Here is a 230,686-nt window from a genome sequence, read left to right on the forward strand (position 1 = left end):
CGTAGCGACTGGCCAGTTCGCGCACCGGCACGTCTTCGGCGTGCAGTTCGCCGTCACGGTACTGGAAGTGGTGCATGCGGTTCTCCTGTCATAAGCAGGGCTGGCAAAGCACGGCTGACGTGGGGCAGGTCAGCCGGGCGGGGCGCCAGGCGGGCATGCCGCAAGCCGCGTGCGGTTTCGGGCTCCGGATGCTACGGAACCACGATTTCGGTCTGCTGCTGGGGCCGGGTATCTTCCACCGGCAGTTCGAGGCCGGGGGCGTTGGGGTCTACCACCAGCGTCTGCACCTTGCCCAGGGCATGCGCGAAACGGGTCAGCACGTTTACGCCCACCATGCGCCAGCGATAGGCCGGGGCCTTGCGATCGGGGCACATGGTCACTTCCACGATGGCGGTACCCTGCGGGGTGATCTGTTTTTCTGGCCAGAATTCCTGACGTGCCGTGGCCTGGAAGGGGCACCCGGCGCAGCTGTCCGCGCTGCCGTCTATCGGCTGGATTTCGAGGATCACCGAGGCCATGTTGTCCACGTTGCCCTGGGCCTCGCCCCGTGCGGCGATGCAGCCGTTGGTCGTGGCCGTGGCCGTGACGCTGCGCCACGAGAACAGTTCGCGGTGGTCCTGGGGTACCGGCATGATCTTCTTGCCGCACGCGGCCCCAAGCGCCAGCACCGCGCACAGGGCAGCGACGGCGGCCACGCGGCGGGCACGGGGCGTGCGCCGTGCGGATGCGTCTGTCAGGACGGGGGCGTCTGTCAGGACGGATGCGTCTGTCAGGACGGGGGCGTCAGGCAGGGCGGAGGCGTCAGGCACGGTCGTCTCCCGGCGCTGCCGGGGGCTGGTCGGGAACGGTATCTTCGGCATGGGCTGGGCCTCCCCAGAGCAGTTTCCATTCGTTGAGCAGTTGCAGCGCCCCCATGGGCGTCAGGTGGTCGGTATCCAGGTCGCGCAGGGTGGTAAGCAGCGGATGGGCCACCGGTTCCGCCCGCGCGGCAAGCAGGGCGCGCGGTTTGGCGGCCTGTTTCGGTTCGGGCATGTCCAGCCCCGGCAACACGGCGCGCGCGGCGCGGGGGGCATCCCCCCTGCCGTCGCGGGTCTTTTCCAGTTCGTGCAGCAGTTCCCGTGCGCGCTGTACCACCGGCTGCGGCACCCCGGCAAGCCGGGCCACCTCGATGCCGTAGCTGCGGTCGGACGGGCCGGGCACCAGGCGGCGCAGGAACACGATTTCGCCGCCCCATTCGCGGATGGCGATGTTCATGTTGTGCACGCCGGGGATGCGCCCTTCCAGTGCCGTCAGCTCGTGGTAATGGGTGGCGAACAGGGTGCGGATGGTGCCGCCAGCGCGGCGGGCCAGTTCTTCCACCACGGCCCAGGCCAGGGCCAGGCCGTCGAAGGTGCTGGTGCCGCGCCCTATCTCGTCCAGGATGACCAGACTGCGCTTGCCCGCCTGACGCAGGATGCGCGCGGTTTCCATCATTTCCACCATGAAGGTGGACTGCCCCTGCGCCAGGTTGTCCGATGCCCCCACCCGCGAGAATACCCGGTCGGCGATGCCCAGGCGCGCCTCGCGCGCGGGCACGAACGAGCCCATCTGGGCCAGCAGGCAGATGATGGCCGTCTGGCGCAGCACGGTGGATTTGCCCGCCATGTTGGGGCCGGTGATCAGCAGCAGCCGCCGGGCCTCGTCCATGCGCAGGTCGTTGGGGATGAAGTTGGCGCTGCCCTGCATGGCCTCCACCACGGGGTGGCGGCCTTCGCGGATCAGGATGTCGGTATCCTGCGCCAGCACGGGGCGGGTCCAGTTCCAGCGGCGGGCCGTTTCCGCAAGGCTCTGCCAATAATCGAACCCTGCCAGCAGATCGGCCATGAACAGCACGCGGGGGCGCGCCTCGGACACGGTTTCGCGCAGCTTCTGGAACAATTTGTATTCCAGCGACTTGCGGCGGTCGCTGGCCGAAACCAGCTTTTCTTCCAGTTCTTTCAGGCGGGGGGTGGTGAAACGTTCCGCGTTGGCCAGGGTCTGGCGGCGCACGAAGTGCTCGGGCACGGCGTCGGACGCGGTGCGCGGCAGTTCGAAGTAGTAGCCGAACACCCGGTTGAAGCCCAGCTTGAGCCGGGGCAGCCCGCTGGAGGCCTGTTCCTCGGCCAGCAGTTGCTGCAGCATGTTCTCGCCGTGTTCGGTAAGGTCCAGCAGTTCGTCCAGTTCGGCGTGAAAGCCGGGCCGGAACAGCCCGCCTTCGGTGACCAGGTGGGGCGGGCTGTCCACCAGCGCGCGTTCCAGCAGGTCGAAATAGTCGGACAGGTCGTCCCAGCCCTTCAGCGCCGCGCGCAGGAAGGGCGGGCGGCCATCGCCGCGTGCCTCGCCGTCGGTGGGGTAGCTGCCGTGGGGCGTTTCCGGCCGTTCCAGCACGCCGCGCACCCTGGGCAGGGCGGCCAGGCTCTGGCGCAGGGCCACGTAATCCTTGGGGGCGGCGCGGTTCAGGAAGATGCGCGTGGTCAGCCGTTCAAGGTCGTACACCTCGTCCAGCCCGGCCCGCAGGTCGCGCCGGGTGTCGTCGCGTTCGAACAGCCAACTTACCGCCGCCTGGGTTTCCTCTATGGGCCCCATCTCGCGCCAGGGGTGGCGCAGGCGTTCTTCCAGCAGGCGGCCGCCCATGGGGGTCTGGGTGTGGTCCAACACGTGCCACAGCGTGCCCGGACCCTTGCGGCCATCCAGGCGGCGGAAGATTTCCAGGTTGCGCTCCGTCACTTCATCGACGAGGAGGTGGCGGCCCAGGTTCAGGGGGCGGAACGGGGCAAGGTGGATGATGTCCTGCTTCTGGGTCTGCACCACGTAGGCCAGCAGCGCCCCGCACGAGCGGACGAGTTCATCCTTTCCTTCAAGGCCCAGCGCGCCGGTGTCGCGCACGCCCTGGGCGTGCAGCAGCCGTTCCGTGGCGGCCTTGAGGTCGAAGGGCGCCCGGCCCGGCACCCGCACCACCTGGGTGGAGGTGAGCGACATGGACGAGGGCACCTGCGCGCTTTCGGTCACCAGCAGTTCGCGGGGCTGCATCTTGCGCACCCACTGCCACAGGTCGGCGGCCTTTTTCGCGTGCAGGCCAGACCATTCGCCGGTGGAAAAATCGAGCCAGGCAAAGCCGCCCGCCTCCTTGTCCTCGTCCCAGAACAGCGCGCCCAGGTAGTTGTGGCCCTTGGCGTCGAGGTTGGCGTCCTCCACCACCGTGCCGGGGGTCAGCACGCGGGTGACGGCGCGCTTGACCAGCCCCTTGGCCTCGCGCGGGTCTTCTATCTGGTCGCACAGGGCCACCTTGAAGCCCTTTTCCAGCAGTTGGGTGATGTACCCTTCCACAGAATGGTGGGGCACGCCGCACATGGGCACGCGCAGGTCGGCGTTGGGGTTGCGGCAGGTGAGGGCGATTTGCAGTTCGCGCGCCGCCGTTTCCGCATCGTCGAAGAACATTTCGTAGAAATCGCCCATGCGGTAGAGCAGCAGCGCATCCGGATAGTCGTCCTTGATGCGCAGGTACTGCTCGAACATGGGGGTGAGCTTCGACGGATTGGCACGGGCTGTGGCCGCCGTGGTGGCCCCGGCCAGGCGCGAGGCGTTGCGCGGCATGGCGGAAGTGGAGCCCGGAGTGGTGTCGGAGATGACGCCGGAAGTGGAGCCCATGCTGGCGGCATCGCCGGGCACGTCGCAATCGCAGGTGCCGTCGGCGGCAGTCGGCGCGAGTTCGGTGGCGTCAACAGATGCGACATCGGATGCGACATCGGATGCGGCTGGGGGCTGGGCGTGCGGGAAGCGGGAGGTGTCTGTCATGCCTCGTGTGTACACCGCGAAGGGGTGGGGATGGAAGTACCGGGCGCGGGGCCGGACGTGAATGCGGCGCTGGCCGCGCCAACCGCTGGTGTGCGGTGCGCGGCCAGCGAACGAAAGGACAAGTTGGAAACGGCCCCTAATCCTGCAAGGACAGCCTGAACGTGGCCGAATGCCAGCTGCGGCAGCGCGGGCACACGCTGAAGGTGTGCTCGCGGCGCAGGCCGCAGGACCCGCACACGAAACGCTTTACCTTGCGGGCGTGCTCGATGAAATATTCCAGCTGGCTGCGGAATACCGGCGACAGATGCTGCTGCTCCATGGACAGCGACAGCAGTTCCAGCCGGGCCGCCCAGAAATCGGGGCGCAGCACCATGGCCTTGGCCAGCCAGTTGCCTGCCTCTTCGCGGTTGCCGCAGCGCAGCAGGAACAGCGCCCCGTAGTATTGCAGCAGCAGGTCCGGCTCCTGCGCCTCTATGGCGGCAAGCACCGTGGCGCAACGCTTTTCCTCGAAGTCCGCGTTGCCCGCCCCGTTTGCACCGTTCGCACTCGCTCCGCCGGGTTTGGCGGCACCGTTGTCGTTGCGCAGGGCGGGGACTTCAAGTTCAAGCAATCCTTCAAGCAGCAGAAAGCGGATGGAGGCGGGCACCCGTTCCAGTCCTTCGCGCAGCAACTTGCCCGCACGCCGCCATTCGCCCGCGCGGGCCGCCATGACCAGCCGCGCCCGCCAGGCCTCCACCGCGCCGGGGTAGACCTTTACGGCCTTGGCCAGCAGCGTCCTGGCCTCGTCGGGCCGCCCGCAGCGGTCCAGGTCTTCGGCATGGCGGACCATGTAATGGGCCTGCGCCGGGCGGAAGCCCAGCCGCGCGTACTGCGCCGCCGCTTCCTGAAAGGCGCCGCTGTCCGCATGCAGCAGGGCAAGTTCATAGGTGATCTGCTCCGGATCGGCCCCGAGCGCCCGCGCCTCGTCAAAGGCGGCAAGGGCCCGGTCCATGACCCCGCCACGCCGGTAGTCGCGGCCCAGTTCGAACAGGGCGCGCGCCTTGAACTGCGGGTCCAGTCCGGACCGTACAATGAGGCTGCTGCGGATCTGTACGGCGCGTTCGATGTCGCCGCGCAGGCGGTACAGGTTGCCGAGGGCAAGGTAGATCTCCACCGCGTCCGGGTCGTTGCGCACCACCCGGCTCAGTTCCTGGATGGCCGACAGCGCATCGCGCGCGCCGGGAGATTCGGCATCCGGCCCCATGGGCGAAAGGATGTCGGCACGCCGGTGGCCCAGCAGGGTGCGCGCGCCCGCCTTCAGTCTGTCCAGCAGCGTCACGGAGTCTCCCGCCTAGCCGGCCTTGGCCGGGGTGGGTTCCGCAGCGGCAACGGGGGCCGGGGTAGTGGCCGTCACCGGTTCCGGAGTCTTGCGCGCGGTTTCCAGCGGCAGGTTGCGCAGCGAATTCAGTTCCTTTTCCAGCACGCGGATGCGCTTGTTGGCACGGCGCAGGGCGGCCCCGGCACGCAGGCGGCTGACCATGAGCAGCAGCATGGTACACAGCGCGCCCAGCAGAAAGGCACACAGGATCATGAAGTAGAACGGCAGTTCGATGGAACTCCACGCGGTGTCGAAGAACAGGTCGAGCTTCAGGGTGACGGCCTGCGACAGCACCGCGTTGTTCTGCACGAAGAACATCATGGAGATGAAGAACACCAGTACCAGAACGAGAACCTTGACGAAGCGCATGTCGGCCTCCTTACCGTCCCGCGCGGGGCAGGCGGTCGAACAGGGGTTTCAGGGCATGATACGTGGAATGCAGATGCTCGGGAATGACCCGTGTTTCGCTCATCACCGCCATGAACGACGAATCGCCGTTCCAGCGCGGCACAAGGTGGAAATGCAGATGTTCGCGGATGCCCGCCCCGGCGGCCTCGCCCAGGTTCAGCCCCACGTTGATGCCCTGCGGGTTGAAGCGCTGGCGCAGCATGGTGGTGCAGGTCTGGATAAGGTCCATCATTTCGTGGGCTTCGTCCGGTTCCAGCGCGGCAAGGTCCATGACGTGCCGGAACGGCGTGACCATGAGGTGGCCGTTGTTGTACGGGAACTTGTTCATGATCACGAAATTGTGCCGCCCCCGGTACAGGACCAGGCGTGCCTCGTCCTCGTCGGTGTGCTCGGGCAGGCAGAACACGCAGCTGTCGGGCTTGGGGCCCAGGATGTAGTCGAGGCGCCACGGCGCCCAGAGGGTTTCCATGATCCGTTCCGTCTCCTGAAGCACGGTGCGCCCCACTGTTTGTGTGCATGCGCAACGTGCCGTATTTCCGATTGAAATTCGACCGGTCAGATGTGCTTACACCCTAGGGCCTTGCGGGGCAAGGGGGGCGGGCCGCCGGAGCCGATGTTTGTGGCGCTGGCGGGCGCTGCATTGCCGCTCACGCCCGGTCTGGTGCCAACGGAGATCGGTTGGGACCGGTCGCGGTTTCCGGGCCGCCCCGTCCCAGCGACCGTCAGCCCTCCGGCGTTCCGGTGGCGCCGCCCGTTTCGCTGCCGGTTCCGGGCGTGTCCTGTCCAGCCTTTTCCGCCTGTCCGGACGTTCCTTCCTGCCTGCTCACTCCTTCCCGTTCGTCCTGTCCGTTCCGAAGTTCACGCCAGCCCGCAGGCCTGTGCCGCCTGGCGCCGGAGGTCATGTTCTGGCCCTGGGCCACGCAGGCGGCTTCGGCGTCCTGCCCGTCGCCAGCCTGTCCGTCATCAGCCATCGCCCCTCCAGCCGCTGCCGCGGTTTCATCTTCCCCGCCGGGTCCGGCATCCGCCGCAAGGGCCTCGCGCGCGGTTTCCTCGCGCAGCAGTTCGTGGGCCAGGTCCAGTTGCGCGGCGCGGGTGCGGGCCAGGCCGTCCAGCTTGGCCGCCAGCACCCGGCGCAGCACGCGACCGTAGGCGGGCCCCGCCGGAATGCCCATGGCCAGCAGGTCGTTGCCGGTGATGTCGGGCGTTTCGCCGCGCAGGCGAGTGAGATAGTACGAGATATGCTTGCGTGCGTCCTCGGACTTGGCGCGGGCCATCAGGTACAGGATGCCTTCCGGCGCGATGGGCGAAAGCAGGTTGTTCAGCCCGCTCATGGAGCCGTCGCGCTGCATCCACAGGTTGAGCAGGTTGTACACCTCGCGCACGTTCTCCCGCAGCGTCAGAAAGTCCTGCCGGACCTTGCGCGAGAAGGCCAGCCGGTCGGTGACGGCGGCCACGTCCAGGTACTTGCCGTTGCCGCACAGCCCCAGCAGATAGAGCATCCACGGTTCCGGCGCGGGCGAAAGGTACAGCAGCCGGTACCAGTGCAGCACCCGCTCAAGCTCGGTCAGCACGTCCATCTTGGCCGGATTCAGTTTCAGCAGCGGGTGGATCAGGCGCAGGATGTCGAAGTCCTCCATGCGGCGGATGCACGGCAGGGGGGCCTTTTCGTCGAAGATCAGCTTCAGTTCGTGGAACAGCCGCGCCCCGGACAGGCGATCCATCATGCCCAGTTGCAGGGCGTTCTTGATGAGCCGCTCGCACTGCGCCCCGATGCGGAAATCGTAGCGCTTCTCGAAGCGGATGGCGCGCAGGATGCGGGTGGGGTCTTCCACGAAGGACAGCGAGTGCAGCACGCGGATGACCTTGTCCTTCATGTCGCGCTGCGCGCCGAAGAAGTCCACCAGCCGCCCGAAGTGCGCGCCGTTCAACTGCACGGCCTGGGCGTTGATGGTGAAGTCGCGTCGGTACAGGTCCATCTTGATGGACGACAGCTCGACTGTGGGCAGTGCCGCTGGATATTCGTAGTATTCCAGGCGGGCCGTGGCCACGTCGATGCGCTGTTCCGGCCGTGCGGCGGCGCGGTGGGCCGCTTCCGCCGTGGCCTCGTCGGAGGCATTGCCCGCAACGGGGAGGGCGGGCGGGGTGATGGTGGCGCCGGAAATCTCCGTGGCGGGGAGGACGTTCAGGGTGACGTCCTGTGCGGCATCGGGCGCGGCGTCGGGACGACCGTTGCCGCCGCGCGTCTTTTCCGATTCCCATGCGGGAAAGATGACCACGGCGGTCTTGAACTTGTGGTGCGCGCGCATGCGCCCGCCCAGTTCATCGGCCAGGGCGCGGGCAAAGGCGATGCCGTCGCCTTCAACCACCACATCAAGGTCCAGGTTGGGCCGCCCCAGCAGAATGTCCCGCACGAAGCCGCCCACGGCGTACACCGGCACGTCCAGCCGGTCGCCCAGCCTGCCCGCCAGTTCCAGCAGGCGAAAGTGGGTGTCGGGCAGGCGTTCCTGCAGCAGGGAGCGGATGTTCTTTTCGCGCCGGGATTCGGGCAGCAGCGTTTCCGGAATGCGGGCGGGTTCTTCCACCAGGGTGTTGATGAGGTCGGTGCGGGTGATGACCCCCACCACGTCTCCCGCTTCCTCGTCGCTGTCGGCGGCGTGTGAGCCGGACGGGCCGGATGAGGGGGACGGGCCGGATGAGGGGGGCGGGGGCGTGCGGTCCACGCCGTAGCTGCCCGCCAGATGCGGCGCGGGTACCCTGTCTACCACGGGCACCAGGCGCTGGCGCTGGCCCACGATGATTTCCATGACCTTGTACAGGTCCTCGTTGGGGGTCACGGTCTGCACCCGGCGGTGCATGTATTCCGTCACGCCCATGTGCCCCAGCCCGTGCGCGATGGCCCGCGCGGCGGTCTGCTGTTCCAGATAACCCACGCACCGCCGGGTGCCCGTGGCGAACACGGGCACGGCCTTCAGGCCGTAGCGGGTCATGGTTTCCTCGGCATCGGCGATGGAGCGGTCGTCGTCCACGCCCACCACGGGCGAGGACATCAGGTCGCGCACCCGCATCTGCGGGTTGACGGCGGAAAAGAGCAGGGCGAACAGTTCGTCGCGCACCTGTTGCAGGGTCTTGTCCTTGACCGAGGCCGAGGCCGCGTACGGGTGCCCCCCGCCCCCGAGCGAGGTGCACACCTGGGCCACGTCCACTTCGGCCAGACGGCTTCGGGCCACCACCTGCACCCTGTCGCCCATGCGGCACAGGGCGAACAGCACCTTGATGTTCTCCATGTCCATCATCTTGTGCGCCAGCAGCGCAAAGTCGCCCATGTAGGTTTCCAGGGACGCCTCGGCGATGGTCACCAGGGTGCCGTTGATGTCGTGGGTGGTGGCCGATTCCAGCAGGGCGTTGAGGATGCCCACCTGCTCGCTGGTCAGGTCGCGGGCAATGAGCTCGGCGATGGCGTTCAGGTCCATGCCCTGGGTCTTCAGCCAGCCCGCGGCGGAAAAGTCGTGTTCGGTGGTGGAGGCAAAGGTGAACGAGCCGGTATCCTCGAAGATGCCGAGGCCGAGCATGGTGGCTTCATCGCCGGAAAGCGTCAGCCCCCGCTCGCGGATCTCGGCCACGATGATGGCCGTGGTGGAGCCCCACGGGAACACCCGGCTGAACGCGGCGGGAATGTCTTCGGGGGTATCCGGATGGTGGTCCCAGAGGTGCACGGTAACCCCGGCCCGGGCCAGCACATTGTGCACGTGGGGCACCCGCGAATGCTGGCGGGTATCCACGATGACCAGGGTCTGCACGCTTTCCGGATCGATGTCGCGCGCCTGCCGGAAGTTGAACATGTAGGTGGCGCTTTCGATGAAGAAATTGCGCAGGGTGCGTTCCTGGCTGCCGGGAAACACCAGCACCGCGCCGGGGTACAGCTTGCCCGCCGCCACCATGGCGGCCAGCGCGTCGAAGTCTGCGTTGGCATGGGCGGTGATCAGCACCGGCGCGGCGATTTTGGGGGGCTGCTGCATGCGTGGGTGTCCGTGGGGTGCGCCGGGTCAGGAGCGCGAGCGGGGGTGATGGGCGCGGTGCACCTGGCGCAGCCGGTCGGCCTGCACGTGGGTGTAGATTTCCGTGGCGGCGATGTCGGCGTGGCCCAGCAGCATCTGCACGGTGCGCAGGTCGGCACCTCCGTCCAGCAGGTGAGTGGCGAAGGAATGGCGAAAGGTGTGCGGCGAAATGTCCTTGCGGATGCCCGCCTCGGCCACGTGGCGCTTGACCATCTTCCACACCGCCTGGCGGGTCAGCCCTTTGCCGGAACGGTTCAGGAACAGGGCGTCCTCCACCGGGCGGAAGGCGGGTCGCCAGTCGCGGATGTAGGCCGCCAGCAGTTTGGCCGCCGTGTCGTGCACCGGCACGATGCGTTCCTTGGACCCCTTGCCGAATACCCGCACCAGGCCGGTCATGGGGTCGAAGTCCAGCGGGCGCAAGCCGCACAGTTCGGAGACGCGCAGGCCGGAGGCGTACAGCAGCTCCAGCATGGTGCGGTCGCGAAAGCCCAGCCGGTCGGAAAGGTCGGGCCGGGCCAGTACGGCGGACATTTCCTCGCGGGTCAGCACGTCGGGCAGGGTGCGCGGCAGCTTGGGGTTTTCCAGATAGCGCAGCGGGTCTGTCGCAAGCTGGCCCTCTGCCACGCCGTGGGCGAACAGTCCGCGCAGGGCGGACAGATGGCGGGACAGGGTGCGGCTGGTCAGGCTGCGTCGCCGCAAGTCTACAATATACAGGAACAGGGTCTGTTCCGTGGCGGCTTCAAGGTTGACGCCGCCCTGCGCGAGAAACCCGGCAAAGTCGGACAGGTCCGCCGCGTAGGCGGCCAGGGTGTTTTCCGCAAGGCCGCGCTCGATGAGCAGGTATTCCAGATACCCGTCGATGAGCGGGTGCGAGGCCTTGGGCGCGCCATCCTGCCCGGCGCGGGGTGCCGGAGTGCGCCGGGCGCGCGTGGCAGGCTCGGCGGGATGTGTCGTTTTGGTCGGTTTGCTGCCGCGACGGGCGGGCGCTGCCCTGGCGGATTCGCCGGGGGCGGTGGCGACTGAGGCAATGGGGGCGGACGTGCGGCGTGGGGGCATGGAGTTGGATGCGCGCTGCGCGGTCGTGCCCGGCCCCGGCCACCCGGAAGGGCGCGCGGGCAGGGCGGTATTCGAGTAGGCATGGTACACGGGCGTCCCGTATGCGGCAAGGGCATGCGGCAGGAGCGCGCAGCAAGGGGTCGGCAAGCGGCGAGTGCGGGCGGCGGGCGGAGACGACAGGTCACACATGCGGATTGGTTGCGGGCATGCCGGAGGGCTGGCCACGGTCTGGGCGCTGGCGCCGGGCGGCACGGCAGCCGGAAAAGCAGACGGGGCGCGCCGCGTGGCGCGCCCCGATCGGTTTGTAGCTCTATAGTATGATGGCTCGGGCTGCGTCGCCGCCCGACCACGCCCGCAGGCGTCAGGCCGACATCACGTCAGGCCGACATCACGTCAGGCCGACATCGCCTCAGGCCAGCTTCACGTCCGCCGCCAGCAGCGCAACGGGGTTGCCCGCCGTGTCCTCCATGGGCAGCGACACGGTGATGCATGGCGCGCCCGAGGCCTGCGAGACGTAACTTTCCGAGATGTACAGGTCGCCGATGCCCATGGCCCCGGTAAACCACGGGCGCGACGACCAGTCCTTGCCGCAGGCCTGCGCATCCGCCGGGGTGGCCAGCGCCGCCGGGGCGATGTTGGCGATGATCTGCCGTCCCTTGCCGTCGGTCATGTACAACAGTTCCAGGTACGGTGCGGCGGCAATGACCCGGCGCAGGTGCGCCTCTATGCGGTCGCGCTGCAGGGAGCGGATGTCCGGCGCATCGGCCAGCCCGCGCATGAGCGTCTGCACCGTGCCCTGCCCGATGACGTGGAACACCTGGTTCAGGGTGGCCAGCCGGGACATCTGGGCCGAAAGGGCGGTGATGTCGTTGTTGGCGCTGTGCATGCCGTCGGCGGTCTGGCGCGAGATGGCGTCCACCTGCGAGATGATGCGGTTGATTTCCTCGCAGGTGGCTGCCTGCTGCTCGGCGGCGGTGGCGATGGTGCGCACCCCGTCGGAGGTGCTTTCCACGATATCCACGATTTCTGCCAGGGCCTCGCCGGAATCCTGTGCCAGACGGGTGGCGTCGTCCACCACGCGGGCGGCCTCGTCCATGTCGGACAGGGTCTTGCGGGTGCCTGTCTGGATGGCCACGATGACCTCGCCCACCTCGCGGGTGGCCTGCATGGTCTTTTCCGCCAGCTTGCGCACCTCGTCGGCCACCACGGCAAAGCCGCGCCCTGCGTCCCCGGCGCGAGCCGCCTCGATGGCGGCGTTCAGCGCCAGCAGGTTGGTCTGGTCGGCGATGTCGGTGATGACGCCCATGACCTGGCCGATGGACTCGGCGCGGGCGCCAAGGTCGCCCATGACCTCGCGCAGGCCGGTGGTGTGTCCGTGCACCGCGGCGATGGAGGACACGGCCCGGTTCACCACGTCCCGCCCGGCCAGGGCCTTCTGGCGCGCGGTGTCTGCCTGGGCGGCGGCATCGCCCGCGTTGCGGGCCACGGCGTTGACCGTGGAGGTCATCTGTTCCATGGCCACCGCGGTGTCGCCCGCCAACCGCCGTTGGTTGTCGGCCCCGCTGGAAGCGCGGCCCGCCTCTGCGGCCAGGCGCGCCGTTGCCTCTTGCAGCGAGGTGACGGCGCGATCCAGGGTTTTTGCGGAATTGTGCATGGCCTGCCGGTTGGAGGCTTCCGCCCGCTCGCGGACAAGGCCGGCCCTGCGCCTGGCCGCCTCGGCGTCCTGGCTGCTGGTGTCGGCGCGGGCGGCTTCCGCCGCCATGCGTTGGCGTGCCCCGTCCAGCAGGGTCACCACGCGCGGCACGTGGCGGATCAGCAGGGGCAGCGGGTCGGCGGCTTCTCCGTCGGAACCGCTGGCAGTGGCTGTTGCCCCGGCCTTGCGGGCGCCAAGGGACAACCCGTTCCCCGTACCCCGTTCTGCCGTGCCGGAAGATTCGGCATCATCGCGCACTCCGGCGGCAAGCCGGGCGGCGGCGGCCAGCGCCCCGTGCACGCGCCATGCGTCGAACAGGCAGCCCAGCGCTACCAGCAGGCCCGCCGCCATCATGGCGTAAACGATCCAGCCCGCCGCGCCCAGCGCGACGGCCAGGGCCGTGCCGACGAAAAGCATCGCCAGCAGGCCCAATCCACCCAAAGCCCGTGTCGCCGATGTCATGCATTCCCCCACGTTGTCATGAAGTCGAGTGTCTTGCCCGTTGTGTCGTGTCGTCCGTTTTATCGTTTTCGTTATGCCGGATGACATTTTTGACAATAAAAAGTCATAAAGTAGGGCAGGGTAGGATGCCCCGACATATCCGTACCCGGCCCGTGCAGCCGCGCGGCATGGTGTGCCGCATATGCCCCGGCCACTTGCCGAAGCACGGTGGGCGGGCATTTTCGGGCGCGATGCGCGGCGCCTGCCCCCGTCCGTTGGCGTCCGTCATGCCCATAGCGCGGGCAAGGGCGGGCAGATGCGCCATGTTCACCTGCAGGATGCATACCCTCGGAAAGCGCAGGGCAAAGGCGGTGGACAAAAACGGCGGCGCAGGAAGAGACCGGAGGGGCACGCGGCATCCGCGTGATGGCGTCTGACACATGCCTCGGTTGGAGCCATCGGCAACCCTGCCCGGCCCGTCAGGAGCCATTATCATTTGACAGGCCGGGCAGGGGGCCTGTAGATTTCGCGCAACAGGACGAAACCGGGTACGCGGTTACCCGAACGGCATCGCAAGGAACGGGCTTCTGGCAGAGCCCTCTTTTTTTACCGGCGCACCGGCGTGCCCCGCCACAGGCGAAAGGGCGCGCCCAGGGGATCGAAACCCGCAAGGAGAAGATTCGGAATGGCTGATTTCAAACTCGCGGCCCGGCTGGCGACCCTGCCCCCGTACCTGTTCGCAGGCATCGACAAGGTCAAGGCCGAAGTGGCCGCCCGTGGCGTGGACATCATCAGCCTCGGCATCGGCGACCCCGACATGCCGACGCCCGGTTTCATCATCGAGGCCATGAAGCAGGCCGTGGAGCGTCCCGCCAACCATCAGTACCCCTCGTACGTGGGCATGCTGGAATTCCGGCAGGAAGTGGCCAACTGGTATGGCCGCCGCTTCGGCGTCAGCCTTGACCCCAAGACCGAGGTCATCGGCCTGATCGGCTCCAAGGAAGGCATCGCCCATTTTCCGCTGGCCTTCGTGAACCCCGGCGACCTGGTGCTGGTGTGCACGCCCAACTACCCGGTGTACCACATTGCCACCGGCTTCGTGGGCGGCGAGGTGCAGTTTATCCCCCTGGTGGAGGAAAACGACTACCTGCCCGACCTCGACGCCATTCCCGCCGCCACCTGGGACCGGGCGAAGATGATTTTCGTCAACTATCCCAACAACCCCACGGCGGCTACGGCCCCGCGCGCGTTCTACGAAAAGCTCATCGGCATCTGCAAGAAGCACAACGTGATCATCGCGCACGACACGGCCTACACCGAGGTCTACTACGACGAGAATGACAAGCCCATGAGCATTCTTGAAGTGGAAGGCGCGAAAGACGTGACCATCGAGTTCCACTCGCTGTCCAAGACCTACAACATGACCGGTTGGCGCATCGGCATGGCCGTGGGCAACGCTTCCCTGGTGGCGGGCCTTGGCAAGGTGAAGGAAAACGTGGACTCCGGCATCTTCCAGGCCGTGCAGGAAGCCTCCATCGTGGCCCTGCGCGACGGCGACGACTTCTGCCGCGAACTGCGCGCCATCTACCGCAAGCGCCGCGACGTGGTGGTGGCTGCCCTGCAGAAGGCGGGCATAGCCTGCCGCGTGCCCACCGCCGCGTTTTACATCTGGGCCAAGGTGCCCGCCGGGTACGGCTCGTCCGCCGAATTCGCCACCGCCGTGCTGGAAAAGACCGGCGTGGTGCTGACCCCCGGCAACGGCTTCGGCACGCCGGGCGAAGGCTACTTCCGCATTTCGCTCACCGTGGACACCGACCGCCTCGAGGAGGCCGTGTCACGCATCGCGAACCTGTAATCGCCTACGTCTGCCTGGGGTCCAACCTTCCTCCAGCCGATGTGCCGGGGGGCGACCCTGCCGACAATCTCGTCCGGGCTGTGGCGGCGCTTGCCGCCCTGCCCGGCGTTGTCGTTGGCGCGGTGTCGTCCGTGTACCGCACGGAACCGCAGGGCTACCGCGACCAGCCGTGGTTCGCCAACCAGGTGGCCCGGCTGGAATGCGTCCCGGACATGACGCCCGAAGGGCTGTTGGACAGCCTGCTGGAGGTGGAGCATGCGCTGGGCCGCACCCGGGCGTATGCCCTGGAAGGCGGGCTGGCGGGGACGGTACAGGATGATCGGGAGCAGGGGGGCGGCGCACCTTCACCAGACCCTGCAGCGCGCTTTGCCCCGCGCACCATCGACATCGACCTGCTGCTGTTCGGCAGCGCCGTGCGCGACACCCCGCGCCTGACGCTGCCGCACCCGCGCATGCGCGAACGGGCCTTTGTCCTGGTGCCGCTGCACGAAATCGCCCCCGAACTTGCTTTCCCCGACGGGCAAAGTCTGATACACGCCCTGAAATCGCTGACGTTCACCCTGCACGACGGGTGTATCGCCCAGTGAGCGGCCAAGCGGAGCGCACCCGCGCGCCCGGCCTTCATCAACGCCTCTATGACCCAAAGGGAGTCTGGCATGCTCAAGTGGCTCTTGCTGATCGCGGCAGGCTATTTTCTCTACCGCCTCGTGACCAACGAGGCGCGCAAGAAGAGCAAGGATGACAAGAAGCACAAGGAAGAGATGGTAGCCACCGGTGAAATGGTGCGTGACCCCATCTGCGGCGCGTACATCGACGCCAATGCAGGCGTCACCGTGCGCGACGGCGACCGGACCTATCGTTTTTGCAGCTATGAATGCCGCGACAACTTCCTGAAGCAGCTGGAAAACGGCGGCCGCGAAATTCCCGTGCACAAGGAAAAGGACGCCGAATAGGCGCAAAGCCCTGCCGGGGCTTGAAACATCCTCGCGCACGCGCCGACCGCCGGGCGTTGCCTAGCCAGGCGGCATGCTCTCCGTTACCGCAGCAGCTTGTTCTTTCGTGTTGCCGCCGTGTGCCGGGAACATATGTTCCGCTGGCGAACGGCGGCCCGACGCAGGAGGCACCGGTTCATGCAGTTCTTCCTGGATACGGCGAACCTTGCCGAGATGCGCGCCGCCAAGGCCTGGGGCCTGTTGGACGGCGTGACCACCAACCCCACGCTGATGGCCCGCGAAGGTGGCGACTGGCGTGTGGTGATGCAGGCCATCTGCCGCGAGGTTGAAGGCCCGGTGAGCCTGGAGGCCGTGGGCGACACCGCCGACGAACTCATCGCCATGGGGCTCGACCTTGTGCGCAACGGCCCCAACGTGGTGGTCAAGATTCCCATGACCCCCGAAGGCCTGAAGGCAGTGCGCGTGCTGAAGGCCAAGGGCGTGGACACCAACGTGACCCTGGTCTTTTCGCCCATGCAGGCGCTGCTGGCCGCCAAGGCCGGAGCCTCGTTCATCTCTCCCTTCGTGGGGCGGCTGGACGGGCTGTCGCAGGATGGGATGCAACTGGTGGCCGACATCATGACCATCCTGCGCAATTATTCCGGCATGGGGATGGACGCCCGGGTCATCGTGGCCAGCGTGCGCCATCCGCGCCATGTGGCCGAGGCGGCCCTGATGGGTGCTCATGTGGCCACGGTGCCGTTTGGGGTGTTGCGCCAGATGTTCGACCACCCGCTGACCTCGGCCGGGCTTGAGGCCTTCAACAAGGACTGGGCAGCATTGAACAGCTAGCGCCTTTCCGTGGGCCGACTGCCGGTTGCAGTCCCGCGCGGCAATTCTTTCTCGGAATACCCGAAAAACGGGCACCATCCCCAACGGATGGTGCCCGTTTTTGCGTCCAGAACGGGAAAACACGCGAAATGCCCGTTTGAGAGGCAAAAGCGTTTTGGATGGATATAAGTGTGGATTTTGAATTTTAAAGTCTGAAAAGAGGCAGGTGCAGAGGTGGAAATTTCCGGAAAACGGATGCGTGTGCGGTTGGGCATATATGTGGATGTGCAGATCGTCGTCAGGTGAAGGAGCAGGGGCGGCTCTGCATGGTCGGCACTGGATAGCGGAAGTCGTAGCTGAGGCTGTGTACGCACAGCGTCAACAAGATGGCGACGTGCAGGGCGACGTGCTTGGCGAGCGAATGGAACTGAGGTTTCAATCGCCAATTTCGATTGATGGTCAAGGTGGAGAATTTCGACACCGGTCACGGTGCGGTGTGCGCGTGTGTCTCGCGGGCATGGGGTGGCGTGAGTGGCTCGGCATGAGGCATCAAGCCAGAGCCAACTGAGCAGCCAAAGGGGATGCCCTTATGTCTTCACGTGCCCCGCTTGATGTCTCATAATGTAAATTATGTTAACTTTTAGATATGGAGAAGTCTTTCATTCCGCATTGATATGAATTTATGATTTTGTGTGAAACAACCGGTGACTTTCCGATGCTACCCCGCCGTAAACGCCTTTTGGGTACCGTTGAAGTTGTGCCCTGATCTTCGTCAGTGATGAAGGTTGCCCTGGATCGGCGACGTTTCGTGTCTTAGGCGCGGGATGTTGATGTGCGGTGCTATGCGGGATGTTATCGAGATGGATGATTGGTTCGCCAATCCTGCGAAAAACCCGACCAGAATGGGCTCTTACCCATTACTTCTCACTGTCGTCGGCGGAGCTGTGTAGGTCCAGGGCTGCAGGTATTGCCACTGTCTTGAGCAACAATGTCTATCGTTAATTCCGTTTATGGGCTGCGTGGAATGCAATCATCGATTTCGGCGGCCCAACAAAAAAACGCCGGTAAACGCTTTCACGTCACCGGCGGAGGCAGACTGATCGATTCCAATGGTTAATGAACCGAGACGACAGGCGAAGTCAGGCGTCCTGTCCGGGGCGGGTCTTCCAGCGTTTGTGCATCCAGAACCACTGTTCGGGGTGGGCGCGCACCGCCCTCTCCACGGCTTCGGTGTAGTACCGGGCCACTGCTTCGAGCTTTTCGGTGCGGTCTCCGTCAAGCGTCGCCGTATCCAGCGGTTCGTCGATGTACAGCCTGTAGCGGCGACCCTCGCGGATCATGAAGGCGGGCCACACTTCAGCCTCGGCGCGCACGGCCAGCAGGGCTGGCCCCATGTTCACGGCGGCTGTCTCGCCCAGGAATGGAAGGAAGATGGCCTCGCTGCGACGACAGTTGTGATCCACCAGAAATCCGGCGCACCCCCTGCGCTTCAGCCCCTTGAGTACGGTGAACACGGCGTTGCGGTGGTCCACCACCTGCAATCCGCGCGCGCCGCGCATGGCGAAGATGAAGTCGTTGAGGGTTCGGTTGCCGTTGCGCCGCACCACCACCATGCGCGGGCGGTCCGGCTGCCAGCGTCCCAGCAGCGAGCCCATGAACTCCCACGCTCCCAGATGGGCCGTGGCCGCCACCAACGGGCGTTGGCTTGCGGTGATCCTGCGCAGCCGGTCGGGATTGTCGATGATCAGGCGGTCGCCGATCAGTTCGAAGCCGAACTTGCCCACCAGCACCAATTCCAGGAACGACCGGGCATTGTGGGCAAAGCTGTCCCGCGCGATGCGTGTGGCTTCACGCTGCGACACGCCGAGATGATCGGCGATGGCGCGGACGGCCAGGCGTCTCCTGCCGGGCAGGCAATGCCACAGCAGCGCGCCCAGTGCGTTGCCGTACCGGGCTATGCCGTCAAACCCCCGTCTGGCCAGAGCGCGGGCCAGCATGTGCAGCAGGCGTGGCATGAGGCCTTTTGGGGCGGTGCCGGAATCCGGCCTGCCCTCTGCACCGGGGCCGGGGGAAATGTCCGTGCGGTCTGTGTGGGGGGTCATCGCAATCCTTCAAGCCGGGCTTCAAGTTCCGCACAGGCGGCGGTCAGGGCGGCATCGCTCCCCTGCCCGTTCTCCCCCCCTTTTGGCGGGTCCATCGTAGCGGCAAGATCCGGCAGCCGGTACGGCGCGCCGAACGCCACACGCACGCGGGAAAACGGCAGCGGCAGTTGGAACCGGTCCCAGGCGCGCTCGAACACCTTGGCGCGGCCCATGAAAATGCGTACCGGCACGATGGGCGCGCCCGCCCGCTGCGCCAGAAAGATGGCCCCCGGCTTGACCTTGTGACGCGGCCCCCGCGGACCGTCCACGGTCACGCAGCCGCACAATCCTTCCTTGCGCATCTGGCGTGCCGCGCCGATCAGCGCCTTGACCCCGCCACGAGAACTGGAACCCCGCGCGGTGCGCAGCCCCAGCCGTTGCAGCACCTGGGCCAGATACTCACCGTCGCGGCTCTGGCTGACCACGGTGACGATCTCCAGGTCGCCCCGCACGTGCATGAGCGGAAAGAGTTCGTCGTGCCACAGCGCAAAGACCATGGGAGTATGGGCATGCCACAGGTCGTCCACGGCATCGCGCCCGGCAATGTCGTAGCGTAGCGTGGCGCACCAGGCCTTGTACAGTGCGTACAGCGGCGGTGCGATGAGGGCGGGGGGCAGCTTCACGCGGTGGCTCCGGCAGGGGGCGTTGCCGCGCCCTGTTCCGCCCCGTCAGCAACGGCATCCGTGGCGAACTGCATGGCGTACAGCCGGGCGTACAGGGAGCACCGGCCCAGCAGTTCCTCGTGCCGCCCTGCGTCCACGATGCGTCCCTGCTCCATGACCAGGATACGGTCTGCGGAAAGAATGGTGGACAGCCGGTGGGCAATGACGATGCTGGTGCGGTTCTGCATCAGGTTGTCCAGGGCCTTCTGCACGATGCGCTCGGCCTCGGAGTCCAGTGCGCTGGTTGCCTCGTCCAGGATCAGCAGCGGCGCATCCTTCATGATGGCCCGCGCAATGGTCAGGCGCTGTTTCTGCCCGCCGGACAGCTTCACCCCGCGCTCGCCCAGCAGCGTGTCGTACCCTTCCGGCAGTTCGCGGATGAATTCGTCGGCGTAGGCGGATGTGGCGGCGGTGCGCACGGCCTCTTCGTCGATGGGGCCGGGAAGGCCATAGGTGATGTTGTCGCGCACCGGAAGGTTGAACAGGAAGGTGTCCTGCGACACCATGGACACGTTGCGGCGCAAGGTATCCAGTGTATAGTCCGCCACCGGGCGGCCATTGAGGACGATGGCGCCCTGCTGCGGCTCGTAGAACCGGGGAATGAGGTTGACGAAGGTGCTTTTGCCCGCGCCGCTGGGGCCCACGATGGCCACACGTTCGCCCGCGCGCACGGTAAGGCTGACGTTGTCCAGCGCGGGTACAGCCTTGCTGCCGTATGTGAAGGTAACGCCCTCGAAGCGCAGTTCGCGGAAAGGCTCGTCAAAGGGGGTATCGCCCCCCTGCTCCACCACCAGTTCGGGCGCGTCGAGGATCTCGAACACCCGCTCGGCGCCAGCCAGGGCACGCTGCACGTCCATGTTGTAGGAATTCAGCGACTTGACCGGGTCATACAGCATGGCCAGGGCAGCCACGAACGAGAAGAACGTGCCCGCCGTGGTTTCACCAGTAATAACCTCATGCCCGCCGAACCAGATCACCAGGCCGATACCCACGGCCCCGATCAGTTCCATGACCGGCGAGGACAGCTCGGACACGCTGGCCTGCTTCAGGTACAGCCGGGCCAGGCGCTCGTTTTCATCGTCGAAGCGGCGCGCCTCGTGCCGTTCCGTGGCGAACGCCTTGACCACCCGGATGCCGCTGAACACTTCCTGCAACACCACGGAAATGTCCGCCAGCTTGGACTGGTTGCGGCGGCCGTACTTGCGCAACTTGCGGCCGAACCAGACAAGGGGATACAGCGCCGCGGGCAGCACCAGCACCGCCCACACCGCCAGGCGCGGGTTCTGGTAGAACACCACGCCCACCAATCCCAGCATGGTCAGCAACTGCCGCACCATCATCACGATGGACGGCAGGCTGTTGCGGATCATGGTCACGTCGCTGATGATGCGCGACATGAGCATGCCCACCTGCGATTCCTCGTAGAATTGCAGCGGCAGGTAGATGATCTTGTCGTACAGCTCCGAGCGCAGCTTTTCCAGTACGCGCAGGCCGCTGTACTGCATGAAGTAGTTCTGCACATAGCGGCCCGCGCCCTTCACCAGCGTAAGCACGAAGAACAGCAGCGGCACGTACAGCAACGCCCGCTCGTCCTTGTTGATGAAGATCTCGTCCAGGGCGGGCTTGACCAGCCAGGCGGTCCCGGCGGTGCTCAGCGAGACCACGCCCATGGCCAGCATGGAAAGGAATATCTGGACCCGATAGGGGTGAAAATACTTCAAGCAACGCTTGAGCAAGTGAATGCTCTGGCCCTGGGTGGGCTGTTCGGTCTTGGAGGCATTGGCCATATGGTGCGTGGTCTTCTATTTGTTTTGTGGATGCATTGTGTGAAATGGTGCGACTGTTTTCAATTTGACCGGGCCGCTCCGTGTAGTGTTCCTTCGGAAAAGGAGGCTCACCATGCCAGAAATCGAACTGAACTGCCAGAATCTTCCCTGCCCCCAGCCCGTGCTGCGCTGCAAGCGTTGCCTGGACGAGCAATCGCCCGCCTCGTTGGTGGTGGTCGTTGATAACCAGGCCGCGCGCGAGAACGTGACGCGCTTTCTCTCCACCCAAGGGTATGCCGTACAGACAGAGGAAGAGGGCGACGGCCTGTGGCGGCTGCGCGGGGTGAAGGGCGATGCCCGGGGGGCCGGCCCCGATCCTGCGGACGATTGCGAGGTCTGCGAAGTGATGACCGAGGAGCAACTGCGCCGCATGGGCGAGAAGGTCGTGGTGTTGCTGACCTCGGATGTCATCGGTTCGGGTGACGACACGCTGGGCGCCAAGTTGATGCAGAACTTCCTGGCCACCCTGCCAGAACTGGGTGCCGAACTGTGGCGCGTGGTCATGCTGAACGGCGCGGTGCGCCTTTCCGCCGCGGACAGCCCGGCCCTGCCCCATCTGAAGCGGCTGGAAGCCGCCGGGGCCACCGTGCTGGTCTGCGGCACCTGCCTTGACCATTTCGGACTTCTGGAGCAAAAGGCCGTGGGCCAGACCACCAATATGCTCGACGTGGTCACCAGCCTGCAACTCGCCACCAAGATCATCCGGCCGTAATTGGCCGGGGCGCGCACCTGGCCCGGAGCACGGATGTGCCCGGCCAACGTAGCGCCGCCATGCAACATGCCCGGGATGCCGTCCGGCGCGCCGCTGAAAGGATGCGCCGGGCGGTTTTCTTTGCCGGGCGACCGGGATAGACTGTTTCGGTTCACTTGCGTACGGTGGCCGCGCATCCGCCCGAAGGGCCACCGGGCGTGCCGTCCGTGCGTGTTGCGGACGCCTTGTCCGAAGCTGCCGGGGACGCCCCGGGCAGATGTTCCGACCCTCTCGCTTAAAGCCGTACGACTGTTCCGTACCACTGGCAGCGTACGGGCCCTGCCGCCCCAAACTTCAGCCCGCCGGACCCGGTCCGGCCCGGAACCCCATGACCCAGCGCCGTCCGTCGTCTCCGCCCCGTCCCGCCAAGCCTTCGACCGGTCGTCCCAAGCGTCCCGCCGCAGGTTCTGCCCAAGCCGATGCTACGTCCGATGCCCGTAAGGGCACGCGCCCCGCTCGGTCGGGCGGTGGGCAGGACCGTCCGGAACGTCGCTCCGGTCAGGATCGTCGCTCCGGTCCGGGGCCGCGCGGCAAGGATGGTGCGGCGTACCCGCATGGGGACAAGGATGGTCGTCAGGGACGTCGTGCCGGGGCGGATCGGGATGGCCGCGAGGCAGATCCGGCGGCGCGTCAGTCTATGAATTCGATGGTGGATGGGCATGCCGCCCAATCCGCTCAATCCGTCCAATTGGTTCAGCCCGGTGAACCGCACATGCAGCCGGGCGAATCGGCCATGCAGCCCGGCGAAGTGCGCCTGAACAAGGCCATTGCCGGGGCGGGCGTGTGTTCGCGGCGTCAGGCGGACGACCTCATACAGCAGGGGGTGGTGCGGGTCAACGGCGAGGTGGTGGATACCCCCGGTGCACGGGTAGTGCCGGGGCGGGACCGCATCGAAGTGCGCGGGCAACTGCTGGAACTGGATGCCGCGCCCGCCGCGTTCACCTACGTGATGCTGCACAAGCCGGTGCAGGTCGTCTCCACCGTGCGCGACCCGCAGGGACGCCCCACGGTGCTGGGCATCCTGCCACCCGACCTGCGTGGTGGGCGTCTGTACCCCGTGGGCAGGCTGGACTATTTTTCCGAGGGGCTGTTGATCCTTACCGACGACGGCGATCTGACCAACCGGCTCACCCACCCCCGCTACCACCTGCCCAAGGTCTACATGGTCAAGGTGCGCGGCCACGTGACCGAACCCACCCTGGCACCCATGCGCCAGGGCATGACCCTGGCCGAGGGCGAACACCTCGCCCCGGTGGAGGTGCGTCTGTTGCAGTCGGACCGCCAGGCCAGCCTTTTCGAGATGACCCTGCATCAGGGGGTCAACCGCCAGATTCGCCGGATGTGCCGCGACCTGGGCCTGACGGTGCTGCTGCTGCGGCGCGTGCGACAGGGGCCGCTGGAACTGGGCGAACTGCCCAAGGGTGCGGCCCGCCGCCTGACTCCGAACGAGGTGGCAGCCCTGCGCCGTGCCGCTGGCCTTGAATCATAACGACGCAGTTTTTCTGAAAAAACAACGCCTCCTGCAGTGCTGCAGGAGGCGTTGTTGCATTTTTGCATTTCAAGCTGAACGTGAAGAGGTGGTGTTCCTTTTCTTTGAGGAGAAGATGCGCTTGACGCTGGCACTGCCAGATACAACCAGCTACCAGACGTATCGCGCCCCTAGTTGAACAACTGCTTTTCGGGCGAACCCTGCCTGGTCCGGTCTTCCACGTCCACCCCCTTGGGCGGTGCGAAGCGAAAGGCGCTGTCCGGCACCCCGGCGTCGGTACTCAGGCTGTTCAGCGTGATGTCGTTCTCGTTGCCGTAGAAGTCGATGATCTTGGCCCGGCGGATCAGGTTGGTGTCCGGATCCACCCACAGGAACGCCTCGGTCAGTTGCGGGGTGGGTTCCTTGGGGTACATGTGCAGGCGGGCCATGCCGTTGTCGTCGGCCTCTTCCGCCACGTCGAAGTCCTGCTCCAGCTTGGCCTGGCCGGTGATCACCTTGATGATGGACCGCGAGTCCTGCACCAGTTCCACCGGGTACTTGTAGGCCACTTCCTCGTCGGGCAGGTAGTTCCAGATTTCGTTGGCCGTCACCACCAGCAGTTCGGCATGCGGGGCCTTGGTTTCCCAACGCACCAGCAGCGGCTTGCGGAATTGCAGGGTGCCCTGCCGGGTCTCCTTGGCGCCGCTTTCACGGTGCAGCAGCACCTGGGTGAAGTCCGCCTTGAGGGTGTTGGTGGCGTCATAGCGCTGTTGCAGGCGGTTGGTCAGTTCGCCTGCCGCATGCGACGGCGTAGCGGACATACCCATGGCGGCACACAGGGCGGCAAGGCCCAGCAGGCAGGAGAAGGCACGAAGGGAAAGGGGACGAATCACGGGATGCTCCTGTGGAGGATTACTGGCGGGATGGGGAAGGCGTGTGCCCTGCGGCGTGCCGTGCAAGGCGGCAAGTGGCGGGCATTGCCCCGCAGACGCATGGCGCCACGGTGCACGATCCGGAAAGGTACAGCCGGATTCCGGCCATGCTGGGGCTGCGCTAGCAGGACTGGGGCACCGCGTCAACACGTGCGGCGGGCGCGGGGCGAAGGCGGAAAACCGCCCCACCCCGTGTGCCCTTGCCCGCGTGGTTATCTGATGACCATGCGCGGTTTGCTGCCGTCGGAGGGGCCGATGATGCCATCGTGCTCCATCTGCTCCACGTAGCGCGCCGCCCGGTTGAACCCGATGCGGAAACGCCGCTGGATCTGCGAGATGGAGGCCTTGCCCTGGCCGATGACGAATTCCACGGCCTCGGCGTACATGGGGTCGTCGGAAAGATCGCCCCCGCCGTTGCCATTGCCGCCGTCGCCCGTGCCGTCGTTGCCCCAGTCGGCGAAGTCCACGGTGTAGTTGGGGGCCTGCTGGTGCTTCCAGAATTCCACCACGGCAGCCACGTCATCGTCGCCCACGAAGGCGCCGTGCAGCCGCTGCAACTTGCCGCCGCTGGGCTTGAAGAGCATGTCGCCCTTGCCCAGCAGGTGCTCCGCGCCCACGGTGTCGAGAATGGTGCGCGAATCGTGCTTGGAGGTAACCTGGAACGAGATGCGGCACGGGAAGTTGGCCTTGATGAGGCCGGTGACCACGTCCACGCTGGGGCGCTGGGTGGCCAGGATCATGTGGATGCCCGCCGCGCGCGCCAGCTGGGCCAGCCGCACGATGCTGGTTTCCACTTCCTTGGCGGCGGTCAGCATGAGGTCGGCCAGTTCATCGATGACGATGACCAGGTACGGCATGCGTTCCAGGTCCGCCAGTTCCGGCGGCAGGTTTGCGCCAAGGTCGGCCAGCTTCTGGTTGTACCCGGCGATGTTGCGTACCGCCAGGCGCGCCATGGCCTGGTAGCGGCGGTCCATCTCCTGCACGGCCCAGTCCAGCGCGTTCTTGGCCAGGGCCATTTCCGTCACTACCGGGTGCACCAGGTGCGGCAGGTCGGCGTATACGGCAAGCTCGATGCGCTTGGGGTCCACCAGCAGCATCTGCACGTCTTCCGGGCGTGCCTTGTACAGGAAGCTGAGCAGGATGGAGTTCAGGCACACGCTCTTGCCCGCGCCTGTGGCACCCGCCACCAAAAGGTGGGGCATGCGGGCAAGATCCGCCACGGTGGCATTGCCCGCGATGTCCTTGCCGATGGCCATGGTGAGCATGGACGGGGCCGAGCGGAAGGTGTCCGAGCCCAGCAGTTCCTTGAAGCACACGTTTTCGCGCGCCTCGTTGGGAATCTCGATGCCCACGGTGTCCGTGCCGGGGATGGGGGCCTGGATGCGCACGGCGATGGCCTTCAGCGCCAGGGCCAGATCGTCGCTGAGGTTGGCGATGCGGCTCACCTTCACGCCGGGGGCCGGGCGCACCTCGAACATGGTGACCACCGGGCCGGGGGTGATGCGGGTCAGTTCGCCCTGCACGCCGAAGTCGGCCAGGCAGGTGATGACGCTCTGCCCCTTGGTCTCCAGTATCTGGCGGGCAGGCTTGGTGTCGCCGCCCGCCACGGAGTGCAGCAGGTCAAGGCCGGGCAGTTTGCTGCGGGCCTTGCGGGGGCGCGCGGTCTTGGCGGGCGCGGTCCCCTGCCCTTCGCGGGCCGGGTCGTCGCCAAAGGCGCCTTCCAGCCAGGTGGGGCCAGCCTCGCCGGCGGCGTAATCCACGAGGTCTTCGGCAAGACCGTCAGCCAGATTGTTGGGCAAACCGTTGGGCAGCCCGTCGACGCCGTCGCCCGTCAGATCGTCCTCAAGCCCCATGGCGCCGGGGCCGAATTCATTATCCGCAAAGGGATCGCCGACGCTGGCAGATGCACTCCTGCCCCCACGGGCAATGGCGCGGGCCGTAGCGCGGCCATCGGGCTGGGCGGCATCGTGCACGGCATGGGCGTACGCGTCGTCGTCTTCCGGATCCTGGGGCACGTAGGGTGCGTGCGGCGAGGCCCCCGGCCTGTCATCACCTGGGCGGTACGGGCGGGGGGTGCCCTGCACGCCGCGCCCGGCGGGCAGCGGCGCGGGGGTGACGTCGACCACCTGTCCCTGCCTGGCCCCGCGTTTGCGGTTCCACAGGAACTGGAACACGCCCATGCCCGGCAGCTTCAGCCAGCGGGAGGCGCGCGCGCTGGTGGTGGCGGTGCCTGCGGGATCGGGCAGGCGCTCCTCACCCCCCACGATGACCGGGCGGGCCGCGGCGGCTTCCACCGCGCTCCGCGGCGCGGAAATTTCCAGCTTTGCCGAGGGCTTTGCCTTGGGCGTCAACCCTTCACGCAGTCCTTCAAGAATGCGACGCCCCATGGCCGACCAGGACAGGGCCAGCACCAGCTGGGCCGAGATCAGGAACAGGAACAGCCATACCAGCGCCGAGCCGCGCGGGCTGAAATAGCGTGCCGCAAAATTGTGCAGGATGATGCCGAAGAAGCCGCCCCCGCCCACGTCGCCGATGGACAGGTTCCATCCCGCGCCCAGGGTGGCCACGCAGGCGCCCAGCAGGATGAGCCCCAGCCAGCGCCACCACGGCACGTCGAAGGGGATGACCACATAGCGCGCGCCAAGGCCCATGAACCCGAAAGGCCACAGGAAGGCGGAAAAGCCGAAGAGATCCACCAGGATGCCGCCGATGTACGAGCCGAACAGCCCCGCGCTGTTGCGCACCTGCGTGGCATTGCTGACCACGTGGTTCAGGCTGGGGTCGCGGGCGTCGAAAGTGGCGAGGCTGAGCAGCAGCAGCAGCCCCCAGAAGATGAGGAAGAGCCCGAAAAGTTCGCGGGCCAGTTTGTTGCCGTCCGTGGCGGCACCCTCCTGATGTCGCGGCCTGATTGTCGCGGAATGTGTATTGACGCGGGGCGGCCCGCAAGGAAAAGGGATATGACCGTATCGGCCATATCCCTTACCGTACTCAAGGGTTCCCGTCCACACGGCCCCGCGGCACCGGACTGGTGCCCCAGCCAATCGGGGGCGCATCCGGAGGATTGCGGAGTGAACTCCTGGCGGAACCGTGCGCGAAACCGGACTATTCGCGGCCCAGGTATTCGCGGGTGCGGGTGTCGACCTTCACGCGGTCGCCAAGGTTCACGAAGATCGGCACGCCGATGACGATGCCGGTTTCCAGCTTGGCGGGCTTGGTCACGTTGCTCACGGTGTCGCCCTTGGCGCCGGGTTCGGTCTCCACCACTTCCAGCACCAGGGACACGGGCAGGTCGATGTCCAGCGGCTTGCCGTTATACAGCAGCACGCGCACCTGCTGGGCTTCCTTCAGAAAGCCGGCCTTGCCGTCGGTGGTGTCTTCCGCGATGTGCAGCTGCTCGTAGGTGGTCAGGTCCATGAACACGAGGTCGTCGCCTTCACGGTACAGGTACTGCATTTCGCGGGTTTCCATGTCGGGGCGGCCCACCTTTTCGCCGGAGCGGAAGGTGTTGTCCACCACGCGGTCGTTCAGCAGGTTGCGCAGCTTGGTGCGCACCATGGCGCCGCCCTTGCCGGGCTTGAAATGCTGGAACTCGACGATTTCGAAGGGCGTGCCGTCGATTTCGATCTTGAGACCCTTCCTGAAATCGGTAGTCGAATACATGAAGCCTCCGGAGTGATGTTCGTAAGGATATGCGGCCCTACACCGGGGTCGCCGGGGGCGACTGCAGGGCATCCAGATGCAGCACCAGCGATTGCACGGCGAGTGCGTAGCTGGTGATGCCGAAGCCCGCCACCACGCCGATGACGTGGCGACCGATGTAGCTCTTCTGGCGCAGCGGTTCGGACCGCGCCAGCACGTTGCTGAGGTGCACCTCGACGCAGGGCAGGCCTATCCAGGCCAGGCAGTCGGCCAGGGCCAAGCTGGTGTGGGTGTACGCGCCCGCGTTCAGCACCACGCCGTCCACGCCGTCGCGCCGGGCCTGTTCCAGCCGGTCGATGAGCGTACCTTCTCCGTTGGACTGGAAGAACTCCAGTTCCACGTCGCCGGTTCTTGCGCCCAGCACCTGCCCGACCAGGCCGGGCACGGCATCCATGCCCACGCTGCCGTAAATGTCGGGCTGGCGCACGCCCAGCGCGCCAAGATTGGGGCCGTTCAGCACCAGTATGCGATAGCGGGCCATGCGGCGTCCTTTGTGCGGTTGGCGGCTCTGGGCCGGTTGCGGCGGAACGGGGATGGGCCGGACTGGACACCATGCGCCCGCATCGGGTAACAGGATATTTTTTCCCAACGGCGGCCTGTTGTCAACAATGAAGCCACGCCAGACCGTGCGTCATGCCAGACCATGCGTTACGGCGGCCATGCCTCATGCCGTCCCTCATGCCCTCATCGGGATTTACCCCCAGCCACACGGCGCCCGGCGCCACCGGATACGATCATGCAACCAGTGCTTGAACTTGAAGCCACCGTCTACACCCTGGAACAGATGCGCGCCTTCGATGCGCCGCAGGTAGCCCTTGCCGGGCGCTCCAACGTGGGCAAATCCTCGCTCGTCAACGCCCTGGCACGCCGCAAGGCGCTGGCCAAGATCAGCGCCACCCCGGGCAAGACGCGCTCCATCAACTATTACCGCGTGAAGCCCGACGGCTTCTACGTGGTGGACCTGCCCGGCTACGGCTATGCCAAATGCAGCAAGGAAGAACGCCAGAAGTGGGCCGAGCTCATCGAGCGCTACCTGAGCACCTGCCCCACGCTGAAGGCCCTGACCGTGCTGCTGGACAGCCGCCTGGACCCGCAGCAGTTGGACCTTGACCTGACCTCGTTCGCCCGCAAGAGCGGTATCACCCTGCTGCCGGTGCTGACCAAGGCCGACAAGTGTTCCCAGCGCGAACGCGCGGAGCGCCAGCGTCAGTGGCGCGACATTCTGGGGGGCATTGCCCCTCTGGTGGTGTCTGCCAAGACGGGCATGGGCGTGGACAACCTGTGGGCATCGCTGCGCAAGGTGGTCACCGTGGGCGAAGTGCGTGGCTCGGCCCTGCTGGACCCCTTTGGCAGTGCCAAGCGCGACGTGCCGCTGGCGGATGCCGCCACCCAGTCTGACACCGCCGTGGATGCTCCGGCCCCGCGCCCTGCTTCCGAACCCGACGCAACCGGGGAGTAAATCGTCCTCCCTCCCGTCTGCCCGATTCTGTTCAGCCCTGTCTGGCCTGTCAGGCCAGTTCCACCCAGTTCAGTTCTGTTCAGGCTGCGGTGGTCCTGATTCGCCCAGGCCTGCTCGCCCTTCCTCCGAACGGCACGGCGCCCCGTCATGTCATGCATGACGGGGCGCCGTTCATTGGTGCGGTTTCGTCCTGTTGCCGGATCACCCGGCCTTGAAGCGTGGTTTCAGTACCCACGCCAGCCGGATCAGGGCAATGCCCCCGATCAGCCCGTTGGCCCCCCAGGCCGCCAGCGGCGGCGTGACGATGCCCTTCTGCCCCAGGGTGCCGCCCACCGTGAACATGGTGTAGAACAGGAAGGTGATGACCAGGGCAAGGCCGATGCACAGGTAGATGTTGTCGCGCCAGGTGACCACGGCGGCGGCCACCACGGCCATGATCACCAGCGAGGTGGCGTAGGCCAGTTTCATGTGCCAGGCGGTGCGCACCCCTTCCACGTTGGAGCCGGATGCGGACAGCCGGTCGATGGCGTCGCCCAGTTGCCACAAGGGAAGTCGCGAGGGATCGGCGTGGCGCGCGGTGACCAGGAAGGCCTGCACGTCCTGCCGCAGATGCAGCGACAGGGCATCTTCATGGGAGCTGAGATAGCCCGTGGGGTCGAATATCGTCACATCGCGCAGTTCCCAGTCTTCATCACCGGCCGTGAACGATGCGGCGCGGATCACCCGGGCGATGGTCAGCCCGTCGGCGGACAATTCATAGGCGGCAAGGCCGGTTCCCGTTTCCTTGGCCGGTACCACTTCCGCCAGGTTGACCACGTAGGGGCCATCGGTGAACCACACGTTGCGCAGGGTGGCCGTGGCCTCGGTCTTGCCACGCACGTCCTCGCTCCAGATGCGCGCGGCTTCCACCTCGCCGGAAACGCCCAGCACCTGCGAGAAGCCAAGCTGCACCACGGCCCAGACCACGCCGCAGAAAACCAGGTTGCGGGCCACCCGCCCCATGGAGATGCCGCCGGCCTGCAGGGCGATGAGTTCGCGTCCGCGCGACATCAGGCACAGTTGGGCCAGGGTGGCCAGCAGGAACACGGCGGGCAGGATCTGCGAGATGATCAGCGGCGTCTTGGCCACGAAATACCAGGCGGCCACGCCGAAGCCCACCCCCGCTTCCAGAAAGTCGTCCAGCCGGTCGAACAGGTCAGACAGGATGTACAGCCCGGTGCCGATGGCCAGGGTGGGAAGGATCAGCGTCAGGTTGTTGCGGAACAGATAGCGCGAAAGCAGGCTCATGCGGACACCCTTTTACGCCGCAGGGCGAGCCGGCTGTGCGAGAACAGGCTGACCACGGCGGGCGTGCGCTCGTGCGCGGCCAGGCGCAGCCCCCACAGCCCGGTGGCCAGGAACAGGGCGTTGGGCATCCACAGGCCCACTTCCGGCGGGATGGTGCCCGCCTCGCCCGTGGTCAGGCCGAACGAGAGCAGGCTGTAGTAGACCAGGAACATCAGCAGGGCCAGCACCACGCCGAACTGGCGGTGCAGCCCTTCGAAGGCGCAGGCCAGCGGCATGGCGAACAACCCCAGCACCAGGCAGGCTGCCGGGAACACCCAGCGCTTGTGCAGTTCAACCGCCACCTTGCGCAGGTACTTGTCGCCCAGCGAGGCATTGGCCTCGTCCAGGGGCAGCGCCCGCAACTGCGACCAGGACAGCTCCTTGGGTTTGATCTCCCCAAGGTCCAGCCCCTTGAACATTTGCCCCAGGTCGATGCGCACCACGTACTCGCCAAAGCCCAGCACGGATACCTGCTGCCCTTCGGTCTTGTACAGGCGGCCGTTCTGCAGGCGGAACAGCAACTCACCGCGCGCCTCGTCCGTGGCGATGGCCCCCGTGGGGGCCAGGATAGTCAGGGTGGTGTTCTCGCGCGAGCGGTCTTCGACGATGACCTGCGACAGTCTGCTGTCGGCGGGGTCCACCTGGCGGGCAAACAGGGTAAGTCCGGGAATGTCCTTGTTGAACACGCCGGGCTGCACCACCACGCGGGCGCGACTGTTGGCGATTTCCATGACCGTGGCGCGGAAGTGCGACATGCCCCAGGCCAGCCCCTGCAACGAGATGCCCAGGGTCAGCAGGGTGCACAGCACGCAGAACAGCACCGGCGCGGCCAGCATCTGGTACAGGCTGACGCCGCCCGCCTTGAGGGCGATGAGCTCGCGGTCGGTGCTCATGCGCAGGAAGGTCAGGAACACGCTGAGCATGCATGCCACCGGCACCACCAGCAGCATGAAGAACGGGGTCAGGTAGACGAACAGCAGCACGGCGTCGGCCAGGCCGAGATCCAGCCCCAGAAAGAGTTCGCGCAATTGCAGACCCCGGCCGATGAGCACCAGGGTGAGCAGCGAGCCCAGGCAGAGCAGGAACAGGTGCAGCAGTTCGCCGAACAGCTGGCGCTGCAACAGGGTATTGAGACGGAGGGGCAGAGGGCTATTCCTGTGGTTGGCCGGTGTGGCAGTTGCGGAACAGGTCGAGCAGCATCTCGGTTTCCAGGGGGCCGAGATTGAATCGCGCGCCCGCCTCGTCCATGAGGTCGGTCAGGGGGCGGGCGGACTGTTCCGGCTCGGCACGGCGCTCCGCCACCCAGGTGGCGGCACGCTTCACCAGTTCGCTGTGCGGAATGACGGTGGTCATGGGGCCCCCCTGGCGGGTTTGCGAAGCGGCATGGTTGCGGGCGATGGCCCTGGCGACCGGTTGTCGGCCCGGAGGCCTGCGACCGTTCGCGCGGCGTGGAATCTACATCAACCACGGCGGGGTTGCAACTCGGCGGTCCATGCGGTATCCCCGCGCAATCCGGCGCATGGGCCCTGCGCGATCCTGCGTGTTTTGCGCTCAGGCCGCACCTTGCCGCGCCAGCCGCATTTTTCCGTGTTCTGGCCTGCCCCCTCACCCCCAGCCGCACGGCCACTCAAGGCCGAACACCATCCATATCCATGCACGACATCATTTCCGCCGTCCTGCTCGGCATCGTCGAAGGGCTGACAGAGTTCCTGCCGGTGTCCTCCACCGGGCACCTGATCATCGCGGGCGACCTGCTGGGGTTCACCGGGCCCAAGGCCTCCACCTTCGAGGTGGTCATCCAGCTTGGGGCCATCCTGGCCGTGGTGGTTCTGTACTGGGACCGCTTTTGGGGCCTGCTGCGGCCAAAGCCATACGTGCGCTTCGCCGGGGTGCGCGGCATCGTGCTGCTGGGCATCACTTCGTTGCCCGCCAGCCTGCTGGGGCTTGCGACGCATCATTACATCAAGGAAAACCTGTTCAGTCCGGCCACCGTGGCCCTTGCCCTTGGCGTGGGCGCCGTGGCCATGCTGCTGGTGGAGCGGCGCAAGCACCGCCCCGCATACATGGACCTGGACGACATGACCCCCGCACTGGCGCTGGGCATCGGGCTGTTCCAGTGTCTGGCCCTGTGGCCGGGGTTTTCGCGTTCCGCCGCCACCATCATGGGCGGCATGCTGCTGGGCGCGCGGCGCGGCCTTGCCGCCGAATATTCGTTCATCGCGGCGGTGCCCATCATGTTCGCCGCCACCGGCTATGATCTGTTGAAAAGCCACGCCCTGTTCACCATGGCCGACCTGCCCGTCTTCGCCACCGGATTCGTGGTGTCGTTTCTGGCAGCCTGGGTTGCCGTGAAGGTGTTCATCGGCCTCATGGGCCGGGTGACCCTGGTGCCCTTTGCCTGGTACCGGCTGGCCGTGGCCCCGCTGGTGTTCTGGTTCATGGTGAACTGACGCGCGAGGATGTGGGGGCAAAGCCGTGTCGGGCGCGGATTGCGCGGGCTTTTTCAAAAAGCCGCCAAAAAACGCTTGCCAAGGCACCCCGTGTCCGGTAGAGAAACCATCCGTCGCAACGGGAACGAGCCCCGAGCGGCATTGGACTTGGCAAGGTAGCTCAGTTGGTTAGAGCATGCGGTTCATACCCGCAGTGTCGGGGGTTCAAATCCCTCCCTTGCTACCAAGAACACGATAGGCCCTGTGAACACAGGGCCTTTTTCGTTTTCTCCTGCCCTGGGGGGCCCGCTTCGGTTCTGCGCCCCCCTCCCCCTGTCTGTCCGGCGCGACGCGTACGGGTTGCCTTGATGACGCGTTGCGCACGGCGTGCTAGTCTGCCCGCGTCGGTAACCACCCTTTCCATGCCAAGAGGCACCATGCAGACCGAGCCCATTTCCGCCGCGCGCAACGGCACGCCCAGACGCTTCATGGCGCGCCTGACGGACCGCATAAGGGACGTGCTGACCACGTCGGAATGTCGATCGTGCGCGTCCGCCCGTGAATTCTTGCGGTACGTGGGGCCGGGGCTGCTGGTCACCGTGGGGTTCATCGACCCCGGCAACTGGGCCTCCAACGTCAGCGCCGGGGCGCAATTCGGCTACTCGCTGCTATGGATGGTCACCCTGTCCACGGTCATGCTCATCCTGCTGCAGCACAACGCCGCGCATCTGGGGATAGCCACCGGGCTGTGCCTGTCGGAAGCGGCCACCACCCACCTGCCGCGTTCCGTTTCCGTGTTCGTGCTGGGGTCTGCCGTGGCGGCCTCCGTGGCCACGGCCCTTGCGGAGTTGCTGGGTGCGGCCATTGCCTTGCGCATGCTGTTCGGGTTGCCCCTCGGGGTGGGCACGGTGCTGACCATGGGGGTGGTCTGCGTGCTGCTGCTGACCAATTCCTACACCCGCATCGAACGCTGGATCGTGGGCTTCGTGTCGCTCATCGGCATTTCGTTTCTGTACGAGCTGACCCTGGTGCCTGTGGACTGGCACGCCGCAGCGCGCGGCTGGGTGACGCCCGCCATTCCGCCCGGCGCTCTGGTGGTGGTCATGAGCGTGCTGGGCGCCGTGGTCATGCCGCACAACCTGTTCCTGCATTCCGAGGTCATCCAGAGCCGCCAGTGGAACCTCGAGGACGCCGTGGTCATCAAGCGGCAGTTGCGGTACGAGTATCTGGATACGCTGTTTTCCATGCTGGTGGGGTTTGCCATCAACAGCGGCATGATCCTGCTGGCGGCGGCCGCGTTCTTCAGCCGTGGCCTTCAGGTGGATGAACTGGAACAGGCCTGCGCCCTGCTCTCGCCGCTGCTGGGCGGCGCGGCGTCCACGGTGTTCGCGCTGGCGCTGCTGTTCGCGGGGCTTTCGTCCAGCGTCACGGCGGGCATGGCCGGGGGCAGCATCTATGCCGGAATGTTCGGCGAACCCTATGCCATCAAGGACAAGCACACCCGGTGGGGCGTGGGCATTACCCTGGGGGCGGCGGCCCTGTGCATCACCGCCATCGACGACCCTTTGAAAGGGCTGGTGTATTCGCAGGTGGCCCTTTCCATGCAGCTTCCGTTTACGGTGCTGCTGCAACTGTACCTTACGTCCAGCCGCAAGGTGATGGGCCAGTACGCCAACCCGCCATCCACGCAGGCCATGCTGTGGTGCATCACGCTCATTGTAATCGCACTCAACGCCCTCTTGCTGCGGGAGCTGTTTTTCGGTTAGAGCTACGCGTCGTCACGGCGCGGTTGCCGACGGCGCCGTGGCGTTCCGTCCAGCGCAGGCGCGACCTTGCAGGCGCTGCTGCCTGTTCACTCCTGTCCAGTGCAGGTGTAACCGTGCCCCCGAAAACCTCCCCCACGGGTCTCACGGGCCCCACGGGCCGCATGACCGGCGGCCCCGCAGGCTCCGCCACCACCGAAGACCAGCTTCCCGGACACCCCATGCACAAGTGGATACGCCTTGCCTTCGAACTGCTGCCGTTGCAGGTCTTCGCCATCACCGTGCGGCTCGCGGGCGACGACCCAGAGCGGGCGCTGCTGCCTTACGGCCTTGGCGCGCTGTGTACCGCGTTGTGCATGGCCGTGCTGCTGTGGCGGCGCATACTGCTTGACCGGCTGCTGCTGGGGGTGAACATTTCCATCATGCTCGGCGGGCTTGGCCTGTACGCCCGCACGCCGGGCCTTGCGAACATGCTGGCCGACCTGCGCGCGGCGGGCGTGTTCGTGATCATTCTGCTCACGGCGGGGATCACCTATCTGGCCCGCCCCAGCGCCCTGCTGGACATGCCGCGCGGCAACGCGGAACCGTGGGACCGCTACATGCTGTACGCCATCTTTGCCGCCTTCGTGCTGGCCTTCATCACCCGCTCGCAGCCGCTGATTTCGGGCATGCTGCTGGCGGCGCTGTTCATCGTGCGCGGCAGTCTGCAACAGGCTGCCCACAACGCACGCCAGTAAGCGCCGCCTTCGCTCCGCCCTTTATGTCGCCACGTTACGGCCGTCTCCGATGGAGGCGGCCGTTTTCATGCCGGTCTGCCTCGCTGACCGGTCATATCTGCCTGCCCTTCCTGCGCCCGTTGCGCGTATCCGTCATGCCCGTCATGCCCGGCGTGCTCCTTCATTTCATTCGCGTCGATTTGAGCGGTACCGCAATCCGTTCCGCCAGCATTCTCCCTGACCTAGCCAGCACGGCGCACTGCGCATGCGGGCGTGGCGTCGCCTGACCGCAGGCATTTCTGGGGCGGCGGTCGACCGCCCTCTCCTTCATCCCAGCAATGAAAAGGGGGAGCACCCGAAGGCGCTCCCCCTGCACGGCAAGGTCGGCTGCGTGCCCTGCTACAGCAGGTACAGGTACGGAATGGCCACGTAGACCAGCGTGCCCAGCACCAGCACGTAGCCCACGCACACGGCCAGGGTGCGGTTCATGATGCGCCCTTCGTACCCGGTAAGGCCGGTGGCGGCAGTGGCCACGGCGATGGACTGGGGCGAGATCATCTTGCCCGCGGTGGCCCCGGCGGCGGATGCGGAAACGATCCACGCGCTGTCGATGCTGATGCGGTTGGCCACTTCCATCTGCAACTGCCCGAAGAGCACGTTGGACGAGGTGTCGCTGCCGGTGACGAAGGTGCCCAGCGCGCCGAGCAGCGGCGAGATGAACGGGAAGTAGCTGCTGGTGGAATCGGCCACGGCGATGGCGATGGTGTTGATCATGCCGCTGGTGGCCATGACCTTGGCCAGCGCCACGATGGAAACCACGGTGATGCCCGAGTACACCAGCTTTTTGGCGGTGCTGCCGAGCACGCCGGTGATTTCGCGCACCTTCACGCCCTGGATCATGCCGCCGATGTAGGTGGCGATGATGATCAGCGCGCCGGGGGTGGCGATCCACTTGAAGGTGAAGGGATTGTCGCCGTAGATGCGCACGGTGGTCTTCACGGAGCCCAGGGTGTCGCGGATGGCCGGGAACAGGTTGCTGCACAGGATGATGAAGGCGAACACCAGGATGTACGGCAGCCAGGCCTTCACCTTCTCGGCGGTGGGAATGGGGGCGACTGCGGCGGCGGTGTCGCGGTGGAACAGGCGTGCCCAGACGATGGTGGCGATCATGCTGCACACGCTGCCGATGAGGCACGGCAGTTCGGCGCCCATGTACTTGGCGGTGTACAGCTGCGGAAAGGCGAAGGCCAGGCCGGAGACCAGGGTGGCCCAGAACACGCCCTTGATGCCCTTGAACCCGGAGGTAAGAATGACCAGCAGGTAGGTGATCAGCACGATGAACACGAACAGCTGCAACGCGGTGTAGTAGCTGATGGTTTCCACCGGCAGGCCGGTGACGCCCGCCATGGTCACGATGGGAATGCCGATGGCGCCGAAGGCCGTGGGCACGGTGTTGGCCACCAGGCAGATCACCGCGGCGAACATGGGCTGAAAGCCCATGGCGGCAAGGATGCTGGCGGGAATGGCCACGGCGGTGCCGTACCCGGCCACTCCTTCGAGAAAGCCGCCGAAGCCCCAGGCCACGATGAGCACCAGCAGGCGCTTGTCGGTGGTGATGGACGAGAGCATGCGGGTGATCACGTCCATGCTGCCGGTGTGGCGGGCAAGGTTGTAGGTGAACACGGCGGCGATGATGACGATCATGATCGGCCACAGGGCCATGGCCGCCCCTTCGAGCGCGGCGGAAAGGGCCATGACGGCGGGCATCTTCCACCAGCCGAACACGGCAAGGGCCAGCGTGCAGACCAGCGTGAGCGCACAGGTGCGATAGGCAGGCAGCTTGAGCACGACGAGCGAGAAGATCAGCCAGACGATGGGGGCGAGCGCTGCCGCCAGTTGCAGATAATCCATGGACGCCATTGTGGGATGCACCTCCGAAGTGAGCGTTCACGACATTCGGCACGTCCTCACGCCACGCCGAATGTATTGGTTGATTAAGCAATGAGCGGGGTGGTAGCATTTCGACTTGGCAGCGTCAAGACTCGAGGCAGGTGTTTTCCATGAAGCTGCGGCGCATGCATGGTATGAAGTGGTACACTCTCCATGCGATGCGCTTACGCTACGGTGTATGATCCATGTAGTTCACAGCATACGCAAGATTTTCGTCAGAACATGAGCGACATGTTGCATGAAAACAGCCAGCAAATGGAAACGGCTTCGGATGTTGTACATCCAAAGCCGTTTCATTGTGTATGCTTCGTGTCGTATGGTATCTGCATGTCACGTATGTAACGTGATGCGTGAAAAAAGCATCATGCCTCGTCGTCGTCTTCGAAGTGGCTATGCTTGGCGTTGACGCCACGGACGGCAAAAAACACGCTCTCCCCGATGTTGGTGGAAAGGTCGCCGATGCGTTCCAGCCTGCGGCAGATGATCAGGAACGACAGCGCCGCTTCGATCTTTTCGGGGTTGGCCTTCATGTACTGCACGACCTTCAGGGTGAGTTGGCGCAACCCGCAATCCACGCCTTCGTCCAGTTCGGCCAGCCTGCGGCCCCGGTCCGCGTCCATGTCCACCACGCACTGCACCGCCTGGTGCACCATGTTGCGCACCAGCGGCACGTATTCCTTGAAGTCCCCGTCGAAGGGCAACGGCGGCAGGGCCACCAGGGGCATGGTGCGTTCGGCGATGTTGGCGGCCTCATCGGCCATGCGCTCGATGTCGTTGGCGATACGCATGGTGGCCAGCACCGTGCGCAGGTCTTGCGCCAGTGGCCCTTCGCGGGCCAGAAGGCGCATGCCCATCTCGTCGATGCAGGTTTCCATCTCGTTGATGGCATGATCGTGCGAGGCGACGGACCAGGCTCTGGCTTCGTCGCGCTGGCAGTAGGCTTCGATGCAGCTGTCGATGGCCTGCTCCACCGTGGCGAGCATGGCCAGCAGCTTGTGGCGCAGAGCGTCGAGACGGTCGGTGGTCAGGTTCCGGGCGGGGGCCATGGCGCACTCCTTCCGTTGGGGGCCGCATGCTGGATGCGTCCCGCATGTGCTTTCTTTCACGTGGATCATGCCATCTTTCAGGCCGGGGCGAAACCCCCTGAGCGTGGGGTTTTCCCGGTAACGCGGTGGGCGCTGTCGGCAACGGGCGGGAACCGTGCTTCGCGATAGACGTTCGCCATAACGAAAGCGCCCCGGCGGGTGGGCCGGGGCGCGCGGAATACGGCGTATGGCGGGCCCGGCGCTAGCGGCGCGCGCCCTCGAAGGCGATGGAAACGATCTCGTAGCTGATGCGGCCGCGCGGGGCGTCCACCACGATCTCGTCGCCTTCTTCCTTGCCCAGCAGCGCGCGCGCCACCGGCGAAAGGATGGAAATGCTGCCTTGGGAATAATCGGCCTCGTCCGGGCCGAGTAGCGTGTAGCGCTTGGATTCGCCGCTGTCGAGGTCCTCGATTTCCACGGTGGCGCCAAACATCACCTTGTCGCCGGACAGGCTGTCCAGATTGATGACGTTGAACTGGGCCATGCGCGATTCGATGTACGAGATGCGGGCTTCGAGCATGCCCTGCCGTTCGCGGGCGGCGTCGTAACCGGCGTTTTCTTTCAGATCGCCTTCTTCGCGGGCTTCCTTGATGGCCTGGATGATCGCCGGGCGTTCCGACTTCAGGCGTTCCAGTTCCTTCATCAGTCGATCGTAGCCTTCGGTGGAAATGGGGATGCTGCTCATGCTCGTTCCTTGAAATGTCTGGGCATGGTCTGTTGCCGGGCAAAAAGAAAGTGTCCCGCCGACGGGGCAAACCCCGCGCAGCGGCACAGTTCGGCACCGTCATCCGACGGCACGTTGCACAATATAGGGCAGCCGGGCGTGCCGGTCAAGATGCCGAGAGGCGGCAACCGGCTTGTCGTTCGCGAGGGGGCACGGGGCCCTGGTTGACCGTGCGCGAAACCTGCGGCATCGTCAGAATGGACATACCCCCCAAAACGCACGGCGCGTGCCTGCCCACGGCCGCGCCATACCCGGAGGCCGTCATGCCCGAATACACCGCCACCCTGCTCGTCCGCGGCGAAGTTTGCGACTACGATCCCGAGGAACACGTGGCCCGCATCCCCTGCGAGAACTGCGGGCACATCAACGAAGTGGAAGTATGGACGGACGATGCCGGGGCGGCGGACTTTTCGGGGTTTGCCTGCGAAAATTGCGGGCACTGGAATGGTCCCGGCTAGGCCGACCGGTTCGTGGGCATGGGGCGACAGCAGCGGGCGGGCCTGCCGCGCCTACACCGTCCCGCGTCGCAAGGCTGTTCAGGGCCGTTCCTTTCACCCATTCTTCGCGTTCGCCCTTCCCGTCCGCCCGCCTTTCCCGTCCGCCTTTCCCGTCCGCCTCATCAGGGCATGGTTACCTCGCGGTTGTACTCACGCACGGCCTTGTCGATCTTGCCCTGGATGTGCTCGATGTCCGCGCGGGCGCGGCGTACGTACGCGTCGACGCAGGCCCGGTAGGCGCCCATCTTCTGGCGGTACATATCCCATTCCCAGGCCTTGTCCCCCGCAAAGGGGCGCATGGGTGAGGTGCACTGCGCATCGGGGTATTCGCCCCCCGGCAGTTGCGTGGTTTCTGCCCGTGCCGATGCGGGCAGCGCGCCTGCAAGCACGGCGCACAGGGCCAGGCACGTCAGGGCAGCACGGGTTCGGACCAGGCATGTATGGGCCAGACACGTATGAGCCACCGCAACCCGGCGGCGCGCGGTGTTCCGGTCATGCCGGGCGGGCCTGGGGCGCTCCGTGTCATGAGCGCCGCAAGTGAGCCCGGCCAGACCGGCCGTCATGTCGCTTGTCATCAATTCGTCGTTTCTCATGGCCTTCTCCTGCCGTGCCCCGTGAATGTCGGGGGCCGGACTTTCCCGCAGATTCCGGCAAAAGACCTGCCTCTGTCAATGCGGCAGGGTCTCTGTCCTACCCCGCGGCGCCTGATGGGTCCCCCCTGTCTCATCCAGGTCATGAGCGCCGTTCCTCCTGCCTCTTTCCGCTGGCACCGATCTTGCTCATTCCAGCCCCAGACACGGGAAGGGAAATTTCTGCACGACGGAGGCGGGCGTGGCCATAGATGGCATTTTCAACAATCTCGGCAGCATGATGGTCGTCCACCGTTCCACGGGGCAGGGCGCCGATGCAGGACGCACCGCGTCCGGGTCCGAGCAGGCGCAGGCGGCGGACGGCAACCTTGCCCGTCTGACCGACAGTGCCAGCCTTTCCGCGCTGAATCCCAAGCTGCGCTCCACATTGGAAGATATTTCCGAGCGTGGCGGCAATGTGCTGGAAACGCTGGAGCAGAACGTCGCGGACCTGCAAGAGGGGTTTCTGGATACCCTTTCCGACCGGCTGGATGCCGCCGGGGTGACGCTGGACGAAAAGTTGACCCTGTCCCAGGATGATGACGGGGCGCTGTCCGTGCTGGGCGACCACCCGGACAAGGCGCGCATAGAGCAGGCCCTGACCGATGCGCCGGAGCTTTCCTCTGTCTTTGGCGAACTGGCCTCGCAGTCGGAACTGATCCGCGACATCCGCAGCCTGCGCCGGGTGGTTACCACGCGCGTGGGGGCTGCCGCCTACGATGCGGTGGACGCGGCCACGACCGATACGGCCGAGACGGCATCTTCCGCTTACCGGGTCAGCCTGAAGGGGGCCATGTCGCACTTCTACTTCGGCAGAAACACCTAGCCCCCCTGGCCTGCGGGCTGCCCGTAGATGCCGTGTCCGCTGGCCTGCGCCGGTTGCCGCCACGCATCCCTGTAATGATGGTACGGCGGGAATTCCACGGCGACTGACCACACACCGGCCCTGCCCCAGACTGGCGCCCGGACCAGCACCCATAGCAGCCCTGACCGCTTCACCCGCATTTCATTGCCGCTTCGCGATCATCTTTAAATCATGTCCGCCCGGCCCCGGCTTTCATGCCCGGCTCGGGCGTTATGCGTTGTGGCCAGCATGCCGCGTATCCCTTGCCACCGGGTGCAAAAGGCCGTATAGCCCCTGTTCCGGTCGGGTCCGGGCTGGTGTGCAACCGCCGCAAGCGTTTGCCCCCACCTTGCCTTTGCCGGAGACGGCATTATAGTATGTGAAGCGGGATGGTGGCCCGCATTGCATCTCGGCACGACACGCCGTTACGCCGGACACCGCCGTACATACGGGGGCGCCCTGGTTTCGACGGGGATGTAGAAGCCGGAACTGCAGGCCGAGGCGCCGCTGGCCTCGTAAAAAGCGGCACCAAAAGTAATTGCCAACAATTACGAATACGCACTGGCTGCCTAATTAGTGGCCACGCCAAACCGATCGACGCCTGATACGTCGGCGAGGTGTAACTTCATCAGGCTGGCATCCAAGGGCGCTTGCCGCTGCGGGTGTAAGAACTATAGGTGAGCTGGTCTAGGGCCGCCCGGTCGGGGGCCAAGCCCGTGACGACAATTGTTCCCGACATAAGCCTGTAGACGTTTCGCGTGGAATGTTCTCGGACGCGGGTTCGATTCCCGCCGCCTCCACCAATTTCAGGGCCGACCTGCCGCAAGGCGGGTCGGCCCGATCTTTTTTGGGTGGTGTCATAATTTATCTTTGGCTTGTGATCAGTTTAGCATTATTTCTTAAAAATACTTAGTCCGCTCTTGCCCATGGTGGAAGCTGCAAGAGAATTTTAGCATTCCCTAATTTAAAACGTATGTTAAATGATGATGTGGTCGCTGCAACGATGTTTACAGCAGCATGATACGCGCGGAAGCTTTCTTTTATCGTATATTTTTTTGCGCTAGAATATCGCGAGTTAATAATTTCTTTACAGTTTGGAAGTTTAGAGATTTCTGCCCGTGAAAAAGTAAGGTAAGGTGGAGGAATATTGTCAAAAAGGTAGAATAGATCATGTGTTTCTTTAAAGTTGTGGCCTCGCTGCAAGGACAGGCACTTAAGAGCTAATTCGCACGCCAGTTGCATAGGCCAAAATGCACACGCAATGCTTATATCATCAGCTTTTGCCAGCGATCTTGCCGCATCTTGAAGGCTTGGCAAGATGCGTTGACTCATTTCTGATATTTTTTCATTTGATTTGTCCATCCCCAAGACTGCAATGTTAATGCTGCGAAGATTGTTAGATATTTCTTTTGTTATGGAGCGGGCTTTTTTTATATCTTTTGCGGAAAGAAGTTTAAAGTTTGGACCCTGTTGAATCCAGCTCAATACATCTTCGCTGGACTGGACAGAGTCATGGAAACAAAGCCAAGCTGTTTCCCCAGGTTTTTCAATCTTGGATGTTGTGAGTGGTATTTTTGTTAAATATGGAGTTTCACGTATAAATGTCGCGCCTTCGCACGTGCGGGACTGTGACTGATTCATTTTGTCTTCGAAACGCGCAAAATACCAGCTATACACCATGCCATATATGCGCCTGAACCATATTTCATCCATATAGTCAGGGAATTTATTTGTCACTATGCTGGGATCATTTCTTTTAATACTGATAGCATCTAGTTCAATAAGTTCTATGGTTGCCAATAGTGGCCGAGTATAAAGCGGACAACATCTTTGGGCGAGCTTCATGTCAATGACATCAAGCCATTCGCCCAAGAGTTTTTCGAATGTAGTTGCAGGGTTCATTCAGAGGAGCATTAACTTAATGATTCCTTCAAGCACAAGTGGTTACAAGCTGATATGTTCTATTTTTAACACTTGCCCTCCCACCAGTTTCAGGGCCGACCTGCCGCAAGGCGGGGCGGCCCGATCTTTTTGGGTTACCCGCAACAGGCTACAATTGCCTACCGCTCAAAGCCCACACGTCCCTGCGCGAAAGCGCACCCGCCCCACCCCCACTGGCCTGTTGACGAAAATTCAGGATAGAATAGACACTCAACAAAACGACTTCGGGTACCCGCACCGATTCCCATATCCACATGGGGGCATCCCCCCATGTGGGCATCAGGTGCGGGGTGTGGGCGGCGCAATGCCGCACCGCGTTCCGCCATGTTCCCCAATGTTCCGCCACGTCCCGGAAGTCATACGCCCGACTGCACAGGCCACGGCTCCATGAGCGCGCGCTGACGATCAGGTCGAGGATTCAGGGTTTACAGAGGCGCCGGATGGCTTTTGCAAGAATGAAGAGATTGCGGGCGACATTGCGCGGCGTGGCGCTGGCCATGTTCCAGAACATGACCCGGAACATGGTCCGGAACATGTCACGGATGCTGTCGCCGTTGGTGCCATGCGCGCTTTTGCTGTGCGTTGCCGCATCGGGTGCCAGCGCCGGGCAGTCCACCCCGGTTGTTGCCCCACCGGCTTCCGCCCCGTCAGTTGGCACCTCGTCTGTTGGCGTCCCGTCCGGCCCTGCCCAGTCTGCTTCTGCGCCGTCCTCTCCCGCTCCGTCCGGTCCTGCCCTTACCCTGGCCACCACCATATCGCCGCCGCTCAGCGAGCCCGGCCAAAACGGCATGCTGGACCTGATCATCAAGGGGGCCTTCGCGCGTACCGGGGTGGGCGTCTCCCTGCAGCAGTTGCCCAGCGAGCGCGGGCTGGTCATGGCCGACGGCGGGCAGGTAGACGGTGACGGCAACCGCATCAGCGGGTTGCAGGCTGCCTACCCCAACCTGCTCCAGGTGCCCGAAAGCAACATGACCTACGAATTCACGGCCTTTGCCCTGCGACCGGACGTGCAGGTGCGCAACTGGGACGACCTGCGCCACTACACCGTCGCCTACATCATCGGCTGGAAGATCTACGACGAGAACGTGCACGCCGGCAGCACGGTAAAGGTCGCCACACCGGAAAACCTGTTCGCACTGCTGCGGGCCGGGCGCGTGGACGTGGTGCTCTACTACCGCCTGGGCGGTCTGTACTACGCCCGCAAGCTGGGCCTGACCAATCTGCGCGTGCTGGACCCGCCCCTGGCCCGGCGCGAAATGTACATGTATCTCAACAGCCGCCATGCCGACCTGGTCCCCCGCCTGGCGGATGCCCTGCGCGGCATGAAGAAGGACGGCAGCTACGAACGCATCGCGGCCCCGTTCCTGGGGCGGTAGCGCGCGGATCGCAACGCATGGCAGGCCGTCCCGACGGTCCCTCCCTGCCTCTTGCCGCTTTTTTCCTCTTCCACCTCCCGCCCTTGCCTGCCTGACGCGCGGATGCCTTGCCTCCCTCGCCGTGCAGCCCACGGACATCGCACCCCATTGAAACCATGACGCATCCGGCGTAACGCAGGGCTGAACAAAAGGCCGCCGCCGCCGGAATCGTTCCGTCGCCGTGCCTTTCCATGGACATGCCGAAGGTGACGCATGCGGATGCATCGTGTTTTCCCCGTGGCGGCTCTCGCCCTGCTGCTGGCGCTGTGCGCGGCCCTTCCCGCCCCTGCCCGCGCCGCCACCAGCTTTCTTGCGCGCGAGGGTGACGAGGTGCTGGCGGCAGAGGGCGATCTGGCCACCCGCCGCGCGCCCTGTTCCACCTTCAAGATCGCCATCAGCCTCATGGGCTATGACGCGGGCATCCTGACCGACGAGACGCACCCGGTGCGCCCCTATGACGAAAGCCTGAACGTGGCCTACGACATGTGGAAACAGCCGCACGACCCCGTCATGTGGATGCGCAACAGCTGTGTGTGGTATTCGCAGGCCACCACGCGTGAACTGGGCATGGAGCGCTTCAAGGCCTACGTGGACCGCTTCGGCTACGGCAACCGCGACGTCTCCGGGCGGCGCGGAACAGCGGGCACGGACGACGGCCTGACCCGCTCGTGGCTGTCCAGCAGCCTGGCCATCTCGCCCGAAGAAGAGGTGGACTTCCTCGGCAGGCTGGTGCGCTCCGAGTTGCCGGTGTCGGCGCATGCGCAGGAAATGACCCGGCGTATCCTGTTCGTGCAGGATTTGCAGGGCGGCTGGAAGCTGTACGGCAAGACCGGCAGCGGGGTGCGCCTGCTGCCCGACGGCTCTCGCGACGAAGACCGGCAGATCGGCTGGTTCGTGGGCTGGGCGCGGAATGCGGATGGCCGCACCGTGCTGTTCGCCCATCTGCTGGAGGACGAGGACGACAACCCAGCCCCGGCGGGGCGCAGGTCGCGTGATGCGGCCATCGTCAAGGTGCAACGGCTGCTGGGCGTTGCCCCCGGCGAGTGGTAGCGGCTGGTGAAGCACTGACGGGAACCGCGCCCGCAGGAATCAAAAGAAGCCGGGTGGCGTTGCGCAACGCCACCCGGCTTTCGATTGTTTTAGCAATGGGACGGGAACGGCGCAGGCACGGTGCGGGGGATGCCCCTTGCGTGTCGCGTCACCATCTCGTTCCGGGTCCGCCTGGCTATTCCGCAGGCTTCTTGCGCGCGCGGGGCTTTTTGGGCGCTGCGGCGGGCGGGGGATTCAGCAGGTCAAGCGACGTCGGCTGGGGGGCCGGTCGGGGCGCGGGCGTGCCGGAAGGTTCGTGCAGGCCCGGTTCGCCCGGTTCGCTTGGCTCGCCCGGTTCGCTTGGCTCGCCCGGTTCGCTTGGTTCGCCCGGTTCGTCATCAGACAGGCCGAGGGCCTCGTCATCGGGTACACTCGGGGTTTCGGGAACGGCCTTGCTGGCGGCGTCATGCACGTCCACCACGTAGGCCACGTAGGCCACCCGTACGTCATCGGCGGCGGCGACATCTGCCGCAGAAGCCACTGGTGACACGACTTCGGCATCGTGCGCCACGGTTGCCGTCGGTTCGGAATCTGCGGACTGCCCGGATGCTTCAGACTGCCCGGATGCTTCAGACTGGCCGGATGGCGAGGAAGAAGTGGCCAGACCAGCCGTATCAGCCAGACCAGCCGGATCAGCCAGACCAGCCGGATCAGTCGGACCCGTCGTATCAGTCGACGCTGGCGGCGCGGGCGGCAGTACCCTGGTGGCCTGCACCCCGCCGGAAGGCGAAACGTCGATGGCGCCTGGCAGGGCGCGGGGCATCATGGCATCACCCTGCCCCTGCCCCTGTCCGGGCAATTGGGCCAGCATGCTCCGCTGGTCCACGATGATCATGCCGGTGCGGTCCAGCACCTCGCGCCGGTAGGCGTATTCTTCCTGCATGCGGCGCACCTTGTAGGCGAACCACATCCGCCCCAGATAGCCCACGCACCACGCGGCCAGCACGCCGCCGCCCACCCACAGCACCAGGTGCTCGGTGGATTCGCCCAGCCGGATGACGAAGCCCAGCACCTTGTCGAAATAGTAGATGACCGTGGCCAGCAGGGTCACGCCCAGCAACAGCAGAAAGGTGGGCACGCCGTTCACGGCGGCCAGCATCTTTTGCAGCCACGGCGGCAACTGGCGCAACTGCGCCTCGGTCAGCACCGGGTCGCCCTTGATCAGGCGGGTGTAGCCCAGCGCGATGACCTGCAACACCAGCAGCACCACCACGGGTGCGGCAGCCACGGAAACCAGGTACCCGCCCCACGGAAAGCGGAAGCGCACCGTGCCGTCGGGCATGCTCTGCACGTTGGCCACGCCCTGCCAGATGGCCACGATGGCCACCAGAAACTCCACCAGCACGATGCCGATGACGATGTAGGCCAGAACGTACTTGCGCTCCTGGTCGCCCAACAGGTCGCCCAGGCCGCCAAATCCGCCCCGGCCGTGGGAGGGCGAGGGGGATTCCTGCGCGTTGCCGTCGAAACCGTTGGCGCTGCCGCCGTGGGCACTGCCCTTGTCGGCTGCCTGGCCGGACCCGGTATCGGAACGGGCATCGGAGCCGGAGCCGGGGGCAGCGCCGCCCGATGACGTGCCGCCGGACGCATCGGCAGTTGCGTTGCCAGGCGTGGAGCCTGACGGGCTGGCCGTCGGGCGGGCGTCATCCGGGTCGCGCTTCAAGCCGGAGAAGAATTTCGAGAAAAACATGCGGGAATATCCGTGCGACGGCGATGCCGTGTTGTCGTCGTGCGTGGGTGCCCAAGGAGACGGGAAAACGCCCCCGGCCTGCGCATGGCGCGTGCCGGGGGCGGCTTCCGCCGGTTGCGGCGCCGTCTGGCGGGCTCGGGGCGGCAGGAGCGCCTTTGCTCCGTTTGCCACCTTACGATGCGCGGCGGCTTTTCTCAAGGAGTTCGACGGCAGGAATACGCCGCGTGGCCTGCGGCGAGATGGCCCGAGACGCCAGCGGACGGACTGTTAGCGGGGCATGCCGTCAGGCGGATTGTCGGGCGGATTGCCAGGCGGCACGTGCCGTCAGTCTGATTGTTACGGGGTGCGCACCGTCAGGCGCATTCGCGCACCATGGGCTGGAAGGTCTTCGTGGCCGCGTCCCAGCCCAGCAGTTCGCCCTTTTCCAGGTCGAAGAACCAGCCGTGCAGCGAAAGTTCGCCCCGCTCCACCCGTTTGCACAACCACGGGAAGGTCATCAGGTTTTCCAGCGAAACCAGTATGGATTCCTGCTCGCAGGCGCGGTGCAGTTCCTGGTCCGAGCAGTGCGGGCAGGTTTGCTGCACCCGTTCCTGCGCGGGCGCGGCAATGCTGACCCAGCGCGACAGGAACTCCGTGTCGTCCCGGTCCCCTGCCGCGCCGGAAAGCAGCGCCTTGATGCCGCCGCAGCGGGCGTGGCCCAGAATGATGATGTCTTCCACCTTCAGGCTGCGCACGGCGAATTCCAGCGCGGCGCTGACCCCGTGCTGGGTGGTGGTGTGCGCCTCGTACGGGGGCACCAGATTGGCCACGTTGCGCACCACGAACAGGTCGCCGGGGTTGCAGTCCAGCAGCAGGGCCGGGTCCACGCGCGAATCGCTGCACGCGATGACCAGCGCCTTGGGTGCCTGCTCTTCGACCAGGTTTTCGAACAGGTTGTGGTCGCGGCAGAACCAGCTTTTCTGAAAACGCCGAAAACCGGCGATGAAGCGGCCAAGATCGGGTGCGGGCATGAAAGGCTCCGGAACTGCCGTGCGGGACGGGATGCGGTACAAAGGAGATGGCTGTTGCGGGATGCGAAAAGCGTACGGACCCGGCGCGCGGCGAACGCCGCTGACTGCGGGTAACTGGGGATTGTACGTCTTTTTTACCGCCGCGCAACCCCGATGCGAGTAACCGCTTGCGTTTTCACGCGCCGCGCTGCCCTTTGCGGGCATGCCACGTGCGGTGGGGCGGATCAGGTGGGCTTGCGCCGGGCCATGACACTGGCGATGGCGGCTGTGAGTTCGGTGACCATGACCGGCTTCGACACGTATCCGTCCATGCCTTCGGCCAGGAACTTTTCCCTGTCGCCCGCCATGGCGTAGGCGGTCATGGCGATGACCGGAATCCGCGCATCCAGCACCCCGGAAACGCCGCTCCGGATGTGGCGCGTGGCCTCCACGCCGTCCATCACGTCCATCTGCACGTCCATGAGCACACAGTCGAAACGCTTGGCGCGCAAGGCATCCAGCGCCTGCGCCCCGTTGGCGGTCGTCGTCACCTCGTGCCCCATCTGTTCCAGCAGCCGCCGGGCGCACAGGCGGCTCACCTCGTCGTCCTCGACAAGCAGGACGCACAACCCGTCGTGTCCGGCACACACGGGGGCGTCTTCCGGCGGCGCGCCACGCATTGTCCCGTCGGGCAGGTTGAAGGACAGGGTCATGCAGACACTGGTGCCCTGCCCCACCTCGCTGACGAATTGCAGTGTGCCACCCATGGCGATCACAAGGTTGCGCACGATGGCGAGGCCAAGTCCGGCCCCCTGGTGGGACCGGGTGTAGCTTTCCTCCACCTGCGCAAAGGGGTGGACGATATGGTCCAACTTGTCGTCCGGAATGCCGATGCCGGTATCGCTGACGATGAACAGCAGCAGCACTTCGTCGGTGGGCTTGGGGGGCAACGGAAAGACCTCAAGGCGGACCTCGCCCTTTTCGGTGAACTTCATGGCGTTGCCCACGAGGTTGAACAGTATCTGCCGCAGATGGACCTCATCCCCCACGAGCACCGGGGGGATTTCCGGAGCGCAATCGAGCACCAGGGGCACCCGTTTGCTCTGGTGCATGGGCGAAAACGTTTCCGCCAGGGCCGCGAAGGTGCTGGCCAGCGTAAAGGGCCTGCTCTGGGTGCGCATGCCCCCGGCCTCGATGCGCGACAGGTCCAGCAGGTCGCCCAGAAGATCCGTCAGGCGGCGGCCGGAGCGCTGCGCAAGGTCCAGATATGCGTCCCTTTCGTTGGCATTCTCGTTGCCCTTGATGAGTTGCAGCATGCCCAGCAGGCCATTGAGCGGGGTGCGCAGTTCATGGCTCATGTTCGCCAGGAACAGGCTTTTGGCATGGTTGGCGGCTTCTGCCTGGCTTCTGGCCTCGCGCAGTTCGGCTTCGGTACGGAGGCGCGCCCCCATGTCCCGCTCCAGCGCCAGGGCCATGTCGTTGAATGACCGCGCCAGGATGTCGATCTCGGTAACCCCCCGCTCCGGCTCGACGCGCGTGTTCAGGTCGCCTTCGCCGATGCGTGTCGCCGCAGCGGCAAGGTCTTCCAGCCTGCGCCCCATGTTGCGACCACCGAGAAACCAGCCGCTGGACAACGTAAGGACCACCATCAGCAGCAGGATGCCCAGGTCGCGCCACAGGATTTCCAGCGCCTGGGCATGAATTCTTGCCTTGGGAGTGCCCGCGAACAGGTACATGTAGGGCGGGGCTTCCGGGCCGGTGCGAATTTTCCGGAAGGCCACAAGGCGCAGTACCCCCTCGGACCCCATGTCTTCCACAAGGCCTTCCTCTCCGTCGGCCCTGGCGGCGGTGAATACGGGGCCGTGCACGGGCTGGCCGATAGGCAGGCCGTCGGTTGCGGGATAGCGGAACAGGCGCACGCCCTGATGGTCGCAGACGCCGAAAAAGGAGTCCGGCGGAAAGCGCATTTCGGCAAACAGGTCGCCATAGCTGCTCAGCAGGATGCTGGCCAGCAATACGGCACGGATATTCCCGTCCGGCCCGATCACCGGGCAACCGAAAGGCAACACGGGAACGCCCAGACTGACCCCGAGTTGATACTCGCCCACGACGAAGCCCCTGGTCGTCAGGGCGTCCTTGAAATGCTTCACGTTGGCGAAGTTGACGCCGGAAGATGCGCCGCCGGTGGCCAGGATGTTGCCATCCAGATCAACCAGATGCAGGGCGGAATAGCGTTGCTGATTGATCCGGAGCACGTTGACGAAGATGCGCGTGCAGGCCGCGATGTCGACGCGCTGCACGTCCGGGACGCGGGACAGGTTTTCCATGAGCAGCCGGGTTGCCGTGGTGGCCCGCACCTGGGCTTCGGCGGCAGTGCGGACAAATCCCTGCAGCCCTTGCGTGGCGTCTTCGATGGCCGTGTTTCTGGCCTGCAGCCCAAGGGCGACGGTAAGGACCAGCGTGGGCAGCGCGGACATGAGGATCAGCAGCGCAAGCCTCTTGCGAATGGACCCCTTGAGTGGATGAAACGGCATGGGCGCCTCGTGGGTACTGCCCGGCGGAAGGGGCAGGAATACCGCGAAGCTAGCGCGCCCCGACCATTTGATGAAGTATAACTTGGGGTTTCTTTGTCGGCTGAAATAGAGAGCGGGCGGGCGCACAGGGGCACGCAACGGCGCCATGGAAAACAGGGGCCGCGTTCACCCCTATTCTCCCACCGGTTCCATGTGCACCACCACCCGGTGCAACTCGGGCAGGCTGGCGCGCAGGCGCGCCTCCAGGGCGGCGGACACGCGGTGCGCTTCGGTGACGGGAGTTTCCGGGGCCATGCGGCAGTGGAAACTGAGCGATATGTCCTCGCCCTGCCTGCGGACGTGCATGTGGTGGCAGTCGCACACGCCGGGTTCCGCGTCGGCGGCGGCCTGCACGGCGGCCTGAACGCGCGGCGATTCCAGCAGGCGGGATGGCGTGGGGCTTGCCGCACCCGCTGCGCCTGCCGCGCCTGCCGCATCTGGCGCGGGTTCGATGTGCGTGGCAACGTGCAGCGGCCCCAACTCGGCGCGCAGGGCTTCTTCGAAGGCAGAGACCCGGGCATGCGCGTCGGCAAGCGTCATCCGGCCTTCAAGTTCTACATGAAGTTCCACCATCAGGTCGTGAGGGGCTGCGGCCTCTGGCTGCGCCTCGACGACTTCCACGGCGTGCACCGGCAGCGCGTGGGCGGCGGCCACGCAACGGATGCGGTCCAGAACGCCCCGCTCCCCGGCCTGCTGCGGCTCGAAATGGATGGTCACGTCCGCGCCGGGGGCCACCTCGCGCACGGCCGCTTCCGCCTGTTGGGTGATTTCGTGGGCCGCGTCCAGCGACAGTTCCGCTCCTACGATGATGGTCATGTCCACGAAGGCGTGCGGCCCGCTTTCACGCACCCGGGTGCGTTCCACCCGCACCACGCCGGGCTGAGCATTCACGGCAGTTTCGATGCGCCCGGCAAGGCCTGCGTCGCCGCCGTCCAGCAGGGCATCCACGGCGCGGCGACCAAGGCTCAGGCTGACGTGCACCACGATGGCGCACACCGCAAGGGCGGCCACGGCGTCGGCGCGTTCCAGCATGGGGCGCAGGGCCGAGCCTTGCGGCAGCAGGTCCGCCGCCAGCAGGGCCAGCAGGCCCACGATGACCACGGCGGATGACCAGATGTCGGTGGAAAAGTGCAGCGCGTCGGCCTCCAGGGCCTGGCTGTTGTACTTCCTGGCCACGCGGCGCAGCATGCGCGAACGCGAGATGTCCACCACGATGGACACGCCCATCACCCCAAGCCCCCAGGCCGACGGCACCACGACTTCCGGCTCCACGAACAGCCGGTGCATGGCCTCCCATACGATCCACCCGCAGGTGACCAGCAGCAGCAACGTTTCCACCAGGGCGGAAAGGTTCTCGATCTTGCCGTGGCCATAGGGATGGCGCGCGTCGGGCGGGCGCGAGGATATCCGCACCGCAAACCACGTGACGGCGGCGGCCACCAGGTCCAGCCCGCTGTGGGCCGCTTCCGACAGGATGCCCAGACTGTTGGTGGACAGGCCCACCCCCAGCTTGAGTGCGGTCAGCAGCACGGCGGCCAGCACCGAGGACAGCGCGGCGGCGTTCTTTTCGCGCAGGGCGGTTTCGTAATCGTGGGGTTGCATGGCGCCTCCGGGCTGGCCTGTCCTGTGCGCTGGGTGCGGATGTGTGGTCCCGCAGGACAGACATGCGGTGTGCGCGCCCGTCCTCCGTGCCGCCCTTACTGCTGCGACATGCGGGCCGTCATGGCAATGGGCTGGGGACAAGGCGCACGGCACCTTAGCACGCCCCTTTCGGCGTGACCAGCAAAGAGCGCATCCTGCCGTCATTGATGATGAACATCGACTTCAGACGGGATATTGCGAATGAAGGTGCACGCGCCGGAAAGCGCTGTCTATTCGGTCGGCAGGGGCAGTACGGCTACGACATGGGTGCGGGCGTCGGCAGGAAGATCGGCGTGGTGCACCGGCGTGAACCGGCGCACGCGCGATCCATCGGCGCTGTCCTTCCAGCCATGGAACTCGTCGTATGGGCGCGTGAACAGCCCATGGCCGGACGGGTACAGGGTACGGTACACCACCACCCTGCCCTCCGTGGCCGTGTCCAGCGCCTCACCCACCACCTGATAGTAGCGTCCCTTGAAATGGCGGTAGAAGGGGTGGCCAAACGCGGTTGCACTGGACAATGCGGAGTCAGGCCCGTCGGGCCTGTTGTCGGCTTGGCCGACCCCGGCGCGAGCTGTGATGGTGTCGTCTTGCGGCATGTTTCCCTCGTGGGTGCGGTTTTGCCGCACCATGCGCGACGCGCCGGAAAAAGGGAATCCCCCATTCCGGCGCGCGGTTGTCAGGCATTGTGCGAGGCGAATCACCTCGCGAATGCGGATTTTCGTTCGTTGGCAAGGAAAACAAGCCTGCCATACGGGAGTATGCGGCAGCCGTCATGCGAGTCTTCGAGCATTACGGATGGCGACCGCATCGCGCTCTTATCGTATTCGACCGAGCCTTAGCCGTTAGGCAAGCGCGTAGCGCGAGTCTTACAGACAAAGACAGCAAGGCAATGGCTGGCGCAGTTTGACCGCCCTGCGCTCGATGCCCGTAAGGCTCGCAAGCTCGCCTGACGGGCACGCTCCGCGCCCTTCGGGGCGGTCAGCCAACGAGCGAAAAGACCATTCGCGCCTATTCCAGCACCAGCACAATCAGTTCCTTGGGCCCATGCACCCCGAAGGCCAGGGTCATCTCGATGTCCGCCGTCTTGGACGGGCCGGAGATAAGCAGCGCGTTGGTGGGCATGCTCTCGGCCCAGCGCATCTCGCGCATGGCCTCGGCAAGGGTGCTGTAGATGGTGTCGGCCTTCAGCAGCGCCACGTGCACCGTGGGCACCAGCGAGAGCAGGCGCGGTTCCTGCGGGGTGGGCCAGACGATGAGCGTGCCGTTTTCGGCAATGCCGCCCAGGGTGGAGGTGATGCCCACGTCGATGCCGAACAGTTCGTCGCGGAAGGCCTCCACGTTTTCGCCGTAGGGCACCAGCTTGGGCAGTCCCTTGCCCTTGATCTTGGAACGCAGGGTTCCGCCAAACCACGCATCGTGGCCGTAGGTCAGGGTCTTGGCCTCGCGGGCCTTCAGCAGTTCCGCCAGCTTGGCGGGCCATTCCGCCTCGGGCAGCACGTGGACTTCCGAGCGTACGGTTTCCATGCGCTTTTTCAGCAGTTCGATGCGCTGGGCCTTGTCCAGCATGGGGGCCTGCCAGGTGCCGCCCTGCGGCACGTAGGGCGAAACAGTGGTGCGCGCCGCGTGCAGGCGCGCAAAGATGCGGTCGCGGGCGGTGCTACTCATGGCGGATCCCCTCTTCCTTGGCGAGTTGGTGCAGGCTCTTGGGCGCGAAGCGCGGCGCGGTGCGCACGCTGGTCCAGGCCTTCAGCGGGCCGACGTTGGGCAGTTTGTCGCCGAATTTGCCCAGCATGGACACCACGAACCTGTTCAGCGCCGGAATGCGGTAGGTCAGCTCCCAGCCCTTCCAGACCAGGGTTTCCAGCAGGTTCTTCTTGGCTCCGTGGCCCTTGACCACGCCGTCGCCCTTCTCGTCGTACGCTTCGGTGCGCATGCGCCGGATGATGCCCGGAATGGGGATGCGCACCGGGCATACCTCTTCGCAGGCGTTGCACAGGCTGGATGCGGTGGCCAGCACGCCCTTGTCGGCCAGCCCGTCGATCTGCGGGGTAAGTATCTTGCCGATGGGGCCGGGATACACCGAGCCGTAGGCGTGCCCGCCGATGCGGATGTACACCGGGCAGTGGTTCAGGCAGGTGCCGCAGCGGATGCACTGCAGGGTGCTGCGCAGTTGGGCGTCGGCCAGCATCTTCGAGCGGCCGTTGTCCAGGATGACCAGGTGGATTTCCTTGGGGCCGTCCTTCTCGCCGTCCTTGCGGGGGCTGGTGATGCAGTTGACGTAGGTGGTGACCAACTGGCCCGTGGCGGATGCCGTCAGCAGGCGCAGCAGAGGCGGCAGGTCGGCCAGCGATTCCACCACCTTTTCAAGACCCATGACGGCCACGTGCACCGGCGGCACCGTGGTGCACATGCGCCCGTTGCCCTCGTTTTCCACCAGCACCAGGGTGCCCGTTTCGGCCACGGCAAAGTTGACGCCGGAAAGGCCCACGTGCCCGGTGCGGAACTTTTCGCGCAGGGTCTTGCGGGCGATGGCGTTCAGCTCTTCCACCACGTCGGTGTAGGGAATGCCTTCCAGGTTGTCGGCAAAGATGCGCCCCACCTGCTGGCGGTTCTTGTGCACGGCGGGCACGATGATGTGCGAGGGCGGCTCGTGGTTCAGCTGGATGATGAACTCGCCAAGGTCCGTCTCCAGCGCCTCGATGCCGTGGGTTTCCAGAAAGTGGTTCAGGTGCATCTCTTCCGAGACCATGGACTTGCCCTTCACCAGCCTGGTGGCGTCGTGGCTGCGCATGATGCCCAGAATGATCTCGTTGGCCTCTGCGGTGGTTTCGGCCCAGTGCACGATGATGCCGTTTTCCGTACACTTGCGTTCCAGCCGTTCCAGCAGTTCCGGCAGCTTGGACAGTGCCTTGCGCTTGGCGGCTTCCGCGTCGTCACGCATGCGTTCGCGTTCTTCCGCGTCGGGCAGCACGGCCACGCGCTTTTTCATCAGACCGGTAAGGGCCGACTTGAAGTTGGCGCGCAACTGACGGTCGGCAAGGGCCTCGGTGACGTTGGCCGTGAAGTCGAGGTGCTGGCTACCCATTGATGCGCTCCCATATGAATTCGGCAAGATGTCGGGGCGCCACGGGCACGCCGGTGCGTTCCATGGCCCCGCCGATGTTCATCAGACAGCCGCAGTCGCCGGAAAGGATGGCGGATGCGCCGGTGGCCCGGATGTCCTCCACCTTGTCCGCCACCATGGCGGCGGAGATTTCCGGCTGCTTGATGGAAAAGGTGCCGCCGAAGCCGCAGCATTCGTATTCGCGCTCTATCTCCACCAGTTCCACGTTGGAAAGCTGGCCGATGAGCGCCTTGGCCGCGGCCGTGGCCCCCATTTCGCGCATGGCATGGCACGAGGAATGCCACGTGACCTTCACCGGCTTGCCCTTGTCTTCGTAGCGCACGTGCAGGGCGTTGTGCAGAAAGTCGCCCAGTTCGAAGACCCGTTCGGAAAACTTGCGCACGTCGAAATATTCCGGATCGTTGGCGAACATTTCCGGGTAATGGTGGCGCATCATGCCCGCGCACGAGCCGGAAGGCACCACGATGGGCCAGCCGGCCTTTGAGAACGCCTTTATCTGCGCCCTGGCCACGGCCCTGGCTTCTTCGAGAAAGCCGGAATTGTACGCGGGCTGGCCGCAGCACGACTGTTCCTGGGGAAAGACCACTTCCACCCCGGCGCGGCGCAGCAGGTGGATGCCCGCCATGCCCGCCTGCGGGAACGACATGTCCACGAGGCAGGTGCCGAAGTAGTAGACGGTTTTCACGTCGCGTGGATAAGTGAAGGTATGGGCCATGTGTGCCTTCCTGTGTTGCGGTTGGACATGCGCCACGCGCGGCGCGGGGTGGTCCGGTGCGGCAGGGAATGGTTTGGCTGGGTCGGGTGGCGACACGGCGAAAGCGAATCGACACCGGGGCCGCCGCACGGGAATGCGGCGGTGTTTGCAACAAGCCTAGCACGGGGCCGCATTCCATGTCGATACGCTGGAGCGGCAGAGGCAACATCCGTTTTGCGGCAGCCCGCTGAGTGACCGCCGCCGTTTGTGCACGCGAACGGCTTGCCTGCGGGGCGCGGCGGGGCTAGTATGCGCCTCCGTGCCGCCGCCCTGCCTTGCCGTGTGCCAGCGAGAGGCCAGGGCGGGCATGACCGCCCGGCGCCGGAACATCGGTGCCGCGGCCTTCACAGGAACTTTCAGCACAGGACGCCATCATGACCGCCACTGCCGCCACCACTTCCGCCCAATCCGCCTCCCGCGGGGGCATCGTCTGCATCACCGGGGCCACCGCCGGGTTCGGCGCGGCCACCGCCCGCCGCTTCGCCGCCGACGGCTGGCGCATCATCGCCACCGGACGCCGCCAGGACCGCCTGGACGCGCTGGCGGCGGAACTGGCGGAACTGACGGAACTGGGTGACGGCAACTGCCTGCCGCTGCGCTTTGACGTGCGCGACGGCGATGCGGTGCGGGCCGCGCTGGAGAGCCTGCCCGAAGCATGGCGCGCCGTGGACGTGCTGGTGAACAACGCGGGGCTGGCCCTGGGGCTGGAACCCGCCCACCGGTGCAGCCTGGACGACTGGACGACCATGGTGGACACCAACATCAAGGGCCTGCTGCACGTGACCCGCGCCTTGCTGCCCGGCATGGTGGAGCGTGGGCGCGGTCACGTGGTCAACCTGGGGTCCATCACCGGCACCTATGCCTACCCCGGGGCCAACGTGTACGGTGGCACCAAGGCCTTCGTCATGCAGTTTTCGCGCGGCCTGCGGGCCGACCTGCACGGCACCGGCGTGCGGGTGACCAACATCGAGCCGGGGCTTGCGGAAAGCGAATTTTCCGTGGTGCGCTTTGGCGGCGACGCCGACCGCGCCGCCAAACTGTATGAAGGCGCGTCCGCCCTGCGTCCGGAGGACATTGCGGCAACCATTGCCTGGGCGGTGTCCTGCCCGGCCCACGTCAACGTGAGCCGCATCGAGGTCATGCCCACCAGCCAGTCCTTCGGCGCGCTGCCCGTCCACCGCGCCTGACATCGTCCGCAACTCCGGGCGATCGCCCGGAGGGTACCCCTTCCCGGCGAACCACCCGGCGCTGTACAATCCGCCTGCCCTGCCCCGCCAGCACGATGCGGCGGGGCCACCGGGCATGCATACCCTGCCACCCCATCGGAGCGGCATCCATGAGCGCCATCGCCAACCTGTTCGTGACCACCTTCGTCAAGATGTTCTTTCTGCTGACGCCGTTCTTCGTGCTGACCATGTTCCTGACCATGACCCGGGACATGGCACCGCAGACACAGCGCAGGCTGGCCGTGCGCGTTGGCGTGGCCGTATACGCCGTGTGCATGTGCCTGTACTTTTTCGGTGAATACATCTTCGACCTGTTCGGCATCACCCTGGATGCGTTCCGCATCGGCTCCGGGTCGTTGCTGTTCCTTTCCGCCGTGGCCCTGGTGCGCGACCCCTCGCCCGCGCGCGTGCAGGAAGTGAACGGCGACATCAGCGTGGTGCCGCTGGCCATTCCCATCACCGTGGGGCCTGCCACCATCGGTGCACTGATGGTCATGGGCGCCACGGTGCGCGGCCCGCTGGAACGGGTCATGGCCAGCCTGGGCCTGCTGGCCGCCGTGGTGTGCGTGGGGGGGATCCTGTACATCGGCCCGGCCATCGAAAAGCTGCTGGGGCGCACGGGTATTTCCATCCTCAGCAAGATTACCGGGCTGATCCTGGCGGCGTTGTCCGCCCAGATCGTGTTCACCGGGGTGCGCGGGTTCCTGAACTGACAACGGGGCGGCGGCCCTCCCCAAAAAGCGCGTTCCCAACTCGCACCCCGCCCGCGCCTGTCCGCTCCTTCCGCAGGTCATCCTGTCTGTCTCTTTTCGTTGCCCGCATGCGCATGGCCGCCCGACACCTGTCGGGCGGCCATTTCGTTCGTCACGGAAGCCTTCCGACGTTCACCGATACTCGGCAGGCGCGATGCAGCTGACGAAAGGCACACATTCGCACGCCAGAGGCCCATCGGGTCGCTTGGGTTCGCACGGTTTCGCATTGTTCAGCAGTGTTCCGAACGGTTCCGGCATGACGCGGCGCAGCACGGAAGGCCCGGCGCGGTAGTGTCCAGAAGTTTGCGCACTTTCAGTAGCCGCCAGTTGCGCGCGGTTGCGTGCCGGTTGTCGCCGGACAAAACGAAAGGGCGGCTCCCTCGCGGGGGCCGCCCTTGTGTGTCATGTCGTGCCGGTGTCGATGCATCTACAGCCAGTTGAACCAGCGCTTCCACGAGCCTTCGCGCTGTTCCTGCACCTTCTGCGACTGCTGCTGGCGGTACTTGAGGTAGGCAACCTTGCTTTTTTCTTCGGCATGATCGCGCAGATCCTCGATTTCCGGGAAGTTTTCCACCACGTACACGTAGCGACGCCAAGCGGCGCCATAGCGTTCGGCACGCCAGAAGAAGTCGCCGATGTACAGCTCGCGCTCGGCAAGCAGACGGCGGCATTCGGCGATGTGCTGCTTGGCCTTTTCGGCATATTCGGTGCCGGGGTAGCTTTCGCGCAGGCGCTGGTAGTACTGGATGGCTTCCGTCAGGCCCGTGGTGGGCCGGTCGATGGACAGGAAGGCCTTCTGGCGCGACTGCCCCACCTGATACAGCACGTAGGGAATGGCCTCGTGCCGGGGGTGCAGGGTTTCGAATTCCTTGTAGGCTTCGCCCGCCAGCAGGTAGTCCTCGTCCAGGAAGTGGGCGTCGGCCAGCGAGAGTTCGGCCTCGATGGTGTACGGGCTGAACGGGAACTGTTCCTTCAGCTTGCTGAAGGATTCCGCCGCTTCGCCGTAGCGCTTTTCGCGCATGGAGTCGTTGCCGGCCTCAAAGAGCTCCTGCGCGGTTTCTTCCGGCGGGGGCAGGTAGAAGTAGTCGATGATGCCGCAGCCCGAAAGCAGCAGCACCAGCAGCACAGGGGGCAGAACGGCCAGGAGACGGGAAAGGGCGTTACGCATCGAGCTGTTCCAGGTAGGTGAAGGCTGCGGTTGCGGCAGTGGCCCCGTCACCGACGGCGGTGGTCACCTGGCGGCAGGCCTTCGACCGGATGTCCCCGGCGGCGAAGACACCCGGCAGGCTGGTGCGCATCTCGGTATCGGTGATGATGAAGCCCTGCGGGTCCTTGTCGATGCCGTCGGGCAGAAAGTCGCCCACGGGTTCGAAACCGATGAAGATGAACAGCCCGTCCAGCGGCAGGAAGCGTTCTTCGCCCGTCTTCACGTCGGCAAGGGTGACGCCGGTCAGGCCGGTGTCGCCGTGCAGCTTGCGGACGACGGAGGAAAACTCGATGTCGATGTTGGGCGCGGACTGCACCTTTTCCTGGTAGCACTTGCAACCGCGGAACTCGTCGCGGCGGTGGATCAGGTGCAGGTTGGCCACCAGCTTGGCGAGGTACAACGATTCCTCGAGGGCGGAGTTGCCGCCGCCCACCACGCCCACCTTCTGGCCGCGAAAGAAGTTGCCGTCGCACAGGGCGCAGTACGAAATGCCCTTTCCGATCAGGCGGTCTTCGTCCGGCAGCCCCAGCTTCTTGTAGCGGGCGCCGGAGCAGACCACCACGGTCTTGCCGACGATCCATTCGTCGCCCACGCGCACGCGGTTGGCGCCGGGGGCGGGTTCGAACGCGGTGACGGCGTCGTTGTACTTGTCGTGGGGGTAGCGTTCAAGGTGGGCGGCGAACAGATCCGCCAGTTCCCACCCCTGAATGCCCTTTGGAAAGCCGGGGTAGTTCTCTATCTCGGCGGTCATGAGCACCTGGCCGCCGGGAGACAGCTTTTCGACAAAGGCGACGCTCACGCCGGAACGTAAAAGATAGAGGGCGGCCGTCATGCCGGCCGGCCCTCCTCCAATGACGATGGCGTCGTAAGTCTTCATGTTAGCCAAGGGCCTTCTGCGCGATCATGTCCTTGATGCTGCTCTTGGACACGGCGCCGGTGATCTGCTCGACCACTTCGCCGCCCTTGAACAGGATCAGGGTGGGGATGGCGCGGATGCCGTACTTGGAGGGGGTGGCGGGGTTTTCGTCCACGTTCATCTTGGCGATGAGCACCTTGCCGTCGTATTCGGCGGACAGTTCGTCGATGACGGGGCCCATCGCGCGACACGGACCGCACCAGGGAGCCCAGAAGTCGATCAGCACGGGAAGGGAGGATTTGAGGACGTTGGCTTCGAAGTTGGCGTCGGTGATCTGAACGGCCATGGTGCACTCCTTTTGGTCGTATATGCGATGCGGCGACCGCACCCGGGACGGTCGATGCCCGGTTTCGTACGGACAGGACCCGGAAACGGCAAGGGCAGAAGCGTCGTGCGGGGGCTGCGCGGCGGACCGCGCATGGCGATGCCCCGGCAGGTGACCCGCCTCCTGCCAACCTATGAAGAAATAGTAGGGCGCTGCTGGCGTGTCAAGCACGACGGCGCGGTCAGCCCGCTTCTATACACTGCGGAACATGGTGAAATCATCGGGAATCGAGCGCCCGCGCGGGATGGCCTCCAGTGCAAGGCCGTGCCCCAGCCCAAGGGACGCCAGCCGCCAGCCCGCATGGGCCACCATGATGCCGTTGTCCGTGCACAGTGCGGGCGACGGCAACAGCAGTGGCAGGCCCGCCCTCCGGGCAAGATCGCCAAGCGCTTCACGGACATACGAGTTCGCGGCCACGCCGCCGGCAGCCACCAGCGCCCGTACGGGGGCGCGGCGAGGACCGGGGGCCGGACCGCCCTGCCCTGCACCTGCTGCACAGGCAGCCTGATCCGGCGATGCGGCCCGGCCCGACAGTGCGGCCCGGCCCGACAGTGCTGCCTGGTCCGACAATGCGGTCTGACCGGCATCCGTGGCAACCGCTGCACCCTTTTTCCGCTTCTTTCTGGCCGGTGCGGCGGGCGTGCCGGGCAGCGGACCGTTTTCGCGCACCAGGGCGCGCTCCAGCTTGATGCGCAGGGTGTCGGCTACGGCGTGGTTGAACGAGGCGCACATGTCGTACAGGGCTGCCATATCGGGCAATTCCGGCTGGACCAGATTAGACGTGCCGTTGACGGAACCCGCCGCACCTGCCGAACCATCCGCCACGGCGCGTGCGGCCTTTATCAGCGCGGGGTTGGCCTGCACCACCAGCCCGGCGGCGGTCTTCAGTCCGCTGAAGCTGAAATCGAGGTTGTCGTTGTCGACGTAGGGCCGGGGAAACATGGCGGGGGTCACCGTGCCCTTGCGGCCCAGTTCATCGATGGTGCGCCCGCCGGGATAGGCCAGGCCCAGTTGCTTGGCCACCTTGTCGAAGGCCTCGCCCGCAGCGTCGTCCAGGGTGCGCCCCAGCAGGGGCATGTGGCGCGGCGATTCCATGCGATAGATGTGGGTATGTCCGCCGGACACCAGCAGGCCCAGCGCGGGATACGGCATCTCTTCGGCAATGCCCGCCGCCAGCAGGTGGGCGTGCAGGTGGTTGACCCCCACCAGCCGCGCGCCGGTGGCCAGTGCCAACCCCTTGGCAAAGCCCATGCCCACCAGCAGGCTGCCCAGCAGGCCCGGCCCGCGCGCCACGGCCACCACGTCGATGTCGGCAGCGGTCACGCCTGCGCGGCGCAGCACCTCGTCGCACAGGGCGCCGATGAGCCGGTAGTGCTCGCGCGAGGCCAGTTCCGGCACCACCCCGCCGAACAGGGCGTGCACGTCGGCCTGCGAGGACATGACGTCGGCAATGACCACGCCGTCGCGTACGAGCGCCAGCGCGGTTTCATCGCACGAGGTTTCTATGCCGAGACAGAGCATTATGTACCGTCGCAGAGGCCGAATTGCCCAATTAAAAAGTTTTGAAGGATGGGGAGGGGTTCGGGGAGGGGAAGGAAACTTTTTCGCGTTGCGGTCGCCATCCGTAAGGTTTGCTTCGCTCACCTAACGGCTGCCGCAAAAGTTTCCTTCCCCTCCCCGATTATCGTCTTTTTCAGAACGCCGACCCGCCCTACCCTGCGCGACGGGTGTAGATGTCGGTCACGGCCTGCACGTCGCGGCGCGAGCCGATGAACAGGGGCACGCGTTCGTGCAGCACCTGGGGCGTGATGTCCAGGATGCGGCCCGTGCCGTCGGTGGCAAGGCCGCCTGCCTGCTCGGCCAGAAAGGCCAGGGGCGAGGCTTCGCACTGCAGACGCAGCTTGCCCTGCGGCTTTTGCGGGTCGCGCTGGTCCATGGGGTACATGAAGATGCCGCCGTACAGCAGGGTGCGGTGAAAATCCGCCACCAGCGAGCCCACGTAGCGCAGGGAATAGGGCTTGCCGCGTTCGTTGTCGGTGCCCTTGAAGTAGCCGACGGCCTCGCGGGTGGCGTCATCCCAGTAGTGCCAGTAGGATTCGTTGACGGAGTATATCTTGCCCCGCTCGGGGATGCGGATGTCGGGGTGCGAAAGCAGGAATTCGCCCACGGTGGGGTCCAGGGTGAAGCCATGCACGCCCTGGCCGGTGGAATACACCAGCATGGTGGAGGGGCCGTACAGGATGTAGCCCGCGGCCACCTGCTCGGCGCCTGCCTGCAGCACGTCTTCCATGGTGGCGTCGTCGCCCGAAGGCGACTTGCGGCGCAGGATGGAAAAGATGGTGCCGACGTTGATGTTCACGTCGATGTTGGACGAGCCGTCCAGCGGGTCGAAGATGAGGATGTAGTCGCCCCGGACGAGCTTTTCGGACACGCGGATGACGTCGGCGTTTTCTTCCGAGCCCATGGCGCACAGCGCGCCGGAGCGTTCCATGCGGTAGATGAGCACACGGTTGGCGAATTCGTCCAGCTTCTGCACGTTCTCGCCCTGCACGTTGACCTCGCCGGTGCCGCCCAGAACGTCCAGCAACCCCGCCTTGTTCACGCTGCGGGCGATGATCTTGGCGGACAGGATGAGGTCGTTCAACAGGGTGGTGAACTGGCCGGTGGCTGCGGGCGAACGCTTCTGGTGCAGCAGCAGATGCTCGGTAACGGTGACCTCTGGCATGGAGTGCTCCTGGCGGAACCGCGCCGGTGCGGCGCGGTGTGGAAGTACCGGGCACGGCCCGGCGGATGGGGGAAAGGCCAGAAACGGCGCGCGCCGGGGCGCACCGCCCGCCAGATGGCGGAAACGGGCACGCCCCGGCGCGACGCGAACCTTATCGGATGGCTTCTTCCTTGACCTTCTGATCGTCCGACGCCTGCGGCGCGGGCTTGGTCAGGATGCTGCCCTCGGATTCGTCAAGTTCGGGGTAGGCGGGCTGGATTTCCGTCACGGGCTCGTTGGGGTTGCTGGCCGAACCCAGCGCGGCGGCCTGCTTGAGGATACCGAGCTGTTCCGGCTTTTCGGGAAAGCTGCCAGCCTCGGGCACGGCAAACACCAGCGGCAGGTTGCCGAGGTAGCGCGACACCCAGTAGAACTCGCCGTTGGTGTTGGCAACGGTGCCGTAGACGTCCTTGGTGAGCACGGCGCCCCAGTCGGTGGAAGCGATGGGAGTGGCCTGCGCGTCGAAGCGGCCCGGCCACATGACCTGGCCGGGCGCGGCGATCATCAGGTCCGCCGGGCGCGACGAATACGGCAACAGCGCGCGGATGTCGAAATGGGCGATGACCAGCCCCCGGAAGTCGGTGCCGGAGTACACGGGCACGCCCACATACACTTCGGGCCCCATGGGGGTATCCTGCACGTAGCTGCGCAGGGCGCGCATGTTCTGCTTGGCGTCTTCCTTCAGCAACGGGGTGAAATCCAGCGGCTTCATGGACGCTTCGGGCTGCTGGGCCATGACGTTGCCATCGTGGTCCACGGCGGCCAGGCCGCTGATCCACGGAAAGCGCTGGAACATCTGCTTGGCCCACGCGGTGTCGGGCTTGCGGTCGCTGTTTTCCAAGGCGCGTTCAAGCGCGCGCAGTTGGATGTCGATTCCGGCAAAGCCTTCGGCCAGGCGGGCTTCGGCGGGCGCCACCTCGCCCTTGTCCTCAAGGTCGAGCTTGGCGGGGGTATTCAGATATTCGCGGTAGTACCGGCGGGTGTCCTTCCAGTACTCCTTGGCCTCGTGCTTGCACCCCGTCGCCAGCAGCACGCCCAGCGCGAGCAGCAGACAGGCGGCCTTGTTGACTCGCTGCACTCTCTTTCTCCTGAATGGATCGTTGCGATCTGCGGCAGGCCGACTGGCGCGGGGCTTTCCCCGTCCCCCTTCGTCACGAAGGACGCGCACGGCTGCCGCGCGGTATCCCCGCGCGTGGGTTCGATACGAATTTCGGGCCCGCTATCCCTGGGCGCGCGCCTCCAGGCGTTCGGCCAGCGATTCGAGCATGTGGATGAGCTTGTGCTTGCCCTGAAGGGGCTGCCCCTCGTCGGTCGCCTGCTGCCGCTGGCTTCCCTCCCCCGCGGACTTGAGGCGGTTGGTGAGTTCCTGGATCACGCTGGCGATGTCGGCGCGCTCTTCGTCGCTGCCCGAGGCGGCCATCAGTTCCTCGTAGATGTCAAGGGCGCCGCGCAGGTCGCCCTGCTCGGCAAGCACCTGCGCCATGGAGCGGGTGCGCAGCGAAAAATGTTCTTCTTCCTCGTCTTGGGCGTCCAGTGCATCGGAAGTGGTCGCGTCAACATCAGTTGGCGCAGATGGCGCGTCTGGTGCACCGGCTGCACGTTCTTCTTCATCGCCATCGGCGTGGGCAGCCGCACGCGAAAGCGGTGCGTGTCCGAGGGTTTCGTGCGGAACGGCGGTTGCGTCATGCATGCCAGGCATGCCGGATTCGACTATGGCGGAAGGCCCGACGGGGGTCGCCGCCGGATGCGTGGCGGGCGCGGGATCCGTGCCGTTGCCGCCCAGCATGGCGCGCAGCCCGTGCTCGATGACGGATGTCCACGAAAGAGCGCCCTGGGTGCCGGAACGGAACGAGGCCGCCAGAAAGGCCAGGGCCAGCGCGGTGTCGCGGCCCTTGTCCCCGGCGGCCAGGCAGGCGCTCCAGGCATCCCAGAAGCCGGGATACGCGCCCAGCAGGCGGGCCAGCTTGCCCACTTCGCCGTCGCGCAGGTCGTCCCTGTGACTGGAATGCAGGAGTTCTATGAGGAAAAGGCGGGCTTCGATGAATTCGGGATGGCGGTCAAGCCCCTGACGCAGGGTGGCTATGGCGTCATCGGGTTGGCCGTTTTCAGCCAGCAGGCGGGCGAGCGGAAAAAAGACCTTAGAACTCGGTTCGAGTTCAAGTACCTCTTGATACCACTCAATTTTTGCCTTCATCAGATCCGGCTCCCGGTGTGGCCGCTTCCGCCTGCGTCTCGGGGAAGATGTAGAGGATTTCGTTGTCCTTCACGAAGTTCAACCGCTTGCGGATCATCTTTTCGACATATTTTCCGTCCGCCTGCAAGAGCCGTATTTCGCGGCTGAGGGCCAGGTTGCGGGTGTCGAGATCCTTCAGCCGGGCCTCCATGGCGGTGCACTGCTGCTTCAGCATCTTGTACGCCACCATGCCCTGGTCGCTCCAGACAAGGCGATACAGCAGAACAACGTTGAGGGCCAGGGAAAGGCCGATGAGCAGGCGACGCCAGAACATCTCTGTCACTGCAACAGCCGACGCTGTTCGCCGCGACGGCGCATGGCGGAAACCGGCCCTTTCAGTTCTTCCAGAAAATTCGCGGTGGCTCGCTCTATGCGGCGCACATCGTCCTCGTCCAGCAGCACGGCGTCAAGCCGTTCCATGAACGACTTGAGCACGGTGAACTCCTGCATCAGTTCGCCCCCAAGCTCCAGCCGCTCCAGATCGGGCTCAAGCTCAAGGATGGTCTGCAGGCAGTTCTTCAACCTGCTGTGCAGTCCCTCGTGATCCTGCATGAATGCGTCTCCGGCCATGCGCCCCGCCTGTGCGGGCTAGGCCCGTCCGGCGCCATCCTTGAGCCAGTTTCCGTAAAATGTATACAGGTAGTTGAAGCCTGAAAATACCGTGAGAAACAACGCGATGTAAAGCATAAACTGCCCTGCCGGGTTGGGGTCCAGCCCGAACCACTGGTAGTGCAGCATCAGCGGCACCAGCGCCAACATCTGCATGACGGTCTTCATCTTGCCGAACTTGTCCGCTGCAATGACCAGCCCTTCATCGGCGGCCACGGCGCGCAGGCCGGTGACCATCAGTTCGCGCGCGATGATGACGATGGCGATCCACCCGGCAATCCAGCCCAGTTCCACCAACATGATCATCACCGAGCCGATGAGGATCTTGTCGGCCAGCGGGTCCAGGAACTTGCCGAAGCTGGTCACCATGTTCGAGCGCCGCGCGATGTGCCCGTCGATGACGTCGGTGGCCGAGGCCAGCGCGAACAGCACCACGGCTGCCAGGCAGGTGATGCGGCCCGGGAACATCAGCAGCGCGACGATGGCGGGCACGATGAAGATGCGCGCCAGCGTTATGCGGTTGGCAAGGTTGAACATCCGCTGAAAGGGGCTTGGTTGCTGCGTCATGTGGGTGTTCCTAGCACACTTCGTCGCGCTGGCAAAGGGAGGATGGCGACCCCGCCGCGAAAGGAGCCGCCCTGGTCATCCTGTTACGTCATGTCCCGCCGTGGACCGCCGTTGCCCGCCATGCCCTGGCAGACGCCCGGCTGGCGTGCGGGCTGTTCTTGCGGGGGCGGCATCGGGCCGGTACGCGCGACTTCGCACGCACCGACCCGGTCGCATATATCAGGCGGACGTCATGTCAGGCTGACGGCAGGCGGTCATGGGACGGGTATGGGACGGGTATGGGACGGGCATGGGGCAGCCATCAGGCGTGGGTGCTGGCCACGGCTTCCAGGCTGTTCTCGGACGCGGCCGCGATGTTGTCGGCCAGCTCCAGAAAGCCCTGCTTGGCGCGCGAATCCTCTTCCAGCATCACCACGGGCACGCCCCGGTCGGCAGCCACCACGGTGGCCGGATCCAGCGGTACGGCGCCAAGGAAAGGCAGGCCGCACTTTTCGGCCAGTTCGCGCCCCCCGCCCTTCTTGAACAGCGAAATTTCTCCGCCGCAATGCGGACAGTACAGGCCGCTCATGTTCTCGACCACACCCAGCACGTTGGCCTGGGCGTATTGCAGGAAGTTGATGGCCTTGCGCACGTCGGCCAGCGAGATTTCCTGCGGGGTGGTCACCACCACGCACAGGGCATCGGGGATGGTCTTCAGCACGGTCATGTGCTCGTCGCCGGTGCCGGGGGGGGAATCGATGAGCAGAAAGTCCAGGTCGCCCCAGTTCACGTCGGACACGAACTGACGGATGGCCGCCGTCTTCTTGGGGCCGCGCCACAGCACCGCCGTGTCGCGGTCCTTGAGCAGTGAATCCATGGAAATGACGAACAGGTTGTCGTTGTATTTCGCAGGGTTCAGCAGGCCGCCACGTTCGTCGGCCTCTATGCCCGCACGCAGGCCCAGCAGGTTGGGCACGCTGGGACCGTGGATGTCCACGTCCAGGATGCCCACCTTGTAGCCCCGCGCGGCCAGGGCCGCCGCCGTGTTCACGGTGACGGAGCTTTTGCCCACCCCGCCCTTGCCGCTCATGATGAAGAGCTTGTATCTGATCCGCCCCAGCGTGGAGGAGATGATCTCGTCCTGAATGGCCATGCCGGCGCTGGGCTTGCCCGTTTCGGCCTTGTTCCTGGCCGAGGGGCAGGTGCTGCACGAGGACATATGGATGCTCCTTGTCTGTGGCCGCCTGGCCGGTGGCGCGGCGGGCCATGAAATTGCGATGCGGCGGGGCTTGCCCGCCCCGGTAAGGTAATGAATCGCGCCGCCCCGTCAAGCAAAAGGACCAGCACGACAGCGCCGGGGCAGACGAACCCCGCACGGGATGCCGGTGCGGCGTCAGTTCAGGAACTTGATCGCCACGAAGCCCAGCACGCCGAGCACCAGCGTGCCCAGCAGCACGAGGTCGAACCGGCGTTCCAGAAAGTGGCGCACCCGTTCACCGAACAGATAGATGAGCCCGGCGATGACGAAAAAGCGCAGCCCCCTGCTGACCACCGAGGCCAGCAGGAAGGTGGGAAAATCTATGCGGAAGGCCCCGGCGGTGAGCGTGCACAGCTTGTACGGCACCGGGGTGAGCCCGGCCACGGCCACGGCCCAGGCGCTGTAGGTATCGTACCACGCCTTCACGGCGTGATACTGCTCCTGCAGGCCGTAAAAGCGCACGATGGGCATGCCGACCACGTCCATGAAGAACATGCCCACGAAATAGCCCACGATGCCGCCCGCCACGGAAGCCGCAAGGCAGATGGCGGCCAGGCGCAACGCGCGTTCACGCGCGGCCAGGGCCATGGGAATCAGCAGCAGATCCGGCGGCAGGGGAAAGAAGACCGATTCGGTGAACGAGACCAGCACCAGCATGCGCACGGCGCCGCGTGATGCGGCGGCGGCCCACAGCCGGTCGAGAAGGCGGGAGAAAAGGCGCATGGCGTCGGTTGTCCTCAAGGGTGTTGGAAACGGCGCGGGCCCGGACGCTGCACGGTCGGGTGGACGAGAATCAGGTTGCGCAGGGACGGAATGCTTCCTCCCCTGCCCCGCCTGCCCCGCCTGCCCCGCCCGGCACGCCCGGCACGACGGTCAGCCGCGCCAGCCGTGGGTGCCCACCAGGTCCACGAAGGCCACGCCGCCCTTGCTTTCGCGCACCACGCGGCCACCTTGCTTGCGCACCACCACCAGTTCCTGCATGCGCTTGCTGGACCCCACGGGAATGACCAGGATGCCCGGGTCGGCCAGCTGCTCGATGAGCGGCAGCGGCACTTCCGGCCCGCCCGCCGTGACCAGGATGCGGTCGTAGGGGGCGGCCTCGGGCCAGCCCAGAGTGCCGTCGTCCAGCTTCAGCCGCACCTTGCGGTACTTCAGCGTGCGCAACAGGTCGCGCGCGGCGGCGTGCAGTTCGCGGATGCGTTCCACCGTGTACACGTCCATGCCCATTTCCGCCAGCACGGCGGCCTGGTAGCCGGATCCGGTGCCGATTTCCAGCACCCGCAGGCCCGGTTGCGGCTCGATGATCTGTGACATGAGCGCCACGATGAACGGTTGCGAAATGGTCTGTCCGTGCCCGATGGGCAGGGGGTGGTCCTCGTAGGCCTGGGCGCGCAGGGCTTCCTGCACGAACAGATGGCGCGGCACGGAACGCATGGCCGCAAGGACGGCCGGGTCGGTGATGCCGCGCGTCTCGATCTGCTGTTTCACCATGCGCTCACGGTTGCGCTTCATGTCGAGCATGCGCGGTCCTCTCTGGAATGGGTGCCCCGCGAGGGGGGGGAGCGTCGCGTTGCCGTGGCAGGCCGCGCACGACTGCACACACCGCGTCAGGCCACGCACCCAAGGGGCTGGGGGGCGGCGTGCGGCAAGGGCCACCACGGGGAGGCCGATGTGCGGGCAAACTGCGGAACGGCATGCGAACGGGCAGAACCGGCAAAACCGGCAGAACCGGCGGGACAGGCAGGACGGGCGTTGCGAGTCGCCTCGTCCATACGGCCCCGGCATGGTTTGGAAAACAGATTTTGCCCCCGGCGTCAATCATGGGGGCCGCAACGCCGGGTTCACGAGCCTTCGCATAGCCCCTTCCGGCGCCCATTGCCCCGCCCGTTTCGCCAGCCCTGCGTAGCGCGGATACCGCCCGTGTCGCCCCGGCTTGCTTGACTTATGCGCGGAGTATGCGACACTTGCGGAAACGCGCTTGCGGGGGAAACCATGCTCTACGTCGGCGATCTCATGTCCACCGGGCTCTTCACCCTGAAGAAGACCGATTCGCTCCGGGCGGCCCGCTCGCTGATGCAGCTGGCCCGCATCCGGCACATTCCCATCGTGGATGCCAAGGGCGACTTTCAGGGGTTGCTGACCCACCGCGACATCCTGTCCGCCACCATCTCGCGCTTCGCCGGCGTGGACGAGGCGGTGCAGAACGAGATCGACGCAGGTATTCCCGTGGGCGAGATCATGCGTACCGACGTGGTGCGCGTGCACCCCGACACCCTGCTGCGCGATGCCGCCGAACTGCTGTTGCACCACAAGTACGGGTGCCTGCCCGTGACCGAGGGCGACAGGCTGGTGGGCATCGTGACCGAGGCGGACTTCCTGAAGCTGACCATCAGCCTGCTGGATGCCGTCGAACACCCCTAGGCAGGCCGCCCAAACGGTTTGGACACGAGCCGCCCGGCTTTCAGGGCGGCTTTTCACTTGAAAGGATCAGGAGACATGACTGCAGCAAAGAATCTTTCCATCGTGATCGTCTTCGCGGCCCTGCTGGGGCTGCTCGGCATCGGCGGCTTCATGCTCTTTCAGGACATGGAAGGGCCGGAAGTCATCCTTACCCCGGACACGGGGCGTGCCTCGCCGCATCAGGATCTGAACCTGATCCTGCGCGACAAGAAGTCGGGCATCCGGTCCGTCACCGTCACGGTGAAAAAGAATTCGCACTCGCTGGTCGTGCTGGACAGCGCCTTCACCGATGGCCGTCGCGAACAGCGCGTGGCCTTCAACCTGAAGGATGCAGGCCTGAAGGACGGCGCCTTCGACCTTGAAGTGCGCACGGCCGACACCTCGCTGGCCGGGTTCGGCAAGGGCAACACCACCACCAGGGTCTACCCCCTGCGTCTGGACACCCAGCCCCCGCGCGTTTCGGTAAAGAGCATGCCCCCCTACGTGCGGCGCGGCGGCACCGGTTCCATCCTCTATTCGGTCAACGAAGATGTGGAACGCACCGGCGTGAAGGTGGGCGACCTGTATTTTCCGGGGTTCAAGCAGCCAAGCGGCGACTACATCTGCTTCTTCGCCTTTCCGCACTTTCTCACCGTGGCCCAGTACGCCCCGGAAATCACCGCCGTGGACCTTTCCGGCAACGCCATGGCCAGCCGCCTGGTCATTCGCCCGCTGGACCGGGTGTTCCGGCATGACAACATCAACATTTCCGAAAGTTTCCTGGCCAGCAAGATGCCCGAATTCGAGCAGGACGTGCCCGGCGACCTGAGCCCGCTGGAACGTTTCCTGAAGGTGAACAACGATCTGCGCGCGTCCAACGAACAGAAGCTGCTGGAAATCGGCAAGGATACCGCGCCGGCCATGCTCTGGCACGGGGCGTTCCTGCAACTGCCCAATTCGGCCACCCGGGCCGGGTTTGCCGACAACCGCAGCTACCTGCACAACGGACAGAAGGTGGACAACCAGACCCACCTCGGCCTGGACTTCGCCTCGCTGGCCATGGCCGAGGTGCCCGCTTCCAACAGCGGGCGGGTGGTCTTTGCCGGGCATCTCGGCATTTACGGCAACCTCGTGGTCATCGACCACGGCCTTGGCCTGCAAACCCTGTACTCGCACCTCAGCGAGATTTCGGCCAACGTGGGCCAGCAGGTGAAAAAGGGCGACGTCATCGGCAAGACCGGCACCACCGGCATGGCGGGCGGCGACCACCTGCACTTCGGGGTGACCATCGGCGGGGTGCAGGTACAGCCGCTGGAATGGCTGGACCCGCACTGGATCGAAGACAACGTGACGGGACGTCTGAAGTAGCGCCTGCCCTGCCCGGCCACGAGGCCAGGCAGGAAGGGAATGCGAACGCCTTTTGAACAAAAAACGGGGAGCCCATGGGCTCCCCGTTTTTCTTTATCCTTCAGAGTGTTGCGGGAAGATTTCGAGAAAGATCGCTTCCGCGTCCCATGGCGGGAATCAGTATCCTTCACCTGTCACTTTAAGAACAAACCCGCACACGAACTGACCGCGGGCACCCTCATTCAGCCGCAGGGAAACAGCCCCGGGCAAGGGTCGGGGAAGTACCGGCATGCCCCCCGTCCTACGCGCCCCCCGGTTGCAACAGGAATGCCTTAAGGGCCACCGCGTTGTTGCGTGCCTCGTCCCGCGCCGCGTAGAGCAACGTGACGCGGCCCGGCCCCGCCGCCATGTCTCGCAGCAAAGCAAGCTCGGGATGGGCGGATGCGCGCAGTTCCGCATGGTAGCGGGTCAGGAATTCCCGCCATCGGCCGGGATCGTGCCCGAACCAGCGGCGCAGATCGTCGGACGGAGCCACGCCGCGCAGCCAGTGGTCGATGCGGGCCTTGTCGCGCGCAAGGCCGCGCGGCCACAGCCGGTCCACCAGCACGCGCACTCCGTCGTCAGTGGCATCAACCGACGGCGCCGTCTCGTACACGCGCCGCACGCGCAGTTCCGCCATGGTTGCCTCCTTGCCTGACGCTCCCTGAACACGCATTCACCCATCACATGCGACACGAGCCTGCCCGTGGCAAGTCCGGGCAGCGGCATGCGTCCGGAGCCCGGCGGATATTCCCAGACACTCCGCCTCTTCCCGCCCCTCCCCGTGCCATCTGTCCGCCGCGCAAACGGAAGACGGGCGGCCCGAAGACCGCCCGTCCGTACATTCTGCAACGTGAATCAGGCACGCGCGTGGCGCGTATACCGTCTACACTACCACTTCTTGGCGCGCTGGGCCTCCAGGGCCTTGGCCTGTTCCTCGAAGCTGGCGAACCCGGCCTGGTGCAGGGCGTCGGACACGGTGCCCGCCCAGTCCCAGGTGGCGTAGATGACCGGCTTGTGGAAGGTGGCCCGGAACTGTTCCAGCTCGGAGCGGTAGAACTTTTCCTTGGGGGTTTCCAGGCTTTCGCGCAGCAGTTCGTGCAGGCGGCGCAGCTCGCCTTCGTACCAGTCCATCAGGTCTTCGGCCTGGGTGTACTTCTTGAGGATGTGGCCGTAGCCCTTTTCCTCCAGCAGCGCGCGCAGGTTGGCCAGGTGCTGGTTGCGCAGCCAACTGCCCAGTTCCGAGGTGGGGATGTTTTCGGCCTCCACCTCGGCCATGTCCAGCTTGGTCTGGTAGTAGGTGTCGGGCACCACCGAGGCGGACACGATGCCCGCGATGGCCACCAGGCCGCGCAGGATCTTGCTGTTGGACACGCCCTGGCCGCAGAAGCCCACCTTGCGGGCGCACTTCTGGCCGGTGAAGATGGTCACCAGGATGGCCCAGACCACGGCGGGATCTTCCTCGTCGTAGATGTGGCCGAGGCGCGCGTTGTCGCGGTCGGTGGCCAGCACCATCTGGGTCATGTCGTTGGAGCCGATGGAGAACCCGTCGAACTCCTCGATGAACTGCTTGGCCAGCACGGCGTTGGACGGGATTTCCGACATCTGGATCATCTTCAGCCCGTCGACGCCGCTCTTCAGCTTGTGCACCTGTTCCAGATAGCGGCGCATGGAGCGCGCTTCTTCCAGGGTGCGCACGAAGGGCAGCATGAGCTGCAGGTTGCACCCGCCGTACACGCCGCGCGCCAGCTTGAAGGCCTCGATTTCCCAGTCGTGCAGGTTGCGCGACACCCCGCGGAAGCCCAGCATGGGGTTGTCTTCCATCTGCTCGAACAGGTTGCCGCCCAGCAGGTTGCGGTACTCGTTCGACTTGAAGTCGGTGGTGCGGTAGACGATGTCCTTGCCGTAGAAGGCCATGGCGAACAGGGCCAGGCCCTGCGACAGGGTCTGGACGTAGTGCTCCTTGCCGGTGCGGAAGCCGCGCGAACGGATCAGGGCGCGAATCTTGTCCGGCACGGCGCGCATGTCGTCCATTTCCTTCTGCAGGCCGCTGCGCAGCCCCACCTCGTGGCGCAGGCGGGCGATCTTGGCCAGCGCGTCCTGCACGGCGGGGATGTCCTCGACGCGTTCCACCTGGGCGCGCACGTTGGCTTCTATCTCGGCACGGCGCTTCACCGTGTCCGGGTCGATGCCGTTCAGCAGCGCCAGTTGGTCGTCGTAGCCCATGATCACGCGCACGTGGTCTTCAAGGTCGATGGACGTCTTCAGGATGTCGATGCGGCGGGTGGCCAGTTCCACATGCTCGTCCAACTTGTGGTCCAGTTCGCGCATCTTGCGGTGCATGACCAGCACCTGTTCGGTGCCGCGCAGGTTCTCGCGCGAGGCCAGGGCCTCGATTTCAGCCGACAGGCCGGTGATGTGGCCCACGTACTCGCGCAGCTTCATGTCGATGGCGATGAGCCCGGCGGACAGTTGCTCTCGCAGGATCTTGGACAGGCGGGAATCCAGTTCGCGCAGCTTGGCGTGCACGGCGTGGTCCAGTTCACCGCTGTCGAAGGCTTCCAGCGCCTGCGGATGCACGCCGATGTTGCCCAGCATGAATTCCGCGCGCAGCAGGCCCACCTCGAAGTCTTCCACCTCGCGCAGGCGCGAGAGGAACATGGCCTGGCCCACGTCGGCCAGGATCAGGCCTACCTTGGTCTTGGTGGGGGGGAGCTTCGACAGGTCCATCTCGCCGCCCACTTCGCGCAGGGGCAGCATGCCCCGGTACACCCGGCCCCGGGTGCCGTCCACGGTCACTTCCTGGCCGTCCAGGGCGCGCAGGATTTCCAGGCGCTGAATGCCGATGACGGCGGGGATGCCCAGTTCGCGCGAGGTGATGGCTGCGTGGCTGGTGTCGCCGCCCACGTCGGCAAGGATGGCGGCAGCCACGCGCATGCCGGGCACCATGTCGGGGTCGGTGCGGTCGGCGGCGAGGATGTCGCCCTTGTTGATCTTGTTCAGTTCCAGGGCGGACCGCAGGAACTTCACCCTGCCCTGCCCGGCCCCGCGCGACGCGCCGTTGCCTTCCAGCAGCACCTCGGCCTGGCTGGCCGCCTTCGGGTGCACCTCGCGGCGGCGCATGAAGATGGTGTGCGGGTGTTTTTCCAGCTCTTCGTTCCAGCGGGTTTCGGGGCGGGCCTGCACGAACCACAGCCTGTCGGCCGAGTCGATGCAGAATTCGGTGTCCATGATCATGTCGCCGTAGGCGCGGCTGATGGCGCGCACGCCCTTGGCCACCTGTTCGGCCTGGGCCAGCGAAAGCGACCAGCGATACGCCTCGATCTCGGGCACGGAAACCTTCTTGGTGCCGCCCTTCTCGTCGTAGACGATCTTCTTGTCCTTGCAGCCCATCTGGCGGATGACCACCTCGGGCCCGTCGTCACGCTGGAAGACGTAGAACTTGTCGGGGGTGACCATGCCGCCCACCACGGCCTCGCCCAGGCCGTAGCTGGCGTCCATGCCCACCAGGTCCTTGCGGGCGGTGCCACGGCAGCCGGTGGCGGTATCCGCGCTGAAGGCGGTGCCCGAAATGACCGGGTTGATCATGCGCATGATGCACACCGAGAGCGAGGTGTTCTCGATGGCCCATTCCTGCTTGGCCTTGATGGCGATGGATTCGTCGCCGGTGGCTTCGGCACGGGCCTGCGCGTCCAGGATCGCCTCGCGGCGGTAGGTCATGGAACGCAGGTTGTAGGCCGATGCGCAGTCCCAGTGGTAGGCGGCGGAGGCGCGGCTTTCGCCCACGATGTTCAGGTAGGTGTCCTGCAACCCGGCAAAGGCCTTCTTGCGCGAGTCTTCGCCGGCGGCGGAGGAACGCACGGCCACGGGCACGTCTTCGGCGCCCGCTTCCTTGCAGATGGAGCGATAGGCCTCGCGCACGCAGTCGTCCACGGCCTTGGGCAGCTCCACGCACAGGATGCCCGCCTGCACCAGCACCGAGCGCTTGCGCAACTGGTCGATGCCTTCCGGCGAGGTGGCGAAGCCTTCCACCACGTTGTTGACAAAGGTGCGCAGCTTGATCTGGGTTTCATCCGGCTTGGCGGAAGCCTGGGCGCGGATTTCCTTGGCCAGGTTACGGACGAACTTTTGCAGGAACTCCGAATCCTTGTTGATCTCCGGATCGTTCCAGTCGATGCGGTTGTATTCCTTGTCCACGGTGGCGCGGACGAGCGATGCGTTGACCCTGGTTTCGTCGAGCAGGATGTGGAACGCCTGCGACGATATGGCGCGGAACTCGGGTGCGCGGATTCCTTCCACCTGGCTGATGATGGCGGTGTTGTAGTTCTTGCCGCCGACCAGCAACTCGGCATCGTCGCCGATGCGCACGATGTCGGCGCCAGTCAGCACCAGCTTCTTGGTGAGTTCGGAAATCTCGGCGCCAGCCTTGGCGGCCTTGGCCGCAGGCTTTTCAACCGGAGTTTTGCCCATTCGTGAATCCTCCTGTGGGGGATAGAAACGCTTGCCTGAAGGTCCGATACCCGAAAACGACGGTCTTGTCCCACGCGCACGGGGCGTGGGGTGATCAACCGGTGGGTATCATGCAGGGGGCTGGCATGGGGTGCCGGTCTCCTTATGGGGGGTTCTCGCATCGTCGCCCGCGGCCCGTACAGGCCGGGCCGGGCGGTGCCTGGTACAGCCGAAGGATAGCCCGCGCGCGGCCCGGGGGTGCCGGGGCCGCGCGCGGAATGTCTGCTTATGGATTCAAGGCTTCGCCGCAGTAGGGGCAGAAGTCGATGCCTTCCATGGTGATGGGCCGCGAACACGCCACGTTGGGGCAGGTGCGCGGGATGGGCCCAAGCTCCACGATCAGTTCGCCTTCGCGGACGGGCATCATCTGCTTGCTTTCGCGGTAGTCGGCGGTCTTCAGCACGCGCTTGACCATGCCGGAAACCGGGGCCAGCACCGCCTTTTCCTGCTTCATGATGGAGATGTTGAACAGCTCCTCGCCCTGCTTCACCACGTCGCCGGGGTGCACGTACATCACCCACAGGTCGCCGTTGCTGGGCGCGGCCACGTGCAAGGGATTGGACGGATCGGCCTTTTCCGAGCCCTTGCCGTCGGCGATGGCAGCCTTGGCCACCTGCACCTCGCAGCTCATGAACTCGGAATCGAGCACGTAGCGCACCACGCTCATGCCCGCCTCGTTGGGGCGCGAGATGCTGAGCAACGAGAGATGGTGCGGCTTGCCGTTGGAATCGACGAAGTTCAGATCCTCGCCGGGGGCCACGCCCTCGAACCAGACGTCCAGCGGCAGGTTGTTGGGGTTGCCGAAGCGGGCCCGCAACTGGATGGTCTTGATGGCGTCGCCGGGGTGGTTCAAGTACAGGACGAACTCTTCTTCCGTGGGCTTGCGGCGCATGATCTCGATGTAGCCGCGTTCTTCCGCAGCCATGTCCACGTCGGTCAGCGAATCAAGGGGCGATGCCTCGGTGCGCGAGGCGATGGCCTTCTTCCATTCGTTGCCGAAGGCGCTTTCGTACACCCAGTCCGCCGGAAAGCCGAGGGGCAGCTTGCCGAAGCGGCCCAGCAGCAGGTTGCGGAAGGCGTCGTTGCAGTCCTGGTAGATGGACAGGCGCGCCTTGCGCATTTCCGCCGTCAGGTCTGCCTCGTTGTGCCGGGCCACGTGGTCCAGCACTTCCAGCAGGTAGCGCACTTCTTCTTCGCCGCCGCGCTTGTAGGCGTTGGTCACGGCAAGGAAGGCGGTGTTCCAGGTTACCTGCGAGCCGGGCGTCACGTCGTGGTAACGCACGATCTTGCGGGTGCCCGCCAGGTATTTGAGCATGTACGGCAAGAGGTGGATGTACCCCTGCTTCATGGCCCCTTCCTGCGACGACGAGGTGGCCCCGCCGGGCATGGCGTGCTCGACCACGTCGTGGTCGATGCCCTGGAAGTACGGCGCGCAGTAGCGGTCGTAGTACGGCATGATCTGCTTGAGCACGAAGTTGCAGTCGCGGATCATGTTCTTGTTCAGGTTGGTCTTCAGGCCCAGCTCGTCCTCGATGTAGGCGGCAGTGGCCAGCACGTCGCCCTGCCCGTACGAACGGACCGAAGCGCCCAGGGCAACGTCCACGATGTGCGTGCCGGCCTTGGCGGCGGCCCCCACGGAGGGCACGAACAGGCCGTCGGTGTAGTGGCGATGGTAGTGCAGCACCAGCGAGGGCCAGCGCTTGCGCAGGGCAGAGACCAGAGCGGTCATGAACCGGGGCGGGCACATGCCTGCCATGTCCTTGAGGCCCAGGATGATCATCTTCGCGGCCTGGTCGGGGCCGACACCGGCCACGCTGCCCACCATGCGCAGCACTTCCTCGGTAACGCCGAGGTAGTGATCCACGTCGAAGCCCTTGGCCCACGACAGCGACAGCGCGGGCTCGAAGACCACGTCGGTGCGGTTCAGAGCAACTTCGGCGAAGGGCCGCATGTTCTCGATGTGGTTCAGGAAGTCGAAGCAGCGGATGATGTGGTGGGTATCGCACACCATCTCGCCGGTCATGCGCATGAGGTTCTTGGGCTGCGGCTTGTACCCCAGCACGTTGGTGGAGCGGATGAGGATCTGCTTCAGCGTCTTGGGCGCAAAGCGGTTCCATTCCTTCGCTTCCGAGAAGGGGTAGGTCATGTTGGCCATGAGCGCCACGTGGAAGTGGGCGCCGCCGCCGTTCTCGATGGAGAAGAACCCGCAGTTGTCCAGATACGGTCCGATCAGCGCGTCTTCCGCCAGGCGGAAGCGGTTGCCGCTGTTCGACTGGGTCATGTCACGGGGGGTGGTGTCGGTGAAGTGCACGTGGCCCGCGTCGCGCAGGTAGTCCAGCAGCGCGGTGCGGTCGCCGGTGGGATACGGCGAGGCGGCGCGGCGCACGGCGCCGGGAATGTGCGGCAGCACCGGCTCGAAGCGGGGCATGCGCGGGGTTTCGCGGGTGCGGTATTCACCCAGCTGCACGTAGGGGTTGTAGCCCTTGGCCGAAACCTCGGCCACCAGCCGGGCAAGGCGCTCCGCCTCGGGGGCGAGGTCGGAGTAGCACATCAGTTCCGGCGTGTTGGCGATGAAGTTGGTGTCCAGGTCGCCAGCGCGGAACTTGGGGTGCTTCAGCACCTGCTTGTAGAACGGGATGGTGGTCTTGATGCCGCCGATGACGTACTCGCCAAGGCAGCGCTCCATGATGCCGAGCACCTTTTCCCAGCCCTGCCCGTAGGCGATGAGCAGGGAACCCGCCGAGTCGTAGTTGGACGGAAACTCGTAGCCCGCGCACATGTTCGAGTCCAGGCGCACGCCGGGGCCGCCGGGCGACACGTAGCGGCTGACCAGGCCCGAATTGGGGGCGAAATGGTTCTGCGGGTCTTCGCAGTTGATGCGCACCTGCATGGCCACGTGCTGCGGCGCGGTGTTCTCCTGGGTGAAGCGCAGCTTGGCGCCAAAGGCCACGGCGATCTGCTCTTCCACAAGGTCGATGCCGTAGCGGCATTCGGTGATGCCGTGCTCCACCTGAAGGCGGGTGTTCACCTCGATCAGGTACGGCGTGCCGTCGGCGGTAACCAGGAATTCCACGGTGCACAGCGAATGGTAGCCCACCTCGCGCACCAGCATGCGCGAGTATTCCTTCAGCCGTTCGCGCAGTTCGGGCGTGATGCCCGGCCACGGCGACGGCGTGATCTCGATGAGCTTCTGGTGGTTGCGCTGCACGGTACAGTCGCGTTCGTCAAAGGCGAACACGTTGCCGTACATGTCGGCGATGACCTGGATTTCGATGTGGCGCACCGCAGGAAGGTACTTTTCCACGTACAGGCGCGGATTGCCGAACGAGGCCTGCGCCATGGTGGACGCCTTCATGAAGGCGTCGGAAAGTTCTTCCGCGCGATGAATGGCAAAGATGCCCCGGCCGCCGCCCCCGCCTTCCGCCTTCAGCATGACAGGCAGGCCGATCTCGTCGATGATGGTGCGCGCGGTGGGAATGTCCACGGCCCCCTCGGAACCGGGAACAACGGGGATATCCAGCTTCTTCGCCAGCTTGCGAACCTGCACCTTGTTGCCGAGCAGGTTCATGGCCTCTGCGGTGGACCCGATGAAGGTCAGACCGGCGGCCTTGCATTTGGCGGGGAAGCGTTCGTCTTCGGAGGCGAAGCCCCATCCGGGATGGATGGCGACGATGCCGCGCTGTTTGGCCAGCGCGATGATGTGGTCGATGTCCAGATACGCTCTGGGGTCGGAACCCAGCAGCAGCAGTTCCTGCGCTGCGGAGGCGGCCGGAGAGGTCTTGTCGATGTCGGTGGCGGTCATGACGGCCACGGCATCGAAGCGTTCACGGATGGAACGGCAGATCCGGCGGGCCGGGATACCCCGGTTGGCCACCAGAATCGCCTTGCCCCTCACCTCTTCCAACACCTGCTCGAAGGTCTTGATGCCCATCTAATCCTCGGTATCCTGGCTGTCCGGCCCGCAACGGGCGACCGGAATTGACGTGCGCGCATGCGCGGGGCGCATGGAATACGGATCACGAAGGTATGGGCGTGATGCTGCCGGAGCGGAGTATGTGTTCCCTGCCCGAAATGACAATCCGCAGGCCCCCCTGCGGTTCGAGTCCAAGAATCCTGCCCGGACAGTCACCCACTTCGCCACCGTGAACCACAACCCCACGGCCTACCCAGGCAAGATGCTTTTCCGCGCACGATACGAAATCGGCCCCACCGGCGCGTAGAACTTGCGCTTCATAGCAGAAACGTGAATCTTCCACAAGATGGCGCCACAGCGTCAACGGCGTGGCGGAAATGCCACGGTCGGCAAGACTTGCGGCGGGCACTGCCCAGCCTTGCCTTAGCGCCTGGGGCGGCGGTGCCGACACCACGTTGATGCCGATGCCCGCCAGCACCACTCCGCGTTTCTCTTCTATCAGCATGCCGCCCACCTTGGCATCGCCCAGCAACAGGTCGTTGGGCCACTTGAGCTGCACGGGCACGCCCAATGCGTTGAAAGCTTCCGCGAACAGGCAGCCGAGGGCGATGGCCGCCGCATCGGTGCTGAACACACCGGCGGCAGGCAGCCGCAAGGCCGCGTAGATGTTGCCGGGCGGCGATTCCCACGGGCGGCGCAACTGCCCCCGCCCGGCCCGCTGCGAAACGGCCAGCACGGTCCCCCATTCCGGCAGGGCTCCGGCGGCGGCAAGGGCATGGGCCACGTCCAGGCTGGAGGTGCACGGCCCGCACACGATTACCGGCGGAGGGACTGTGCCGGTTATGTAAGACGCGCAAGGAGCGGAAGACGACGAGGCTGCGGATGATTCCGTTGCCGCAGACCCGCCGGGCCGCGCCGCCAGCATGGCCACACTGCCCACGGTTACGGGAGTAAATTCCGGAAGCGCGGTAAGATCATCGCCCCAGCCGGGCAGGCTGCGCAGCGCTTCGGGCGGCAGCGGGTCGGCCAGCCATCGGGGGGCATCGTTTGCAGGCTGGCCGGAATACGACTGACCAGATGCCGCGCCGGGCGAAGACCCGGCAGACGGCAGCGGCAATCCTTCGTGCAACAGATGCACAACAAGGGAGCCCTGCCCCGCCTGGCTGGCGGCAGGCGGCAAGGCGTCGTCGGTGCGGTCTGGCTGAAAGCTGTTGCGGGACATGGAACCTCTGGACATGAAATTTCGGGGCATGTGCAGGAATTTCCGTGGGGATGGGGCCTTGCGAACCCGGACGCATTTTCGTCCGGGCCGAAATCGGCTACGCTGCCCCACATGAAGACATACCTCGTGGGCGGAGCCGTACGCGACCTGCTGCTGGGCAGGCCGATACACGACCATGACGTGGCCTTTGAAGGCGACGCGGCGTGTTTTGTACGGCAGAACCCGGGTGCCCGCAAGGTTGGCCGCGACGTTGACGTGTACCTGCTGGACGGCGTGGAGCACATGCCCTTGCGCGGCACGCTGGATGAAGACCTGGCCGCCCGCGACTTCACCATCAACGCCCTGGCGCTGTCTGTCGCAGGGGTGGTGCATGCCCACCCGCAGGCGTTGCGCGACCTTGCGGACCGCGTGCTGCGCCCGGCATCGCCCACGGCGCTGGCCGACAGCCCGGTGCGGGCCTTCCGCGCCGCGCGCTTTGCCGCACAGTTTCCCGACTTTTCAGTACACCCGGAAACACTGGACCAGATGCGCACCACGGCCCGCAGCGGTGCGCTGGCCGGTCTGCCCGCCGAGCAGGTCTGCCGGGAAACCATGAAGGCCCTGGCCGCGCCCTGCCCCGGCCGCTACCTGAAGGTGCTGCATGCGGGCGGCTGCCTGCTGCCGTGGTTTGCCGAATTGTCGGAAGCTCATGCGGTGCCCGCCGGACCTGTGCGTTATCACTCCGGTTCGGTGCTGGACCACGTGGCGCGGGTCATGGATATGGCCGCCGTGCTGGCCGGGCGCGAGCAGGACAGCGCCAAGACTCCGGAACATGCGGACGTCCGCCCCCTGGCAACGCAACCGGAACTGGTGACCTGGATGGCCCTGTGCCACGACCTTGGCAAAGTGACCACTGCCGCGGACGTGCTGCCGCACCATTACGGCCACGAGGATCGCGGCGCACCGCTGGCGCGGGCACTGGGGTCCCGACTGGGCATGCCCACCCGATTCATCGAGGCAGGTGATGCGGCGGCCCGGCTGCACATGCGCCTGGCCCGGCATGCGGAACTGCGCCCCGGTACGCGGGTGGACCTGCTGCTGGCGCTGCATGTGCGCGGCCTGCTGCCCGCCATGCGCCTGCTGGTGCTGGCCGATGGCACCGGCAAGGGCGTGGGCACAGGTCCCGACTGCGCATTGCGACAGCCGGAGGGCGTCCCCCCTGACCCGGACAAGGGTGCTCCTGTCGTTGCCGGGGGCGAATCCACGGTCGCTTCCGTTCCCGATGATCCCCTGCCCCCATACGAGCCGCCCCACATTCCCAAGGCTTGCCTGGCCCGGCTGGAAGCGTTGCGCCAACGCACCGAAGCCGAACTTGCCGTGCTGCTGGCCGTGAAGCTGCCGCCAGACCTGCGCAACAAGGGGGCCGCTTCCGGCGCGCACCTGCGCGAACTGCGCAGCATGGCCCTGGCCCGGTTGGACGAACGTTACGGCGCCGTGACCGGTCGAGCAGGCTGATCTGGCTGATCTGGCTGGCCGGGCTGTCTGGACCAGCCGGGCCTGCTCGCCCGGCAGGCCCGTTGAGCGCATCGGGGCCGTTGGTGCCAACCGGACCCAACAGGTTGGCGCCCCGCCCTCCTCCATCCGCAAAACGCAAAAGGCCCGGCGACAAATGCCACCGGGCCCCGTATGCGTCAGTCTGCGTCGGCTGGATAACCGCTTCGACTAGCCCTTGAAGGCCTTTTCGAAGTTGGGCACCACCTGCTTCTTGCGGCTCATCACGCCGTCAAGCCACACCGACGTGCCTTCGGGCTTCACGCCAAAGGCCTTTTCGACCATGGAGGCGTCGTCCGAAACGATCAGCATTTCGGAACCTTCCTTCATGATGTCGGTCAGCAGCAGGAACACCGAGTGACGGCCTTCGCCCTTCACCTTGGTGATTTCTTCGTACAGGCCGGCCTTCACGGGCTCGAGGATGGACAGGTCCACCACTTCCAGCTGGCCGATGCCGACCTTCTTGCCGCCCATGTCGAAGTCCTTGTAGTCGCGGAAGACCAGGTCCTTCATGGACGCGCCTTCAACGGCGGACTTCACCTTGAACATTTCCATGCCCAGGGCCATCACGTCGGCCACGCCCGCGATCTTGGCAAGGGCTTCGACAGCCTTCTTGTCTTCGGGGGTGCAGGTGACGGACTTGAACATGACGGTGTCGGACAGGATGGCGCACAGCAGGCCGCCGGCGATGGCCTTGGGCACTTCGATGCCGTAGAAGTCGTACATCGCCTTGATGACGGTACAGGAGCAACCCACCGGCCACACCCACATTTCCAGCGGGTTGGGGGTGGTCACGTCGCCCAGCTTGTGGTGGTCGACCACGCCGAGCAGTTCGGCGTCGGACAGGTCGGCGGGCAGCTGCGCACGTTCGGTGGTGTCAACCAGGATGACCTTCTGGCCAGCCACGGAGGTCACCACTTCGGGGGCCTTCAGGCCGAACTTGCCGAGGACGAATTCGGTTTCGGGGGTGCACGCACCCTGCGCGACCGGCTTGGCTTCGATGCCGCGCTTGGTCATCAGGTCGGCAACGCCGATGGCGGCGATGATGGAGTCGGTATCGGGGTTCATGTGACCAAGGACAAGAGCTGCCATGTCGGTATTCCTCCGTTGCATGTGGCATTGGGGTTTGGTGCTGCGAGTAGCTCGCATGCTGCTGCGAAATTGTTTGTGCCAAATAGCACAAACATTCCCGGCTGCCAAGTACCCCCGGCCCTCGCACCGTCAATTTCCGGTGACGAATGTGAATCAGATGAACGAAGCCGCCGACGCGGCCAGCAAGGCCATGGCAAAGGCCACATAGGCCCGGCGCAGGCGCAGCGCCAGCATGCCGCCCATGGCGCCCACGAACCACACATGGCCCCAGGCAATGCCGGGAACGGACGGAAGGTGCCCGATATAGTTGGACATCAACTCGATAGTTCCCACAAGCACAAGCAGGCACACGCAAAACAGGCCCAGGTTCAACGCAAACAACTCGCCCAGCGAGCGCACCATGATGCGCCACAGGGGCGAATCGCCCTTGCCGGGGTGTTCCGCCACCCTGCCCCAGTGCAACAGGTCGGTGTACTGCTGGTTGCGCCAGCGGCGGTGCAGGTACTCGACATGCGCACCGGCAAGGGCGGCAGGCAGTGCGAGCAGCGCGGGAATGGCCAGTTGTCCGGCGGATTCCAGGCCGAAGTGCCCGGCCACGCTCAGGGTCAGCAGCAGGGAAATGATGGAATTGGGGGGTATGTAGGTACCGGCGGGGAACAGATCGAGCCAGAACAGCTCAAGAAAGATGGCGAGGTGCATGGAAAGCTCCCACTCGCCGGTCATGACGGCCCACAGAAAGCCGATGGCGAGGGGGCGTTCCAGAAAGCCCAGGTTCAGCGAAAAGCGCAGCAGCGAAAAAACGGCAAAAAAAAAGCGATGGGCAGCGCCAGGGTAAGTACAGGCAGAAAGTCCGTCATGACCACCCCTTTATCTGCACCGGTTCGTTGGGCACGCAGCGAAAGTCCAGGGACACGGAGTGGCGGTTGAAGAAGCGCAGGCAGGCTTCGTCATCGTCGGAAACGGAAACATGCGCGCACAGCTGTTTCTTGCCGGGGGGGTAGTGCAGGTTGCCGATGTTCAGGGTGCTCATGCCCACTCCCGCGTCGAAGGCGCGGCGGGCGTCGGCGCACGTGGCGAAGAGCACGAGCGTGTCGTGCCCGTCGTCCGCGCGCCCGGTACAGTACTGGGCCAGGGCGTCCACCCGCACGAAGTGCACTTCCACCCGGCCGGGAATGGCCAGCGAGACGATCTGCTGTTGCAGGTCGTCAGCCGCCAGGGCGTCGTTGGCCACCAGCAGGCGTCGTGCCCCGGTGTAGGGCAGCCACGCCTCGATGATCTGGCCGTGCACCAGGCGGTTGTCGATGCGGAACCAGAGCATGGCCCTACCCGTTCTTGACCCGGCTGCGCAGCAGTTCGCCAGCCGCCACGATACCCTTGGCGCCCGCGTCGCGCGCATCGCGCGAAAGGGCGGCCAGATCGCCGTCGCGCCCGCCAAACACCTTGAGCAGCATGGGCAGGTTGACGCCGGTCAGCACTTCCACGTTGCCCTTGCCCAGCAGGGCCAGACTGAGGTTGGTGGGGGTGCCGCCGAACATGTCGGTAAGAATCATCACCCCGCGCCCGGTATCCAGGCGTTTTACCGCCTCGTTCAGCCGCTTCACCGTCTCGTCCACTTCCAGAGAGACGTCCACGCTGATGGAGGCGCAGTCCTGCACCGGCCCGAGTATGAATTCCGCCGCGCGCAGCAGCGCCGCGCCGTAGTCGGCATGGGTCACCAGAATCACGCCGATGCGCGATTCCGCGGCGGCCTGGCCGTCTCCGGGGTTGCCGCTGTCACTGTGGCCCTTGCGGGGCTGCCCTGGGTGATGCTGTTCGGTGGTGGACATGCTGGTGCGTTCAGGCCGAGCCTGATGTGGTTGGGGCAAGGTGTGGACGGTATGCCGTCCGGTGAAATCCGGTCCGACGCGCCACGGCGTCAGGTTCGGGCAGGACACCGACGCAAGCCTCGCATCCTTTCGTTCAACCCAGCTCCATGTGGCGGTGCTCTATGGATACGGCATAATCAGATTTTTTCAAGGCGCGAAGCAGGGCCTCCGCCACCGAGACCGAACGGTGCCGCCCGCCGGTGCAGCCGATGGCAATGGTCAGGCGATAACGCCCTTCCGTCTCGTACTGGGGCAGCAGAAAATGCAGAAAGTCCAGCAGCTTCGCCAGAAAGGCATCGCCGTGCCCCGCTTCCAGCACGTACTTGGCCACCGGCTCGTCCAGCCCGGACAAGGGGCGTAGGTCGGGCACGAAATAGGGATTGGGCAGAAAGCGCAGGTCGAACACCAGGTCCGCGTCGGCAGGCACGCCGTACTTGAACCCGAAGGTGACGATGTTGATGCGCAGCGACCGGATGCGCCCCTGGATGGTGCTCCACTTCTTCTGGATGACCCGGCGCAGGTCGTGGATGGAATAGCTGGAGGTGTCCACCACGAGGTCGGCGGTTTCGCGCACCGGGGCAAGGCGCAGCCGCTCCTGCTCCAGGGCCTGCTCCAGCCCCATGCCTTCGCTTTCCAGCGGGTGCGGGCGGCGGGTGGTGGCGTAGCGCCGGTTGAGCACGGGGGCGTTGGCCTCTATGAACACCACCGCCGGGCGCACGCCCATGCCCTGCAACCGTTCCAGCGACTTTTCCAGGTTGCGCACGAAGTTGCTTTCGCGCAGGTCCATGCCCAGCACCAGCCCCTGATAGTGGGACAGCGCCTCGCGGTTCAGGATGGTGACCATCTGCGGGGCCAGCGTTGCAGGCAGGCCGTCCACCGTGAAATAGCGCAGGTCTTCCAGCACGTTGAGCACCGTGCTTTTGCCTGCGCCGGACAACCCGGTAACGATGATGACGGGAAAGTCGGCGGCGGCCACCAGACTGTCCGCATCCGCGCCCCTGTCGGTTGCCGCTTGTCCGGAGCTGCCCGGCGCGCCGGGCGAACTGGACGCCGGGGCGGAAGGTGCGGGTGATGACGAGGCCTTGGTGGACATGGCAGACTCCTCGGGCGGCCCTTGCCGGGTGCCGTTTCGGGGGGGCGCGATGGCTGCGCGCCGGCGACGGGTGAGGATGATGCGCGATACGGCCCTGTGGTGCGCGATGCCCGGCACGGGCCAGCCGCCCAGGCGTGCTCTGCGCGTCAGGTGGTCCGCATGAGGGCCTTGAAGGCCTCGCCGTCCGGCGCGTCGAGCATGGCGCGGCGGAACTGCGGATCCTTCAGCAGGCGGGAGATGTGGGCCAGAATGCGCAGGTGCATGCCCGCCACCTGCTCCGGGGCCAGCACCAGGAAAAAGAGGTGGCAGGGTTTCATGTCCAGCGCATCGAAGTCGATGCCCGGCACGCTGCGCCCCACGGCCACCACGATGTCGCTGATGTTGGCCAGCTTGCCGTGGGGAATGGCCACGCCGTCGCCTATGCCGGTGGTTCCCAGCGACTCGCGGTCGTGCAGCACGCCCAGCGCAACGGCGGCATCCACTTCGGGATGCCGCCGCACCACGGCCTGCACGAGTTCCGCCAGCACCTCTTTCTTGGTGCCGGCGGAGAGCTCGGGCAGGATCAGATCATCGTGAAGATACTCCGAAAGCCTCATGTATGGTGCCTAGACGACCGGATCGATAAGGCCGAAATCGCCGTTACGACGCCGGTAGATGATGTTGACGCGTTCCACCTCGGCGTTCAGGAACACCAGGAACTCGTTGTCGCTCTGGTCGAGCTGCATGGCCGCTTCATCCATGTGCATGGGCTTGGGGGCGAAATGGTCGGTACCGGTGATGGTCCGCTCGTCGCCTTGGCCCATGGTGCCGAAGGTGAACACGTCGATGCCCTTGCCCAGCTTGTCGGACTGCACGGAACGGCGACGGTCCTTCTGCTTTTCGACCTGCTTGCGCAGCTGCGATTCCAGCTTTTCCAGCACCAGGTCGATGGTGGCGTACATGTCTTCGGACTGTTCGACGGCGGAGAAGGTAAAGCCGTCGCCAGCCATCTGCACTTCCGCCTTGTGGCGGAACTTGTCGACGGAAAGGTTCACCTGCATTTCCAGGGCGGACTTGCCGACGAACCGGCCAAGCTTTTCAAGACGGCGGCGGGCGTACTTCTTCAGGTGGTCGGAGGGTTCGAAGTTCTTGAAGGTGAAGGCGATGTTCATACGCACCTCCTGCGGTGAGAGTGGGAATGCGGTGCGCGGCCTGCACTTGTGGTGCTGCTGCCGGATGCCCCGCTGGAGACGGATATCGCCCTGCGCCGGGTGCGGCGCGGGGGGCAGCCCGTCAGAACAGTTCCTTCCGCTTGGAAGAGGAGGGAATGTCCATGGCAGTACGATACTTCGCAACGGTCCTGCGGGCAATATTGACTTTGAGCTGATCCTTCAAAATTTCGCCGATGCGCTCGTCGCTCAGCGGTTCGCGCGGGTCTTCGTCGCCGATCAGCTTCTTGATCAGCGCCTTGACGCTCTCGGAACCCACCTGGCTGCCGTCGTCCAGTTCCAGCGCACTGTTGAAGAAGAACTTCAACTCCATGATGCCGTGCGGCGTGGCCACGTACTTGCCGGTGGTAATGCGGCTGACGGTGGATTCATGCATGCCGATGTCGTCGGCGATGTCCTTCAGGATGAGCGGCTTCAGGCGCGAAACCCCGTCCTCGAAAAAGCCGCGCTGGTACTTCACGATGGATTCCACCACCTTGTACAGTGTACGCTGGCGCTGGTACAGGCTCTTGATGAGCCACGAGGCGGAGCGCATCTTTTCCTGGAAATATTCGCGTTCGCCCGCCGAAGCGGCCGCTGCGGCGGAGCGCTCGTACATGGTGCTCAACTGCAGGTGCGGCAGGCCGTCCTCGTTGAGCATGATGATGAAATCGTCGTCGTACTTGTAGACGTACACGTCGGGGCTGACGAACTGGGGGTCGCCCCCGCCGTAACTGGCGCCAGGCATGGGGTCCAGGGTCTGGATGAGGTCCAGATACTCCTTCAGGTCCTCCATGGTCAGGCGGAACTTGCGCAACAACGGCTTGTAGCGGCGCTTCTCCAGGTCTTCCAGGTGGTCGCGCACCAGTTCCACCAGCACCCTGTCGCGCGTGTAGCCCAGCATTTCTATCTGGACCAGCAGGCATTCCTGCGCGGTGCGCGCGGCCACGCCCACGGGGTCGAAGCGCTGCACGGCGTGCAGTACGGGGTCCACCTCGCCGGGGGTGACCCCCGCCATTTCGGCGATATCGTCCACCGTGGCGTGCAAATAGCCGGACGAAGCGATGTTGCCGATGATCACCTCGCCGATGTCCTTCTGCCGCTCGGTCAGCGAGGACAGGCGCAACTGCCACATCAGGTGCCCTTCCAGCGAGGGCTTGGCGGCGTAGCGCGCCTCGAACGAGGTCATTTCCTCGGGCAGTTCCGATTCGCGCACCGTGGACTGGCGGCTGGTGCTGGCGAAGTCGCCAAGGTAGTCTTCCCAGTCGGCATCGCGGGCGATTTCACGGTCGTAGGCGACATCCGCGGCAGGTTCGGCGGCTTCGCGCTGGTCGGGGGCCTCCTGCTGCGGCCCGTCGTCCTGGGCTTCTTCCAGAAACGGGTTTTCCAGCATTTCCTGCTGCACCGTCTCGACAAGCTCCAGCCGCGAAAGCTGCAACAGCCGGATGGCCTGTTGCAGTTGCGGCGTCATCACCAATTGCTGGGTGAGCTTGAGCTGTTGCCTGAGTTCCAATGCCATGCGTGGGCAACCCCTATGGTCCTGCGCCGAGGCCTGACGGCCTTGCGCTATGACCCTGTAACCTTGCGTTGAGGCCGAACGAGATGGCGACGCGACACGAGGCGCGCCGACAAGCAAGAAACGGCCCACTGTAGAAATGTGTTCCCTTCCCCAAGAGGTTAGGCAAACCATGCCATAGAAGCAAGATGTATGCAACCGCTGTCGCCAACACGTCGCAATCCCTCATTGCCATCCTGAAATCGATCGGCGGCACCGTGCAGCGCCACCCTTTTTCACGCAAGAAAAGCCGCAAGAGCCCGCAACGGATACGGCGCCCCCCGCACTGCGGAAGGCGCCGTGAAATGAAGACCGTATCGCTGCCGTCCGGCAGCGCCGCCGTGCAGGCTACAGGCAGAACCCCTCGCCCAGGTACACGTCCCGCGCACGGGGGTTGTCCACGATGTCCGCGGGGGCGCCTTCCAGAATCACCTCGCCCTGATGCACCAGGTAGGCCCGGTCACAGATGTGCAGGGTTTCACGCACGTTGTGGTCGGAGATGAGCACGCCGATGCCCCGGTTGCGCAGGCCGGTGATGAGCTGCTGGATGTCGTCCACGGCCAGCGGGTCGATACCGGCAAAGGGTTCGTCCAGCAGGATGAACTTGGGTTCGCGGATCATGGACCGGGCAATTTCCAGTCGTCGCCGCTCACCGCCGGAAAGGTGCATGGCCACGGAGTTGGCCAGGTGGGTGATGCCGAAGTCCTCCAGCAGCATGTCGCCGCGCTCTTTCTGCTGCGCCTTGGAAAGGCCGGTGTGCTCAAGAATCATCTGAAGATTCTGGCGTACCGTAAGACGGCGGAAGATGGAACTTTCCTGCGGCAGATAGCTCAGCCCCACCCGTGCCCGTTCGTGCAGGGGCCAGTCGGCGATGTCGCGGCCATCCAGCTCGACCCGTCCCGATGTCGGCTTGATGATGCCGATGAGCATGTAGAACGTGGTGGTCTTGCCCGCGCCGTTGGGACCCAGCAGGCCCACGGTCTCGCCCTGGGTCACCGCCAGCGATACGCCGCGCACCACCTCGCGCTGGCCGAACTGCTTGTGCAGGTCTTCTCCGCGCAGCACCGAACTCACTGGGCAGCCCCCTTGGGGGCGGCAGCGCCCGCGGAGGCGTCCTGTGTGTCCTTGGTGCCCTTGGAATCGGGCGTGGCCTTGGAATCGGACTTGGCCTTGGAATCGCCAAGGGGGTTCACGTCGCCGGACGAAGTGAACACCGCCTGCACCCGCTTGGTGGAGGTGCCGCGCACCTCGCTGCGGTTCTCGCGGGTGTAGAAGGTGATGACGTCGCCCTTGATGCTGTTCTCGCCTTCGTGCAGCACGGGGTTGCCTTCCATGACCAGCACGGCGTTGTCCACGGTGTAGGTGGCCTTCTCGCATTCACCGGTGCGGTTCTCGCGCTTCATGCGCACGTTGCGCTCGGCCACCATGCGGTCGATCTCGCCCGCGTCCATGCCACCGGGCCCAGCAGAACCGGCCGAGCTGGACGAACTGGACGAGGCAGACGCATCCGCCCCCTGCCCCGCCCCGGCCTTGCCGGGCTTGGCCGCCTTCTTGCGCAGGTGCAGGGTAATCTTTTCGGCCCACATCTCGAAGTCGGGCCGCTGGACGTACACGTCGCCTTCGAAGATCACCACCTGGCCCTTGGCGTCGTACTGCATGCGGTCGGACTTGACGGCGGTGGGCACGTCCCGGCGCACCTCGGTGCCCGACTTGGCGTCCGCCGCCACGGCGGGAACGGAAAAGGTCAACAGCAGCGCCACGCACAGCGCGGAGCGGATGCCGGTATGTCTCATTGCCTGGTCTCCTGCTTGGTTGACTTGGAAGCGCCCGTGCCCTGTTGTGCGGCCTTGGCCGCAGGGGTCTTCTGGGCCGGTTTCTTGTTCTCCGGCGCCTTCTGAACGGCCTTCTTTTGCACGGCGGCCTTCTGGGAGGACTCTTTGTGGGACGCCTGAGGAGCGGTGGCCTTGCCCGACACGGGCTGATCGTTTTCGCCGCCAGTACGCGGGGCCAGCAACATGGACACACCGTCGCTGCCGCGCAGCACGTCGGCGGCCATGTCCCATTCCAGCCTGGTGGCGTTGCCCGAAAGGCTCTGCCCCTCTATGCGCGCCCCTTCCGGAAAATACATGGTCCGGCTGGTGCCGTTGTACACCATCAGATGGGCAAACAGTTCGTGGCGGTCGTGGGTGGCATGCACCTCGTCCCACATGCGCATCATCTGCGCCTGCTGCTGCACTTCGCCCTTTCTGGCCACGATGTGCAGCTGTTTGCCGCCGTCCATCTGGTAGACGATGTCGGGGCTGTCCACGTCGATGATGTTGTTGTTCTGGTGCAGTTGCGCCCAGGTGGCCTTCAGTCGCCACAGTTCGATGCCCTTTTCGCCCTGCACCAGTTCAATGCCCTTCATGGCCACGCCCACGGCCTCTTCCAGCGTGGCGGGGTCTGTGGCGGCCCCGGCCATGGCCGATTCCAGCGCCTTGCGCATTCCTGCCTGCCAGCGCCACACCGCGGCACCGCCGACAACCAGCGCCACCAGCAGCAGAATCAACAGCGTACGGCGTCTCATGCCTGCTCCGGCCAGCTTTCCAGCATGCGATCCAGCAGCCCCTGCTCGCTCAGCAGAAAACGGATTGCCTCGCGCACTGCGCCGTGCCCGCCGTTGGCGGTGGTTATGTAGCGCGCCAGGGCCTTGACCTCGGGCTGGGCATTGGCAACGGCCATGGGCAGACCCACCAGCTTCAGGGGGCCGAAGTCCACCCAGTCGTCGCCAAGGTAGGCCACCTGCGGCCATTCAAGATGGTACTTGCGGCGGATACCGTCGATGCACTCCGACTTGTCCAGAAAACCGGCATGGTAGTCCTTGATGCCCAGGCCGCGGATGCGCGCTTCCACCGCGCCGGAGGTCAGCCCGGTGATCACGGCCACGGTAATGCCCGCGGCCTGCGCCAGCTTGATGCCCAGGCCGTCCTGCACGTTGAACCGCTTGGTCACCCGGCCTTCATCGTCGTAGTACAGGCCGCCGTCGGTCATTACCCCGTCCACGTCCAGCACCAGCAGCGAGATGGATCGGGCCAAATCTTGGGCCAAATCTTGGGCCTGGTCTTGGTCCAGATCTTCAGATCGCATACGGCAGGCTCCAGAGGGCGGCAAAGTCACGCAGCAGCGGGGCCAGCTTGTCCAGCGGCCAGCTGTTGGGGCCGTCGCACAGGGCATGGTCGGGGTCGGGGTGGGTTTCCAGGAATACCCCGTCCACCCCGGCGGCCACGGCAGCGCGGGACAGCATGGGCACGAAGCGGCGGTCACCGCCGGACGAGGTTCCCTTGCCGCCGGGCAGTTGCACGGAGTGGGTGGCGTCGAACACCACCGGCACGCCGTAGCCCTGCATGATGGGCAGCGAGCGGAAATCCACGACCAGATTGTTGTAGCCGAAGCTGGCTCCGCGTTCCGTCAGAAGGATGCGCTGGTTGCCGGTGGAGCGCAGCTTGTCCAGCGCGGGCGCCATGTCCCACGGGGCCACGAACTGGCCCTTCTTGACGTTGACCACCCTGCCCGTCTGCGCGGCGGCCAGCAGCAGGCTGGTCTGGCGACACAAAAAGGCGGGAATCTGGAGCACGTCGGCCACTTCGGCCACGGGTTTCGCCTGTTCCGGCTCGTGGATGTCGGTGACGACAGGCAGGCCTGTTTCCTGCTTGATGCGGGCCAGCCATTCCATGCCGCGCACAAGGCCGGGGCCGCGAAAGCCATCCAGCGAGGTGCGGTTGGCCTTGTCCCACGAACTCTTGAACACGGCGAACAGCCCGGCTGCCTCTGCGGCCTCGCGCACGGCGTGGGCGGTGTCCAGGGCCAGTTCCAGACTTTCCAGGGCGCATGGCCCGGCGAATATGAACCGGCGCGCCCGCAGGCGCTCGTACAGGGCATCCGGCGTCATGCCGCCGGCAGAAGCCGGGGCGACCGGTGATGCAGGGGCCGGGATGGTGCTGGGTGATTCGGGATGCATGGTTCTCCGTGGCGGTAGGCACGCGGCCGCCAGGCCTTGGGCACGCTGGCTGGCGTGCACGGCTGGCGGCGCGTTCCGGAAAGATGCTGCGTCATGTCCAGAATGGGCGCGGGACGGAAACGGCGTGTCCCCCTGCCCCGCCGGACGCTTTTACCATCAGTCGGCACCTTTCGCCACATCGGGGTGAAGGCGGTCCGGCGATGGGCCGAGGTTTAAGAATGCGACGGAATCGCGGCGCGTCAAGGGGTAGGAAATTGAGCCCCGCACGGCGTCGGGCCAGCATGCGGCATGCCCGCTTCCGCCCATCCCTCACAGACGGCAACGCGCCTTCCGCCGGGGAAGGCGCGTTGCCTCATATCCGTAATGTGCGTGCCGGGGCGCGCTACTTGCCCTTCTTGCCGCCGCCCAGGGCTTCCTTCTTGGCCGCCTTGATGAATTCGCGGAACAAGGGGTGCGGGCGCATGGGGTTGGACTTGAACTCGGGGTGGAACTGGCAGCCCAGGAACCACGGATGGTCGGGCAGTTCCACGATTTCCACCAGTTCACCGTCGGGCGAAAGGCCGCTGAACACCAAGCCCTTTTCGGCCATGGCCTCGAAGTAGGCCTTGTTGAACTCGAAGCGGTGGCGGTGGCGTTCGTCCACGCGTTCGGCGCCGTAGGCGTCCCACGCCTTGGTGCCGGGCACCACCACGCAGGGGTACGCGCCAAGGCGCAGGGTGCCGCCCTTGTCGCTGGAGGCGTCGCGCCGTTCCACCGCGCCCTTGCGGAAGTCGTACCACTCGGTCATCAGGTAGATGACCTTGTTGTCGGTAAGCTCGTTGAATTCTTCAGAGTTGGCGTCTACAAGCCCCAGCACGTTGCGGGCGTATTCAATGACAGCGCACTGCATGCCAAGGCAGATGCCGAAGAAGGGAATCTTGTGTTCGCGCGCGTGGCGAATGGAGCGGATCTTGCCTTCCACGCCGCGATGCCCGAAGCCGCCCGGCACCAAGATGCCGTCGCACCCGGCCAGCTTTTCGGCCACGTTGGCCTCGGTGATCTCTTCCGAGTTCACGTAGCGCAGGTTCACCTTGACCTTGTTGGCCACGCCGCCGTGAATCAGCGCCTCGTGCAGGCTCTTGTACGCTTCCTTGAGGTCCACGTACTTGCCCACGATGCCGATGGTCACCTGCCCTTCGGGGTTGGAACAGGTATGGATCAGCGTCTCCCACGATTCCAGGTTGGCGTTCTTGGCGGGCAGGCGCAGCATGATGGCGATCTTCTGGTCGAAGCCTTCTTCGTAGAAGCGCAGCGGCACCTCGTAAATGTTGTCCACGTCCACGGACGAGAACACGGCGTCCTGATCCACGTCGCAGAACAGGGCGATCTTGCGCTTGAGGTCGACGCTGATGGCCTTTTCGCAACGGCACAGGATGATGTCGGGCTGGATGCCGATGGAGCGCAGTTCCTTGACGCTGTGCTGGGTGGGCTTGGTCTTGTGCTCGCCCGCGGCCTTCAGGTAGGGCACCAGCGTCAGGTGGACGTACAGGCAGTGGTCCTTGCCCAGGTCGCCGCGCAGCTGGCGGATGGCTTCCAGAAAGGGCAGGCCTTCGATGTCGCCCACGGTGCCGCCGATTTCGATCAGCGCCACGTCCGGCTCGTCCTCGGCCAGGCCAAGGATGGCGTTCTTGATCTCGTCGGTCACGTGCGGGATGACCTGCACGGTGCCGCCAAGATAGTCGCCCCGGCGTTCCTTGGTGATGACGCGGTTGTAGATGGACCCCGAGGTGTAGTTGTTCTTCTGCGACAGCGACTCGCCCAGGTACCGCTCGTAGTGACCGAGGTCGAGGTCGGTTTCCGCGCCGTCATCGGTGACGTACACTTCGCCGTGCTGGAACGGGTTCATCGTGCCGGGGTCGACGTTGATGTAGGGGTCGAGCTTCTGGATGGTTACCTTGAGCCCACGGGCCTTCAGCAGCGCTCCGATGGAGGCGGCGGCCAGCCCCTTGCCGAGCGAGGACAGCACGCCCCCGGTGATGAATATGAACTTGGTCTTCATGAAACTCCTGCCTGAGTGACTGGTTGCTCTCGCTCGCGGCGCGCAGACCTTGCCGCACGCCCGTTACAGCGCTCGCCCTTCGGTTGACGCGATACGCAAAAAAACGCCATCAGGACCTTATGCCACATTTTCGGCATGAAGGTCAGCCGTTGACGTAATGTACCACTGGAACGTAATATCGACGGTCCCGGCTATCCCCAGCGCACGGCAGCATTGCCGCAGCGCCTGAAACAGCGGGCGCAGGACAGCGGAAACGGTTCGGGCACGGCCCCCGTTTCCGCAGCGTCGTTCAGGCGTCCGAAAATTTTTCCGGCCACTTTCGCGGAAACGTCCTTGACGGGCAGGCCCCATCCGGGCATGCGTCCCCACAGGCATGCGGACATGCCCGATGGCATGTCCGGGATCAGCCGGACGGCGCAGCGCTGACGAGTAGCTAGTCGAGGCACATCCCCCTGTCAAGACAGTCAGGACAGACAAGAAACCCATCGAGGAGCAGCGCATGGCGCAGGTGAACACGCTGGTCATCACCGGCTACGGCACGAACTCGCACGAGGAATCCGCCCACGCGGCCCGCCTTGCCGGTGCCGACCGGGCGGATGTGGCGCATTTCGCCGACATCGTGGCCCGCAGGATCAAGATCGAGGACTACAATTTCATCGTCTTTCCCGGCGGCTTTCTGGACGGGGACGACCTTGGCGCGGCCCACGCCGCCGCGCAACGCTGGCTGCACCTTTCCGACGCCGACGGGCAGGCCCTGCTGGACCGCCTGAAGGAATTCGTGGCCCGCGGCGGCCTGGCCATCGGCATCTGCAACGGCTTTCAGCTGCTGGTGAAGCTGGGCCTTCTGCCCGCGCTGGACGGCAAGTACTTCGAGCGGCAGGTGTCGCTGGGCCATAACGATTCGGCCCGCTACGAAGACCGCTGGGTGACCCTGAAGGTGAACCCTGCCAGCCCCTGCGTGTTCACCAGGGGCATCGAAACCCTGTACGTGCCCGTGCGCCACGGCGAAGGCAAGCTGGTGCCGCTGGACGACGAGGTGATGGGCCGACTGGTGGCCGAAAACCTTATCACCCTGCAATACGCCCACCCGGAAACCGGCGCGGTGACCATGGAATACCCGTGGAACCCCAACGGTTCGCCGCTGGGCATTGCCGGGCTGACCGACCCGTCCGGGCGCATCCTGGGCCTGATGCCCCACCCCGAAGCCTTCAACCACCCCACCAACCATCCGGGCTGGACGCGGGGTGAGCCTGCGACCCTCGGCACTGTGCTGTTCGAAAACGCGGTACGCCACCTGCGCGGCCAATAATCCGAAAAAGTCGCGCGGGGAACCCGCCACCTTGGGCACCGTGCTGTTCGAAAACGCGGTACGCCACCTGCGCGGCCAATAGTCCGAGGCAATTCGGAACCCGCACAGGCACCGCCACATATCCGCACATGACGCGGGAAGGGAATGCACGCATCCCCTTCCCGCGTTTCGCGTTGTTGAGCCTGGCACCTTTTCAAGCGGGGGCCGGGACTGTATAGGCGAAAGGTGCGGTACGCGGGCGTGGTCGCGCAATCCCGTATCGCAATACCCTACCCGTCAAGCCCTTGGAGGAGCGCACGCCATGATTCACTGCCATGTCTGCGGCGTCGATGCCTCCACCGGCTGGGTGCTCGGCTTCGTGCCGTCGCCCGACAACCTGAAGATGGCCCTGTGCCGTGAACACGACACCCGGGACAACCGCAAGTTGGTCAAGACGGCATGGCGCGCCCTGATGGAGCGTGAAATACATGCCATGAACGAGCTTTCCGGCCACAAGGCGGGCGCGGTGCAGCGCTGGCGGCTGGACATCGCGTTCATCGACGGGGGTACGGTGACCCAGGACTGCCTGGAATGCATCGCCACCCCGCAGGCCACCCTGCAGGTACTGCTGCCGGACGGCACCCTGCGCTTCTACCCCCTGCCCCAGATCCGCCGCTACGACCTGCGCCCCGTGCCCGCCCCTGCTGCGGACAAGGCGTAGACTGCCACGCGCTAGCTGCCCGACTTGCCCGCCGAACCTGGCCAGGCCATCCGGGGAGTTTCGTTCCCGCGCCGTCTTACCCGGCTTCGTCCCCTTCCGGTTCATGCCCGAGTTGACAGGCACCGCCTGCGGATGCATATGCAAGCGCTTGCAGACGCCCGGCCCGAGTGGCCACCGCAACCGACAACCACGGAGACGCCCATGTACGCCGACGCCGCCACCGAAGCCGCCGTGAATGCCTTCATTGCCCAATGGACCGCCGGAGAAGACGGCGCGGGCGTGCTGCCCGTGTTCGTAGCCCTGTGCGGCCACCTGCATACCCATGACGGTGCCGTGGTGGAATTCGTCAGCCGCCCTGGCGTCAGTCATTCGCTGCGCGGCACCTTTCCCGGCTGGACCGCCCGTCCGCTGGCCGTGCTGGTGGACGTGATCGACGACGACCCCGCCGAACGCTGGCTGTCGGTGTGCTTTCACGATGATTCCCTGACCGACCCGGAAGAACGCGGCGACTGGATTCCCACCGGCCTTAACGGCAATGACGCCCGCTGCTTCAACCTGGAAGACGGCGATGAAGAGTTCATGCAGTACGTGAAGGATCGCATTTCCGAAGCCTTTGCCCACTGCCGCGCCAGCGCGTAACACCGCGCAGCACGCCCCTTTTCGCAAAAAGTACGTCCCCCGCTCGCAGCCGCGAACGGGGGACGTTTTCTTTCGTGCGTGTGTCCGCTTCACCATGCCGGAGCATGGCAAGGACCGTTAGGGGCTGTTTCTGAATCAGGATTTTCGTTCGTTGGCGAGGAAAACAAGCCTGCCATGAAGGAGTGCGGCAGCCGTTAGATGAGCGAAGCGAATCTTACGGATGGCGACCGCAGAGCGTATTCTTATCATAGTTGACTGAGCCTTAGCCGTAAGGCGAGCGCACGGCGCGAGTCTTACGGATAAGGACAGCAACGCAATGGCAGGTGACGTTTGACCGCGTTGCGCACGATGCCCGTAAGGCTCGCGCCGTGCGCTCGCCTTACGGGCACGCTTCGCGCCCTTCGGGTCGGAAGCCAAGGGGCGAAAGGACTATTCAGAAACAGTCCCTACGCGAAATCAGGGTCGATGGCCGCCCGCCCATTGTCCAGCATCACCTTCAGGAAGCGCACGGTGCGCTCGTCCACCGGCACGATGGGAAAGTGCTGCATGCACGAATCGCACTGGGCCATGGAGGGCTGGGTGGGGCTGATCAACGGCACCTGGCGGCGGCAGTGCGGGCAGGGGTAGAAGAAGATCACTTCCAGCCCGTCAGGGCGCACCGGGTTCAGGGGTTTGCGGCTCTTGCCGTCCTGCCCGTTGTTCCCGTTTCTGTTGTCACCGGCCATCTATGCCGCCTCCGTGTCGCCGTCGTTTGCAATCAGGGATGCGCCGGTCATCAGGTCCGGCGTGTCCACGCCCCACAGGCCAAGAATGGTGGGGGCGATGTCCCCCAGCCTGCCGTCATCGCGCAGGCGCAGCAGACGCATGCCATCGGGCCGCGAGGCATCGCGCTCTGCCACCACGCAGTGCACCCGGTTGGTGGTGTGCGCGGTCTGCGGGTTGCCCGTGGAATCCAGCAGTTCCTCGGCATTGCCGTGGTCGGCGGTGACGATAAGCCGCCCGCCCGCGCCCAGCACCGCTTCCGCGATGCGGCCCACGCAGGCATCCACCGTTTCCACGGCGGCAATGGCCGCAGGAATGATGCCGGTGTGCCCCACCATGTCGCAGTTGGCCAGGTTGCACACCACAAGGGAATAACCGCCCTGCCGCCATTCTTCCAGCAGCAGGTCGGTGACCTCCACCGCGCTCATGGCGGGCTTCTGGTCGTAGGTGGCCACGTCGCGCGGGGAGGCCACAAGGCGGCGTTCCTCGCCGGGAAAGGGCTCCTCGCGGCCACAGTTCAGGAAGTAGGTGACGTGGGCGTACTTTTCCGTCTCTGCGATGCGCAACTGGCGCAGCCCCATGGACGACACCACCTCGCCGATGGTCATGGCCAGGTTGTCCTTTCCGAAGGCCACGGGCACGCCGAAGCTGGCGTCGTAACCGGTCATGGTCACGAAGCCGGAAAGCGCAGGCCGCCTGCCTCCGTCCGCCTCGCGGTCAAAGCCGTCGAAGGCGGGGTCGATGAAGGCGCGGGTAAGCTGGCGGGCACGGTCCGCCCGGAAGTTGAAGAAGAACACTCCGTCGCCGTCGGCCACGTTGCCCACGGGCACGCCGCCTTCGGCCACCACGCGGGGGGTGACGAACTCGTCGGTCTCGCCCGCCGCATAGGCCGCGCGCACGGCGTCGGCCAGCGCGCCGCCCGGCAGAGAGCCAGCCTCCACCAGTGTGCCTTTGCCCCCGGTCATGCCGGTAAGGGCCGTCCAGGCCAGCGCGTTGCGCTCGTAGCGCTTGTCGCGGTCCATGGCGTAGTAGCGCCCGGTCAGGGTGGCGATGCGCCCCCAGCCCGCGTCACGCAGGATGGCTTCCAGATCGGTCACGTAGCCTGCGCCGCTGGTGGGCGAGGTGTCGCGCCCGTCCAGAAAGACATGCACCAGCACGGGTACCTTGCGGGCCTTGGCTGCTTCGATCATGGGGCGCAGATGGCGGATGTGGCTGTGCACCCCGCCGTCGGAAAGCAGGCCCATCAGGTGCAGCCGCCCGCCAGATGCAACAAGCGATTCCAGCAGGCCGCACAGGGCGGGGTTGCTGGCAAGTTCGCCGTTTTCCACGGCCATGTCGATGCGGGTCAGGTCCTGATAGACCACCCGGCCCGCGCCGATGTTCATGTGGCCCACTTCGGAGTTGCCCATGAACCCGGCGGGCAGGCCCACGTCACGGCCCGAACAGGCCAGCGTGGTGCGCGAGGGCAGCGCGGTGAGCCGGTCGAGGTTGGGGGTGCGCGCCAGCGACACCGCGTTGCCCGGCCCGGCGGGGGCAATGCCCCAGCCGTCCAGAATCAGCAGTACCGTTGGCGTCACTCCATGCCCCTGCCCCTGTGCCGGGCCGGGCGTGCTCACTGGTCGTCCCCTTCCGGGGCCTTGGGCGCGGCAGGCTTGCGGGTGCGCGCGCGGGGCTTGGGTTCCTCTGCATCTGCATCGGCGGACGAGGTTGCCGCGCGCTTGGCGGTGACGGCGGCGGCGCGTGCGCCAGCCACCTTGCCTGCCATGCGGCGCACGCCGCTGTGGGTGCCTGCCGAGGTGGTGGCGGCCTCCACCGGCGGGGCCAGTTCGCGCCCGTCATGCAGCACCGGAGCGTCGGACCACAGGCTTTCCAGGCGGAACATTTCACGCACCGGTGGCTGGAAGACGTTGATGATCACGTCGTTGCAGTCGAGCAGGATCCACTGCCCGGCCTGATAGCCTTCCATGCGCAAAAACTCGATCTTTTCGTCGTCGCACATGCCCAGCATGTGGTCGGCCAGGCCCTGCGCATGGCGCACGGAACCGGCAGTGACGATGATGATGGACTCGGCAAAGGCGTTCATGCCCGCAAGGTCCAGGGCCAGCACGTCGCGGCCCTTCTTTTCTTCCAGCCAGCTCACGAAGGTGGCAACCTTCTCGGCGGTGGGGATGTCCTTGAACTTCTTTTCGATGGGTTTCATGCGGTGTCCTGTGGTCCGGTCGGCGCGCGGCGCGGCCCGTGTGTTCATATGCATGCGGCAGAAGGTCCGCCGATGGCGTCATGGGAAAATGGAAGGCGATTGCCTGACAGTACGAAACGGGCGGAAACGCGACCGGAGTGCTATTCCTTGCCCTGTGCATCGCCGCCGTGACTCAGCAGCAGCACGGATTCCAATGCCCGTTTGGGCACGCGGTGGGTGCCGTCCGCGTCACGATGGTAGCGGATGTCGCCATCGTCACCCACGGTGTCCAGTACGCGGGTTTCGGCGGGTACGCCCAGCGCCAGCACCAGCACAAGGTCCAGTTCGGCAAAGGGTTCAACAGCCAGCCCAAGGGCCGCGCGCACGCCGTCGCGGTCGAACGCGCCGATCATGCAGCAGCCAAGACCCAGCGACTGCGCACCCAACTGGATGGTCTGGGCCGCAATGCCAAGGTCGATTTCCGGCGTGGGCGCGCCCCTCCTGTCGCACAACACGGCAATGTAGGCCGTGGGGCGCTCGCCGGGTACCGGCCCACCCCAGTCCTTGAGATAGGCAGCCCAGCGCAGGTGCGGGAACACCGCCCCATTGCGCGCAGCGTCGGCGCATACGGCGTAGCGCAACGGCTGGCGGTTGGCCCCGCTGGGGCACACCCGCGCCGTGTCCACCAGGGCATGCAGCGCGGACAGGGGCACGGCGGCATCCTCCCTGAAGCGGCGGCAGGTGCGCGCAACGCGCACGCACCGGGCAAAGGCCGCGAATTCGGGAGATTGCACGAAAGAATGCGGCACGGTCATGGTGCGAATTTCCTGCGGAATGGCGTGGCTGGCTGTGCAGCGTGAACGGGTCGGCATGCCGGACTGGCCGGGCGGGCCACCCGTTCACTGTCCAAACATTCCATATACCGTATTCCCAACCGCTCCGCAAATGTCTGCATGCTGGGCCCTTCGGCAAACCGGGACGGAAACCCGGGCGGTTGCAAGGACCGGGAAAAAGGCTCACCGGGCCGAAGTAAGCAGGTGGGCCTTGCGGTGGTGTGCGCTGTCCGTTGGTTGCCCCGCCCGTATCGTCATCTCCCCTTCCATCTTCCCACTTTCGCTCCCGGCCACGCTGGCCAATATCCCCGCACCTGCCCGGCATCCTTGACCGCATCCGGCAGTTGGGGCACAAGTTGGCCTTGCCCGACATGTGTCGCACGGGCCGCCCGCGCCAGCGCGCCGCGCGGCACCGCCTGCGGTGAACCCGAGAGGAGAGCCCATGATTTTCGACGTCGACCGCGAGACGCTCCCGCGCGAGGAGCTGGAAGCGCTGCAACTGCGCAGGTTGAAGAACCTCTGCGAGCGCGTCTACGCCAACGTGCCCCACTACCGCCGCCGGTTCGAAGAGGCGGGAGTGACCCCGGCGGACATCAAGCGGCTATCCGACGTCACCCTGCTGCCCTTCACCGAAAAGCAGGACCTGCGCAACAACTATCCCTTCGGGCTGTTCGCCGTGCCCAAGGACACCATCGTGCGGCTGCACGCCTCCAGCGGCACCACCGGCAAGGCCACCGTGGTGGGCTACACCAAGCGCGACCTGGACAACTGGGCCGAACTGATGGCCCGCAGCCTGGCTGCCGCAGGGGTGACCCGCCGCGACCTCATCCACAACGCCTACGGGTACGGCCTGTTCACCGGCGGCCTTGGCGCGCACTACGGCGCAGAGCGCCTGGGGGCCACGGTCATTCCCGTTTCCGGCGGGGCCACCAAGCGCCAGGTGCTGCTGCTGCGCGACTTTGGCGCCACGGCCATCTGCTGTACCCCTTCGTACAGCCTGTACCTGCACGAGGCGGCGGAAGAAGCAGGCATCGACCTGCGTGAACTGCCCCTGCGCATCGGCGTGTTCGGCGCGGAGCCGTGGACCGAGGAAATGCGCGCGGAAATCGAGACCAAGCTCGGCATCGACGCCCTGAACATCTACGGCCTGTCCGAAATCATGGGCCCCGGCGTCTCCATGGAATGCGTGGAAGCCAAGTGCGGCATGCACATCTACGAAGACCACTTCCTGCCGGAAATCATCGACCCGGTCAGCGGCGAAGCCCTGCCCCCCGGCGCAACGGGCGAACTGGTCATCACCACCCTGACCAAGGAAGGCATTCCGCTGGTGCGCTACCGCACCCGCGACATCACCTCGCTGGACTACACCCCCTGCGCCTGCGGCCGCACCCACGTGCGCATGCGCCGCGTGACGGGCCGCAGCGACGACATGCTGATCATCCGCGGGGTGAACGTGTTCCCCTCGCAGATCGAGTCCATCCTGATGGAAACCGAGGGGCTGGCCCCGCACTACCAGTTGCTGGTCACCCGCGAGGGCAACCTGGACAACATCGAGGTGCAGGTGGAAGTTTCCGAAGAATTCTTCTCGGACGAGATCAAGAACCTGCAACGCCGCGAAGCGCGGTTGCAGAAGACTATCAAGGAATTCCTGGGCGTCACCGCCAAGGTGCGCCTGGTAGAACCGCGCTCCATCCAGCGTTCCGAGGGCAAGGCCAAGCGCGTCATCGACATGCGCGAAAAGCCGTAGACGCGGCACGCAAGATTACGAATGCGAAAAGGGGGCTTCGGCCCCCTTCTTTTTTGCACGACAATTACTGCGCCCGGCAGGTGTACAGTTAGCGGATATGCGTCCCGCCGGTGTTCTTCCTGTTGCCCCCTGCGCTGCCCTGCCCACAGACGCCTGCCTGTCAGCGTGGCCGCGTGCTTTTCAGGTAGCGCCGGGTTTCCCAGAACATCCCCCCGACAACGCCAATCCCCATCACGGAGGCCAACACCTTCGCCGCAATGTCGTTGATTTGAAACATCAGAACGGCCAGACACACCAACGCGATCCCCGACAGCATGGTTGAGATGAAATACTGACGGCGCACTTCCAGGGGAATGTACAGATCGTAGGCAAAAGCAGCGACGTAGGCCTTCTGGTCCCTGCCTTCCCTGAAGTCCTGACGCAGGAAATCCTTAATCTTCAGTTCGGCGGTTCCATTCAGATACCCACCGACGAGGAAGCAGGGCAGCCCGACGCCCAGCGCCACCAGGGTCATCCACTTGAACAACATGTGCCAACCTCCACTTGCGTCCTGTCCCGTCGGTGCGTCGCGTGTAATCACCTGCGGGCTACGCCCAACGCTACTGTGTCCACCACAGCACCCATACGGCAAAAACTCATATTAACGCTCTGCTGGATATAGAAGAACAACGCAAGCAAAAGCGGCAACGGCGGGGAAACCTTGCTTCAAGGTAGCCCCGCCGTTGGATTTTAGCGTTTTTCCGTGCCTGCTACTTCTTGGGCCGGATGTGCGCAAGCACACGGTCGCGGGCCTCGCGCGAGGCTTCCGTTTCCAGCTCGTCCAGTTCATCACGGTCGGCAAAGCGAATGGCCCCGCAGGGGCACATTTCCGCGCAGGCGGGGCCAAGGCCCACGGCGCGCCGCCCCACGCACAGGTCGCACTTGCGCACGGCCACGCCCCGGTCAGTGGCAAAAAAAGCGGCATAGGGGCAGGCAATGACGCAATTGCGCGTCTCGCAGCCCCGGCAGAGCATGGGTTGCAGCACCACCGCCCCGTCACGGTCGCGCATCAGCGCGCCCCGGTTGCACACCTTCATGCAGTGGGCGTGTTCGCAGTGCTGACAGTAGATGGGAATCATCTGGCCGTCGCCGGTGCGGGCCATGGCGATGCGCGGCGTGTCGTACAGAAAGCCGCACACGGCCTCGCACGTTTCGCAGCCAATGCACTTGCTGTAATCGATATGCAGGGTCTTGCCCCTGCCCTGGCATTCCGACATGGCGCGCTACCTCTGCTCGCTGGGGGCGCCGGGGCGCGTTATGACGTCGGCGTCGTAATTATATTCGTTTTCGCGGTGCTGGGCCTTCAGGTCCAGCCAGTTGGTCAGCGAACGCGCGGCGCGCAGGCCGCTGTACACCGCCTTGCCGATCTTGCTGGGGCCTGTCAGCACGTCGCCCGCCACAAAGACGTTCTCTATGCTGGTCATGTGCAGCCAGCGCACCTCGCCCTTGCGCACGTTTTCCAGCCCCAGTTCCTTCTGGAACGGCGGGGTGGGGATTTCGCCGATGGAGGTCACGATGACGTCGGCGGGCAGCACTTCGGTCTCGCCGGTGTTGGCGTCGGCCATTTCCAGCGCCGCCACGTGCTGGCCGGTTTCATCCGCCACGATGCGCAGCGGGGTGCGCCGCTCCAGCCATTCGCAGCCCACGTCGATCAGCCGGTCCACCTCGTAGCTGCCCGCCGGGGCTTCCTTCTTGGTGCGCCGGTACACCATGACCACGCGCTTTGCCCCCAGGGCTTTCGCGCTGTGGGCCACGTCCATGGCCGAATGCCCGGCCCCGATGACCACCACGGTGCGCCCTTCCACCGGCGGCACGGAAACATTGCTGGTGGCGTACTTCACCGCGCGGATGGGGAACAGGAATTCCAGACCGGAATAGACGCCCTTCAGCTGTTCACCGGGTATGCCCAGCTTGCGCGATTTCCACGCGCCGCTGCAGATGATCACCGCGTCATGGTCTTCCACCAGTTCGCCAAGGCCCCGGATGTCGCACGAGAAATGGTCGCCCTCTTCTTCGTGCAGGGGGGCGCTGCAACATATCTTGGTCTTGTTGTGGAAGTTGACCCCGAACTTGCGCGACAGGGTGAACACCCCGCGCTGGATGCGGTCCGCCGGGATGCGGTGGCCCGGAATGCCGAACAGCATCAGGCCGCCGGGCTTGGGCAGCTTGTCGTAGACCTCTACCTGATAGCCCAGGCACCCCAGGTACCCGGCGGCGGCAAGGCCCGAAGGCCCGGCCCCGATGATGGCGACACGCCGCCCGTTGGGCGGTGCGGGTTCTTCCCGCATGAAGGCGAAATTCATGGCGTTGGACATCGATGCTCCACGGTGCTTGCCGTGCGCCGGGCCGCGAAGTGCGACACGCGCAGCGTGCGTGTTCAATATAGCCATGGGCCCTGCTTCCGCAAGCGCCGGATGGGCATGTGCATCAGGAAGGACGCATCTGGCCGGGCGTATCGGGGCGTCACATCCGCCTCCGGCCAGTCCGCTCCGGCTTGTCAACAGCCCGCCGGGGATGCTATCCACCTTCAATGACAGCAACGGCAGGGCGAACCGGCCTGCTTCACCCCGCAAAAGGATTGTCGCCATGAAAGTGGAACAGATTTCCGTATTTCTCGAGAACAAGGCCGGACGCCTGGCCGAGGTAACCCACACCCTGGCCGAGGCGGGCATCAACATCCGCGCCCTGTCGCTGGCCGACACCTCGGACTTCGGCATCCTGCGCCTGATCGTGCACGACCACGAAAAGGCCAAGGCCGCCCTGAAGGAAAAGGGCTTCACCGTGGGCCGTACTTCGGTGGTGGCCGTGGAAGTGCCCGACCATCCCGGCGGCCTCGACAGCATTCTGCAACTGCTGAGCACGCGCGGCGTCAACGTGGAATACATGTACGCCTTCGTGCAGCAGAACGGCGCCAACGCCGTGCTCATCTTCCGCTTCGACCGTACCGATCAGGCCATCGAAGTGCTGAACGAGGCGGGCATTCCCGTCATTCCCGGCGACAAGCTGTACAAGGACTAGGGACTGCCAGCAGCGTCCATTCCCTGACCGGATGGGGCCGGGTCCGGTTGCTGCCGGGTCCGGCCCTTTTTTCGTGGTTTTCTGGTGCTGCTCTGTAATGACACACCTCGCGCCGTCTTTCCGTGATCGAGGTCACGGAATACATGGTGGGGCGGTGTACGGTGGCTGTGCGGGGAGGGCGGAATACTCGTCACGCCCTGACCGCGCCCAGCCCGCTCCCTGACCGCCGCCTGACCGGGCCACGACCTGACCACAACCGGGCGGCGTTACGTCACATCATTCGCGGCCAGCCGCTGCCGTCGAGCACCCTGCCCTTTCGCCAACCCGCTCCCCACGGAGTTTCGCATGCAACGCCTTTCCGCCTGTTCCCTCGACTGTCACGGGGCCTGTTCGCTGGTGGTGCATCTGCCCGACGAAGAAATATCCCTGCACGACGACCCCGCCGGGGGTGTGCGCGTTTCCGGCAACCCGGACCACCCGTTCACGCGCGGGGTGGTCTGCGTCAAGGGGCGCGGGCTGGCCGCCCGCCGCCTGAGCCCCGACCGGATTACCACGCCGCTGGTGCGCGGCGCGGACGGCGCGCTGCACCCGGCCACCTGGGACGAGGCGCTGAGCCTGTGCGCTTCAAGGCTGGACGGGCTGCGCGATACGCCGGAATCCATCCTGCACCTGCGCGGCTTCGGCTATCGGGGGGCGCTGGCCGAAGCCAGCAACTATCTTTTCAACAGCCTGGGCGCGGCCAGCAAGCGCGGCTCGCTGTGCGACGGGGCTGGTGATGCAGCCTGCGAGGCCGACTTCGGCGCGCCGGACCACAACGACAGCGACGACCTGGCCAACGCCGCCGCCATCGTCAACTGGGGCAAGGATCTGGCCCGGTCCTCGCTGCATCTGGGACTGATGGTGCGCGACGCCCGCAAGCGAGGCGTGCCGGTGCTGACCATCTCTCCCGGCGGCGACGACAACGACGCCTTTACGGACGCGCGCATCCGCATCCGCCCCGGGAGTGACCGCTTTCTGGCCGCAGCGGCCATCCGTCGTCTGTTGACGGAAGACGCCGTGCCGCCGACCATCAGCGAGCGCACGCACGGCTTCGAGCAGTTCCGGGCTATGCTGCTGGCAATGAGCGAAGCGGACCTGTTGTCCGCCTGCGACGCCACCACCGAAGATCTGGATATCCTGTGCAAGTGGATGCGCGGTCAGACGGGCAATGGCGGCCCCACGGCCAGTCTGCTGGGCTGGGGGCTGCAACGCTACCTGCGCGGCGGCGAGAGCGTGCGGTTCATCAACGCGCTGGTCATGCTGTCCGGCAACATGGGCGTTTCCGGTGGGGGCGCGTACTACGGCATTTCATCCGGCCGCAGCCTGGACCTTTCGTGGGGCAAGAAAGCTGGCACGCCCGCCCGCACCTTCCTGCTCTCGCATCTGGCGCAGGAACTGGCGCAAGCCGACCCGCCGGTGCGCTTCCTGTGGGTGGACGCCTTCAATCCGGTGAACCAATCGCCCGACGCTCCGGCGCTGGCCCGTGCCGTGGAGTCCATCGACTTTACCGTGGTGGTGGAGGCCTTCCTGACCGACACCGCCCGCCGGGCCGACGTGGTGCTGCCCTGTGCGCTGGTGCTGGAGCGCGAGGAAATCTTCGGCTCTGCCTACCACAACTACATTGCCTATGCCGCCCCCGCCTGCCCCATGCCCGGCGAGGTGCGCCACGACTTCGACATCGCGCGCGGCGTGGCGGAGCGACTGGCGCGGCCCATTCCCTTCCCCGACCGGGAAGACGTGCTGCGGCAGGCCCTGCGTTCGCCCTACCTTGAAGTTTCACTTGAAGAGTTGAAGGCCACCGGCTGGACCAAGGCCAAACGTGCCCCGGTCGCGTGGGAAGGCCTGCGCTTCGCCCACCCCGACGGTCTGTACCACCTGCCCCAGGCCCTGCACATGGACGGCGCAGCCGTGACCACGGCGAATGGCGTTTCACAGGACGACTACCCCCTGCACCTGCTGACCCTGCTGGCCCCGGACCATCTCAACTCGCAGGTGGGCCTACCCGAACGCCAGCCCACCGATGATGCCGCCCCGCTCATCGTGCAGGTGGCGCCGGAATGCCCCGCCCTTGCCGCACTGGACCTGGACCGCCCCGTGTTCATCGCCTCGCCGCATGGCCGCATGCCCGTGCAGGTGCAAACCCTGCCCGGCCTCCACCCCCGCACCGTCGTCATGCCGCGTGGCGGCTGGCTGGCCCATGGCCGCTCGCCCAATGCCCTCATCGCACCGCTGGCCACCGACATGGGCGACGGCGCGGCGTATTATGAGCAGCGGGTGCGGCTGGAGAACTGAACGCTATGCCAAATGTCCTACCTAGCAGGCCATGGTGTCTGTTGCAATGCATGCACAACAACGGCATTAAATTGCCTGCTCCGATGGTGACATATGCCTATATTTAAACTTTAAGCATATAAAAGCGTTGTCATCCAACCGTACAGTGCAATTGATAACAGGGCTATCTTGCTATGAAAAAAGAAAATTTGGAATCCCTGGTTGACTCTCTATCGGATGATGGGTGTGGCTTTGGCGATCCTGAAGCCCGCCGCAATGCCGAACTGCGTCTTCAGATACTATTAGCGCGGCAGCAATCCAATATCGGAAAGAGGTTAAACCTTTTGACGCTCTTTCTGGTCGCGGTCGGCCTGCTCAACTGTGCAATATTTGCATTCCAGGTATGGGGACGTTGACAGGAGTCCTCCGATACCTAGCCGCAACGCCTTTTGGCAGTTTGAATAGGCTTCAAATAACGGCTTCCATCTTCTCTACTCCAACACCAATCGGCTTGCCACGGGCATGCGCCAGCCGGTGCCGAAGGCGCGGTCGGTCACCTTCAGTCCGGGTGCGGCCTGCCGCCGCTTGAATTCCGAAATGCGCACCAGCCGCAGCACGTTATCCACCACGGCGGGGTCGAAGCCTTCGGCCACCACGGCGTTGCGGTCCATGTGGTGCACCACGCTGCGCTCCAGAATGGCGTCCAGCACGTCGTACGGGGGCAGGCTGTCGGTATCCTTCTGGTCGGGCCGCAGTTCCGCCGAGGGGGCCTTGTCCAGGATGGCCGTGGGAATCAGGTCGTACCCGGCCTGGGCGTTGCGCCAGCGGCACACCCGGTACACCAGGGTCTTGGGCACGTCGGCGATGACCGCAAGGCCGCCCGCCATGTCGCCGTAGATGGTGCAGTAGCCCACGGCCAGCTCAGACTTGTTGCCGGTGGTCAGCAGCACCGCGCCCGACTTGTTGGACACGGCCATCAGCAGGTTGCCCCGGATGCGCGACTGGATGTTTTCTTCCGTCACGTTTCGCTCGGTGCGACCCAGCGCGCCGAACACCGGGGCCAGCGCCGCGTCGAAACCCTCCATCAGCGGGCCGATGGGCACCGTATGCACCGTGTCAGCAGGCAGGCCCAGATTGCGGGCCACGGCCAGCGCATCCGTCACGCTGCCTTCGCTGGAATGGGGCGAGGGCATCAGCAGCCCCCGCACGTTTTCCGGCCCCAGCGCCTCTGCCGCCACGGCGGCCACCAGCGCCGAATCCACCCCGCCGGAAAGGCCCAGCACCGCGCCGGTGAACCCGCACTTGCGGGCATAGTCGCGCGTGCCCATGACCAGCGCGTGCCACACCTGCGCCTCCGGCTCCGCCGGGTCCGGGCAGATGGCGCCCGTGCCCGCCGCAACGTCCACCAGCAGCGTGTCTTCCTCGAACGGACGGCCCCGCGCGATGAGGTGCCCCACCGCGTCAAAGGCCACGCTCTTGCCCGCGAACAGCAGATCGTCGTTGCCGCCCACCTGGTTGGCGTACAGCACCGGCACCCGGTAACGCGAGGCCACGCGCGACAGCATCCTCTCGCGCACCGCCTGCTTGCCCAGCGTGAACGGCGATGCCGAAAGATTGATGATGGCGTCCACCCCCGCCAGCCCAAGGTCCGCCACCGGGTCGGTCTCGTACTGGCGGTGTTCCTGCCAGAAGGTCTTGTCGTTCCAGATGTCCTCGCACACCGTGACGCCCAGCCGCCAGCCCGCCACCGTCACCGCGCCGCAGTTCACCCCCGGCTCGAAATACCGGCGCTCGTCGAACACGTCGTACGTGGGCAGCAGCACCTTGCGCGTGGCCACCGTCACCGTGCCCTCGTGCAGCAGCACCGCCGCGTTGTGCAGCCGGTTGCCCACCGGCGTGGGATTGGGCACCGGCGCGCCCACCAGCACCGGCGGCGCATCCTTCAGCCGCAGCGCCAGCGCCTCCAGCGCCTTGCGGCAGCCGGGCACGAAATCGCGCCGCAGCAGCAGATCGCGTGGCGGGTACCCGCAGATGGTCAGCTCCGGCGTGACGCACAGCCCCGCACCCCGCGCCGCCGCATCGCGGACCGCCGCCTCGATGCGCGCCGCATTGCCCGCCACGTCGCCCACCACCATGTTCAACTGCAACAACGCGATGTTCATTGATGTTCTCCGGAATGACAGAGGCTGGGATGGACCTCGGGGAGAGGGGAGAAAACTTCTGAAAAAGTTTTCTCCCCTCTCCCCGAACCCCTCTCCCCTCTTTCAAAACTTTTTCATTGGGCACTGACGTCGACTGCGCACTGCTGCATGGGAAAATGCCCAATCATTCTGGCCCCGAACACCCCATTAAAAAGTTTGGGGGGATGGGGGTACGGGGGAAGGAGACCCTTTTCAAAGGGTCCCTTCCCCCGATTATTCTTCAATCACCGTCTACAGCATGTCCAGCATGGAATACAGCGTGCCGGGCTGCTGCTGGGGCAGCCACTTGGCGGCGCGCAGTGCGCCTTGGGCGAAGTTTTCGCGCGAGTGTGCCTGGTGGGTGATTTCGATGCGTTCGCCGGGGCCCATGGCGTAGATGGTATGCACGCCCACCACGTCGCCGCCGCGAATGGTCTGGATGCCGATTTCGTCTTTGGGGCGCTCGCCGATGATGCCTTCGCGGTGGTAGTTGGCCACGTCCGGCAGATTCCAGCCGCGCGCCTCGGCAAGGCATTCGGCAAGGCGCAGGGCGGTGCCGCTGGGCGAATCCTTCTTGCGGTTGTGGTGCAGTTCCACCATTTCCAGGTCGTACTGTTCGCCCAGTTGCTGCACCAGTTGCGGCAGGATTTTCAGCAGCACGTTGACGCCAATGCTCATGTTGGGCGCCCAGAAGATGCGCGCGGTCTTGGCAAGTTCGGCCAGTTCCGCCTTCTGCTCGGCGGTAAGGCCCGTGGTGCCGATGACGTGCGACACGCCCGCCTTGGCGGCGGCGCGGGCATTGGCCAGGCTGGCCTCTGGCGAGGTGAAGTCCACCACCACGCCGCCGGGCGCCTGGGCAAACACCGCATCCGCGTCGCTGCCGGCGGGGCATTTCCACACGTCGAGCGAGGCCAGGCGTTCGGGACGTTCGACAACGGCGGCCAGCGTAAGGGCCGGGTCTTCCTGCGCCATGCGGCAGATGGTGGAACCCATGCGGCCACCCGCGCCCGTGACGATGATCGAAGTGCTCATGCTCGCTCCTTATGCGTTATGCGCGCGCCACCGAAACCGGATGCGGCCCGGCGTGCGCGGCGTCTGATCTGAAAAAGCAGGGATCACAGCAACGAATGCTGATCCTTCTTGCGGGGCAGATCCTGTTTGGTCGATGCGGCAGGGGCTTCGGGCTTGCCGGTTTCGCCCACGTCACCGGACACGTCGGATGAAACGTGAGCAGGCGGAGTTGCAGGCACTGCGGAGACTTCATCTTCATTGCCGGGCGTGCCGTCGCCCCCCGCAGGCTTCACATCCCCGCCCCTGCCTTCCAGCAGGTCCAGAAATTCCTGTTCCCGCAGTACCCGTATGCCGAGTTTCGTGGCCTTGTCGAGCTTGGAGCCGGGCTTGTCGCCCACCACCAGCAGGTCCAGCTTCTTGCTGACGCTGCCGAGGATGTGCGCTCCGGCGGCCACGGCACGACGTTCCGCATCCGAACGGGTGAGCGTGGTCAGCGAGCCGGTGAACAGCACGCCCAGCCCGGCCAGGGGGCCGCTGCCTCCACCCGGTGCGCCTGCCGCGTCCGCTTCCGGACGCACCGGCCACAGGCCCACGCCTCGCAGCCGTTCCAATAGGGCGCGGTTGCCCTCGTTGGCGAAAAAGGCACGGATGGAGGCGGCCACCTCCGGCCCGATGTCCGGCAGTTGTTGCAGCGTCTCGGCTTCCGCAGCCCCCAGCGCGTCGAGATCGGCAAAGTGGGCAGCTAGGGTGCGCGCGGTCTGTTCGCCCACGTGGCGGATGCCCAGCGCGCAGATGAGCCGATTCAGGGTGGCCCCGGTGCGTGCCGCGTCAAAGGCGGCGACGAAATTCTCCGCCAGTTTCGGCCCCATGCGTTCGAAGGCCAGCAGGGTCTGCTTGTCGAGCGCAAAGAGATCTGCCGGGCTGGCCACTTTGCCCCGGTCCACCAGCAGTTCCACCCACTTGCGGCCCACGCCCTGGATGTCCAGCCCGGCCTTTGACACGAAGTGAATGATGGACTGGCGCACCACGGCGGGGCAGCCCACGTTGACGCAGCGCCATGCGGCCTCGCCGGGTTCACGGCGCACCGGGGTATGGCAGACGGGGCAGGCGCGCGGAAATTCGAACTCCGGCAGGCCGTTCGCCGGGCGCTGGTCCACCAGCGGGCGCACCACCTCGGGAATCACGTCGCCCGCACGCTGCACCACCACCATGTCGCCCACGCGCAAATCCTTGGCGCGGATTTCGTCCTCGTTGTGCAGGGTGGCCCGCGACACGGTAACCCCGCCCACGGCCACCGGGGCAAGCTCCGCCACCGGAGTCAGCACCCCCGTGCGGCCCACCTGAATGGCGATGTGTTCCAGCCGGGTGGTTGCCTGGTGCGCCGGGAACTTCAGGGCGATGGCCCAGCGCGGGGCGCGGGCGGTATAGCCCAGCGCGGCCTGCGCGGCCAGATCGTCCAGCTTGGCCACCACCCCGTCGATGTCGAAGGGCAGTTCCGACCGGCGTCGACCCAGGTCTTCGTAATAGGCCATGACCTCCGCCGGGGTCTCGCAGCGCCGTGCACCGGGCGGCGTGCCAAAGCCGTACTCCGCCAGTGCGGCCATGACCTGCCCGTGGGTGGACCAGCGCGCCTCCGGCCCCTGCGCGGTTGGGGACGAACCGCTGGTCACTTCCACAGGCCAGAGCACCTGCCCCACCCCGTAGGCCAGAAAGCGCAACGGACGCCCCGCCGTGACCGAGGCATCCAGTTGGCGTACCGACCCGGCGGCGGCGTTGCGCGGGTTGGCGAACAGCTTTTCGCCCGCGCCGCGTCGGGCGGCGTTGAGGGCCTCGAAATCATGACGAGTCATGATCAACTCGCCTCGGACCTCAAGCCGCGTCGGGTGGGGGCCGTCACCAAGAAGCCGAGGTGGCAGATTGCGCACAGTGCTCACTGCCTCGGTGACCACCTCGCCAATTTCGCCATTGCCTCTGGTTAACGCGCTATCAAAAACACCATGTTCGTAAATGACTTCAATTGCCAAGCCATCCATCTTTGGATCGCACCAAAAAACTAGCGGCGCATTTGGCTCGGCCCGCACTAACCGTTTCACAAAGGCATCCCAGTCATCTGCAGAAAATACATTATCCAAACTATACATCGGCAAAGAGTGCGCCCGAGTCACGGTCTGCCCTGCTCGACCGTTAGCGCTGAGGGACACATTTACTCGCATGTCAACGTGGCCGGTAATATGCACACCCAAATTTGCCCCCACATTATGAGTGGGAGAGTCTGGAGTAAGCAGTTCTGGCCATTCCGCCTCGATGTCCTGCAATTCGCGGAACAGGGCGTCGTATTCGGCATCGGAAATTTCCGGAGTACCTTGTACGTAGTAAAGCTGGCTGTGGTAGTTCAGCAATTCGCGCAGGGCTTCCGCGCGGGCGGCAACATGAGAAGGTGCAGCGGGCGCTGCTTCGGGTGCCGTATTGGCGGGGGAAATTTCGTCGGAAATGCTCACAGCCTGGTCTCGTCGGTCCATTGGTGTTGCAGCCGGGCCACCTCGTCGCGCCATGCGGGGCCGAGGCGGCGGGTCATGTACTCGTGTTCGGCGCGGGCGGCGGCATCCATGAAGCCGTCCACCGAGCGCGCCGTGGTGTGGTAGCGGTGCCGGACAACAAGCTGATGGTCAACCACCACCGGCCAGCCCGCGCGGTGCGCCCGCAGTGACAGCCAGACATCCACCCCGTAGCCGCGCGGATTGTCGGCGCAGTCCGCGCCGCCCACCTCGCGGGCGCAATCAAGGTCTATCAGTGGGGCAATGCCGTCCACCAGCGCCACACGCCGGTACTGTAGGCGCGCATCACGCACCATCTGCGGGTGGTAGGGGTTGCGGTCCACCGCCGGGGCGTACACCCCCACCCTGCCCTCCTTTCCGGAAGGGCCGCCCTGCCCGCGCGCAGCCAGCGCCGCGCCCATGCGGGCCATGCGCAGGGCTGCGCGCGCTACCAGCGGCGGGCGCGTCTCGAAGGAAATGTCGTTGTTCAGAAACCACAGGTGCGTGCACCCCATGTCCCGCGCGGCGTCCAGGCAGTACGCCAGCGCACCGCCCCAGAACAGGTTGTCCGGCAGCCTGCGCCATGCGCCGATGGCCGGGCGCGGAGCCGCGTTGTCCAGCACCAGCACCCGCTCCGCCTGGTTCACGGGATCGGGGTCGGCCCGGCGCATGGTGTCTGCCAGATTGGCGGCCAATGCCGGGTCGCCGTAGTGCAGGATGACCGTGGCGATGACGGGGACAAAGACGGGTGCGGATGTGGGGGCACCCCCCGACGCCGCATCCGTGCCACTATCCGTGCCACAGTCCGGGCCGCGTTCCGGACCAACTCCATCCGTCACAGAATCTCCTGCAACTGCCGGAAGTTCTCCGGCCTGCCCACGGTAACCAGGGTGTCGCCGGGGTTCAGTTCGTAGGTCGATTCCGGGTTGAACAGCATGCGTCCGTCGGGCTTCTTCACCCCGATGACGATCAGGTTGAACCGCTGCCGGATGCCCGACGCCATCAGCGTCTTGCCCGACAGTTCAGAGGCGTCGCCCACGGTCAGCTCTTCCATCTGGATGTTCAGGTCGGTCTTGGAGTGGGCCAGCTCCATGAACGTGGTCACCGTGGGCCGCAAAATGGACTGGGCCATGCGCAGTCCGCCAAGGTGATGCGGCAGGAACACCCGGTCCGCGCCCGCCAGTTGCAACTTTCCGATGTGCGAGGCATCGCCCGCGCGGGCGATGATGGCCATGTCCGGGTTCAACTGGCGCGCACTGAGCACCACGTACACGTTGGCGGAATCCAGCGACAGCGCGGCGATAAGCGCCCGGGCGTGCCCGATGTTGCAGGCGTTCAGCACGTCGTCGCTGGTGGCGTCGCCCGCAAGGTGCACTATGCCGTCGTTTTCCAGCCGTTCCACGGCAACCGGGTCGTTTTCCACCACCACGATGGGCACGCCTTCCTGCATCAGTTCACGCGCCACCACAGAGCCGATGCGGCCATAGCCGCAAATGACGCAGTGGCCGCGCAGCGAGGATATGGTCTTCAGCACCCTGCGCCTCCCGAGCACTTTGTAAAGCTTGCCATCCACCAGCAGTTGCGAGAACGCGCCGAGGATGAAGGCGAAGTTGCCGACACCCGTCAGAATCAGCACCGTGGTCAGCACCCGGCCCGGTGGCGACAGGGGGTGCACCTCCTGAAAGCCCACCGTGGAAAGGGTGATGACCACCATGTAGAAGCTGTCCCACAGGGACCAGCCCTCGATGTGCGCATAGGCCCAGATTGCCGAGGCGAACACCAGCAGCATGGTGCACTGGCTGATGACCAGTGGCCCCCATGCGCCAAGACGGGTGCGCAGCCGATGGTACAGGGTGATCAGCGGGTGTTGCCGCATGCGCCGTTGTCCTGTGTGACCGTTGTGGCCCGGAATGAGCTGGACGTATGCACCATTGCGCACCCTCGCCCGCCGTGGGGCGTGCACCCCATCACCTGTGCCGACGCGCCGTGCCGCCGACGTCTTCGCCCGTATGCTAGCCGGCCCCCGTGGCCCCCAGCAGGTGTTCACGCAGCAGCCGGATGCGGTCGCGCAGTTCCGCCGCCCGCTCGAATTCCAGTTCCTTGGCGGCCTCGCGCATGTCGCGCTCAAGCTGCTGGATCTGCTTGGCCAGTTCGTGCGGGTCGCTGGACCAAGGCGCAAAGGTTTCCGCCGCCTGCGCCGCGCCCTTGCGCCCCTTGCCCTTGCGGCCCTTGGCTTCGGCGGCTTCGGCGTAGATGGCGTCGAACGGGGTTTCCACCGCCTTGCGGATGGTGGCGGGCACGATGTGGTGCGCCTCGTTGTAGCCGGTCTGCCGTTCGCGCCGCCGCGCCGTTTCGTCCATGGCGGCCTGCATGGAGCGGGTCACCACGTCCGCGTACATCAGCACCCGGCCTTCAGCGTTGCGCGCGGCGCGGCCAAAGGTCTGGATGAGCGAACCCGTGGAGCGCAGAAAGCCCTCCTTGTCCGCATCCAGTATGGATACCAGAGAAACCTCCGGAATATCAAGACCTTCACGCAGCAGGTTGATGCCCACCAGCACGTCGAATTCCTTGCGCCGCAACGCCTGGATGATGGCCATGCGCTCCATGGTGTCGATGTCGGAATGCAGGTAGCGGGCGGCCACGCCCATCTCGTTGAAGTATTCGGTCAGGTCTTCGGCCATGCGCTTGGTCAGGGTGGTCACCAGCACCCGCTCGTCGCGCGCGGCGCGCAGGCGGCATTCGCCCAAAAGATCATCGACTTGTCCCTTTGTCGGGCGCACTTCCGTGATGGGGTCCACAAGGCCGGTGGGCCGGATGATCTGCTCGGCCACGATGCCCTGCGAACGGTCCAGTTCCCACTTGCCCGGCGTGGCGGACACATAGATGGCCTGGTTCAGCCGGGCCAGGAATTCGTGAAATTCCAGCGGCCTGTTATCCAACGCAGAGGGCAGCCGGAACCCGTAATCGACAAGGGTGGACTTGCGCGACCGGTCGCCCTTGTACATGGCCCCCACCTGCGAAACCGTGATGTGCGATTCGTCCACGAACAGCAGGAAATCGTCGGGAAAGTAGTCCAGCAGGCACGAGGGCGGATCGCCCGCCTTGCGGCCATCCAGATGGCGCGAATAGTTTTCCACCCCGTTGCAGTAGCCCATCTCTTCCATCATCTCGAGGTCGAGCATGGTGCGCTGTTCCAGCCGCTGCGCTTCCACCAGCCGGTTGCCGCCCTTCAGTTCGCGCAGGCGTTCGCCCAGTTCGTCGCGGATGTCGGAAATGGCGCGCACCAGGTTGTCGCGGTCGGACACGTAGTGGCTGGCGGGGTAGATGACCGTCTTGCCCACGGATGCAAGCACCTGCCCAGTGAGCGGGTCGATCTCGTTGATGGCGTCGATGTCGTCGCCAAAAAATTCGATGCGCAGCGCCCGCTCGTGATGATAGGCGGGAATGATTTCCAGCACGTCGCCGCGCACCCGAAAGGTGCCGCGATGGAAGTCGTAGTCGTTGCGCTCGTACTGCACCTCCACCAGCCGGGTGATCAGCGCGTCCATGGAAAGCCGCTGCCCGGTCTCCACGGGGATGACCAGCTTGGCGTAGTATTCCGGCGAACCCAGGCCGTAAATGCACGACACCGAGGCCACGATGACCACGTCGCGCCGGGTGAGCAGCGCGTGGGTGGCCGCGTGGCGCAGCTTGTCGATGTTGTCGTTGATGGACGAATCCTTCTCTATGTAGGTGTCCGACGACGGCACGTAGGCTTCCGGCTGGTAGTAGTCGTAATAGCTGACGAAATATTCCACCGCGTTCTCCGGGAACAGCTGGCGGAATTCGTTATACAGCTGGGCGGCCAGGGTCTTGTTGGGGGCCAGCACCAGGGCGGGCCTGCCGCAGCGGGCAATGACCTGGGCCATGGTGAAGGTCTTGCCGGAACCGGTGACGCCCAGCAGCACCTGGTCGGTCACGCCCGCCTCGATGTTGGAGACGATCTGGCCAATGGCCTCGGGCTGGTCGCCGCGCGGTTCGTACTCGGTGCGCAGGATGAACGGGGATTGGGTCATATGTGTGTCCGTGGCCCGTTGCGGGCCCGTGATGTATGAAAAGAGTCTGGCGGGCTGGCGCCCCGGCCATGCTGTCACCAGACATGCAGTGATCGGCCATGCTGTCACCGCACATGCCGTCACCAGGCTCCCTGCCGCGCAACGGCGGCGGGGCCTTCAAACGGCGATGCACCCCGATGAACGCCCGCCGGAGGGGGAATGCAGGCGCGGTTCGGCCTGCCGCCCCCTTCCATCCGTCGGAAAGATGGTCTAGAAAAATCCGGAAGCGGCACGCCCCGTTGCCTGCACACGCAGGCGCATACCGATGGCCGCCACGCCAAACCCGACGAAGCACGCGCTTTCGGCTGCCCGGTTCACTACCCCGGCATGCCGGAACCACGCATGGAGCCCGCATGGAACTGACCGTCATTCCCGTGGAAGGCACGCCCCCGGTGGAGCGCATCCACGTCATATCCGTCACCATCCGCACCTTCAAGGGGCGGCGCAACGTTCAGGCCCATCTTTTCCGCCTGACCGGCGAAGCCGCAACCGCCGAGGCGCTGGCAAACCTGCGCGGCATGCCCGGACTTGTCGGCGGCCCGCTGGAGCCGGACGCTCCGGGCGCAGAAGACCTTACCGGCCCCGAAGCCGAAACCGACGCCCTGCGTACCGTGCTGGAAGCCTTTACCGAGTCGGAACGCGACGCGGTGGTGAACTACCTTTCGCAGCGCTACGCCGACCGGCTGACCTGCATCATCGCCTGTCCGCTGCAACTGCCGGTGCCGCGCGGGGTGGTGCCCTTCTCTACCCTGCCGGAAGGCAAGACCATGGGGATCATCCGCTTCGACGAGGTGCCCCGCTATCCGCTGCCCTTTGCAATTCGCGGTTTCTACGATCTGGCCCAGCACGAGCCGCTGGTGCACGAACAGGAATAACCCGCCGCGCCGCCGTGCGCCACCGGGCAGGGCAACTCCGGACCGGGTGACGCCGGACGTGACAACACCGGACAACAGGTAGTGTCTGGAACGGTGCACCTCCCGGTACGGAAACGTACGCGGTGCGCTGGCGGGCCGTCTGACCCACTCCACCCGTCGCCCGCTCCACCCATCGCCGACTACAGAGGCCTGAAACCGGCCGGGACACGCCAGTGCCTGGCCGGTCTTTGATCGGAACTGGCGTCCACTCCTGTCTGCTGCGCGCCCATCCACGGGGCGTCCGGCCCCGGCGTCAATGTCCGCACCGGCAACGCTGAAATATCCGGGCAGCGGGCCTCGCTGCCGTCGGCAAGGCGCAGCCCGCCGCGCACCCCGTCCGCCAGCCGGGCCAGAAATTCCGGGCGCGGCAGTTCGCGCGCGCCAAAGCGCACCATGTGCGGCGTGGTCTGCTGACAGTCGATGAGGGTGCAGCCCGCCTGGCTCAGCCATGACGCCAGCCAGGTGAAGGCCACCTTGGAGGCATCGGGCGTCAGGCGGAACATGGATTCGCCGTAGAACACCCCGCCCAGGGCCACGCCGTACAGCCCGCCCACCAGCCTGCCGTCCTGCCATGCCTCCGCCGAATGGGCGATGCCCAGACGATGCAGCGCCTCATAGGCGTTGATCATGGCGGGCACCAGCCATGTGCCGCGCTGCCCCTGCCGGGGCGTGCCCGCGCAGCGCCGGATGACCGGGGCAAAGGCCTTGTCGAAGGTAACCTCGAAGGTGTTCGAACGGATGCACCGCGCCAGACTGCGCGCCACGTGCAGTTCGTCCGGCAGCAGCGCACAACGCGGATCGGGCGACCACCACAGGATGGGCGTGCCCCGGTCGTACCAGGGATAGATGCCGCGCAGGTAGGCAGCCACCAGCCGGGCGGGCGAAAGATCGCCCCCCACGGCCAGCAGCCCCTCTGGCGGTGCGGCAGCCGGATCGGGGAAATCGGAACCATCCCCGGTCATCCGACCCAGCACGCGTACGTTCATTTTCCGGTGGCGGCTTCGTCGCCGCCAAGCGGCTCGTAACGGAACACCAGCCCCAGCCCGGCAATCCCCTGCGCGTCGGGCGGCCCGGTCTGAACGGAGCTTGTCTGGGCGGCAGTTGTCGGCGTAGCCACGGCCCCGTCAGCGGCCACATTCGCGGCCACGTCAGCAGACGGCGAACCCTTCGCCGCGCTCTTGCCCTTCCCCTTGCGGGCGGGCTTGGCGGGCGCGGCTGCCGCTTCCGGCGCGGCCACGTCCACGATGGCGGTGCCGCCCTTGCGCAGCTTGCCGAACAAGACCTCGCGGGCCAGTTCGTCTTCCAGCGCGGTGCGGATCACCCGGCGCAGCGGGCGCGCCCCGAAGGCAGGCTCAAAGCCCTTTTCGGCCAGGCGCGCGCGGGCCGCCGGGGTCAGTTCCAGACGCACGCGGCGGTCCTTCAGCCCGGCTCCCAGTTCCAGCACGAACTTGTCCACGATGCGCTCCATGACCGGGGTGGTCAGCCCGGCAAAGGGGATCATGGCGTCCAGCCGGTTGCGGAATTCCGGGCTGAACATGTTCTCCACGGCCTTGCGCCCCTTGCCCGCCACGTCTTCCTGCGCGGTGGCCCCGAATCCGATGGACGGCGCGCTCATTTCGCGCACGCCCGCGTTGGAGGTCATGATCAGCACCACGTTGCGGAAGTCCGCCTTGCGCCCGGTGTTGTCGGTGAGCGTGGCGTAGTCCATGACCTGCAGCAGGATGTTGAAGATATCCGGATGGGCCTTTTCGATTTCGTCCAGCAGCAGCACGGTGTACGGCTGCTTGCGGATGGCCTCGGTCAGCAGGCCGCCCTGGTCGAAGCCCACGTAGCCGGGGGGCGCGCCGATAAGCCGCGACACGGAATGCTTCTCCATGTACTCGCTCATGTCGTAGCGCACGAAGCCGATGCCCATGACCTCTGCCAGGCGGCGGGCCAGTTCGGTCTTGCCCACCCCGGTGGGGCCGTAGAACAGGAAGCTGCCGGTGGGCCGGTCCTCGCGGCCAAGCCCCGCCCGCGCGCGCAGGATGGCTCGCGACAGGATGCCCACGGCCGCGTCCTGTCCGAACACCACGTTGCGCAGGTCTTCATCAAGGGTGCGCAGGCGGTCGCGGTCGCTGGACGACACCGTGCGCGACGGTATCTGCGCCATGCGCGCCACCACCTTTTCCACGTCCTTCACGCCGATGGATGCATCGGATGCCGACGCCGCGCGGGCCCCGCGCCGCAGCCGGGCCGCCGCGCCCGCCTCGTCCAGCACGTCGATGGCCTTGTCCGGCAGCAGCCGCTCGGTAATGTACCGGGCGGAAAGCTCCACCGCCGCGCGCAGGGCGGGCAGGGTGTAGCGCACCTTGTGGTGGTCCTCGTAGTAGGGGCGCAACCCCTTCAGGATGTCCACGCATTCGTCCTGCGAGGGTTCCTGCACGTCGATCTTCTGGAACCGGCGCGACAGGGCGCGGTCCTTCTCGAAATGGTTGCGGTATTCCTCGTAAGTGGTGGACCCGATGCAGCGGATGCTGCCGTCGGCCAGCACGGGCTTGAGGATGTTGGAGGCATCCATGGAGCCGCCGCTGGTGGAACCGGCACCCACGATGGTGTGGATTTCGTCGATGAACAGGATGGCCCCCGGCACCTTGCCGAGGTCGGTGATGACGCCCTTCAACCGCTGCTCGAAGTCGCCACGGTACTTGGTGCCCGCCAGCAGCGCGCCCATGTCCAGGGCGAAGATGCGCACGTCGCGGAATTCCTCGGGCACGTCGCCGCCCGCCACGCGCAGGGCCAGCCCTTCGGCGATGGCGGTCTTGCCCACGCCGGGGTCGCCCACGTACAGCGGGTTGTTCTTGCGCCGCCGGGCCAGCACCTGAATGGTCCGTTCCAGTTCCCCGGCCCTACCGATAAGCGGGTCGATGCGGCCATCGCGGGCACGGGCGGTAAGGTCCACGGTGAATTTTTCCAGCGCGTCGGTGCGCGGCGAATCGGGCGCGCCCTCCTCGCCCTCGGCGTCGCCGGGGCCGTCCCCCTCGCCGCCCTCGGGCATGCCGTGCGAAATGTGCTGCAGCACGTCCAGCCGGGTCACCCCCTGCGATTTCAGGAAATAGGTGGCGTAGGCGTCGTCTTCTTCGAAGATGGCGGCCAGCACGTCGCCGATTTCCACGGCGGCCTTGCCCGCCGACTGCATGTGGCGGATGGCCCGCTGCAGCACGCGCTGCACGCCCAGGGTCTGGACGACCTCTGTAGGGGTGTCGGCGGGCAGCGGTTCCAGATGGGTGGCGAAAAAGGTTTCCAGGCGCAGGCGCAGGGCCTTCACGTCCACCCCGACGGATTCGAGGATGGACTTGCCCGCGTCCTCGCCGGTGATGGCGTAGAGCAGATGCTCCAGCGTCAGGAATTCGTGGTTGCGCGTCCGCACGTCGTTGACGGCGGCGGTAAGCGCTGCTTCAAGGCGTCTTCCGATCATGTGTCATACCTCTTCGAGGGTGCAGCGCAGTGGATAGCCTTCGCGCCGGGCGCGGGCATGCACGAGGGCGACCTTGGTTTCGGCCACCTCTGCCGTGTACACGCCGCATTCGCCGACGCCCTTCTCGTGGACGGCCAGCATGATGCGCGTCGCCTCGTCGGGTGTTCTGCGAAACACCTCGACCAGGATCGACACCACGAACTCCATGGTCGTGTAGTCGTCGTTGTGCAGCAGCACCCGGAACATCCGGGGCTCGCGCACCTCGTCCTCGATGAGGATCTCGGTGTCCCTGCCGCCATCGGGCAAGCCCGATGGGCCAGCGGGTTCTGAAGGGCCTGCCATGCACGCCGGAATGGCGGGGAAACGCTGGGTGTCGGAATGGGTGCTCATGGGTGCTCGTTTCGCTGTTTCCGGGTGGCCGCCAGTGTCCGCGCCCCGGCATGTGCCATCGCTGTCCGGCAATGCCGACGTGGCCGCGCGGGCCGGGCACGGCGGCACGCTCTTATACTAACATCGCGCCGCCCGCTGTCGAGGGGCTTGCGGTCACACAGGGCAAGACCGCAAGGCCGAATGATCGTGACCTTTTTCAGGCGGGGCCGGATCGCGCCCCATTGCGCCCCATTGCGCCCCATTGCACGGGGTCACACCGGATGGCTCCGGATCACTCCGCGCCAAAGGTGCCTGCCCCGCCCCCGCCGTTGCCGAAAACCACCCGGCGCGCGGCGGCAAGCCCTGTCGCGTCGAACGTGAAATCCTCTGACGGGGGCAGCCCTTGCGACGCCCGCCACTGGCGGTTCAGATCGTGATACGTTGCGGTGGATGCGCGCGCCCTGTCAAGGCCAAGCCTGTCGGCCACTGCCAGAATGGCCTCGCGGTCGCCCTCCAGTTCCGCCACGGGGCCAAAGGGCATGGTGTCGAGGCAGACGTGCACCCCGGCCATGCGCCACACCTCGCGCACCTTGTCGTAGCCGAAGGCCACGCCGTACCCCAGGCCCGTCAGCACCTGGTGCATGGCGTCCGCATCGGCCACGCCGGTCTGCACCTCGTCCCACACCTTCACGTCGGCGGGGATGGAGGCATGCGCTGCGTCCGGCGGCTTTTTCATGGTCAGCACCGCGGCGTGCAGGTCCGGTCCGGTCTTGGTGCGCAGGCGCAGCAAGGTATTTGCCGCGCGCAGTTCGCGCCCCGGCGTGTCGTACACCCGATTGCATTCCAGATATGGCGAACCGCCGATGGCCCCCAGCGCTTGCAATGCGCCGCGAAGCGCGGCAAGGTCCGCCTCGGGGAACTTGATTTCGATTTCCAGTGCCATGTGAACTCCATGGACCGCGTCCCCGCCATCCCGCATTCCCGCTGCCATCGCGGCAGCACGTGGAAGACGGAGACGAGGCACGGCCGGGCGCCGCCCCGTGCGGCGCGAAAGAGGGCCTTTTCGTGCAGAAGATCGTCTTGCTGGGCCTTGCGGGCGCCCTGGGCAGCCTGAGCCGTTACGGCCTGGCCGGGCTTGTGCAGCGGGCCGCGCCCGGTTCCTTTCCGCTCGGCACCTTCGTTGTGAACATCCTGGGCTGCCTGCTGTTCGGGTTTGTCTGGGGATTCTGCGAGCAGCGCATCTCCCTGCCTCCGGACGTGCGCACCATCGTGCTGACCGGCTTCATGGGGGCGTTCACCACCTTTTCCACCTTTACCTTCGAAAGTCTGGGCCTTCTGGAGGCCGGGCAGTGGGGGGCCTTTGCCCTGTACGCGGGCGGCCAGCTGCTGCTGGGCCTGGCCCTGGTGTGGCTGGGCCTTGGCGCCGGACGGCTGGTGTAGGACACCGGACGACTGGTCCGAGACACCGGACGGCCACTCTGGGCCAGCTCCACGCCCTGCCCGCCCATGGAAAAACGGCATTGCATCCGCAACCGGAAGGAGCACGCCATGCGCATCATTTCTGGCGACGCCCTGCGTCTGCGCATCTACACCGGCGAACGCGACACCCACAAGGGCCGCGCCCTGCACGACGTCATTCTGGAATCGGCCCGGCGCGAAGGACTGGCGGGCGGCACGGTATTCCGTGGGCTGGCGGGCTTTGGCGCCAACAGCGTGGTGCACACCGCGCGGGTGCTGCGCCTGTCCGAAGACCTGCCCATCGTGATCGAAATCATCGATGACGCCCCCAAGATAGAGGCATTCCTGCCCCGCGTCGAGGAACTGCTGTCCGAGGGCCTGGTTACCGTGGACCCGGTGCGAGTGCTGCTGTACCGCCACGGCCCCGGCAAGGAAACGCGCCGGGACAAACAGACAGGGCAGACAGGGCAGACAGGTCAGGCGGGACAGGGCAACGACAGCCGGGGCAGCGGCAGGCAGGGCATCTAGCACGCTCCACGCCCCATATCCCGCATCCGCATCACGGATGCAGAAACGGCAGGACCGCCAAGGCGGCCCTGCCGTACGCATTTCATGCGGGCTCGCGCCCCGCGTCCTACCCGGCGGCGGGCAACAGCGCGGCGCGAATGGCCTCTATGCCGGTCTTGTCCACGTACTTGGACACCCGCAGGCGTTTGCCGGAGTTTTCGCGGTACAGGGCCATGAAGCGCTGCACCAGGTCCAGCGCCGCCTCGCGGGTCAGGTCTTCGGCCAGCACGTCGCCGATGCGCGGGTGCCCGCCGGAATTGCCGCCCACGATCACCGTCCAGCCGCGCTTGGTGCCCACCAGCCCCACGTCGCGCAGGTAGCTTTCGCCGCAGCACATGGGGCAGCCGGACACGCCGAACTTGACCTTGGCCGGGAAGGGCTGTTCCGCCAGCGTCTGTTCGATCTCGATGCCGAGCCCCAGCGAATCCTGAAGCCCCAGCTTACAGACCGCAGTGCCGGGGCAGGCCTGCACGTAATGCACGCACAGTTCCACGGCGCGGCCCACATCCATGCGCAGGTCTTCCCAGATGGGTTCCACCTGCTCCGCCGTCATGCCCACCAGGGCAAGGCGCTGACCGGAGGTAATCTTGATGATGGGGATGGCGTACTTGCGCGCCACGCGGGAAATGGCGTCCAGGATTTCGGGCGACAGCATGCCGCAGGGGGTGCGGGGCACGATGGCGTAGGTCTGCTTGTCGCGCTGGAGAATGGCGCCTCTCGGTTCCGGCGTGCCGGTATCAGTCATGTCCGATGCTCCTTGGTCCGTATGCGTTGTCGTTGAGGGGAACATGGCGACCACCCCGGGGAAAGCCCCGTGGCAATCGCCACATGCGTTGCGTGTACCGATGTGCGGGGGCCTGCGGTCCGATCGCCGTCATCGGGATCAGCAGGCCCGGATGATGGCCGGGGCGATTTCCATCAGGGAAACCACCTTGCGCACGCCGCCCAGCTTGATGGCCTCCTGCGGCATGCCGAAGACCACACAACTGGCCTCGTCCTGGGCAATGGTGTGCGCGCCCACGTCGAACAGTTCCTTCATGCCCGCCGCGCCGTCGTCGCCCATGCCGGTCATGATGGCGGCCACGGCGTTGCGCCCGGCGTACCGGGCGGCGGAACGGAACAGCACGTCCACGGATGGCCGGTGCCTGCGCACCAGCGGGCCTTCGCGCACCTCGACATAGTAGCGCGAGCCGTTGCGTTTCAGCAGCATGTGCAGGTTGCCGGGCGCGATGAGCACCTGGCCGCGCCGCATGGCATCGCCGTCCTGCGCTTCCTTTACCGTTACCCGGCAGATGACGTTGAGCCGGTTGGCAAAGGCGGCGGTGAAGTGTTCCGGCATGTGCTGCACGATGGCGATGGGCGGGCAGTCGGCGGGCAGCGCCTCCAGCACCACGCGCAGGGCCTCCGTGCCACCGGTCGATGCGCCGATGACCACCACCTTCTCGGTCTGCTGCACCGTTGTGGTCAGCGGGGTGGCGGCGGGCAGCACCGCATCGGCGGAAAGCTTGGGCGGCACCCCGGCGGCCAGCGGGCTGAGTTTGCGCAGTCTGGCCCGGGCGGCGGCCTTCAGCGCATCGCAGATGCGGATGCTGGATTCCTCCAGAAACCGCTTGGTGCCCATGCGCGGCTTCTGGATGACCTCCACTGCGCCGTATTCCATGGCCTTGAAAGTGGCCTCGGCCCCCTGCTCCGTCACCGACGAACAGATCACCACCGGAATGGGGTGCTGAGTCATGATCTTGCGCAGGAAGGTGATGCCGTCCATGCGCGGCATCTCCACGTCCAGCAGGATCACGTCCGGGGCCACCGTTTCCATGCGCTTGGCCGCCACGAAGGGGTCGGATGCGGTGCCGATGAGTTCCAGTTCCTCGTCGCTGGCGACGATGTCGGCCAGGGTCTGGCGGACCAGGGCCGAATCGTCCACCACCAGTACCTTGATGCGGCGGGCGGTCATCGCGTCCTCCGGTAGACGGTGGGCGCCACCTGTTCAAGCGGCAACGCCATGCCGGTAAGACTTTCGGAGTGGCCGATGAACAGGTGCCCGCCGGGACGCAGGCACTGGCAGAACCGGCTGAACAGCCCTTCCTGCGTGGGCTTGTCGAAGTAGATGATCACGTTGCGGCAGAAAATGATGTCCATGGGCTCGGAAAAGCTGAAGGGATCCATGAAGTTCAGCCGCTCGAAGCGCACGGCGGAGCGCAACTCCGGCCCGATGCGCACCAGGCGGCGCGTACGGTCGCGGCTGCGCAGCAGGTAGCGCTTGCGGAACTGGTCCGGCACGTTGTGCACCCGCTCCTCGTCGTACACGGCGCGCACGGCCTGTTGCAGCGCCCGTGACGAAATGTCCGTGGCCAGGATGGAAAAGCTGAAGCCGGGGGTGCGTTCCTCGTAGTCGCGCAGCACCATGGCCAGGGTGTAGGGCTCCATGCCGATGGAACAGCCCGCGCTCCATACCCGCAGGGGGCGCGAAGCGCGCAGGCGCGCTGCCTCGCCCGTCCAGCCGGGCAGCAAGGTGGAGGTCAGATAGTCGAAATGGCGCGGCTCGCGGAAGAATTCCGTGGTGTTGGTGGTCACCACGTCGATGAAGTTGCGCAACTCCTCGGCAACGCCCTTTTCCGTGAACAGATAGTCCACGTACTGGTCGTAGCTGGCCATGCCCAGCACGCGCAGCCGTTTTTGCAGGCGCGCCTCCAGCATCACCCGCTTGGAGCCGGGCAGCTTGATGCCCACCTGTTCGTAAACGAAGCGGCTCATGCGGTCGAACAGCTTCTGCGACATGGGGCCGGGGCGGGCACAGCCTGGGGGCAGGGCCGGACCGTCACTGCGGGTGGAGTTCATGCACCGCCCCCGTGCGACGCCACCGGAACGCGCTGCCCCCGCTGGGGCTGGTCCGCCGCAAGCTGCACCAGGCCGGGCACGTCCAGGATCAGGGCCATGCTGCCGTCGCCCTTGATGGTGGCGCCGGAAATGCCCGGCACATCCTTGTAGATGCGGCCCAGGCTCTTGATGACCGTCTGGTGCTCGCCCACCACGCAGTCCACCACCAGACCGAACCGGCTGCCCTGCGCATCGACCACCACCACCTGCTCGATGGCGGGCGCGGGGCCGGACGAGGCGAACAGCTCGCGCAGGCGGATGTAGGGCACGATTTCCCCGCGCAGGTTGATGATGCGCTGCCTGCCCTCGGCCGCGCTGGGGGTGGCGTGTTCCGCGCATTCTTCCACGTGGTTCAGCGGAATGACGTACGATTCGCCGCCCACCAGCACCTGCAGCCCGTCGATGATGGCCAGGGTCAGCGGCAGGCGGATGGTCAGGGTGGTGCCCTTGCCCACCGCGCTGTCCAGTTCAATGCGGCCGCGCAGCGCCTCGATGGAACGCTTCACCACGTCCATGCCCACGCCCCGGCCGGAAACGTTGGTGACCTTTTCCGCCGTGGAAAAGCCGGCGGCGAAGATAAGCTCGATGGCCTCGCGCGCCGGCAGGTCCGCATCAGGGGCGATAACGCCGCGCTTGCGGGCAAGGTCCATGACCCGTACCGGGTCGATGCCCGCGCCGTCGTCGGCGATGGTGATCAGCACCTCGCCCCCGGCATGGGCCGCCGAAAGGGTTACCGTGCCGGTGCGCGGCTTGCCCGCGGCGGCGCGCACGTCGGGCGATTCCACCCCGTGGTCCAGGCTGTTGCGCAGGCAGTGCACCAGCGGGTCGCCCAGGCGTTCTATGACGGTCTTGTCCAGTTCCGTCTCGCCGCCCAGGGTCACCAGTTCCACGTCCTTGCCCAGTTCCGCCGAAAGATCGCGCACCAGGCGGCGGAACTTGCTGAACGTGGTGCCGATGGGCAGCATGCGGATGCCAAGGGTGGTGTCGCGCAGTTCGTCGCTGAGGCGCTCCAGTTCCTCCACCAGCCCCAGCAGGCCGGGGTCGCTGCGCAGATGCGCCGCCTGCGAAAGCTGCGCCTGCACGATGACCAGTTCGCCCACCAGGTCCACCAGAAAGTCCAGCTTGGACGCGGCAACCCGGATGCTGGCCCCGGAGTCCTCGCGTACGGAAGATTCCTTGTCGCGCGTCTGGCGGATGGCCCGCATGGCCTGCTGCTCGGCCAGCGCGGCGTCCACCTTCTCGGCCTCCACCACGCCCGCGTCGGACAGCAGCCTGCCCAGGGGGCGCTGTTCGTCCAGCACGCGGTGCAGGTCGTCGGCGCTGACGTCCCCGCGTTCGATCAGGATTTCGCCCAGCCGCTTGTAGGCGGCATCATCCACGATGCGCGCATCGTCCACCAGGCGGATGTCGATGTCCGCGTCATCCTCCACGAACAGGAACACGTCGCGAATGGCGGCCTCGTCCGACTCGGTGGAAAGCAGCACGTCCCACCACACGTGGCAGAGTTCGGGCTGCAATTCGTCAAGGCCGGGCACTTCGCTGAAGTGCGGGAACACCTGCGCTCCGCCCAGGTCGCGGAGTTCGTCCAGCAGGGACAAGGGATTGGCGCCGCTGAAAAGAATCGGCGGCGCGGGGCGAAAGCGCACCCGCCAGGTGCGGGCGCAGGGGGGGCACGGCGCTTCCGGTTCCGCCGGGCATTCACCGTCGGCGGCGTCGTGCGGCGAGGCATCGGCGGCAGTGACGGCTGCGGGCACCAGCGCCCGCAACGAGGCGGTGATGGCGGCGGCGTGCGTCAGGTCCGGGGCGTCGCCGGTGACCGCGCAGTGCAGCAGTTGGGCGATGTGGTCGCGCGAGGCCAGGGTCAGGTCCAGCAACTGGCGCGTGACGGGCACCTCGCCGTTGCGCACCCGGTCGAACACCGTTTCCACGTCGTGGGTGAAGTGGGCGATGTCGTCAAAGCCGAACATGGCCCCGGAGCCCTTGATGGTATGCATGGCCCGGAACACACGCGCCACCAGGTCGCGGTCATCGGGCTGCGCCTCCAGTTCCAGCAAGGCCGTTTCCAGCTCCGCCAGCAGGTCCTGCGCCTCTTCGATGAAGGCTGCCCTGTTTGCGTCTTCCTGCGATTGCATGCGGTACTTCCTTGTCCGGCCCGCCTGATCATGCCGGGCACGCTGATTCCGCCAATTCCGTCAATACCAGGGGGCCCCGGTTCCGGGAATCCGGCCCGCCCTTGATCGTGTTGCCAGAAGGACAAACGGGGCGCGTTGAAGGGGCACACCCAGCCTGTGCGGGGTTTCGAGACCTGGTGAATTGCCAGGCTGGTGGGCCGGTTGCCCCCGGCTTTCCCGTTCAGCCTTGCGTACCCAACCGGTGTTCCGGTGGCCCGTCGATGCGCCCGGCCGGACCTAGCCGAGCACCTTCTTGACCACGGCCAGCAACTGTTCCGGCTGAAACGGCTTGACGATCCACCCCGTGGCCCCGGCGGCCTTGCCTTCCTGCTTGCGCGTGGCCTGCGATTCGGTGGTCAGCATGACGACCGGGATGAACTTGTACGCGGGGTTGGCGCGAATCTGCCGGATCAGCTCTATGCCATCCATGTTGGGCATGTTCAGGTCGGTGATCACCATCTTGATGGGGCCGGAGAGCTTGCTCACCGCATCCTTGCCGTCCTTGGCCTCGATGACTTCATACCCGGCGTTGCGCAGGGTGAAGCCTACCATCTGCCGGATGCTCGCCGAATCGTCCACCGTCATGATGAGCTTGCTCATGAGATCCCTCGTGCTCGAATGTTCGGAGTTGGCGGTTCAGCGCCGGGCATGGCTGACGGCGACATCTCCTGGCCGGTGTCGGCCTGTCGGTCGCGTCAGGCCACATGGGCCACATGGGCCGTCTGGTCCGGATGAGCCTGATGGTCACCGGGCCGGTCATGCGTCCGGCGAGCATCGCGGAGGGTGCCGCGATGCCGTGTTTTCAGAAAAGTTCCACGTTGTCGCCGTAGCCGTCCCCGCTTCCGTCGGCGGCAGCGTCTTGCGCCGCATGACCGCCGCCCAGCACGCGGCCATGCAGCACCCGTTCCTGCTCCATGGTATAGCGGTCACGCATGGCGGCCAGGCGGTGCGATGCAGCCGCCCGCGCCGAGGCAGGCACCCGTTCCCGCAGCATGTCCGCCGTCTCGCCCATGTCGTCGGCGGCCCCGGAAAGTCCGGCCACCACCTGCGCGTCGAAATCCAGCCCCTTCACCGCATGGTCCACTTGGTCGGCCAGTTCCGTGCAGGCCAGTCCCACACTGGCGAACAGCCGCGCGGCCTCGCCGTTCACTTCGCGCAGGCCACGGGTAAGCCCTTCCAGTTCCTCGGAAATTTCGGATACTCGCGAGGAGTCGAGATAGGCGGTGGCGTAGGTCTTGAGTTGCCCGGCCACACCGTCCACCTCGCGCAGCAGGGTGGCCAGGGCCGTGGTGCTTTCGCCCGCGTCCTGCGACAGCCGCTGGATGGACGAGGCCAGCACCCCCAGGGCCTTGCCCTTTTCACCGGTATGTGCGGCGCGGATGCTGGCGTTGAGCGCAATGAGCTCTATCTCGTCGCCGACGTCTTCTATGTCTTCAAGAAAGGCGCTCATCTGCGCCACCATCTCGGCCACCTCGACCATGACGTGGCCCATGCGCTCGCCCTGCTCGGCCAGCGACAGCATGCGCGTGGCGATTTCCGACACGCTGCTCTCCATGTGGTCGAGAACGGCAGTGCCCCCGCAGCCTTCGCCCAGGCACGTTTCGTCCGAAAACCCGCCAGTCCGCTGGCCCACCCCGCGCACGCTGGCGGCAATGGCCGTCAGTTCGCGCCGCAAGGTGGAAACGGCATCGGAAAAACTGCCCCGGGCGTTTTCCAACTGGGCCTGCTGCAAGGCGCAGATGTCCGCAGCCACGGCCAGTTCCACGGCCAGGGCCTCGTCGGCTGGGGGTTCGTCCGAAGTGCCGGGGGTGCTGGCGGAAGAATTGGCGGGGGAACCTTCCAGACCCGCGCGGGCGTCGGCCAGGGCTTCCTCCACGTGTTCCACCTGCTGGCGCACGATGTCGTGAAATTGCAGGGATCCTATGATGTGTCCCATGGAAACGGCAATGTCCGCCGTGTGGCCGCGCACGTCTTCCGAGGCCTTGCGGCTGCCCTCGGCCACTTCGTGCAGGGTGTCCATGTTGTCACGGATGGAGCCGAACACCGAATAGGCGCATTCACGCTGCATCTCGTGCATCTCGCGGGTGCTGGCCTCCGCCTTTTCGGCCAGGGTGTCCAGCGTCTTGGCCTGCTGCATGATGCGATCGGAATATTCGACGATCTTGTAGCCCAGCTTTTCCACATCGTCGGCAAGGGTGCTGAAGCCGCGCCCGTCGGAGCCCAGGCGGGCGCTTTCGATGCGCGTGGAAATGCCCAGCATCTGCAGGGTGCGCACCACGCGGGCGTAGTCGCGTATGGATTTGGAAAGTTCGTGCACCAGTTCGCGGGCGCGGGCCAGCATGGCGACGTCTTTGGCATCATCGTCCACGTGGCAGAGGGTCTGCATGGCGTCCAGTTCCGCCACCAGTTCTTCCAGAATATGGCGTACGGTGTCGCCCGAGGCGATGTGGTTCAGCTTCTGGCTGTCCGCGGCGATATCCTGCACCCGCATGGCCACGTCCTGCAATTCCGCGCCAAGGGCAAGAAAGTCGTCTTCGCGCCGCTGCACCAGCAGGGCAAGCCCGCTGCCCACACGATCAAGCCGCTCCCGCACCTCGCGCGCCAGCGCCGTGTATTCCTGCATCTGCGTCCCGTCTCCAGTGGTTCTGCATCCCCGCGATGCCCGGACTGTCGCGGCATCAAACCCGCCGCACCAAAGTACCCTGCCGTGTCATGGTCCCTGCCCTGCGGCGTTGCTGCGCGCCGCCGCAGCCCTCCCGGCCGTCTTTCTTTCCCCCGGGCAGCCGGATTGCGCCATCCCGGCGCGCGCCCGTGCCGCCCGCCGTCCTGCCCGTGCGCACAGGCAAGGGCATCAGCAAATGTATGGTACCGCACCGCCCATCGTGTTTAAAGTATAAAATGGGGAAGCCCCCGCGAGAAAACGTCCCCTTTCCGTCAATGGACATTGCGCGCTCAGTCCAGAAAGCGGATTTCCGCTCGTGCCACATGTTCGCTCTGCGGGGTCAGCCTGACATCGACCTTCCGCTTCATGAAGTCCGCCGCACCAAGGATGATGCCCTCGAAATACTCGAACAGCGCGCGTGAGGATCGATAGGTCATCACAAGGGTGTTCCCCTTGTCCTCATAGGTGAACGCTGGTGGATTGATGCCGGGATAGTCCTTGGTGAGCTGCTTGTGCAGTGCATCCATGCCCAGGTACAGTTCCTTCAGGTCGTTGGTCTTGAAGTAGCGGCGGTACATCCTGTAGAAACCATCCATGGTGTAACGTCCCAGCTTGCGGAACACTTCCCTGGTCGAATCGCCCGTGATGCGCGAAAGCTCGTGGGCCATCTGCTTCAGCACCTGGTCCGGGTAGTTGGCGGTGGCCAGAAACACGGGGTTGCCCATGGCCTCCAGCATCTTGGCCACCACATCGCGCCCGTAGTTGCCCACGGCGAATTCCTGCATCAGCTTGGGCAGCACCCCGCGCATCTGCCCCTGCGACTTCCACAGCTTGGTCGCGTCCACCTTGGCCTCGCTGAAGCGCACGGCCAGGGTCAGCAGTTCCTGTGAAAGCCCGGCCAGATACCGTGTGGCCGCAGAGGCCTGCACCGCGCCCGTTTCCGATTCACCGGCCACCGTGGCGATGGCCTCCACCGCGCCGGTGACTTCCTCTGCCGAGGCGGATTGCTGCTCCGCCGCCGTGGCAATCTGGGCCACCCGCTCCACCATGTCCTGTATGCGCGCAGTGATGCGGCTGATGGACTGCCCGGCTTCATTGGAAAGACGCGTGCTTTCGGTCACCTGCCCGCCCGTAACCTGCATGGACTGCATGGCGTCGTGCGAACGCTGCTGAATGGTGCGCACGGCCTGTTCCACTTCCTTGGTGGCGGACATGGTCTTTTCGGCCAGCTTGCGCACCTCGTCGGCCACCACGGCAAAACCGCGCCCGGCGTCCCCGGCGCGGGCCGCTTCGATGGCCGCGTTCAGCGCCAGCAGGTTGGTCTGGTCGGCGATGTCGTTGATCACCCCGATGATGCGGCCGATCTCGCCCGCCTGACCGTCCAGCTGGTTCAGTTCCGTGGCCAGCCGGTCGGCCGATTCGGCCACGGCGTTGATGCCTTCCACGGCGCGCTGCACCAGTGTCGCGCCCGCCGTGGCATCGTCGCGGGCGCCCTGGGCGGCGTCGGAGGTGGCCGATGCGTTGCGCGCCACCTCCAGCACGGTGTTGCGCATCTGCTCCATGGCCGTGGCCACCGACGCGGCCTGCTCCTTCTGACGTGCCGCCCCCCGTGCCTGCTCGTCGGACGAGGCGGAAAGTTCTTCGGAAGCGGACGCCACCCGCTGGGCCAGCCCGCTGATATCGGCCCCCGTGGCCAGCAGTTCCTGCTGGCGCAATTCCAGGGCCGAACATTCGCGCCGCGAGTCACTGTGGTCGAACAAGGTCACCACCGCACCGGTCACGATGCCGTCGGCATCCACCAGGGATTCGGAAAGCACCTGCAACGACAGGGGTACCCCGGACGGGGTGGCCAGTTCCACGTCGCGGTGCATGGAAGTGGTGGGGAGCACGGGCATGAAATCCAGCGCGGCTTTTGCGGACCCGTTATTCCCCGCGCCCCCCGCAAGTGCCTCGGCCGGGGTGCGCCCGACCATCCGTTCCTCCGACAGTCCCGCCAGGGTGACCACCCCCTTGCTGACCCTGGCGATGCGGCCCGAGGCATCCAGCAGCAACACCGGAGCGGTCATGACGTCGAAGGCCGTATGCAGTTGAGTGGTATCCGCCTCCAGCCGGGCTGCGGCCTCCAAAGCCGGGTGAGGGGCCACATCCCGGGCGCGCATGTCGTCCCGCACCCGCACCGGCCCCAGCGCTGCCAGTTCGGTTCTCAGCCGCTCCAGCGACGATGCGGTGGCACGCATCGCGTAGGCAATGACCCCGGCGGTCAGTGCAAGACCGCCGCACAAGGCGATGCCGGACCACGCGACGCCGCCCGGAAGCGCAAGACCGGCGGCGAGAAGGCTCAATGCGGCACCAAGTGCGGCCAGGACAATGGGAAAGGGCGAACGCGAGTTTTCCATGGCAGTCTCCGGGGCGGTGATGTTGTTCCGGGAAGCAGAGCCGAATGTACCGTGTTACCCGGCCCAAGCAAGCGGGATTTCCAGATTATCATGCGAAGGCCCGGGATAGCCCCGCCCTGGTCCCTGTCCGGGCAGGACGCGACAGGGGCATGGGGGCCCGGCCTGCGCCAGCCCGGTCCAGAATCCAAGCCCGATGTCAGGGCCCGGCATCTGGGCCAGACATCTGGCAAACATCTGGGCCAGAAGTCTGGGTCGGACGTCAGGACCGGACGCCTGGGCCGAACAGCGTCCCATCAGACCGCCGCAACACCGTTGAAGATCGGTACGGCGTACGGGCACACCCGGCCTATCGGCAGGAACTGCCGAAACACAGGGGGAAAACAACGGCGGCGCCGCAACGGACGCACCATGGCAGAGCGTGGCGGTATTGCGGAAGAACGCTGCAACAGCTGAGGGAAAGGGGGGGAGAGAGAGGGAAAGAACCGGCGGGCAAGCGGACGTGGGCGGCAAGGCAGGGGCCTTGCCGCGCGCCTAGACGCCGTCTTCGGACTCGGAATCGGCGGGGTCGCCGAAGCCGGACGGGGTGCCCCCGCCTTGCGCGCGTGATCCATGCCCGGCCGGGTCGGCGTACGCGGGGCGCTTGGCGCGTCGGAACAGCGCATCCTGCAAGGCGGCCACGGTGGGCACGCCGTGCGCATGATCATCGGCGGGATGCAGGATGGGCGTATAGCCCAGCCTGCGGGCCTGGTCGCGGCGGATGGAATGGGCGGCCACCGGGCGCACTTGCCCGTTGAGATCGACCTCGCCCCAGAACACGGCCCGCCCGGGCAGGGGCAGATCGTAGAACGACGACAGCACGGCGGCCACCAGCCCCAGGTCCATGCCGGGATCCTGCAACTTCATGCCGCCGCCGATCTTGGCGTAGATGTCCACCTGCCCGAAGTTGAGGCGCAGCCGCTTTTCCAGCACCGCCAGCAGCAGGTGCAGCCGGTTGACGTCGAACCCCAGCCCCGTGCGGCGCGGAATGGCCAGATAGCTGCGGGTGACCAGGGCCTGCACCTCAACGGCAAGGGGACGCTGCCCGTCCACGGCCATGACCAGCGCGGTGCCCGACAGGGCCGGGTCGCGCGCGCCGAGGAAGAAGGTGGAAGGGTCTTCCACCACCTCCATGCCCTGCTCCACCATGCGGAAGACCAGCAGTTCCTGATTGGGGCCAAAACGGTTCTTGAGCACCCGCAGCAGGCGGAACATCTGCCGCCGGTCGCCTTCGATGGAAATGACCGTGTCCACCAGGTGTTCCAGCAGGCGTGGCCCGGCCAGTGCGCCGTCCTTGGTCACGTGGCCCACCAGCAGCACGGTGGTGCCGCTGCGCTTGCAGGCCTCCACGATTTCCGTGGACACGGCGCGCACCTGGCTGACGTTGCCGGGCAGCCCCTCTGCCCTGTCGGAACTGACGGTCTGCACGGAATCGACGATGAGCAGCGCCGGGGCTTCGGGGCCTTCGAGATGGGGCAGGACATCGTCCAGCCTGGTGGTGGCAACGGCCATCAGTTCGTCGTGCAGCACGCCAAGGCGGGCGGCGCGGGCCTTCAACTGGGGCAGCGATTCCTCGCCCGAAAGATACAGCACGCCGCGTCCGGCGGCGGCAACGGCCCCGGCTACCTGCAACAGCAGCGTGGACTTGCCGATGCCCGGCTCGCCCCCCACAAGGATGGCCGCACCCGGCACAAGGCCCTTGCCCAGCACGCGGTCCAGCGCATCCAGGCCGCTGCCGAAGGGTTCGGCGCCGTGGTCGGCCACGTCCTTCAGCGCCTGGGCCCTGCCCTGCGGCCCTGCGGACGACGCGCCGGGGCGTGCCCCGGCCTTGCCCTCGCGCGGGGCCATGGTCAGTTCAAGGGTGTTCCATTCCTTGCAGGCGGGGCACTGGCCGCGCCATTGCGGCGCGCGCGCCCCGCAGGCGGTGCAGACGTAGGTTTCGCGCAGCTTCACGGGCGCACGCTACTTGCCGTCGGGGGGGATGCGCGCCTCCACCACCTTGACGCCGAATTCGGCCACGGAGGCGGGCGGGTTGTAGAACACCACCATGAACGGCACTTCGCCGCCGGGGGGTACGTTGGTGTTGTTGGTGAGGATTTCGATCTTGTTGTTGAGGGCCGTTTCCAGTTCCTGCTCGCCCAGCACCTGCAACTGGAACAGCGACACGGTGACCCCGCACAGCTGCTGTTTGGTGACCACGGCCGTGCCCGCCGCGTCGTACAGCGAGGCTTCGATCTTCATCAGTTCGCGCGGCGAGGAAAAGTTGTTCACCACCTTGCCCTCGATCACCGCAACCTGGCCCACCTTCTCGTTGTTCACGTAATACTGGCGGTAGTTGCGCAAGGCGATGTTCTTGATCTGCTCGGTGCCGTTGACCGCGGGCGGGGGCGTTTCCACCGCCTTGTCCCCTGGCCACATGCCGGTGAAGCGCAGGGTGACGCCCACGGCCACGGCCAGCAGCACGGCCACGAACCCGGCGATGACCGGCCAGCCGTACTTTTTGGGCGGCACGGCGGGCGGGGCGTCGTCCAGGTTGTAGCCCTTCATGGAGCCGATGATGTCGCTGACGTCCGGGCCATCGTCGGCACTGCCGCGCTTGCGGGCATCGGCCTGCACCTTGGCACGGACGGCGGCTGCCAGATCCGCCTCGGGGTCGGAAGCCACGTCGAAGGGGCCGTGATCCAGTTCCGCGCCGTTGGACGATACGGTGTCGGAAGCGGCGGCGTCATCCGGTCCGCCCATGCCAAGTCCGCCCATGCCAAGTCCACCCATGACGGCGTCGAAATCGGGCGCGCCAGCGGATGGCGGCGTGGCCGATTCGATGGGAAAGACGGACTTGCACAGGGTGCATTTCAGCTTCGCACCGGGGCGGGCGCGATCGTCGGGCAGGTTGTATTTGGTCGAGCAGCTGGGGCAAATGACGATCATCGGGCACCTCGGACGTGGAATCTCGGCGAATGGCCGGGGCGCGACGACAGGCAGGCGGCGTGGCCCACCCTAGGCGCCCTCGGCTTCGATGACGGCTTCGTAGATACCGGGAAGTTCGCGATACCGTTCGGCATAGTCGAGGCCATACCCTACAATGAAGCCACCGGGCAACGCAAACCCCGCAAAGTCCACGCGCACGGGCACCGCGCGGCGCTCCTGCTTGTCCACCAGCGCGGCCAGGCGCAGGCTCTTTGCACCGCGCGCCGCAAGCTGACGGAACAGGAAGTCCACGGTGTGGCCGGTGTCCACGATGTCTTCCACCAGCAGCACGTGCTTGCCCTGCAAGGGCACTTCCACGTCCTTGGTGAAGCTGACGGTGCCGCAGGTTGCGGTGGACGAGCCGTAGCTGGCCACGCGCACGAAATCGAGTTCCGGGCGCATGTCCAGGTGCCGCACCAGATCGGCAAAGAACATGAACGCGCCCTTCAGCACGCAGACCACCACCAGTTCCTCGCCCGCGTACAGGCGATTGATCTCCTGGCCCATTTCGGCCACGCGCGTGGCGATGGCCTGTGCGTCGTACACTACCTTCAAGTCCTTGATCTTCATCGTCGTCCGGCCTCCGGGCCCGTGTATCGCAGGGTGCCGGGCACACCGCGTCGTGCGCGGGGCGCCCGGCCCGTGGGTTGTCATGTGAACACGCGGCGGCTGATGGCGCCGGGGCACGGCACGCGCCAGTGGATGGCACGCGGCGCGCCAACCAGCTACATTTCCAGCAGCACCGCCGTTTCGTCGCAATCGGGGAACTTGGGACAGTGGATGCAGTCCGCCCATATTTTCTGGGGCAGCACGTCCTTTTCCACCACCCGGAACCCCATCCGCAAAAAGAAATCCACCTGGTAGGTCAGCGCGAACACCCGGAAGATGCCCAGGGTCACGGCATCGCTCAGGCAGGCATCCACTAGCTTGCGCCCCCAGCCCTTGCCGCGCAGGTCGTCGGCCACCACCAGCGAACGCACCTCGGCGATGTCGTCCCAGGCGATGGACAGGGCGCAGCAGCCCACCAGCGGGCCGCCGTCGTCGGGATCAATGACCAGAAAGTCGCGCAGGTGGCTGTACAGCTGGTTCAGCGAACGCGGCAGCAGCAGCCCCTGGCCGGAGGTGTGCATGAGCAGGCCGTGAATGGCCTTGACGTCCTGCACGCGGGCCTTGCGGATGTACGGCTGGCCCATCTAGTTGCCCCCCAGCAGGGTATCCACGAACTTGCCCAGTTCGTCGGCCTCGACGAGGCCCACGTGGTTGGCCACCAGCTTGCCCTGCCGGTCGTAAACCAACAGTTGCGGGATGGAGGACACGTTGAAGAAACGCTGCAATTCCTCCTTGCCCTTCCACACCGGATAATTGAACGGCGTGCGGGACATGAAGGCCGCCAGTTGCCTGGGGTTGTCGTCCAGCGAAATGCCGTACAGGGCCACCTTGTCTTCGGAATATCGGGCGCGCACGTTGATCAGGCCGGGGATTTCCTCCAGGCACGGCGGGCACCACGAGGCAAAGAAGTTGACGATGACCACCTTGCCCTTGGCGGCGGTGACGCGGCGCAGCAATTCGCCGGAGCCCATCTCTTCCACGGCGGGAGCCGCAACGGCAACGCCGCACAGGACGACGAGCAGCAGCGGAAGAAGTGCAAGCGATGTCAGGCGTTTCATCTAAAAGCCTCCGAGGGGATAAAGCCACTGCGCCCGGAATGCCACGGGCGGCCGCCCACGGCTGAGTGCCCATAGCAGTTCCGGGGGTCCGCCACGGGGCGGAGCGCATTCTTACCGCCGAACGCGCGCCGGGGCAACCGGCGCGTTCGGAACGGTCACGCGGGAAAGAGAGGAAAAGGATGCCGGGACGGCGAATCCGTTCAAGATGTCGAGAAAAGCGTGCGGAGCGTCGGCTGCGGGCCTTGCCACGGGTCCGGGCGGGATACCCTATTGCACCGTCAACAGTTCTTTGGCCACCCGCACGGCCTCCACGGCGTCGGCGGAATAGCCGTCCGCGCCGATGGCCTCGGCATAGGCGGGGGTAACCACCGCGCCGCCCACCATGACCTTGACGGGCAGGCCGCGTTCGCGCACCAGGCGCACGGTATCCTCCATGCGCACCATGGTGGTGGTCATCAGGGCCGAAAGCCCGATCACCCGCGCGCCGTGATGTTCCGCGGCCTCCACGATGTCGGCGGCCTTCACGTCCTTGCCCAAGTCCACCACGTCGAAGCCGTGGTTGCCCAGCATCAGGGTGACGATGTTCTTGCCGATGTCGTGGATGTCGCCCTCCACCGTGGCCATGATGATCACCGGGCGGGTTTCGTGCCCCCGCTGGGCTTCAAGCAACGGTTGAAGTTTGCGAAAGGCGTGCTGCATGGTCTCTGCCGAACGGATGAGCTGCGGCAGGAAGTATTCGCGCCGTTCGTAGCGGCGCCCCACCTCGGTGATGCCGGGGATCAGCTTTTCCTGCACCAGCGAGAACGGGTCGGCACCTTCTGCCAGGGCGCGTTCCACCAGGGCCAGCGCGCCGTCGCGGTCGCCCCGGATGACGGCCTCTTCCAGCGTGGCGGCCTTGGCCTTCACGCCAGCCGTGCCTCCGGTGCCGCCAGATGCCCCACCGGCAGCCGCTCCCGTGGCGTCACCACCCGGCGTCCAGCCGGAGTACCCTTCAATGAACGACTCGGCGTTGGGGTCCAGCCCCAGCAGCACGCTGGAGGCGGCCACCGCCTCGCGGATGCGCGCGTTGCCCGGGTGGGCGATGCACGAGGAAAGCCCCGCACCCGCCGCCATGGCCAGGAAGGTGGAGTTCAGCAGTTCGCGCGCGGGCAGGCCGAACGAGATGTTGGACAGCCCGATGGTGGTGGGCAGCCCCTCTGCCGCGCACCAGCGGATGGTGTCCAGGCAGTGGCGCGCGGCCTCGGCCTTGGACGACACGGCCAGGGCCAGCACGTCCACCATGACCAGACGGCGCGGAATGCGCAGGCCGTCGGCCTGTTGCAACAATTCCTCTATGATGGCGATGCGTTCCGCCGCCGTCACCGGCAGCTTGCGCCCCTTGAGCGGCAGCAGGATGAACGGCGCGCCATGGTCGCGGCACAGCGGTCCCAGGTGCTCCATGCGGCCCGGTTCGCCGCTGATGGAGTTGACCAGCGGGGAGCCGGGATGAAACGGCAGGGCCGCGGCAATGGCGTCGGCATTGGACGAATCCAGCGACAGCGGCAGCGAATGGCGGGCCACCAGGCGTTCCACCAGCGCGGGCAGCAGCACCGCCTCGTCCACCATGGGGGCACCCACGTTCACGTCCAGCAGCGGCGCGCCCGCCTCCACCTGTTCGTCGGCAAAGCGCAGGGCCTGGGCGAATTCGCCCGCCTGCAGTTCCGCCGTCAGCAGCTTCTTGCCGGTGGGGTTGATGCGTTCGCCGATGATGCGGATGGGGCTGCCCGCCCCGATGTGCACGGCTTGGGCGCGGGTAGTCAGCACGATGCCGTCGCGCCGGGCCGGGTCGGGCTCGAGACCGCCAGAAATATTGCCCAGCGCGGTGCGCAGGGCTGCTATATGGGCAGGCGTGGTGCCGCAGCAGCCGCCCAGCATGCGCACGCCAGAGGCGGCAAAGCGGGCGGTGTGCCGGGCAAAGTCGTCCGGCCCCAGGCGGAACACGGTCTTGCCGTCCACCAGTTCCGGCAGCCCCGCGTTGGGTTCCACCAGCACCGGCACTTCGGCCAGTGCCAGCAGTTCGTCCACCACCTCGACCACCTGTTCCGGTCCGGCGCTGCAATTGGTGCCCACAAGGTCCACGCCCATGTTGAGCATGGACTGCACGAACACTCCGGGCCGCGTGCCGGTCAGGCTGACGCCGTTCTCGAAGGTCATGGAAACGCCCACGGGCAGGTCGCATTCGGCGCGCACGGCCAGCACGATGGCCCGGGCCTCGGCCAGGTCGAACTGCGTTTCGGCCAGGATCAGGTCCACCCCGCCCTGCACCAGCCCCCGGATCTGGGCGCGGAAGGCGGCCACCAGTTCGGCGGGGTCCAGATCGCCCAGCGGGCGCAGGAAATGCCCGGACGGTCCCACGCTGCCCGCCACGAAGGCCTCGCGGCCACTGGCAAGCACGGCCTCGCGCGCGGCGCGGGCCATGGCACGGTTGAATTCCACCACGTCGGGAGCGCCGGGGCCGGTACCCAATTTGTAGATGCAGCCGCCGAAGGTGTTGGTGGTCAGCACGTCGGCCCCGGCCTGCAGGTAGTCGGCATGAATGCCCACCAGCACGTCGGGTCGGGCCAGGCAGAACAGTTCCGGGCTTACGCCGGGCGGCAGCCCGCGCGACTGGAGCATGGTGCCCATGCCGCCATCGAAGACCAGCCGACGACCTGACCGAAGCGCTTGACGAAAATCTGGCACAGCCTGTACTCCTGAAACTTGGCTCGCAGGCGATGGAGAGTCCATGAACCGCGAGTGTTCCGTAAACGTGCCCGACCGGCGCGTACCGCCGCACGGGAAGGCCTGTGTACCGGAAAGCCTTGTAAAGGACAAACAAAAATCATACCATTCCCGACTGTACGGCCCCGTCACGCATAGTGGGACCCCGCTACACGACGCACGAACCGGTGCGGCCTGCGCCGCGCCTTGACCGGATACCATGACCGATACCGTGAAAACGCCGCGCCGCGCCGCGCGCACGCGTGGCGCCAAGGCCCCCGGGCCAGCTGCCTCCGAACTTTCCGAAGCCCCCGAAGCGCCCGTCACGCCGGAAGTCGTGCTGGACGCCGAGGTGCTTCTTGACCCGCAGCCGGAAATTGCCCCCAAGGCCCGCGCCAAGGCGGCCTCCGGCAAATCGGCTTCGGGAAAATCGTCTTCCGGCGCCTCCGCTTCGGGCAAACCTGCGCGCGGCCGCCGTGCCGCATCTTCCCCTGCTGGCGATGGCGACGATGACGCACCGGCCTCCGCCACCGTGGTCGGCGAATATCCCGACGAATCGGACGACGACGAAAGCACCGACGACGAACTGGACATCGACTTCGACGGTCCCGGCGACGACGCCATCGACGTCGACCTGCTGCACGGCGACGACGATTCGTCCCACGCCTCTCACGGCTCCCGTGACGCAACGGGCGCGCACGAGGACGGCGAAGCCCGCCACCGTTCCCTGCCCGTGCTGCGCCCGGCCATGCCCGGCGCTTCCACGCGCGACTCCCTGCACCTGTACCTGCGCGAAATCAGCAGGTTTCCGCTGCTGAAACCGGACGAGGAATTCGACCTTGCCCGCCGCGTGCAGGAACAGGGCGACAGCGATGCCGCCTTCCGCCTTGTCACCTCGCACCTGCGCCTGGTGGTCAAGATCGCCATGGACTTCCAGCGGCGCTGGATGCAGAATGTGCTGGATCTGATTCAGGAAGGCAACGTGGGCCTGATGCGCGCGGTCAACAAGTTCGACCCCGAAAAAGGCATCAAGTTCTCGTACTACGCCGCCTTCTGGATCAAGGCCTACATCCTCAAGTTCATCATGGACAACTGGAGGATGGTCAAGATCGGCACCACGCAGGCCCAGCGCAAGCTGTTCTACAATCTCAACAAGGAACGCCAGCGCCTTATCGCGCAGGGGTACGACCCCGACGCCGCCACCCTCTCGGAAAAGCTCAACGTCACCGTCGAGCAGGTCATCGAGATGGAGCAGCGGCTCGATTCGTCCGACATGTCGCTGGACATCACCGTGGGCGAGGATTCCGGCGGGGCCACCCGCATGGACTTCCTGCCCGCCCTGGGGCCAGGCATAGAGGAAACGCTGGCCAACAGCGAAATCGCGCGCATGGTGCAGGACAGGGTGCAGACCATCCTGCCGAAGCTGTCGGACAAGGAGGCATACATCCTCCAGCACCGCCTGCTTACGGAACAGCCCGTCACCCTGCGCGAGATCGGCGAGAAGTACGACATCACCCGGGAACGCGTCCGGCAGATAGAGGCGCGCCTGCTGCAAAAGCTGCGCGACCATCTGTTCAAGGAAATCCGCGACTTCTCCTCGGACTGGATATCACAGTAGCCGCCCGGCCCGGTCAGGCCGTTGCACGAGCCCTCCATGCCATCCATCCTTCGCATAGCCTTTGTCCGCAACGCCGCAGGCACGCTGACGGCCATCCTGGCGCGGCGCCGATCTGCGCCCGCCGGAACCTTCGGGCGTTCGCGCTTCGGGGCGCTTTCCCGCGCCGCCGCGCTGCTGGCGGCGGTCTGTCTGGCCTCCGGCGTCTCGGGCTGCGCAACCCGCCAGGCCACGCCCGACCAACCCGCCGCCCCCGTCGAATGGCAGCTGTCACCGGATGCGGCCACCACCTACTATTACCTGCTGCTGGAGCAGGCGGGGCGCACCGGCAACATGCGCGACGCGCTGACCGCCATCGAGCAGTTGGTGGCCCTCGATCCGTCGCCCAGGGTGTTCATCGACGGCGGCTCGTTCCTGCTTTCGCGCAAGGAAGCAACCCTGGCCCGCCAGGTGTTGCAGGAAGGCGTGACGCGCTACCCCGACGATCTGGACATTACCCTGCTGCTGGTGGAAACCTACCTTGAGGAAAACCGCACCAGCGATGCCCTGTACACCCTGCGCAGCTTCGCCAACGCCCATGGCGAGGACGAACAGGCCCGCCAGGAACTGGCCCTGCTGCTGGTGAAAACCCGCAACTTCGCCGAGGCGGACAAGCTGCTCTCCGGCATCGCCGAGCGCAATCGCACCCCCGTGCTGCGCTACTACCACGCCCGCGCGCTGGTGGGGCTGAACCGCCATTCCGAGGCGCTGGGCCAGTTGCGCAAGGCCGTCAAGGCCGCGCCCGACTTTCTGGAGGCCTGGGCGGAACTGGCCTTCATCTACGAGCTGCGCAAGGACTACGTGGAAGCCGAGCGCACCTACGAGCAGATCATCACCCTGGACGAAAGCAACCAGGACGTGTGGTTGCGGCTCATCGCCATCAGCCTGAAGCTGAACAACCCGACCAAGGCCTACGAACTGTCCCGGCAAGGGCCGGAAACCTTCGGTTTTCTGCTCACGGCGGCCACCCTGTTTCTGGAAGAGAAATTCTACGAACAGGCCGATGCCCTGCTCACCGTGGTCAAGGACACCCCCGGCGCACCGGAAGAGGTGTACTTCTACCTGGCCGTGCTGTCCTTCGAAGGCAAGCGCGACCCGGCTGGCGCCCTGCGCTGGCTGGGCGAAATCACCCCGTCCAACAAGTACCACGACCGTGCCCTGCGCCTGAAAAGCCAGTTGCAGTATGAAACCGGCGACCTCACCGCGGCGCTGGCCACGCTGAAGGAAGGACAGAAGACCTACCCCGGCCAGAAGGAATTCTGGCAGATGGAAGCCCAGCTGTACCTGAACAGCGACAAGCCGGAAGCGGCCCTGGCCGTCATGGACGAGGCGCGCACCTTCTGGCCCGACGACGCCGAAATCGCCTTCATGCGCGGCATCATCCTGGACGAGCGCGGCCAGAAGGCCGAAGCGTTCGCCATGATGGAGCAGGTCATCGCCGACCACCCGCGCCACGCCCAGGCCCTGAACTACGTGGGGTACACCCTGGCGGAACAGGGCCGCGACCTGGACCGGGCGCTGGAACTGATCACCCGCGCCCTTGAAGAAGCGCCCGACAGTACCTACATCATCGATTCGCTGGCCTGGACGCACTACCGCCGGGGCGAACTGAACGAGGCGTGGCAGGCCATCGCCCGCGCCGTGGAACTGGGCGCCAGCGACCCCACCATCTGGGAACACTATGGCGACATAGCCGCCGCCCTCGGCAAGAAGGCAGAGGCGCGCAAGGGCTACCGCAAGGCCCTGGAAATGTCGCCCGCCAACGCGGCGGACGTTACCGCCAAGCTCAAGAACCTGTGATGCATCCATCCTTTCGGTTTTTCATCGCGCCCACGGAAAATGGGGCGGCCACCGCGCACGGCACTGCCGTGCGTCGTCGCGTGTGCTCCCTGCTGGCCGCCCTGCCCGTCCTGATCCTGCTTGTCACGGTCGCAGTGCTGCAAGGCTGCGCCCCGCGCGTGGCCCCCGGCGTGCCTGCCCCCGCAGAGCAGGCCGACGCCGCCTGGCATGCCTACCGCAGTTGGGCGCAGACCAACGACGCGGATGCCGGTCCCTTCCGGCTCAACGCCAGCCTGCGCTACAAGACCGGCGAACACGACGGCAACCGCGTGGTGGCCCTGCTGTGGTCCAACGGCGACGTGCCGCTGCGCCTGGACATCATGGCGGGCATCGGGGCCACCGTGGCCCGCATCCGCGAGGACGACACCACCTTTCTGGCCTATGCCCCCAACGAGAACCGCGCCTACTACCACAGCGGCGACCTGAACCAGGGCGGGCGCGCGCTGCTTTCGTTCGGCGTGCCGGTGCCCTTTTCCGTGCCGGACCTGGCCAACCTGCTGAATGGCCGGTTCGCCCGGGTCTTCGACGATGCCCGCACGGACGCACGTCTTGTGGCCGACGGGGGAATCGCCTACACTCTGCCGCGCGGCAGGGTTCGCGGAATGCTTGAACTTTCTCCCGAAGGACTGCCCCGTCACTGGACGGATACGGCCCCTGGTGACAAGCAGGCCGGGTGGGACATGCGCATCGACTATGACGAGGCTGCGCCGCCCCTGCCCCGCAAGATCACCATCACCCACGCCAAGGGATATTCCGCCATCCTGCTGGTGAAGGAACGCGAACGGCCGCAGGCCTTCACCGGTGAGCAACTGGGGCTCGAACTGCCAGAAGGCACAGAGGTCTTGCCGTTGCGCGAAGGCGCGCGGCGTTAGGGGGACATCCCTTGCCGGTCCAACCCGGCCACGGACTGCCCGCACGCATCACCAACTGTTCCGACCGGCCCGGCCGCCCCGACCGCGCAGGCAGGCCCGGCAGGCCGACGCCACGACGGGCTGATCGGCCTGACAACCCGACGCCCCGACTATTCCACCAACAGGCATGCCACACAGCACCACAACGCGACGGAGACGTTCATGACCGCGCCCGATACCCAGACCTCCTTCTCACTTTCGGCCGTGCTGTCCAACCTCAAGGTGGGGTTGTGCGTGCTGCGCGGCGAATTGGGCCGCGTGGCTTCCGGCGTGCTGCGCTGCATGGAGGCTCGCCAGTTGCGCCGTCGCATGGACGAAGAGCACGCGGCCCTTGGCCAGCGCGTTGCGGAACTGCTGGAAGCGGGCAGCCTTGATGCCGCCGGATTGGCGGAGGACGCTCGCGTTCGCGGATTGACGGAGGACGCTCGCATTCGCGGATTGGCGGAGGACGCTCGCATTCGCGAGCTGGCCGGACGCGCCGCCTTCCTGCGCGACGAACTGGCCCGCCATGCCGCCAGCGCCAACGTGGATCGCGAACGCCATCTGGCCCGCATGGCCCGCTGTTGCGGCTCGAATGGCCCAGCTGGCGTGAACTGATCCGGCCACGACTGGTCGACTGGCGCTCTTTTTTTCCTGGTTACGCCATAGCCTTGACAACCGGCCCCCGGAACAGCACATTCCCAGCGCCGATCGGCCCCGCTGCACACCCAGCGCGCATGACCGGCATCCGTTCCACGGCTTACGCGGCGCCCGCAACGGGCGCACACCCCATATTTCCGTCAGCACGCAGCGAGGGAACACCATGTCCGCATCCGTCATGTCCGCGCCAGTCATCATCGGCTCCGACCACGCCGGTCTTGCCCTGAAGCAGGTCATCGTCGCCCACCTCAAGGCCACGGGCCGCCAGGTGGAAGACCTTGGACCCCAGACCGCCGAAAGCTGCGACTACCCGCTCTACGCCGCCAAGGTGACCGAACGGGTGCTTGCCACCGGCGGCTTGGGCATTCTGGTCTGCGGCACGGGCATCGGCATGTCCATGGCGGCCAACCGCTTTCCGGGCATCCGCGCCGCGCTGTGCACCTGTGAATTTCACGCCCGCGCCACCCGCCAGCACAACAACGCCAATGTGTTGTGCCTTGGCGAACGGGTAACCGGCCCCGGCGTGGCCATGGGCCTCGTGGACGTGTTTCTGGACACCGAATTCGAAGGTGGCCGCCACCAGCGCCGCATCGACCAGTTCGATGGGCCGGCCTGTACCGGCGGCTGCTAGGCTCCCCTGAGGGGAACATCGACCTTGCTGTGGCACGTTCCTTCCTGCACCCGGCCCACCTGCTGGGCGCACACACGTTGCCATCGCTGACGCACCACACCGCATTCCTACGGGAGCATCAATGCAACTGTACAATACCCTGACCCGCAAGAAGGAACACTTCGAGCCTGCCGTGCCCGGCAAGGTCAACATGTACGTCTGCGGCATCACCGCATACGACCTGTGCCACATCGGCCACGCCCGCTCCGCCGTGGTGTTCGACGTGCTGGTGCGCTACCTGCGCCACACCGGGCTCGACGTCACCTTCGCGCGCAACTTTACCGACGTGGATGACAAGATCATCACCCGCGCCAACCAGGAAGGTCTTTCCAGTCAGGAGGTCGCGGAAAAGTACATCGCCACCTTCTACGAGGACATGGACCGCCTGAACGTGCTGCGGGCCGACCTAGAACCCCGCGCCACCACGCACATAGAGGAAATGATCTCATTGTGCGTGCGGCTCATCGAACAGGGCAAGGCCTACGCCACCCCGTCGGGCGACGTGTACTTTCGCGTGCGCGCCTTTCCCGGTTACGGCAAGCTTTCCGGCCGCGACGTGGACGACCTGCGCTCCGGGGCCCGCGTGGCGCCCGGCGAGGAAAAGGAAGATCCGCTCGATTTCGCCCTGTGGAAGGCTGCCAAGCCCGGCGAACCCTTCTGGGAAAGCCCGTGGGGTCATGGTCGCCCCGGCTGGCACATTGAATGCTCTGCCATGAGCGAAAAGCACCTGCCCTTGCCGCTGGACATCCACGGCGGCGGGCAGGATCTGGTCTTTCCGCACCACGAGAACGAAATCGCCCAGACCGAGGCGGCCCTTGGCAAGGACTTCGTGCGTTACTGGGTGCACAACGGCTTCGTGCAGGTGAACGCCGAAAAGATGTCCAAGTCGCTGGGCAACTTCCGCACCATCCGCGACATTCTGGAAAACTACCTTCCGGAAACGCTGCGCTACTTCCTGCTGACCAAGCACTACCGCAGCCCCATCGACTTCACCTTCGAGTCCATGGACGAGGCGGAAAAGAACCTCAAGCGCATCTACGAAGCGCTGGGCCTGCTGCACGCCGAACTCGAGCGCGAAAAGTGGACCTCCGGTCCCCTGCCCAGGGATGTGACCGAAGAATTCGAAGGTCTGCGCCAGGCCTTCACCGACGCCATGGAAGACGACATGAACACCGCGGCCGCCCTGGGGCACGTGTTCACCATGGTGCGCCTGGCCAACCGCATTCTGGACAACAAGGGCCAGCGCAAGACCGAGGGCGCCCGCGCCTTCTTCCGGGCCGTGCTGGACCAGGCCGCCATCTGGTTCGCCGTGCTGGGCGTGTTCGGCCGCGAGCCTGCCGGATTCCTGGCGGAACTGCGCGCCTGCCGCGTGGCCCGCAAGTCCATCGACCCGGCCAGGGTCGAAGAACTGTTGCAGGCCCGCATCAACGCCCGCGCCGACAAGGACTTCGCCCGCGCCGACGCCATCCGCGACGAAATCGCCGCCCTCGGCATAGAGGTGCGCGATACGCCTTCCGGCGCGGTATGGGACGTGCTATAAGCCACCCCATGATTTACCGCATCTCCACCCGCTTCCGGCATTCTTCCGCGCCCCGCACCGGCAGGCTTTTCGCCCGCCTGCGGGGCGCGCTTGCCCTGTGCCTGTGCGCGCTCATGCTGCTGGGCCAGGCCCTGCCCGCCTTTGCGCCGCCCGCCGGGGCCTTTCTGGGCGACTTCACCGTCAAGGACGAGGTGGAACTGGGCAAGAAGTTCAACGTGCTCATCAAGGCCCGCCTGCCGCTGGTGGAAGACCCGGAAGTGAAGGAGTACGTGCGGTCCATCGTCGAACGGCTGAAGGCGGTGGTGCCGCCGCAGCCCTTCGACTTCGAGACCAACGTGTTGATGCACAATGCGGTCAACGCCTTTGCCAGCCCCGGCGGGTACATCTTCGTGCACACCGGCCTGCTGATGGCCATGGAACACGAAAGCGAAGTGGCGGGCGTGCTGGCCCACGAAATGGCCCACGTCACCCAGCGCCACATCGCCAGCCGCATCGAAAAGTCGCAGCGCATCACCCTGCTCAGCCTTGCCGGGGCGCTGGCCGGGGCCTTCATGGGCGGCGGCAGCAGCAAGGGCGCGGCCATGGCCGGGTCCATCGCCGCAGGCCAGACGGCCATGCTCAACTACAGCCGCATCGACGAAGCGGATGCGGACCAGGTGGGCATGCAATACCTGGTGGCCGCAGGCTTCCGACCGGACGGCATGGCCGGGGCCTTCGAAAAGCTGCGCAGGCAGAGCTGGTCCACCGGCACGGACGTGCCCGCCTATCTCAGCACCCACCCCAACATCACCGAACGCATCAGCGAAGTGCGCCTGCGCGTGGAACAACAACCCGCCAGCGTGCGCAACCGCAAGGACGACGACGAACGCTTCCGCAGGGTGCAGCTGCTGGTGCGCGCCCGTTACGCCGATGCCGCCATCGCCCTGCGCACCTTCGAGCAGGCCAAGCCCGACGACTGCATGTCCCAGTTGGGGCTGGCCATCCTGTATTCGCGCCTGAACCGGGTGGGCGAGGCCACGGCGGCCTTCGACCGGGCACTGGCCTGCAATCCCAGGGACCAGCTTGTCTGGCGCGAAGCCGGGCGGTTCCACTACACCAAGGGCGACCGCAACCGCGCGACGCAGATGCTGCAACGCGCCGTGCTGATGAATTCGCGCGACTACATGGCCCTGTTCTTCTATGCGCGGCTGCTGTTCGACACGGGGCAGCGCAACGAGGCCTATACCTACTACAAGGAAGTGCTGCGCCACCTGCCCGAGGATTCCGAGGTGCACGACTACTACGGGCGTGCATTGGGCATGGACGGGCAGATATTCAAGGGCTACCTGCACCTTGCCTACAGCGCACTGTACGCCAACGAGAAGGAAAAGGTGGAGCAACTGCGCGACAAGGCGCGGGCGGTCATCCGCACGCCGGAGGACCAGGCGGAACTGGATCGCTTCGACACCAGGTATCAGGAGCGCAAGGCCGTCTGGTAGACGGTCCCGGCCCTGGAGGCATGGGGCGCGCCATGGCGACTGCGCGGGACAATGACTCCAGCCCTCCTCACGCCCACCGGGATATTCCCCAACGCTTTTTCAGGACGGCCCTTGTGGACGATCTGTCCCTGATCATACCCGCCCCCACCGGCCACGGACTGCTGGTCGTGGGAACCGGCGACCTTGCCGCCACGACCACCGACGCTGTGGTCAACGCCGCCAATGCAGAACTGCGCGGGGGCGGTGGCGTGGACGGCGCGCTGCATCGTGCCGCAGGACCGTTGCTGCTGCCCGCAGGGCGGGACATCGTGGCGCGGCGCGGCCCGCTGGCAGCGGGAGAGGCCGTGCTCACCCCTGGATTCAACCTGCCCGCCCGCCACGTGATCCACGCCGTGGGCCCCATCTGGCGCGGCGGGGCGCAGGGTGAACCGCAGGCGCTGGCCGCGGCCCACGCCAACAGTCTGCGTCTGGCGGCGGAACACGGGCTGGCCCGGGTGGCCTTTCCGGCCATCAGTTGCGGCAGCTACGGCTATCCGCCGGAACAGGCCGCGCCCATCGCCCTGGCCGAGGCCGAGCGCGGCCTGCGAGCCGGGCTGGTGCGCGAGGTGCGCTTCGTCCTGCACGGGCAGGGCATGCTGGCGGTGTGGCGCGTGGCGTTTCAAGCTCTTGCCGGACAGATTGGCCGCAGCATGCACGATGCGCAGCCCAGCGCCTGATCTGCGCCATATCTGCGCCAGATATGCGCTGACCATGCCTGGCCACGCGCATCCCCAACCCTTGCGAAACCGGCGCGGCAACGCCGAAGGAACAACCGTATGGAACTGAAGGGGACAACCATCCTTGCCGTGCGCGACGCGGACGGCGTGGCCATGGCCGGTGACGGCCAGGTGACCATGGGCCAGAGCGTGGTCATGAAGCACACCGCCCGCAAGGTGCGCCGCCTGTACCGCGAGCGGGTGCTGGCGGGCTTTGCCGGGGCCACGGCCGACGCCTTCACCCTGTTCGAGCGCTTCGAGGCCAAGCTGGAGGAATTCGGCGGCAACCTCACCCGCGCCGCCGTGGAACTGGCCAAGGACTGGCGCAAGGACAAGTACCTGCGCAGGCTGGAGGCCATGCTGCTGGTGGCCGACGCGGAAACCATCCTCATCCTGACCGGCACCGGCGACGTCATCGAACCGGACGACGGCATCGCCGCCATCGGCAGCGGCGGCCCCTATGCCCTGTCCGCCGCCCGCGCCCTGTCCCGGCACACCGCCCTGGACGCGGAAACCGTGGTGCGCGAGGCCATGGCCGTGGCCGGGGAGCTGTGCGTGTTCACCAACGGCCACCTGACCGTGGAAACGCTGCGCCGTGATACGGGTGCCAAGGCGTGAGCCACCACGACATGCCCGCGCCTGCTTCCGTCACCTTGCGCGCCGGGTGCAAGGTAAACCTGTACCTGCGCATCACCGGCGTGCGCCCCGACGGCTACCACGAACTGGACACCCTGTTCCTGCCGCTGCCGGAACCATGCGACCTGCTGCATGTGACCCCCCACGCGGATGACGGCATTGCCTTCACCTGCACCGAGCCCGACGTGGATCCGGCCCGCAACACCGTGGTTACCGCGTACGAGCGGTTCGCGGCGGCTACCGGCTTTCGTCCCGGCCTTGCGGTGCATCTGGAAAAGCACATCCCGCACGGCGCGGGCCTGGGCGGCGGCAGCGCCGACGCCGCCGTGCTGCTGCGCCACCTTGCCGCGCTGTGCGCGCAGCAGTCCCCCGGGGCGGCTCCCACGCCAGCAGCCCTGCGGGCAATGGCCGCCGGTGTCGGCGCCGACGTGCCCTTCTTTCTGATGGACGGTCCGGCGCGGGCCAGCGGCATCGGCGAGGTGCTCACCCCGCTGGCGACTGGCGAACTCGCCGACCTGGGACTCGCGGGCCTGCATCTGGTGCTGGCCTGCCCGCCTGTACGCGTTTCCACGCCGTGGGCCTATCGGGCCTGGGATGCCGCCAATGCCTGCGTGCCCGGAACAATGCCCGAATCCGCCTCCGGTCCGGCATCGGCCAGCCCCGCCCTGCCCGGCAACGGCTCCATGGCCGGACAAAGCGCGAAATCATTGCGTCCTTGCTTGACATCGGAAAGTCTAGAAGATAGAAATCCACTCTCTCGCGGACCGTGGCTGACCAACAGCTTTGAACCGGTTGTTTTTCAGGCACATGCAACCCTGCGCCGGACCAAGGAATTTCTTCTTCGACGCGGGGCCTGTGCCGCGCTTGTGAGCGGGAGCGGCGCCAGCCTGTTCGCCCTGTTCAGAAAGCACGGCACGGCGCGTGATGTGGCCGAAGCGCTTCGCAACGACAACATCGCGGCCTTTTTGCATGCACTGTGAGATGCGCGCCGCAAGGCGCACGCAGGCCAGCCCCTGCGTTAGGAACGAAATTTCCCTCATGCTGGGGTGTCGCCAAGCTGGTAAGGCAACGGGTTTTGGTCCCGTCATCCGAGGGTTCGAGTCCTTCCGCCCCAGCCACTTTTTTCCGATGACGCTTGCCATCGCAACCACAAGCCGGAAGTCGAAACATGCACGGTGACCTGAAGATTCTTACCGGCACGTCGAACCCCGCCCTTGCCAAGGCCATCTGTGACCACCTGGGGTGCCAGCTCACCCCGGCCCTGTGCGAGACGTTCAGCGACGGCGAGATTCGCATCGAAATCGGCGACAACGTGCGCGGCGACGACGTATTCGTCGTTCAGGCCACCTGCTCGCCCGTGAATTACAACCTGATGCAGCTGTGCCTGATGCTGGATGCGCTGAAGCGCGCCAGCGCCGGTCGCGTCACCGCCGTGGTGCCCTACTACGGCTATGCCCGCCAGGACCGCAAGGTCAGCCCCCGCGCGCCCATCAGCGCCAAGCTGGTGGCCGACTTCCTGACCACTGCGGGCACCGACCGCGTGGTCACGGTGGACCTGCACGCGGGCCAGATCCAGGGCTTTTTCAACGTGCCGGTGGACAACCTGTACGCGCAGCCGGTCATTCTCGAATACCTGCGCCCGTATGCCGGTGACATCGCCATCGTCTCGCCCGACGCGGGCGGCGTGGAGCGCGCCCGTTCGTTCGCCAAGAAGCTGAACGCGGGCCTTGCCATCATCGACAAGCGCCGCGACCGTCCCAACCAGGCCTCCGCCATGCACGTCATCGGCGACGTCAAGGACAAGATCGCCATCGTGGTGGACGACATGATCGACACCGCGGGCACCATGTGCGCGGCGGGCGAGGTGCTGCTGAAGAACGGCGCCAAGGAAGTGATGGCCTGCGCCACGCACCCCGTGCTGTCCGGCCCGGCCATCGAGCGGCTGTGCAATTCCACCTTCTCGCAGGTCATCGTCACCGACACGGTGCCGCTGGGCGACAAGCTGGCTGCCTGCAGCAAGCTGAAGGTGCTTTCCGTGGCGGGCCTTCTTGCAAAGGCCATCCACAACATCCACACCGAATCCTCGGTGAGCGTGCTTTTCGTATAAGCAATTCACATTCCGACGCGGGGCGGGATGCTTACGCGGGAATGAATTTAAGGAGAACTGCAATGTCCGAATTGAAGACCCTGAGCGTGCGCAAGCGCGACGGCCTTGGCAAGGGCGCCAACCGCAAGCTGCGGGCCGAAACCCTGGTTCCCGGCGTGTTCTACAACGCCGAAGGCCTGAACGTGCCGATCGTGATGGACACGCTTCCCGTCGAAAAGCTGTTCGAAGCCGTTGGCCGCACCACCGTCTTCAACATTGAGCTGGATGACAACGGCGCCAAGTCCACCTACCCGGCGCTGTTCTGGCAGATCCAGTACCACCCGGTGAAGAACCGCTTCTCGCACATCGATTTTCTCGGTGTGGACCTGGAAAAGCCCGTCAAGATCCGCGTGCCCCTCGAATTCACCGGCACCTCCAAGGGTGTGAAGGTGGGCGGCAAGCTGGAAGTGTACCGCGAAGCGCTGGACATTTCCGCCAAGCCCCTGCTGATGCCCAGCAAGATCACCATCGATCTGACCGACCTCGAAATCGGCAAGACCATCAGCGTGAACGACCTGCCCCTGGGCGAAGGCGTCTGCGCCGTTGCCGACCGCAACTTCGCCATCGTGGCCGTTGTCTCGCCCAAGGGCGAGGAATAGCGCCTGAGGCCGGGAACGCCGTCGCCGTCCGCCGCATCCTGTGCGGTGCATCCCATGTGGATATGACGACCTGACGCACGGCTTCCCAAGGTTCGGACCGCGGTTTCCCCCCGGCCCCGCGCACCTCGCGCGGGGCCGGTTTCCGCGTTTCCGGAACCTGACCGGTCCGGGACCTGACCCGTCCGGGACCTGGACCGTCTGGCTCCTGCTCGGTCCGGCTCCTGCTCTTTGGGGCGCTGCCTCGCCCTCGCGCGCCGGTAAACGCCGTCGTGCCGCAGCGCCCCGGCGTCATGGCGCCCCGCCACCTGCGCCGCCTTTCCCGCCCCGCAGAACTCCAACCCCACTTTGCGCGCATGAACGTCGCCGGTCTCATCGTCGGCCTGGGCAACCCGGGCAAGGAGTACGAACGCACCCGCCACAACCTTGGCTTCATGGCCGTGGACGCGCTGATGGACGCTGCAGCCCGCGAGACGGGCGGCGGTTGCGACCAGCTTTCCGGCGGCAAGAAGAAGTACGACCTGTGGCGGTGCCGCATCACGTCCACGGGCAATCCATGGCTGGTGGCCAAGCCGCAGACCTTCATGAACCTGAGTGGCGAGGCGGTGCTGGCCATTGCCTCGTACTACCGCATCAAGCCGGGCGCCATCCTGGTGGTGCACGACGAACTGGATATTCCCCTTGGCCGCATGAAGTTCAAGACCGGGGGCGGCAATGCCGGTCACAATGGCTTGAAATCCATCACCCAGCTTCTGGGTACGCCGGATTTCCACCGACTGCGCCTGGGCATAGGCCGTTCGCCCCATGGCGGCGAAACCACCAACTGGGTGCTGGGCAGGCTTTCCGGCCCGGAGCAGACCCTGCTGGATGAACTGCTGCCCGCCGCCGTGCAGGCCATGACCACCTTTGCCAGCCAGGGTGCGACAGCCGCCACCCAGTTCGCCAACGCCTACAAGCCGGACTGACCTGGCGGGCCCGACCGGCCTGCTTCGAAGTGACAGGGACACGCCGGAAACGTCAGCCCCGCCGATGGCGCGAACAACATCCGGCAACCCGGCGGCCACGCCCTGCGCTCCGCCGTCCCACGCACCGGCCCTTTCACACGGCCGCAGCCCGGCCATGAGCAATGCTGCCGACCGCCAGCGGGATGGACTCTTGCTGCGGATTGGGATAGACTGTCTTTTCCTGCCGAATTCAACCTTGTTTTCCCCGCATGGAGTTCCGAGTGTTTGCCCAGGATCAACTCGTCGTCTACCCGGCTCAAGGCGTCGGCAAGGTCGAACGCGTCGAGTCGCAAGTGGTTGGCGGCGTTGCCACGGACTTTTACATAGTCCGCATCCTGGGCAACAACGTTACCCTCATGGTGCCCGTGCGCAATGCCGCCAATGTGGGGCTGCGCCCGCTATGCGCGCCGGAACTGGGGGCGGAAATCCTCGAATCGCTGCGCGACCGCTCCGGCTTCACCGGCTACACCGGACAGAACTGGAACCGCCGCTACCGCGAATACTCGGAAAAGCTGAAAAGCGGCGACCTGGCGGACGTGGCCTACGTACTGCGCGAACTGCTGCTCATCGGTCGGGACAAGGAGCTTTCGTTCGGCGAACGCCGCCTGCTGGAACAGGCCATGGGGCTGATTACCCTGGAACTGGCCTGCGTGCTCGACCGGACCCAGGACAACGTGCGCGCCGAAATCGAAGAGATGTTCCAGGATGTCCTGCAAGCCAGGGAAAAAAGCGAGTAGACCACTTGCCATCCCCTGTCGAATGGGCTAGGTAGCCCCTTGTACGGCGGGTGGAAGCAACCGAACATTGCAACACCTCTCTTGTGGGTCCCCTTCCCTCCTTACCGGGCAACGAAAACCCGGCTTCGGACCCGGCACAGTGTTCCCGCCCGTCCACCACAACGATTTTCCTTCATACCGTCATTCCGACAACAGTCCACGCTTGCGAACGGATCGCCATTGTGCGGTCTTTCGTGCCGTGCGGACGACTGTAATTGCATCCTTCCATACACCCCCACACCCTTCCAAAAGCAGTCCCCACCACGCCTATGAGGAAAAAGAAGAACGTCCAGGGTTCCGAGACGGCCATGAATCTTTCGGAACTCAAGATCAAGAGCATGAGCGAGCTCATGGAGCTTGCCGAGCAATACAACGTCGAAGGCGCCAGCGGCATGCGCAAGCAGGAGCTGATCTTCGCCCTGCTCCAGGCCTGTGCCTCGCAGAACGGCGCCATCTACGGCGACGGCGTGCTGGAGATCCTGCCCGATGGTTTCGGCTTTCTGCGGTCGCCGCTGTGCAGCTACATGCCCGGCCCCGACGACATCTATGTTTCGCCGTCGCAGATCCGCCGCTTCAACCTGCGCAAGGGTGACGTGGTTTCCGGCCAGATCCGCCCGCCCAAGGAAGGCGAACGCTACTTCGCCCTGCTGAAGGTGACCGAGATCGGCTTCGAGCCGCCGGAAAACGCCAAGAATCTCGTCCTGTTCGACAACCTGACGCCCATCTACCCCGACCGCCAGTTCATCATGGAGAACGGGGACAAGAACTACTCCAGCCGCGTCATCGACATGATGGCCCCCGTGGGCCGCGGCCAGCGCGGCCTGATCGTGGCGCCCCCCCGCACCGGCAAGACCATCCTGCTCCAGACCATCGCCAACTCCATCAACGCCAACCATCCGGATGCGTACCTCATCGTGCTGCTCATCGACGAGCGGCCCGAAGAAGTGACCGACATGGAACGCACGGTGAAGAACGCCGAGGTGGTCAGCTCCACCTTCGACGAACCGCCGCAGCGCCACGTGCAGGTCTGCGAAATGGTTCTGGAAAAGGCCAAACGCCTGGTGGAACGCAAGCGCGACGTGGTCATCCTGCTCGACTCCATCACCCGCCTGGGCCGCGCGTACAACGCCGTCACCCCCTCTTCGGGCCGCGTTCTGTCCGGCGGTCTCGACGCCAACGCCCTGCAACGCCCCAAGCGCTTCTTTGGTGCGGCGCGCAACATCGAGGAAGGCGGCAGCCTGACCATCATCGCCACCGCCCTCATCGACACCGGCTCGCGCATGGACGAAGTGATCTTCGAAGAGTTCAAGGGCACCGGCAACATGGAAATCTACCTGGAACGCCACCTTGCCGAAAAGCGCGTGTTCCCGGCCATCGACATCAACCGCACCGGCACCCGCAAGGAAGACCTGCTGCTGTCGGACGAGGTGCTCAACCGCGTGTGGATCCTGCGCAAGATCCTGGCGCCCATGTCGCCCATCGACAGCATGGAATTCCTGCTGGACAAGATGCGCGCCACCAAGAGCAACCGCGAGTTCCTGAACGTGATGAACAAGTAGCGCGCCAGCGTTACGGTTTTCGGCACGGAAACACGAAGCCCGCCGCTCCCGAAATGGGAACGGCGGGCTTCTTTCATTGCGGGGGAACAGCAATGGTCCGGCAGGCACGCCATGCTTCGCCGCGAGGCGCACTCCGGAATCCGGCCCGCCCTTACGGCAGGCGCACGTTGACCATCATCCCCTGGTCCTCGTGTTCCAGGTTGTGGCAGTGGAACAGGAATATCTGCTCGCCGGGGTAGGCGGGGCTGCCGAAGTCCACGTCGGCCAGCACCGTTTCGCCGGGCCACACCAGAACGGTGTCCTTCAGGCCAAGGTCGGTGGGCAGTCTGCCCGCTGCATCCACGGCCAGGGCGCGCACCTGGGCCGGACTGCCCCGCCGCTCGCGCACCCGCATGAAGTCCCCATGCAGATGCATGGGGTGCGGCATGCTGCGGGCCGCATTTTCCATGGCCCAGACCTCGCGCTGCCTGTCCGGAACGGTAATGGGAAAATGGTCCATGGCAAAGGTTTCTCCGGCGATGGTCCAGCGCTTGCCATCGGCTTCCAGCCGCAACACGCGAGTAAAGGCGGAGTGCCCATCCGTGGCCGCATCGGACCCGTCCGGAACGGAAAATCTTTCAGGCACCTTGCGGTCGTAGCGTTCCGCGCGATCCACCGATACCTTCAGGATGGGGTAGTCACTGCCTTCGGCTAACCCAGGGGATTCACCATGCGTACCACTGATTACTGATCCATTGCCGTGTCCCGCGTGTACGCCCTGCCCGCCATGCCCGCCCTGCCCGGAAGCGGAGTCCGTCACGGCGGGCATGGTGGCGCGGTTCATGCCGTGGGGCATGGACCCGTCGTGGCCCATTTCCATTCCACTCATTCCGCCCGAAGTCATGCCTGCGCCGCCGTGACCGGCGTGGTCGCCCTGCCCGCTGCCATGTTCCATCTCGTTGTGCATGGGGTCGAAGGGGAGGTTGCGCAGCCACACCTGTTCACCCGGTTCCATGGCGCGCAGGTCCAGCAGCACCTCCGCCCGCTCTCCCGGCGCCAGGAACAGCCCATCCACCCGGCGTGGCGCGGGCAGGAAACCGCCGTCATTGGCGATCAGCGTCATGGGTACAAGAGAACCGGCCTTGCCCGTACCGCCGCCTCTCGTGAAGGCCAGATTGAAGATGCGCGCGGTGCTGCCGTTGAGCAGGCGGAACCGGTACAGCCGGGTGGACGCGGACAACGTGGGCAGGTGCGCACCGTTCACCAGCACCCGGTCGCCTAGATACCCCATGAACAACTCGTCCTCCACAGGGGCATAGATCAACCCGCCATCGGGGCCGATGCGCTTGTCCTGCAATACCAGCGGAATGTCGGTGGCCCCCAGGGCCAGATCCAGTTCACGGGCAAAGGCGCGTTCCTCGTCGTCGCGCACGATGAAAAACGAGGCCAGGCCCAGATAGGCCTGACGCGCCGTGTCGCCGTGCGGGTGCGGATGATACCAGTAGGTGCCTGCCCGGTTGGTGATGGGGAATGCGTAGTCGTAGTGCTCGCCCGGCCCCACGGCATACATGGGGTGCCCGGCCTGTCCCCACGGGCAATCCACGCCGTGCCAGTGAATGATGGTGACCGGGCCGGAGGGGGCACCTGCGTGCCCCCCATGGGAACCGTGGGCGCCTCCGCCGGGTGCCGGACCCAATGACCCAAGGTCGTTGACCATTCGCACGGCGAAGTCCTGCCCCTTGTCCAGCACCAACACGGGATTGTGATAGACGCGCCCCTGATGTTCCGCCGTGTAGGACAGCATGGGGCCGCCCGTTGCGGGCAGCAATCCGGCCTGAAGCGAAGCGGTCAGGGTGAACGGTCCCGTTGGTGCCAGCAGCCCGAACAGCCCGGATTGTCCGGGCAACGGCAGCGGCCCGCCGGACATCAGGTGCGGCACAGACGCACCGGCCAGGCCCGCCCATGGCGGCAGGACGGAACCGAAGCCAAGCGCCAGAGCCGCTCCACCTGAAAGGCGCAGGAAATCACGACGACTCAGATGCGTGGCCGTCCTGACACGGCCCGGCCTGAAATGACCGCGATGACTGTTCGTTGACATGGTGCGCCTCCCGGACAGCAGGGTACAAGAGACAGCGCGTCGTGATCGACGCGCACGGAGGAAACATGGTTCGAGAATACGCCTTTCCCACCCTGCCGCAACCCTGGCGGCAAGCATGTCGTGTGCGCGACCGACGCTGACAGTCACAGTCCGTAACAACCCGATACAGCCCCCCACAACGAAAAGCGCCCCGACGCTGGGGTCGGGGCGCTTTTCGTTGTGGGGGGACAGCCCTTCCGGCAGCCACGGCAACGTCGGCATGGCATCAAGGAATACATCAAGCATGGTGGAATGCCGGGCTATGCATCGGGCGTCAGCGCGTCGGCCCCATCCATGATCACCCGAACCCTGTTGCGGCCTTCGCGCTTGGCTTCGTACATGGCCTTGTCGGCCAGGTCGAACAGACTGTCCGTCAGCGGTTCGGGCATGCCCGGCCTGGCGTGGGCAACGCCCGCGCTCAGGGTTACGCGCACGCCGTGCTCCACCACCTGCCCCTGCCCGTCACGGATGGCAAAGCTGACGCCTTCCAAACCGGCGCGCACCGATTCGGCAATCTCGCCAGCCCGTTGCGCGCCCTCGCCGGTGAGCACCAGGGCGAATTCCTCGCCACCAAAGCGCGCCACCACCGAGGCGCATTCGCCAGCCCCCTCGGCCCGTTCGGCCTCATCACTCAGGCTGCTGTTGCAGTCTTCCACCTTGCGGCGCAGCACCTCGGCCACGGTGCGCAGCACCTGGTCGCCGATGCGGTGGCCGTGCTGATCGTTGATGCGCTTGAAGCGGTCCACGTCGAACAGCACCAGCGCCAGGGGGGTGCCGCCCTTCCAGGCCACCTCGCCCGCCGCCAGCGCCGTGTCGAAGGCGCGCCGGTTGCCAAGGCCGGTGAGCGGATCGGTGACGGTCAGCTCGCCCACCCGGATGGCGTCGTTGTCCATCTGCTCGCGCACCTCGCTGAAGGTGGCTCGCAACAGGCGCACCACTTCGGTGGGGTCCAGGCCGCTTTCCACGGCGCGCACGCTGTCCTGCTCCAGTTTGTCCATGTCGCCCCGCCGCTGGTGCAGCATGGTCCGAAATTCGCGGGCCAGACGCTCGGTTTCCTGCAGGGCCTCGCGCATGCGGCATTCGTAGGGCTCCACCCGGATATCCCGGTCCGCCCGCAGCACCTTGTGGTAACTCTGATCGCTGAAGTCGCGGCGGTGCAGCACGTCCACCAGCAGTTGCTGGATGCGGGCCTTCTGGTCGTCGTTCATGGTGCTGAACTCGCCCAGCCCGCGCATATAGAAGATCAGCGTTCGCCACTTGCTGTCGTGCGGCACCCCCGCGCGATCCAGCATTTCACACAACCGTTCCTCGCCCGAGAAGGTGCACTGTTGACGGGAACAGTTGCAGGTATTGTCAGCCATGGGTGTCTCGTTCCCCGTACCGTTGCAAGACACTGTCACGCATCGCCCGGCCGGTACGAAGTTGCACCGTGCGTATGCGCCGCCGCGTGCGGGCAACGGCTGTCCGTTGCCCCCCCACACGCGGCAGGGGCGGCCTGCTGGCCGCCCCCGATATTATCAGCGAATGCGTTGCGCCGCCATGGGGCGACGCGCGAATATCAGCTTTCGTAATACGAACGCAGCATCTGGCTGCGCACCGGATGGCGCAGCTTGCGCAACGCCTTGGCCTCGATCTGCCGGATGCGTTCGCGGGTGACGTTGAACAGCTTGCCCACTTCCTCGAGGGTGTGGTCCGACTTCTCGCCGATGCCGAAGCGCTTGCGCAGCACCTGCTCCTCGCGCGGGGTAAGGTCGGCCAGGACGGAGGCAATCTGCTCCGACAGCTTGGTGTTGACCACCTCTTCCGCCGGGGCCACGGCCTTCTTGTCCTCGATGAAGTCGCCGAGACTGGAATCTTCCTCGTCGCCGATGGGCGTTTCGAGCGAAATCGGTTCCTTGGCAATCTTCAGCACCTTCTTCACCTTGTCGATGGGGTAATCCATGCGCTCGGCGATTTCCTCGGGGGTGGGGTCGCGCCCCAGTTCCTGCACGAGGTAGCGGGAGGTGCGGATGAGCTTGTTGATGGTTTCGATCATGTGCACCGGAATGCGGATGGTGCGGGCCTGATCGGCAATGGCGCGGGTGATGGCCTGGCGTATCCACCACGTGGCGTACGTGGAGAACTTGTAGCCGCGCTGGTATTCGAACTTGTCCACGGCCTTCATCAGGCCGATGTTGCCTTCCTGGATCAGATCCAGGAACTGCAGGCCGCGGTTGGTGTACTTTTTCGCAATGCTGACCACCAGGCGCAGGTTGGAGCGGATCAGCTCCTGCTTGGCGCGCATGGCGTGGGTGTTGCCGCGCTTGATGCGCCACAGCACTTCCTCAAGGTCCGTCACGTTGTGGCAGCACTTGTCCTGCAACCGGTTCAGGATTTCGATCTTGCCGATGATCATTTCCTTGAACGAGAACATCTCTTCCACCGTCATGCCCAGCGCCGCGGACGCGGCCACGGGGTTCATCTCGCGCGCTTCCAGCATGCGGAAGATGTCCTGGATCTCGACCTGGGTCTTGCCCGTGGACAGGATGTAGGCGGAAAGGTCGCGCTGGCAGTTGTGCATCTGCCGCACGTAGTCTTCCACCGTCTCGATGATCCGGTCGATAAGGGTCTTTTCCAGCTTGATGTCGCGCAGGCGGTTGACGATGTCTTCCTTGAAGCCCAGGATTTCCTTCTGGATGGCGGTCACCCGGCGTTCCAGAGTGCAGCAGTCGTCCAGCTTGGCGTAGACCTTGCGCTTCTTCTTGTAGGTATGCTTGATTTCATCCAGCAGCAGGATGACCCGCGAACGCTGGTTCATTTCGTCTTCACTGGGGTCGTCTTCCTCTATGGTCTTGACGACGTCCTTCAGCTTGATGCGGTTCTGCTTCAGATCCTCGCCGACGTTGATCAACTCTTCGACCGCCACCGGCACTTCCACCAGGGCGTACAGCACGTCCTGTTCGCCGAGTTCGATCTTCTTGGCGATCAGCACTTCGCCGTCGCGGTCCAGCAGCGGCACGGCGCCCATTTCGCGCAGGTACATGCGCACCGGATCGGTGGAGCGCGACGAATAGTCCGCGGACTCTTCGTCCTCCACGAGATCCAGCCCCGGTTCGCCGGAAGGTTCCTCTTCCGACTCGCCGGGCGATACGGAGATCTTCTTGCCGTCCTTCTCGGTATCGACAATGGCGATCTCCAACTGGTCGAAGATCCCGATGATCTCCTCGATCTGCTCGGGCGTGTTGACCTCTGCCGGCAGGGCCTTGTTGACTTCGTCGAAGGTCAGAAAGCCGCTAACCTTGCCTTTGGCGATAAGCGACTTGATCTGCTGAATATCCTTGATGTTACCCATTCGATCTCCCCAACGTTTCCTGAAGGGCCCGGAGCAATTCAATGCCTGCGGCAGGGTCGGTGGAAGTCGCCGTCTGGCGAAGGGCGGCCATCATGCTTGATGCGCCGAGTTCCCGTGTGGTCACCGATTCGATGCCGGAAAGCAGATCCTGCAATTCCTCGAGTTCCTTGTCGCGGGGCGGGACATCGCCCGTCCTGCACCTGATCCAGAATTCCTTTTCGCGTTCCGAAAGATTGGGCAGCAGCTGTTCCGGCTCTGCGCCGTGGCGGGCCATCTTGGCCCACAGATCCCGTGCCCACGGGCTGGCCAGCACCAGTTCGGCCCCTGCCTCGCGCAGGCGGGCGAAATGATGCGGGTAGCGCACCAGAAAGAACATCACCGCCCGGTCGCGCTTGGCGGGGGCATCGCCGCTGGTGTGCACCGCGTCCACCTGGCGTTGCGGCGCGGGGTTGCGCGCCTCTCGCGCACCGGGGGCGGCAGCCGCCGCGCCCTTGTAGAAATCGCCCGAAAGTCCTTCGCGAATGGCTTCCTCGCGGATGCCAAGGCCGGAAGCGATGCGCGACAGAAAACGCGATGCCAGCAACTGGCCGTCCGCATGCCCTGCCCCGGCCTGCCGCAGCAGGTTGCGCGACCACTCCAGCGCATCGCCCGGCGAATAGAGCGTGCGCAGGGTGTCGATGCAGAAATCCAGCCCGTCGGGCGCGCTCTTGCGCAGCGCCTCGAAGGCATCCTTGCCCTGGTCGTGCAGCAGGCTGTCGATGTCCTCTCCGTCGGGCAGCAGCACCACCTTGCAGCGCATGCCGCGCGTCAGCAGCATTTCGCAGGCGCGCATGGCCGCCTTGCGACCGGGGTTGTCGCCGTCGAACAGCAGTTCCACCGTGGAGCAGAACCCGCCCAGCCGCTTGACCTGTTCCGGCGTCAGCGCGGTGCCCAGCGCGCCGCAGGCCATGTTGTAGCCGTACTGGTGCAGGGTCAGCACGTCCATGTACCCTTCGGTGAGCATGGCCGTCTTGTGCTGGGTCATGGCCCGGCGCGCCTGAAACAATCCGTAAAGATGCTCGCCTTTCTTGTAGATGGCCGAATCGCTGCTGTTGATGTACTTGGCCTGGTCCTCGTCGGCGATGATGCGTCCGCCAAAGGCGATGACCTGGCCCGCCAGGTTCTTGATGGGAAAGATCATCCGGCCCCGAAAACGGTCGAACATGCGGCCCGCGTCGTTGCGCGAAAGCAGGCCCGCCTGCGCGGCGTCCGACTGCTGAAAACCCGCCCGGCGCAGCGCATCCGCCAGGGCCGACCATTCGCGCAGGCTCCAGCCCAGTTCGAAGGAATTCACGATCTCCGGCGAAAGCTGGCGGCGCGCGATGTAGTCGCGGCATTCCTGACCGGCGGGAATGGTCAGGTTGCGCCGAAAATGTTCACGCGCCACGTCGTACATGCGCAGGCACTGCCGCTTGAACGACTGTTCGCGCTGTACCTTGGGGTCCGGCTTCCAGTCGTCTTCCAGCGAAACCCCCGCCTCTTCGGCCAGGGCTTCCAGCGTTTCGCGAAACTCCAGCCCGTGGATGCGCCCGTAAAAATCGAAAATGTCGCCCGAAGCCTGGCAGCCGAAGCAGTAGAAAAATCCTTCCTCCTCGTTGATGGAGAAGGAAGGCTTGGTCTCCTGGTGGAACGGGCACGGGGCCATCCAGCGCGGGCCGCCGGTATGGCGCAACTCGACGTAGCGGCGCGCCACCTCCACGAGGTTCAGGCGGGCCTTGATGGCCTGCACGACCGAGCCGTCCCTGCGTTTCATGCCGCCGTTCCGGTGTTCCGGGTGCGCAAAAGGGAGGACCGCGTGGTGCGCGGGCCGCCCTGCTCCATTTTCACCGTGTTCTGCAACTGGACCAGCTACTTCAATTCGATGATGGTCATACCGTCGCCGCCCTGGTCTTCCGGAGCCAGGGCAAACGACCGTACGGCCGGGAATGACTTCAGGAACGCGTGAATTTCCTTGCGCAGGGCCCCTGTGCCGCGACCGTGGATGGCCTCCACCGCCGACATGCCCGCGAGCAGGGCCTTGTCCAGCGCACGTGAAAGTTCGCTTACGGCAACATCAGCACGCATTCCGCGCAAGTCAACCCTCATGGACGCGGTTGCATCGGAAATGGTGCGGGTCACCGCGCCAACGACCACACGAGGCTTTTCGTCCAATGCGGCCAGGTCTTTAGCCTCGGCCCACATGGTCACCCCGCTCAGGTCCACGCGCACCCTGCCGCGCCGGGCATCCACCTCGACCACCGTGCCCTTCTTGCCCCACGGCACGTAGCGCACGGCCTGCCCGGTGCGCAGTGTTTCCACCTGCAACGCGGGGGCCTGCGGCGCATCGTCGGCGCCCGGCATGCCGTCGGCATCGCCGTTGCCCGCGGCACCGGAAACCAGCCGGGCGCGGGTTTCCGCAAGGGCCTTCAGGGCCTGCTTGTGGCTGACCTTGCCGGACTTCCATTCCTGCAGCACGGTCTTGGCCTGTCCCTGCACGGTTTCGAACAGGGTACGGCGCTCGCGCTCGAAGCGCTCGTCGAGCTTGGCGCGCTTGTCGCGCAGGCGGACTTCTTCGGCCCGCAGTGAAGAAATTTCGGCTTCGCGCTGCACGGCCAGGGTATTCAGGCGGTCCACCAGGGCGCTGGTGTCCTCGCCGTCCAGCAACAGGTACTGTTCGGCGCGGCGCAGCACCGCTTCCGGCAGGCCGTGTTCACGGGCCACGTCCAGCGCCTGGCTGGCCCCCACCTGATCATAGGCCAGGCGGAACAACGGGCGCTTGGTGGCCGGATCGAACAGCACCGAGGCGGCGCGCACCTTGTCGCGGGTCAGGGCGTAGGCCTTCAGCGCCGGGAAGTGGGTGGCGGCCACCACGGCGGAGCCTGCCTCCATCACCTCGTCCAGCACGGCCTGGGCCAGGGCCGCGCCCTGTGCCGGGTCCGTGCCCGCGCCGAATTCGTCCAGAATCACCAGCGCGCCAGGACCAAGACGGTCCCACACCCCGCTCAGGTGGCGGATCTGCGCGGTGAAGGTGGATACGTTGTCCTCAAGGCTCTGCTCGTCGCCGATGAAGGCAAAGATGTCCGTCCAGAACGGCAGCGAACTGCCGGGGCGCACCGGCACGGGCAGCCCGGCCAGACCCATCAGCGCGATGAGGCCCAGCGTCTTCAGGCACACCGTCTTGCCGCCCGCGTTGCCACCGCTGATGACAAGGCCGAGCTGACCGGGCAGCAGTTCGATGTCCACAGCCTGCGGACCATGCTGCGTCACCTGTCCGGTGGCGGACTTGCCGCGCGAGGCGCTAGGGGCAGACTGGGCGGCGTGGGCAGCAGATGCACCGCCCTTCTCGCCGCGCGCGGCGGCCAGAGCCAGCAGCGGATGGCGAGCGCCCAGCAGCGAAACATGACCGCCCTCGCTGACCGCAACGGTCCCTGAGTCGCCGGTTTCCTCGAACCGGGCAGACAGGACGCAGCGCGCGCACAGCACGTCGCCCTCCACCAGCAGGTCGTAGGCGCCGCGCACGGCAGCCAGTTCGTCGCGGACGAGGTCGGTGAGATAGCGCAACACCTTGCGCTCTTCCTCGCGTTCCTCGCGCTTCAGCTCCTGCAGGCCGTTGTTCAGCTCCACCAGGAACATGGGCTCGAAATAGCAGGTTTCGCCGGTCTGCGAATAATCGTGGATGATGCCCTGCAGGCGCCCCTTGAAGTTGGACTTCAGCGGCAGCACGTACCGGTCGGACGAAAGAGTCATGAACTCGTCCTGCAGGTAGTGGCCAATGTTGTAGCGCTGGGCGTATTCCTTGACCTTGCGGGTGCACTGCTGGTGGATGCGGCGGATTTCGCCGCGCACCAGCGAAAGTTCGGGCGAGCTTTCGTCGCGCAGCATCCCGTCGTCGGACACGCAGCGGTCAAGGCCGGACACGGTGCGCTGCGGCAGCGGGTGGCTGTCCACAAGCGCCGTCAGCAGATCCCAGCGACCGCCGGTGGACTGCCCCTCGCGGATGGACACGGCCAACTTGCGGGCCAGCCCCAACGTCTGGCGCAGGGCCCACAGCGCGTCGAGGTCCAGCACGGTGGCCGGGGCGTCCAGCGCGCGGAACACGCCGTCCAGCGGAGGGAAGGAAGAAAGGCGAAAGCCCGTGTGCCCGGCCCAGCGCCGCGCCTCGTCGAACAGGGCGGCGGCATGGCGCACGGCGTCGATGCCGGTCAGCGGGCGTACGGCAAGGGCCGCTTCCGCTCCGGCTTCGGAAACGCACAATCCGGCAAGATGCGTGAGCACCTTGCCGAATTCCAGCACCTGAAGGCTGCGGGATTCCATGTAAGGGACTACCCCGCCAGGCGCGCGCGAACGGTGGCGGAAAGCGCCTTGCCGTCCACCCGGCCCTTGTGGGCGTTCATGATGGCCTGCATCACCCGGCCCATGTCCTGCGGACCCTTGGCGCCGGTTTCGGCAATGGCGGCATCGATGGCGGCGGCAAGTTCGTCGCCTTCCAGCGGGGTGGGCATGTATTCGCGCAGGATGACCAGTTCCGCCTGTTCCTTGTCGGCCAGGTCGGTGCGATTGGCGGCGGTGAACTGCTCGATGGAATCCTGACGCTGCTTGGCCTGCTTCAGCACCACGTCCAGCAGTTCCGCCTCAGTCACCGGGCGCATCAGCTCGACCTGCATGTTCTTGGCGGCGGTCTTCAGCATGCGCAGCACGCCCAGGCGCACCGCGTCCTTGGCCTTGTAGGCCGACACGTAGTCCTTCTCGATGCGTTCGGAAAGATTCATGGGTGCCACCAGAGCGAAAGAATGGGGTTCCGGAAATACGGAATACGGGAAACCCGGAAGACCTCCGGGTTTCCCGTTCCAGGCATGTCGCGGCTGCGTATGGGGCGGTGCCCCGCGCAGGCGAAGCGGCTTAGGCCATGTTCATCTTCCTGATCTTCTTCAGGAGACGCTTGCGGGCGGCCGCCTTCTTCTTCTTGCGCATCACGCTGGGCTTTTCGTAGTGCTGACGCTTCTTCATTTCGGAAAGAACGCCGGCCTTTTCGACCTGCTTCTTGAAGCGACGCAGCGCGATGTCGAAGTTGTATTCGTCGTCGTTAAGATACACACCGGGCAAAGAAATCACCCCCTTCGCCAGAAATCCCCTTGCGGGGTGGGTGCGAACGGGTTGTTTACACCGCCCGAGCGCAAAAGGCAAGCCCTGTCCGAACCCGTCAGGAATCAACCTGACTGGGCCATGCCGGACAGGGCCGAAAAAGAACCCGTTGGCGGCACCGCGCAAGGCGGCCGGTAACGGGTGGAAAGCTGGCGCCTAGTGATGCCCCTCGGAATGACAGCCACCCTTGCAGGTTTCCAGCACCGACTTGAGGATCACGTAGCCCACGCCGCTGCAGATCACGAACAGGACGGCGTACAGCACTCCGAAGAAGATGGAATGGTCGGGCATCCACCACGGAATGTCCTGCGGCAGGGGGCTGTGAATGGTTTCACCGTGCAACATGTTGTTCCTCCGACCCTACTTGATCGAGTCCTTCAGGGTCTTGCCGGGGCGGAACTTGACCACCTTGGACGCGGGAATCTTGATTTCCGCGCCGGTACGGGGGTTGCGACCCTTGCGCGCCTGGCGATCTTCGACCGCGAAGGTGCCGAAGCCGGTCAGGGTAAGCTTGCCTTCGGCGGCCAGAGCGTCCTTCACCGCGTCCAGGAACGCGTTCAGCGAGCGCTCGGCGCTGGCCTTGGTCAGGTTGGCCTTTGCCGCGATCTTGTCGACCAGATCAGCCTTGGTCATCTGCCTTTCCTCCTCTCGGGTTAGCTGCGGTCAGGTTGCCTGGGGACTTCAGCGCCGAGGGTGGCATGCCCCCTGCTTGCGCTTTTTTTCTCAAGTCGCCCCGAAAATACCAGAGGCGCACCCGGCACGCAACGGAACAACGGTACACTCCGCATCGACAAACATGATTCCCGGCACAAAGTCAAGGCTGTCAGGGGATTTTGACGGATTCCGAGAGCATGTGAAAATCTTCTGGAGCCAGGCTTTCCGGCCGCACCGCCGGGTCCAGCCCCAGCCCCGTCAGCAGTGCGGGCACGTCATCCTGCACATAACTACGCAGAATTCTTTGCAACTGCTTGCGGCGTTGTTGAAAACACACCTTCAGCAGGCGCGAAAGACGCGCCGGGTCGAACCGGCCCCGCGCCGCGCCCAGCGGCACGAAGGACAGCACGGCGGAATCCACCTTGGGGCGCGGCACGAACACCTGCGGCGGCACGATGAACTCCAGACGCGGCGTGACGAAGCTCTGCAGCCATACCGAAAGCGCGCCATACGCCCCGCTGCCCGGCGCGGCCACGATGCGTTCGCCCACTTCCTTCTGGATCATGAACACCGCCCGCGCAAGGCCGGGGGCCGTGCTCAGGATGTCCCACATCAGCGGCGAGGCCACGTTGTAGGGCAGATTGCCGATGACCTTCCACGAGCGGGCCGGGGTCAACCTTTCCCACGGGAACAGCAGCGCGTCGGTGAGCACCGGGGTGATCACCGGCGGTTCCGCCGGGCGGGTGCGGCCATGTTCGCTGGCCCAGTGGTAGTCCTTTTCCAGCAGGAACAGCTGGGCGGGACCGGCGGCGTGGATGTGCCGGGTCAGCGCGCCGGGGCCGGGACCGATCTCGATGACCCTGTCCTCCGGTCCGATGCGCAGGGCCGCCACGATCTTGGCGGCTATGTTGCGGTCGCGCAGGAAGTTCTGCCCCAGGCTCTTCTTGGCGCGCGGGCCCCCTGCCCCGTCGGGCGACGGCATGGTGTCGTCCGCGCTGGTTCCGGCAGGGGCGGAAGCAACGGGCATATCCATGCCCATGCCGTCCGGTTCCGACGACGGACCGTCGAACCGGTTGCGCCCCCGGCCCGAACGCCCGGGAGCCGGATCGGACCCACCGCCACCACGGCGGTCCTGGCGTGGCCGGGAATGGCCGGGTTTGCCGGATTGCTTGCCGCGCGGGGTCATGAACGGTCTCCATCGTGGTGGCCGGTTGTGTCGGCGTTCACGGTAGTTGTGTGAGAGGGGTGGTCGGACGGGGATGACGGGCCAGCCTGGTCAGTCGGAGCAGGCCGGACAATCGAAGCAGGCGAAGCAGGCGAAGCCGTCGAAACAGGCGAAGCCGTCGAAGCAGGCGGTGCATCCTGTTCGGACTGTACGGGCTGGCCAAGCCGGGCATCGCGCCGGGCCTGCCAGGCGCGCAGCAGTTTGATGGTCCTGCGCTGGCGGTAGGCGTTCACCCCGCGAAAGGTCAGCACGTAGGTGACGAAGGCGGCGGGAATGCCCAGCACCACCCCGCCCAGGCACATCACCAGAAAGAAATCCCGCCCCAGTTCCAGCATGCGGGTCATGTCCAGGTTGGCCGGATCGAAGGCCACCGTGGTGTGCCAGAGCAACCCGCCCACACAGTACAGCATGGCGTAGAAGGGAATGACGTTGAGCGGGTTGGACACGAACGTGCCGATGGCCGCGCCCACGGGGTTGCCCCGCAGCACGAAGGCCAGCGCCAGCGAGACCACCGTCTGGAACGGGATGATGGGCAGAAAGCCCACGAACACCCCCACGGCCAGTCCCATGGCCAGCGAATGGGACGACGCGGACTGACGCATCAGCCGCAGATACTGAAAGCGCACGAAGCGCCGCAGCCTACCCCACCATTCCATCGTCAATCCTTGGCGGGCAGGCCGTCAGGCGTGCCATCTTGGTGCATGCACAACGCATCATTCCATCCTGTCGAAGCGCTCGAAGCGCATCACCAGCCCGGCCCGGCCCTGGGTGGCCGAACGCAGGGCCGTGGAGAAACCGAACAGCTCGCGCAGCGGGGCCAGGGCCTGCACCACCTTCTGGCCGGAATGATCGAACATGTTCTCCACCTTGCCGCCCCGCGCGCCCAACAGGCCGATGGCCGACCCTACGTGTGCCTCGGGCACGCCGATTTCCACGAACATGATGGGCTCCAACAGCACCGGATCGGCCTTGGCCAGGGCGTCCTTGACGGCGGCCACGGCGGCCATGTGGTAGCCCGCCGGGCTGGACGCCCCGTCGCGGCGGCGCAGTTCGGTGACGGCAATCTCCACGTCCTGCACGGGATAGCCCTTGACCACACCGCTCTGCAGGCTGTCGGTGATGCCCTGCTCCACGGCGTCCACCCACTGGCGGGGCCACTGCTGGGTATCCACCTCGAAGCGGATGCGGGTGCCTTCGTCGCGCGGGCGGGGCGCCACGGACAGGGCCACATGGCCGTAGTGCGGCTGGTCGCCCAGTTCCCGGTCGAATTCTCCGCTGCCCGTGGCGGCGGAAAGAATGGTTTCCTGATGCACCACCTGCGGGTTGCCCACGCGGGGCGACACGCCGTACTCCCGGCGCATGCGTTCAAGCACCACTTCAAGGTGCAGTTCGCCCATGCCGGAAACGATGCGCTGGCCGGTGCCCTCGTCCAGTTCCACGGCCAGGGTGGGGTCTTCCAGGGTGACGCGTTCCAGCACCTCGTCCAGCTTGGCGCCTTCCTCGGTGTTGCGCGGCTCCAGCGCCAGCGAGATCACCGGGCGGTACGCGGCGATGTTTTCCAGCAGCAGCGGCCGGGCCGGGTCGGACAGGGTGTCGCCGGTACGCACCGACCGCAGCCCCACCGCGGCCACGATGTCGCCCGCCACGGCGGTTTCGATCTGCTCGCGCCGCCCGGCATGCAGCCGGTACAACTTGGAGAAGCGCTCGTCCTTCTCGCGGGTGACGTTGCGGCAGGCATCCCCTTCGGACGCCGCCCCCGCGTACAGGCGCAGCAGGGCGTACTTGCGGCTGCCCTCCATGACCACCTTGAACACCAGCGCGGACAGCGGCGCATCCGGGTCGAACGGCACGGACACCTTGCGGCCCTGCGCCGTGTCGTAGCCCAGCACCGGGGCGGTCTCGTCCGGACCCGGCAGGTACGCGCACACCCCGTCCAGCACGGGCTGCACGCCGGTGTTGCGCAGGGCGGACCCAGCGAACACCGGCACCGCCCGGCGGGCCAGGGTGGCCCGGCGCAGCGCGGCACGGATGTCCTGCGGGTCCATCTCGCCGCCGCCCAGATACACGTCGATGAAAGTGTCGTCTGCCTCGGCCAGGGTTTCCAGCATCCTGTCACGCCATGCGGCGGCAGCGCCCAGCAACTCCGGGGCGGGGGCATCCGGCAGCGATGCGGCATCCGCCATGGGGGTGCGGGTGTACTCGCGCCCTTGCGTGGACTGGTCGAAGGAAAGATATTCCATGGTCACCAGGTCCAGCAGGCCCTCGAAGTCCTCGCCCTCGCCCACCGGGGCCATCACCGGCACCACCACCGCCCCCAGCCTGGTGCGCATGGCCTCCAGCACCGCGCCAAAGTCCGCCCCGGCGCGGTCCATCTTGTTCACGAAGGCCAGCTTGGGCACGCCGAACTTCTCGGACTGCCGCCACACTGTCTCCGACTGCGGCTCCACCCCGCCCACCGCGCAGAACACGCCCACCGCGCCATCCAGCACGCGCAGAGACCGTTCCACCTCAATGGTGAAGTCCACATGGCCGGGAGTGTCGATGATGTTCACGGTGTGGCCGTCCCACGCGCAGGTGGTGCAGGCCGAGGCGATGGTGATGCCGCGTTCCTGCTCCTCGGGCATGAAGTCCATGGTGGCGGTGCCGTCATGCACCTCGCCCATCCGATGGATGCGGTCGGTATAGTACAGGATGCGCTCGGTGAGGGTGGTCTTGCCCGCGTCGATGTGCGCGATGATGCCGATGTTGCGCAGCGGTGCCGCCTTTTCGCGGGGATGGGGGCGTTTGCCGCCGGGGGCTGCGTGGGACATGGAGAACTCCGGAGATTGGCGTACGAGGGAATGAAGGAACCGGAGAACGGGACAGGCGAAAGTGCAGTTGCCGCGCGAGGCGGTCAGGGCGTACCCGAAGAACCGGGCGAGACGGAAGCGGACAGCAGGGCCACGGCGCGCCGTGCGAACCAGGCCGGGGAAAGGCCGGGGTGCATCCAGCACCATTCATGGCCGGGGCCCAGCACCAGATCGACATGGTCCAGCCAGCCTGAGGCCTGGTCCGGAGCGCAGGCGACTGCGGTCAGGGGGAGCAAGGAGGGCAAGGTGCTGAGGGGAGCGAAGCCGGAGGCAATGGCGCCGGACGATGCGGCGGGGATGTCGAGAAACGTGGCGTCGGGGTGAGCGGCACGCAGGGCGGGCACATCCAACCGATCGTCAGGAGCGATTGCATCAACATCCTCGACAATGCCGATGACCGGTGCGGGGCCATCGCGCCACACGGACACGCCGAGCGAACGGGCACGAGCAGAAATTCCATCCGGATGCTCGCCCAGCAACACCAGACGCCCACCTGCCCCATCTCTCCCAGCGGCCCAGCCGCTGGCGGCCAACGCCTCCAGTAACGCGGGCAGCGCATCGGCGGTCAGGTCGGCCACCACCTCCTGCCCTGCCAGCTCCAGTGCAGCCAGCATCGGAGCAGGCCACGGGGCGGAGCCGCCCACCCGCAACACGGCCACGTTGCCCACTCCGGCGAACAGCGCGGGCAGCATGGCGGCCAGCAGGCGCGGGGCCGATGCCCACGCCGCATCCACGCAAACCAGCGCCCAGGCACAGGGGGCGGTGTGCTCCAGGCTGGTGAATCCCTGCCGCCAGCGCGTGGCGGTGCGAGTCTCGCGCACGTCGCCCGCGCCAGCCCCCCCTGCGGCCCCGTGCAGCACGTGCAGGCGGGCGATGCAGGTCTTCAGGCGGGCGCGGTCCACATCGCCGGTGGCCTCGTAGGCGGCGGCAAAGGCGGCGTCGTCAACAGGGGTGACGCCGGGCGTGGAGGCCAGCAGTTCGGCAAGATCAGGTCCGGCAGTGTCAGGCTGAACCGTGCCGGGTCGAGCGACGGCAGACCCGGACACGTCTGGGCCGGACACGCCTGGGCCGAAATCGTCTGGGCTGAAATTGTCCGGGCCAAAATCGTCCGGTTCGGCAGCAGCACCGGCGCACGCCGAAAGGGAGGAAGAAACATCGCGGGCTGAGGACATGCGGTTCCTGCTGTTGCGGTACGAAAACGGTGCGCGCGAAATGAATGCCCTGGCCGCGCCGCACGCTGGCGCACTATAGCCGTTCGCCGGAAACGAGGCAACGCGCGACGTAGCGCCGCGCGTTGCCGTTGCCCCGATGGCGTTGATGGCGTCGGTGAAACGGACCGGGCTACGAACCCAGCGCGGGCTTGCCCAGCCGTTCCTTCATGTAGTTCTTGAGCAATGCGCTGACCAGTTCCTCGCGGCTGAGGTGGGTGGCATACGCGCCGTCCTTGATGATCTTCCAGAAGTCGTCGCGCGAGAGGATGGAATCTTCCTTGGCCACCACGGCCAGCCGCACGCTGTAGTCGGCCAGCGCCGTACGCAGGGCGTCCTCGTTCATGCTGTCGAACTCGCCGGTACGCGCGGCAATGGTTTCGGCGGGGGGCAGCCGGTCCGATTCCAGCACCTGCCGGAACCCGGACAGAAACCGTTCCGCCCCGGAACGGATGTGCTTGCGCTGCACCACATTCAGGTTGGCCCACCCGGCCTTCACCCACTTGAACAGGGCATAGCCGGTAGCCTTGGCGCCGGGCTGCTCCTCGAAGAACACGGTGATGGTGGCGGAATCGTACATGTAGGTGTCCATCCAGCTGATGCCGCGCGTGGTGGCGCCGGGCACGCCGGAATAGACGTATTCCCAGTCGGTGTCCTTGCCCACGATGGCGCCCTTGCGGCCCACGGTGGAAGGTTCGGCCTGACGCGACACGGAAATCAGCACCGCCCTGCCCTCGTGCCGCGTGAGCACCAGCAGGCGGTTCAGGGTGTAGGCATAGTAGCACCCGCTGAAGGTATCGGGGGTGATTTCCTCGCGCTCGGCGCCGTGCAGCACCAGCGGCGCGTCGGCCAGCCCCTGGTCGGCGGCGCGTTCCCACAGGCGCAGGCCGCTTTTCATGATGTCGCTGCCCGGCTGCCAGCGGCTGCTGCGGATGGACGCGGGAAATACCGCTTCCTGCGGAATGGCCGGGTCGTAGCAGTAGCGCAGCAGCTTTTCCAGCGGGGCATTGATCTGGCTGCGATAGAAGATGCCGTAGCCGGGGTCGCGCTTGGCGGGCAGGGCCTTTTCCGTGGCGGCGGCGGGCTGCATGGCGAAATCGAGCAGGGTGTTCAGGGCCGCAAGGTTCAGCCCCTTGCCGGGCGTGGCGTTGCGGTCGCCCACGGCGCCGAGCAGCATGGTGACGGCGCCCTCTACCGGTTCGGGCAGGTTGCCCTTTTCACTGGACTTGTCGGCGCTATCGTCAGAGGCCAGGGCTGCCGGGGGCAGCGCCAGGGCCATGCCGATAGCAAGGGCCAGGACACAGGACACGGCCAGCGCGAACGCGGGCAGGAAACGCATGCGGACGGCGGCGCAAAGGGCCGCAATGCGGCTACGCGAAAGAAAACACATCGACATGGGGCGAAAGAACCTCGTGACGGATGGCGTGTCGGCAGGGGTGGGCGGCGCAGGGCGGACAGGGCCGGAGAATGCGCCGCGGAAACTCGGGTTGGAATTGCACCGCGGCACGCCTGATGGGGCCGCAGGCGGCACGGCCAGCCTGGCCGGACGTTCCGGTGAACATGGGCCAGACGCACTGGAACCGTGGGGCCGGACGTTCCGGAAAGACCGGGACCAGACGCACCGATGTGCATGAAGGCCGTATGCAGAACGCCCGACCCGGCCCCATGCCTGCCCGATGAAGCATCGGCAAGAGGGGGCGTGACGGGCGGTGCCGGGCAATGGCCGGTCATGCTTGTCCCCCGAACAGTAATTGTCTACTCTGGTCACGTCAAGACAACCGGCGCGGCGGCGGGCCCATGCCCTCCCCGCGCCGCATTCCTCCCGACGAGGCCTGTGCATGTCCCTGCTGCTGGTGCCGTTGTGCATCGCCCTGTTCATCGCCACGATCAGCTACCTGCTGTTCTTCCGCGCCGCGCGCCGCGACGCCACGCCCACGCCCCCTCCCACGCTGGTGGTGCGGGGCGTGTTCTACAGCGTGGCCGGGGTCGTGATGGCCCTGGCCTTCTACCCGTTCGGGCCATGGTTCCGGCGGCGCTGCCGCCCCTGCCCCTTTCCGTGCCGGACCGGGGCCGGTGACCGACACCACGGCGAAGCACCCTGCGCCGGGCGCGCCTCTGCCCCGGCTCCACGCCCCGACGGCCCACCTGACGCGCCGTCCAATGTGCCGTCCAATGTGCCGTCCAATGTGTCGCCCAATGTACCGCCAGTTCTGCCGCCAGTCCTGCTCATCCACGGCCTGTACCACAACGTCACGGCCTGGACCCTGTACCGCCGCTGGCTGATGGCGGCCGGGTTCACGCGGGTGTACTGCCATGGTTATTCCAGCTGGCACACCGGGTTCGGGCTGTTGGTGGACGAACTGGACGAGTCGGTGCGCGACCTGGTGGCCGCGCATCCCGGCGAACGCCCCCTGCTCATGGGGCACAGCCTGGGTGGATTGCTGATCCGGGGCTGGCTGGCCGATGCGGCCAACCAGCAACTGGTGGCCGGGGCCGTGACCCTGGGCACCCCGCACCAGGGCAGCACCCTGGCCCGGCTGGGCGCGGGCCGCCTGGCCCGCAGCCTGACTTACAGAGGGGCGCTGATCCGCGAACTGGAAGCCACCGAGGCCCCGTCCGACGTCCCGTGCGTGGCCCTGTATTCGCCCATCGACAACATGGTGGTGCCGCAGGAAGGACTGCACGTGACCACGCCCGGCTGGACCCTGCGCGCCTCGCCCGCCGTGAGCCACATCTGGATGCTCTGGGACCGGGGCACGGCGCGGCTGGCCATCGAATCGCTGCGCGAACTGGCAGCCCTGCACGCCGAACGGGAACGGGGACACAAGGCGTGCGGCCATCCCGCATCGGGCCATCCCGCATCTGGCCACATCGCATCCGGCCATCCCGCATCCGGGCACACCACGGCCAGCCACACCGGGCCCGGCGAGCCGCCGTGCGCCGACGCTGCCCCGGAACAGGCCGCCGCCCCCAGGAATGCGGATGTGAAGAGCCCCGGCTACAGCCGGGCGTAGACCTTCAGGTAGTCTTCCACCATCCGGTCCACGGTAAACCGTGCCCGCCACGCGTCCTGGCCCGCCCTGCCCAGCGTGCGGGCCAGCCGGGGGCGCTCCAGCAGGCCCGCCACCGAAACAGCCAGGCCGCCCCAGTCGCCTTCTTCGGCCAGGGCGCCGCTGACGCCGTCCTCCACCTGCTCCGGCAGCCCGCCCACGCGGAACGAACACACCGGCACCCCGGCGGCCATGGCTTCCAGCACCACCAGGGCGTGGTTGTCGGCCAGCGTGGGGTACACGAACACGTCCGACGCGGCCAGCAGGGTGTCCAGCATGGCGCGGTCCACGTAGGGCCAGCGCAGCAGGTCGCCGTCGCGCCCGGCGGCATCGCCGCCCACCATCAGCCCCACTGCGGCGGGCACGGCGCGCTTCACCTCGCTCCACAGGGCCATCCAGCGATGTCCGCCCTTCAGCATGGCCTGCTCGCCCCCGTGCGCCACGAAAATGACCACCCTCGCATCAGGCGCTATGCCCAGCGCGGCGCGGGCCTCTGCCTGCGGGGGGCCGCCCGCCGCGTCCACGCCATTGGGCACCACGCTGCACGGCAACTCGGGAAAACGCGCCCGCACCATGCGGGCCAGCCAGCCCGAGGGGCTGACCAGCAGCGGCCCTGCGGCGCGCAACGCGCTGGCCCGCCGGTCCTGCAACGGGGCGGCGGCGGGATAGCCGCGCGGGCACGTTTCGGGACAACCGGTGCGCCAGCCCTCGCAGTCGATGGGATACACGCAGCCGCCGGTGAGCAGCGAACAGTCGTGCACGGTGATGACCAGCGGGACGGGGGGAACGGGAAGAACGGGGGATACGGGTAGCGACGGCGATGGGGGCCGATCCCCCCCGCCGGAAATGCCCGACGGCTCCGGCTGGCCCGATTGACTCGACTGGCCCGATTGACTCGATTGACTCGATTGCCCCGGCTCGACGATGGAACCGAGACAGGCCGTCCAGTCCAGCGTGGCGTGCAGGTGCAGGGGCATGCCGGGCATCAGGCAACCGCCCACCCCGGCGGCGGGCACCACGCCATGCACGGCCCCACCTTCGGCATATCCTTCGGCGGCACCTTCGCCAGTGCCCTCTTTGGGGGCGTCAACATCGGAAATGTCGCCATCCAGGATCTCACAGGTCCGGTGCACCACCACGCCGCGCCGGGCAAGCCCGCGCGCCAGCATGTGCGCCACCCGCGTGGCTCCGCCACGGTGGGAAAGCAGGGTATGGAAATGCAGCGCTGCCGGAAGCGTGGTGGTCATGCGCCCTCCCCGCCGTCATGGGTCATGCCCGCTGCCGGAATTTCGCCAGATGGGGTCTGCGCCAGGTGGTCAGCGGCTTTCGCCGAGCCCGAAGCTGGCCGGGCCCGCTCCAGCAGATCCTGCTTCAGCGCCCACAGCATCAGGAAGCTGGCCGCCTCGCGCGCCATGCCTTCTCCCACCAGCATGTCCAGCAATTGGCCGACAGGCGCGGACCGCCGCGCGGCGAACAGCAGCCGCTGCAACAGGCGGGGGGGCACCAGCCGTTCCACCCCGGTGTAGAACACGGGAAATTCCTGCTTGCGGTATACCGCCTCGCCCGCGCGGGTCCAGCCGAGCACCATGTCGCGGTCAAGCTGCGCCGTGGGGTACGCGCCGAACACGTCCGCATACGGCATGTGCAGCGGATGCGCGGCCTCGCGCAATTCGCGCAGGGCGTCAGAGTCCGCGTCTTCCCCGCCCTTCGGCCCTGCGTCATGCTCCGCTCTCGGGCCCGCAACCGAATCGGCGGACGGGCCTGCATCGTCCCCGGCGCTGACGCCCAACGCCCGGCCTGCTCCGTGCCCGCCCCCCTGGAATGGCGCGGGCTGCCGCCACAACGCCTCCCACAGGTCCAGCCAGCGGGCGACCACGCCGTCCCAGGTGAATTCCGCCAGCACCCGTGCCCGCGCGGCAGCCCCCATGCGGGCGCGCAATGCGGCGTCGGTGGCCAGCCGGGCCAGGGCATCGGCCAGGGCGGGCACCTCCACCACGGTCTGCTGGGCCAGCAACAAGTGGTACTGGCTGTCGAAGAACACCGGCGCCAGCATGTCCACGTCGGGCGTGGCCACCGGGGCCAGGGTGGGCACGGTGAACCCGGTTTCACCGTGCACGACGATGTCCCGGTAGCCGTCGTAGTCGGACACCACGGCGGGCAGCCCTGCGGCCCCGGCTTCCACCAGGGTCAGGCCGAAGGTTTCCTGCATGTTGTCCACGGGAGAAACGAACACGTCCGCCGCCGCGAACAGCGCGGCCCTTTCCGTGTCGGATGGCGAAGGCATCACGCGGATGCGGATGCCCAGCCGCTCGGCCAGGCCGGTGATGCGGGCCGGGGTGTCGTCACCGGATTTCACGAACCCGGCCACCACCAGCAGAAAGCCGCCACGGGCCAGCCCCAGGCCTTCGGCGCGCTGCAGGGCGCGCAGCAGGGGCAGCAGGTCCATCTTGGAATAATGGGCGATGCGCGCGAACACCAGCAGCACCGGCTCTGCGTCCACGCCCAGCATCTGGCGCATGTCCGCCCGCAGTGCCGTTTGGCACTCCGACCCGCGCAGCGGACCAGGCTGCGACCCCGCCTGTGACCCCGGCGGCGCCCCCGCCTGAGAACGGACGGCACCGGACGCCGCGTTCAGGAAATCCGCGTCCACGCCCAAGGGTATCCGCTCCACATGCGGTGCGGGGTATGTTTCCTCGTCCAGCCCGTAGGCGCGGCGCAGATGCTCGAACATGCGCAGCACCACCGCCTGCCCGGCCGTGGAGGTGGCCACCACGGCGTCGCGGGCCGTGGTGCCCGGCCACAGGTGGGCCAGAAACCTGGCGGGGTAACGGGCGTAACTGAGCGAATGGGTGACCCCGGTCACCGGGAACAGCACCGGCGCGTACGCGTTGCGCAGCCGGGCCACATGGGGCTGGTCGGTGACGCTGTCCGACAGGTGAAAGCAGTGATAGGGCTTGCGCGCCAGCATCCAGGCCAGATCGTTGCGGGTGGACACCCGGAACCCGTTGCGCGCGGCGATGACCGGAAATTCCTCGCGCAGGCAGGCCTCCGTGGCTTTGACCACGTCCAGCCCCGGCAGAAAGAAATGGTACTCGGGAAACGGGTCGGCCCGCAGCAGCGCCCGCATGAAGCCCGCATTGGCCACGGGACGGCCCATGATCTCGCCGGTTTCAAGAAAGGGGTGCAGGGTGCCCCAGGCGCGTTTGGTGCTCATGGTGCAGCAAAGACACAACTTGTCGAGGCTGTCAAACCGTTCCGGGGCTTCGCGCCCAGCCTTCTTTCCGGCCCCGTATTGCCCGGCCCCGCCTTTCACGCGCGGCGCCGCGCCCCCCGACACGCGGCCTGCCCCGCCCTCCCCCGGCAAAGCTTGCCGCCCCCCCTCTCCGTCCACCAGATCCAGTCCGGTCCGTCCGCGCCAGCCCGGCATTGCGCGCAACATGGACCAATTCTTGCTGTCTCCCGTGCAGCGTCGCATTTCCGACGCCTGCCAGCCCGCTTCCGCAACCGGCACGGGCCGCGCACATCACCTTGTCCCTACGCCGCAAACCCCTGGGGGGGGAGACCGGACCATGAAGAAGACACCGCAGCATACCATGTGGACCATGGGCCTTTCCGAGGCCGATGCGGGGCTGCTGGCCGCCCACGCGGGCAGCGACTATCGCATCATCGCCCTGCCTCCGGGCCGTGCGCCGTCCGCCCTGGAAATGGAGCGCGACGACCCGTGCCTGTTCTGGCTCACGTCCGAAGCGTGGACTGCCATCGCCAGCCAGCGCGAAGGCAAGTCGCAGCACCTCGACCTTGTCCCGCGCGTGCTCGTGCTGGAACCCGGCTACTCGCGCGAGGAAATAGAACGGGCGCTGGACAGCAGCTTCACCGATGTCATCAAGCCGCCGCTCACCCGCGCCCGCGTGCTGAACGTGCTGCGCCGCGCGGTGGAAACGCGCAACCTGTACCACGACATCCTGCGCATGACGCGCGAGATTTTCCTTGAACGCGAAATGCTGGCCCGCAAGAACGACACCCTGTCGTTCCTGGTGACCTTTCTGACACGGGCCACCGAAAGCCTGGACCCTGCGGAAATTCTTGGCAATGTGCGCGAAAATCTTTCGATGCTGCTGCCGGTGACGGCGGTGCACGGCATCTTCTGGCCCCCGGTGCCAGAGGGGGGCGCGCTGGAGGCGGAGCTGTTCGTGGCCACCGCGCCCGACTGCCCGGTGAACGTGCAGTGGGTGGATCTGCTGCTGGAGTCGGCCCGGCGCCTGGGCAACGCACCGGTGGCTGGCTACCGCGTCACCCATGTGCCCGGCATGGCCGAACTGCTCGACGCCAGCGGCTGCGCCGTGGACCCCGGGCAGCCCCCCGTGCCCAGGCGGGTGATCCTGATGCCGCTACGAACCGGTACCGAGGCGCTGGGGGCACTGGCCATCCTGACCGACGGCAGCCAGACCATGGGCAAGGACCAGGCCCAGGCGCTGGATTCGGCCATGAAGCACCTTGCCCTGGCGCTGAAGAACGCCATGGTCTACCGCGAGGTGAAGCTGCAGGCCGACCACGACGCGCTGACCCGGCTGCACAACCGCCGCAGCCTGGACGAACGGCTGCGCACCGAATTCGAACGGCACCGCCGCTACGGCCACCCCATGAGCCTGCTGCTGCTGGACCTGGACCATTTCAAGGCCGTCAACGACACCTACGGCCACCTTGCGGGCGACGCCGTGCTGCGCGAACTGGCCGACGTGCTGCGCAATTCCATCCGCACCACGGACTTCGCGGCCCGCTACGGCGGGGAAGAATTCGTGGTCATCCTGCCGCATACCGATGAAGCGCAGGGCCACCTGCTGGCCGAACGGCTGCGCCATCGCATCGAACAGTGCCGGGTGCAGCACCACGGGGTGCAGCTTTCGGCCACGGTGAGCATCGGCGTGGCGGGCTTTCGCCCTGGCGCCTTCGCCAACGTGGAGGAACTGGTGCTCGAGGCGGACCGGGCGCTGTACCTGGCTAAAGCCAATGGCCGCAACGTGGTGTGCACCATGTCCGGCTGCGATGATGCCAAGGCCGCCGGATAGCCGGACCGGATTACGGGAAATGAGGCGGGGCGCTCCGAAAGGGGCGCCCCGCTTGCGTTTGGGCATTCCACCCCGCCATTCATGGTATCTAAAGCTCTGCATGTACATTGCTCAAAATCGAATCCGGCGATATTTTCCGTTGCGGTCAATCGCGGTTTCCGAACGATCAACGGGGACGGACATGGAGCTACGCGATCTCAGAACCTTTACGGCAGTAGCGCGCCTGCTCAGTTTTCACCGGGCGGCGGCAGAATTGAACGCAGCGCAATCCACGGTCTCCGCACACATTGCCGCGCTGGAAACCGAGCTGGGCCTCCGGCTGTTCGAACGGCTGGGCCGCCGCGTGGCCCTGACGGAAGCGGGCGAGCGGCTGGTGCACTACGCGGCCAAGCTCATCGACGTGGAAGACGAGGCCAGGGCCTGGGTCACCGGCGAATCGCGGCTGCGCGGCCAGCTGACCGTGCGCGTGCCGGAATCGTTGTGCGCGTACCGCCTGCCGCCTGTCATCGCCGCATTTCGCCGCCGCCACCCGGAGGTGGCCCTGCACCTGACCGCGTGCACCCTGAACGGCCTGGAAAAGGACCTGCGCCAGGGCATCACCGACCTGGCCTTCGTCATGGCCGACAGCGTGCACGGCGGCGACCTGAACGTGGAAGTCCTGGGCATGGAACCGCTGGTGCTGGTGGCCGCGCCGCATCACCCACTGGCCACGCGCGAACGCGTCACCACCCGTGACCTGCACGGCGTCACGCTGGCACTGTCCACGGCGGATTGCGCCTACCGCACGGTGATCGAAGAAGCCCTGGCCGCGGAAGGGGTGCATCCTGCCGCCGGACTGGAATTTTCCAGCGCGGCGGCCCTGCGCGGCTGCGTGGCCTTAGGCGTGGGGATTACCCTGCTGCCCGTGGCCGCCGTGCGCGACGCTGTGCGGGCGGGCACCCTGCGTACGCTGGCCTGGGAGGACCATCCCTTTGAAACGGCGGTGCTCATGGTGCGCCACCGGGGCAAGTGGGTGTCTCCGTACATGGACACCTTCATGGAACTGTGTCGCGCCGCCTGCGCCGACGCCACTGGCGCTGCGGGCAACCCGGAGCCCATCTGGGACTTTCCGTGTCCCATGGCGGACGTGGCCACCGTCCTCGAACCGCCCAAACCGGTCCCCCCGGACGCGCGTCCGGACGCCACCGGCCAGCCCGCCGTGGCGGACGCCGTGGGGTCTCCCGGTTCTCTTTCCGGGCCGGACACGCCAGGCGTGTCGGGCGCATCGGGCGCACTGGACGTATCAGGCGTACCGGGCGCACTGGGCGAACCGGGCGCACTGGGCGAACCGGACGAGCCGGTTCCGCCGACTACTCAGGATAACAGGCCCGAAACCATACCGGGCCGCATTCCGAATGACACGGCGTCCGACGGGGTGAATGCCGAGCCACATGACGATTCGGACGCCGAGGTGAATGACAAGCCGGACGACCTGTTGCATGACCTGCCCTCTCCCGGCTCCGCGCCGTGGTTCGAGCCGGAGTCCGGTCCGGGATACGATGTTGGATATGATGCGGGATACGATACGGGGTATGATGCGGCGTTCATGGACGATGCGGACACCGGCCCGGAAACGGTCTGGGGCGCCCCGCCCGATATGACGCCCGACATGGTCCCCGACATGACGCCGGAGATTGAGGACGAGCCGGAATTCGTGACGTCGCAGGACGTCCCCTGGGACTATCCCGACGATTTCGACCGCCCTGCGCAACCCGACGAACCATACCCCGGTGGAGCTGACGGACCGGGCGACAGTGGAACTGCCCCCCCCGACGACACGAGGGACATGCCCCCGTACGCCCCGGAACCCATGTCACCCCCGACGGGGTCTGCGCCCGACCAGGCACCCCCCGCCATCTCTGCGGATGCCGACGTGGCCCCGGAAAACCGCCAGCCGTCGCTGTGGGACATGCCGCAAGCATCCGGCCAACCGCCGGTATCTGCCGCGCCTGCCTCCGCATCCGCCGACGCGGACGTGCCGGATGCGCCGACCGCGCCCCATGCACCGACGCGATCGGGGCAACCGGGAGAGTCGCGCGAATCGCGTGAACAGGGAGAACCGGGTGAACCGGACCAATCGGGCGAACCGGGTGAACTGGGTGAACTGGGAGAATTGGGCGAGCCAAGCGAACCGAGCACATCGGGCAAATCGGGCGTCCCCCCGCACGAACACACCCGGCCTGACACCCCGGAACACGCGCCAGAGCCCGCGCCGGAGGCGCAGCAATGGCTGTCGCTGCTGCCCCCCAAACGCTGAGACCGCACCTGTCGCAGTCGCAACCGGGTACCAAGCCCTCTTTGCCCATTCCCCCACGCAACAGGCTGGTACATCGGCAGACCCGGCGCGCGGCGTGGCCTGCCCTGTCATCCGGCGCAGCTTGACCGCGAGCGTGGCGTGGCGTAAGCCCCCCGTTCCGCCGCTACTGCCCGTTGCCTGCTCCCGTGTCGCCTACCGCGCCGTCGGCCGGCCTCGCGGGGCCGCCATACGGCTTTGCGGGTCCGACATATGACCTCGCGGGTCCGCCGTCCGGCTCTGCGAACCCGGCACGCAGCCCATTCCCCTTTCCGGAGTTCCGCATGAACGAACTGCTCTGGTTGTGCTTCGCCCTGTTCGACATGGGCATCACCGTGCTCATGCACCGTCTCTTTGGTGCCGCCGGGCTGCATGCCCTCATCGTGCTCAACCTGATGGTGTGCAACATCCAGGTGCTGAAGACCGTGACCCTGTTCGGCATGACCACCACCCTCGGCAACATCGTGTACGCCGGGGTGTTTCTGGCCACCGACATGCTGGGCGAATTCCACGGCAAGGCAGAGGCGCGCAAGGGCGTGCTGCTGGGCTTCGTCACCCTGCTGCTGGGCACGGCCTACATGCAGGCCTCGCTGCTGTATGCCCCGGCCCCTTCCGATTTCGCCCACCCGCACATGGAAGCCCTGTTCAGCCTGTTGCCGCGCCTGGCCGGGGCCAGCCTGCTGGCCTATCTTGTCTCGCAATACCACGACGTGTGGGCCTACCACTTCTGGATGCAGCGCACCGGGGGCCACCACCTGTGGCTGCGCAACAACGCCAGCACCCTGGTCAGTCAGGTGCTCGATTCCTCGGTGTTCTGTCTGGCCGCCTTCACCGGGGTGTACCCGTTCGAGGTGGTGCTGGAGATCATGCTGACCACTTACCTGTTCAAGGCCGTGGTGGCCCTGCTGGACACCCCGTTCATCTACCTGGCCCGCCGCCTGCACCGCGCACGCCCGGCAGGCGCCAGCGCCGCCGCCCCGGTGGCAGGCTGAGGCCAGATTTCGCACTGCCAGCCGCTATCCGCCGGTACCGGCAAGGGACGACGCCCCTCCCGGCGCAGTCCCGCGCGCCCGCATTTCGAACGCACAAGGCCGGATTCCCTCGGGAATCCGGCCTTCTGCGTATCTGTCATTGCGCGGGCGTGATCAGCCTTTCGCCTGCCCACCCTGGTCTGCCTTGCCCCGTCGCGGCAGCGGGGCAACTCCGGCGGTTTCATCGCCGCCACCGTCAACGTCCCCTCCCTAAAGGGTCCACCAGAGTACCCGCCAACGGCGCCTGCCCGGCCGTACCGTCCTTGTCATACACGTAGCCGCCGATGGCGCAACGGAAGCGGTACTTGTCGCCCCTGTGCAGGGCGCGGCTGAATTCCACCGCCCGGCCCGTGTCGGTGTAGACCACGCTCTCCACCCAGATGCACGGGCAGTTGTCGCCGATCTTCAGATACTTGCGCTCGTTCTCCGTGGGCATCACAGCGCCCAGTTCCTGCCGCGAATGCAGAAGGCGCATGCCGTAATCCTCGTGCAGCACCTTGTAGAGCACGGTATCCAGCTTCTTTTCCAGAAAATCCGGCACCAGATCCGTGGGCAGGATGGAACGCTCCAGCACCAGCGGCACGCCGCTGGCCAGCATCAGCCGGTACAGGAAGATCACCGGCTGGCTCACGGCAAGATTCAGATGGGCGGCCACCTCGGCATCGGCGAATTCTATACCCGCGGCGATGGTCTTGTAGTGCGGCTCCAGCCCGGCGCTGGCGATGTCGTCGTAGTAGGTGGTGATGCTTTCCAGCGAACGGGTAAGCACCGGACTCTTTTCGGAAAGCAGGAACGTCCCCTTGCTGCGCTTGCGCACCAGCATGTGGTCGTTGACCAGTTTGTCGATGGCTTGCCGCACCGTCATGCGATGCACGTTGAACATGGCGGCCAGGTCGTTCTCGTTGGGGATCTTGTCGCCCGGCTGGTACACCTTGTTCCGTATCTGCTCGGAAAGCCATTCGTAGATGACGAGATACTTCGCTTTGCCCATGTCCTTCCCGTGTCCGTGCGCGGCGGTATCGTCACACCGGCATGATTCGCCCTTCATTCCTTCATCGCTGCCGTCTCCCGGACAGGAAACCGCTGCCCGCAACTTCGAGCATTGCCCGCGTATCACGGATGCACGCGTCAGGCCAGCCCCGAAGGCATCGTGCGATGTCTCACAGGGGGGCATGCGGGGCCGCGCAGGGCGCCTCGCCCCGGGCAAGGCGCTCCTCTATTGCTTCAATGACGGAAAAGCAATCGGCGATGGAATCCACCACGTAATGCGCGCCTGCCTGACGCAACCGGGCGGCAGCCACGGCCATGCGCTCGGTCAGACTGCCCGGGTCCATGCGCGCCGCGTCTACCTCTGAAAGCCCCACGTCGTTGCCGGTGCGCACCACGCCCACGGTCCACATGCCCGCGTTGCGCCCCTCGTGCATGTCGGCCACCGTGTCGCCGATCTTGACCATGGATTCCATGGGGTGCACCCCCAGCCGCATGGCGTTCAGATAACACATCCACGGATATGGCCGCCCCGCGGGCACCTCGGAAGCATGCACCACCACGTCGGGGGTGTAACCCTGGCGGGCCGCCTCGGGCGCCAGCACCTCCATCATGGGGCCGGTGTAGCCGGTGCACGAGCCAAGGCCCATGCCCCGACCGCGCACCTTGTCCACGAATTCGGCAAGACCGGGCACCGGCGCGGCATGGGCGGCGATGGTCCGCAACATCAGCGGCTCCACGTCGCGGTAGACGGCGTCTACCTCCGCTTCACCGGGCATGCGCCCGTGCGCGGCACGCCAGCGGCTGGCCACGCCTTCCATGGCCAGCATGCGGCGCACGTGCTCGCGCTTTTCACTGCCCATGGGTTCGCGCGCTTCCGCCACGCTCACCTCCACCCCATGCAGGGCGAACGCCTGCACGAACACAGCCGCCGGGCCCAGGCAGCCGTGGTCCACGGCGGTGCCTGCCCAGTCCAGCACCACGGCCCGCACCGGGCCGTCATACGCGCGGGTGCGAAGAAACGGTTTCATGTTCACCTGCCCACAGGTTTGAAAGGCTGGCAATCTTCCAGAGAAGCGGTACCGGCCACAGGAACAATACCGGCCAGAGGAACGGTACCGGCACCCCTGCAAGGATGCCGGTACACGACCTGCAACCGAAGAAGGGGGAATGCCCACCCTTCGGATTTATCTCGAATGGCACTGGCGGCGCGCCGTTCCGGGCTTGGGCCATGGCCTGTCCGGGTTCATTGCTGCGCACCGTCCGGCGCGCCGCCCATGCCGTTTCGCCGTAATGCGCGGCTACTTGGGGAAGTGCCGCTTGTCCAGGTGTTCGTACTTGGGCAGGTGCCGGGTGGGCAGGGCCAGGGCGTCGCGCCGGAACGGCGGCGCCAGACGGGTGCCGTCGGTCATGATTTCGATGACCGAGGGCTTGCGGCTCTTGCGGGCGGCTTCCAGGGCATTGGCCAGGTCGGCCTGGGTGTTCACCTGGTAGCCCACCGCGCCCATGGCTTCCGCGATCCTGGCATAGGAGTTGGACCAGATGTCCGCGCCCACGAAGCGGTTGTTGTAGAAGTCCACCTGGTTCTTCTTTTCCGCGCACCACGCCCCGTTGTTGTACACGGTGGCGATGACCGGCAGGTTGTACTGCACGGCGGTGGGCACCTCGAACAGGCTCATGCCCCACGCCCCGTCACCCACGATGGCCACCACCGCGTCTTCGGGGCAGGCCAGTTGCGCGCCAAGGCCCGCCTGATAGGCGAAGCCGGTGTTGCCGAAGGTCAGCGTGGCCACCGAACGCTTGGCGTTGCGGAAGCGCAGGTAGCTGTTGGCCGTGGACGAGGTGTTGCCGATGTCCGTGGTGGCGATGGCGTTGTGCTCGGTAACGAAGCGGCCCACCACCTCCAGCGCCTTGCGCGGATGCATGCGGCCTTCCATCACCGGTTCGTCGGCGATGGCCGCGATTTCCTTGTACCAGTCCTCCAGTTCCGCCTTGACCATGGCGTACACGGCGTCGTCGCGCTTGGGGTTCGGCATGGCTTCGCGCACGCGGGCCAGCAGTTCCACGGCGGCGTCCTTGGCGTCGGCGCACAGGCCCACGGCCACGGGGTGGGTCTTGGCGATGTGGCGGGGGTTGATGTCGATCTGGACGATCCTGGCGGTCTTGGGGAAGTAGTTGATGTCGTACTGCGGCAGCGTGCCGAAGTAGGACAGCCGGGTGCCCACGGCCAGGATGACGTCGGCCTGCTGCAGGATGCGCATGGCCGCCTTGGACCCCATGTATCCGATGGGGCCGGTCCACAGCGGATGGTCGCAGGGAAAGGCGTCGTTGTGCAGGTAGGTGCAGGCCACCGGGGCGTTGAGATGTTCCGCCAGGGCCTTCACGGTTTCCAGCGCGCCGGAATCCACCACCCCGCGACCGGACACGATGACCGGGCGCTTGGCGGCCTTCAGCACTTCCACCGCCTCGCGGAACTGTTCCGGATTGCCGATGCCGCCGGGGGCCACGCGGTACTGCGACGGGGCCAGGATGTCCTCGTCCAGTTCGCCGTAGAAGAAGTCGCGCGGAATATCCACCAGCACCGGGCCGCGTTCGGCGTAGGCGATGCGGAAGGCGGTGCGCAGGATGTCGGCTGCCCGCTTGGGATGCGGCACGCGAAGCGACGCTTTCGTGATCGGCTTGAACAAGTTCCAGGTGTCACATTCCTGAAAGCCGTCCCAACCCACCGAGATGCTGCCCGCGCTGGGCGAAATGAGCACCATGGGCGTGTGCGCCATGTTGGCCGTGGCCACCGCCGTTGCGTAGTTGGTGATGCCGGGGCCGTTCTGGCCGATGCAGACACCTGCCCTTCCGGTCATTCTTGTAAAGGCGTCCTCCATGTGGCCCGCCGTCTGCTCGTGGCGCACCGAAATGAAATCGATGCCCGCCGCCGGAAACAGGTCCAGCAGATCCATGAAAGCGGAGCCGAGAATGCCGCTGACATGGGTGACGCCTTCCTGCACCAGCACTTCCGCCATTGCTTCACTGGGAGTCATCTTGGGCATTTCAAAGCCTCCTCAGAGGGTGATACCGCGTTGCCTTTGCCTGACAATGCACGGTGTTGAAGTATTTTACGTCGAGTTCCCGCCCGTCGTAAAAAACGCTTGACAAAAAAATAGCAAAGTCTCATCGCTATGTCTAGACAAAGCGAAAAAGAAGATCGCAACCGCCGATCGATTACGACCATTTTTTCGGAGGACCGCCCGGAACACTGCCCAATAACGGATCATATCCGCATCATTCCCGCCCGGAGGTAGCTCCCCGCGGTCCGCATCACAGGCGCCATCGTTTTTTTCCTGACAACCTCAAGGAGCAGGACATGAGCCCCAGTCTGAAGCAAGACCCAGCGGCATACGCGGCGGCCGACATGGCCCACGTGTGGCATCACCTCGTCCAGCACAAGGCATTCACCGGCAAAGGCCCCATGATCGTGGTCGAAGGTGAAGGGCTGAAGCTGCGGGACATCAACGGCAAGGAATATCTGGACGCGACTTCGGGCGGCGTATGGTGCGTGAACGTGGGCTATGGCCGCGAACGCATCGCCCGCGCCGTGTACGAACAGTTGAAGTCCATGCCCTACTACGCGGCCACGGCCAGCAACATTCCGTACATCGAATTCGCGGAAAAGCTGATTTCCCACATGCCCGGACTGTCGCGGGCGTACATTTCCAACAGCGGGTCAGAGGCCAACGAAAAGGCCTACAAGATGGTCCGCGCCCTGGCCCACATCACGGGCAACACCGCAAAGAAGAAAATCCTCTTCCGGGCCCGCGACTACCACGGAACGACCCTTGGCGCGCTGAGCTCCACCGGCCAGGCGGAACGCAAGGAATGGTTCGGCCCCTTTGTGCCCGGCTTCGTCGAAATCCCCCACGCCTGCTGTTACCGCTGCGCCTTCGGCAAGACCTACCCCGGGTGCGACCTTGACTGCGTGAAGGCGGTCGACCGCATCATCCGCGAAGAAGGCCCGGAAACCGTGGGCGGCCTCATCGTCGAACCCATCACGGCGGGCGGCGGGGTCATTCCCCCGGTTGCCGAGTACTACACCGAACTCGCGGCGGTCTGTCGCCGCCACGGCGTGCTGCTGATCATGGATGAAGTGGTCTGCGGCATGGGCCGCACCGGCACCATGTTCGGGTACCAGCACTACGGCGTCACGCCCGACATCGTGACCATGGCCAAGGGCGTGGCCAGCGCCTACATGCCCATATCGGTCACCGCCACCACCGAGGAAGTCTTCAAGGCCTTCCTGCACGACCCGGCGGACAGGCTGGCCTACTTCCGCGACATCAGCACCTACGGCGGGTGCGCCGCCTCGTGCAGCGCCGCTCTGGAAAACATGGCCATCATCGAGGAGGAAAAGCTGCTCGATAACGTGGTGGCCATGGGCGACTACCTGCTGGCAGGCCTGCGGGAACTGGCCGTTCTGCCCAATGTCGGCGACGTGCGCGGCAAGGGCCTGCTGTGCGGCATCGAACTGGTGGAAGACAAGGCGGGCAAGAAGCCCCTGCCCGAAGGCAAGGTCATTCAGGTGGTGGGCGAAATGGCGGCGAGCGGCGTGCTGGTGGGCCGCACCAACCGCAGCCTGCCCGGCTTCAACAACATCATCAACATCGCCCCGGCTTACGTGGTCACCAAGGATGACATCGACGTCATCCTCAGCACGATGCAGGCGGCCATGAACAAGGTGCTCGGCTGATACCCGCAACCACTCACAGGAGCATCCCATGCACGTCGGCATTCTGAAAGAGATCAAGGTGCTGGAAAACCGTGTGGCCATGACGCCAGCGGGCGTGGTCGCCATGCGTGCCCATGGCCATCTGGTGATGGTGGAAACCGGGGCGGGGATCGGCGCGGGCTTTGCCGATGCCGAATACGTGGCCGCCGGGGCGACCATGACCGACGCGCGGACCATCTTCAGCCAGTGTGAGATGGTCATGCACGTCAAGGAACCGCAGCCCTCGGAATACGGGCTGCTGCGCAAGGACCAGATACTGTTCACCTACCTGCATCTGGCCGCGGACGAGGAACAGACCCACGCCCTGGTGGCCGCGCGCAACGTGAACATCGCCTACGAAACCATCCAGAAGGCGGACGGTTCGCTGCCGCTGCTTACGCCCATGTCCGAGGTGGCGGGCCGCATGGCCATCCAGCAGGCCGCCAAGTACCTGGAAATACCCACCGGGGGCATGGGCAAGCTGATGGGCGGGGTGCCCGGCGTGGAGCCTGCCGTGGTGGTGGTCATCGGCGGGGGCATCGTGGGCATCAACGCGGCCAAGATGGCCTGCGGCCTTGGCGCCACGGTGTACCTGCTGGACAAGAACCTGGACCGGCTGCGCTACCTCAGCGACGTGATGCCCGCCAACTGCATCACCATGATGTCCGGCCCCTATGCCATCCGCAAGCTGCTGCCCCAGGCCGACGTGGTCATCGGGGCGGTGCTGGTGCCCGGCGCCAAGACGCCCCACCTGGTCACCCGCGAAGACCTGAAGCTGATGCGCAAGGGCGCGATCCTGGTGGACGTGGCCATCGACCAGGGCGGCTGCTTCGAAACCTCGCGCCCCACCACCCATGCCGAGCCGGTATACGTGGTGGACGGCGTGAACCACTACTGCGTGGCCAACATACCCGGCGCTGTGGCCATGACATCCACCGCCGCACTGACCAACGCCACCCTTCCCTATGCCCTGGCCATCGCCGACCTGGGCTGGAAGGAAGCCTGCCGCCGCCACGAGGACATCCGCAAGGGCCTCAACGTGGTGAACGGCAAGATCACCTACCCGGCAGTGGCGGAAGCCTTCGGGCTGCCGCACGTACCGGCGGCAGAGATGTTGTAGACGGGGTGTTCCGGGCTCGGCCGACCTCCGCGCGGGGGGCGGCCGGGTACGCCCGGCCCCCGGAGTCAGGACGACGACGCGGAATCCGCCGCCCCTGTCAACGCGGCGGCCCGTTCCTTCCCGTCACCGGCCCCTGCCGGACCGACAGGGATGAACGGTCGCCCCCCCGCCGATGGAGCGTACCCGTGCAAGACGCCGCCAGACCACGGACCAAGATCGAAGTGTGCAACCTTACCAAGCGGTTCGGTGAACTGCTGGTGCTCAACGATATCTCCTTCTCTGTGGCAGAGGGCGAATTCGTGGCCATCGTCGGCCCCACGGGCTGCGGAAAGACCACCTTTCTCAACACCCTGTCCTGCCTGCTGCCCGCATCGAGCGGACAGATCCTCATCGACGGCACCCCCGCCAACCCCAAGCGGCACAACATCTCCTACGTCTTTCAGGAACCCACCTGCCTGCCCTGGCGCACCGTGCGCGAAAACGTGGCCTACGGCATGGAGGTCAAGGGACGCCCCCGCAAGGAGATCGACGAGCGCCTGGACCATATCCTGGACCTGGTGGGGCTGACCCAGTGCGCCGACCTGTACCCCAACCAGATATCCGCCAGCATGCAGCAGCGCATCGCGGTTTCGCGCGCCTTCGCCGTGGACCCGGACCTGCTGCTGATGGACGAGCCCTACGGCCAGCTGGACGTGAAGTTGCGGTTCTACCTGGAGGACGAACTGGTGAACCTGTGGCGCAAGCTGCAAAGCACGGTGCTGTTCATCACCCACAACATCGAGGAAGCGGTCTACGTTTCCGAGCGCATCCTTGTGCTGTCCAACAAGCCCACCCGCATCAAGGCGGAGGTGAAGGTGGACCTGCCCCGCCCGCGCGACTTCATGGATCCGGAATTCGTACGCATCCGCGAGCACGTCACGGATCTCATCAGATGGTGGTAACCCCGCAAGGGGACACGCAATGGCAAGAACATACGCCCAGACAGTCTACCGTAACCTGCTTCAAGGAGGTCTGACCATGCTTCGGATGAAACGTTGGGTTGGATTTGCGGCTGCCGTGATGGCCCTTCTTGCCATGGTGGCAACGGCCTTCGCCGCCGAGGTGAAGGTCCTGAACACAACGTGGCAGGCAGAGCACGAAACCTTCGTGCCCTGGTATGCCAAGCAGCAGGGCTGGGACAAGGCCGCCGGTTTCGACTTCAAGCTGCACATGTTCGATTCCGGCATGGCCCAGATAGAGGCCCTGCCCGCCAAACAGTGGGTCGTCGGCGGTACGGGCGGCGTGCCCATGATGTTCGGCGCGCTGCGCCAGAACGCCTACCTCATCGCCATTGCCAACGACGAATCGGTGACCAACGCGGTGCTGGTGCGCCCGGACAGCCCCATCCTGAAGACCAAGGGCTTCAACCCCAAGCATCCCGATGTGTTCGGCTCGCCTGAAAGCGTCAAGGGCAAGACCATCCTGGCCACCACCATCTCGTCCGGCCACTACGCCATGAGCCTGTGGCTGAAGGCCCTGGGCCTGACCGACAAGGACGTGATCATCAAGAACATGGACCCCGCCCAGTGCGTGGCCGCGTTCGAAAAGGGCATCGGCGACGCGGTCGTGCTGTGGGCGCCGCAGATGTACAACGGCCTCAAGAAGGGCTGGAAGGTTGCCTCCGACGTCAAGACGGCGGGCGGCTTCGTGCCCATCGTGCTCATCGGCGACAAGGAATACTGCGACAAGAATCCGGAAGAAGTGGCCCGCTTCCTCAAGGTGTACTTTCAGGGCATCGACGCGCTGCGCTCGCAGGGCGTGAAGCTGGCCCCCGAATACGCCCGCTTCCTCAAGTGGGCCGGCCTGAACATGACCGAAGAAGAAGCAAAGATGGACCTGGAACTGCACCCCGTGTTCACCCTGCAGGAACAGCTGAAGATGTTCGACGCCTCCACCGGCGAAAGCCAGGTGCATGCATGGCAGAAGGACCTGGTGAAGTTCTTTACCGAACTCGGCAAGCTGAAGCCCGCAGAAGGCGAAAAGCTGCTGACCGGCTACTACATCACCGACAAGTTCCTGAAGCTCGTGCCCACCGTGAAGTAAACCAACCCACGCAGCGCCCGCCCCGCGCGGGGCGGGCGCCCCTTCCCACCCGCCGACACCGGAGGCATGCATGGCCGCATATCGCGAGGTTGTCGTAAGAACGCCGTTGGCGCTGAAGGTGCTGCCCATCCTCAGCGTAGCCACGTTCTTCATCGCATGGGAAATAGTCGTGCGCACCGGGGTCGTGCCGGATACCATGCTGGCCGCGCCCACCACAGTGACGCAACTGCTGTTCGACAAATTCACCAACGTGGACCCCGACGGCGCACTGCTGCACCAGCACGCCTGGGTCAGCATCCAGGAAGCCTTCGGCGGCTATTTCCTGGCCCTGGCCGTAGGGCTGCCGCTAGGGCTGGCCATGGGCTGGTTCAACGTGGCCGAAGGTCTTGCACGGCCCATCTTCGAAATCATCCGCCCCATCCCCCCGGTGGCGTGGATACCCCTGACCATCTTCTGGTTCGGCATCGGGTTGCCCGGCAAGATCTTCATCATCTGGCTGGGGGGGCTGGTTCCGTGCGTCATCAACGCCTACGTGGGGGTCAAGATGACCAACCCCACGCTCATCCAGATGGCCCGCACCTACGGGGCCAGCGACTGGCAGATTTTCCGGCAGCTGTGCATCCCTTCCGCCCTGCCCATGGTTTTCGGCGCATTGCAGATTGCGCTGGCCTGCTGCTGGACCAACCTTGTGGCGGCAGAACTGCTGGCCGCCGACGCGGGCCTGGGGTTCATGATCACCATGGGCAGGCGGCTGGCCTTGCCCGAAATGGTGGTGCTGGGCATGTTCATGGTGGGGCTGACCGGCGCCTTCATCGGCGTGATCATCGACAGGGTGGAAAAGCGGCTGCTGGCCGGGATCAGGAGGTAGACCATGTCGCAGGAAGCCACATGCAGCGCCGCAAGTTCTTCCATCGCCAACGAGACCGTGGGACAGGTGGTGGACCGCGGTCCGCTTAACCTCACCCGCATCCTCACCAACCGCTGGTTCCTGCATACCGTGTCCATCGTGGCCTTTTTCTCGCTGTGGGACTGGCTGGCGCGCTCCAACGTGCTGGGCGGGGGCAGCAGCGCCCTGGCCCGCCCGCTCGAAGTGCTGGAACAACTGGCGGTGCTCACCCGCGAGGAACTGGCGGAACTGACCCTGTGGGGCCACGTGTGGGCCAGCACCCAGCGCGTGGTGGTGGGCTTTTCCATCGCCGCCGCCATCGCCGTGCCGCTGGGCCTGTTCATGGCCTTGAACCGCTACGTCAACGCCATCGTGAAACCCCTGTTCGACCTGCTGAAGCCCATGCCGCCCATTTCGTGGATATCCATTTCCATCCTGTGGTTCGGCATCGGCGAAACGTCCAAGGTGTTCATCATCGTGCTGGGCACCTTCGTGCCTTGCCTGCTCAACGCATACAACGGCGTGCGCCTGGTGGAACCGGAACTGTACGACGTGGTGCGCATGCTGGGCGGCAAGCGGCGCGACGAAATCCTGCACGTCTGTTTTCCGGCCTCTTTTCCGGCGATCTTCGCGGGGCTGCAGATATCGCTCAGCATCGCCTGGACCTGCGTGCTGGCGGCGGAACTGGTCAGCGCCCGTTCGGGCCTGGGGTACATCATCGTGCAGGGCATGAACCTGTCGCAACCGGCCATGGTCATCGGCGGCATGGCGGTCATCGCGGCGGCGGCGTGGGGCACCACGCTACTGGTCACCGCGCTGGAACGCAAGCTGTGCCCGTGGAAGCGCAAGATCGCCGGGCTGTAGCCCACCCCAATCCGGCTCAGCCGATCGCCCTGCTCCACGCCCGCAGTCCGCAGCAACCGCACACCCGCAAGGAAGGGACGACGCCGTGATCGAATGCCGCAACGTAAGCAAGACCTTCATCCAGAAAGGCACGCAGGAAGTGCCGGTGCTCGAGGACGTGAGCATCGACGTGCAGGCCAACGAATTCGTGGTCATTCTCGGCCCCGGCCAGAGCGGCAAGAGCACGCTTCTGCGCATCATCGCCGGGCTGGAAACGCCCACCACCGGCACCGTCACCCTGGACGGCGAGCCGGTGACCGGGCCAGGGGCCGACCGAGGACTGGTGTTCCAGGGGTACATGCTCTTTCCGTGGAAGACCGTGCTCGGCAACGTGGAAATGGGGCCGAAACTGTGCGGCCTGTCCAAGGAGGAAGCCCGCGACATCGCCATGCACTACATCGACCTTGTCGGGCTTTCCGGATTCGAGAAACACTACCCGCATCAGCTTTCCGGCGGCATGAAGCAGCGCGTGGGCATTGCCCGCGCCTACGCCAACAAGCCCCGGGTGATGCTGCTGGACGAGCCCTTCGGCCAACTGGACGCCCAGACGCGCATCTTCATGGAACAGGAAACCGAACGCATCTGGCAGACCGACAGGCGCACCGTCATCTTCGTGACCAACAACACCGACGAGGCGCTGTTCCTGGCCGACAGGATCGTCACCATCGAGGGCAAGCTGCCCGGTCGGGTGCAGCGCACCTACACCGTGGATCTGCCACGCCCCCGCGACCTGACGGGCATGCGCTTTCTGGAAATGCGCCGTGAACTCATAGACGCCTCGGTGCTCACCCTGTAGCCCGCGCGACGGCGGACTGCCGCACCGAATGGCCAAGGGCCGGTCCCACCATGGGGGACCGGCCCTTCTTCATTTGCAATAGAGTTTCTCTTTCTCAGTACGTTGGAGGGACGCCCAAGGATACGTGGCGTCGCTCCGAAGCCACGCGACACGCCCTAAAACAGGACCAGCGTCGCCAGCCCCAGAAAGATGAAAAAACCCGCGCCGTCGGTGATGGCGGTCAGGAAGATGCTGGACGCCTGCGCCGGGTCGCGCCCGACTGCCCGCAAGATGAGCGGAATGGACGCCCCGGCCAGCGCGCCCAGCAGCATGTCCAGCAGCAGCGCCAGTGACATCACCGTGGCCAGCTTCCACGACCCGGCAAACGCCCACACCGCGCACAGTACCAGCAGCGCGACAATGGCACCGCTGGAAAGTCCTATCTTGGCCTCGCGCAGCACGGCCCACCACGCCTTGCGCCGGTCGAACCGCTCGACGGCCAGTTGCCGGATCATCACGGCCAGCGCCTGCTGCCCGGTGTTGCCCGCCTGGTTGGCCACCATGGGCATCAGCACGGCCAGCACCGCCATCTGGGCAATGGACCCTTCGAACATGTACACGACGGACGCCGACACCGCAGAGTTCAGCATGTTGATGACCAGCCACGGCAGGCGCTTCAGCACCGATTCGTGCCACGGCGTATCCACGCTTTCGTCCGTGCCTGCGCCCACCATGCCCAGCATGTCCTCGGACGCTTCGTCGTGGATAATGTCGATGATGTCGTCGTGGGTGACCACGCCCAGCAGGCGGCCCTCGTAGTCCACCACGGGCATGGCCATGAAGTTGTAGTGGCCCAGCAGGTGCGCCACCTCTTCCTTGTCCTGGTCGAACAGCACGGAAATCAGGCCCTGGCCGCGGGCTTCGTCCCGCAGCCTGGTGCCGGGCTTGCACAGCATGATGTCGCGCAGCGAAAGCACGCCCACCAGGCGGTCCTGCTCGTCCACCACGTAGGCGTAGTAGGGAATTTCCTTGTCTTCGATCTCGGCGCGGATTTGCAGGATGGCCTGGTCGGCGGTCAGGCCGTGGTCGAGGATGATCACCTCGGTATTCATGACCCCGCCCGCGGTGTCCGGGTCAAAGGCCATGAGGTGACGGATTTCCTCGGCGTCCTCGGTTTCGAGGCTGCTCAGCAGGACGTCGCGGTGGTCCTCGTCCAGTTCGTCCAGCACGTCCGCCGCGTCGTCGGGCGACATTTCGGACAGGATCTGGGCGGCCACGTCGGCGTCGAGGTTTTCCAGCAGGTCGACGCGTACGTGCTCGTCGAGTTCGGCCAGGGCCTCGGCGGCGTCCTCTGCGGGCAGGTGGCGCAGCACGCACACCTGTCGTTCCAGCGAAAGATTTTCCAGATGGTCGGCAACGTCGGCGGGGTGGGCAAACTCGGCGTCTTCACCCGGCGTGGCTGGGTCGCGGCACTCCTCGGGCAGCACGATGGTCCGGCAGGCGTCCCCCTCGTCGCGGGGGGCGCCGTCCACGCATTCGCGGTCGTGCTCGTGTTCCTGCCCGGTCATGAAATCCCCCTGCCCGTTACCCTGTGCAATCGAAAACTGCCGAGCCGCCCGGATGTGGCAGGCTGGCTGAACGGGGCCAACTGGCCGAACTGGCCGAGTTGGCCAGGCTGGCCGCACTGCCAAACGGGGCTGCCCGTGCGGCAACGCCCGGCCTTCACCGGCCTTCACCGGCCTCACTGGGCTTTCTCGGGCATGCACCCCACATGCCCGTTTCGTGTGGCGGCACGGCGGCGTTGGCTTGACGAAAGCGGGGCAGCCTCCTAACTACACGGCATGCGGCCCGTCTGCACAACTCGTGTGGCGCGCACAGTGGCGCACCCCGTGCGGCACCGAAAGACCTCCCCGCGACGCAGGCCGACGCGGGGCACCCTGCGTGTACCATCTAGCCCGTGACGGCACAATCCATGTCATCGCATACCGTACCGGATTTCGACACATTCTTTGCGGGCCAACCCCGCGAACACCTGCTGGCCGCCATCGACCTGGCCCTGCTGGAAGACGGCCCGGACCTGACCAGCGACGCCGTGTTCGGCCCCGTGGACCGGCTGGCCGCCCAGATCGTGGCCAAGCAGCAGACCCTGGTGGCCGGGCTGCCCGTTGCCCCGCTGGTGATGGAACGTTGCGCCTCCCTGCTGGAAAGCCCGGTGGTGGGCGGCTGGACGTGGACTCCCCACACCGCCGACGGCGACGAACTGCCCCCCGGCTCCATCGCCGCCGACATCGAAGGTCCGGCGCGCCTAGTGCTGAAGGCGGAACGGGTCATCCTGAACTTCGTCTGCCACCTGTCCGGCATCGCCAATCTTACCCGCCGCTACGCGCGCGAACTGGACGGCACGTCCACCCGCCTGCTGGATACGCGCAAAACCCTGCCGGGGTTGCGCTTTCCCGAAAAGTACGCAGTACTGGTGGGCGGCGGGCAAAACCACCGCCGCACCCTGGCCGAAATGCTGATGCTGAAGGACAACCACATCGACGCCGCCGGGTCCATCACCGCCGCCGTGGCGGCGCTACGCGCGGCCTACGCGACCTGCCCGCCCATCGAGGTGGAATGCCGCACCCTGGACGAGGTGCGCGAGGCCGTGGCCAGCAAGGTGGACCGCATCATGCTGGACAACATGGACCTTGCGCTCCTGCGCGAGTCGCTTACATTGGTGCCCCCCGGCATCGAAACCGAGGCCAGCGGCGGCGTCACCCTGGAAACGCTGCGGCAACTGGCCGAGGCATCTCCCCACGGGCCTGACTTCGTCTCCGTGGGCAGGCTTACCCACTCCGCCCCGGTGGCGGACTTCAGCATGCGCATACGCAAGGCATGACATGACCGCACAGCCCTCACAGAAAGAGCGCATTGCCGCGTTGCGCGCCGCGCTTGGCCCCAACCTGACCATCATGGGTCATCACTATCAGCACGAATCGGTCATCCGGCACACCGACCTGCGCGGCGACTCGCTGGAACTGGCCCGCCGCGTGGCCGACACGGACGCCGCCGCCATCGTGTTCTGCGGGGTGTACTTCATGGCCGAATCCGCCGCCCTGCTGGCGCGGCCCGGCCAGAAGGTGTACCTGCCGGAGCATTCCGCCAACTGCGTCATGGCCCAGATGGCCCCGGCGGAACGCGTGGACGCGGTGCTGCGCGCCCTTTCGGCCGATGGCCGCAAGGTGGTGCCGCTGGCCTACGTGAACACCTCGCTGGCGGTAAAAGCCGTGGTGGGGCGGCATGGCGGGGCCGTGTGCACATCCGCCAACGCGCGCACCATGCTGGAATGGACCCGCAAGCAGGGCGACGCCGTGCTGTTTCTGCCGGACAAGAATCTGGCCCGCAACACCGCGAACCTGCTGGGCATTGCCGACGCCAAGCGCCACATGCTGGACGTGCGCGCCGCCAGTTTCGGCGCAGACGTGCTGACCGACCAGGCCCGCCGGGCGGAACTGCTGATCTGGCCCGGCTGCTGCGCCATCCACGCCCGGTTCAACCTGCGCCAGATGGAAACGGCCCGCGCCGCGCACCCCGGCTGCCGCATCGTGGTGCATCCGGAATGTTCGCCAGAGGTGGTCGACGCCGCCGACGCCGCCGGGTCCACCACCACCATCATCCGCTTTGCGGAAAATGCCCCGGACGGTTCCACCGTCATCGTGGGCACGGAAATCAACCTCGTGCGGCGGCTGGCCCGCCAGCATGCCGGGCGGCTGACCGTGCTGCCCCTGCTGGAAAGCGCCTGTTCGCACATGGCCCGCGTGACCGAACCCAAGCTGCTGCGTACCCTGGAGGGCGTGGCGGCGGGCACGGAAACCCCGGTCACGGTGCCCATGGACCTGCACGAACCCGCCAGGGCAGCCCTGCAACGCATGCTGGACGCCTGTGCCTGAGCGGGCGTAGAGATGAACAGCGGCCCGCGCGATGCCCGCCGATATATGGGCGCCGCGCGGGCCGACAAGCATCCCGCGTCCGGCCTGCCTGCCCTCAACTGACCGGGCAGGCCAGAGTTTTCCCCGCCCGCGCCAGCCGTCCCCTGCGCCACCGGGAATGCCCCGGCAACTGCAAGGCCCGACGCACGAGCACCGCACCACATCCCCTCACGCCCGCCATTTCGCAAGGGACGCGCCATGAACAATTCCACCTACCGCCTGCACACTCCGGTACTGGTCATCGGCTCGGGCATCGCCGGGTGCACCACCGCCCTCACCCTGGCCGACAAGGGCATGGAAGTGACCCTCATCAACAGCGGCCAGCAACTGGACAGCGGCAACTCTGCCCTGGCCCAGGGCGGCATCGTGTTTCGCGCGGGTGACGACGACCCCCGCCAGCTAGAAACCGACATCCTCATCGCCGGGCACCGCCACAACCACCTGCGCGCCGTGCGCCACATCGCCCGCAACGGCCCCAAGGCCGTGCAGGACATTCTTGTGGACCGGCTGCACATTCCCTTTGCCAAAGGGCGCACCCCCGAATGCGAATGGGACCTGACCATGGAAGGCGGCCACGGCGCGCACCGCATCCTGCACTGCGCAGACTACACCGGTCGCGCCATCATGGACGGGCTGATGGCGGCGGTGGACGCCGCGCCCAACATCCGCGTGCTGTCGGAACGCACCGCCGTCGACCTGCTGACCAGCCACCACCACGCCCGCAACAACGAATTCCGCTACCAGCTCAACAACCAGTGCGTGGGGGCCTACGTCTTCAACGAGCAGTTGCGCCGGGTAGAGACCATCCTTGCCGACATCACCGTGCTGGCCACCGGCGGCATCGGGCAGGTGTACCTGCACACCACCAACAGCCCGGCCTGCATCGGGTCTGGCGTGGCCATGGCCAGCCGCGCCTTCGTGCGCACCGAAAACCTGGAATACGTGCAGTTTCACCCCACCGCCCTGCTGCACCGCAGTTCGCGCCGGTTCCTGGTCACGGAGGCCATGCGCGGCGAGGGCGGGCGACTGGTGAACGGCAGCGGCGAACACTTCATGGAACGCTACGACCCGCGCGCCGACCTGGCCCCGCGCGACATCGTGGCCCGGTCCATCGTGGAGGAAATGCTGCGCAACGGCGAGGAATGCGTGTACCTGGACGCCCGCCACATGGAACAGGACCCGTCCGAGCGCTTTCCCACCATTTTTGCGCGGTGCATGGAGCTTGGCATCGACATCCGGCGCGACCTGATTCCCGTGGTGCCAGCCGCGCACTATTTCTGCGGCGGCATCCTTACCGACCTGACGGGCCGCACCACCCTGGAGCGGCTGTACAGCGTGGGCGAATGCAGCTGCACCGGCGTGCACGGGGCCAACCGCCTGGCGTCCACCTCGCTGCTGGAAGCCCTGCTGTGGGGCCGCACCGCCGCAGAGGACATCGCCAGGCGCTCCGGCGGGCAGCGCGGCCTTGGCAAGCGCCTGCGCGACTCCATCCCCGACTGGCAGTCCTCCGGCGATGAACGCAACGACGACCCCGCCCTCATCGCGCAGGACTGGGCCACCATCCGCCACACCATGTGGAACTACGTGGGCATCACCCGCACCCGCAGTCGCCTGCAACGCGCCTTCGAAGACCTGCGCGACCTGTCGCGCCACCTGCACGACTTCTACAAGCGCACCCCGCTCTCCAAGCCCCTCGTGGACCTGTTCCACGGTTGCCAGACCGCGTACATGGTGACCATGGCGGCCCTGCGGAACAAGCAGAGCCTGGGCTGCCACTACCGGGTGGATTAGAGGGGAGGTTTTTTGTACGCCTCCGGCGGGCAGGGGGCGATGCCCCCTGCACCCCTGTATAAAACAGCCCAGAACGCTGTTCTGGGCTGTTTTCATTTTACTATCTCATCCTGACGATTAGCAGTAGTGGTGTCCAGAGAAACACCTAATTACGCTACATCGTTATTTATCAAAAGCCTTCTGAGCCTGCGCCTGACTTTCTGATGCCAACCTGTGTATTTCAGCATATGCTTTTTCAAAATCAATTACTTTTGTATCACCGGACAGGAATCTCTGAATGCTTTCATACGCTACAGGTAAAAATGCACTTAACGGTGGAATTCTAGATGGCCTAGAGTCTTCCTTGGCGACATCAATCATTTGTCTCCGTTCCTCAAGTGCCATTTCAAGAGCAAGCTGCCTAAGTTGCCGCCTGTTTTGAGCATTGCCATTCATTTTTGCTATAATAAGCGTGGGGAGCGCCCCAATCACTGCACCGATTACTACAAACAATCCACTCTCCATAGCATATCTCCTTATTTTTCAGGAAGAATAGCATGGTGATGGCCATCAATAAATCCTACTATTGCTGCTTAGGCAACATCACATGGTGCAAGCCAAGCGTGACAAACAACATAGGGAATATATTACCCACTGAAAACCAACTCGATACGGGGGTGCAGGGGGCGTTAGCCCCTTGCCCGCCGGAAGCTTCCAGCCCTCCTCGCCTACTCCGCAAACAGGTTGTTGATGCGGCACGCGGCGCAGGCCGCGCCGAACCCGTTGTCGATGTTGACCACGGTGATGCCGCTGGCGCACGAGGTAAGCATGCCCAGCAGCGCGGACAGCCCGGCGAAGTTGGCCCCGTAGCCCACCGAGGTGGGAACGGCGATGAGCGGCTGCGAGACAAGGCCGCCCACCACACTGGTAAGCGCGCCTTCCATGCCCGCCACCACGATGAGCACGCGGGCCTTGCGCAGTTCGTCCAGCCGGTCGAACAGGCGATGCACGCCCGCCACGCCCACGTCGGAGATGACCCACGCCTTGCTGCCCAGCATCTCGCAGGTCACGCGGGCTTCCTCGGCCACGGGCAGGTCGGAGGTGCCAGCGGTAATGATGCCGATTTCGCCGGGCTTGAAGGTCAGTTCACCATGCAGCATGGTCAGGGTGCGGCCAAGGGCGTTGTAGCTGGCCTCCGGGCAGGTGGCCAGCACGTGCTCCGCCATTTCCGGCGAAACACGGGTCGCCAGCACGTGGCTGAGGCCGCGCAGCCGGGTGAAAATCTCCGCCACCTGTTCGGGCGTCTTGCCCGCACCGTAGACCACCTCGGGAAAACCGTTGCGCAGCTTGCGGTGCAGGTCGAAGCGGGTGTGGCCCATTTCAAGGTACGGCAGGTCGCGCAGTTGCGACATGCCCTTGTCCACATCGATGGTGCCCGCGCGGATGCCTTCCAAAAGGTCCCGCAGGGCGTCTGTCCTGTCCATGTCGTCGTCCGTCAATGCGGCGCGCCGCGCGGGCGCTGCCGGTATCATTGTCAAAAATCGTGTCGTATTAAGTGCGAGCCTTCCCGATAGCCAGATACACGTCGGCCAGCGGGATGGAATGCTTGCGCGCCAGCGCCTTGCAGTCTTCCAGTTCCGGCTTGGCGCGCAGCACTTCGCCGTCCAGCAGGGCCAGCTTCATGGTCACCGGCCCCAGCGGGGTTTCCAGCCGCTCGAAGCGCGTTTCCAGCACCAGCTTGTCGATGGGCACGCTCTTGATGCCCAGCGTGGTGGTGTGCCGGAACAGCAACCGGGCGAAGCGTTCCTGCTCGCTCAGGGCACAGAGCAGCGAAACGCAGGTGGCGGGCCGCCCTTTCTTCATCATGATGGGGGTGAAATGCACGTCCATGGCGCCTGCTTCCATCAATTGCTCCATGGCCACGGCCAGTTGCTCGGCGGTCATGTCGTCGATGTTGCATTGCAGCAGGCGCGCGGGTTCCACGGGCAGCGGGGATGCTGTCCCGGATGCGGTGGTGAACGCCGCAGAAGACGCCCCGCCAGCCGCCAGACCGGCATGCGTTGCGTCCACCTCGGCCAGATGCACCCGCAGCAGGTTGGGCAATTCGGTATCGCGGTGGCCGATGCCGTAGCCGGTACGCTGCACGGCCATGCGCGGCGCAGCGGTGAACCGGCTCACCAGCGTGGCCAGAATGGCCGCGCCCGTGGGGGTGGTGGTTTCATGCGGGGTGGCCCCGCGCGTGGTGGGGATACCCGACAAAAGCTCTGCCGTGGCTGGCGCGGGCACGGGCATCAGCCCGTGGGCGCACCGCACGAAGCCGCCGCCAAGCTCCACGGGCGAGGCCCAGGCCGCGTCCACGCCAAGGCGATGGTAGCAGATGGCCGCGCCCACGATGTCCACGATGGAATCGGTGGCGCCCACCTCGTGAAAATGCACCTCGTCCACCGGCTTGCCGTGCACCTTGGCCTCGGCCTCGGCCAGCTTGCGGAAGATGGCCAGACTGGTGCGCTGCACCTGCTCCGGCAGCGTGCTGGCGGTGATGATGGCCGCAATGTCCGGCAGGTTGCGATGCGGCGGGTGGTGATGGTCATGCGCATGCGCGTGGGCATGATGATGCCCGTGGGCATGCTCTCCCTGTGCATGTTCGTCATGTGCATGGTGCGCGTGGGCATGATCGTGCGCGGCATGCTGTTCCGCGTCGTGCGCGTGGGCGTGATCGTGTCCATGGTGATGATCGTGGTGGTCGTGGTGATCACCATGGTGGTTGTCGCCATGTTCGTGGTACGCATGGTGATGCCCATGGTCATGATGCGCATGCTGGTCGGGCGCATGCCCATGCGCGTGATGATGCCCATCACCCTGCCCGCAGTCCTGCCCCTCAGCGGGGCCTTCGTGCGCCAGCACCACGTCCACGCGCAGCCCGGCAATGCCCTTGCGCATGTCGGGCGTCACCCGCAGTTCGAACTCGTGGTCCAGGCCCAGCTTCGAAAGCTCGGCCCGCAGGTAGTCGGGCTCCACGCCAAGTGACAGCAGCGCGGCCAGATGCATGTCGCCGCTCATGCCTGCGAAGCAATCGTAGAACAGTATCTTCACGCCGGATAACCCTCTGGTGGCTGGGACATCGCTGCCCGCACGGAACGGACGGTGAGAACGTGGTGCGTATCAGTATCCGGGCCTGAAGCCTGCCCGGTGTCAATCAACTACACATTCAGCAAAAGCATATCCGGGGCCGGGGCGAATGGTCCACCCCGGCCTGCCGGGTTCATTCAATCCTGTGAACTCCGTCCTGCTCGCTCTTACGCAGTGCGGCGCAAAAACTGCCGCCCCGCCTCCTGCAACTGTGCAAAGTCCGGCCCTTCCAGTTCGGCGGCCAGCTCGGCCAACACTTCCGGAATGGCGATGTTCTGCGGACAGTTCTCGACACACTGGCCGCAGGCCACGCACTGCGAGGCGTAACCGGGGCCTTCGCTGCCGATCTCGCCACTCATGCGCAGGGCGTACAGGAACTTGCCTTCCTGAATGTTACCGAACATGTGCATCTTGTTGTAGGTTTCGAAGCACATGGGAATGGAAACACCCATGGGGCACGGCATGCAGTAGCCGCAGCCGGTGCAGCGCACCTTCATCAGTTCGCGGTACTTGGCGCTGGCGCGGGCCACCAGTTCCAGTTCCTGCGAGGTCATGGACCCGGCCTCTGCGGAACCGGCAATGGCCATGTTCTCGGCGATGTGGGCTTCCTCGTTCATGCCGGACAGTACCAGCGTCACTTCCGGATGGTTCCACACCCAGCGTAGCGCCCATTCCACCGGGGTGCGCCGCACGGGCGACTCGTCCCAGATGGCCTGCACGGCGGGCGGCGCGGTGATCAGCCCCAGGTTGCCGCCACGCAGCGGCTCCATGATGATCACGCCAATGCCCTTGCCTGCGGCGTAACGCAGCCCATCGGTACCCGCCTGATAGGTCTCGTCCAGGTAGTTGTACTGGATCTGGCAGAACGTCCAGGGGTAGGCGTCGACGATGCGCTTGAAGTCTTCCGCCAGGCCATGGAACGAAAACCCGATGTTGGTGATACGCCCGTCGGCCTTGGCCGTTTCCAGAAATTCCAGCACGCCAAGCCCGCGCACGGTATCCCACAGGGGGCCGTTCAGCGCGTGCACCAGGTAGTAGTCGATGCAGTCGACGCCAAGGCGTTCAAGCTGCGCGTCCAGGTAGCGGTCCATGTCGGCGCGGGTCTTCAGCAGCCACGATGGCAGCTTGGTGGCCACCTTGACCTTTTCGCGATAGCCTTCACGCAGGGCCTTGCCGAGCACGATTTCGCTCTCGCCATGGTGGTACGGCCATGCCGTGTCCACGTAGTTGACCCCGCCGTCGATGGCGCTGCGGATCTGGGCAATGGCGCGGGCTTCGTCCACCTTGCCGTCCTGCATGGGCAGGCGCATGCAGCCGAAACCCAGCGCGGACAGCTTGTCACCGTTCTTGGGCATGGTTCTGTACAGCACGTCTCGCTCCTTCGGTGCCGGGCGCGGTGCGCCCGTTCACGGTTTCACGGCCTGTGCGACGCCCCGCGTCCGTGGGAACTCGCGCGGAAAGGGCCGCCGCTGCCGCCATCCGTACCGCGCTCCGCCGGATGCACCGGCGGAACATGGGGGATGTTCGATGCTCCGTGAATAAACGGACCATGCCCCGGCGTGAAGGCACATTCCTGCCAAACTCTTGCCTGATCCTGCGACTGGTGGCAGAAACACGTCAAAACGGTTACTGTCCATGGACCGGCGGGCGCCCTTGGCAACCTGCCGCACAGGAGGATACATGCCTGAAATAGCAGAACTCATGAGCAAACTTGCCATCAGCGAGGGCAAGACGGAAACCGGGCTGCCCGGCGTGGGGCTGTACAAAACATCAGGATCCATCCACCGGACACCGCTGCTGTACCAGCAGGGGTTGCTCATTCTCGGCCAGGGGGCCAAGCTGGTGCACTTTGGCGGGCGGGTCTACCAGTACGACCAGGACCACTACCTGGCCCTCAGCGTGCCCATTGCCGCCGAATGCGAAGCCGTGGCCACGCCGGAAAAGCCGTTGTTGTCCCTGGTCGTGGACATCGACCTTGGCGTGCTCAACCAACTCATAGGTCAGATAGAAGACCGTATCGACTACCGCTCGCTGACGCAAGGGTGCACCCATCAGGGGCTGTTCCTGGCCAAGGCAGACGCCGCGTTCAAGAACACGGTGCTGCGCCTGCTGATGGCGCTGTCCTGCCCGCTGGAAGCGCAGGTGCTGGGGCCGGGGCTGGTGCGCGAACTGCTGTTCCGGGTGCTGTGCGGAGAGAATGCGGCGGCGCTGCACGCACTGGCCACCAAGAACACCAACATGTCGCGCATCGAAAAGGCCCTGAAGCAGATCCACGGCAACTTTTCGGAGCCCTTCAACGTGGACCAGCTGGCGGGGTTCGTGAACATGAGCCCGTCCACCTTCCACCGGGCCTTCAAGGACGTGACCGCCTTTTCGCCCATCCAGTACCTGAAGCGGGTGCGCCTGAACAAGGCGCGCAGCCTGCTGCGCGAGGACGGCGTGCGCGCCAGCGAGGCCGCGCGCATGGTGGGCTATGAAAGCGTTTCGCAGTTCAGCCGGGAATTCCGCCGCTATTTCGGTATCAGCCCCAGCCACGCGGGCGGGTTGAATGGGGAATGATCCGTCGGAACGGCAATGGAACCCCACGCGCCCTGATCCGCCCGACACCCACCGTGCATCCGTCCCGTTGCCCTGCAAACGCGCAGGCGACGAACGTCCGTTGCATGCCGCCCCGGCGCATGCAAAACGCCCGGCAGCAGCAGGACAGTCTTGCCGCACACCGGGCGCAAGTGCGCGTGAAAGCCCGTGGGCTACAGCAGGTAGTCGCGTACCACGCCGATGCCCGTCCACAACTGCCACAGGGCCAGCAGCACCAGCAGCAGGTTGTTGACGCCGTGCACCAGCGGCAGCAGCTTGCGGCGTTTCTTCACCACGTCCATGCGCTGCCCGGTCAGATAGCCCACCGCGCACAGCGGCACCATCAGCAGGCCGATCCAGGCGTGCGATCCGGTCAGGAACATGTTGGACCACGCCAGCCGGGCCACGACCAGCCCCAGCAGCGAACCCGCCGCCCATACGCCAAGGGCCACGGTGCCCCATTTGACGTGCGGCTTCCACGGAAAGACCAATTTGCGCCCCATGTGCGAGGTCTGAAAGCGTACCCAGCCGAAATACATGGCGTACAGGCCGATGAGCGTGGCGACGAATTGCAGGACGGGGTGAATCCAGACCATGGCGGCTCCCGGTGCGGATGTGAAGGGGCGGGGTATGTTTCTTATGCTTAGAATAAAGGCAGCATCCGGTCCAGCAGCAACAGCAGCATCAGCGCTGGCATGGCTGCATCGGCGGCGCGCAGGGCGATGATCTCGCGCCGGGCCATGCGGGTGGAGGCGGAACCCTGCACAACGCCTGCTTCCACGCCCCCTCCCGCTGCTGTTGCCGCCGCATCACCTGCCTTCCGCGCCAGCGTCGATACCACCAGCAGCCCCACGCCCAGCAGGACCACCCCGGCGCGCACCAGCGGGGCGTGCAGCAGGGGGAACACCGGCAGCATCAGCACGGCCACGGCATAGGCGTGGTACCACACCCGCAGCAGCCGGGCGTAGCGCGCGCCGGCGAACTGGGCCGGGGGCACGGGCAGCCCGGCCCGGGCGTAATGGATGCGTTCACGCTGGGCGCGCAGCCAGAAATGGGGCACCTGCCACAGCACGTACACCCCGTACAGCAGGATGGCCACGGGGTCGCGCGGGTCGCCGCCCGCCGCCATCCAGCCCAGCAGGGGCGGCATGGCCCCCACCAGCGCGCCCGGCAGCAGGGCGAACGACGTGACGCGCTTCAGCGGGGTGTACACCCCGTTGTAGACCACGGCGATGCCCATGCCCACCAGAAGCAGCAACACCCCTGACACCGGCGTGCCCGTGCCGGGCGAAGCGTCGTGCCAAGGGCCCCCGGCCTGTCCGTACGCCAGCACTGCGGCCAGTTCTCCGGCAGCATGCAGGCAACCCAGCGCCGCAAGAAACAACACCACGCCGATGCCTGCGGCCAGCCACGGCCCCATGCGCCCCATACGCCCAGTCGGCAGGGGGCGCCCCGCCGTGCGTGGCAGCAGCGCGTCGATGTCCCGCTCCTGCACCTGATTCCATGCCGAACAGGCTGCGGCCAGCAACATGGCCCCGGCGACCACAAAGGCCAGGGCGGCAGCGGGGCTGCCATCACCCTCTCCCGTGCCGCCACCATGCGGCAGCGGCACGGCCAGCAGAAAGCCGAACGCCGTGGCCGCCCCCACCATCAGGGTCACGTTCAGGCGCAGCAGCAGGCGCAGGTCATGCAGGCGGGGCATACGGGTCTTGCGCATCAATGTGCGTGTTCGCCAAGGGACTTGATGTATTCCACCATGCTTCCCAGTTGCTCCGGCGTCAGATGCTCGTACGGCGGCATCATGGGGTCGAAGCCCTTTACCGTGCCCAACGACGGCGCATTGGCGATCTTGGCGCGCAGGTACGCCTCGTCGGCGGTGACCTGCTGCTCCTTGCCGTCACGCAGCACCGTGGTGGGCGCGTTCCACAGCCCTTTCAGGCTCGGCCCGGCGATGATCGAGCCGTCGGTGGAATGGCACGAGATGCAGCCCTCGGCCTCCATCAGCCGCCGGCCTTCCTCGCGGCCCACCTCGTTGCCGTGCATCAGCCAGGCCAGCATCTGCTCCATGTCCTCGTTGGGCACCGTGCCTTCCGTGGAGGGCATGATGGGGTCATAGCCCACCACCACCTCGCCGTTGGGATCGGTGAAGGCACGGCGCAGGTATCCTTCGTCGGCCACCACCTTGCGCTTGGTGCCGTCGGGCAGGGCCACCTCGCGCTCGGCGCCATACAACCCCTTGAAGGTGGGGCCGACGCCGGGTGAGCCGTCCAGCGAATGGCACGAAAGGCAGCCGTGGGTCTCCATCAGCGCCCTGCCCTTGCCTTCGGGCGCGTCGGTGCTGGCCAGCCAGGTGTCGAAGGCGGGCTTGTCCACCACCTTGACCGTGGTGATCATGTTGGCGTGCTTCAGGCCGCAGTATTCGGCGCACAGCAGGTCGTATTCGCCAGTGCGGTCGGCCTTGAACCAGGCATAGGTTTCCATGCCGGGCACGGTGTCCATCTTGATGCGAAAGGCAGGCACGTACAGACTGTGGATCACGTCCACGCTGGTCATGTTCAGTTTGACCGGGGTGTCCACGGGCACCACCAGCACGCTGTTCCGCTTGCCGCCGGGGTACTCGAACACCCACGACCACATGCGGGCGGTCACCTTCACCTCCATGGCGTCCTTGGGCACGGTGCGCAGGGCCTTGTAGCCCTCCCACCCGTAGTAGAACAGCCCCATGACCAGAATGGAGGGAATCAGCGTCCAGGCGATCTCGGCGGGCACGTTGCCCGATATCTGCGCGGGCACCGGGTGGCGAGATTCGCGGTAGTGCCACACGAACCACAGCATGGCTGCGGTGATGGCCAGCAGCACGAACACCGAGAACCCGAAGATGACGGTGAAGATGAAATCAACCTGCTGCACCGGCGACAACGATTGCGGATACATGGTCACCTACCTGTAGGCCACGTCGAAGAAGGTGAACCCGATGGCGATGGCAAGGATGACGAAGGCCGTGAACACCATCAGCCGGATGACCCTGCCCTCGTAGCGCAGGTGCATGAACCACAGGATGACCAGCCCCGCCTTGGTGGTGGCCACGGTCAGCGCCACCACCACGTTCAGGAAGCCGAAGTCGAAACTGGTAACCCCCACGGTGATGGCGGTCAGCGTCAGCAGCGCCACCCACACCAGCATGTTGGTGCGCAGGGGGACGGCATGGTGCTCTGTATCATGTCCGGTCATGCTGGCCCCCTAGACCACAAGGTAGAAGAGCGGAAACAGGTAGATCCACACCAGGTCCACCAGGTGCCAGTACAGGCCGCCGTTTTCCAGGAACACGAAGTGCTCCGGGGTAACCCGGCCCGCGCGCATCAGGTGCCAGCCGTACAGCAGCACGGCACCGCCGATGATCACGTGGACGCCGTGCAGCCCGGTCATCAGGTAGTACAGGTTGAAGAACACCATCTCGCCGGGCGGCAGCTTGAGCAGGCCGGGGCTGTTGGGATAGATGCCATGGCCGATCTTGGCGCTCCACTCGAAGAACTTGTTCACCAGAAACACCCCGGCCATGGCCACGGTAAGCAAAACCAGCCGTTGCGAAAGCAGCGTCTTGCCGCGTTGCAGCGCGCTGATGGCCAGGGCCATGCACAGTGAACTGGTGATGAGCACCACGGTGTTGGCGGTGCCGAAAATGCGGCTCAGATCCTTGCCCGCAGCGTGAAATTCCGCCGGGTAGCGGTGCAGGTACACGGCATAGAGCAGGAACAGCCCGCCGAACAGCAGCACTTCCGTGAACAGGAACAGCCACATGCCGATCTTGGCGCCTTCGTAGTCGCGGGGCTCATGCATCGGGCTTCACCCCCGAGTAGTCGTAGGGGCCATGGGTGACCACGGGTTCGGCCTCGAAATTGTGGTGCGGCGGCGGCGACGGCACCATCCATTCCAGGGTTGCCGCTCCCCACGGATTGCGGCCCGCGGGCGCGCCGTGGCGGATGCCCCGCCAGAGGTTCCAGAACATCAGCAGCAGCCCCGTGGCCAGCACCCACGAGCCCATGGTGGAGAAGAAGTGCCCCTCGGCGTACTTGGGCAGGTAGTCGTAGTAGCGGCGCGGCATGCCCTGCAAGCCCAGGATGAACATGGGGAAGTACAGCAGGTTGAAGCCCACGAAGGCGATCAGGCACGACCAGTTGGCAATGCGCTTGTCGTACATGCGCCCGTACACCTTGGGGAACCAGTAGTGCATGGCCCCGAACAGCCCGAATCCCATCCCGCCAAAGATCACGTAGTGAAAGTGCGCCACCACGAAATAGGTGTCGTGCACGTGCACGTTGGTGCCCGCGGACCCCAGCACAAGACCGGTCAGCCCGCCGATGGAAAACAGGAAGATGAACGCCAGCGCGAACCACAGCGGCGGTTCCACCCGGATGGACCCCTTGTACAGGGTGGACACCCAGTTGAAGACCTTGATGGCCGAAGGAATGGCCACCACGAAGGTCAGGAACGAGAAGATCATCACCGCCGTGTCACTCATGCCGCTGACGAACATGTGGTGCGCCCACACCAGCGACCCGGCGAAGGCTATGGCCAGGCTTGAGAAGGCGATCATCTTGTAGCCGAAGATGGGTTTGCGCGCGAATACCGGCAGGATTTCGGAGATCACGCCCATGGCGGGCAGGATCATGATGTACACGGCCGGGTGCGAATAGATCCAGAACAGGTGCTGGTACAGGATGGGGTCGCCCCCGCGCGAGGGGTCGAACAGCCCCACGCCAAGCACCCGCTCGGCGAAGATGAGCAGCACGGTAATGCCGAGGATGGGCGTGGCCAGCACCTGTATCCACCCGGTGGCGTACAGCGACCAGCAGAACAGCGGAAGGCGGGTCCAGGTCATGCCGGGGGCGCGCAGCCGGTGCAGGGTGGTGATGAAGTTGAGCCCGGTGAGGATGGACGAGAAGCCCAGGATGAACACGGCGATGACGGCGACATCCACGTTGGTGGTGGTCACGGCGCTGAACGGCACGTAGAAGGTCCAGCCCGTGTCCGGCGCGCCCTTGCCCGTGACCAGCGAGAGCACGGCCAGCACCGCGCCGATGATGTACAGCCACCACGAAAGGATGTTCAGCCGGGGAAAGGACACGTCCTCGGCCCCGATCTGGATGGGCAGGAAGATGTTGCCGAACGCGGCGGGAATGCTGGGAATGACCACCAGGAAGATCATCACCACCCCGTGCAGGGTGAACAGGGCGTTGTAGGTCTGCGGCCCCATGATGGTGCGGCCCGGCGCGATGAGTTCCAGCCGGATCAGGAAGCCCAGCGCCAGCCCCACCAGGAACATGGTGACGATGCAGTACAGGTACAGCATGCCGATGCGCTTGTGGTCGGTGCTGAAAATCCACGAGGCGATCCCGCCCTTCGTGCCGGGCAGCGGCTGGAAGAAGTTCGGGTGGTCGTGCGCGTCTGCGCTCATGCGATGGTCTCCTGTGGCTGATACGGGCGTTGGACCGGCAATGGACGGCCAGCGGAAACAAACCTGCGCGTGCGAGAGGCCGAAGTGGAGCCCTATCCCTGGGGAGGCCCTGGCTTTGGCGGATCCGACGCGGACGGGTCGGATGAAGATGAACCAGATGGGGAGGAGCCGGACGTGGGAGTGCTATCTCCCCCCTTGCGCTCCTTCCTGCGCGGGCCGCCCCGCACCAGCACGAACAGCAGCACCGCCGCGCCGAACAGAATGATCAACCCGGCGATGCGCATGAAATCGAACACGTAGCGCCGCCCTTCCGGGTCGTAGGTGAAGCAGTACGACAGCACGCGCTTCACGGACAGGCCGATGGTGCCGTGCGAGGCCTCGGTGACGGCCATGGTCAGGTCGAAGGGCAGAAAGCTTTGGCCGTACAGGTAACGCACCACCTTGCCCCCGGGCGCGGCGACCACCAGCACCACGGGATGGATGAAGTCGCGCCCCTGCCGGGTGAACCGGAAGCCGATGGCGTCCATGAACCTGTTGATGGACGCAAGGTCGCCGGACAGGAAACGCCAGCCGTCTTCCGGATAGGCAAAATTCATGGCCGCGAAATAGTTCTGCTTCTTGCGCGCGGCCAGTTGCGGGGTGTCCGTCTCGTCAAAGCTCACGGACAGCACCCGGTACTCCTTGCCCGGTTGCAGCGACACCTGCGGCAGCACCCGCGCCAGCGAGCTTTGCAGCATGTTGCACACGGTGGGGCAGGAATAATAGATGGGCGCGATGATCACCGGTACGTCCATCAGGGTGCGCGGGTCGACGGGCGTGCCCGACTCGTCGCGCAGCAGGATGCCTTCGGGAATGATGTCGCCGAGGCGCTCGTCCACCCCCGCAAGCGGCGTCTGGGCGGACGGGTTGCCGGAAGCGCCCTGCCCCGGCTGAATCGACTGACCGGGTTGGCCGGGCTGGCCCAGCTTTCCCGTGGTGGGCGGGGGGACCGGGTGTACGTGTTCCGTCGGGAGCTGACCGGTATCGGCGGGGGCATGCCCCTGATGGGGGGCGGCATCGCCGGAGGCGTTTGCCATGGGGGCAGGCATGACGTGCCCCGCATGCTCGGCGGGCATGGTCGCTTCGCCGTTTCCGCCCTGCCCGCTCTGCCCGGAATGTCCGGTATGGGCCGCTCCGCTCGCGGCATCCATGGCGGAATGGGGCATGTCGGCGGCGGCGAGCAGAACGGGGGGCGGAGCGGCGGCCATGACCGTCGCTCCTCCCCCCGTGGTCAACACTGCGGGAAGGCAGAGCAGCAAGGCAGCGGCAAACGCGCGTACGCAGGCAGCCGTCACGGAATGGAAGCGTACGCGCATCGCCATGCCCCTACAGCTTGGACATGTAGTCGGCCATGGCCTTCATTTCCTCGTCGGAATAGCGCTTGACGAGGTTGGTCATGACGGCCTTCTTTTCGCCGCCGTAGCTGCCGTCGGCATAGCCCTTCAGCTTCTTGAACAGTTCGTCGGCCTTCTGGCCCTTCACGGCGTGGCCCACGCCCATGGCCTGCTTGGAGCCGTCGGCCCCGTGGCAGCCCACACACGACTTGTACAGTGTGGCGCCGTCAGCGGCCATGGCGACGGAAACACCAAAGGCAAGGGCGGCACAGATGCTCATGACCACAAGAATGCGTTTCATGCGAATTCTCCTGTTCTGATGATGTCTGGTTTCACCGGCGCACTCGCGGAGCACTCCGCGCTGCCGGGTTTAGAAGGAGGCCATGTGCGCGGCCAAAGCGCGCATGTCCCCGTCCGAAAGCTTTTTGGCGATGCCCGCCATGACGGCCTTCTTATCGCCGCCGTAACTGCCGTTCGCATAGCCCTTGAGCTTGCCGTACAGGGTGTCGGCGGTCTGTCCCTTCACAGGGCGGGCGGCGCCAAGGGCGGCCTTGCTTCCGTCCTCTCCATGACAGCCTGCGCATTGTGCGTACAATGCCGCGCCATCAGCGGCCAGGGCAGTGTCGGCGACAGCCGGAATCCATGCCGTACAGGCCAGCAGCGCGCCCAAAACCGCAATGCCCACGATTGCCTTCATGTTGCCTCCACAGGACAAAAACGATTCCAAGTGCCTGTAGGATAACGCCTGATGGCAAAAAAAAGCAACCGCCTTCGCGCATTGGCCGCAAACCCCGCGCCGCGGCATCGCCCCTTTCGCGCCATATGCCGCAATCCTTGCGCAATCCTTACGCAGTTCTTACGCAATTGGCGGATATTGAGGATGATAACATGAAAAACGGGCGGCACTCGCGCGCCGCCCGTTTGTTTTCGATCCTTGCCGGAAAAAACCGCCTACACGGCTCCTTCCTGGCCGACACGCGGCGCGGGTTCCTTTTCCTCCTCGGGCATGCCGAAGTGCAGCAGCACCGGGCTGGCCACGAAGATGGAGGACAGGATGCCCACGAACACGCCCACCAGCATGGTCAGCGCGAAGTCGTGGATGACCCCGCCCCCCAGCACGAACAGCGCCAGGATGACCAGCAACGTGGTGCCGCCCGTCAGGATGGTGCGGCTGAGCGTCTGGTTGATGCTGGTGTTGATGATGTGCGCGTAGTTCCATTCCTTGCGGTGGGTGCGCAGCGTTTCGCGGATGCGGTCGTAGACGATGATGGTGTCGTTCAGCGAGTAGCCGATCAGGGTCAGCAACGCCGCCACGATGTTCAGGTCCACTTCCTTGTCCAGCAGGGAAAGCACGCCGAGGGTGATCATGACGTCGTGCACCAGTGCCACGATGGCCCCCAGCGCGAAGTTGAGGCGCAATTTCCAGCACAGCACCATGGTGAGCACCAGCGAAAACGGCACCAGCCACAGCTTGGGCACGCCGATGAGCCCCAGCAGGTACATGCCGCCCGCCAGCGTGCCCGCCATGACGGCGGACGCCATCCAGCGCCGCTCGAACCGGCCGGAGATGTAGATGGCGATGAGCAGCACCGCGTAGTACAGCGCCTCCACGGCCTTGCTCTTCAGGTCCGCGCCCACCTTGGGGCCGACCATTTCCAGCCGCTGCACCTCGAACTTCGCGTCCTTGAGGTTGGTCGTCAGCGCCTCGGTTACGGACGAACGCAACGTCTCGGCCGATTCGTCGGTGTGCGACATGCGGATGAGGTATTCGGTTTCGCCCTCGCCGAAGCGCTGCACGGCAAGACCGGGCAGGCTGGCCTCGGCAAGGCTCTTCTTCAGGGTGTCGTCGGGCACGGGCCGGTCGAACTTGACCTGCACGATGGCCCCGCCCGCGAAGTCGATGCCGTAGGTAAGGCCGCCCTTGAAGACCATGGACAGCAGGCCCACGACGATGATCGCGATGGAGATCACGTACGCCTTGTGGCGCATGCTCACGAAATCGACATTGGTATCATGCCGGATGAACGAGAAACCCATTGTGGCTCTCCTCCGCTATATGCTGAGGCGTTTGTCGCCCGAACGGCCCATCCAGGCCTGGAAGACCACCCGAGAGACGAAGATGGCCGTGAACATGGACGCGATGATGCCGAGCGACAGCGTGACGGCAAAGCCGCGCACGGGCCCCGTGCCGAACTGGTACAGGATGGCCGCCGCGATGATGGTGGTCAGGTTCGAGTCGGTGATGGCCAGGGTGGCCCGGTCGAAGCCTTCGTGAATGGCGGAAAGGGCGGTGTGCCCCTTGCGCATTTCTTCGCGGATGCGTTCGTAGATCAGCACGTTGGCGTCCACGGCCATGCCCAGGGTCAGCACGATGCCCGCAAGGCCCGGCAGGGTCAGGGTGGCCCCGAAGGCCGCCATGCCCGCAAGGATGAGCAGCACGGTGAAGCTCAGCATGACGTCGGCGATAAGGCCGGACACGCCGTAGTACACCACCATGAACACCATCACCACCACGCCGCCGACCGCGGCCGCCAGAATGCCCTTGTCGATGGATTCCTGACCCAGCGAAGGACCGACGGTGCGTTCTTCAAGCACGGTCACCGGAGCGGGCAGCGAACCCGCGCGCAGCACGATGGCAAGGTCCTGCGCTTCCGCCGTGGAGAACTTGCCGGTGATGCTGGCGCGACCGCCGCCGATCTTTTCCTGGATCACCGGCGCGGAGTAGACCTTGCCGTCCAGCACGATGGCCAGGCGCTTGCGCACGTTTTCCTGGGTGATGCGTTCGAACATGGCCGCGCCGCGGCTGTTGAAGGTCAGCATCACGTAGGCCTGGTTGAAATTGTCGAAGCCGGGCCGCGCGTCGGCCACGTATTCGCCGGTCAGCACCGCTTCCTTGTCCACCACGATGGGCGTTTCGGACTGGCTGCCGTTGGCGCCGCGCCGGATCATGGTGCGCACCTCGGTGCCGGGCGGCAGAATGCCGCGCGCGGCCTTTTCCGCGTCCACGTCGTCTCGCACGATGTGGAATTCCAGGTGGGCCGTCTGGCCAATGATCTGGATGGCGCGCTGCGGATCGCTCAGGCCGGGCAGCTGGATCTGGATGCGATTGTCCTGCTGCTTGCGGATGTCCGGCTCGGCCACGCCGAACTGGTCGATGCGGTTGCGGATGGTCTTGACCGCCTGCTCCAGCGCCATATCGCTGATGGTCTTGCGATATTCAGGCTTCATGGTGGCCACGTAGCGCAGCTGCCCGTCATCGGTGGTCTGCGGCGCGGCAACGCTGAGCTGCGGGAACTGCTTGGCCAGCAGTTCGCCCAGCACCTCGCGCTGTTCGGCCTTGGCCAGCACGAATTCGATGCGGTCGCCGGGCATCACGCGCGGGCGCAGCACGAAAACTTCCTTGTCGCGCGCCGAGGTGCGGATGTCCTGGCCCATCTGGGTCAGCGAATTTTCCACGGCCTTCTCCACCTCCACGCCGAGCGTCAGGTGGATGCCGCCCATGAGGTCGAGCCCGAGGCTTATGGTGCTGTCGGGCAGAAACCTGCCCAGCGGCGAAGACTTGATGCCCGGCAGGCTCGGCAGCACATAGGCCGCGCCGAACAGCAGCACGGCCAGCACCACGGCGAGTCTCCAGCGGAAACCCTCTTTCATTGCGACTCCTGGAGTTGCGGTATGTCACGCGGGTGCGGCGCGCGGCCGCGGTCACGGCAAAAAGGCAAGCAGGCGCCAGCCGGTACGACGGCGCGCGTGCTTGCCCCATGCCGAGGGAAACGGGACTACTTCTGCCCGTCCTTCCCGTCTTCCTTCTTGTCCGCGCCCTTGGCGGCCTTCTTTTCTTCCTTCTTCGCCCTGGGGTCGATGACCGCGCTGACGAAGGAACGGCCCACGCGGACCTTGGTTTCGCCAAGGTCGAGCACCAGCACGTCGTCCTGCACTTCGAACACGCGGGCGTAGATGCCCCCGGCGGTCACCACGTTGTCGCCCTTCTTGATGGACTCCAGCATGGCCTTGTGTTCCTTGGCCTTCTTCTGCTGGGGACGAATCAGGAGAAAGTAGAAAATGGCGAACATCAAAATCAGGGGCACGAAAGACGCGATGGGGTTGGCACCGCCGCCTGCCGACTGACCCGCGCCCATGGCATGCGCCACGTTGGTCCAGAACATGAGGCCTCCTTGAAGGTTACGCCCCCACGTGGAGGGCGTTATGGTCGCAAAACGTGACTTACCTACCTGCCGTGGCCTTTTTTTTCAACGCTTTTCTGTCCGCCGGACCTCCTGCCCCCGTGGCGCGAAGGCCAGGAAGACACGCGGCGGCGGGCGTGTCCGCCGCCCGGACAGTGGCAGACTCCGCAAGCGGCGCCGGCCTCTCTGGCAACAGGGCAATGTTCAGCAGAAGTCGCGGCGGATGCGCCTGCGCTCTGTCTCCACCTGTTCGTCGGTGGCGCCCAGTTCGCGCAGCAGGAAGGTGGACAGCGCCAGGGCCACCGCCCCTTCGCCGGAAAAGACCACCTCCGCCCCGCCCGCGCGCAGGGCCTCTGCCTCGCGCAGGTAGGTGGTGTGGATGAGGATGCGTACGTCGGGATTGACCCCGCGCGCCACCTCGATGATTTCACGCGCGGGGGCCGTCGCCGTGGAAATGATCAGCGCCTCTGCGTCTTCCAGCCCCGCATGACGCAGTATTTCGGCCTGGGTGGCATCGCCGTGCACGGCATGCAGGGGGCGCAGGGGGTGCCCTGCGCTGCTGCCGGAGTTGTCTGAAGCATCACCGCCGGCAGCGTCACCCGCCCTGCCGTCGTCGGCCTCATCCTGCGCGTTCAGATGCGCCGCCTCGAGCTCGGCCTGCTCGTGCAGTTCGCGCACCGTGTCGATGTTCATTTCCACCACCACCACGTCCATGTCGTTGTCGCGCAGGATGCGGGCAATGGCCCGTCCCACCGGGCCGTAGCCGATCAGCACCACGCGGTGGGCATCGTCGTCGGGCACCGGCACGGGGCCATCCCCCGCAGCCGGACGCGCCACGCCGATGCCCCGGCGTGCCAGCGACTTCATCAGAGGATCGATCCCCTTGTACAACAGAGGATTGATGGTGATGGACACCACCGCAGCCACCACCATGGCGTTGCCCGCCTCTGGCGGCAACACGCCCAGCGCCGTGCCCAGCGACGCGAGAATGAACGAGAATTCGCCGATCTGGGCCAGCGCCACGGCCACGGATACGGCCTTGCGCAGGGGGTGCCCCAGCACCAGCACCACCAGCAGGGCAGCCAGCGGTTTGCCCAGCAGCACGATGCCGAGGGTGACCAGCATCAGCGGCCAGCCGGTGGCCAGCGAGGCAGGGTCGAACAGCATGCCCACGGACACGAAGAACAGCACCGCAAAGGCGTCGCGCATGGGCAGCGCCTCTGCCGCCGCGCGGGCGCTGAAGTCGGACTGGCCGACAACCATCCCGGCAAGAAACGCCCCCAGCGCCATGGATGCGCCGAAGAATTCCGCCGCGCCCACGGCAATGCCCAGCGCCAGCACCAGCACGGCCAGGGTGAACAGGTCGCGCGTGCCCGTACGGGCCACGTAGCCCAGCAGCAACGGAATCAGTCGCTGCCCTGCCACCAGGGTGAATACCACCAGGGCGCCCAGTTTCAGGGTGGTGGCGCCCAGGGTGGTCCACACCGAAACGGACGCACCCACTGCACCGCCAGACGCCGTGGCGGGCGGAAACAGCGCGGGCAGCAGCACCAGCACAAGGATGGTGAACAGGTCCTCCACCACCAGCCAGCCGATGGCCACGTGCCCCACGGGGGTGTGCATGGCCCGGTTGTCGGCCAGCACGCGGGTAAGCACCACGGTGCTGGCCACCGAAATGGCCATGCCGAACACGGCACCCGCCGTCCACGACCAGCCGAAGAAATGCGTGGCCAGCATGCCCAGCACGGTGGCGGCGGCAATCTGCACGATGGCCCCCGGCACGGCCACGGAACGCACGGCCATCAGATCCTTGAGATGAAAATGCAGCCCCACCCCGAACATCAGCAGGATCACGCCCAATTCGGCAAACTGGGTGGCCGTGTCCGCATCGGCCACGAAACCGGGCGAATACGGCCCCACCACCATGCCCGCCAGCAGATAGCCCACGATGGGCGACAGGCGCAGCTTCTGGGTGATGAAACCAAGGGCCAGCGCGGCGGTAAGCCCGCCCGCCAGGGTCAGGATGAGGTCGATGTTGTGAGGCATGCAAGGCTCCGGTCGGGGTGAAGGCGCGGCGCACGGGGCAACGCCGAAAATGCGGGACTGCGGACCAATGAGTGATTATGCGCACTCCGGCCATGCCACGCAACCCTCGGCATGCCCGAAACGACGGACCACTACGCAAAAGGCCCCGGGCATTCACGCGCCGGGGCCTTCATGCGTCAAGCGATTCTGGCGTGTTGCGGTAGCAAACAGCTAGTTCGTTCCCACGTACATGTTGCCGTACGGGCGGTGCGAGAAGGGGCGTATCTTCACGAACGGCTCGGACAGAATGGCGTCGGCCAGTACCGTGGCATCGGCGGGTTCCGTGCCCCCGTCCGTGTCCCCGTTCCCGAATTCGCTCGCGAATTCCGCTGCAAAGTCGGCAACATGCCTCCGCAGGAACTCCAGATCCGCCTCGTCCACCGGCTCCATGGCAAGGCCCGGCCCAAGCTGGTATTCCGGCACCCGTCCGCGCAGGTAGATGACCCCGCCGTGCATGCCGGTGCCCAGATTGCGCCCGGTAATGGGCGCATCGGCCATGCCGGAATGCATGCCCAGCAGGATGATGGCCCCGCCCGCCATGTATTCGCCCAGAAAGTCGCCTGCCTTGCCGCCCACCACGATGACCGGCACGCGGTCCATGTAGGCCTTCATGTGAATGCCCACGCGGTAGCCCACGTCGCCGCGCACAAGGATGCGCCCGTCGCGCATGGCGTAGCCCAGCACGTCGCCCGCCATGCCGTGAATGACGATGCGCCCGCCGTCCATGGTGTTGCCCACGCCGTCCTGCGCGTTGCCGTGCACGTGGATGGTGGGGCCGCGCATGAACGCGCCCAGATCCTGGCCCGGCACGCCGCGCACGGTGAAGCGCACGTCGCCCTCCACGGCGGTGGCGATGTAGCGCTGCCCGCGCACCTGCACCACCTCTATGTCGGTAACGCCGTGCTCCAGCGCGGCGCGAATCTGCTCGTTAAGCTGGCGGTAGTAGACGCCGGTGGCGTCGATGAGGCACCGCTCGCCCTCGCGCTGCACGCAGAAGCCCTTTTCGTCGCACATCACGTCCCCGCTCATGCTGCACCCCCCTGCGGCAGGTAGTCGATGATCACGGGCTGGCCCGCCTTGGGCGCCCAGACCCGGTCAAGGTCGCGGCAGACCTCGCGGATGGAGCTTTCCTCGCTGGACATGAACACCCGGTCGCCCTTTTCGGCTACTACCAACGGACGCAGCTTGACCCGGTCGTTGAGGCCCATCATGCCGTTGGAGTCCGTCACCAGAATGGCGAAAGGACCGTTGAGCAGGGCCGAACCGTAGACCATGCGCAGGGCCTTGAAGGCCTCGCGCTCCGCCTCGGGCATGCGGTCCACCTCGTCCCAGAACGGCGGCGCGAACACCCAGCTGGCTTCGCGCTTGGTCAGGCCGTGCTTGCGGATCAGCATGTCGATCAGATAGGCCACCACCTCGGTGTCGGTCATCAGGGTGCACTCGTAGCCGTGCTGGCACAGGTAGCGCTTGTTGATGCCGTAGGACGAGATTTCGCCGTTGTGCACGATGGCCCAGTCCAGCAGGGTGAACGGGTGCGCCCCGCCCCACCAGCCGGGCGTGTTGGTGGGAAAGCGGTTGTGCCCGGTCCACATGTGGGCGTGGTATTCATCCAGCCGGAAGAAGTCGGCGATATCCTCGGGAAAGCCCACCCCCTTGAAGGCCCCCATGTCCTTGCCGCTGGAGAACACGAACACGCCGGGCACCTTGGTGTTGATGTGCATCACCGTGCCCACCATGTAGTCGGCCTCGTCCCCGGTGGCCCAGGCGGGCCGGTTGGACTTGGGCGTGACGAAGAAACGCCAGACCACGGGCGGGTTCTTCACGCTGGCCACCTTGCGGGTGGGGATGGGCTCGGAATGGCGGATGTCGTGGAACTGCTTGATGACGCCTTCCGCCCGCTCCAGCGCATCGCGGTCGTCGCACATCAGGTGAAAGGCGTACCAGTCCGCCCGGTCCGGATAGATGCCGTAGGCCGCAAAGCCGCCGCCCAGACCGTTGCCCCGGTCGTGCATGGTGCACATGGCCGCAATGGGCTCCGACCCCGGTATGAGCCGCCGCGCCCGGTCGATGATGCCGAACACGCCGCAGCCGGAAATGTCCTTATCGAAATGCCAGAAATCGCGTGGAGCCTGCATGGCCTTTCTCCGTGGTGGCCGGCCCGGCGGGGATGCCCCAACCATGACCGGTGCGTGCATATTCCGTAGTGTCGGCAGGTTACACCGACTTCAAGTTCTTCTTTAACTCTTCATCACGCCATACCCCGCACAACCCCGGCGGGGCGCAGCGTGGGGCAGCGTCAGCGCTCTGTCTTTACCCGCCCGGGCCACCGAAACCTGTGCGCAGTTGCGGTCAGGAAAGGGCCAGAGCGTGCGGCAAGGGCAAGGAAAACCGTTTTTTTTGCGGAGGGAGTGTACTTTTGCTGTACTCGACCGGAGCAAAAAAACGGTTTGACGCCGCCATTGCCCACGAAATGGTCGTTTCCGACCGCAACTACAGCCCAGCGTGCTTGATGCCCAGGACATTGAGCTCCACCTCGTTCAGCCCCACGCCCCGCAACTTGTCGCGGTTGCCGCGCAGACTTTCGATGGAGTTCAGCCCCATGCCGCCCAGCATTTCCTGAATCTCGTGGCCCCAGGCCCGGACCAGGTTGGCCATGCGCTGCGCGGCCACATCTGGATTCTGGCGCTTCTTGAGCTGCGCGGCGTTGGTGGCGATGCCCCACGGGCACTTGCCGGTGTAGCAGCGGCCGCACAGGGTGCAGCCCACGGCCACCAGCGCGGCGGTGCCGATGTACACGGCGTCGGCCCCAAGGGCGATGGCTTTCACCACGTCGGCGCTGCACCGCACGCCCCCGGCCACCACCAGCGAGGCATGGTTGCGGATGCCCTCGTCGCGCAGGCGGTTGTCCACCGAGGCCAAGGCCAGTTCGATGGGAATGCCCACGTTGTCGCGGATCATGGTGGGGGCCGCGCCCGTGCCGCCCCGGAAGCCGTCGATGACCACGATGTCCGCCCCGGCACGCACGATGCCGGACGCAATGGCCGGGGCGTTGTGCACGGCAGCGATCTTCACGGCCACGGGCACCCGGTAGCGGGTGGATTCCTTGATGGCGTAGATGAGCTGGAGCAGGTCTTCGATGGAATAGATGTCGTGGTGCGGCGCGGGCGAGATGGCGTCGGAGCCTTGCGGCACCATGCGGGTGCGCGAGACTTCCTCGTCAATCTTCTCGCCGGGCAGGTGCCCGCCAATGCCCGGCTTGGCCCCCTGCCCCACCTTGATTTCCACGGCGGCCCCGGCGTTCAGGTAGTCCTTGTGCACGCCGAACCGGCCGGAAGCCACCTGCACGATGGTGTTGGCCCCGTACTGGTACAGGTCCGGGTGCAGGCCGCCTTCGCCGGTGTTGTAGCAGATGCCGAGTTCGGTGGCCGCGCGGGCCATGGCCACGTGCAGATTGAAGTTGATGGCTCCGAACGACATGGCCGCGAACATGATGGGGTATTCCAGCTGCAGTTGCGGCGGCAGGGGCTGCTTCAGGCGCGGGCCTTCGGGGGTGTGAATGAAATCCACGGCGTCAGGCTTGGCCCCCAGAAAGGTGCGCAGTTCCATGGGCTCGCGCAGCGGATCGATGGAGGGGTTGGTCACCTGGCTGGCGTCCAGCAGCATGTTGTCCCAGTAGATGGGCTTGGGCTGCGGGTTGCCCATGCCGGACAGCAGCACCCCGCCGGTGTCGGCCTGCTTGAAGATGTGCTTGATGTAGGTGGACGTCCACAGCGAGTTGTCGCGGAAGTCCGACGGTTTCTTGCGGATGGTCAGGCAACTGGTGGGGCACATGGCCGCGCAGCGGTGGCAGCCCACGCAGCGGGCGCTGTCGTGCACCACGAACTGGCGCGCCTCGTCCCAGAAGTGGGCCTCGTACGAACACTGGCGCACGCAGACTTCACAGTTGATGCACCGGGCGCGTTCGCGCTCGATGACGAAGTCGTTGAAATGCTGGCTGATGGGCTTCACATGCACGCTGGTAACCTCGGCTTGGCGAACCTGTGGAAATACTGCCGACGACGGCGAACCGGCTCGCCCTCTGCATAGCATGTTTCCGCGCCCGTGTCCGGTGTGGCCTGCGAAAACGGAACACATCGGGTACGGCAAGGAGGCGGATCATGCGGCAAAGGGCCGGGGATGCGGCAGCGCAATCCCCCCGGAGCGTACGGCATGGTCAAGATTTAACGATTCCGTGCAAAATCGTCAATCCCGCCATCCAGACAAGTCAGGATTGACCAGCCGCACAGCTGAAACAGTGCAATTGTTGCAGAATATTAGATTGTGAAATTATGTTTTTTGGAAAAAATGGCAAAAAACGACAAAAATAACATTTTTGTTCTAAGAAAAAAGGCCCTGCACGAAATCCCGCACCGCCCCGCTCACCCTGTCGCGACATTCCGTATGCGTGGTGATGACGTGGTGCCCGGCGCGCCTGTCCGCGATGTCGAACAGCTTCAGGGTCACGTCAGGCGAGGCCACGTGGGCGGCAATGTGCAGGGCGTTGGAGTAGTGCACGGTGGCGTCGCCGCGCGCCTGCATCACCAACAGTGGCGCCGTCACCCGACCAAGCCCCCTGCGCACACCGGCTGCCCCCACGATAAGGCTGTGCAGTTGCGGCAAGGCCGTGGCTTCTTCATAGCCGCGCCAAGGGGCAACGACGCGCGCAACCTCGCTGCGCGGGGCGGATGGCCACACCGGGCGCACATGACGCAGCAGCCCCACCAGCGGCAGCCGCCAGTCCTTCATGCGCCACGGTATGATGCGGTACACGTACATGGGGGCTGCCAGCGCCACCACGCCCAGGGGGCGGAACACCTGGGCCAGGTGCAGGGCGATGGCGCCGCCCATGGAAAGACCGATGGGCACCACCGCATCCACCTCGCGCTCCAGCGCGCGGTACTCGTCTTCCGCGTGGGCCACCCAATCCGCGAACACGGTGCGCCGAAAGTCCTCGAACGAGGTGTCGTGCCCCGGCAGGCGGATGTTGCGCACCACGCAGCCGATCTCGGCCAATGGGTCGACCAGCGGCTCCATTTCAAAGGGCGCACCGGTAAATCCGTGCACCAGCAAGCATCCCACGCGCATCCGTTTCTCCCCGGCGCTCCCTGCGCCCTTGCACGTTGCCACACGGGTGCCGCACGCTTGCGACACTTCATGCCCTATATTAATGAAAACCGATTCGTTGCCGGGCCGGCAGATACCGGATCATCCGCCCCCCCCCCCACGCCACGCCTGCGACGCATAGCCAAGGAGTCATCATGACCCGCCCCTGCGACATCCTCATACAGGCCGCCTGCATCGTTACACAAGACGCCATGCGCACCGTCATCGAAGACGGCGCGCTGGCCGTGGCCGACGGCACGGTACTGGCTGTCGGCCCGCGTGATGCCGTGGCAGCCGCGCACACTCCGGCGCGGGTTCTGGATCTTGGCAACACACTGGTCATGCCCGGACTGGTCAACGCGCATACCCACGCGGCCATGACCTTTCTGCGCGGCGTGGCCGACGACCTGCCGCTGATGGACTGGCTGACGCAGCATATCTTTCCCGTCGAAAAGCACCTCACGCCCGATATCGTGGAAGCCGGGGCACTGCTGGGCTGCGCCGAAATGCTGCGCACAGGCACCACCGCCTTCAACGACATGTACCTGATCCAGGACGCCACCTACCGCGCCGTGGACAGGGCGGGCCTGCGCTGCCTGGGCGGCGAGGGCATCTTCGGCTTTCCATCCCCTGCCTACCCCGACGCCGACGCGGGCCTGGCCCTGGTGCGCCAGCTGCACGAAACCTGGCGGCACAACCCGCGCATCCGCCAGTGCGTCACCCCGCATGCGGTGTACACCACCTCGCCGGAACTGCTGCAACGCTGCCAGGCCCTGGCCGAGGAACTGGACCTGCCCCTGCACATCCACCTGGCGGAAACCACCACGGAAACCGCCCAGTGCCAGCAGATGTTCGGCCAGCGGCCCGTGCCGTACTGCCATGGCCTTGGCCTGCTGACCCCGCGCGCCACCGTGGCCCACGCCGTGGACCTGACGGACGATGAAATCGACCTGCTGGCATCCACCGGCACGGCGGTGGCCCACAACCCGGAAAGCAACATGAAGCTGGCCTCCGGCGCGGCCCCGGTGCCGCAAATGCTGGCGCGCGGCATTGCCGTGGGCATCGGCACCGACGGCGCGGCCAGCAACAACAGCCTGAACATGTTCACGGAAATGACCAGCTGCGCCATGTTGCACAAGCTGCGCTGCATGGACCCCACCTGCGCCCCGGCCCAGACCGTGCTGGACATGGCCACCGTGGGGGGCGCGGCGGCCCTGCACTGGCCCGGCCTTGGCCAGCTTGCCCCCGGCTGCCCGGCGGACCTGACCGCGCTGGACCTTTCCGCCCCCAACCTGCAACCCATGTACAACCCGGCTTCGCACCTGGTGTACGCCGCCACCGGGCACGAAGTGCGCCTGACCATTGTTGCGGGCGAGGTGCTGTACCAGGATGGCCGGTTCACCCGCTTCGA

General features: G+C 65.8%; 193 protein-coding genes, 2 tRNA genes, 1 other RNA gene and 1 pseudogene (2 of these 197 only partly in view). 62 read left to right on the forward strand and 135 right to left on the reverse strand.

Going from position 1 to position 230,686, the window contains the following annotated elements; all coding sequences use genetic code 11:
• From lysA to DESTE_RS02110, 9 genes are all read right to left on the reverse strand, one after another.
• A protein-coding gene (gene lysA, locus DESTE_RS02070) for a diaminopimelate decarboxylase (RefSeq protein WP_035064486.1) crosses the window boundary here: on the reverse strand, positions 1 to 76 show its 5' portion. Its footprint begins 1,175 nt before the window's first position; 76 of the gene's 1,251 nt are visible here — the first part of the coding sequence; its start codon is at positions 74 to 76; its stop codon lies off the left edge, out of view.
• A 115-nt stretch (positions 77 to 191) separates the two neighbouring features.
• Positions 192 to 809 carry a hypothetical protein gene (locus tag DESTE_RS02075; RefSeq protein WP_245590691.1) on the reverse strand — a complete coding sequence of 206 codons (618 nt, stop codon included), beginning with the start codon at positions 807 to 809 and terminating at the stop codon, positions 192 to 194.
• Entirely contained in the window at positions 802 to 3,534 is a 2,733-nt protein-coding gene (mutS, locus tag DESTE_RS02080) for a DNA mismatch repair protein MutS (RefSeq protein WP_035069413.1), read from the reverse strand. The genes DESTE_RS02075 and mutS overlap by 8 nt, the downstream gene beginning before the upstream one ends.
• Positions 3,535 to 3,949: 415 nt before the next feature.
• Positions 3,950 to 5,131, reverse strand: a complete 1,182-nt coding sequence (locus tag DESTE_RS02085) for a tetratricopeptide repeat protein (RefSeq protein WP_035064489.1) — start codon at positions 5,129 to 5,131, stop codon at positions 3,950 to 3,952.
• Between the two features lie 12 nt (positions 5,132 to 5,143).
• Positions 5,144 to 5,539 carry a lipopolysaccharide assembly protein LapA domain-containing protein gene (locus DESTE_RS02090; RefSeq protein WP_035064492.1) on the reverse strand — a complete coding sequence of 132 codons (396 nt, stop codon included), beginning with the start codon at positions 5,537 to 5,539 and terminating at the stop codon, positions 5,144 to 5,146.
• Positions 5,540 to 5,549: 10 nt separating this feature from the next.
• The gene (locus DESTE_RS02095) at positions 5,550 to 6,047 is read right to left on the reverse strand and encodes an HIT family protein (protein ID WP_035064495.1); all 498 of its coding nucleotides are present in this window, start codon (positions 6,045 to 6,047) and stop codon (positions 5,550 to 5,552) included.
• A 253-nt stretch (positions 6,048 to 6,300) separates the two neighbouring features.
• Positions 6,301 to 9,594 carry a CBS domain-containing protein gene (locus DESTE_RS02100; RefSeq protein WP_035064498.1) on the reverse strand — a complete coding sequence of 1,098 codons (3,294 nt, stop codon included), beginning with the start codon at positions 9,592 to 9,594 and terminating at the stop codon, positions 6,301 to 6,303.
• Between the two features lie 27 nt (positions 9,595 to 9,621).
• Positions 9,622 to 10,689 (reverse strand): site-specific tyrosine recombinase XerD, encoded by a 1,068-nt coding sequence (xerD, locus tag DESTE_RS02105; RefSeq protein WP_281172040.1) that lies wholly within the window; start codon positions 10,687 to 10,689, stop codon positions 9,622 to 9,624.
• Positions 10,690 to 11,098: 409 nt separating this feature from the next.
• Positions 11,099 to 12,844, reverse strand: a complete 1,746-nt coding sequence (locus DESTE_RS02110; RefSeq protein ID WP_035064501.1) for a methyl-accepting chemotaxis protein — start codon at positions 12,842 to 12,844, stop codon at positions 11,099 to 11,101.
• A gap of 664 nt (positions 12,845 to 13,508) precedes the next feature.
• Here DESTE_RS02110 and DESTE_RS02115 point away from each other — a divergent pair.
• The 4 genes from DESTE_RS02115 to fsa all read left to right on the forward strand — a co-directional run bounded on the left by DESTE_RS02115 (position 13,509) and on the right by fsa (position 16,462).
• Positions 13,509 to 14,678 (forward strand): LL-diaminopimelate aminotransferase, encoded by a 1,170-nt coding sequence (locus tag DESTE_RS02115; RefSeq protein ID WP_035064504.1) that lies wholly within the window; start codon positions 13,509 to 13,511, stop codon positions 14,676 to 14,678.
• Between the two features lie 14 nt (positions 14,679 to 14,692).
• Positions 14,693 to 15,265 carry a 2-amino-4-hydroxy-6-hydroxymethyldihydropteridine diphosphokinase gene (gene folK, locus DESTE_RS02120; protein WP_156925406.1) on the forward strand — a complete coding sequence of 191 codons (573 nt, stop codon included), beginning with the start codon at positions 14,693 to 14,695 and terminating at the stop codon, positions 15,263 to 15,265.
• Positions 15,266 to 15,334: 69 nt separating this feature from the next.
• The gene (locus DESTE_RS02125; RefSeq protein WP_035064508.1) at positions 15,335 to 15,631 is read left to right on the forward strand and encodes a transcriptional regulator; all 297 of its coding nucleotides are present in this window, start codon (positions 15,335 to 15,337) and stop codon (positions 15,629 to 15,631) included.
• Between the two features lie 177 nt (positions 15,632 to 15,808).
• Complete coding sequence (gene fsa / locus DESTE_RS02130) at positions 15,809 to 16,462, forward strand: fructose-6-phosphate aldolase (RefSeq protein ID WP_035064510.1); 654 nt, start codon at positions 15,809 to 15,811, stop codon at positions 16,460 to 16,462.
• Positions 16,463 to 17,580: 1,118 nt separating this feature from the next.
• On the opposite strand, the gene DESTE_RS02135 is transcribed toward fsa, so the two are convergent.
• Genes DESTE_RS02135 through DESTE_RS02145 form a run of 3 tightly spaced genes read right to left on the reverse strand, consistent with a single transcriptional unit; the run spans position 17,581 to position 21,031 of the window.
• Complete coding sequence (locus DESTE_RS02135) at positions 17,581 to 18,543, reverse strand: lysophospholipid acyltransferase family protein (RefSeq protein ID WP_245590693.1); 963 nt, start codon at positions 18,541 to 18,543, stop codon at positions 17,581 to 17,583.
• Positions 18,540 to 19,205 carry a lysophospholipid acyltransferase family protein gene (locus DESTE_RS02140; protein ID WP_035064512.1) on the reverse strand — a complete coding sequence of 222 codons (666 nt, stop codon included), beginning with the start codon at positions 19,203 to 19,205 and terminating at the stop codon, positions 18,540 to 18,542. Before DESTE_RS02140 ends, DESTE_RS02135 begins: the two co-directional genes overlap by 4 nt.
• Positions 19,202 to 21,031, reverse strand: coding sequence for an ABC transporter ATP-binding protein (locus DESTE_RS02145; protein ID WP_035064513.1), 1,830 nt, complete (start codon positions 21,029 to 21,031; stop codon positions 19,202 to 19,204). Before DESTE_RS02145 ends, DESTE_RS02140 begins: the two co-directional genes overlap by 4 nt.
• Positions 21,032 to 21,143: 112 nt before the next feature.
• Here DESTE_RS02145 and yedF point away from each other — a divergent pair, with 112 nt between their 5' ends.
• A complete protein-coding gene (yedF, locus tag DESTE_RS02150) occupies positions 21,144 to 21,782 on the forward strand; it encodes a sulfurtransferase-like selenium metabolism protein YedF (protein WP_035064515.1) in 639 nt (212 codons plus the stop codon).
• Between the two features lie 751 nt (positions 21,783 to 22,533).
• Positions 22,534 to 23,310 carry a pseudouridine synthase gene (locus DESTE_RS02155; protein WP_245590694.1) on the forward strand — a complete coding sequence of 259 codons (777 nt, stop codon included), beginning with the start codon at positions 22,534 to 22,536 and terminating at the stop codon, positions 23,308 to 23,310.
• A 170-nt stretch (positions 23,311 to 23,480) separates the two neighbouring features.
• Here the strand turns inward: DESTE_RS02155 and lolA are convergent, their stop codons facing one another.
• The 4 genes from lolA to DESTE_RS02175 form a co-directional block, all read right to left on the reverse strand.
• On the reverse strand, positions 23,481 to 24,182 hold the full coding sequence (gene lolA, locus DESTE_RS02160) for an outer membrane lipoprotein periplasmic chaperone LolA (RefSeq protein ID WP_156925238.1): 702 nt from the start codon (positions 24,180 to 24,182) through the stop codon (positions 23,481 to 23,483).
• Positions 24,183 to 24,433: 251 nt separating this feature from the next.
• The gene (locus DESTE_RS02165) at positions 24,434 to 27,229 is read right to left on the reverse strand and encodes a DNA translocase FtsK (RefSeq protein ID WP_245590695.1); all 2,796 of its coding nucleotides are present in this window, start codon (positions 27,227 to 27,229) and stop codon (positions 24,434 to 24,436) included.
• 94 nt (positions 27,230 to 27,323) lie between these two features.
• Entirely contained in the window at positions 27,324 to 27,881 is a 558-nt protein-coding gene (efp, locus tag DESTE_RS02170; protein ID WP_035064517.1) for an elongation factor P, read from the reverse strand.
• Between the two features lie 37 nt (positions 27,882 to 27,918).
• Positions 27,919 to 28,401: a type II 3-dehydroquinate dehydratase gene (locus DESTE_RS02175; protein WP_035064519.1), complete on the reverse strand. Its 483-nt coding sequence runs from the start codon at positions 28,399 to 28,401 to the stop codon at positions 27,919 to 27,921.
• A gap of 255 nt (positions 28,402 to 28,656) precedes the next feature.
• On the opposite strand from DESTE_RS02175, the gene yihA reads away from it, so the two are divergent.
• Positions 28,657 to 29,379 carry a ribosome biogenesis GTP-binding protein YihA/YsxC gene (yihA, locus tag DESTE_RS02180; RefSeq protein ID WP_035064521.1) on the forward strand — a complete coding sequence of 241 codons (723 nt, stop codon included), beginning with the start codon at positions 28,657 to 28,659 and terminating at the stop codon, positions 29,377 to 29,379.
• A 201-nt stretch (positions 29,380 to 29,580) separates the two neighbouring features.
• Here yihA and DESTE_RS02185 read toward each other — a convergent pair whose 3' ends face one another.
• Genes DESTE_RS02185 through DESTE_RS02195 form a run of 3 tightly spaced genes read right to left on the reverse strand, consistent with a single transcriptional unit; the run spans position 29,581 to position 32,058 of the window.
• Positions 29,581 to 30,666, reverse strand: coding sequence for an LptF/LptG family permease (locus DESTE_RS02185; RefSeq protein ID WP_035064524.1), 1,086 nt, complete (start codon positions 30,664 to 30,666; stop codon positions 29,581 to 29,583).
• Positions 30,663 to 31,826 carry an LPS export ABC transporter permease LptF gene (lptF, locus tag DESTE_RS02190; protein WP_245590696.1) on the reverse strand — a complete coding sequence of 388 codons (1,164 nt, stop codon included), beginning with the start codon at positions 31,824 to 31,826 and terminating at the stop codon, positions 30,663 to 30,665. Before lptF ends, DESTE_RS02185 begins: the two co-directional genes overlap by 4 nt.
• 28 nt (positions 31,827 to 31,854) lie before the next feature.
• Positions 31,855 to 32,058: a hypothetical protein gene (locus tag DESTE_RS02195; RefSeq protein WP_035064525.1), complete on the reverse strand. Its 204-nt coding sequence runs from the start codon at positions 32,056 to 32,058 to the stop codon at positions 31,855 to 31,857.
• Positions 32,059 to 32,357: 299 nt separating this feature from the next.
• Here DESTE_RS02195 and DESTE_RS02200 point away from each other — a divergent pair, with 299 nt between their 5' ends.
• The 4 genes from DESTE_RS02200 (at position 32,358) to DESTE_RS02215 (ending at position 35,634) form a co-directional block, all read left to right on the forward strand.
• Positions 32,358 to 33,155 (forward strand): undecaprenyl-diphosphate phosphatase, encoded by a 798-nt coding sequence (locus tag DESTE_RS02200; RefSeq protein ID WP_035064527.1) that lies wholly within the window; start codon positions 32,358 to 32,360, stop codon positions 33,153 to 33,155.
• 149 nt (positions 33,156 to 33,304) lie between these two features.
• Positions 33,305 to 33,381 (forward strand) — tRNA-Met (locus DESTE_RS02205).
• A gap of 190 nt (positions 33,382 to 33,571) precedes the next feature.
• Positions 33,572 to 34,900 (forward strand): Nramp family divalent metal transporter, encoded by a 1,329-nt coding sequence (locus DESTE_RS02210; RefSeq protein ID WP_051384262.1) that lies wholly within the window; start codon positions 33,572 to 33,574, stop codon positions 34,898 to 34,900.
• 113 nt (positions 34,901 to 35,013) lie between these two features.
• Entirely contained in the window at positions 35,014 to 35,634 is a 621-nt protein-coding gene (locus tag DESTE_RS02215) for a hypothetical protein (protein ID WP_245590697.1), read from the forward strand.
• Positions 35,635 to 36,012: 378 nt separating this feature from the next.
• Here the strand turns inward: DESTE_RS02215 and DESTE_RS02220 are convergent, their stop codons facing one another.
• From DESTE_RS02220 to greA, 3 genes are all read right to left on the reverse strand, one after another.
• On the reverse strand, positions 36,013 to 37,524 hold the full coding sequence (locus tag DESTE_RS02220; protein ID WP_035069441.1) for an L-lactate permease: 1,512 nt from the start codon (positions 37,522 to 37,524) through the stop codon (positions 36,013 to 36,015).
• Positions 37,525 to 37,925: 401 nt separating this feature from the next.
• Positions 37,926 to 38,609 (reverse strand): phosphate signaling complex protein PhoU, encoded by a 684-nt coding sequence (phoU, locus tag DESTE_RS02225; protein ID WP_035064528.1) that lies wholly within the window; start codon positions 38,607 to 38,609, stop codon positions 37,926 to 37,928.
• Positions 38,610 to 38,850: 241 nt separating this feature from the next.
• Positions 38,851 to 39,333 (reverse strand): transcription elongation factor GreA, encoded by a 483-nt coding sequence (gene greA, locus DESTE_RS02230; RefSeq protein WP_035064529.1) that lies wholly within the window; start codon positions 39,331 to 39,333, stop codon positions 38,851 to 38,853.
• A 302-nt stretch (positions 39,334 to 39,635) separates the two neighbouring features.
• Between greA and DESTE_RS02235 the strand changes: the two genes are divergently transcribed.
• Positions 39,636 to 39,830 carry a hypothetical protein gene (locus DESTE_RS02235; RefSeq protein ID WP_035069443.1) on the forward strand — a complete coding sequence of 65 codons (195 nt, stop codon included), beginning with the start codon at positions 39,636 to 39,638 and terminating at the stop codon, positions 39,828 to 39,830.
• A gap of 161 nt (positions 39,831 to 39,991) precedes the next feature.
• Here the strand turns inward: DESTE_RS02235 and DESTE_RS18290 are convergent, their stop codons facing one another.
• On the reverse strand, positions 39,992 to 40,462 hold the full coding sequence (locus DESTE_RS18290; RefSeq protein WP_245590698.1) for a hypothetical protein: 471 nt from the start codon (positions 40,460 to 40,462) through the stop codon (positions 39,992 to 39,994).
• A gap of 238 nt (positions 40,463 to 40,700) precedes the next feature.
• On the opposite strand from DESTE_RS18290, the gene DESTE_RS02245 reads away from it, so the two are divergent.
• Entirely contained in the window at positions 40,701 to 41,324 is a 624-nt protein-coding gene (locus tag DESTE_RS02245; protein WP_035064531.1) for a hypothetical protein, read from the forward strand.
• 468 nt (positions 41,325 to 41,792) lie between these two features.
• Positions 41,793 to 42,145: a transfer-messenger RNA gene (gene ssrA / locus DESTE_RS17400) on the forward strand.
• Positions 42,146 to 42,251: 106 nt separating this feature from the next.
• Here ssrA and DESTE_RS17405 read toward each other — a convergent pair.
• Both DESTE_RS17405 and DESTE_RS18295 read right to left on the reverse strand, forming a co-directional pair.
• Positions 42,252 to 43,187, reverse strand: a complete 936-nt coding sequence (locus DESTE_RS17405) for a HEPN domain-containing protein (RefSeq protein ID WP_198015306.1) — start codon at positions 43,185 to 43,187, stop codon at positions 42,252 to 42,254.
• A gap of 514 nt (positions 43,188 to 43,701) precedes the next feature.
• Positions 43,702 to 44,088 (reverse strand): hypothetical protein, encoded by a 387-nt coding sequence (locus tag DESTE_RS18295; protein WP_245590699.1) that lies wholly within the window; start codon positions 44,086 to 44,088, stop codon positions 43,702 to 43,704.
• On the opposite strand from DESTE_RS18295, the gene DESTE_RS18300 reads away from it, so the two are divergent.
• Together DESTE_RS18300 and blaOXA are read left to right on the forward strand one after the other, a co-directional pair.
• Positions 44,072 to 44,659: a substrate-binding periplasmic protein gene (locus DESTE_RS18300; RefSeq protein ID WP_245590700.1), complete on the forward strand. Its 588-nt coding sequence runs from the start codon at positions 44,072 to 44,074 to the stop codon at positions 44,657 to 44,659. The genes DESTE_RS18295 and DESTE_RS18300 overlap by 17 nt on opposite strands.
• A gap of 258 nt (positions 44,660 to 44,917) precedes the next feature.
• Positions 44,918 to 45,748, forward strand: a complete 831-nt coding sequence (gene blaOXA, locus DESTE_RS02255) for a class D beta-lactamase (RefSeq protein WP_245590701.1) — start codon at positions 44,918 to 44,920, stop codon at positions 45,746 to 45,748.
• A 175-nt stretch (positions 45,749 to 45,923) separates the two neighbouring features.
• Here blaOXA and DESTE_RS02260 read toward each other — a convergent pair whose 3' ends face one another.
• From DESTE_RS02260 to DESTE_RS02295, 8 genes are all read right to left on the reverse strand, one after another.
• Positions 45,924 to 47,477, reverse strand: coding sequence for a hypothetical protein (locus DESTE_RS02260; protein ID WP_035064537.1), 1,554 nt, complete (start codon positions 47,475 to 47,477; stop codon positions 45,924 to 45,926).
• A gap of 353 nt (positions 47,478 to 47,830) precedes the next feature.
• On the reverse strand, positions 47,831 to 48,487 hold the full coding sequence (locus DESTE_RS02265) for a carbonic anhydrase (RefSeq protein ID WP_035064539.1): 657 nt from the start codon (positions 48,485 to 48,487) through the stop codon (positions 47,831 to 47,833).
• Between the two features lie 224 nt (positions 48,488 to 48,711).
• A complete protein-coding gene (locus DESTE_RS02270) occupies positions 48,712 to 51,000 on the reverse strand; it encodes a hybrid sensor histidine kinase/response regulator (protein ID WP_035064541.1) in 2,289 nt (762 codons plus the stop codon).
• A gap of 171 nt (positions 51,001 to 51,171) precedes the next feature.
• On the reverse strand, positions 51,172 to 52,641 hold the full coding sequence (locus DESTE_RS02275; protein WP_035064545.1) for a cation diffusion facilitator family transporter: 1,470 nt from the start codon (positions 52,639 to 52,641) through the stop codon (positions 51,172 to 51,174).
• 269 nt (positions 52,642 to 52,910) lie between these two features.
• Positions 52,911 to 53,279, reverse strand: a complete 369-nt coding sequence (locus DESTE_RS02280; protein ID WP_084559523.1) for a DUF1653 domain-containing protein — start codon at positions 53,277 to 53,279, stop codon at positions 52,911 to 52,913.
• 412 nt (positions 53,280 to 53,691) lie between these two features.
• Positions 53,692 to 54,348 (reverse strand): LutC/YkgG family protein, encoded by a 657-nt coding sequence (locus DESTE_RS02285; RefSeq protein WP_035064547.1) that lies wholly within the window; start codon positions 54,346 to 54,348, stop codon positions 53,692 to 53,694.
• Positions 54,341 to 55,768, reverse strand: a complete 1,428-nt coding sequence (locus DESTE_RS02290; protein WP_035064550.1) for a LutB/LldF family L-lactate oxidation iron-sulfur protein — start codon at positions 55,766 to 55,768, stop codon at positions 54,341 to 54,343. Before DESTE_RS02290 ends, DESTE_RS02285 begins: the two co-directional genes overlap by 8 nt.
• Entirely contained in the window at positions 55,761 to 56,522 is a 762-nt protein-coding gene (locus DESTE_RS02295; protein WP_035064554.1) for a (Fe-S)-binding protein, read from the reverse strand. Before DESTE_RS02295 ends, DESTE_RS02290 begins: the two co-directional genes overlap by 8 nt.
• Positions 56,523 to 56,935: 413 nt before the next feature.
• On the opposite strand from DESTE_RS02295, the gene DESTE_RS02300 reads away from it, so the two are divergent.
• Entirely contained in the window at positions 56,936 to 57,748 is an 813-nt protein-coding gene (locus DESTE_RS02300) for an SDR family NAD(P)-dependent oxidoreductase (RefSeq protein ID WP_051384263.1), read from the forward strand.
• A gap of 149 nt (positions 57,749 to 57,897) precedes the next feature.
• Complete coding sequence (locus DESTE_RS02305; protein WP_035064557.1) at positions 57,898 to 58,500, forward strand: MarC family protein; 603 nt, start codon at positions 57,898 to 57,900, stop codon at positions 58,498 to 58,500.
• Between the two features lie 466 nt (positions 58,501 to 58,966).
• Here the strand turns inward: DESTE_RS02305 and DESTE_RS02310 are convergent, their stop codons facing one another.
• From DESTE_RS02310 to DESTE_RS02370, 13 genes are all read right to left on the reverse strand, one after another.
• Positions 58,967 to 59,707, reverse strand: a complete 741-nt coding sequence (locus DESTE_RS02310) for an outer membrane protein assembly factor BamD (protein WP_035064560.1) — start codon at positions 59,705 to 59,707, stop codon at positions 58,967 to 58,969.
• Positions 59,700 to 60,623, reverse strand: a complete 924-nt coding sequence (locus DESTE_RS02315) for an NAD(P)/FAD-dependent oxidoreductase (RefSeq protein ID WP_035064563.1) — start codon at positions 60,621 to 60,623, stop codon at positions 59,700 to 59,702. The genes DESTE_RS02310 and DESTE_RS02315 overlap by 8 nt, the downstream gene beginning before the upstream one ends.
• Position 60,624: 1 nt before the next feature.
• On the reverse strand, positions 60,625 to 60,948 hold the full coding sequence (trxA, locus tag DESTE_RS02320; protein ID WP_035064566.1) for a thioredoxin: 324 nt from the start codon (positions 60,946 to 60,948) through the stop codon (positions 60,625 to 60,627).
• 231 nt (positions 60,949 to 61,179) lie between these two features.
• Positions 61,180 to 62,508, reverse strand: coding sequence for a tRNA (adenosine(37)-N6)-threonylcarbamoyltransferase complex transferase subunit TsaD (gene tsaD / locus DESTE_RS02325; protein ID WP_035064568.1), 1,329 nt, complete (start codon positions 62,506 to 62,508; stop codon positions 61,180 to 61,182).
• Between the two features lie 190 nt (positions 62,509 to 62,698).
• Entirely contained in the window at positions 62,699 to 63,712 is a 1,014-nt protein-coding gene (gene fbp, locus DESTE_RS02330; RefSeq protein ID WP_035064571.1) for a class 1 fructose-bisphosphatase, read from the reverse strand.
• A gap of 151 nt (positions 63,713 to 63,863) precedes the next feature.
• Positions 63,864 to 64,829: a PDC sensor domain-containing protein gene (locus DESTE_RS02335; RefSeq protein WP_035064574.1), complete on the reverse strand. Its 966-nt coding sequence runs from the start codon at positions 64,827 to 64,829 to the stop codon at positions 63,864 to 63,866.
• Between the two features lie 141 nt (positions 64,830 to 64,970).
• Positions 64,971 to 65,945: a tetratricopeptide repeat protein gene (locus DESTE_RS02340; protein ID WP_035064577.1), complete on the reverse strand. Its 975-nt coding sequence runs from the start codon at positions 65,943 to 65,945 to the stop codon at positions 64,971 to 64,973.
• Positions 65,929 to 66,258 (reverse strand): FtsB family cell division protein, encoded by a 330-nt coding sequence (locus DESTE_RS02345; protein ID WP_035064580.1) that lies wholly within the window; start codon positions 66,256 to 66,258, stop codon positions 65,929 to 65,931. The genes DESTE_RS02340 and DESTE_RS02345 overlap by 17 nt, the downstream gene beginning before the upstream one ends.
• Positions 66,259 to 66,263: 5 nt before the next feature.
• On the reverse strand, positions 66,264 to 66,536 hold the full coding sequence (locus DESTE_RS02350) for a hypothetical protein (protein ID WP_012611558.1): 273 nt from the start codon (positions 66,534 to 66,536) through the stop codon (positions 66,264 to 66,266).
• 36 nt (positions 66,537 to 66,572) lie between these two features.
• Positions 66,573 to 67,130, reverse strand: coding sequence for a CDP-diacylglycerol--glycerol-3-phosphate 3-phosphatidyltransferase (gene pgsA / locus DESTE_RS02355; protein WP_035064585.1), 558 nt, complete (start codon positions 67,128 to 67,130; stop codon positions 66,573 to 66,575).
• 331 nt (positions 67,131 to 67,461) lie between these two features.
• Positions 67,462 to 68,358: an Mrp/NBP35 family ATP-binding protein gene (locus DESTE_RS02360; protein ID WP_035064589.1), complete on the reverse strand. Its 897-nt coding sequence runs from the start codon at positions 68,356 to 68,358 to the stop codon at positions 67,462 to 67,464.
• A 174-nt stretch (positions 68,359 to 68,532) separates the two neighbouring features.
• Positions 68,533 to 69,120: a YqaA family protein gene (locus DESTE_RS02365; RefSeq protein ID WP_035064593.1), complete on the reverse strand. Its 588-nt coding sequence runs from the start codon at positions 69,118 to 69,120 to the stop codon at positions 68,533 to 68,535.
• 150 nt (positions 69,121 to 69,270) lie between these two features.
• The gene (locus DESTE_RS02370; protein ID WP_035064594.1) at positions 69,271 to 69,918 is read right to left on the reverse strand and encodes a protein-L-isoaspartate(D-aspartate) O-methyltransferase; all 648 of its coding nucleotides are present in this window, start codon (positions 69,916 to 69,918) and stop codon (positions 69,271 to 69,273) included.
• A gap of 471 nt (positions 69,919 to 70,389) precedes the next feature.
• Between DESTE_RS02370 and DESTE_RS02375 the strand changes: the two genes are divergently transcribed.
• Together DESTE_RS02375 and DESTE_RS02380 are read left to right on the forward strand one after the other, a co-directional pair.
• On the forward strand, positions 70,390 to 70,818 hold the full coding sequence (locus DESTE_RS02375) for a CBS domain-containing protein (RefSeq protein ID WP_035064597.1): 429 nt from the start codon (positions 70,390 to 70,392) through the stop codon (positions 70,816 to 70,818).
• Positions 70,819 to 70,893: 75 nt separating this feature from the next.
• Positions 70,894 to 72,204, forward strand: coding sequence for a M23 family metallopeptidase (locus tag DESTE_RS02380; RefSeq protein WP_035064600.1), 1,311 nt, complete (start codon positions 70,894 to 70,896; stop codon positions 72,202 to 72,204).
• 280 nt (positions 72,205 to 72,484) lie between these two features.
• On the opposite strand, the gene DESTE_RS02385 is transcribed toward DESTE_RS02380, so the two are convergent.
• From DESTE_RS02385 to DESTE_RS02400, 4 genes are all read right to left on the reverse strand, one after another.
• Positions 72,485 to 72,862, reverse strand: a complete 378-nt coding sequence (locus DESTE_RS02385) for a DUF488 domain-containing protein (protein ID WP_035064603.1) — start codon at positions 72,860 to 72,862, stop codon at positions 72,485 to 72,487.
• 251 nt (positions 72,863 to 73,113) lie between these two features.
• Positions 73,114 to 76,692, reverse strand: coding sequence for a PEP/pyruvate-binding domain-containing protein (locus DESTE_RS02390; protein WP_035064605.1), 3,579 nt, complete (start codon positions 76,690 to 76,692; stop codon positions 73,114 to 73,116).
• Between the two features lie 265 nt (positions 76,693 to 76,957).
• The gene (locus DESTE_RS02395; protein ID WP_035064608.1) at positions 76,958 to 80,662 is read right to left on the reverse strand and encodes a pyruvate carboxylase; all 3,705 of its coding nucleotides are present in this window, start codon (positions 80,660 to 80,662) and stop codon (positions 76,958 to 76,960) included.
• An 85-nt stretch (positions 80,663 to 80,747) separates the two neighbouring features.
• A complete protein-coding gene (locus DESTE_RS02400; RefSeq protein ID WP_245590702.1) occupies positions 80,748 to 81,881 on the reverse strand; it encodes a biotin--[acetyl-CoA-carboxylase] ligase in 1,134 nt (377 codons plus the stop codon).
• A gap of 96 nt (positions 81,882 to 81,977) precedes the next feature.
• On the opposite strand from DESTE_RS02400, the gene DESTE_RS02405 reads away from it, so the two are divergent.
• Positions 81,978 to 83,360, forward strand: coding sequence for an HD domain-containing protein (locus tag DESTE_RS02405; RefSeq protein WP_035064611.1), 1,383 nt, complete (start codon positions 81,978 to 81,980; stop codon positions 83,358 to 83,360).
• 207 nt (positions 83,361 to 83,567) lie between these two features.
• Here the strand turns inward: DESTE_RS02405 and DESTE_RS02410 are convergent, their stop codons facing one another.
• From DESTE_RS02410 to DESTE_RS02475, 14 genes and pseudogenes are all read right to left on the reverse strand, one after another.
• Entirely contained in the window at positions 83,568 to 84,488 is a 921-nt protein-coding gene (locus DESTE_RS02410) for a manganese-dependent inorganic pyrophosphatase (protein WP_035064613.1), read from the reverse strand.
• Positions 84,489 to 84,641: 153 nt separating this feature from the next.
• Positions 84,642 to 85,286, reverse strand: a pseudogene (locus DESTE_RS02415) (PTS sugar transporter subunit IIC); the annotation flags it as partial.
• A 55-nt stretch (positions 85,287 to 85,341) separates the two neighbouring features.
• Positions 85,342 to 85,806 (reverse strand): PTS sugar transporter subunit IIB, encoded by a 465-nt coding sequence (locus DESTE_RS02420; protein ID WP_035064620.1) that lies wholly within the window; start codon positions 85,804 to 85,806, stop codon positions 85,342 to 85,344.
• Between the two features lie 4 nt (positions 85,807 to 85,810).
• Positions 85,811 to 86,314 (reverse strand): PTS sugar transporter subunit IIA, encoded by a 504-nt coding sequence (locus DESTE_RS02425; protein WP_156925240.1) that lies wholly within the window; start codon positions 86,312 to 86,314, stop codon positions 85,811 to 85,813.
• Positions 86,315 to 86,447: 133 nt separating this feature from the next.
• Positions 86,448 to 87,446, reverse strand: a complete 999-nt coding sequence (gene rapZ / locus DESTE_RS02430; protein ID WP_425411681.1) for an RNase adapter RapZ — start codon at positions 87,444 to 87,446, stop codon at positions 86,448 to 86,450.
• A gap of 146 nt (positions 87,447 to 87,592) precedes the next feature.
• Positions 87,593 to 88,042 carry a PTS sugar transporter subunit IIA gene (locus DESTE_RS02435; protein WP_035064623.1) on the reverse strand — a complete coding sequence of 150 codons (450 nt, stop codon included), beginning with the start codon at positions 88,040 to 88,042 and terminating at the stop codon, positions 87,593 to 87,595.
• A 9-nt stretch (positions 88,043 to 88,051) separates the two neighbouring features.
• The gene (gene hpf / locus DESTE_RS02440) at positions 88,052 to 88,597 is read right to left on the reverse strand and encodes a ribosome hibernation-promoting factor, HPF/YfiA family (protein ID WP_035064626.1); all 546 of its coding nucleotides are present in this window, start codon (positions 88,595 to 88,597) and stop codon (positions 88,052 to 88,054) included.
• A 121-nt stretch (positions 88,598 to 88,718) separates the two neighbouring features.
• Positions 88,719 to 90,152 carry an RNA polymerase factor sigma-54 gene (gene rpoN / locus DESTE_RS02445; protein WP_035064628.1) on the reverse strand — a complete coding sequence of 478 codons (1,434 nt, stop codon included), beginning with the start codon at positions 90,150 to 90,152 and terminating at the stop codon, positions 88,719 to 88,721.
• 384 nt (positions 90,153 to 90,536) lie between these two features.
• Complete coding sequence (lptB, locus tag DESTE_RS02450; RefSeq protein ID WP_035064630.1) at positions 90,537 to 91,262, reverse strand: LPS export ABC transporter ATP-binding protein; 726 nt, start codon at positions 91,260 to 91,262, stop codon at positions 90,537 to 90,539.
• Entirely contained in the window at positions 91,259 to 91,981 is a 723-nt protein-coding gene (locus tag DESTE_RS02455) for an LptA/OstA family protein (RefSeq protein ID WP_035064633.1), read from the reverse strand. The genes lptB and DESTE_RS02455 overlap by 4 nt, the downstream gene beginning before the upstream one ends.
• A complete protein-coding gene (gene lptC, locus DESTE_RS02460; protein WP_035064636.1) occupies positions 91,978 to 92,754 on the reverse strand; it encodes an LPS export ABC transporter periplasmic protein LptC in 777 nt (258 codons plus the stop codon). The genes DESTE_RS02455 and lptC overlap by 4 nt, the downstream gene beginning before the upstream one ends.
• Positions 92,751 to 93,314: a KdsC family phosphatase gene (locus DESTE_RS02465; RefSeq protein ID WP_051384264.1), complete on the reverse strand. Its 564-nt coding sequence runs from the start codon at positions 93,312 to 93,314 to the stop codon at positions 92,751 to 92,753. The genes lptC and DESTE_RS02465 overlap by 4 nt, the downstream gene beginning before the upstream one ends.
• A complete protein-coding gene (gene kdsA / locus DESTE_RS02470) occupies positions 93,304 to 94,116 on the reverse strand; it encodes a 3-deoxy-8-phosphooctulonate synthase (protein WP_035069465.1) in 813 nt (270 codons plus the stop codon). The genes DESTE_RS02465 and kdsA overlap by 11 nt, the downstream gene beginning before the upstream one ends.
• A gap of 451 nt (positions 94,117 to 94,567) precedes the next feature.
• Positions 94,568 to 96,223 (reverse strand): CTP synthase, encoded by a 1,656-nt coding sequence (locus DESTE_RS02475; RefSeq protein ID WP_035064638.1) that lies wholly within the window; start codon positions 96,221 to 96,223, stop codon positions 94,568 to 94,570.
• Between the two features lie 499 nt (positions 96,224 to 96,722).
• On the opposite strand from DESTE_RS02475, the gene DESTE_RS02485 reads away from it, so the two are divergent.
• From DESTE_RS02485 to DESTE_RS02495, 3 genes are all read left to right on the forward strand, one after another.
• Positions 96,723 to 97,532 carry a phosphoribosylformylglycinamidine synthase subunit PurQ gene (locus tag DESTE_RS02485; protein ID WP_035064643.1) on the forward strand — a complete coding sequence of 270 codons (810 nt, stop codon included), beginning with the start codon at positions 96,723 to 96,725 and terminating at the stop codon, positions 97,530 to 97,532.
• Positions 97,533 to 97,833: 301 nt separating this feature from the next.
• The gene (locus tag DESTE_RS02490; protein WP_035064646.1) at positions 97,834 to 98,232 is read left to right on the forward strand and encodes a hypothetical protein; all 399 of its coding nucleotides are present in this window, start codon (positions 97,834 to 97,836) and stop codon (positions 98,230 to 98,232) included.
• Positions 98,233 to 98,433: 201 nt separating this feature from the next.
• Positions 98,434 to 98,871 (forward strand): hypothetical protein, encoded by a 438-nt coding sequence (locus tag DESTE_RS02495; RefSeq protein WP_035064648.1) that lies wholly within the window; start codon positions 98,434 to 98,436, stop codon positions 98,869 to 98,871.
• Positions 98,872 to 99,317: 446 nt separating this feature from the next.
• Here the strand turns inward: DESTE_RS02495 and DESTE_RS02500 are convergent, their stop codons facing one another.
• The 4 genes from DESTE_RS02500 to DESTE_RS02515 form a co-directional block, all read right to left on the reverse strand.
• Positions 99,318 to 99,596, reverse strand: coding sequence for a hypothetical protein (locus DESTE_RS02500; protein WP_051384265.1), 279 nt, complete (start codon positions 99,594 to 99,596; stop codon positions 99,318 to 99,320).
• Positions 99,597 to 101,210, reverse strand: a complete 1,614-nt coding sequence (gpmI, locus tag DESTE_RS02505) for a 2,3-bisphosphoglycerate-independent phosphoglycerate mutase (RefSeq protein ID WP_035064651.1) — start codon at positions 101,208 to 101,210, stop codon at positions 99,597 to 99,599.
• A gap of 35 nt (positions 101,211 to 101,245) precedes the next feature.
• Positions 101,246 to 101,833, reverse strand: coding sequence for a ribosome silencing factor (gene rsfS, locus DESTE_RS02510; protein ID WP_035064653.1), 588 nt, complete (start codon positions 101,831 to 101,833; stop codon positions 101,246 to 101,248).
• A 140-nt stretch (positions 101,834 to 101,973) separates the two neighbouring features.
• The gene (locus DESTE_RS02515; protein ID WP_245590703.1) at positions 101,974 to 102,684 is read right to left on the reverse strand and encodes a nitroreductase family protein; all 711 of its coding nucleotides are present in this window, start codon (positions 102,682 to 102,684) and stop codon (positions 101,974 to 101,976) included.
• Between the two features lie 403 nt (positions 102,685 to 103,087).
• Here DESTE_RS02515 and DESTE_RS02520 point away from each other — a divergent pair, with 403 nt between their 5' ends.
• On the forward strand, positions 103,088 to 104,392 hold the full coding sequence (locus tag DESTE_RS02520) for a phenylacetate--CoA ligase family protein (protein ID WP_035064656.1): 1,305 nt from the start codon (positions 103,088 to 103,090) through the stop codon (positions 104,390 to 104,392).
• Between the two features lie 160 nt (positions 104,393 to 104,552).
• Here DESTE_RS02520 and DESTE_RS02525 read toward each other — a convergent pair whose 3' ends face one another.
• The 3 genes from DESTE_RS02525 to DESTE_RS02535 form a co-directional block, all read right to left on the reverse strand.
• A complete protein-coding gene (locus DESTE_RS02525) occupies positions 104,553 to 104,921 on the reverse strand; it encodes a hypothetical protein (RefSeq protein ID WP_035064659.1) in 369 nt (122 codons plus the stop codon).
• A gap of 220 nt (positions 104,922 to 105,141) precedes the next feature.
• Complete coding sequence (locus tag DESTE_RS02530) at positions 105,142 to 105,648, reverse strand: 4Fe-4S dicluster domain-containing protein (RefSeq protein WP_035064662.1); 507 nt, start codon at positions 105,646 to 105,648, stop codon at positions 105,142 to 105,144.
• Between the two features lie 6 nt (positions 105,649 to 105,654).
• Positions 105,655 to 106,746: an FAD-dependent oxidoreductase gene (locus tag DESTE_RS02535; RefSeq protein WP_035064665.1), complete on the reverse strand. Its 1,092-nt coding sequence runs from the start codon at positions 106,744 to 106,746 to the stop codon at positions 105,655 to 105,657.
• A gap of 271 nt (positions 106,747 to 107,017) precedes the next feature.
• On the opposite strand from DESTE_RS02535, the gene DESTE_RS02540 reads away from it, so the two are divergent.
• Both DESTE_RS02540 and DESTE_RS02545 read left to right on the forward strand, forming a co-directional pair.
• Positions 107,018 to 107,449, forward strand: coding sequence for an ACT domain-containing protein (locus tag DESTE_RS02540; RefSeq protein WP_035064667.1), 432 nt, complete (start codon positions 107,018 to 107,020; stop codon positions 107,447 to 107,449).
• A 345-nt stretch (positions 107,450 to 107,794) separates the two neighbouring features.
• On the forward strand, positions 107,795 to 109,780 hold the full coding sequence (locus tag DESTE_RS02545) for a molybdopterin-dependent oxidoreductase (RefSeq protein WP_035064670.1): 1,986 nt from the start codon (positions 107,795 to 107,797) through the stop codon (positions 109,778 to 109,780).
• 470 nt (positions 109,781 to 110,250) lie between these two features.
• Here the strand turns inward: DESTE_RS02545 and DESTE_RS02550 are convergent, their stop codons facing one another.
• From DESTE_RS02550 to uvrB, 6 genes are all read right to left on the reverse strand, one after another.
• Positions 110,251 to 111,921 carry an NAD+ synthase gene (locus DESTE_RS02550; RefSeq protein WP_035064672.1) on the reverse strand — a complete coding sequence of 557 codons (1,671 nt, stop codon included), beginning with the start codon at positions 111,919 to 111,921 and terminating at the stop codon, positions 110,251 to 110,253.
• Between the two features lie 270 nt (positions 111,922 to 112,191).
• Entirely contained in the window at positions 112,192 to 112,971 is a 780-nt protein-coding gene (gene dapB, locus DESTE_RS02555) for a 4-hydroxy-tetrahydrodipicolinate reductase (protein ID WP_035064674.1), read from the reverse strand.
• A gap of 83 nt (positions 112,972 to 113,054) precedes the next feature.
• The gene (ligA, locus tag DESTE_RS02560; protein ID WP_084559320.1) at positions 113,055 to 115,469 is read right to left on the reverse strand and encodes an NAD-dependent DNA ligase LigA; all 2,415 of its coding nucleotides are present in this window, start codon (positions 115,467 to 115,469) and stop codon (positions 113,055 to 113,057) included.
• Positions 115,445 to 116,215, reverse strand: coding sequence for a glycosyltransferase family protein (locus DESTE_RS02565; protein WP_035069474.1), 771 nt, complete (start codon positions 116,213 to 116,215; stop codon positions 115,445 to 115,447). Before DESTE_RS02565 ends, ligA begins: the two co-directional genes overlap by 25 nt.
• A 104-nt stretch (positions 116,216 to 116,319) precedes the next feature.
• Complete coding sequence (locus DESTE_RS02570; protein WP_035064678.1) at positions 116,320 to 117,360, reverse strand: potassium channel family protein; 1,041 nt, start codon at positions 117,358 to 117,360, stop codon at positions 116,320 to 116,322.
• Positions 117,361 to 117,496: 136 nt separating this feature from the next.
• Positions 117,497 to 119,539, reverse strand: a complete 2,043-nt coding sequence (gene uvrB, locus DESTE_RS02575; RefSeq protein ID WP_035064680.1) for an excinuclease ABC subunit UvrB — start codon at positions 119,537 to 119,539, stop codon at positions 117,497 to 117,499.
• A 392-nt stretch (positions 119,540 to 119,931) separates the two neighbouring features.
• Here uvrB and DESTE_RS02580 point away from each other — a divergent pair, with 392 nt between their 5' ends.
• Positions 119,932 to 120,453, forward strand: a complete 522-nt coding sequence (locus DESTE_RS02580) for a hypothetical protein (protein WP_035064683.1) — start codon at positions 119,932 to 119,934, stop codon at positions 120,451 to 120,453.
• A gap of 179 nt (positions 120,454 to 120,632) precedes the next feature.
• On the opposite strand, the gene aat is transcribed toward DESTE_RS02580, so the two are convergent.
• The 4 genes from aat to DESTE_RS02600 form a co-directional block, all read right to left on the reverse strand.
• Positions 120,633 to 121,454 carry a leucyl/phenylalanyl-tRNA--protein transferase gene (aat, locus tag DESTE_RS02585; protein WP_425411702.1) on the reverse strand — a complete coding sequence of 274 codons (822 nt, stop codon included), beginning with the start codon at positions 121,452 to 121,454 and terminating at the stop codon, positions 120,633 to 120,635.
• A 20-nt stretch (positions 121,455 to 121,474) separates the two neighbouring features.
• Positions 121,475 to 123,949, reverse strand: coding sequence for an ATP-dependent Clp protease ATP-binding subunit ClpA (gene clpA, locus DESTE_RS02590; protein WP_035064685.1), 2,475 nt, complete (start codon positions 123,947 to 123,949; stop codon positions 121,475 to 121,477).
• 3 nt (positions 123,950 to 123,952) lie between these two features.
• Positions 123,953 to 124,255, reverse strand: coding sequence for an ATP-dependent Clp protease adaptor ClpS (locus tag DESTE_RS02595; RefSeq protein ID WP_035069479.1), 303 nt, complete (start codon positions 124,253 to 124,255; stop codon positions 123,953 to 123,955).
• A gap of 355 nt (positions 124,256 to 124,610) precedes the next feature.
• A complete protein-coding gene (locus DESTE_RS02600; protein ID WP_035064688.1) occupies positions 124,611 to 125,261 on the reverse strand; it encodes a class IV adenylate cyclase in 651 nt (216 codons plus the stop codon).
• A 122-nt stretch (positions 125,262 to 125,383) separates the two neighbouring features.
• On the opposite strand from DESTE_RS02600, the gene crcB reads away from it, so the two are divergent.
• Complete coding sequence (gene crcB / locus DESTE_RS02605; protein WP_035069482.1) at positions 125,384 to 125,758, forward strand: fluoride efflux transporter CrcB; 375 nt, start codon at positions 125,384 to 125,386, stop codon at positions 125,756 to 125,758.
• Between the two features lie 108 nt (positions 125,759 to 125,866).
• A complete protein-coding gene (locus DESTE_RS02610) occupies positions 125,867 to 126,304 on the forward strand; it encodes a DUF190 domain-containing protein (RefSeq protein ID WP_245590704.1) in 438 nt (145 codons plus the stop codon).
• 106 nt (positions 126,305 to 126,410) lie between these two features.
• Here DESTE_RS02610 and DESTE_RS02615 read toward each other — a convergent pair whose 3' ends face one another.
• From DESTE_RS02615 to DESTE_RS02675, 13 genes are all read right to left on the reverse strand, one after another.
• Entirely contained in the window at positions 126,411 to 127,088 is a 678-nt protein-coding gene (locus tag DESTE_RS02615) for a nitrite/sulfite reductase domain-containing protein (RefSeq protein ID WP_035064690.1), read from the reverse strand.
• A gap of 138 nt (positions 127,089 to 127,226) precedes the next feature.
• Positions 127,227 to 128,297: a protein-glutamate methylesterase/protein-glutamine glutaminase gene (locus DESTE_RS02620; protein WP_035064692.1), complete on the reverse strand. Its 1,071-nt coding sequence runs from the start codon at positions 128,295 to 128,297 to the stop codon at positions 127,227 to 127,229.
• Positions 128,294 to 129,181: a CheR family methyltransferase gene (locus DESTE_RS02625; protein WP_051384267.1), complete on the reverse strand. Its 888-nt coding sequence runs from the start codon at positions 129,179 to 129,181 to the stop codon at positions 128,294 to 128,296. The genes DESTE_RS02620 and DESTE_RS02625 overlap by 4 nt, the downstream gene beginning before the upstream one ends.
• Complete coding sequence (locus DESTE_RS02630; protein WP_035064695.1) at positions 129,178 to 131,352, reverse strand: chemotaxis protein CheA; 2,175 nt, start codon at positions 131,350 to 131,352, stop codon at positions 129,178 to 129,180. Before DESTE_RS02630 ends, DESTE_RS02625 begins: the two co-directional genes overlap by 4 nt.
• 276 nt (positions 131,353 to 131,628) lie before the next feature.
• Positions 131,629 to 131,991 carry a response regulator gene (locus tag DESTE_RS02635; RefSeq protein WP_012611617.1) on the reverse strand — a complete coding sequence of 121 codons (363 nt, stop codon included), beginning with the start codon at positions 131,989 to 131,991 and terminating at the stop codon, positions 131,629 to 131,631.
• Between the two features lie 202 nt (positions 131,992 to 132,193).
• Positions 132,194 to 134,014, reverse strand: a complete 1,821-nt coding sequence (locus DESTE_RS02640; protein ID WP_035064698.1) for a methyl-accepting chemotaxis protein — start codon at positions 134,012 to 134,014, stop codon at positions 132,194 to 132,196.
• Positions 134,015 to 134,343: 329 nt separating this feature from the next.
• Positions 134,344 to 136,449 (reverse strand): methyl-accepting chemotaxis protein, encoded by a 2,106-nt coding sequence (locus DESTE_RS02645; RefSeq protein WP_035064701.1) that lies wholly within the window; start codon positions 136,447 to 136,449, stop codon positions 134,344 to 134,346.
• Positions 136,450 to 136,980: 531 nt separating this feature from the next.
• Complete coding sequence (radA, locus tag DESTE_RS02650) at positions 136,981 to 138,438, reverse strand: DNA repair protein RadA (protein WP_035064705.1); 1,458 nt, start codon at positions 138,436 to 138,438, stop codon at positions 136,981 to 136,983.
• A gap of 9 nt (positions 138,439 to 138,447) precedes the next feature.
• Entirely contained in the window at positions 138,448 to 139,413 is a 966-nt protein-coding gene (locus DESTE_RS02655; RefSeq protein ID WP_035064707.1) for a DUF3426 domain-containing protein, read from the reverse strand.
• A gap of 69 nt (positions 139,414 to 139,482) precedes the next feature.
• Positions 139,483 to 140,022, reverse strand: coding sequence for a hypoxanthine phosphoribosyltransferase (gene hpt, locus DESTE_RS02660; protein WP_035064710.1), 540 nt, complete (start codon positions 140,020 to 140,022; stop codon positions 139,483 to 139,485).
• 155 nt (positions 140,023 to 140,177) lie between these two features.
• Positions 140,178 to 140,645: an N-acetyltransferase gene (locus DESTE_RS02665; protein ID WP_035064713.1), complete on the reverse strand. Its 468-nt coding sequence runs from the start codon at positions 140,643 to 140,645 to the stop codon at positions 140,178 to 140,180.
• Entirely contained in the window at positions 140,646 to 141,119 is a 474-nt protein-coding gene (locus DESTE_RS02670) for a TlpA family protein disulfide reductase (RefSeq protein WP_035064716.1), read from the reverse strand.
• Positions 141,120 to 141,386: 267 nt separating this feature from the next.
• Complete coding sequence (locus DESTE_RS02675) at positions 141,387 to 143,840, reverse strand: homocysteine S-methyltransferase family protein (RefSeq protein WP_035064719.1); 2,454 nt, start codon at positions 143,838 to 143,840, stop codon at positions 141,387 to 141,389.
• 238 nt (positions 143,841 to 144,078) lie between these two features.
• On the opposite strand from DESTE_RS02675, the gene DESTE_RS02680 reads away from it, so the two are divergent.
• From DESTE_RS02680 to rho, 16 genes are all read left to right on the forward strand, one after another.
• Positions 144,079 to 145,476: a sigma-70 family RNA polymerase sigma factor gene (locus DESTE_RS02680; protein ID WP_035064723.1), complete on the forward strand. Its 1,398-nt coding sequence runs from the start codon at positions 144,079 to 144,081 to the stop codon at positions 145,474 to 145,476.
• A gap of 36 nt (positions 145,477 to 145,512) precedes the next feature.
• A complete protein-coding gene (locus DESTE_RS02685; RefSeq protein WP_156925242.1) occupies positions 145,513 to 147,312 on the forward strand; it encodes a tetratricopeptide repeat protein in 1,800 nt (599 codons plus the stop codon).
• On the forward strand, positions 147,312 to 148,223 hold the full coding sequence (locus DESTE_RS02690) for a hypothetical protein (RefSeq protein ID WP_084559321.1): 912 nt from the start codon (positions 147,312 to 147,314) through the stop codon (positions 148,221 to 148,223). Before DESTE_RS02685 ends, DESTE_RS02690 begins: the two co-directional genes overlap by 1 nt.
• A 201-nt stretch (positions 148,224 to 148,424) precedes the next feature.
• Complete coding sequence (locus DESTE_RS02695; protein ID WP_035064726.1) at positions 148,425 to 148,859, forward strand: hypothetical protein; 435 nt, start codon at positions 148,425 to 148,427, stop codon at positions 148,857 to 148,859.
• 220 nt (positions 148,860 to 149,079) lie between these two features.
• The gene (rpiB, locus tag DESTE_RS02700; protein ID WP_035069491.1) at positions 149,080 to 149,532 is read left to right on the forward strand and encodes a ribose 5-phosphate isomerase B; all 453 of its coding nucleotides are present in this window, start codon (positions 149,080 to 149,082) and stop codon (positions 149,530 to 149,532) included.
• Between the two features lie 121 nt (positions 149,533 to 149,653).
• On the forward strand, positions 149,654 to 151,111 hold the full coding sequence (cysS, locus tag DESTE_RS02705; RefSeq protein ID WP_035064728.1) for a cysteine--tRNA ligase: 1,458 nt from the start codon (positions 149,654 to 149,656) through the stop codon (positions 151,109 to 151,111).
• Positions 151,112 to 151,119: 8 nt separating this feature from the next.
• A complete protein-coding gene (locus tag DESTE_RS02710; protein WP_035064731.1) occupies positions 151,120 to 152,589 on the forward strand; it encodes a M48 family metalloprotease in 1,470 nt (489 codons plus the stop codon).
• A 113-nt stretch (positions 152,590 to 152,702) separates the two neighbouring features.
• Positions 152,703 to 153,305 (forward strand): macro domain-containing protein, encoded by a 603-nt coding sequence (locus DESTE_RS02715; RefSeq protein ID WP_156925243.1) that lies wholly within the window; start codon positions 152,703 to 152,705, stop codon positions 153,303 to 153,305.
• Positions 153,306 to 153,404: 99 nt separating this feature from the next.
• Entirely contained in the window at positions 153,405 to 153,962 is a 558-nt protein-coding gene (gene hslV, locus DESTE_RS02720; protein WP_035064734.1) for an ATP-dependent protease subunit HslV, read from the forward strand.
• A gap of 11 nt (positions 153,963 to 153,973) precedes the next feature.
• On the forward strand, positions 153,974 to 154,960 hold the full coding sequence (gene ispE, locus DESTE_RS02725; RefSeq protein WP_035064736.1) for a 4-(cytidine 5'-diphospho)-2-C-methyl-D-erythritol kinase: 987 nt from the start codon (positions 153,974 to 153,976) through the stop codon (positions 154,958 to 154,960).
• A gap of 62 nt (positions 154,961 to 155,022) precedes the next feature.
• Positions 155,023 to 155,098 (forward strand) — tRNA-Gln (locus DESTE_RS02730).
• A gap of 50 nt (positions 155,099 to 155,148) precedes the next feature.
• Entirely contained in the window at positions 155,149 to 156,087 is a 939-nt protein-coding gene (locus DESTE_RS02735; RefSeq protein ID WP_035064739.1) for a ribose-phosphate diphosphokinase, read from the forward strand.
• Between the two features lie 62 nt (positions 156,088 to 156,149).
• On the forward strand, positions 156,150 to 156,725 hold the full coding sequence (locus DESTE_RS02740) for a 50S ribosomal protein L25/general stress protein Ctc (protein WP_035064742.1): 576 nt from the start codon (positions 156,150 to 156,152) through the stop codon (positions 156,723 to 156,725).
• A gap of 353 nt (positions 156,726 to 157,078) precedes the next feature.
• The gene (gene pth / locus DESTE_RS02745; protein WP_035069497.1) at positions 157,079 to 157,687 is read left to right on the forward strand and encodes an aminoacyl-tRNA hydrolase; all 609 of its coding nucleotides are present in this window, start codon (positions 157,079 to 157,081) and stop codon (positions 157,685 to 157,687) included.
• A 260-nt stretch (positions 157,688 to 157,947) separates the two neighbouring features.
• A complete protein-coding gene (locus DESTE_RS02750; RefSeq protein ID WP_035064745.1) occupies positions 157,948 to 158,463 on the forward strand; it encodes a CarD family transcriptional regulator in 516 nt (171 codons plus the stop codon).
• A gap of 347 nt (positions 158,464 to 158,810) precedes the next feature.
• Positions 158,811 to 160,061, forward strand: a complete 1,251-nt coding sequence (gene rho / locus DESTE_RS02755; RefSeq protein ID WP_012611640.1) for a transcription termination factor Rho — start codon at positions 158,811 to 158,813, stop codon at positions 160,059 to 160,061.
• A gap of 151 nt (positions 160,062 to 160,212) precedes the next feature.
• Here rho and DESTE_RS02760 read toward each other — a convergent pair whose 3' ends face one another.
• The 14 genes from DESTE_RS02760 to DESTE_RS02825 form a co-directional block, all read right to left on the reverse strand.
• Entirely contained in the window at positions 160,213 to 162,255 is a 2,043-nt protein-coding gene (locus DESTE_RS02760; protein WP_425411682.1) for a multicopper oxidase family protein, read from the reverse strand.
• Between the two features lie 182 nt (positions 162,256 to 162,437).
• Positions 162,438 to 163,538, reverse strand: a complete 1,101-nt coding sequence (locus tag DESTE_RS02765; RefSeq protein WP_051384269.1) for a GGDEF domain-containing protein — start codon at positions 163,536 to 163,538, stop codon at positions 162,438 to 162,440.
• A gap of 197 nt (positions 163,539 to 163,735) precedes the next feature.
• Positions 163,736 to 165,508 (reverse strand): RNA polymerase sigma factor RpoD, encoded by a 1,773-nt coding sequence (gene rpoD / locus DESTE_RS02770; RefSeq protein WP_035064750.1) that lies wholly within the window; start codon positions 165,506 to 165,508, stop codon positions 163,736 to 163,738.
• Positions 165,501 to 167,300 (reverse strand): DNA primase, encoded by a 1,800-nt coding sequence (dnaG, locus tag DESTE_RS02775; RefSeq protein ID WP_035064752.1) that lies wholly within the window; start codon positions 167,298 to 167,300, stop codon positions 165,501 to 165,503. The genes rpoD and dnaG overlap by 8 nt, the downstream gene beginning before the upstream one ends.
• Positions 167,301 to 167,395: 95 nt before the next feature.
• Positions 167,396 to 169,840, reverse strand: coding sequence for an endonuclease MutS2 (locus DESTE_RS02780; RefSeq protein WP_035064755.1), 2,445 nt, complete (start codon positions 169,838 to 169,840; stop codon positions 167,396 to 167,398).
• Positions 169,841 to 169,848: 8 nt separating this feature from the next.
• Positions 169,849 to 170,295 (reverse strand): GatB/YqeY domain-containing protein, encoded by a 447-nt coding sequence (locus DESTE_RS02785; RefSeq protein ID WP_035064758.1) that lies wholly within the window; start codon positions 170,293 to 170,295, stop codon positions 169,849 to 169,851.
• A gap of 130 nt (positions 170,296 to 170,425) precedes the next feature.
• Complete coding sequence (gene rpsU, locus DESTE_RS02790) at positions 170,426 to 170,629, reverse strand: 30S ribosomal protein S21 (protein ID WP_012611647.1); 204 nt, start codon at positions 170,627 to 170,629, stop codon at positions 170,426 to 170,428.
• A 195-nt stretch (positions 170,630 to 170,824) separates the two neighbouring features.
• Entirely contained in the window at positions 170,825 to 171,013 is a 189-nt protein-coding gene (locus DESTE_RS02795) for a hypothetical protein (RefSeq protein WP_035064761.1), read from the reverse strand.
• A 15-nt stretch (positions 171,014 to 171,028) separates the two neighbouring features.
• On the reverse strand, positions 171,029 to 171,301 hold the full coding sequence (locus DESTE_RS02800) for an HU family DNA-binding protein (protein WP_012611649.1): 273 nt from the start codon (positions 171,299 to 171,301) through the stop codon (positions 171,029 to 171,031).
• A 190-nt stretch (positions 171,302 to 171,491) separates the two neighbouring features.
• Positions 171,492 to 172,304 (reverse strand): 16S rRNA (adenine(1518)-N(6)/adenine(1519)-N(6))-dimethyltransferase RsmA, encoded by an 813-nt coding sequence (gene rsmA, locus DESTE_RS02805; RefSeq protein ID WP_035069503.1) that lies wholly within the window; start codon positions 172,302 to 172,304, stop codon positions 171,492 to 171,494.
• A 200-nt stretch (positions 172,305 to 172,504) separates the two neighbouring features.
• Positions 172,505 to 173,203 carry a DUF2062 domain-containing protein gene (locus DESTE_RS02810; RefSeq protein WP_035064765.1) on the reverse strand — a complete coding sequence of 233 codons (699 nt, stop codon included), beginning with the start codon at positions 173,201 to 173,203 and terminating at the stop codon, positions 172,505 to 172,507.
• A 57-nt stretch (positions 173,204 to 173,260) separates the two neighbouring features.
• Positions 173,261 to 175,357 (reverse strand): elongation factor G, encoded by a 2,097-nt coding sequence (fusA, locus tag DESTE_RS02815; protein WP_035064768.1) that lies wholly within the window; start codon positions 175,355 to 175,357, stop codon positions 173,261 to 173,263.
• Between the two features lie 83 nt (positions 175,358 to 175,440).
• The gene (locus tag DESTE_RS02820; RefSeq protein ID WP_035064770.1) at positions 175,441 to 176,568 is read right to left on the reverse strand and encodes a hypothetical protein; all 1,128 of its coding nucleotides are present in this window, start codon (positions 176,566 to 176,568) and stop codon (positions 175,441 to 175,443) included.
• Between the two features lie 169 nt (positions 176,569 to 176,737).
• Positions 176,738 to 177,943: a hypothetical protein gene (locus tag DESTE_RS02825; protein WP_245590705.1), complete on the reverse strand. Its 1,206-nt coding sequence runs from the start codon at positions 177,941 to 177,943 to the stop codon at positions 176,738 to 176,740.
• Positions 177,944 to 178,442: 499 nt separating this feature from the next.
• On the opposite strand from DESTE_RS02825, the gene DESTE_RS02830 reads away from it, so the two are divergent.
• Positions 178,443 to 179,618, forward strand: coding sequence for an esterase/lipase family protein (locus DESTE_RS02830; protein ID WP_035064776.1), 1,176 nt, complete (start codon positions 178,443 to 178,445; stop codon positions 179,616 to 179,618).
• Here the strand turns inward: DESTE_RS02830 and DESTE_RS02835 are convergent.
• Positions 179,603 to 180,901: a glycosyltransferase gene (locus tag DESTE_RS02835; protein ID WP_035064779.1), complete on the reverse strand. Its 1,299-nt coding sequence runs from the start codon at positions 180,899 to 180,901 to the stop codon at positions 179,603 to 179,605. The two genes, DESTE_RS02830 and DESTE_RS02835, sit on opposite strands and share 16 nt — an antisense overlap.
• Complete coding sequence (locus tag DESTE_RS02840; RefSeq protein ID WP_198015307.1) at positions 180,898 to 182,868, reverse strand: glycosyltransferase family 4 protein; 1,971 nt, start codon at positions 182,866 to 182,868, stop codon at positions 180,898 to 180,900. Before DESTE_RS02840 ends, DESTE_RS02835 begins: the two co-directional genes overlap by 4 nt.
• 355 nt (positions 182,869 to 183,223) lie before the next feature.
• On the opposite strand from DESTE_RS02840, the gene DESTE_RS02845 reads away from it, so the two are divergent.
• The 3 genes from DESTE_RS02845 to DESTE_RS02855 all read left to right on the forward strand — a co-directional run bounded on the left by DESTE_RS02845 (position 183,224) and on the right by DESTE_RS02855 (position 188,044).
• Entirely contained in the window at positions 183,224 to 184,720 is a 1,497-nt protein-coding gene (locus DESTE_RS02845) for a GGDEF domain-containing protein (RefSeq protein WP_035064781.1), read from the forward strand.
• Between the two features lie 181 nt (positions 184,721 to 184,901).
• Positions 184,902 to 187,016, forward strand: a complete 2,115-nt coding sequence (locus DESTE_RS18305) for a LysR family transcriptional regulator (RefSeq protein ID WP_245590706.1) — start codon at positions 184,902 to 184,904, stop codon at positions 187,014 to 187,016.
• A gap of 320 nt (positions 187,017 to 187,336) precedes the next feature.
• Positions 187,337 to 188,044 carry a queuosine precursor transporter gene (locus DESTE_RS02855; protein ID WP_035064784.1) on the forward strand — a complete coding sequence of 236 codons (708 nt, stop codon included), beginning with the start codon at positions 187,337 to 187,339 and terminating at the stop codon, positions 188,042 to 188,044.
• A 235-nt stretch (positions 188,045 to 188,279) separates the two neighbouring features.
• Here DESTE_RS02855 and DESTE_RS02860 read toward each other — a convergent pair whose 3' ends face one another.
• The 3 genes from DESTE_RS02860 to xsc form a co-directional block, all read right to left on the reverse strand.
• Entirely contained in the window at positions 188,280 to 189,074 is a 795-nt protein-coding gene (locus DESTE_RS02860; RefSeq protein ID WP_245590707.1) for a GntR family transcriptional regulator, read from the reverse strand.
• Between the two features lie 169 nt (positions 189,075 to 189,243).
• Complete coding sequence (gene phnX, locus DESTE_RS02865) at positions 189,244 to 190,101, reverse strand: phosphonoacetaldehyde hydrolase (protein WP_051384272.1); 858 nt, start codon at positions 190,099 to 190,101, stop codon at positions 189,244 to 189,246.
• Positions 190,102 to 190,371: 270 nt separating this feature from the next.
• Entirely contained in the window at positions 190,372 to 192,114 is a 1,743-nt protein-coding gene (gene xsc / locus DESTE_RS02870; RefSeq protein ID WP_035064789.1) for a sulfoacetaldehyde acetyltransferase, read from the reverse strand.
• Positions 192,115 to 192,428: 314 nt separating this feature from the next.
• Here xsc and DESTE_RS02875 point away from each other — a divergent pair, with 314 nt between their 5' ends.
• The 7 genes from DESTE_RS02875 (at position 192,429) to DESTE_RS02905 (ending at position 199,613) form a co-directional block, all read left to right on the forward strand.
• Entirely contained in the window at positions 192,429 to 193,808 is a 1,380-nt protein-coding gene (locus tag DESTE_RS02875; RefSeq protein ID WP_035064790.1) for an aminotransferase, read from the forward strand.
• Positions 193,809 to 193,836: 28 nt separating this feature from the next.
• Positions 193,837 to 194,946 carry an alanine dehydrogenase gene (ald, locus tag DESTE_RS02880; protein ID WP_035064792.1) on the forward strand — a complete coding sequence of 370 codons (1,110 nt, stop codon included), beginning with the start codon at positions 193,837 to 193,839 and terminating at the stop codon, positions 194,944 to 194,946.
• A 185-nt stretch (positions 194,947 to 195,131) separates the two neighbouring features.
• Positions 195,132 to 195,887 (forward strand): ABC transporter ATP-binding protein, encoded by a 756-nt coding sequence (locus DESTE_RS02885; RefSeq protein ID WP_035064793.1) that lies wholly within the window; start codon positions 195,132 to 195,134, stop codon positions 195,885 to 195,887.
• Positions 195,888 to 195,963: 76 nt separating this feature from the next.
• On the forward strand, positions 195,964 to 197,028 hold the full coding sequence (locus DESTE_RS02890) for an ABC transporter substrate-binding protein (RefSeq protein ID WP_035064795.1): 1,065 nt from the start codon (positions 195,964 to 195,966) through the stop codon (positions 197,026 to 197,028).
• Positions 197,029 to 197,098: 70 nt separating this feature from the next.
• On the forward strand, positions 197,099 to 197,896 hold the full coding sequence (locus tag DESTE_RS02895) for an ABC transporter permease (RefSeq protein WP_035064798.1): 798 nt from the start codon (positions 197,099 to 197,101) through the stop codon (positions 197,894 to 197,896).
• Between the two features lie 3 nt (positions 197,897 to 197,899).
• Complete coding sequence (locus DESTE_RS02900; RefSeq protein WP_035064801.1) at positions 197,900 to 198,778, forward strand: ABC transporter permease; 879 nt, start codon at positions 197,900 to 197,902, stop codon at positions 198,776 to 198,778.
• An 85-nt stretch (positions 198,779 to 198,863) separates the two neighbouring features.
• Entirely contained in the window at positions 198,864 to 199,613 is a 750-nt protein-coding gene (locus DESTE_RS02905; protein WP_035064804.1) for an ABC transporter ATP-binding protein, read from the forward strand.
• A gap of 155 nt (positions 199,614 to 199,768) precedes the next feature.
• Here the strand turns inward: DESTE_RS02905 and mgtE are convergent, their stop codons facing one another.
• The gene (gene mgtE / locus DESTE_RS02910; RefSeq protein ID WP_035064806.1) at positions 199,769 to 201,160 is read right to left on the reverse strand and encodes a magnesium transporter; all 1,392 of its coding nucleotides are present in this window, start codon (positions 201,158 to 201,160) and stop codon (positions 199,769 to 199,771) included.
• Positions 201,161 to 201,564: 404 nt separating this feature from the next.
• Between mgtE and nadC the strand changes: the two genes are divergently transcribed.
• The 3 genes from nadC to nadB all read left to right on the forward strand — a co-directional run bounded on the left by nadC (position 201,565) and on the right by nadB (position 205,354).
• On the forward strand, positions 201,565 to 202,473 hold the full coding sequence (gene nadC, locus DESTE_RS02915) for a carboxylating nicotinate-nucleotide diphosphorylase (protein WP_035064808.1): 909 nt from the start codon (positions 201,565 to 201,567) through the stop codon (positions 202,471 to 202,473).
• A gap of 1 nt (position 202,474) precedes the next feature.
• Positions 202,475 to 203,524, forward strand: coding sequence for a quinolinate synthase (nadA, locus tag DESTE_RS02920; protein ID WP_035064811.1), 1,050 nt, complete (start codon positions 202,475 to 202,477; stop codon positions 203,522 to 203,524).
• Between the two features lie 237 nt (positions 203,525 to 203,761).
• Positions 203,762 to 205,354, forward strand: coding sequence for an L-aspartate oxidase (gene nadB, locus DESTE_RS02925; RefSeq protein ID WP_035064813.1), 1,593 nt, complete (start codon positions 203,762 to 203,764; stop codon positions 205,352 to 205,354).
• Between the two features lie 162 nt (positions 205,355 to 205,516).
• Here the strand turns inward: nadB and DESTE_RS17845 are convergent, their stop codons facing one another.
• From DESTE_RS17845 to DESTE_RS02940, 4 genes are all read right to left on the reverse strand, one after another.
• Positions 205,517 to 205,858 (reverse strand): hypothetical protein, encoded by a 342-nt coding sequence (locus tag DESTE_RS17845; RefSeq protein ID WP_156925245.1) that lies wholly within the window; start codon positions 205,856 to 205,858, stop codon positions 205,517 to 205,519.
• 203 nt (positions 205,859 to 206,061) lie between these two features.
• Positions 206,062 to 206,817, reverse strand: coding sequence for a nickel pincer cofactor biosynthesis protein LarB (gene larB / locus DESTE_RS02930; RefSeq protein ID WP_035064815.1), 756 nt, complete (start codon positions 206,815 to 206,817; stop codon positions 206,062 to 206,064).
• Between the two features lie 67 nt (positions 206,818 to 206,884).
• Entirely contained in the window at positions 206,885 to 208,426 is a 1,542-nt protein-coding gene (gene larC, locus DESTE_RS02935; protein WP_035064817.1) for a nickel pincer cofactor biosynthesis protein LarC, read from the reverse strand.
• 203 nt (positions 208,427 to 208,629) lie between these two features.
• The gene (locus DESTE_RS02940; RefSeq protein WP_035064820.1) at positions 208,630 to 209,832 is read right to left on the reverse strand and encodes an aldo/keto reductase; all 1,203 of its coding nucleotides are present in this window, start codon (positions 209,830 to 209,832) and stop codon (positions 208,630 to 208,632) included.
• Between the two features lie 331 nt (positions 209,833 to 210,163).
• On the opposite strand from DESTE_RS02940, the gene DESTE_RS02945 reads away from it, so the two are divergent.
• Positions 210,164 to 211,021, forward strand: a complete 858-nt coding sequence (locus DESTE_RS02945; protein WP_425411683.1) for an AraC family transcriptional regulator — start codon at positions 210,164 to 210,166, stop codon at positions 211,019 to 211,021.
• Between the two features lie 191 nt (positions 211,022 to 211,212).
• On the opposite strand, the gene DESTE_RS02950 is transcribed toward DESTE_RS02945, so the two are convergent.
• The 17 genes from DESTE_RS02950 to DESTE_RS03030 all read right to left on the reverse strand — a co-directional run bounded on the left by DESTE_RS02950 (position 211,213) and on the right by DESTE_RS03030 (position 229,257).
• On the reverse strand, positions 211,213 to 211,635 hold the full coding sequence (locus DESTE_RS02950; RefSeq protein ID WP_035064825.1) for a DUF4079 family protein: 423 nt from the start codon (positions 211,633 to 211,635) through the stop codon (positions 211,213 to 211,215).
• A gap of 47 nt (positions 211,636 to 211,682) precedes the next feature.
• On the reverse strand, positions 211,683 to 212,741 hold the full coding sequence (locus tag DESTE_RS02955; RefSeq protein ID WP_035069513.1) for a UbiA family prenyltransferase: 1,059 nt from the start codon (positions 212,739 to 212,741) through the stop codon (positions 211,683 to 211,685).
• A gap of 14 nt (positions 212,742 to 212,755) precedes the next feature.
• Positions 212,756 to 213,973 (reverse strand): cytochrome c oxidase subunit II, encoded by a 1,218-nt coding sequence (gene coxB / locus DESTE_RS02960; protein ID WP_035064828.1) that lies wholly within the window; start codon positions 213,971 to 213,973, stop codon positions 212,756 to 212,758.
• A gap of 6 nt (positions 213,974 to 213,979) precedes the next feature.
• Entirely contained in the window at positions 213,980 to 214,270 is a 291-nt protein-coding gene (locus DESTE_RS02965; RefSeq protein ID WP_035064832.1) for a cytochrome C oxidase subunit IV family protein, read from the reverse strand.
• A gap of 9 nt (positions 214,271 to 214,279) precedes the next feature.
• Positions 214,280 to 214,876 carry a cytochrome c oxidase subunit 3 family protein gene (locus DESTE_RS02970; protein WP_035064834.1) on the reverse strand — a complete coding sequence of 199 codons (597 nt, stop codon included), beginning with the start codon at positions 214,874 to 214,876 and terminating at the stop codon, positions 214,280 to 214,282.
• Positions 214,869 to 216,494, reverse strand: a complete 1,626-nt coding sequence (gene ctaD / locus DESTE_RS02975; RefSeq protein ID WP_035064837.1) for a cytochrome c oxidase subunit I — start codon at positions 216,492 to 216,494, stop codon at positions 214,869 to 214,871. Before ctaD ends, DESTE_RS02970 begins: the two co-directional genes overlap by 8 nt.
• Before the next feature lie 92 nt (positions 216,495 to 216,586).
• Positions 216,587 to 217,741 (reverse strand): SCO family protein, encoded by a 1,155-nt coding sequence (locus DESTE_RS02980; RefSeq protein WP_245590708.1) that lies wholly within the window; start codon positions 217,739 to 217,741, stop codon positions 216,587 to 216,589.
• Between the two features lie 118 nt (positions 217,742 to 217,859).
• On the reverse strand, positions 217,860 to 218,168 hold the full coding sequence (locus tag DESTE_RS02985) for a c-type cytochrome (RefSeq protein WP_035064840.1): 309 nt from the start codon (positions 218,166 to 218,168) through the stop codon (positions 217,860 to 217,862).
• Positions 218,169 to 218,237: 69 nt separating this feature from the next.
• Complete coding sequence (locus DESTE_RS02990) at positions 218,238 to 218,564, reverse strand: c-type cytochrome (protein ID WP_035064843.1); 327 nt, start codon at positions 218,562 to 218,564, stop codon at positions 218,238 to 218,240.
• A 254-nt stretch (positions 218,565 to 218,818) separates the two neighbouring features.
• A complete protein-coding gene (secF, locus tag DESTE_RS02995; protein ID WP_035064846.1) occupies positions 218,819 to 219,904 on the reverse strand; it encodes a protein translocase subunit SecF in 1,086 nt (361 codons plus the stop codon).
• Positions 219,905 to 219,919: 15 nt separating this feature from the next.
• Positions 219,920 to 221,518, reverse strand: a complete 1,599-nt coding sequence (secD, locus tag DESTE_RS03000; protein ID WP_035064849.1) for a protein translocase subunit SecD — start codon at positions 221,516 to 221,518, stop codon at positions 219,920 to 219,922.
• A 125-nt stretch (positions 221,519 to 221,643) separates the two neighbouring features.
• Positions 221,644 to 222,030 (reverse strand): preprotein translocase subunit YajC, encoded by a 387-nt coding sequence (yajC, locus tag DESTE_RS03005; protein ID WP_035064853.1) that lies wholly within the window; start codon positions 222,028 to 222,030, stop codon positions 221,644 to 221,646.
• 222 nt (positions 222,031 to 222,252) lie between these two features.
• Positions 222,253 to 224,094: a cation:proton antiporter gene (locus tag DESTE_RS03010; RefSeq protein WP_035064857.1), complete on the reverse strand. Its 1,842-nt coding sequence runs from the start codon at positions 224,092 to 224,094 to the stop codon at positions 222,253 to 222,255.
• Positions 224,095 to 224,304: 210 nt separating this feature from the next.
• Positions 224,305 to 225,162: a GltB/FmdC/FwdC-like GXGXG domain-containing protein gene (locus DESTE_RS03015; protein WP_245590709.1), complete on the reverse strand. Its 858-nt coding sequence runs from the start codon at positions 225,160 to 225,162 to the stop codon at positions 224,305 to 224,307.
• Positions 225,159 to 226,268: a class II glutamine amidotransferase gene (locus DESTE_RS03020; protein WP_035064860.1), complete on the reverse strand. Its 1,110-nt coding sequence runs from the start codon at positions 226,266 to 226,268 to the stop codon at positions 225,159 to 225,161. Before DESTE_RS03020 ends, DESTE_RS03015 begins: the two co-directional genes overlap by 4 nt.
• A gap of 355 nt (positions 226,269 to 226,623) precedes the next feature.
• Positions 226,624 to 228,147 (reverse strand): glutamate synthase-related protein, encoded by a 1,524-nt coding sequence (locus DESTE_RS03025; RefSeq protein ID WP_035064862.1) that lies wholly within the window; start codon positions 228,145 to 228,147, stop codon positions 226,624 to 226,626.
• Between the two features lie 363 nt (positions 228,148 to 228,510).
• The gene (locus DESTE_RS03030; RefSeq protein WP_035064865.1) at positions 228,511 to 229,257 is read right to left on the reverse strand and encodes an alpha/beta hydrolase; all 747 of its coding nucleotides are present in this window, start codon (positions 229,255 to 229,257) and stop codon (positions 228,511 to 228,513) included.
• A gap of 173 nt (positions 229,258 to 229,430) precedes the next feature.
• On the opposite strand from DESTE_RS03030, the gene DESTE_RS03035 reads away from it, so the two are divergent.
• A protein-coding gene (locus DESTE_RS03035) for an amidohydrolase family protein (RefSeq protein WP_035064868.1) crosses the window boundary here: on the forward strand, positions 229,431 to 230,686 show its 5' portion. It continues 67 nt past the right edge of the window; the window shows 1,256 of its 1,323 coding nt (coding positions 1-1,256); it begins with the start codon at positions 229,431 to 229,433; its stop codon lies beyond the right edge, outside the window.

The sequence above is a fragment of the Nitratidesulfovibrio termitidis HI1 genome, assembly GCF_000504305.1.
Classification (GTDB): Bacteria; Desulfobacterota; Desulfovibrionia; order Desulfovibrionales; family Desulfovibrionaceae; genus Cupidesulfovibrio; species Cupidesulfovibrio termitidis.

Bases quoted from the DNA above. Each gene is read 5' to 3' on its own strand.
- mutS (WP_035069413.1), bottom strand. From the start codon at position 3,534: ATGTTCGAGCAGTACCTGCGCATCAAGGACGACTATCCGGATGCGCTG.
- DESTE_RS02090 (WP_035064492.1), bottom strand. From the start codon at position 5,539: ATGCGCTTCGTCAAGGTTCTCGTTCTGGTACTGGTGTTCTTCATCTCC.
- DESTE_RS02095 (WP_035064495.1), bottom strand. From the start codon at position 6,047: ATGGAAACCCTCTGGGCGCCGTGGCGCCTCGACTACATCCTGGGCCCC.
- DESTE_RS02100 (WP_035064498.1), bottom strand. From the start codon at position 9,594: ATGCAGCAGCCCCCCAAAATCGCCGCGCCGGTGCTGATCACCGCCCAT.
- xerD (WP_281172040.1), bottom strand. From the start codon at position 10,689: ATGCCCCCACGCCGCACGTCCGCCCCCATTGCCTCAGTCGCCACCGCC.
- DESTE_RS02110 (WP_035064501.1), bottom strand. From the start codon at position 12,844: ATGACATCGGCGACACGGGCTTTGGGTGGATTGGGCCTGCTGGCGATG.
- DESTE_RS02115 (WP_035064504.1), top strand. From the start codon at position 13,509: ATGGCTGATTTCAAACTCGCGGCCCGGCTGGCGACCCTGCCCCCGTAC.
- DESTE_RS02125 (WP_035064508.1), top strand. From the start codon at position 15,335: ATGCTCAAGTGGCTCTTGCTGATCGCGGCAGGCTATTTTCTCTACCGC.
- fsa (WP_035064510.1), top strand. From the start codon at position 15,809: ATGCAGTTCTTCCTGGATACGGCGAACCTTGCCGAGATGCGCGCCGCC.
- DESTE_RS02135 (WP_245590693.1), bottom strand. From the start codon at position 18,543: ATGACCCCCCACACAGACCGCACGGACATTTCCCCCGGCCCCGGTGCA.
- DESTE_RS02145 (WP_035064513.1), bottom strand. From the start codon at position 21,031: ATGGCCAATGCCTCCAAGACCGAACAGCCCACCCAGGGCCAGAGCATT.
- yedF (WP_035064515.1), top strand. From the start codon at position 21,144: ATGCCAGAAATCGAACTGAACTGCCAGAATCTTCCCTGCCCCCAGCCC.
- DESTE_RS02155 (WP_245590694.1), top strand. From the start codon at position 22,534: ATGCAGCCGGGCGAATCGGCCATGCAGCCCGGCGAAGTGCGCCTGAAC.
- efp (WP_035064517.1), bottom strand. From the start codon at position 27,881: ATGTATTCGACTACCGATTTCAGGAAGGGTCTCAAGATCGAAATCGAC.
- DESTE_RS02175 (WP_035064519.1), bottom strand. From the start codon at position 28,401: ATGGCCCGCTATCGCATACTGGTGCTGAACGGCCCCAATCTTGGCGCG.
- yihA (WP_035064521.1), top strand. From the start codon at position 28,657: ATGCAACCAGTGCTTGAACTTGAAGCCACCGTCTACACCCTGGAACAG.
- DESTE_RS02185 (WP_035064524.1), bottom strand. From the start codon at position 30,666: ATGAGCCTGCTTTCGCGCTATCTGTTCCGCAACAACCTGACGCTGATC.
- DESTE_RS02195 (WP_035064525.1), bottom strand. From the start codon at position 32,058: ATGACCACCGTCATTCCGCACAGCGAACTGGTGAAGCGTGCCGCCACC.
- DESTE_RS02200 (WP_035064527.1), top strand. From the start codon at position 32,358: ATGCACGACATCATTTCCGCCGTCCTGCTCGGCATCGTCGAAGGGCTG.
- DESTE_RS02210 (WP_051384262.1), top strand. From the start codon at position 33,572: ATGCAGACCGAGCCCATTTCCGCCGCGCGCAACGGCACGCCCAGACGC.
- DESTE_RS02220 (WP_035069441.1), bottom strand. From the start codon at position 37,524: ATGGATTATCTGCAACTGGCGGCAGCGCTCGCCCCCATCGTCTGGCTG.
- phoU (WP_035064528.1), bottom strand. From the start codon at position 38,609: ATGGCCCCCGCCCGGAACCTGACCACCGACCGTCTCGACGCTCTGCGC.
- greA (WP_035064529.1), bottom strand. From the start codon at position 39,333: ATGAGCAGCATCCCCATTTCCACCGAAGGCTACGATCGACTGATGAAG.
- DESTE_RS02235 (WP_035069443.1), top strand. From the start codon at position 39,636: ATGCCCGAATACACCGCCACCCTGCTCGTCCGCGGCGAAGTTTGCGAC.
- DESTE_RS18290 (WP_245590698.1), bottom strand. From the start codon at position 40,462: ATGAGAAACGACGAATTGATGACAAGCGACATGACGGCCGGTCTGGCC.
- DESTE_RS17405 (WP_198015306.1), bottom strand. From the start codon at position 43,187: ATGAAGCTCGCCCAAAGATGTTGTCCGCTTTATACTCGGCCACTATTG.
- DESTE_RS18300 (WP_245590700.1), top strand. From the start codon at position 44,072: ATGCTGGACCTGATCATCAAGGGGGCCTTCGCGCGTACCGGGGTGGGC.
- DESTE_RS18295 (WP_245590699.1), bottom strand. From the start codon at position 44,088: ATGATCAGGTCCAGCATGCCGTTTTGGCCGGGCTCGCTGAGCGGCGGC.
- blaOXA (WP_245590701.1), top strand. From the start codon at position 44,918: ATGCATCGTGTTTTCCCCGTGGCGGCTCTCGCCCTGCTGCTGGCGCTG.
- DESTE_RS02260 (WP_035064537.1), bottom strand. From the start codon at position 47,477: ATGTTTTTCTCGAAATTCTTCTCCGGCTTGAAGCGCGACCCGGATGAC.
- DESTE_RS02265 (WP_035064539.1), bottom strand. From the start codon at position 48,487: ATGCCCGCACCCGATCTTGGCCGCTTCATCGCCGGTTTTCGGCGTTTT.
- DESTE_RS02270 (WP_035064541.1), bottom strand. From the start codon at position 51,000: ATGCCGTTTCATCCACTCAAGGGGTCCATTCGCAAGAGGCTTGCGCTG.
- DESTE_RS02275 (WP_035064545.1), bottom strand. From the start codon at position 52,641: ATGCAACCCCACGATTACGAAACCGCCCTGCGCGAAAAGAACGCCGCC.
- DESTE_RS02280 (WP_084559523.1), bottom strand. From the start codon at position 53,279: ATGCCGCAAGACGACACCATCACAGCTCGCGCCGGGGTCGGCCAAGCC.
- DESTE_RS02285 (WP_035064547.1), bottom strand. From the start codon at position 54,348: ATGAGTAGCACCGCCCGCGACCGCATCTTTGCGCGCCTGCACGCGGCG.
- DESTE_RS02290 (WP_035064550.1), bottom strand. From the start codon at position 55,768: ATGGGTAGCCAGCACCTCGACTTCACGGCCAACGTCACCGAGGCCCTT.
- DESTE_RS02295 (WP_035064554.1), bottom strand. From the start codon at position 56,522: ATGGCCCATACCTTCACTTATCCACGCGACGTGAAAACCGTCTACTAC.
- DESTE_RS02300 (WP_051384263.1), top strand. From the start codon at position 56,936: ATGACCGCCACTGCCGCCACCACTTCCGCCCAATCCGCCTCCCGCGGG.
- DESTE_RS02305 (WP_035064557.1), top strand. From the start codon at position 57,898: ATGAGCGCCATCGCCAACCTGTTCGTGACCACCTTCGTCAAGATGTTC.
- DESTE_RS02310 (WP_035064560.1), bottom strand. From the start codon at position 59,707: ATGCGTAACGCCCTTTCCCGTCTCCTGGCCGTTCTGCCCCCTGTGCTG.
- DESTE_RS02315 (WP_035064563.1), bottom strand. From the start codon at position 60,623: ATGAAGACTTACGACGCCATCGTCATTGGAGGAGGGCCGGCCGGCATG.
- trxA (WP_035064566.1), bottom strand. From the start codon at position 60,948: ATGGCCGTTCAGATCACCGACGCCAACTTCGAAGCCAACGTCCTCAAA.
- tsaD (WP_035064568.1), bottom strand. From the start codon at position 62,508: ATGCTCTGTCTCGGCATAGAAACCTCGTGCGATGAAACCGCGCTGGCG.
- fbp (WP_035064571.1), bottom strand. From the start codon at position 63,712: ATGCCAGAGGTCACCGTTACCGAGCATCTGCTGCTGCACCAGAAGCGT.
- DESTE_RS02340 (WP_035064577.1), bottom strand. From the start codon at position 65,945: ATGAAGGCAAAAATTGAGTGGTATCAAGAGGTACTTGAACTCGAACCG.
- DESTE_RS02345 (WP_035064580.1), bottom strand. From the start codon at position 66,258: ATGTTCTGGCGTCGCCTGCTCATCGGCCTTTCCCTGGCCCTCAACGTT.
- DESTE_RS02350 (WP_012611558.1), bottom strand. From the start codon at position 66,536: ATGCAGGATCACGAGGGACTGCACAGCAGGTTGAAGAACTGCCTGCAG.
- pgsA (WP_035064585.1), bottom strand. From the start codon at position 67,130: ATGTTCAACCTTGCCAACCGCATAACGCTGGCGCGCATCTTCATCGTG.
- DESTE_RS02360 (WP_035064589.1), bottom strand. From the start codon at position 68,358: ATGTCCTCGTGCAGCACCTGCCCCTCGGCCAGGAACAAGGCCGAAACG.
- DESTE_RS02365 (WP_035064593.1), bottom strand. From the start codon at position 69,120: ATGCGCCTTTTCTCCCGCCTTCTCGACCGGCTGTGGGCCGCCGCCGCA.
- DESTE_RS02370 (WP_035064594.1), bottom strand. From the start codon at position 69,918: ATGCTCGACATGAAGCGCAACCGTGAGCGCATGGTGAAACAGCAGATC.
- DESTE_RS02375 (WP_035064597.1), top strand. From the start codon at position 70,390: ATGCTCTACGTCGGCGATCTCATGTCCACCGGGCTCTTCACCCTGAAG.
- DESTE_RS02380 (WP_035064600.1), top strand. From the start codon at position 70,894: ATGACTGCAGCAAAGAATCTTTCCATCGTGATCGTCTTCGCGGCCCTG.
- DESTE_RS02385 (WP_035064603.1), bottom strand. From the start codon at position 72,862: ATGGCGGAACTGCGCGTGCGGCGCGTGTACGAGACGGCGCCGTCGGTT.
- DESTE_RS02390 (WP_035064605.1), bottom strand. From the start codon at position 76,692: ATGGGCAAAACTCCGGTTGAAAAGCCTGCGGCCAAGGCCGCCAAGGCT.
- DESTE_RS02395 (WP_035064608.1), bottom strand. From the start codon at position 80,662: ATGGGCATCAAGACCTTCGAGCAGGTGTTGGAAGAGGTGAGGGGCAAG.
- DESTE_RS02400 (WP_245590702.1), bottom strand. From the start codon at position 81,881: ATGTCCAGAGGTTCCATGTCCCGCAACAGCTTTCAGCCAGACCGCACC.
- DESTE_RS02405 (WP_035064611.1), top strand. From the start codon at position 81,978: ATGAAGACATACCTCGTGGGCGGAGCCGTACGCGACCTGCTGCTGGGC.
- DESTE_RS02410 (WP_035064613.1), bottom strand. From the start codon at position 84,488: ATGGCAGCTCTTGTCCTTGGTCACATGAACCCCGATACCGACTCCATC.
- DESTE_RS02420 (WP_035064620.1), bottom strand. From the start codon at position 85,806: ATGCTCTGGTTCCGCATCGACAACCGCCTGGTGCACGGCCAGATCATC.
- DESTE_RS02425 (WP_156925240.1), bottom strand. From the start codon at position 86,314: ATGTCCACCACCGAACAGCATCACCCAGGGCAGCCCCGCAAGGGCCAC.
- rapZ (WP_425411681.1), bottom strand. From the start codon at position 87,446: ATGTCCACCAAGGCCTCGTCATCACCCGCACCTTCCGCCCCGGCGTCC.
- DESTE_RS02435 (WP_035064623.1), bottom strand. From the start codon at position 88,042: ATGAGGCTTTCGGAGTATCTTCACGATGATCTGATCCTGCCCGAGCTC.
- hpf (WP_035064626.1), bottom strand. From the start codon at position 88,597: ATGAACATCGCCTTCACCTTCAAGAACTTCGAACCCTCCGACCACCTG.
- rpoN (WP_035064628.1), bottom strand. From the start codon at position 90,152: ATGGCATTGGAACTCAGGCAACAGCTCAAGCTCACCCAGCAATTGGTG.
- DESTE_RS02455 (WP_035064633.1), bottom strand. From the start codon at position 91,981: ATGAGACATACCGGCATCCGCTCCGCGCTGTGCGTGGCGCTGCTGTTG.
- lptC (WP_035064636.1), bottom strand. From the start codon at position 92,754: ATGAGACGCCGTACGCTGTTGATTCTGCTGCTGGTGGCGCTGGTTGTC.
- DESTE_RS02465 (WP_051384264.1), bottom strand. From the start codon at position 93,314: ATGCGATCTGAAGATCTGGACCAAGACCAGGCCCAAGATTTGGCCCAA.
- kdsA (WP_035069465.1), bottom strand. From the start codon at position 94,116: ATGACGCCGGATGCCCTGTACGAGCGCCTGCGGGCGCGCCGGTTCATA.
- DESTE_RS02475 (WP_035064638.1), bottom strand. From the start codon at position 96,223: ATGAAGACCAAGTTCATATTCATCACCGGGGGCGTGCTGTCCTCGCTC.
- DESTE_RS02485 (WP_035064643.1), top strand. From the start codon at position 96,723: ATGGCGCAGGTGAACACGCTGGTCATCACCGGCTACGGCACGAACTCG.
- DESTE_RS02490 (WP_035064646.1), top strand. From the start codon at position 97,834: ATGATTCACTGCCATGTCTGCGGCGTCGATGCCTCCACCGGCTGGGTG.
- DESTE_RS02495 (WP_035064648.1), top strand. From the start codon at position 98,434: ATGTACGCCGACGCCGCCACCGAAGCCGCCGTGAATGCCTTCATTGCC.
- DESTE_RS02500 (WP_051384265.1), bottom strand. From the start codon at position 99,596: ATGGCCGGTGACAACAGAAACGGGAACAACGGGCAGGACGGCAAGAGC.
- rsfS (WP_035064653.1), bottom strand. From the start codon at position 101,833: ATGAAACCCATCGAAAAGAAGTTCAAGGACATCCCCACCGCCGAGAAG.
- DESTE_RS02515 (WP_245590703.1), bottom strand. From the start codon at position 102,684: ATGCCGACCCGTTCACGCTGCACAGCCAGCCACGCCATTCCGCAGGAA.
- DESTE_RS02520 (WP_035064656.1), top strand. From the start codon at position 103,088: ATGATTTTCGACGTCGACCGCGAGACGCTCCCGCGCGAGGAGCTGGAA.
- DESTE_RS02525 (WP_035064659.1), bottom strand. From the start codon at position 104,921: ATGTTGTTCAAGTGGATGACCCTGGTGGCGCTGGGCGTCGGGCTGCCC.
- DESTE_RS02530 (WP_035064662.1), bottom strand. From the start codon at position 105,648: ATGTCGGAATGCCAGGGCAGGGGCAAGACCCTGCATATCGATTACAGC.
- DESTE_RS02535 (WP_035064665.1), bottom strand. From the start codon at position 106,746: ATGTCCAACGCCATGAATTTCGCCTTCATGCGGGAAGAACCCGCACCG.
- DESTE_RS02540 (WP_035064667.1), top strand. From the start codon at position 107,018: ATGAAAGTGGAACAGATTTCCGTATTTCTCGAGAACAAGGCCGGACGC.
- DESTE_RS02545 (WP_035064670.1), top strand. From the start codon at position 107,795: ATGCAACGCCTTTCCGCCTGTTCCCTCGACTGTCACGGGGCCTGTTCG.
- DESTE_RS02550 (WP_035064672.1), bottom strand. From the start codon at position 111,921: ATGAACATCGCGTTGTTGCAGTTGAACATGGTGGTGGGCGACGTGGCG.
- dapB (WP_035064674.1), bottom strand. From the start codon at position 112,971: ATGAGCACTTCGATCATCGTCACGGGCGCGGGTGGCCGCATGGGTTCC.
- ligA (WP_084559320.1), bottom strand. From the start codon at position 115,469: ATGGACCGACGAGACCAGGCTGTGAGCATTTCCGACGAAATTTCCCCC.
- DESTE_RS02570 (WP_035064678.1), bottom strand. From the start codon at position 117,360: ATGCGGCAACACCCGCTGATCACCCTGTACCATCGGCTGCGCACCCGT.
- uvrB (WP_035064680.1), bottom strand. From the start codon at position 119,539: ATGACCCAATCCCCGTTCATCCTGCGCACCGAGTACGAACCGCGCGGC.
- DESTE_RS02580 (WP_035064683.1), top strand. From the start codon at position 119,932: ATGGAACTGACCGTCATTCCCGTGGAAGGCACGCCCCCGGTGGAGCGC.
- aat (WP_425411702.1), bottom strand. From the start codon at position 121,454: ATGACCGGGGATGGTTCCGATTTCCCCGATCCGGCTGCCGCACCGCCA.
- clpA (WP_035064685.1), bottom strand. From the start codon at position 123,949: ATGATCGGAAGACGCCTTGAAGCAGCGCTTACCGCCGCCGTCAACGAC.
- DESTE_RS02600 (WP_035064688.1), bottom strand. From the start codon at position 125,261: ATGGCACTGGAAATCGAAATCAAGTTCCCCGAGGCGGACCTTGCCGCG.
- DESTE_RS02610 (WP_245590704.1), top strand. From the start codon at position 125,867: ATGCGCATCATTTCTGGCGACGCCCTGCGTCTGCGCATCTACACCGGC.
- DESTE_RS02615 (WP_035064690.1), bottom strand. From the start codon at position 127,088: ATGACTGATACCGGCACGCCGGAACCGAGAGGCGCCATTCTCCAGCGC.
- DESTE_RS02620 (WP_035064692.1), bottom strand. From the start codon at position 128,297: ATGACCGCCCGCCGCATCAAGGTACTGGTGGTGGACGATTCGGCCCTG.
- DESTE_RS02625 (WP_051384267.1), bottom strand. From the start codon at position 129,181: ATGAACTCCACCCGCAGTGACGGTCCGGCCCTGCCCCCAGGCTGTGCC.
- DESTE_RS02630 (WP_035064695.1), bottom strand. From the start codon at position 131,352: ATGCAATCGCAGGAAGACGCAAACAGGGCAGCCTTCATCGAAGAGGCG.
- DESTE_RS02635 (WP_012611617.1), bottom strand. From the start codon at position 131,991: ATGAGCAAGCTCATCATGACGGTGGACGATTCGGCGAGCATCCGGCAG.
- DESTE_RS02640 (WP_035064698.1), bottom strand. From the start codon at position 134,014: ATGCAGGAATACACGGCGCTGGCGCGCGAGGTGCGGGAGCGGCTTGAT.
- DESTE_RS02645 (WP_035064701.1), bottom strand. From the start codon at position 136,449: ATGGAAAACTCGCGTTCGCCCTTTCCCATTGTCCTGGCCGCACTTGGT.
- DESTE_RS02655 (WP_035064707.1), bottom strand. From the start codon at position 139,413: ATGATCGTCATTTGCCCCAGCTGCTCGACCAAATACAACCTGCCCGAC.
- hpt (WP_035064710.1), bottom strand. From the start codon at position 140,022: ATGAAGATCAAGGACTTGAAGGTAGTGTACGACGCACAGGCCATCGCC.
- DESTE_RS02665 (WP_035064713.1), bottom strand. From the start codon at position 140,645: ATGGGCCAGCCGTACATCCGCAAGGCCCGCGTGCAGGACGTCAAGGCC.
- DESTE_RS02670 (WP_035064716.1), bottom strand. From the start codon at position 141,119: ATGAAACGCCTGACATCGCTTGCACTTCTTCCGCTGCTGCTCGTCGTC.
- DESTE_RS02680 (WP_035064723.1), top strand. From the start codon at position 144,079: ATGACCGATACCGTGAAAACGCCGCGCCGCGCCGCGCGCACGCGTGGC.
- DESTE_RS02685 (WP_156925242.1), top strand. From the start codon at position 145,513: ATGCCATCCATCCTTCGCATAGCCTTTGTCCGCAACGCCGCAGGCACG.
- DESTE_RS02690 (WP_084559321.1), top strand. From the start codon at position 147,312: ATGCATCCATCCTTTCGGTTTTTCATCGCGCCCACGGAAAATGGGGCG.
- DESTE_RS02695 (WP_035064726.1), top strand. From the start codon at position 148,425: ATGACCGCGCCCGATACCCAGACCTCCTTCTCACTTTCGGCCGTGCTG.
- rpiB (WP_035069491.1), top strand. From the start codon at position 149,080: ATGTCCGCGCCAGTCATCATCGGCTCCGACCACGCCGGTCTTGCCCTG.
- cysS (WP_035064728.1), top strand. From the start codon at position 149,654: ATGCAACTGTACAATACCCTGACCCGCAAGAAGGAACACTTCGAGCCT.
- DESTE_RS02710 (WP_035064731.1), top strand. From the start codon at position 151,120: ATGATTTACCGCATCTCCACCCGCTTCCGGCATTCTTCCGCGCCCCGC.
- hslV (WP_035064734.1), top strand. From the start codon at position 153,405: ATGGAACTGAAGGGGACAACCATCCTTGCCGTGCGCGACGCGGACGGC.
- ispE (WP_035064736.1), top strand. From the start codon at position 153,974: ATGCCCGCGCCTGCTTCCGTCACCTTGCGCGCCGGGTGCAAGGTAAAC.
- DESTE_RS02735 (WP_035064739.1), top strand. From the start codon at position 155,149: ATGCACGGTGACCTGAAGATTCTTACCGGCACGTCGAACCCCGCCCTT.
- DESTE_RS02740 (WP_035064742.1), top strand. From the start codon at position 156,150: ATGTCCGAATTGAAGACCCTGAGCGTGCGCAAGCGCGACGGCCTTGGC.
- pth (WP_035069497.1), top strand. From the start codon at position 157,079: ATGAACGTCGCCGGTCTCATCGTCGGCCTGGGCAACCCGGGCAAGGAG.
- rho (WP_012611640.1), top strand. From the start codon at position 158,811: ATGAATCTTTCGGAACTCAAGATCAAGAGCATGAGCGAGCTCATGGAG.
- DESTE_RS02760 (WP_425411682.1), bottom strand. From the start codon at position 162,255: ATGCTTGCCGCCAGGGTTGCGGCAGGGTGGGAAAGGCGTATTCTCGAA.
- DESTE_RS02765 (WP_051384269.1), bottom strand. From the start codon at position 163,538: ATGGCTGACAATACCTGCAACTGTTCCCGTCAACAGTGCACCTTCTCG.
- rpoD (WP_035064750.1), bottom strand. From the start codon at position 165,508: ATGGGTAACATCAAGGATATTCAGCAGATCAAGTCGCTTATCGCCAAA.
- dnaG (WP_035064752.1), bottom strand. From the start codon at position 167,300: ATGAAACGCAGGGACGGCTCGGTCGTGCAGGCCATCAAGGCCCGCCTG.
- DESTE_RS02780 (WP_035064755.1), bottom strand. From the start codon at position 169,840: ATGGAATCCCGCAGCCTTCAGGTGCTGGAATTCGGCAAGGTGCTCACG.
- DESTE_RS02785 (WP_035064758.1), bottom strand. From the start codon at position 170,295: ATGAATCTTTCCGAACGCATCGAGAAGGACTACGTGTCGGCCTACAAG.
- DESTE_RS02795 (WP_035064761.1), bottom strand. From the start codon at position 171,013: ATGTTGCACGGTGAAACCATTCACAGCCCCCTGCCGCAGGACATTCCG.
- DESTE_RS02800 (WP_012611649.1), bottom strand. From the start codon at position 171,301: ATGACCAAGGCTGATCTGGTCGACAAGATCGCGGCAAAGGCCAACCTG.
- rsmA (WP_035069503.1), bottom strand. From the start codon at position 172,304: ATGCCGTCGCCCGACGGGGCAGGGGGCCCGCGCGCCAAGAAGAGCCTG.
- DESTE_RS02810 (WP_035064765.1), bottom strand. From the start codon at position 173,203: ATGGAATGGTGGGGTAGGCTGCGGCGCTTCGTGCGCTTTCAGTATCTG.
- fusA (WP_035064768.1), bottom strand. From the start codon at position 175,357: ATGTCCCACGCAGCCCCCGGCGGCAAACGCCCCCATCCCCGCGAAAAG.
- DESTE_RS02820 (WP_035064770.1), bottom strand. From the start codon at position 176,568: ATGTCCTCAGCCCGCGATGTTTCTTCCTCCCTTTCGGCGTGCGCCGGT.
- DESTE_RS02825 (WP_245590705.1), bottom strand. From the start codon at position 177,943: ATGCGTTTCCTGCCCGCGTTCGCGCTGGCCGTGTCCTGTGTCCTGGCC.
- DESTE_RS02830 (WP_035064776.1), top strand. From the start codon at position 178,443: ATGTCCCTGCTGCTGGTGCCGTTGTGCATCGCCCTGTTCATCGCCACG.
- DESTE_RS02835 (WP_035064779.1), bottom strand. From the start codon at position 180,901: ATGACCACCACGCTTCCGGCAGCGCTGCATTTCCATACCCTGCTTTCC.
- DESTE_RS02840 (WP_198015307.1), bottom strand. From the start codon at position 182,868: ATGAGCACCAAACGCGCCTGGGGCACCCTGCACCCCTTTCTTGAAACC.
- DESTE_RS02845 (WP_035064781.1), top strand. From the start codon at position 183,224: ATGAAGAAGACACCGCAGCATACCATGTGGACCATGGGCCTTTCCGAG.
- DESTE_RS18305 (WP_245590706.1), top strand. From the start codon at position 184,902: ATGGAGCTACGCGATCTCAGAACCTTTACGGCAGTAGCGCGCCTGCTC.
- DESTE_RS02855 (WP_035064784.1), top strand. From the start codon at position 187,337: ATGAACGAACTGCTCTGGTTGTGCTTCGCCCTGTTCGACATGGGCATC.
- DESTE_RS02860 (WP_245590707.1), bottom strand. From the start codon at position 189,074: ATGGGCAAAGCGAAGTATCTCGTCATCTACGAATGGCTTTCCGAGCAG.
- phnX (WP_051384272.1), bottom strand. From the start codon at position 190,101: ATGAAACCGTTTCTTCGCACCCGCGCGTATGACGGCCCGGTGCGGGCC.
- xsc (WP_035064789.1), bottom strand. From the start codon at position 192,114: ATGCCCAAGATGACTCCCAGTGAAGCAATGGCGGAAGTGCTGGTGCAG.
- DESTE_RS02875 (WP_035064790.1), top strand. From the start codon at position 192,429: ATGAGCCCCAGTCTGAAGCAAGACCCAGCGGCATACGCGGCGGCCGAC.
- ald (WP_035064792.1), top strand. From the start codon at position 193,837: ATGCACGTCGGCATTCTGAAAGAGATCAAGGTGCTGGAAAACCGTGTG.
- DESTE_RS02890 (WP_035064795.1), top strand. From the start codon at position 195,964: ATGCTTCGGATGAAACGTTGGGTTGGATTTGCGGCTGCCGTGATGGCC.
- DESTE_RS02895 (WP_035064798.1), top strand. From the start codon at position 197,099: ATGGCCGCATATCGCGAGGTTGTCGTAAGAACGCCGTTGGCGCTGAAG.
- DESTE_RS02900 (WP_035064801.1), top strand. From the start codon at position 197,900: ATGTCGCAGGAAGCCACATGCAGCGCCGCAAGTTCTTCCATCGCCAAC.
- mgtE (WP_035064806.1), bottom strand. From the start codon at position 201,160: ATGACCGGGCAGGAACACGAGCACGACCGCGAATGCGTGGACGGCGCC.
- nadC (WP_035064808.1), top strand. From the start codon at position 201,565: ATGTCATCGCATACCGTACCGGATTTCGACACATTCTTTGCGGGCCAA.
- nadA (WP_035064811.1), top strand. From the start codon at position 202,475: ATGACCGCACAGCCCTCACAGAAAGAGCGCATTGCCGCGTTGCGCGCC.
- nadB (WP_035064813.1), top strand. From the start codon at position 203,762: ATGAACAATTCCACCTACCGCCTGCACACTCCGGTACTGGTCATCGGC.
- DESTE_RS17845 (WP_156925245.1), bottom strand. From the start codon at position 205,858: ATGGAGAGTGGATTGTTTGTAGTAATCGGTGCAGTGATTGGGGCGCTC.
- larB (WP_035064815.1), bottom strand. From the start codon at position 206,817: ATGGACAGGACAGACGCCCTGCGGGACCTTTTGGAAGGCATCCGCGCG.
- DESTE_RS02945 (WP_425411683.1), top strand. From the start codon at position 210,164: ATGAGCAAACTTGCCATCAGCGAGGGCAAGACGGAAACCGGGCTGCCC.
- DESTE_RS02950 (WP_035064825.1), bottom strand. From the start codon at position 211,635: ATGGTCTGGATTCACCCCGTCCTGCAATTCGTCGCCACGCTCATCGGC.
- DESTE_RS02955 (WP_035069513.1), bottom strand. From the start codon at position 212,741: ATGCCCCGCCTGCATGACCTGCGCCTGCTGCTGCGCCTGAACGTGACC.
- coxB (WP_035064828.1), bottom strand. From the start codon at position 213,973: ATGTATCCGCAATCGTTGTCGCCGGTGCAGCAGGTTGATTTCATCTTC.
- DESTE_RS02965 (WP_035064832.1), bottom strand. From the start codon at position 214,270: ATGACCGGACATGATACAGAGCACCATGCCGTCCCCCTGCGCACCAAC.
- DESTE_RS02970 (WP_035064834.1), bottom strand. From the start codon at position 214,876: ATGCATGAGCCCCGCGACTACGAAGGCGCCAAGATCGGCATGTGGCTG.
- ctaD (WP_035064837.1), bottom strand. From the start codon at position 216,494: ATGAGCGCAGACGCGCACGACCACCCGAACTTCTTCCAGCCGCTGCCC.
- DESTE_RS02980 (WP_245590708.1), bottom strand. From the start codon at position 217,741: ATGGCCGCCGCTCCGCCCCCCGTTCTGCTCGCCGCCGCCGACATGCCC.
- DESTE_RS02985 (WP_035064840.1), bottom strand. From the start codon at position 218,168: ATGAAACGCATTCTTGTGGTCATGAGCATCTGTGCCGCCCTTGCCTTT.
- DESTE_RS02990 (WP_035064843.1), bottom strand. From the start codon at position 218,564: ATGAAGGCAATCGTGGGCATTGCGGTTTTGGGCGCGCTGCTGGCCTGT.
- secF (WP_035064846.1), bottom strand. From the start codon at position 219,904: ATGGGTTTCTCGTTCATCCGGCATGATACCAATGTCGATTTCGTGAGC.
- secD (WP_035064849.1), bottom strand. From the start codon at position 221,518: ATGAAAGAGGGTTTCCGCTGGAGACTCGCCGTGGTGCTGGCCGTGCTG.
- yajC (WP_035064853.1), bottom strand. From the start codon at position 222,030: ATGTTCTGGACCAACGTGGCGCATGCCATGGGCGCGGGTCAGTCGGCA.
- DESTE_RS03010 (WP_035064857.1), bottom strand. From the start codon at position 224,094: ATGCCTCACAACATCGACCTCATCCTGACCCTGGCGGGCGGGCTTACC.
- DESTE_RS03015 (WP_245590709.1), bottom strand. From the start codon at position 225,162: ATGAGCGGGGACGTGATGTGCGACGAAAAGGGCTTCTGCGTGCAGCGC.
- DESTE_RS03020 (WP_035064860.1), bottom strand. From the start codon at position 226,268: ATGCAGGCTCCACGCGATTTCTGGCATTTCGATAAGGACATTTCCGGC.
- DESTE_RS03030 (WP_035064865.1), bottom strand. From the start codon at position 229,257: ATGCGCGTGGGATGCTTGCTGGTGCACGGATTTACCGGTGCGCCCTTT.